209 protein-coding genes and 3 pseudogenes (1 of these 212 only partly in view) are annotated in these 224,499 nt (G+C 71.0%); 80 read left to right on the top strand and 132 right to left on the bottom strand.

What is annotated here, in order from left to right; genetic code table 11:
• The 11 genes from htpX to ACZ4D5_RS17250 all read right to left on the bottom strand — a co-directional run.
• A protein-coding gene (htpX, locus tag ACZ4D5_RS17300) for a zinc metalloprotease HtpX (protein WP_467773230.1) crosses the window boundary here: on the bottom strand, positions 1–682 show its 5' portion. It extends 182 nt beyond the left edge of the window; the window shows 682 of its 864 coding nt (coding positions 1–682); its start codon is at positions 680–682; its stop codon lies beyond the left edge, outside the window.
• Between the two features lie 160 nt (positions 683–842).
• On the bottom strand, positions 843–2,393 hold the full coding sequence (locus tag ACZ4D5_RS17295; protein WP_467773229.1) for an NADH-quinone oxidoreductase subunit N: 1,551 nt from the start codon (positions 2,391–2,393) through the stop codon (positions 843–845).
• Entirely contained in the window at positions 2,390–3,982 is a 1,593-nt protein-coding gene (locus tag ACZ4D5_RS17290) for an NADH-quinone oxidoreductase subunit M (protein WP_467773228.1), read from the bottom strand. The genes ACZ4D5_RS17295 and ACZ4D5_RS17290 overlap by 4 nt, the downstream gene beginning before the upstream one ends.
• 6 nt (positions 3,983–3,988) lie before the next feature.
• Positions 3,989–5,998, bottom strand: coding sequence for an NADH-quinone oxidoreductase subunit 5 family protein (locus ACZ4D5_RS17285; protein WP_467773227.1), 2,010 nt, complete (start codon positions 5,996–5,998; stop codon positions 3,989–3,991).
• Complete coding sequence (gene nuoK, locus ACZ4D5_RS17280) at positions 5,995–6,432, bottom strand: NADH-quinone oxidoreductase subunit NuoK (RefSeq protein WP_467773226.1); 438 nt, start codon at positions 6,430–6,432, stop codon at positions 5,995–5,997. The genes ACZ4D5_RS17285 and nuoK (ACZ4D5_RS17280) overlap by 4 nt, the downstream gene beginning before the upstream one ends.
• Positions 6,432–7,031, bottom strand: a complete 600-nt coding sequence (locus ACZ4D5_RS17275) for an NADH-quinone oxidoreductase subunit J family protein (protein ID WP_467773225.1) — start codon at positions 7,029–7,031, stop codon at positions 6,432–6,434. Before ACZ4D5_RS17275 ends, nuoK (ACZ4D5_RS17280) begins: the two co-directional genes overlap by 1 nt.
• Positions 7,028–7,642, bottom strand: a complete 615-nt coding sequence (locus ACZ4D5_RS17270) for a NuoI/complex I 23 kDa subunit family protein (protein WP_467773224.1) — start codon at positions 7,640–7,642, stop codon at positions 7,028–7,030. The genes ACZ4D5_RS17275 and ACZ4D5_RS17270 overlap by 4 nt, the downstream gene beginning before the upstream one ends.
• Positions 7,643–7,644: 2 nt before the next feature.
• The gene (locus ACZ4D5_RS17265) at positions 7,645–8,613 is read right to left on the bottom strand and encodes a complex I subunit 1/NuoH family protein (protein ID WP_467773223.1); all 969 of its coding nucleotides are present in this window, start codon (positions 8,611–8,613) and stop codon (positions 7,645–7,647) included.
• On the bottom strand, positions 8,610–10,028 hold the full coding sequence (locus tag ACZ4D5_RS17260; protein WP_467773222.1) for an NADH-quinone oxidoreductase subunit C: 1,419 nt from the start codon (positions 10,026–10,028) through the stop codon (positions 8,610–8,612). The genes ACZ4D5_RS17265 and ACZ4D5_RS17260 overlap by 4 nt, the downstream gene beginning before the upstream one ends.
• Positions 10,025–10,669 (bottom strand): NADH-quinone oxidoreductase subunit B, encoded by a 645-nt coding sequence (locus ACZ4D5_RS17255; protein WP_467773221.1) that lies wholly within the window; start codon positions 10,667–10,669, stop codon positions 10,025–10,027. The genes ACZ4D5_RS17260 and ACZ4D5_RS17255 overlap by 4 nt, the downstream gene beginning before the upstream one ends.
• Positions 10,660–11,049 carry an NADH-quinone oxidoreductase subunit A gene (locus ACZ4D5_RS17250; RefSeq protein WP_467773220.1) on the bottom strand — a complete coding sequence of 130 codons (390 nt, stop codon included), beginning with the start codon at positions 11,047–11,049 and terminating at the stop codon, positions 10,660–10,662. The genes ACZ4D5_RS17255 and ACZ4D5_RS17250 overlap by 10 nt, the downstream gene beginning before the upstream one ends.
• A gap of 273 nt (positions 11,050–11,322) precedes the next feature.
• Here ACZ4D5_RS17250 and ACZ4D5_RS17245 point away from each other — a divergent pair, with 273 nt between their 5' ends.
• The 5 genes from ACZ4D5_RS17245 (at position 11,323) to ACZ4D5_RS17225 (ending at position 18,279) form a co-directional block, all read left to right on the top strand.
• Positions 11,323–12,525, top strand: coding sequence for a sensor histidine kinase (locus ACZ4D5_RS17245; protein WP_467773219.1), 1,203 nt, complete (start codon positions 11,323–11,325; stop codon positions 12,523–12,525).
• 165 nt (positions 12,526–12,690) lie between these two features.
• A complete protein-coding gene (locus ACZ4D5_RS17240; RefSeq protein WP_467773218.1) occupies positions 12,691–14,049 on the top strand; it encodes a sensor histidine kinase in 1,359 nt (452 codons plus the stop codon).
• A 235-nt stretch (positions 14,050–14,284) separates the two neighbouring features.
• Positions 14,285–14,944 carry a LuxR C-terminal-related transcriptional regulator gene (locus ACZ4D5_RS17235; RefSeq protein WP_467773217.1) on the top strand — a complete coding sequence of 220 codons (660 nt, stop codon included), beginning with the start codon at positions 14,285–14,287 and terminating at the stop codon, positions 14,942–14,944.
• 319 nt (positions 14,945–15,263) lie between these two features.
• Entirely contained in the window at positions 15,264–17,195 is a 1,932-nt protein-coding gene (locus ACZ4D5_RS17230) for a 2-oxoacid:acceptor oxidoreductase subunit alpha (RefSeq protein ID WP_467773216.1), read from the top strand.
• Positions 17,188–18,279, top strand: a complete 1,092-nt coding sequence (locus tag ACZ4D5_RS17225; protein WP_467773215.1) for a 2-oxoacid:ferredoxin oxidoreductase subunit beta — start codon at positions 17,188–17,190, stop codon at positions 18,277–18,279. The genes ACZ4D5_RS17230 and ACZ4D5_RS17225 overlap by 8 nt, the downstream gene beginning before the upstream one ends.
• Before the next feature lie 57 nt (positions 18,280–18,336).
• Here ACZ4D5_RS17225 and ACZ4D5_RS17220 read toward each other — a convergent pair whose 3' ends face one another.
• Positions 18,337–18,717 carry a winged helix-turn-helix transcriptional regulator gene (locus tag ACZ4D5_RS17220; protein WP_467773214.1) on the bottom strand — a complete coding sequence of 127 codons (381 nt, stop codon included), beginning with the start codon at positions 18,715–18,717 and terminating at the stop codon, positions 18,337–18,339.
• A gap of 112 nt (positions 18,718–18,829) precedes the next feature.
• On the opposite strand from ACZ4D5_RS17220, the gene ACZ4D5_RS17215 reads away from it, so the two are divergent.
• Both ACZ4D5_RS17215 and rarD read left to right on the top strand, forming a co-directional pair.
• A complete protein-coding gene (locus tag ACZ4D5_RS17215) occupies positions 18,830–19,690 on the top strand; it encodes an SDR family oxidoreductase (protein ID WP_467773213.1) in 861 nt (286 codons plus the stop codon).
• Positions 19,691–19,951: 261 nt separating this feature from the next.
• Complete coding sequence (gene rarD / locus ACZ4D5_RS17210; protein WP_467773576.1) at positions 19,952–20,875, top strand: EamA family transporter RarD; 924 nt, start codon at positions 19,952–19,954, stop codon at positions 20,873–20,875.
• 415 nt (positions 20,876–21,290) lie between these two features.
• Here rarD and ACZ4D5_RS17205 read toward each other — a convergent pair whose 3' ends face one another.
• A complete protein-coding gene (locus ACZ4D5_RS17205) occupies positions 21,291–22,877 on the bottom strand; it encodes an MFS transporter (protein WP_467773212.1) in 1,587 nt (528 codons plus the stop codon).
• A 103-nt stretch (positions 22,878–22,980) separates the two neighbouring features.
• Between ACZ4D5_RS17205 and ACZ4D5_RS17200 the strand changes: the two genes are divergently transcribed.
• Entirely contained in the window at positions 22,981–23,469 is a 489-nt protein-coding gene (locus ACZ4D5_RS17200) for a winged helix-turn-helix transcriptional regulator (protein WP_467773211.1), read from the top strand.
• Here ACZ4D5_RS17200 and ACZ4D5_RS17195 read toward each other — a convergent pair.
• On the bottom strand, positions 23,385–24,473 hold the full coding sequence (locus tag ACZ4D5_RS17195) for a hypothetical protein (RefSeq protein ID WP_467773210.1): 1,089 nt from the start codon (positions 24,471–24,473) through the stop codon (positions 23,385–23,387). The two genes, ACZ4D5_RS17200 and ACZ4D5_RS17195, sit on opposite strands and share 85 nt — an antisense overlap.
• 210 nt (positions 24,474–24,683) lie before the next feature.
• On the opposite strand from ACZ4D5_RS17195, the gene ACZ4D5_RS17190 reads away from it, so the two are divergent.
• Complete coding sequence (locus ACZ4D5_RS17190) at positions 24,684–25,136, top strand: VOC family protein (protein WP_467773209.1); 453 nt, start codon at positions 24,684–24,686, stop codon at positions 25,134–25,136.
• Between the two features lie 80 nt (positions 25,137–25,216).
• Here the strand turns inward: ACZ4D5_RS17190 and ACZ4D5_RS17185 are convergent, their stop codons facing one another.
• Positions 25,217–26,101: an NAD(P)-dependent oxidoreductase gene (locus tag ACZ4D5_RS17185; RefSeq protein ID WP_467773208.1), complete on the bottom strand. Its 885-nt coding sequence runs from the start codon at positions 26,099–26,101 to the stop codon at positions 25,217–25,219.
• A gap of 141 nt (positions 26,102–26,242) precedes the next feature.
• Here ACZ4D5_RS17185 and ACZ4D5_RS17180 point away from each other — a divergent pair, with 141 nt between their 5' ends.
• The 3 genes from ACZ4D5_RS17180 to ACZ4D5_RS17170 all read left to right on the top strand — a co-directional run bounded on the left by ACZ4D5_RS17180 (position 26,243) and on the right by ACZ4D5_RS17170 (position 29,659).
• A complete protein-coding gene (locus ACZ4D5_RS17180; RefSeq protein ID WP_467773207.1) occupies positions 26,243–27,766 on the top strand; it encodes a hypothetical protein in 1,524 nt (507 codons plus the stop codon).
• 232 nt (positions 27,767–27,998) lie between these two features.
• A complete protein-coding gene (locus ACZ4D5_RS17175; RefSeq protein ID WP_467773206.1) occupies positions 27,999–28,958 on the top strand; it encodes a M28 family metallopeptidase in 960 nt (319 codons plus the stop codon).
• Between the two features lie 104 nt (positions 28,959–29,062).
• Entirely contained in the window at positions 29,063–29,659 is a 597-nt protein-coding gene (locus tag ACZ4D5_RS17170; protein ID WP_467773205.1) for a flavodoxin family protein, read from the top strand.
• Between the two features lie 42 nt (positions 29,660–29,701).
• Here the strand turns inward: ACZ4D5_RS17170 and ACZ4D5_RS17165 are convergent, their stop codons facing one another.
• From ACZ4D5_RS17165 to ACZ4D5_RS17150, 4 genes are all read right to left on the bottom strand, one after another.
• Complete coding sequence (locus ACZ4D5_RS17165; protein ID WP_467773204.1) at positions 29,702–30,577, bottom strand: ABC transporter permease; 876 nt, start codon at positions 30,575–30,577, stop codon at positions 29,702–29,704.
• 4 nt (positions 30,578–30,581) lie between these two features.
• Positions 30,582–31,556 carry an ABC transporter ATP-binding protein gene (locus ACZ4D5_RS17160; RefSeq protein WP_467773203.1) on the bottom strand — a complete coding sequence of 325 codons (975 nt, stop codon included), beginning with the start codon at positions 31,554–31,556 and terminating at the stop codon, positions 30,582–30,584.
• A gap of 85 nt (positions 31,557–31,641) precedes the next feature.
• Entirely contained in the window at positions 31,642–32,904 is a 1,263-nt protein-coding gene (locus tag ACZ4D5_RS17155) for a LolA family protein (protein ID WP_467773202.1), read from the bottom strand.
• Between the two features lie 282 nt (positions 32,905–33,186).
• Positions 33,187–34,197: a polyprenyl synthetase family protein gene (locus ACZ4D5_RS17150; protein WP_467773201.1), complete on the bottom strand. Its 1,011-nt coding sequence runs from the start codon at positions 34,195–34,197 to the stop codon at positions 33,187–33,189.
• Between the two features lie 258 nt (positions 34,198–34,455).
• Here ACZ4D5_RS17150 and ACZ4D5_RS17145 point away from each other — a divergent pair, with 258 nt between their 5' ends.
• Positions 34,456–35,970, top strand: a complete 1,515-nt coding sequence (locus ACZ4D5_RS17145) for a peptide MFS transporter (RefSeq protein WP_467773200.1) — start codon at positions 34,456–34,458, stop codon at positions 35,968–35,970.
• Positions 35,971–36,016: 46 nt separating this feature from the next.
• Complete coding sequence (locus ACZ4D5_RS17140) at positions 36,017–38,017, top strand: CocE/NonD family hydrolase (protein ID WP_467773199.1); 2,001 nt, start codon at positions 36,017–36,019, stop codon at positions 38,015–38,017.
• Here ACZ4D5_RS17140 and ACZ4D5_RS17135 read toward each other — a convergent pair whose 3' ends face one another.
• Positions 38,018–38,830 carry an HAD family hydrolase gene (locus ACZ4D5_RS17135; protein WP_467773198.1) on the bottom strand — a complete coding sequence of 271 codons (813 nt, stop codon included), beginning with the start codon at positions 38,828–38,830 and terminating at the stop codon, positions 38,018–38,020.
• A gap of 286 nt (positions 38,831–39,116) precedes the next feature.
• Here ACZ4D5_RS17135 and ACZ4D5_RS17130 point away from each other — a divergent pair, with 286 nt between their 5' ends.
• The 5 genes from ACZ4D5_RS17130 to ACZ4D5_RS17110 all read left to right on the top strand — a co-directional run bounded on the left by ACZ4D5_RS17130 (position 39,117) and on the right by ACZ4D5_RS17110 (position 46,817).
• Positions 39,117–43,646: an RHS repeat-associated core domain-containing protein gene (locus ACZ4D5_RS17130; protein ID WP_467773197.1), complete on the top strand. Its 4,530-nt coding sequence runs from the start codon at positions 39,117–39,119 to the stop codon at positions 43,644–43,646.
• Between the two features lie 2 nt (positions 43,647–43,648).
• A complete protein-coding gene (locus ACZ4D5_RS17125) occupies positions 43,649–44,095 on the top strand; it encodes a hypothetical protein (RefSeq protein ID WP_467773196.1) in 447 nt (148 codons plus the stop codon).
• A 111-nt stretch (positions 44,096–44,206) separates the two neighbouring features.
• Positions 44,207–45,517, top strand: coding sequence for a fumarylacetoacetase (gene fahA, locus ACZ4D5_RS17120; protein ID WP_467773195.1), 1,311 nt, complete (start codon positions 44,207–44,209; stop codon positions 45,515–45,517).
• 134 nt (positions 45,518–45,651) lie between these two features.
• Positions 45,652–46,440 (top strand): hypothetical protein, encoded by a 789-nt coding sequence (locus tag ACZ4D5_RS17115; protein WP_467773194.1) that lies wholly within the window; start codon positions 45,652–45,654, stop codon positions 46,438–46,440.
• Positions 46,437–46,817, top strand: a complete 381-nt coding sequence (locus ACZ4D5_RS17110) for a GntR family transcriptional regulator (RefSeq protein ID WP_467773575.1) — start codon at positions 46,437–46,439, stop codon at positions 46,815–46,817. Before ACZ4D5_RS17115 ends, ACZ4D5_RS17110 begins: the two co-directional genes overlap by 4 nt.
• Positions 46,818–46,986: 169 nt before the next feature.
• On the opposite strand, the gene recQ is transcribed toward ACZ4D5_RS17110, so the two are convergent.
• The 15 genes from recQ to ACZ4D5_RS17035 all read right to left on the bottom strand — a co-directional run bounded on the left by recQ (position 46,987) and on the right by ACZ4D5_RS17035 (position 65,268).
• Positions 46,987–48,981, bottom strand: a complete 1,995-nt coding sequence (gene recQ, locus ACZ4D5_RS17105) for a DNA helicase RecQ (protein WP_467773193.1) — start codon at positions 48,979–48,981, stop codon at positions 46,987–46,989.
• 216 nt (positions 48,982–49,197) lie between these two features.
• Positions 49,198–50,847 carry an NADH-quinone oxidoreductase subunit NuoN gene (gene nuoN, locus ACZ4D5_RS17100; RefSeq protein ID WP_467773192.1) on the bottom strand — a complete coding sequence of 550 codons (1,650 nt, stop codon included), beginning with the start codon at positions 50,845–50,847 and terminating at the stop codon, positions 49,198–49,200.
• Entirely contained in the window at positions 50,844–52,415 is a 1,572-nt protein-coding gene (locus ACZ4D5_RS17095) for an NADH-quinone oxidoreductase subunit M (protein WP_362342732.1), read from the bottom strand. Before ACZ4D5_RS17095 ends, nuoN begins: the two co-directional genes overlap by 4 nt.
• 5 nt (positions 52,416–52,420) lie before the next feature.
• Positions 52,421–54,373, bottom strand: coding sequence for an NADH-quinone oxidoreductase subunit L (nuoL, locus tag ACZ4D5_RS17090; RefSeq protein WP_467773191.1), 1,953 nt, complete (start codon positions 54,371–54,373; stop codon positions 52,421–52,423).
• 15 nt (positions 54,374–54,388) lie between these two features.
• Entirely contained in the window at positions 54,389–54,688 is a 300-nt protein-coding gene (gene nuoK, locus ACZ4D5_RS17085; RefSeq protein ID WP_003974374.1) for an NADH-quinone oxidoreductase subunit NuoK, read from the bottom strand.
• Positions 54,685–55,521 carry an NADH-quinone oxidoreductase subunit J gene (locus tag ACZ4D5_RS17080; RefSeq protein ID WP_467773190.1) on the bottom strand — a complete coding sequence of 279 codons (837 nt, stop codon included), beginning with the start codon at positions 55,519–55,521 and terminating at the stop codon, positions 54,685–54,687. Before ACZ4D5_RS17080 ends, nuoK (ACZ4D5_RS17085) begins: the two co-directional genes overlap by 4 nt.
• Positions 55,518–56,189, bottom strand: a complete 672-nt coding sequence (gene nuoI, locus ACZ4D5_RS17075; RefSeq protein ID WP_467773189.1) for an NADH-quinone oxidoreductase subunit NuoI — start codon at positions 56,187–56,189, stop codon at positions 55,518–55,520. The genes ACZ4D5_RS17080 and nuoI overlap by 4 nt, the downstream gene beginning before the upstream one ends.
• Complete coding sequence (gene nuoH, locus ACZ4D5_RS17070) at positions 56,182–57,516, bottom strand: NADH-quinone oxidoreductase subunit NuoH (RefSeq protein WP_467773574.1); 1,335 nt, start codon at positions 57,514–57,516, stop codon at positions 56,182–56,184. Before nuoH ends, nuoI begins: the two co-directional genes overlap by 8 nt.
• Positions 57,517–57,554: 38 nt before the next feature.
• Positions 57,555–60,065 carry an NADH-quinone oxidoreductase subunit G gene (locus ACZ4D5_RS17065; protein ID WP_467773188.1) on the bottom strand — a complete coding sequence of 837 codons (2,511 nt, stop codon included), beginning with the start codon at positions 60,063–60,065 and terminating at the stop codon, positions 57,555–57,557.
• Entirely contained in the window at positions 60,062–61,423 is a 1,362-nt protein-coding gene (nuoF, locus tag ACZ4D5_RS17060; RefSeq protein ID WP_467773187.1) for an NADH-quinone oxidoreductase subunit NuoF, read from the bottom strand. The genes ACZ4D5_RS17065 and nuoF overlap by 4 nt, the downstream gene beginning before the upstream one ends.
• Complete coding sequence (gene nuoE, locus ACZ4D5_RS17055) at positions 61,423–62,274, bottom strand: NADH-quinone oxidoreductase subunit NuoE (RefSeq protein ID WP_467773186.1); 852 nt, start codon at positions 62,272–62,274, stop codon at positions 61,423–61,425. Before nuoE ends, nuoF begins: the two co-directional genes overlap by 1 nt.
• Positions 62,271–63,605: an NADH-quinone oxidoreductase subunit D gene (locus ACZ4D5_RS17050; RefSeq protein WP_467773185.1), complete on the bottom strand. Its 1,335-nt coding sequence runs from the start codon at positions 63,603–63,605 to the stop codon at positions 62,271–62,273. The genes nuoE and ACZ4D5_RS17050 overlap by 4 nt, the downstream gene beginning before the upstream one ends.
• Positions 63,605–64,336, bottom strand: a complete 732-nt coding sequence (locus ACZ4D5_RS17045) for an NADH-quinone oxidoreductase subunit C (RefSeq protein WP_467773184.1) — start codon at positions 64,334–64,336, stop codon at positions 63,605–63,607. Before ACZ4D5_RS17045 ends, ACZ4D5_RS17050 begins: the two co-directional genes overlap by 1 nt.
• Positions 64,333–64,887, bottom strand: coding sequence for a NuoB/complex I 20 kDa subunit family protein (locus tag ACZ4D5_RS17040; RefSeq protein ID WP_467773183.1), 555 nt, complete (start codon positions 64,885–64,887; stop codon positions 64,333–64,335). Before ACZ4D5_RS17040 ends, ACZ4D5_RS17045 begins: the two co-directional genes overlap by 4 nt.
• A gap of 21 nt (positions 64,888–64,908) precedes the next feature.
• A complete protein-coding gene (locus ACZ4D5_RS17035) occupies positions 64,909–65,268 on the bottom strand; it encodes an NADH-quinone oxidoreductase subunit A (RefSeq protein ID WP_003992243.1) in 360 nt (119 codons plus the stop codon).
• An 816-nt stretch (positions 65,269–66,084) separates the two neighbouring features.
• Here ACZ4D5_RS17035 and ACZ4D5_RS17030 point away from each other — a divergent pair.
• Positions 66,085–66,906, top strand: coding sequence for a C40 family peptidase (locus ACZ4D5_RS17030; protein WP_467773182.1), 822 nt, complete (start codon positions 66,085–66,087; stop codon positions 66,904–66,906).
• Positions 66,907–66,991: 85 nt separating this feature from the next.
• On the opposite strand, the gene ACZ4D5_RS17025 is transcribed toward ACZ4D5_RS17030, so the two are convergent.
• The 4 genes from ACZ4D5_RS17025 to ACZ4D5_RS17010 all read right to left on the bottom strand — a co-directional run bounded on the left by ACZ4D5_RS17025 (position 66,992) and on the right by ACZ4D5_RS17010 (position 71,225).
• Entirely contained in the window at positions 66,992–68,149 is a 1,158-nt protein-coding gene (locus tag ACZ4D5_RS17025) for a TPR domain-containing protein (protein WP_467773181.1), read from the bottom strand.
• On the bottom strand, positions 68,146–69,468 hold the full coding sequence (locus ACZ4D5_RS17020; protein ID WP_467773180.1) for an ATP-binding protein: 1,323 nt from the start codon (positions 69,466–69,468) through the stop codon (positions 68,146–68,148). The genes ACZ4D5_RS17025 and ACZ4D5_RS17020 overlap by 4 nt, the downstream gene beginning before the upstream one ends.
• 44 nt (positions 69,469–69,512) lie before the next feature.
• Positions 69,513–69,839, bottom strand: a complete 327-nt coding sequence (locus ACZ4D5_RS17015) for a putative quinol monooxygenase (protein ID WP_055696891.1) — start codon at positions 69,837–69,839, stop codon at positions 69,513–69,515.
• A gap of 99 nt (positions 69,840–69,938) precedes the next feature.
• A complete protein-coding gene (locus ACZ4D5_RS17010; RefSeq protein ID WP_467773179.1) occupies positions 69,939–71,225 on the bottom strand; it encodes a geranylgeranyl reductase family protein in 1,287 nt (428 codons plus the stop codon).
• Positions 71,226–71,322: 97 nt separating this feature from the next.
• Between ACZ4D5_RS17010 and ACZ4D5_RS17005 the strand changes: the two genes are divergently transcribed.
• Both ACZ4D5_RS17005 and ACZ4D5_RS17000 read left to right on the top strand, forming a co-directional pair.
• A complete protein-coding gene (locus tag ACZ4D5_RS17005; RefSeq protein ID WP_467773178.1) occupies positions 71,323–71,874 on the top strand; it encodes a GNAT family N-acetyltransferase in 552 nt (183 codons plus the stop codon).
• A gap of 97 nt (positions 71,875–71,971) precedes the next feature.
• On the top strand, positions 71,972–72,277 hold the full coding sequence (locus ACZ4D5_RS17000; protein WP_467773177.1) for a PASTA domain-containing protein: 306 nt from the start codon (positions 71,972–71,974) through the stop codon (positions 72,275–72,277).
• 39 nt (positions 72,278–72,316) lie between these two features.
• Here the strand turns inward: ACZ4D5_RS17000 and ACZ4D5_RS16995 are convergent, their stop codons facing one another.
• The 6 genes from ACZ4D5_RS16995 to ACZ4D5_RS16970 all read right to left on the bottom strand — a co-directional run bounded on the left by ACZ4D5_RS16995 (position 72,317) and on the right by ACZ4D5_RS16970 (position 81,661).
• Positions 72,317–74,824, bottom strand: a complete 2,508-nt coding sequence (locus ACZ4D5_RS16995) for a zinc ribbon domain-containing protein (RefSeq protein ID WP_467773176.1) — start codon at positions 74,822–74,824, stop codon at positions 72,317–72,319.
• 188 nt (positions 74,825–75,012) lie between these two features.
• On the bottom strand, positions 75,013–75,708 hold the full coding sequence (locus ACZ4D5_RS16990) for a demethylmenaquinone methyltransferase (protein WP_467773175.1): 696 nt from the start codon (positions 75,706–75,708) through the stop codon (positions 75,013–75,015).
• 186 nt (positions 75,709–75,894) lie between these two features.
• On the bottom strand, positions 75,895–76,494 hold the full coding sequence (locus ACZ4D5_RS16985; protein ID WP_467773174.1) for a hypothetical protein: 600 nt from the start codon (positions 76,492–76,494) through the stop codon (positions 75,895–75,897).
• 7 nt (positions 76,495–76,501) lie between these two features.
• A complete protein-coding gene (mqnC, locus tag ACZ4D5_RS16980) occupies positions 76,502–77,701 on the bottom strand; it encodes a cyclic dehypoxanthinyl futalosine synthase (RefSeq protein WP_467773173.1) in 1,200 nt (399 codons plus the stop codon).
• Positions 77,702–77,771: 70 nt separating this feature from the next.
• Positions 77,772–78,491, bottom strand: a complete 720-nt coding sequence (locus ACZ4D5_RS16975) for a prepilin peptidase (protein WP_467773172.1) — start codon at positions 78,489–78,491, stop codon at positions 77,772–77,774.
• Between the two features lie 128 nt (positions 78,492–78,619).
• Positions 78,620–81,661 (bottom strand): BTAD domain-containing putative transcriptional regulator, encoded by a 3,042-nt coding sequence (locus ACZ4D5_RS16970; RefSeq protein WP_467773171.1) that lies wholly within the window; start codon positions 81,659–81,661, stop codon positions 78,620–78,622.
• 332 nt (positions 81,662–81,993) lie between these two features.
• Here ACZ4D5_RS16970 and ACZ4D5_RS16965 point away from each other — a divergent pair, with 332 nt between their 5' ends.
• Positions 81,994–82,347, top strand: a complete 354-nt coding sequence (locus ACZ4D5_RS16965; protein WP_467773170.1) for a hypothetical protein — start codon at positions 81,994–81,996, stop codon at positions 82,345–82,347.
• A 71-nt stretch (positions 82,348–82,418) separates the two neighbouring features.
• Here ACZ4D5_RS16965 and ACZ4D5_RS16960 read toward each other — a convergent pair whose 3' ends face one another.
• The 9 genes from ACZ4D5_RS16960 to ACZ4D5_RS16920 form a co-directional block, all read right to left on the bottom strand.
• Positions 82,419–82,907, bottom strand: coding sequence for a TadE/TadG family type IV pilus assembly protein (locus ACZ4D5_RS16960; RefSeq protein ID WP_467773169.1), 489 nt, complete (start codon positions 82,905–82,907; stop codon positions 82,419–82,421).
• A complete protein-coding gene (locus ACZ4D5_RS16955; RefSeq protein WP_467773168.1) occupies positions 82,904–83,362 on the bottom strand; it encodes a TadE/TadG family type IV pilus assembly protein in 459 nt (152 codons plus the stop codon). The genes ACZ4D5_RS16960 and ACZ4D5_RS16955 overlap by 4 nt, the downstream gene beginning before the upstream one ends.
• On the bottom strand, positions 83,362–83,739 hold the full coding sequence (locus ACZ4D5_RS16950) for a TadE family protein (protein WP_467773573.1): 378 nt from the start codon (positions 83,737–83,739) through the stop codon (positions 83,362–83,364). Before ACZ4D5_RS16950 ends, ACZ4D5_RS16955 begins: the two co-directional genes overlap by 1 nt.
• A 137-nt stretch (positions 83,740–83,876) precedes the next feature.
• Positions 83,877–84,122 carry a hypothetical protein gene (locus tag ACZ4D5_RS16945; protein ID WP_467773167.1) on the bottom strand — a complete coding sequence of 82 codons (246 nt, stop codon included), beginning with the start codon at positions 84,120–84,122 and terminating at the stop codon, positions 83,877–83,879.
• Positions 84,123–84,187: 65 nt separating this feature from the next.
• Positions 84,188–85,117: a type II secretion system F family protein gene (locus ACZ4D5_RS16940; protein ID WP_467773166.1), complete on the bottom strand. Its 930-nt coding sequence runs from the start codon at positions 85,115–85,117 to the stop codon at positions 84,188–84,190.
• Entirely contained in the window at positions 85,114–86,166 is a 1,053-nt protein-coding gene (locus ACZ4D5_RS16935; RefSeq protein WP_467773165.1) for a type II secretion system F family protein, read from the bottom strand. The genes ACZ4D5_RS16940 and ACZ4D5_RS16935 overlap by 4 nt, the downstream gene beginning before the upstream one ends.
• A 7-nt stretch (positions 86,167–86,173) precedes the next feature.
• Positions 86,174–87,484, bottom strand: coding sequence for a CpaF family protein (locus ACZ4D5_RS16930; protein ID WP_467773164.1), 1,311 nt, complete (start codon positions 87,482–87,484; stop codon positions 86,174–86,176).
• Positions 87,481–88,317, bottom strand: coding sequence for a hypothetical protein (locus ACZ4D5_RS16925; protein ID WP_467773163.1), 837 nt, complete (start codon positions 88,315–88,317; stop codon positions 87,481–87,483). Before ACZ4D5_RS16925 ends, ACZ4D5_RS16930 begins: the two co-directional genes overlap by 4 nt.
• Before the next feature lie 17 nt (positions 88,318–88,334).
• Positions 88,335–89,054, bottom strand: a complete 720-nt coding sequence (locus ACZ4D5_RS16920) for a hypothetical protein (protein WP_467773162.1) — start codon at positions 89,052–89,054, stop codon at positions 88,335–88,337.
• Between the two features lie 693 nt (positions 89,055–89,747).
• On the opposite strand from ACZ4D5_RS16920, the gene ACZ4D5_RS16915 reads away from it, so the two are divergent.
• Positions 89,748–90,614, top strand: coding sequence for a S1 family peptidase (locus tag ACZ4D5_RS16915; protein WP_467773161.1), 867 nt, complete (start codon positions 89,748–89,750; stop codon positions 90,612–90,614).
• A 69-nt stretch (positions 90,615–90,683) separates the two neighbouring features.
• Here the strand turns inward: ACZ4D5_RS16915 and ACZ4D5_RS16910 are convergent, their stop codons facing one another.
• The 3 genes from ACZ4D5_RS16910 to ACZ4D5_RS16900 all read right to left on the bottom strand — a co-directional run bounded on the left by ACZ4D5_RS16910 (position 90,684) and on the right by ACZ4D5_RS16900 (position 92,561).
• On the bottom strand, positions 90,684–91,151 hold the full coding sequence (locus tag ACZ4D5_RS16910; RefSeq protein ID WP_467773160.1) for a hypothetical protein: 468 nt from the start codon (positions 91,149–91,151) through the stop codon (positions 90,684–90,686).
• 117 nt (positions 91,152–91,268) lie between these two features.
• Complete coding sequence (locus ACZ4D5_RS16905; RefSeq protein WP_467773159.1) at positions 91,269–91,910, bottom strand: hypothetical protein; 642 nt, start codon at positions 91,908–91,910, stop codon at positions 91,269–91,271.
• A gap of 117 nt (positions 91,911–92,027) precedes the next feature.
• Entirely contained in the window at positions 92,028–92,561 is a 534-nt protein-coding gene (locus ACZ4D5_RS16900) for a DinB family protein (protein ID WP_467773158.1), read from the bottom strand.
• Between the two features lie 234 nt (positions 92,562–92,795).
• Here ACZ4D5_RS16900 and ACZ4D5_RS16895 point away from each other — a divergent pair, with 234 nt between their 5' ends.
• From ACZ4D5_RS16895 to ACZ4D5_RS16880, 4 genes are all read left to right on the top strand, one after another.
• Complete coding sequence (locus ACZ4D5_RS16895) at positions 92,796–93,473, top strand: hypothetical protein (RefSeq protein WP_467773157.1); 678 nt, start codon at positions 92,796–92,798, stop codon at positions 93,471–93,473.
• 111 nt (positions 93,474–93,584) lie between these two features.
• Positions 93,585–94,562 carry a hypothetical protein gene (locus ACZ4D5_RS16890; protein ID WP_467773156.1) on the top strand — a complete coding sequence of 326 codons (978 nt, stop codon included), beginning with the start codon at positions 93,585–93,587 and terminating at the stop codon, positions 94,560–94,562.
• 149 nt (positions 94,563–94,711) lie between these two features.
• Positions 94,712–96,874: a hypothetical protein gene (locus ACZ4D5_RS16885; RefSeq protein ID WP_467773155.1), complete on the top strand. Its 2,163-nt coding sequence runs from the start codon at positions 94,712–94,714 to the stop codon at positions 96,872–96,874.
• Positions 96,864–98,303, top strand: a complete 1,440-nt coding sequence (locus ACZ4D5_RS16880; protein WP_467773154.1) for a hypothetical protein — start codon at positions 96,864–96,866, stop codon at positions 98,301–98,303. Before ACZ4D5_RS16885 ends, ACZ4D5_RS16880 begins: the two co-directional genes overlap by 11 nt.
• Positions 98,304–98,461: 158 nt before the next feature.
• Here ACZ4D5_RS16880 and ACZ4D5_RS16875 read toward each other — a convergent pair whose 3' ends face one another.
• From ACZ4D5_RS16875 to ACZ4D5_RS16855, 5 genes are all read right to left on the bottom strand, one after another.
• Positions 98,462–98,938 carry a hypothetical protein gene (locus tag ACZ4D5_RS16875; protein ID WP_467773153.1) on the bottom strand — a complete coding sequence of 159 codons (477 nt, stop codon included), beginning with the start codon at positions 98,936–98,938 and terminating at the stop codon, positions 98,462–98,464.
• A gap of 81 nt (positions 98,939–99,019) precedes the next feature.
• Entirely contained in the window at positions 99,020–99,895 is an 876-nt protein-coding gene (locus ACZ4D5_RS16870; protein WP_467773152.1) for a hypothetical protein, read from the bottom strand.
• Entirely contained in the window at positions 99,892–100,623 is a 732-nt protein-coding gene (locus ACZ4D5_RS16865; RefSeq protein WP_467773151.1) for a hypothetical protein, read from the bottom strand. Before ACZ4D5_RS16865 ends, ACZ4D5_RS16870 begins: the two co-directional genes overlap by 4 nt.
• Positions 100,623–101,960: a WXG100 family type VII secretion target gene (locus ACZ4D5_RS16860; RefSeq protein WP_467773150.1), complete on the bottom strand. Its 1,338-nt coding sequence runs from the start codon at positions 101,958–101,960 to the stop codon at positions 100,623–100,625. The genes ACZ4D5_RS16865 and ACZ4D5_RS16860 overlap by 1 nt, the downstream gene beginning before the upstream one ends.
• 2 nt (positions 101,961–101,962) lie before the next feature.
• Positions 101,963–102,277, bottom strand: a complete 315-nt coding sequence (locus ACZ4D5_RS16855; protein ID WP_467773149.1) for a hypothetical protein — start codon at positions 102,275–102,277, stop codon at positions 101,963–101,965.
• Positions 102,278–102,843: 566 nt separating this feature from the next.
• Here ACZ4D5_RS16855 and ACZ4D5_RS16850 point away from each other — a divergent pair.
• From ACZ4D5_RS16850 to ACZ4D5_RS16820, 7 genes are all read left to right on the top strand, one after another.
• Positions 102,844–103,143, top strand: a complete 300-nt coding sequence (locus ACZ4D5_RS16850; RefSeq protein ID WP_467773148.1) for a WXG100 family type VII secretion target — start codon at positions 102,844–102,846, stop codon at positions 103,141–103,143.
• The gene (locus ACZ4D5_RS16845) at positions 103,140–104,498 is read left to right on the top strand and encodes a hypothetical protein (RefSeq protein ID WP_467773147.1); all 1,359 of its coding nucleotides are present in this window, start codon (positions 103,140–103,142) and stop codon (positions 104,496–104,498) included. The genes ACZ4D5_RS16850 and ACZ4D5_RS16845 overlap by 4 nt, the downstream gene beginning before the upstream one ends.
• A 108-nt stretch (positions 104,499–104,606) precedes the next feature.
• A complete protein-coding gene (locus ACZ4D5_RS16840) occupies positions 104,607–104,936 on the top strand; it encodes a hypothetical protein (protein ID WP_467773146.1) in 330 nt (109 codons plus the stop codon).
• A complete protein-coding gene (locus ACZ4D5_RS16835) occupies positions 104,923–105,585 on the top strand; it encodes a hypothetical protein (protein ID WP_467773145.1) in 663 nt (220 codons plus the stop codon). Before ACZ4D5_RS16840 ends, ACZ4D5_RS16835 begins: the two co-directional genes overlap by 14 nt.
• A complete protein-coding gene (locus tag ACZ4D5_RS16830) occupies positions 105,579–106,169 on the top strand; it encodes a hypothetical protein (protein WP_467773144.1) in 591 nt (196 codons plus the stop codon). Before ACZ4D5_RS16835 ends, ACZ4D5_RS16830 begins: the two co-directional genes overlap by 7 nt.
• Entirely contained in the window at positions 106,166–106,771 is a 606-nt protein-coding gene (locus tag ACZ4D5_RS16825; RefSeq protein WP_467773143.1) for a hypothetical protein, read from the top strand. Before ACZ4D5_RS16830 ends, ACZ4D5_RS16825 begins: the two co-directional genes overlap by 4 nt.
• A 140-nt stretch (positions 106,772–106,911) precedes the next feature.
• The gene (locus ACZ4D5_RS16820; RefSeq protein WP_467773142.1) at positions 106,912–107,145 is read left to right on the top strand and encodes a hypothetical protein; all 234 of its coding nucleotides are present in this window, start codon (positions 106,912–106,914) and stop codon (positions 107,143–107,145) included.
• A 9-nt stretch (positions 107,146–107,154) separates the two neighbouring features.
• On the opposite strand, the gene ACZ4D5_RS16815 is transcribed toward ACZ4D5_RS16820, so the two are convergent.
• On the bottom strand, positions 107,155–107,382 hold the full coding sequence (locus ACZ4D5_RS16815; protein WP_467773141.1) for a GntR family transcriptional regulator: 228 nt from the start codon (positions 107,380–107,382) through the stop codon (positions 107,155–107,157).
• Between the two features lie 164 nt (positions 107,383–107,546).
• Here ACZ4D5_RS16815 and ACZ4D5_RS16810 point away from each other — a divergent pair, with 164 nt between their 5' ends.
• The 3 genes from ACZ4D5_RS16810 to ACZ4D5_RS16800 all read left to right on the top strand — a co-directional run bounded on the left by ACZ4D5_RS16810 (position 107,547) and on the right by ACZ4D5_RS16800 (position 109,497).
• Positions 107,547–107,786: a hypothetical protein gene (locus tag ACZ4D5_RS16810; RefSeq protein WP_467773140.1), complete on the top strand. Its 240-nt coding sequence runs from the start codon at positions 107,547–107,549 to the stop codon at positions 107,784–107,786.
• Positions 107,783–108,130 (top strand): hypothetical protein, encoded by a 348-nt coding sequence (locus tag ACZ4D5_RS16805; RefSeq protein ID WP_467773139.1) that lies wholly within the window; start codon positions 107,783–107,785, stop codon positions 108,128–108,130. The genes ACZ4D5_RS16810 and ACZ4D5_RS16805 overlap by 4 nt, the downstream gene beginning before the upstream one ends.
• A gap of 788 nt (positions 108,131–108,918) precedes the next feature.
• Complete coding sequence (locus ACZ4D5_RS16800) at positions 108,919–109,497, top strand: hypothetical protein (RefSeq protein ID WP_467773138.1); 579 nt, start codon at positions 108,919–108,921, stop codon at positions 109,495–109,497.
• Positions 109,498–109,538: 41 nt separating this feature from the next.
• Here the strand turns inward: ACZ4D5_RS16800 and ACZ4D5_RS16795 are convergent, their stop codons facing one another.
• The 5 genes from ACZ4D5_RS16795 to ACZ4D5_RS16775 form a co-directional block, all read right to left on the bottom strand.
• Entirely contained in the window at positions 109,539–110,105 is a 567-nt protein-coding gene (locus ACZ4D5_RS16795) for a hypothetical protein (RefSeq protein ID WP_467773137.1), read from the bottom strand.
• An 8-nt stretch (positions 110,106–110,113) separates the two neighbouring features.
• Entirely contained in the window at positions 110,114–110,782 is a 669-nt protein-coding gene (locus tag ACZ4D5_RS16790; RefSeq protein WP_467773136.1) for a hypothetical protein, read from the bottom strand.
• A gap of 40 nt (positions 110,783–110,822) precedes the next feature.
• A complete protein-coding gene (locus ACZ4D5_RS16785; RefSeq protein WP_467773135.1) occupies positions 110,823–112,055 on the bottom strand; it encodes a putative T7SS-secreted protein in 1,233 nt (410 codons plus the stop codon).
• Positions 112,052–112,363, bottom strand: a complete 312-nt coding sequence (locus ACZ4D5_RS16780; RefSeq protein ID WP_467773134.1) for a hypothetical protein — start codon at positions 112,361–112,363, stop codon at positions 112,052–112,054. The genes ACZ4D5_RS16785 and ACZ4D5_RS16780 overlap by 4 nt, the downstream gene beginning before the upstream one ends.
• Positions 112,364–112,674: 311 nt before the next feature.
• A complete protein-coding gene (locus ACZ4D5_RS16775; protein ID WP_320590242.1) occupies positions 112,675–112,974 on the bottom strand; it encodes a WXG100 family type VII secretion target in 300 nt (99 codons plus the stop codon).
• Between the two features lie 280 nt (positions 112,975–113,254).
• Here ACZ4D5_RS16775 and ACZ4D5_RS16770 point away from each other — a divergent pair, with 280 nt between their 5' ends.
• Both ACZ4D5_RS16770 and ACZ4D5_RS16765 read left to right on the top strand, forming a co-directional pair.
• Positions 113,255–118,006: an FtsK/SpoIIIE domain-containing protein gene (locus tag ACZ4D5_RS16770; RefSeq protein WP_467773133.1), complete on the top strand. Its 4,752-nt coding sequence runs from the start codon at positions 113,255–113,257 to the stop codon at positions 118,004–118,006.
• Between the two features lie 45 nt (positions 118,007–118,051).
• Positions 118,052–118,735, top strand: a complete 684-nt coding sequence (locus tag ACZ4D5_RS16765) for a hypothetical protein (protein ID WP_467773132.1) — start codon at positions 118,052–118,054, stop codon at positions 118,733–118,735.
• Here ACZ4D5_RS16765 and ACZ4D5_RS16760 read toward each other — a convergent pair.
• Positions 118,671–120,341 (bottom strand): serine/threonine-protein kinase, encoded by a 1,671-nt coding sequence (locus tag ACZ4D5_RS16760; RefSeq protein ID WP_467773131.1) that lies wholly within the window; start codon positions 120,339–120,341, stop codon positions 118,671–118,673. The genes ACZ4D5_RS16765 and ACZ4D5_RS16760 overlap by 65 nt on opposite strands.
• Positions 120,342–120,519: 178 nt before the next feature.
• On the opposite strand from ACZ4D5_RS16760, the gene ACZ4D5_RS16755 reads away from it, so the two are divergent.
• Entirely contained in the window at positions 120,520–121,542 is a 1,023-nt protein-coding gene (locus ACZ4D5_RS16755; protein ID WP_467773130.1) for an alpha/beta hydrolase, read from the top strand.
• A gap of 5 nt (positions 121,543–121,547) precedes the next feature.
• Here the strand turns inward: ACZ4D5_RS16755 and ACZ4D5_RS16750 are convergent, their stop codons facing one another.
• Positions 121,548–122,342 carry a menaquinone biosynthetic enzyme MqnA/MqnD family protein gene (locus tag ACZ4D5_RS16750; RefSeq protein WP_467773572.1) on the bottom strand — a complete coding sequence of 265 codons (795 nt, stop codon included), beginning with the start codon at positions 122,340–122,342 and terminating at the stop codon, positions 121,548–121,550.
• A gap of 396 nt (positions 122,343–122,738) precedes the next feature.
• On the opposite strand from ACZ4D5_RS16750, the gene ACZ4D5_RS16745 reads away from it, so the two are divergent.
• A complete protein-coding gene (locus tag ACZ4D5_RS16745; protein ID WP_006138897.1) occupies positions 122,739–122,942 on the top strand; it encodes a cold-shock protein in 204 nt (67 codons plus the stop codon).
• 144 nt (positions 122,943–123,086) lie between these two features.
• On the opposite strand, the gene ACZ4D5_RS16740 is transcribed toward ACZ4D5_RS16745, so the two are convergent.
• From ACZ4D5_RS16740 to ACZ4D5_RS16715, 6 genes are read right to left on the bottom strand one after another with little or no spacing between them, the layout of a single operon-like run.
• Positions 123,087–123,896: an ABC transporter ATP-binding protein gene (locus ACZ4D5_RS16740; RefSeq protein WP_467773129.1), complete on the bottom strand. Its 810-nt coding sequence runs from the start codon at positions 123,894–123,896 to the stop codon at positions 123,087–123,089.
• Positions 123,893–124,897: an ABC transporter ATP-binding protein gene (locus ACZ4D5_RS16735; RefSeq protein WP_467773128.1), complete on the bottom strand. Its 1,005-nt coding sequence runs from the start codon at positions 124,895–124,897 to the stop codon at positions 123,893–123,895. The genes ACZ4D5_RS16740 and ACZ4D5_RS16735 overlap by 4 nt, the downstream gene beginning before the upstream one ends.
• A 3-nt stretch (positions 124,898–124,900) precedes the next feature.
• The gene (locus ACZ4D5_RS16730; RefSeq protein WP_467773127.1) at positions 124,901–125,746 is read right to left on the bottom strand and encodes an ABC transporter permease; all 846 of its coding nucleotides are present in this window, start codon (positions 125,744–125,746) and stop codon (positions 124,901–124,903) included.
• The gene (locus ACZ4D5_RS16725) at positions 125,743–126,708 is read right to left on the bottom strand and encodes an ABC transporter permease (RefSeq protein WP_467773126.1); all 966 of its coding nucleotides are present in this window, start codon (positions 126,706–126,708) and stop codon (positions 125,743–125,745) included. The genes ACZ4D5_RS16730 and ACZ4D5_RS16725 overlap by 4 nt, the downstream gene beginning before the upstream one ends.
• Positions 126,709–128,373 carry an ABC transporter substrate-binding protein gene (locus ACZ4D5_RS16720; RefSeq protein ID WP_467773125.1) on the bottom strand — a complete coding sequence of 555 codons (1,665 nt, stop codon included), beginning with the start codon at positions 128,371–128,373 and terminating at the stop codon, positions 126,709–126,711.
• Entirely contained in the window at positions 128,370–129,569 is a 1,200-nt protein-coding gene (locus tag ACZ4D5_RS16715) for a C45 family autoproteolytic acyltransferase/hydolase (protein ID WP_467773124.1), read from the bottom strand. Before ACZ4D5_RS16715 ends, ACZ4D5_RS16720 begins: the two co-directional genes overlap by 4 nt.
• Positions 129,570–129,692: 123 nt before the next feature.
• Here ACZ4D5_RS16715 and ACZ4D5_RS16710 point away from each other — a divergent pair, with 123 nt between their 5' ends.
• Positions 129,693–130,577 (top strand): MurR/RpiR family transcriptional regulator, encoded by an 885-nt coding sequence (locus tag ACZ4D5_RS16710; protein ID WP_467773123.1) that lies wholly within the window; start codon positions 129,693–129,695, stop codon positions 130,575–130,577.
• Positions 130,578–130,627: 50 nt separating this feature from the next.
• On the opposite strand, the gene ACZ4D5_RS16705 is transcribed toward ACZ4D5_RS16710, so the two are convergent.
• On the bottom strand, positions 130,628–131,170 hold the full coding sequence (locus ACZ4D5_RS16705; protein ID WP_467773571.1) for a helix-turn-helix domain-containing protein: 543 nt from the start codon (positions 131,168–131,170) through the stop codon (positions 130,628–130,630).
• A gap of 156 nt (positions 131,171–131,326) precedes the next feature.
• Between ACZ4D5_RS16705 and ACZ4D5_RS16700 the strand changes: the two genes are divergently transcribed.
• The gene (locus ACZ4D5_RS16700; RefSeq protein ID WP_467773122.1) at positions 131,327–132,088 is read left to right on the top strand and encodes an AzlC family ABC transporter permease; all 762 of its coding nucleotides are present in this window, start codon (positions 131,327–131,329) and stop codon (positions 132,086–132,088) included.
• A complete protein-coding gene (locus tag ACZ4D5_RS16695) occupies positions 132,085–132,399 on the top strand; it encodes an AzlD domain-containing protein (protein ID WP_467773121.1) in 315 nt (104 codons plus the stop codon). The genes ACZ4D5_RS16700 and ACZ4D5_RS16695 overlap by 4 nt, the downstream gene beginning before the upstream one ends.
• On the opposite strand, the gene ACZ4D5_RS16690 is transcribed toward ACZ4D5_RS16695, so the two are convergent.
• The gene (locus tag ACZ4D5_RS16690; RefSeq protein ID WP_467773120.1) at positions 132,365–134,230 is read right to left on the bottom strand and encodes an AMP-dependent synthetase/ligase; all 1,866 of its coding nucleotides are present in this window, start codon (positions 134,228–134,230) and stop codon (positions 132,365–132,367) included. The two genes, ACZ4D5_RS16695 and ACZ4D5_RS16690, sit on opposite strands and share 35 nt — an antisense overlap.
• Before the next feature lie 95 nt (positions 134,231–134,325).
• Here ACZ4D5_RS16690 and ACZ4D5_RS16685 point away from each other — a divergent pair, with 95 nt between their 5' ends.
• The gene (locus ACZ4D5_RS16685; protein ID WP_467773119.1) at positions 134,326–135,477 is read left to right on the top strand and encodes an AraC family transcriptional regulator; all 1,152 of its coding nucleotides are present in this window, start codon (positions 134,326–134,328) and stop codon (positions 135,475–135,477) included.
• Here the strand turns inward: ACZ4D5_RS16685 and ACZ4D5_RS16680 are convergent.
• On the bottom strand, positions 135,381–138,518 hold the full coding sequence (locus tag ACZ4D5_RS16680; protein ID WP_467773118.1) for a tetratricopeptide repeat protein: 3,138 nt from the start codon (positions 138,516–138,518) through the stop codon (positions 135,381–135,383). The two genes, ACZ4D5_RS16685 and ACZ4D5_RS16680, sit on opposite strands and share 97 nt — an antisense overlap.
• 53 nt (positions 138,519–138,571) lie before the next feature.
• On the bottom strand, positions 138,572–139,069 hold the full coding sequence (locus ACZ4D5_RS16675; RefSeq protein WP_467773117.1) for a hypothetical protein: 498 nt from the start codon (positions 139,067–139,069) through the stop codon (positions 138,572–138,574).
• 217 nt (positions 139,070–139,286) lie between these two features.
• Here ACZ4D5_RS16675 and ACZ4D5_RS16670 point away from each other — a divergent pair, with 217 nt between their 5' ends.
• Positions 139,287–140,456, top strand: coding sequence for a lipase family protein (locus ACZ4D5_RS16670; RefSeq protein WP_467773116.1), 1,170 nt, complete (start codon positions 139,287–139,289; stop codon positions 140,454–140,456).
• Positions 140,457–140,517: 61 nt separating this feature from the next.
• On the opposite strand, the gene ACZ4D5_RS16665 is transcribed toward ACZ4D5_RS16670, so the two are convergent.
• Positions 140,518–142,446, bottom strand: a complete 1,929-nt coding sequence (locus tag ACZ4D5_RS16665; protein ID WP_467773115.1) for an InlB B-repeat-containing protein — start codon at positions 142,444–142,446, stop codon at positions 140,518–140,520.
• Between the two features lie 245 nt (positions 142,447–142,691).
• Here ACZ4D5_RS16665 and ACZ4D5_RS16660 point away from each other — a divergent pair, with 245 nt between their 5' ends.
• The 5 genes and pseudogenes from ACZ4D5_RS16660 to ACZ4D5_RS16640 all read left to right on the top strand — a co-directional run bounded on the left by ACZ4D5_RS16660 (position 142,692) and on the right by ACZ4D5_RS16640 (position 145,080).
• A complete protein-coding gene (locus ACZ4D5_RS16660; protein WP_467773114.1) occupies positions 142,692–143,708 on the top strand; it encodes a molybdopterin-dependent oxidoreductase in 1,017 nt (338 codons plus the stop codon).
• Positions 143,668–144,213 carry a Scr1 family TA system antitoxin-like transcriptional regulator gene (locus tag ACZ4D5_RS16655; protein ID WP_467773113.1) on the top strand — a complete coding sequence of 182 codons (546 nt, stop codon included), beginning with the start codon at positions 143,668–143,670 and terminating at the stop codon, positions 144,211–144,213. The genes ACZ4D5_RS16660 and ACZ4D5_RS16655 overlap by 41 nt, the downstream gene beginning before the upstream one ends.
• Positions 144,170–144,271 (top strand): annotated as a pseudogene (locus tag ACZ4D5_RS16650) (transcriptional regulator); the annotation flags it as partial. The gene ACZ4D5_RS16655 and the pseudogene ACZ4D5_RS16650, both read left to right, overlap by 44 nt.
• A 30-nt stretch (positions 144,272–144,301) precedes the next feature.
• On the top strand, positions 144,302–144,538 hold the full coding sequence (locus ACZ4D5_RS16645; protein ID WP_467773570.1) for a DUF397 domain-containing protein: 237 nt from the start codon (positions 144,302–144,304) through the stop codon (positions 144,536–144,538).
• Between the two features lie 200 nt (positions 144,539–144,738).
• Positions 144,739–145,080 (top strand): hypothetical protein, encoded by a 342-nt coding sequence (locus ACZ4D5_RS16640; RefSeq protein ID WP_467773112.1) that lies wholly within the window; start codon positions 144,739–144,741, stop codon positions 145,078–145,080.
• Between the two features lie 11 nt (positions 145,081–145,091).
• Here ACZ4D5_RS16640 and ACZ4D5_RS16635 read toward each other — a convergent pair whose 3' ends face one another.
• The 3 genes from ACZ4D5_RS16635 to ACZ4D5_RS16625 all read right to left on the bottom strand — a co-directional run bounded on the left by ACZ4D5_RS16635 (position 145,092) and on the right by ACZ4D5_RS16625 (position 150,862).
• Positions 145,092–148,895: an NACHT domain-containing protein gene (locus tag ACZ4D5_RS16635; RefSeq protein ID WP_467773111.1), complete on the bottom strand. Its 3,804-nt coding sequence runs from the start codon at positions 148,893–148,895 to the stop codon at positions 145,092–145,094.
• A complete protein-coding gene (locus tag ACZ4D5_RS16630) occupies positions 148,892–149,314 on the bottom strand; it encodes a hypothetical protein (protein ID WP_467773110.1) in 423 nt (140 codons plus the stop codon). Before ACZ4D5_RS16630 ends, ACZ4D5_RS16635 begins: the two co-directional genes overlap by 4 nt.
• Before the next feature lie 135 nt (positions 149,315–149,449).
• Positions 149,450–150,862 carry an MFS transporter gene (locus ACZ4D5_RS16625; protein WP_467773109.1) on the bottom strand — a complete coding sequence of 471 codons (1,413 nt, stop codon included), beginning with the start codon at positions 150,860–150,862 and terminating at the stop codon, positions 149,450–149,452.
• 194 nt (positions 150,863–151,056) lie between these two features.
• Between ACZ4D5_RS16625 and ACZ4D5_RS16620 the strand changes: the two genes are divergently transcribed.
• The gene (locus tag ACZ4D5_RS16620; RefSeq protein ID WP_467773108.1) at positions 151,057–151,923 is read left to right on the top strand and encodes a helix-turn-helix transcriptional regulator; all 867 of its coding nucleotides are present in this window, start codon (positions 151,057–151,059) and stop codon (positions 151,921–151,923) included.
• A gap of 18 nt (positions 151,924–151,941) precedes the next feature.
• Here the strand turns inward: ACZ4D5_RS16620 and ACZ4D5_RS16615 are convergent, their stop codons facing one another.
• On the bottom strand, positions 151,942–153,474 hold the full coding sequence (locus ACZ4D5_RS16615; protein ID WP_467773107.1) for an alpha/beta hydrolase: 1,533 nt from the start codon (positions 153,472–153,474) through the stop codon (positions 151,942–151,944).
• A 130-nt stretch (positions 153,475–153,604) separates the two neighbouring features.
• Positions 153,605–154,882: an acetyl-CoA C-acetyltransferase gene (locus tag ACZ4D5_RS16610; RefSeq protein ID WP_467773106.1), complete on the bottom strand. Its 1,278-nt coding sequence runs from the start codon at positions 154,880–154,882 to the stop codon at positions 153,605–153,607.
• A gap of 72 nt (positions 154,883–154,954) precedes the next feature.
• Here ACZ4D5_RS16610 and ACZ4D5_RS16605 point away from each other — a divergent pair, with 72 nt between their 5' ends.
• Together ACZ4D5_RS16605 and ACZ4D5_RS16600 are read left to right on the top strand one after the other, a co-directional pair.
• The gene (locus ACZ4D5_RS16605; RefSeq protein ID WP_467773105.1) at positions 154,955–156,271 is read left to right on the top strand and encodes a 3-oxoacyl-ACP reductase; all 1,317 of its coding nucleotides are present in this window, start codon (positions 154,955–154,957) and stop codon (positions 156,269–156,271) included.
• Between the two features lie 48 nt (positions 156,272–156,319).
• Positions 156,320–157,135, top strand: a complete 816-nt coding sequence (locus tag ACZ4D5_RS16600; protein ID WP_467773104.1) for a MaoC/PaaZ C-terminal domain-containing protein — start codon at positions 156,320–156,322, stop codon at positions 157,133–157,135.
• A 24-nt stretch (positions 157,136–157,159) separates the two neighbouring features.
• Here the strand turns inward: ACZ4D5_RS16600 and ACZ4D5_RS16595 are convergent, their stop codons facing one another.
• The 8 genes from ACZ4D5_RS16595 to ACZ4D5_RS16560 form a co-directional block, all read right to left on the bottom strand.
• The gene (locus ACZ4D5_RS16595) at positions 157,160–157,780 is read right to left on the bottom strand and encodes a TetR/AcrR family transcriptional regulator (protein WP_467773569.1); all 621 of its coding nucleotides are present in this window, start codon (positions 157,778–157,780) and stop codon (positions 157,160–157,162) included.
• Between the two features lie 94 nt (positions 157,781–157,874).
• The gene (locus tag ACZ4D5_RS16590; RefSeq protein WP_467773103.1) at positions 157,875–158,567 is read right to left on the bottom strand and encodes a hypothetical protein; all 693 of its coding nucleotides are present in this window, start codon (positions 158,565–158,567) and stop codon (positions 157,875–157,877) included.
• Between the two features lie 30 nt (positions 158,568–158,597).
• A complete protein-coding gene (locus tag ACZ4D5_RS16585; RefSeq protein WP_467773102.1) occupies positions 158,598–159,374 on the bottom strand; it encodes a hypothetical protein in 777 nt (258 codons plus the stop codon).
• 189 nt (positions 159,375–159,563) lie between these two features.
• Positions 159,564–160,928, bottom strand: coding sequence for a dicarboxylate/amino acid:cation symporter (locus tag ACZ4D5_RS16580; RefSeq protein WP_467773101.1), 1,365 nt, complete (start codon positions 160,926–160,928; stop codon positions 159,564–159,566).
• Between the two features lie 409 nt (positions 160,929–161,337).
• Positions 161,338–161,637, bottom strand: coding sequence for a DUF4229 domain-containing protein (locus ACZ4D5_RS16575; protein ID WP_467773100.1), 300 nt, complete (start codon positions 161,635–161,637; stop codon positions 161,338–161,340).
• A 104-nt stretch (positions 161,638–161,741) separates the two neighbouring features.
• Positions 161,742–162,266, bottom strand: a complete 525-nt coding sequence (locus tag ACZ4D5_RS16570) for a GNAT family N-acetyltransferase (protein ID WP_467773099.1) — start codon at positions 162,264–162,266, stop codon at positions 161,742–161,744.
• Positions 162,267–162,278: 12 nt separating this feature from the next.
• On the bottom strand, positions 162,279–163,442 hold the full coding sequence (mqnE, locus tag ACZ4D5_RS16565) for an aminofutalosine synthase MqnE (RefSeq protein WP_467773098.1): 1,164 nt from the start codon (positions 163,440–163,442) through the stop codon (positions 162,279–162,281).
• Between the two features lie 54 nt (positions 163,443–163,496).
• Positions 163,497–163,952: an Lrp/AsnC family transcriptional regulator gene (locus ACZ4D5_RS16560; RefSeq protein ID WP_365367564.1), complete on the bottom strand. Its 456-nt coding sequence runs from the start codon at positions 163,950–163,952 to the stop codon at positions 163,497–163,499.
• Positions 163,953–164,085: 133 nt separating this feature from the next.
• Here ACZ4D5_RS16560 and ACZ4D5_RS16555 point away from each other — a divergent pair, with 133 nt between their 5' ends.
• Positions 164,086–164,217 carry a hypothetical protein gene (locus ACZ4D5_RS16555; protein ID WP_467773097.1) on the top strand — a complete coding sequence of 44 codons (132 nt, stop codon included), beginning with the start codon at positions 164,086–164,088 and terminating at the stop codon, positions 164,215–164,217.
• Here ACZ4D5_RS16555 and ACZ4D5_RS16550 read toward each other — a convergent pair.
• From ACZ4D5_RS16550 to ACZ4D5_RS16540, 3 genes are read right to left on the bottom strand one after another with little or no spacing between them, the layout of a single operon-like run.
• Entirely contained in the window at positions 164,214–164,915 is a 702-nt protein-coding gene (locus tag ACZ4D5_RS16550; RefSeq protein ID WP_467773096.1) for a UbiX family flavin prenyltransferase, read from the bottom strand. The genes ACZ4D5_RS16555 and ACZ4D5_RS16550 overlap by 4 nt on opposite strands.
• A gap of 24 nt (positions 164,916–164,939) precedes the next feature.
• Positions 164,940–165,842: a menaquinone biosynthesis prenyltransferase MqnP gene (gene mqnP, locus ACZ4D5_RS16545; RefSeq protein WP_467773095.1), complete on the bottom strand. Its 903-nt coding sequence runs from the start codon at positions 165,840–165,842 to the stop codon at positions 164,940–164,942.
• A complete protein-coding gene (locus tag ACZ4D5_RS16540) occupies positions 165,839–167,296 on the bottom strand; it encodes a menaquinone biosynthesis decarboxylase (protein ID WP_467773094.1) in 1,458 nt (485 codons plus the stop codon). Before ACZ4D5_RS16540 ends, mqnP begins: the two co-directional genes overlap by 4 nt.
• An 89-nt stretch (positions 167,297–167,385) precedes the next feature.
• On the opposite strand from ACZ4D5_RS16540, the gene ACZ4D5_RS16535 reads away from it, so the two are divergent.
• The gene (locus ACZ4D5_RS16535) at positions 167,386–167,715 is read left to right on the top strand and encodes a PLD nuclease N-terminal domain-containing protein (RefSeq protein ID WP_467773093.1); all 330 of its coding nucleotides are present in this window, start codon (positions 167,386–167,388) and stop codon (positions 167,713–167,715) included.
• A gap of 6 nt (positions 167,716–167,721) precedes the next feature.
• Positions 167,722–168,612, top strand: a pseudogene (locus ACZ4D5_RS16530) (LysR family transcriptional regulator); the annotation flags it as partial.
• Here ACZ4D5_RS16530 and ACZ4D5_RS16525 read toward each other — a convergent pair.
• The gene (locus tag ACZ4D5_RS16525) at positions 168,515–169,492 is read right to left on the bottom strand and encodes a DMT family transporter (RefSeq protein ID WP_467773092.1); all 978 of its coding nucleotides are present in this window, start codon (positions 169,490–169,492) and stop codon (positions 168,515–168,517) included. The pseudogene ACZ4D5_RS16530 and the gene ACZ4D5_RS16525 overlap by 98 nt on opposite strands.
• Positions 169,493–169,614: 122 nt before the next feature.
• Here ACZ4D5_RS16525 and ACZ4D5_RS16520 point away from each other — a divergent pair, with 122 nt between their 5' ends.
• Together ACZ4D5_RS16520 and ACZ4D5_RS16515 are read left to right on the top strand one after the other, a co-directional pair.
• Positions 169,615–170,589 carry an isopenicillin N synthase family dioxygenase gene (locus ACZ4D5_RS16520; protein ID WP_467773091.1) on the top strand — a complete coding sequence of 325 codons (975 nt, stop codon included), beginning with the start codon at positions 169,615–169,617 and terminating at the stop codon, positions 170,587–170,589.
• Positions 170,573–171,049 carry a nucleoside deaminase gene (locus tag ACZ4D5_RS16515; protein WP_467773090.1) on the top strand — a complete coding sequence of 159 codons (477 nt, stop codon included), beginning with the start codon at positions 170,573–170,575 and terminating at the stop codon, positions 171,047–171,049. Before ACZ4D5_RS16520 ends, ACZ4D5_RS16515 begins: the two co-directional genes overlap by 17 nt.
• 81 nt (positions 171,050–171,130) lie before the next feature.
• Here ACZ4D5_RS16515 and ACZ4D5_RS16510 read toward each other — a convergent pair whose 3' ends face one another.
• Positions 171,131–171,448, bottom strand: coding sequence for an ArsR/SmtB family transcription factor (locus ACZ4D5_RS16510; RefSeq protein WP_467773089.1), 318 nt, complete (start codon positions 171,446–171,448; stop codon positions 171,131–171,133).
• 136 nt (positions 171,449–171,584) lie between these two features.
• Here ACZ4D5_RS16510 and ACZ4D5_RS16505 point away from each other — a divergent pair, with 136 nt between their 5' ends.
• Positions 171,585–172,559 carry a quinone oxidoreductase family protein gene (locus ACZ4D5_RS16505; RefSeq protein WP_467773088.1) on the top strand — a complete coding sequence of 325 codons (975 nt, stop codon included), beginning with the start codon at positions 171,585–171,587 and terminating at the stop codon, positions 172,557–172,559.
• Here the strand turns inward: ACZ4D5_RS16505 and ACZ4D5_RS16500 are convergent.
• From ACZ4D5_RS16500 to hemL, 10 genes are all read right to left on the bottom strand, one after another.
• Positions 172,549–173,055, bottom strand: coding sequence for an SRPBCC domain-containing protein (locus ACZ4D5_RS16500; protein WP_467773087.1), 507 nt, complete (start codon positions 173,053–173,055; stop codon positions 172,549–172,551). The genes ACZ4D5_RS16505 and ACZ4D5_RS16500 overlap by 11 nt on opposite strands.
• 48 nt (positions 173,056–173,103) lie before the next feature.
• Positions 173,104–174,060: a CU044_5270 family protein gene (locus ACZ4D5_RS16495; RefSeq protein ID WP_467773086.1), complete on the bottom strand. Its 957-nt coding sequence runs from the start codon at positions 174,058–174,060 to the stop codon at positions 173,104–173,106.
• Positions 174,057–174,722 (bottom strand): RNA polymerase sigma factor, encoded by a 666-nt coding sequence (locus ACZ4D5_RS16490; RefSeq protein WP_467773085.1) that lies wholly within the window; start codon positions 174,720–174,722, stop codon positions 174,057–174,059. Before ACZ4D5_RS16490 ends, ACZ4D5_RS16495 begins: the two co-directional genes overlap by 4 nt.
• A gap of 102 nt (positions 174,723–174,824) precedes the next feature.
• Positions 174,825–175,916: a c-type cytochrome biogenesis protein CcsB gene (gene ccsB, locus ACZ4D5_RS16485; RefSeq protein WP_467773084.1), complete on the bottom strand. Its 1,092-nt coding sequence runs from the start codon at positions 175,914–175,916 to the stop codon at positions 174,825–174,827.
• The gene (gene resB, locus ACZ4D5_RS16480; protein ID WP_467773083.1) at positions 175,913–177,643 is read right to left on the bottom strand and encodes a cytochrome c biogenesis protein ResB; all 1,731 of its coding nucleotides are present in this window, start codon (positions 177,641–177,643) and stop codon (positions 175,913–175,915) included. Before resB ends, ccsB begins: the two co-directional genes overlap by 4 nt.
• 3 nt (positions 177,644–177,646) lie before the next feature.
• Complete coding sequence (locus ACZ4D5_RS16475) at positions 177,647–178,411, bottom strand: cytochrome c biogenesis CcdA family protein (protein WP_467773082.1); 765 nt, start codon at positions 178,409–178,411, stop codon at positions 177,647–177,649.
• Positions 178,411–179,061: a TlpA family protein disulfide reductase gene (locus tag ACZ4D5_RS16470; RefSeq protein ID WP_467773081.1), complete on the bottom strand. Its 651-nt coding sequence runs from the start codon at positions 179,059–179,061 to the stop codon at positions 178,411–178,413. Before ACZ4D5_RS16470 ends, ACZ4D5_RS16475 begins: the two co-directional genes overlap by 1 nt.
• A 66-nt stretch (positions 179,062–179,127) precedes the next feature.
• Complete coding sequence (locus ACZ4D5_RS16465) at positions 179,128–180,357, bottom strand: polysaccharide deacetylase family protein (protein WP_467773080.1); 1,230 nt, start codon at positions 180,355–180,357, stop codon at positions 179,128–179,130.
• 197 nt (positions 180,358–180,554) lie between these two features.
• Positions 180,555–181,247: a histidine phosphatase family protein gene (locus tag ACZ4D5_RS16460; RefSeq protein ID WP_467773079.1), complete on the bottom strand. Its 693-nt coding sequence runs from the start codon at positions 181,245–181,247 to the stop codon at positions 180,555–180,557.
• Positions 181,244–182,569 carry a glutamate-1-semialdehyde 2,1-aminomutase gene (gene hemL / locus ACZ4D5_RS16455; RefSeq protein ID WP_467773078.1) on the bottom strand — a complete coding sequence of 442 codons (1,326 nt, stop codon included), beginning with the start codon at positions 182,567–182,569 and terminating at the stop codon, positions 181,244–181,246. Before hemL ends, ACZ4D5_RS16460 begins: the two co-directional genes overlap by 4 nt.
• 335 nt (positions 182,570–182,904) lie before the next feature.
• Here hemL and ACZ4D5_RS16450 point away from each other — a divergent pair, with 335 nt between their 5' ends.
• From ACZ4D5_RS16450 to ACZ4D5_RS16440, 3 genes and pseudogenes are all read left to right on the top strand, one after another.
• Positions 182,905–183,342, top strand: a complete 438-nt coding sequence (locus ACZ4D5_RS16450) for a hypothetical protein (RefSeq protein ID WP_016640275.1) — start codon at positions 182,905–182,907, stop codon at positions 183,340–183,342.
• Positions 183,339–183,548, top strand: a pseudogene (locus ACZ4D5_RS16445) (hypothetical protein); the annotation flags it as partial. The gene ACZ4D5_RS16450 and the pseudogene ACZ4D5_RS16445, both read left to right, overlap by 4 nt.
• A 77-nt stretch (positions 183,549–183,625) precedes the next feature.
• Complete coding sequence (locus tag ACZ4D5_RS16440; protein WP_467773077.1) at positions 183,626–184,138, top strand: GNAT family N-acetyltransferase; 513 nt, start codon at positions 183,626–183,628, stop codon at positions 184,136–184,138.
• Between the two features lie 50 nt (positions 184,139–184,188).
• On the opposite strand, the gene ACZ4D5_RS16435 is transcribed toward ACZ4D5_RS16440, so the two are convergent.
• Complete coding sequence (locus ACZ4D5_RS16435; protein WP_467773076.1) at positions 184,189–184,668, bottom strand: hypothetical protein; 480 nt, start codon at positions 184,666–184,668, stop codon at positions 184,189–184,191.
• A 142-nt stretch (positions 184,669–184,810) separates the two neighbouring features.
• Between ACZ4D5_RS16435 and ACZ4D5_RS16430 the strand changes: the two genes are divergently transcribed.
• From ACZ4D5_RS16430 to ACZ4D5_RS16420, 3 genes are all read left to right on the top strand, one after another.
• Positions 184,811–185,146, top strand: a complete 336-nt coding sequence (locus ACZ4D5_RS16430) for a YnfA family protein (protein WP_467773568.1) — start codon at positions 184,811–184,813, stop codon at positions 185,144–185,146.
• Between the two features lie 74 nt (positions 185,147–185,220).
• The gene (locus ACZ4D5_RS16425; RefSeq protein WP_467773075.1) at positions 185,221–185,985 is read left to right on the top strand and encodes an SDR family NAD(P)-dependent oxidoreductase; all 765 of its coding nucleotides are present in this window, start codon (positions 185,221–185,223) and stop codon (positions 185,983–185,985) included.
• Between the two features lie 2 nt (positions 185,986–185,987).
• Positions 185,988–186,197: a hypothetical protein gene (locus ACZ4D5_RS16420; protein ID WP_362341847.1), complete on the top strand. Its 210-nt coding sequence runs from the start codon at positions 185,988–185,990 to the stop codon at positions 186,195–186,197.
• 241 nt (positions 186,198–186,438) lie between these two features.
• Here ACZ4D5_RS16420 and ACZ4D5_RS16415 read toward each other — a convergent pair whose 3' ends face one another.
• A complete protein-coding gene (locus ACZ4D5_RS16415; RefSeq protein WP_467773074.1) occupies positions 186,439–187,632 on the bottom strand; it encodes an RtcB family protein in 1,194 nt (397 codons plus the stop codon).
• A gap of 198 nt (positions 187,633–187,830) precedes the next feature.
• Here ACZ4D5_RS16415 and ACZ4D5_RS16410 point away from each other — a divergent pair, with 198 nt between their 5' ends.
• The 3 genes from ACZ4D5_RS16410 (at position 187,831) to ACZ4D5_RS16400 (ending at position 191,293) form a co-directional block, all read left to right on the top strand.
• Positions 187,831–188,781 (top strand): DUF3558 domain-containing protein, encoded by a 951-nt coding sequence (locus ACZ4D5_RS16410; RefSeq protein WP_467773073.1) that lies wholly within the window; start codon positions 187,831–187,833, stop codon positions 188,779–188,781.
• Positions 188,782–188,925: 144 nt separating this feature from the next.
• Entirely contained in the window at positions 188,926–189,801 is an 876-nt protein-coding gene (locus ACZ4D5_RS16405) for a DUF3558 domain-containing protein (protein WP_467773072.1), read from the top strand.
• A gap of 190 nt (positions 189,802–189,991) precedes the next feature.
• A complete protein-coding gene (locus tag ACZ4D5_RS16400; protein WP_467773071.1) occupies positions 189,992–191,293 on the top strand; it encodes a DUF2637 domain-containing protein in 1,302 nt (433 codons plus the stop codon).
• 54 nt (positions 191,294–191,347) lie between these two features.
• On the opposite strand, the gene ACZ4D5_RS16395 is transcribed toward ACZ4D5_RS16400, so the two are convergent.
• Positions 191,348–191,791: a MarR family winged helix-turn-helix transcriptional regulator gene (locus ACZ4D5_RS16395; RefSeq protein ID WP_467773070.1), complete on the bottom strand. Its 444-nt coding sequence runs from the start codon at positions 191,789–191,791 to the stop codon at positions 191,348–191,350.
• An 86-nt stretch (positions 191,792–191,877) separates the two neighbouring features.
• Here ACZ4D5_RS16395 and ACZ4D5_RS16390 point away from each other — a divergent pair, with 86 nt between their 5' ends.
• Positions 191,878–193,290 carry an MFS transporter gene (locus ACZ4D5_RS16390; RefSeq protein ID WP_467773069.1) on the top strand — a complete coding sequence of 471 codons (1,413 nt, stop codon included), beginning with the start codon at positions 191,878–191,880 and terminating at the stop codon, positions 193,288–193,290.
• A 180-nt stretch (positions 193,291–193,470) separates the two neighbouring features.
• The gene (locus ACZ4D5_RS16385; RefSeq protein ID WP_467773068.1) at positions 193,471–194,142 is read left to right on the top strand and encodes a hypothetical protein; all 672 of its coding nucleotides are present in this window, start codon (positions 193,471–193,473) and stop codon (positions 194,140–194,142) included.
• A gap of 95 nt (positions 194,143–194,237) precedes the next feature.
• Here the strand turns inward: ACZ4D5_RS16385 and ACZ4D5_RS16380 are convergent, their stop codons facing one another.
• Both ACZ4D5_RS16380 and lysS read right to left on the bottom strand, forming a co-directional pair.
• Positions 194,238–194,447, bottom strand: coding sequence for a hypothetical protein (locus ACZ4D5_RS16380; protein WP_467773067.1), 210 nt, complete (start codon positions 194,445–194,447; stop codon positions 194,238–194,240).
• A 97-nt stretch (positions 194,448–194,544) separates the two neighbouring features.
• Complete coding sequence (gene lysS / locus ACZ4D5_RS16375; protein WP_467773066.1) at positions 194,545–196,305, bottom strand: lysine--tRNA ligase; 1,761 nt, start codon at positions 196,303–196,305, stop codon at positions 194,545–194,547.
• A gap of 180 nt (positions 196,306–196,485) precedes the next feature.
• Here lysS and argS point away from each other — a divergent pair, with 180 nt between their 5' ends.
• Entirely contained in the window at positions 196,486–198,243 is a 1,758-nt protein-coding gene (gene argS / locus ACZ4D5_RS16370; protein ID WP_467773065.1) for an arginine--tRNA ligase, read from the top strand.
• A 62-nt stretch (positions 198,244–198,305) separates the two neighbouring features.
• Here the strand turns inward: argS and ACZ4D5_RS16365 are convergent, their stop codons facing one another.
• Complete coding sequence (locus ACZ4D5_RS16365; RefSeq protein WP_467773064.1) at positions 198,306–199,514, bottom strand: aminotransferase-like domain-containing protein; 1,209 nt, start codon at positions 199,512–199,514, stop codon at positions 198,306–198,308.
• Between the two features lie 154 nt (positions 199,515–199,668).
• Positions 199,669–201,003 carry a helix-turn-helix domain-containing protein gene (locus ACZ4D5_RS16360; protein WP_467773063.1) on the bottom strand — a complete coding sequence of 445 codons (1,335 nt, stop codon included), beginning with the start codon at positions 201,001–201,003 and terminating at the stop codon, positions 199,669–199,671.
• Positions 201,004–201,182: 179 nt separating this feature from the next.
• Here ACZ4D5_RS16360 and ACZ4D5_RS16355 point away from each other — a divergent pair, with 179 nt between their 5' ends.
• From ACZ4D5_RS16355 to ACZ4D5_RS16340, 4 genes are all read left to right on the top strand, one after another.
• Complete coding sequence (locus ACZ4D5_RS16355) at positions 201,183–201,881, top strand: DUF4232 domain-containing protein (protein WP_467773062.1); 699 nt, start codon at positions 201,183–201,185, stop codon at positions 201,879–201,881.
• 111 nt (positions 201,882–201,992) lie between these two features.
• Complete coding sequence (locus ACZ4D5_RS16350; protein WP_467773061.1) at positions 201,993–202,874, top strand: NAD(P)-dependent oxidoreductase; 882 nt, start codon at positions 201,993–201,995, stop codon at positions 202,872–202,874.
• Positions 202,875–202,938: 64 nt separating this feature from the next.
• Positions 202,939–203,547 carry a TetR/AcrR family transcriptional regulator gene (locus tag ACZ4D5_RS16345; protein ID WP_467773060.1) on the top strand — a complete coding sequence of 203 codons (609 nt, stop codon included), beginning with the start codon at positions 202,939–202,941 and terminating at the stop codon, positions 203,545–203,547.
• On the top strand, positions 203,544–204,629 hold the full coding sequence (locus ACZ4D5_RS16340; RefSeq protein ID WP_467773059.1) for a DMT family transporter: 1,086 nt from the start codon (positions 203,544–203,546) through the stop codon (positions 204,627–204,629). The genes ACZ4D5_RS16345 and ACZ4D5_RS16340 overlap by 4 nt, the downstream gene beginning before the upstream one ends.
• Here ACZ4D5_RS16340 and ACZ4D5_RS16335 read toward each other — a convergent pair.
• From ACZ4D5_RS16335 to ACZ4D5_RS16305, 7 genes are all read right to left on the bottom strand, one after another.
• Positions 204,583–205,560, bottom strand: coding sequence for a zinc-binding dehydrogenase (locus ACZ4D5_RS16335; RefSeq protein ID WP_467773058.1), 978 nt, complete (start codon positions 205,558–205,560; stop codon positions 204,583–204,585). The genes ACZ4D5_RS16340 and ACZ4D5_RS16335 overlap by 47 nt on opposite strands.
• A gap of 108 nt (positions 205,561–205,668) precedes the next feature.
• Positions 205,669–206,658, bottom strand: coding sequence for a porphobilinogen synthase (gene hemB / locus ACZ4D5_RS16330; protein ID WP_467773057.1), 990 nt, complete (start codon positions 206,656–206,658; stop codon positions 205,669–205,671).
• 121 nt (positions 206,659–206,779) lie between these two features.
• The gene (locus ACZ4D5_RS16325; RefSeq protein WP_467773056.1) at positions 206,780–208,438 is read right to left on the bottom strand and encodes a bifunctional uroporphyrinogen-III C-methyltransferase/uroporphyrinogen-III synthase; all 1,659 of its coding nucleotides are present in this window, start codon (positions 208,436–208,438) and stop codon (positions 206,780–206,782) included.
• Entirely contained in the window at positions 208,435–209,409 is a 975-nt protein-coding gene (gene hemC, locus ACZ4D5_RS16320; RefSeq protein WP_467773055.1) for a hydroxymethylbilane synthase, read from the bottom strand. The genes ACZ4D5_RS16325 and hemC overlap by 4 nt, the downstream gene beginning before the upstream one ends.
• Positions 209,406–211,085, bottom strand: a complete 1,680-nt coding sequence (locus ACZ4D5_RS16315) for a glutamyl-tRNA reductase (RefSeq protein WP_467773054.1) — start codon at positions 211,083–211,085, stop codon at positions 209,406–209,408. The genes hemC and ACZ4D5_RS16315 overlap by 4 nt, the downstream gene beginning before the upstream one ends.
• The gene (locus tag ACZ4D5_RS16310; protein ID WP_467773053.1) at positions 211,082–211,837 is read right to left on the bottom strand and encodes a redox-sensing transcriptional repressor Rex; all 756 of its coding nucleotides are present in this window, start codon (positions 211,835–211,837) and stop codon (positions 211,082–211,084) included. Before ACZ4D5_RS16310 ends, ACZ4D5_RS16315 begins: the two co-directional genes overlap by 4 nt.
• 305 nt (positions 211,838–212,142) lie before the next feature.
• Positions 212,143–212,421: a glutaredoxin family protein gene (locus tag ACZ4D5_RS16305; protein ID WP_467773052.1), complete on the bottom strand. Its 279-nt coding sequence runs from the start codon at positions 212,419–212,421 to the stop codon at positions 212,143–212,145.
• Between the two features lie 136 nt (positions 212,422–212,557).
• Between ACZ4D5_RS16305 and ACZ4D5_RS16300 the strand changes: the two genes are divergently transcribed.
• From ACZ4D5_RS16300 to ACZ4D5_RS16290, 3 genes are all read left to right on the top strand, one after another.
• Positions 212,558–213,511, top strand: a complete 954-nt coding sequence (locus ACZ4D5_RS16300; RefSeq protein ID WP_467773051.1) for an HAD family hydrolase — start codon at positions 212,558–212,560, stop codon at positions 213,509–213,511.
• Between the two features lie 301 nt (positions 213,512–213,812).
• Entirely contained in the window at positions 213,813–214,610 is a 798-nt protein-coding gene (locus ACZ4D5_RS16295; RefSeq protein WP_467773050.1) for an ECF subfamily RNA polymerase sigma factor, BldN family, read from the top strand.
• A 303-nt stretch (positions 214,611–214,913) separates the two neighbouring features.
• Positions 214,914–216,176, top strand: coding sequence for a DUF5667 domain-containing protein (locus ACZ4D5_RS16290; protein WP_467773049.1), 1,263 nt, complete (start codon positions 214,914–214,916; stop codon positions 216,174–216,176).
• A 108-nt stretch (positions 216,177–216,284) separates the two neighbouring features.
• Here the strand turns inward: ACZ4D5_RS16290 and ACZ4D5_RS16285 are convergent, their stop codons facing one another.
• The 9 genes from ACZ4D5_RS16285 to ACZ4D5_RS16245 form a co-directional block, all read right to left on the bottom strand.
• Positions 216,285–217,349, bottom strand: a complete 1,065-nt coding sequence (locus ACZ4D5_RS16285) for a lysophospholipid acyltransferase family protein (RefSeq protein WP_467773048.1) — start codon at positions 217,347–217,349, stop codon at positions 216,285–216,287.
• Positions 217,350–217,363: 14 nt separating this feature from the next.
• Positions 217,364–218,425: an NAD-dependent epimerase/dehydratase family protein gene (locus ACZ4D5_RS16280; protein WP_467773047.1), complete on the bottom strand. Its 1,062-nt coding sequence runs from the start codon at positions 218,423–218,425 to the stop codon at positions 217,364–217,366.
• Positions 218,426–218,704: 279 nt separating this feature from the next.
• Positions 218,705–218,803 carry a 30S ribosomal protein bS22 gene (locus tag ACZ4D5_RS16275; protein ID WP_003948845.1) on the bottom strand — a complete coding sequence of 33 codons (99 nt, stop codon included), beginning with the start codon at positions 218,801–218,803 and terminating at the stop codon, positions 218,705–218,707.
• Between the two features lie 146 nt (positions 218,804–218,949).
• Complete coding sequence (locus tag ACZ4D5_RS16270; RefSeq protein ID WP_266863634.1) at positions 218,950–219,159, bottom strand: helix-turn-helix domain-containing protein; 210 nt, start codon at positions 219,157–219,159, stop codon at positions 218,950–218,952.
• Between the two features lie 132 nt (positions 219,160–219,291).
• Positions 219,292–220,107 carry a phosphatase gene (locus tag ACZ4D5_RS16265; protein ID WP_467773046.1) on the bottom strand — a complete coding sequence of 272 codons (816 nt, stop codon included), beginning with the start codon at positions 220,105–220,107 and terminating at the stop codon, positions 219,292–219,294.
• 412 nt (positions 220,108–220,519) lie between these two features.
• Complete coding sequence (locus tag ACZ4D5_RS16260; RefSeq protein ID WP_467773045.1) at positions 220,520–221,695, bottom strand: acetoin utilization protein AcuC; 1,176 nt, start codon at positions 221,693–221,695, stop codon at positions 220,520–220,522.
• Positions 221,646–222,866: an MFS transporter gene (locus tag ACZ4D5_RS16255; RefSeq protein ID WP_467773044.1), complete on the bottom strand. Its 1,221-nt coding sequence runs from the start codon at positions 222,864–222,866 to the stop codon at positions 221,646–221,648. The genes ACZ4D5_RS16260 and ACZ4D5_RS16255 overlap by 50 nt, the downstream gene beginning before the upstream one ends.
• A 113-nt stretch (positions 222,867–222,979) precedes the next feature.
• A complete protein-coding gene (locus ACZ4D5_RS16250; RefSeq protein ID WP_467773567.1) occupies positions 222,980–223,387 on the bottom strand; it encodes a VC0807 family protein in 408 nt (135 codons plus the stop codon).
• 344 nt (positions 223,388–223,731) lie between these two features.
• A complete protein-coding gene (locus tag ACZ4D5_RS16245; protein WP_467773043.1) occupies positions 223,732–224,376 on the bottom strand; it encodes an HAD family hydrolase in 645 nt (214 codons plus the stop codon).
• Positions 224,377–224,499: the final 123 nt, after the last annotated feature.

Here is a 224,499-nt window from a genome sequence, read left to right as displayed (position 1 = left end):
TACGCAGGGCGCTCGCGAGGGCGAGCGGGTCACCGGTGAGCTGCGCACCGGACGCGTCGGCCTCGTACTCCCTGGAGCGGCTGATGGCGAGCTGGATGATGGAGGCCGCCAGCGGGCCGAGCAGCATGATCAGGAGCATCCCGAAGATGCCGGGGCCGTCGTTGTCGTTCGACCGGCCGACCGGGATCAGCCAGGCGAAGTTGACCAGGAACATGATCACGGAGGCGAGGGCACCCGCCACCGAGGAGATCAGGATGTCGCGGTTGTAGACGTGGCTGAGCTCGTGGCCGATGACGCCGCGCAGCTCGCGCTCGTCGAGGATCCGCAGGATGCCGTCCGTGCAGCACACGGCCGCGTTGCGCGGATTGCGGCCCGTGGCGAACGCGTTCGGTGCCTCGGTCGGTGAGATGTACAGACGGGGCATGGGCTGGCGGGCCTGGGTGGAGAGCTCGCGGACCATGCGGTAGAGCTCGGGGGCCTCGAATTCGCTCACAGGGCGGGCACGCATGGCGCGCAGGGCCAGCTTGTCGCTGTTCCAGTACGCGTACGCATTGGTGCCGATCGCCACGAAGAGCGCGACGACCAGGCCCGTACGCCCGAAGAAACTGCCGATCACGAGGATGAGCGCGGACAGTCCCCCGAGGAGTACGGCAGTCTTCAAACCGTTGTGCCGGCGGTGCACGGTACGCCCTCCTGGTGGTGCGTGGGGGAACCCTCTGCTGACTGGTGCTTCCACTGTTCAGTGGACCCTCCCGTACTGGTCAACGCCAGGCGGGGAGCACTAGTTCCCTTGTGCACGCAGGAGCGGTGTAGGCCGCGCGAGTGACGGCCCGCGGGCCGCGTCAGAACAGGCCGGTGGCCGAGAACCTCAGGACGAGCTGGGGCGCTCCGGAGAGGGCGATGCCGAGGACCGCCGTCAGCGCGATGGCCGCGGTGAGCGGGGCCGGGACGCGGTGCTTGACGGGCTCTCCCTCGGGGGCGCGGAACAGGAGCGCGGTCCACTGGAGGTAGTAGAACAGCGCGATCACCACGTTCACGGCCATCACCACGGCGAGCCAGCCCAGGCCCGCGTCGACCGCGGCCGAGAAGACCGTGACCTTCGCGAAGAGGCCGATGATGCCGGGCGGCAGACCGGCGAGGCAGAGCAGGAAGAAAGCCAGGACCAGGGCGGCCAGGGGGCTGCGCGCGTACAGGCCGCGGTAGTCGCTGACGCGGTTCAGGCGCTGTGCGCGGCCGACGAGGGCCGCCACGGCGAAGGCTCCGAGGTTCACGGCCGCGTACATCAGGGCGTACGCGACGGTGGAGCCGACGGCCTTCTCGGCACCTGCGGCGTCGTCGGCGTATCCGGCGGCGGCGATCGGCACCAGGAGGTAGCCCGCCTGCCCGACCGAGGACCAGGCCAGGAGGCGCACCGCGCTGTACGCGCGCGTGGCCTGCTGCCGCAGTGCGGCGACGTTGCCCGCGGTCATGGTGAGCGCGGCGAGGACGGCGAGTGCCGGGCCCCAGACGTCCGCGTACGAGGGGAAGGCGACGACGGTGACGAGGATGAGCCCGGTGAAGCCGACGGCCTTGCCGACGACGGAAAGGTAGGCGGCGACCGGAAGGGGCGCGCCCACGTAGGTGTCGGGCACCCAGAAGTGGAAGGGGACGGCCGCCACCTTGAAGGCGAAGCCGACCAGGGTCAGGGCGACGCCGGTCTGGGCGAGCGTGTGCAGCTGGCCGTCGATGTTCTGGGGGTCTTGGAGCTTGGTGGCGATCTCCGTGAGGTGCAGGGTGCCGGTCGCCGCGTACACGAAGCTGACGCCCATGAGGCTCACCGCGGTCGCGGTGACCGAGGACAGGAAGAACTTCAGGGACGCTTCGGAGGAGCGCTTGTCGCCGTGCCTGAGGCCGACGAGGGCGAAGGCCGGCAGGGAGGCGACCTCCAGGGCGACGATGAGCGTCGCGAGGTCGCGCGAGGCGGGCAGCAGGGCGGCGCCCGCCGCGGAGGAGAGCAGCAGGAACCAGAACTCCCCTTCGGGGAGTTCGCCCTTGGATCCCTTGGCGTCCTTGAGGGTGCTCATGGAGAGCAGGGCGGCGAGCAGGGCGCCGCCGAGGACGAGGAGTTGGATGACCAGGGTGAAGCGGTCGGCGGTATAGCTGCACGCCTGCGTGCCGCCGCCGGTCAGGCAGAACGTCGAGCGGTCCTCGTCCAGGAGGGGCAGCAGGGTGAGCGCGGCCGCGGCCAGGCCCGCCACGGAGATCCAGCCGAGCAGGGCCTTCTTGCCGTCGGCCACGAAGAGGTCGGCGACGAGCACGAGGAGGCCGACGACCGCCGCGACGGTCGGCGGTGCGATCGCGACCCAGTCGACGGACTGGACGAGGCTTGCGGCGCTTTCGGCGGCCACGGTCACGACTTGCCTCCAGTGAGGAGCTTCTGCACGGCCGGGTCGGTCAGGCCGAGGAGGGCCGCGGGCCAGAGTCCGGCGAGGACGGTGAGGGCGACGAGCGGAGTCCAGGCCGCGAACTCGTAGCCGTGGACGTCGGCGAGGGCCTTGGGCGCGGGCTCGTCGCTCGCGACCCGCGGCGTCGGGCCCATGCAGACACGGCGTACGACGATGAGCATGTACGCGGCGGTGAGCAGCGTGCCGAAGGCCGCGATCGCCATGAAGGTGAGGAAGGCGGGGCGGCTCAGGTCGTCGGCGGGCTTGAACGCGCCGAACAGCGCGAGCATTTCGCCCCAGAACCCGGCGAGGCCCGGCAGACCGAGCGAGGCGACGGCGCCGAAGGCGAGGAGGCCGCCGAGGCGGGGCGCCTTGCCGTAGAGCGCCGCGCCGGACTCCTGCGCGAGGGAGTCGAGGTCGGTCGTGCCGGTGCGGTCCTTGAGCGCGCCGACGAGGAAGAAGAGCAGACCCGTGATGAGGCCGTGGGCGATGTTGGCGAACAGCGCGCCGTTCACGCCGGTCGGGCTCATCGTCGCGATGCCGAGCAGCACGAAGCCCATGTGACCGACGGACGAGTACGCGATGAGGCGCTTGAGGTCGCCCTTCGCTCCCTGCTTGGCGAGCGCGAGGCAGGCCAGGGATCCGTAGATGATCCCGACGACCGCGAAGGCCGCGAGGTACGGCGCGAACTCCCGCATTCCGTCGGGTGCGATGGGGAGGATGATCCGGACGAACCCGTACGTACCCATCTTCAGCAGGACGCCGGCCAGCAGGACCGAGCCGACGGTGGGCGCGGCGGTGTGGGCGTCCGGCAGCCAGCTGTGCAGCGGCCACATCGGCGTCTTGACCGCGAGCCCGATCCCGATCGCCAGAACGGCGATGACCTGCACGGACGTGGTCAGACCCCGGCCGTTGTCAGTGGCGAGTGCCACCATGTCGAATGTGCCGGACCTGAGCCCGATGAGGAGGAGGCCGAGCAGCATCACGACGGAGCCGAGCAGCGTGTAGAGGATGAACTTCCAGGCCGCCTGCGTGCGTTGCTCACCGCCCCAGCGGGCGATGAGGAAGTACATCGGGATGAGCACCATCTCGAACGCCAGGAAGAACAGCAGCAGATCGAGGACGGCGAAGGTCGCGAGGGTGCCGGACTCGAGCACGAGGATCAGTGCCACGAATGCCTTGGGGGACGGGCCCGACGGCATTTTGAAGTACGAGTACAGCGCGCAGAGGAAGGTCAGCAGCGCGGTCAGGACCAGAAGGGGGAGCGAGATGCCGTCGATGCCGAGATGGATGCGCACGTCGAGTGCGGGGATCCAGCTGATATCGGTCGTGGCCTGCATCGTCGAGGGCTGGTCGTGGTCGAAGCCGAGCGCGAGGACGATCGCGGCGATGAGGATCGCGCCGGTCACGGTCACACCGTGGCGGAGCACGGCCTGGTCGGGTGACTTCCCCTTCAGTCCGGGCGGGGCCGGGAGGAGAGCCGCCACGGCGCCGATGAGCGGGCCGACGACGATCAACGCCAGAAGAAACTGCATCACGGACTCACTGATACCGATCACGGCTGCTCACGCTCCGGCGGTGGCGACGAGGACGGCGGCGACGGCCAGGACGACCGTGCCTGCGAGCAGCGCGCTCAGATAGGTCTGCACGTTGCCGGTCTGCGTGCGGCGGACCGCCGCGCCGAGCCAGCGGGGTGCCGCGCCCGCGCCGCGTACGTACGTCTCCACGACCTCGCGGTCGAGGAAGCGGACGAGGCGCGCGGAGGCCTGGACGGGCCGTACGAACAGGGCGGCGTAGACGGCGTCGAGGTGGAAGCCGACGGCGGCGTGGCGGTGCAGCGGGCCGAGCAGCAGGCGGCCGGGGTCGGCCGGGTCGGGTGCCGAGGCCAGGTCTCCGTACGCGGGGGCGTGGGTGGCGATGGCCTCCGCCTCGACGAGGCCGCCGTCGCCGTCCGGGGTCGCGGCGACCGCGCCCATCGGGACCCGGGCGGCGAGCGACGTGGTGTGCCGCCACGCGCCGTAGGTGACGAGGGCTCCGACGAGGGCGAAGCCCGTGCCCAGGACCGAGGTCGTGAGCGTCGGGGCGAGTGCGTGGCCGTCGAACCAGTCCGGCAGGACGCCGACGGCGAGACCGAAGGCGAGGGAGGGGACGGCGAGCACCCAGAGCACGGCGGTCATGGCGATCGGCTGCTTCCCGTGGTCGGGGGCCTCGGCTCCCCTGCCGTGGAAGGCGAGCAGCCACAGACGCGTCGCGTAGGCGGCGGTGAGGAGGGCGGTGAGCAGACCGGCGACCAGGACGATCCAGCCCGCCGCGGTGGGCGCGGACTCGGCGTGGCCCGTGACCGTGTGCTCGGCGGCGCCGAGCACCGCCTCCTTGGAGAAGAAGCCGCTGAACGGCGGGATCGCGGCGAGCGCGAGGAGCGCCACGGTCATCGTCCAGTAGGCGTCCGGGACGCGGTCGCGCAGCCCCTTCATGCGGGACATGGCGGCAAGGGAGTTGGTGCCGGCGGCGTGGATGATCACGCCCGCCGCGAGGAACAGGAGCGCCTTGAAGGCGCCGTGCGACAGGAGGTGGAAGACGGCGGCACCGCGGTCGCCGACGGCGAGGGCGCCGGTCATGTAGCCGAGCTGGCCGATCGTCGAGTACGCGAGGACGCGCTTGATGTCGTCCTGGGCGAGCGCGGCGAGGGCCGAGCCCGCCATGGTCACGGCGGCCATGACGGCGAGGACGACCAGGGCCGCCGCGGAGGCGGCGAAGACCGGGAGGAGCCGGGCCACGAAGTAGACACCGGCGGCGACCATCGTCGCGGCGTGGATCAGCGCGGAGACGGGCGTGGGGCCCGCCATCGCGTCGGGCAGCCAGGTGTGCAGCGGGAACTGCGCGGACTTGCCGGCCACGCCCGCGAGGAGCAGCAGCGCGATCAGGGTCGGGTGGTCGAGGCCGCCGTCCGCGACCGTCGCGAGGATCGTCGTGATGCGGAACGAGCCCGTGTCGACGGCGAGCGCGAACAGGCCGATCAGGAAGGGGACATCACCGAGCTTGGTGACCAGGAACGCCTTCAGAGAGGCCGCGCGTGCCTCGGGCGTCTCCCAGTAGTGGCCGACCAGGAAGTACGAGCAGATGCCCATGATCTCCCAGCCGACCAGGAGCACCATCAGGTCGCCGGAGTAGACGACGAGCAGCATCGCGGAGGTGAAGAGGGAGACGAGAGCGGCGTACGAGGGGTAGCGCGGGTCCTCGCGGAGGTAGCCCGTCGAGTAGATCTGCACGCACGAGGCGACGACGCCGACCAGGACGGCGACGAGGGCGGCGAAACCGTCGATGTGCAGGGCGAGCTCGATGGGGACCGAGCCCGTCGGGGTGAGTTCGGTGGCGGCGTCGAGCGGGGCCGTCCCGCCGCCGGTGCCGCCGCCCTGGCGGACGGCCACGAGCACGGCGAGGAGCAGGGCCGTGAGGGTGGGCAGCACCGCGAGGGGGCGTACGAGGCCGGGGACCGTGCGGCCGAGCAGCAGGCCCGCGACCGCGCCCAGGAACGGAAGGAGGGGGACGAGGACGGCGAGGGTGGTCGTGGTCACGCGGTGGCCTCAGCCTTCTGCGACGTCTGCGCCTGCTGCGTCTTCTGCGACTTCTGTGCCTGGGTGGGCTCTTCGGCGGTGGCGCCCTCGGCGTCGTCGTCGCCGTCGTCGGGGTCGTCGGGGCCCTCGGCGGTGTCGCGGAGGTCGTCGACGGCGGAGCTGCCGCGGTTGCGGTAGACCGCCAGGACGATCGCGAGGCCGATGCCGATCTCGGCCGCGGCGATGGCGATGGTGAAGAGGGTCAGGGCCTGTCCCGCGTGGAGGGAGTCGCGGAGCCAGACGTCGAAGGCGACCAGGTTGAGGTTGACGGCGTTGAGCATCAGCTCGACGGACATCAGGACCAGGATCGCGTTGCGGCGGGCGAGCACGCCGTACAGGCCGACGCAGAAGAGGAGGACGGCGAGGACGGCGGGATAGGCGAGGTGGAGGTGCATCAGCGGTTCTCCTCCTGGTCCTGGGCGTGGTCCTGGGCGGCCTTCTTGCGGGACAGGACGATCGCGCCGACGAGGGCGGCGAGCAGGAGGACCGAGAGCGCCTCGAAGGGGAGCACCCAGTGCCGGAAGAGGATCGATCCGGTCACGTCGGTGGAGCCCTGGGCGGCGCCGTCCAGGTCGATCACCGTGGTGCGGAAGGCGTCCACGACGACCCAGACCAGGGCGGCGGCAGCGGCGAGCGCCACGGCGAGCGCGACCGGGCGGTTGCCCGAGTCGGCGTCCGGGGAGCGGCCGATGGGCGCCCTGGTGAGCATCAGTCCGAAGAGGAGGAGGACGACGACGGAACCGACGTAGATGAGGACCTGCACCCAGGCGATGAACTCGGCGGTCAGCAGGAGGTACTCGACGGCGAGGCCGCCGAGCGCGACCACCAGCCACAGCGCGGCGTGCACCAGCTGCTTGGTCGTGACGGTGACGACCGCCGCGCCGAGGGTGACGAGGCCGACCAGGAGGAAGGCGATCTCGACGCCGGTCGGGGAGAGGAAGCCGTGGGTCCCGGCGGCCTTCGCGGCCGTCGTGGAGGCTGCTGCGAACGTCACGCGTCCCCCTGCGGTCCGGGCTCGGACGTCTCTTGGGCGCCGGCCTGCTCGGCCGCCGCCTGCTCGGCGGCGGCCAGTTTCTCGGCGGCCTTGCGGGCGGCGGCGAGTTCCTTCGGCTCCTCGGCGCCGGGGTCCAGGGCGGGCGGGGCGGGGACCGTCCACATCCACTCGCGGAGCTTGTCGCGCTCGTGGGTGAGTTCGTGGATGTCGGTCTCGGCGTACTCGAACTCCGGGGACCAGAACAGGGCGTCGAAGGGGCAGACCTCGATGCAGATGCCGCAGTACATGCAGAGGGAGAAGTCGATGGCGAAGCGGTCGAGGACGTTGCGGCTGCGCTCGCGCCCGCCGGGGGCGGCGGGCGGCACCGTCTCCTTGTGGGAGTCGATGTAGATGCACCAGTCCGGGCACTCGCGGGCGCACAGCATGCAGACCGTGCAGTTCTCCTCGAACAGGCCGATGACGCCGCGGGTGCGGGGCGGCAGTTCGGGCTGGTGCTCCGGGTACTGCTCGGTGACGGTCTTCCTCGTCATCGTGCGGAGGGTGACGGCGAGGCCCTTGGCCAGGCCGGATCCGGGGATGCGGGACCGGGTGGGCGGGAGAGAGGGGGCCATGGTTAGGAGATCGCCACCTTCACGATTCCGGTGAGCGCGATCTGCGCGAGGGCGAGCGGGACGAGGAGGGTCCAGGAGAACTTCTGGAGCTGGTCCTCGCGGAGACGGGGGTAGGACACGCGCAGCCAGATGACCACGAAGGCGAGGACGGCCGTCTTCAGCAGGGTCCAGACCCAGCCGAGGCCGTCGGCGCCCCAGGGGCCGTGCCAGCCGCCGAGGAACAGGACGGTGGTCAGGCCGCACAGGACGACGATTCCGGCGTACTCGGCGAGGAGGAAGAGGGCGAAGCGCAGGCCCGTGTACTCGGTGTAGGCGCCGAAGATGATCTCGGAGTCGGCGACCGGCATGTCGAAGGGCGGGCGCTGCAGTTCGGCGAGGCCCGCGACGAAGAAGACGAGCGCGCCGACGATCTGCCAGGGCAGCCACCACCACTCGAAGGCGTCGACGATGCCGGGCAGGGAGACCGTTCCCGCGGCCATCGCGACCGAGGCGGCGGCGAGCAGCATCGGGAGTTCGTAGGCGAGGAGCTGGGCGGCGGTGCGGAGGCCGCCGAGGAGGGAGAACTTGTTGGCGCTGGCCCAGCCGGCCATGAGCGAGCCGAGTACGCCGACGCCCATCACCGCGAGCACGAAGAAGATGCCCGCGTCGACGACCTCGCCGACCGCGCCCTCGCCGGGGCCGATCGGGATCGCCACGAGTACGAGGAGGTAGGGCAGGAGGGCGATCGCGGGGGCCAGTTGGAAGACGCGGCGGTCGGCCTCGGCCGGGACGACGTCTTCCTTCTGGGCGAACTTGACGCCGTCGGCGACGAGTTGGGCCCAGCCGTGGAAGCCGCCGGCGTACATGGGGCCGAGGCGGCCCTGCATGTGGGCCATCACCTTGTGTTCGGTCTGGCCGATGACGAGGGGCAGGACCAGGAACACCGCGAAGACGATGACGAGGCGCAAGGCGACGTCGAGGGCGTCGTTCACTCGGTGCCTCCGGGGCATTCGTCGGTCTGGGGCGTGGCGTCGGTCTGGGGCGCGGGCGTGGCCTCGGGGTCAGGCTCGGGGTTGGCCTCAGGGGCAGGCTTGGGCTCGGGATCAGGCTCGGGCTCGGCGTCGGGCTTGAGGTCGGGCTCCGGCTTTGCCGCCGCCTCGGGCTCGGGCTCCGTCACGGGCTCAGGCTCCGCCTCGGCCTCCGGCTTGGGGGTCGGGGGCTTGGCTGGGGTCGGTTGCTCGGTCGGGGCGGGCTTGTCCGGGGCGGGCTTGTCCGGGGTGTCGAAGGCCGGGCGGGCGTGGTGCCACGGGGCGTCGGAGGTACGCGGAGCCGAGGGCTGCGCGGGCTTCGGCTTCGCCTCGGAGGTGAGCTCCGGCTTCACCTCAGGCGTGAGCTCCGGCTTCGGCTCGGGGGTCGCCCCCGAGGCTGCTTCCGGCTTCGGCTCCGGGGCGCCCGCCTGGGAGGTTTCCGGCTTCGGTTCCGAGGGGGGCGTCGCCGCCCTCTGGGATGCCGAGCCCTGGCTCACGCTGCGCGAGCGCCTCGGGGGGCGGGCTGCCGGGGCCTCCGGCTGACCCGTGGTGGGCTGTGCCCCGGTGGTGGGCTGTGCCCCGGTGGTGGGCTGTGCCCCGGTGGTGGGCTGAGCCCCAGTGGTGGGCTGAGCCCCAGTGGTGGGCCGGGCCTCGGCGGTCGGCTGGGTTCCTGCCGTGGCCTGGCTTGCCGAGCCCTGGCTGACCGAGCGGGTTCTGCGGGGCGGGCGTTCGCCCCCCGCCGCGCGGCCCGCGGCGCCGGCGCCCGCGCCCGCCGCCCGCCCCGCCCCGCGCGCCGGACGTGCCGGAGCCGCCGGGAGTTGGCCCTTCAGGGGGCCCCACTCGTTCGGGTCGGGGACGCCGGGCGGGAGCATCTGGCGGCGCTTGGGGCCGCCGTGCTCCGACTCCCCCGGCTCCTTGGCGCCCGGCCAGGCCTTCGCGACGCGGGCGGCGAGCACGAAGTCCTTGCGCAGGGGGTGGCCTTCGAAGCTCTCGGGGAGGAGAAGCGGCGTCAGGCCGGGGTGACCGTCGAACGTCACGCCGAACATCTCGTGCGTCTCGCGCTCGTGCCAGGCCGCGCCCGCGTACACGTCGACCGCGGAGGCGAGCACCGGGGCGTCGTGCGGGACCGTCGTACGGAGGAGGAGGCGTCGTACCGGGGAGAGCGCGACGACGTGGGCGGCGACGCGGAAGCCCGTGCCCGGTTCGTCGACCGCGCTCAGCCAGTCGAAGTAGGTGCAGGAGAGCGTGGTGCGGGCGGTCTCCAGGGCCGTGGTCCAGGAGGCCGCGGGGACGTCGACCGTCAGGACGTCGTACGACTCCTCGGCCGTGGCCTCCTCGCCGAAGAGCTCCTCGACGGGGCTCGGCAGCCAGCCGGTCATGCCGTGGCCTCCCCCGGCGCGGGCGGCTTCACGAGGCCGCTCTGCAGCGCGGCCGCCGAGGGGCGGGCGCCGGATCCGTTGCCGTACCGCTCCCCCAGCGACTCCCGCGCGATCTTCTCCTGGAGCTTGAGGATGCCCTGGAGCAGCGCCTCGGGGCGGGGCGGGCAGCCGGGCACGTACACGTCGACGGGGATGATCTGGTCGACGCCCTTGGTGACGGAGTACGAGTCCCAGTAGGGGCCGCCGCAGTTGGAGCAGGCGCCGAAGGAGATGACGTACTTCGGCTCGGGCATCTGCTCGTACAGGCGCTTGACGGCCGGGGCCATCTTGTCGGTGACGGTGCCGGAGACGACCATCAGGTCGGCCTGGCGCGGGCCCGGTGCGAACGGGATCACGCCGAGGCGGATGAAGTCGTGGCGGGCCATCGACGCGGCGATGAACTCGATGGCGCAGCAGGCGAGGCCGAAGTTGAAGACCCAGAGCGAGTAGCGGCGGCCCCAGTTGAGGACCACCTTCATCGGCTCAGGGGCGAGGCGGGCGAGCGCGCCCAGCCTCTTCGGCTCGGGGAGCGGCACGGGCTCGTGCGGGACGGGCTCGTGCGGCACGGGCTCGGGCAGAACGGGCTCGGGGGTCACGTCCACGTCAGGACGCCCTTCTTGTATGCGTACAGCAGGCCCACGGCGAGGAAGCCGAGGAAGATGAACATCTCCACGAGCGTCGTCGCGCCGTAGCCGGGCTCGGCGAAGACCGTCGCCCAGGGGAAGAGGAAGATCGAGTCGACGGCAAAGATCACGTAGAGGAACGCGTAGACGTAGTAGCGGACCTGGGTGTGGGCCCAGCCCTCACCGACGGGGTCGACACCGCACTCGTACGTCAGGAGTTTCTCCGGGGTCGGCACCACCGGGCGCAGCAGCCGTCCCGCGCCGAAGGCGACGGCGACGAACAGCACGCCCACGACGGCGAGCAGCCCGACGACGGAGTACGACTGGTAGTAGCTCGCCGCGACGCTCGTCACGTGCACGTCAGCCCCTCACTCACGTCAGCCCCTCACTCACGTCGGCCTTCACTCCTGACCGTCCTCGTTGTCGACCTGTTCGACGATCTGTACGCACGGGAGTCTAGGGCCTGCTAAAGCCTCGGTAAGCAGAGCGTCACGCATCCGTCAGGGCACAAGGTCACGCTTCGGTCAGAGCGGAACGTCCCGTCAGGCCCCGCCGGGGGTGGGGTTATCCCCCCTCCGTCCTGGCGGCCGTCCTCATGGCGTCGCGGCGGCGGGGCGGGCACCCTTGCGCGTATGACCGCAAGCACCACGTCCCCGCACGACGACCGCCCGGCGCCCGCGTTCTTCGCGTACAACGGGAGCACCTGGAAGGAGGTCGCCCACCTCCTCGCGAACCTCCCGATCGGCATCGTCGGCTTCGTCTACGCGGTGTCCTCGCTGGCCCTGGGTGTCGGCCTGACCGTGACGGTCGTCGGTCTGCCGCTGCTCGCGGTGGCGCTGCAAGGCGCGCGCCTGCTGGGCCGGTTCGAGCGGGCGCGGGCCAGGAAGCTGCTCGGCGTGCGGGTGGACGAGCCGAGCCGGATGCCGGGGTTCGGCGGGCACGGCTTCCTCGGCTGGCTGTGGTCGAGCGTGAAGGACCCGGTGGGCTGGCGGACCATGCTGTACGCGTTCATCCGGCTGCCCTGGGCCGTGCTCACCTTCGGCGTGACCCTGGTGGGGCTCATCGTGCTCTGGCCGGTGCTGCCCTTCGTGGTGCGCGGCCTCGCCAACGTCGACCGGGCGATGGTGCGCGGACTGCTCTGCCCCTCCGACGAGTTGGAGCGGCGCATCGCCGAACTGGAGTCCGACCGGGGCGTGGTCGTGGACACCGCCGCCGCCGATCTGCGCCGCATCGAGCGCGATCTGCACGACGGCGCGCAGGCCCGCCTGGTCGCCCTCGCCATGGGGCTCGGCCTCGCCAAGGAGAAGCTCCTGGAGGACCCCGACGCCGCGGCGGCGATGGTCGACGAGGCGCACGGCGAGGTGAAGCTGGCCCTCCAGGAGCTGCGCGACCTGGCCCGCGGCATCCACCCCGCGGTCCTCACCGACCGTGGCCTGAACGCGGCGCTCTCCTCGCTGGCCGCCCGCTGCACCGTGCCGGTGAAGGTGACCGCCGACCTGCCGACGCGCCCCGCGGCCGCCATCGAGGGCATCGCGTACTTCACGGTCTCCGAGCTCCTGCAGAACATCAGCAAACACAGCGGCGCGCGGACGGCGAGCGTCGAGGTGTGGCGGGCGCGGGACCGGCTGCTCATCCAGGTGTGGGACGACGGGCGCGGCGGGGCCGGCCTCGACGGCGGCACCGGTATGGCCGGGCTCGCGGACCGGCTCGGTGCGGTCGACGGGCTCTTCGTGATCGACTCTCCGGTGGGCGGGCCCACGACGATCACGGCGGAGCTCCCGTGGCGCGAGCGCGCGGGCGACACCGCCGCGCCCCGCTCCTCGCCCCGGAGGTAGGGAAAACCCCCGGTCGAAGACGCCGACGCGCTCCATGGTCCGAGACCGCCCCCGAGGGGAGTCTTGAACCACGGCGACCAGACAGCTCGCGCAGGACGACCAGACAGCTCGCGCAGGACTTGAGAAGCAGAAGCAGGACTTGAGAAGCAGAAACGGACGGCAACGATGGCCACGGAGTACGGACAGGGGTACGCGCACATGGACCGGCCGGACTCCCGGGAAGGCGACGTCGAGCGGCGGCGGCACCGGCTGCCCGCGGGGCTGCGCGCACCAATCGAGGCCCGCGCCTGGAAGGAGTTCGGGTACACCCTGCTGAGCCTGCCGATCGGCATCGCGACCTTCGTCTTCGCGATCACGATGCTCTCGCTCGGCGCGGGTCTGCTGATCACCTTCATCGGCATCCCGGTGCTCGCGGCCGGTCTGGCCGGCTGCCGTGGCATCGGCGCCCTGGAGCGGACCCGGGCGCGGGCGCTGCTCGACCTGGACGTCGCGTCCCCCGAGCCGCTGCGCCCCAAGAACGGCGGCGCGCTCGCGCTGATCGGGGCCGTGCTCAAGAGCGGTGCGTCCTGGCGGCACACGCTCTACTCGCTGATCCTGATGCCGTGGTCGATCTTCTCCTCCGTCGTGGCCACGGTCTTCTGGTCGATGGGCTGGCTGCTCCTCACGTACCCGGTGTGGTTCTGGCTCTTCCCGATGTACGGGGGCCAAGGCGGCCTCCAGCTGTACGGCGACGACAACCACAGCGTCTATCTCGACAACCCCTTCGAGATCGGCGTCACTACGGCGATCGGCCTGCTGATCACGCTGGCCGCCCCGTGGATCCTGCGGGCCCTGACGACCGTGGACCGCGTGCTGGTGTTCGGGCTGCTCGGCCCCTCGCGGCTCGCGAGCCGCGTCGTCGAGCTGGAGTCGGACCGCGGCGTGGTCGTGGACACCGCCGCCGCCGACCTGCGCCGCATCGAGCGCGATCTGCACGACGGCGCGCAGGCCCGCCTGGTCGCCCTCGCCATGGACCTGGGTCTGGCCAAGGAGAAGCTGGCCGAGGACCCGCAGGCCGCGGCGCGCATGGTGGACGAGGCGCACGGCGAGGTGAAGGTCGCCCTCCAGGAGCTGCGCGACCTGGCCCGCGGCATCCACCCCGCGGTCCTCACCGACCGGGGTCTGGACGCGGCGCTCTCCGCGCTGGCCGCCCGCTGCACGGTGCCGGTCCAGGTGGAGGTGGACCTGACGAGCCGCCCCGCGGCCGCCATCGAGGGCATCGCGTACTTCACGGTCTCCGAGCTCCTGCAGAACATCAGCAAGCACAGCCGCGCGACGCAGGGCTCCGTCGACGTCTGGCGGGCCGATGACCGGCTGATGCTCCAGGTCACCGACAACGGCACCGGCGGCGCCGACGTCTCGGCGGGCTCCGGTCTCGCGGGGCTCGCCGAACGGCTCGACGCGGTCGACGGGATCCTGGTGGTCGACTCCCCCGCGGGCGGTCCGACCACGGTCACGGCCGAGCTGCCGTGGCGCCAGGCCTGACGCCCGGGCCCGCCTCCCGCCCCCGCGCGGCCCCCGGTTCGCACGCCGAACCGGGGGCCGCGCGTGTCGGGGCGACGACAGAGCGGCGCCGGAGGGGCCGGGCAGTCCGGCCACGAGCCGGTGGGCCGCCGCGGATCGCGCGATACTGAGGTGCCGAGTGTTCGTCCGACGCGAGAGGCGTCGGAGGGGCGCGGGCCAGACAAGCGCGCCGGGGGGCCAAAAAGTGGAGGAAAAAGTGCGGGTGGTCATCGCCGAGGATTCAGTGCTGCTTCGGGAGGGCCTGACCCGGCTGCTGACCGACCGCGGGCACGACGTGGTCGCCGGTGTGGGCGATGCGGAGGCTCTGATCAAGACCATCACCGAGCTCGCCGCGCAGGACGCCCTGCCGGACGTGGTCGTCGCCGACGTACGGATGCCTCCGACACACACCGACGAGGGGGTGCGGGCCGCGGTGTATCTGCGCCACCAGCATCCGGGGCTCGGGGTCCTGGTCCTTTCGCAGTACGTCGAGGAGCAGTACGCGACCGAGCTGCTCGCCGGGTCGAGCCGGGGCGTGGGCTATCTGCTCAAGGACCGGGTCGCGGAGGTGCGGGAGTTCGTCGACGCGGTGGTGCGGGTGGCCGAGGGCGGCACGGCGCTCGACCCGGAGGTCGTGGCGCAGCTGCTCGGCCGCAGCCGCAAGCAGGACGTGCTCGCCGGGCTTACACCGCGCGAGCGCGAGGTACTCGGCCTGATGGCCGAAGGACGGACGAACTCGGCGATCGCCCGGCAGCTCGTGGTGAGCGACGGCGCCGTCGAGAAGCACGTGAGCAACATCTTCCTGAAGCTCGGCCTGTCCCAGAGTGACGGGGATCACCGCCGGGTGCTCGCGGTCCTCACCTACCTCAACTCATGACGAACTGACACCCTGTCAGATATCGCCCGGGGCCGAAAACCACACACAGCCACAGCCGTATCAGCCACAGTTCAGCGCCACAGTCAGGTACAGACAGCCGAAGTGAAGTCCTAGAACCAAAGGATGAGCGGGGAGCGTCATCCACGAAGGGGCGGGGGGCGAGGCAAACCATGGCAGATCAGGGCATCAGGGCGTCTCAAAAAGGCGTCCGGAATACGAGCTACCCCGGGTGGGCACCCCTTGCGGACGTAGGGTGGGCCCTGGGAACGCCGGTCGTCCTGGCGTCTCCGCTCAGTCGCCTCGAGGGAGGTCCAGTTCAGTGACCAGCCAGGTCAGTAGCCAAGCCGAGCAGGCCGACGGAGCAGTCGTCGGAGAGCAACGCAAGCCTGCGGGTGACAAAGATGTGCGCCGCCTGGACCGGGTGATCATCCGTTTCGCGGGTGACTCCGGTGACGGTATGCAGCTCACGGGCGACCGGTTCACTTCGGAGACGGCGTCCTTCGGCAACGACCTGTCGACGCTGCCGAACTTCCCGGCCGAGATCCGGGCACCGGCCGGGACACTGCCGGGCGTGTCCTCCTTCCAGCTGCACTTCGCCGATCACGACATCCTCACTCCGGGTGACGCGCCGAACGTCCTGGTGGCGATGAACCCGGCGGCCCTGAAGGCGAACATCGCCGACGTGCCGCGCGGCGCGGAGATCATCGTCAACACCGACGAGTTCTCCAAGCGGGCGATGCAGAAGGTGGGTTACGACGTATCCCCCCTGGAGGACGGCTCCCTGGACGGCTACAGCGTGCACCCCGTGCCGCTGACCACGCTGACGGTGGAGGCCCTCAAGGAGTTCGACCTCTCCCGCAAGGACGCGGGCCGGTCCAAGAACATGTTCGCACTCGGCCTGCTGTCGTGGATGTACCACCGGCCGACCGAGGGAACCGAGAAGTTCCTGCGGACCAAGTTCGCCAAGAAGCCGGAGATCGCCGAGGCCAACATCGCGGCGTTCCACGCGGGTTGGAACTTCGGCGAGACCACCGAGGACTTCGCCGTCTCGTACGAGGTCGCCCCGGCCGCACAGGCGTTCCCGACCGGCACCTACCGCAACATCTCCGGGAACCTCGCGCTGTCCTACGGCCTCATCGCGGCGGGACGGCAGGCGGATCTGCCGCTCTACCTGGGCAGTTACCCGATCACCCCGGCCTCCGACATCCTGCACGAGCTGTCGAAGCACAAGAACTTCGGCGTCCGCACGTTCCAGGCCGAGGACGAGATCGCGGGCATCGGCGCGGCCCTGGGCGCGGCCTTCGGCGGATCCCTCGCGGTGACGACGACCTCCGGCCCCGGCGTGGCGCTCAAGTCGGAGACCATCGGCCTCGCGGTCAGCCTCGAACTGCCGCTGCTGATCGTCGACATCCAGCGCGGCGGCCCCTCGACCGGACTGCCGACCAAGACCGAGCAGGCGGACCTCCTCCAGGCGATGTACGGCCGCAACGGCGAGGCGCCGGTGCCGATCGTGGCGCCGAAGACGCCGGCGGACTGCTTCGACGCGGCCCTTGAGGCGGCCCGTATCGCGGTCACGTACCGCACGCCGGTCTTCCTCCTGAGCGACGGCTATCTGGCCAACGGCTCCGAGCCGTGGCGGATCCCCGAGGTGGACGAACTGCCCGACCTGCGCGTGCAGTTCGCGTCCGGGCCCAACCACACCGACGCCGACGGCACCGAGGTGTTCTGGCCCTACAAGCGCGACCCGCAGACGCTCGCCCGCCCGTGGGCCATCCCCGGCACGCCGGGCCTGGAGCACCGCATCGGCGGCATCGAGAAGCAGGACGGCACGGGCAACATCTCCTACGACCCGGCCAACCACGACTTCATGGTCCGCACCCGCCAGGCCAAGGTCGACGGCATCGAGGTGCCGGACCTGGAGGTCGACGACGCCGGCGGCGACGCCAGGACCCTCGTCCTCGGCTGGGGTTCGACGTACGGGCCGATCACCGCGGCCGTGCGCAGGCTGCGCGCGGCGGGCGTGCCCATCGCCCAGGCCCATCTGCGCCACCTCAACCCCTTCCCGCGGAATCTGGGTGAGGTCCTCAAGCGTTACGACAAGGTGGTGATCCCCGAGATGAACCTCGGTCAGCTCGCCACACTGATCCGCGCGACGTATCTGGTGGACGCGGTCTCGTACAACCAGGTCAACGGAATGCCGTTCAAGGCCGAGCAGCTCGCCACGGCTCTCAAGGAGGCCATCGATGGCTGACACGAAGACGGCCGAGTCGGAGGGGACCGGGAGCACGATCGAAGCGCTTTCCCTGGTGCCCAAGGCCGAGGCCAAGCAGTCCATGAAGGACTTCAAGTCCGACCAGGAGGTGCGCTGGTGCCCCGGCTGCGGTGACTACGCCGTGCTTGCCGCGGTGCAGGGCTTCATGCCCGAGCTGGGCCTGGCGAAGGAGAACATCGTCTTCGTCTCCGGGATCGGCTGCTCCTCGCGCTTCCCGTACTACATGAACACGTACGGGATGCACTCCATCCACGGCCGCGCCCCGGCCATCGCCACCGGACTCGCCTCCTCCAGGCGGGACTTGAGCGTGTGGGTGGTGACCGGCGACGGCGACGCGCTCTCCATCGGCGGCAACCACCTGATCCACGCCCTGCGCCGCAACGTGAACCTGAAGATCCTGCTGTTCAACAACCGGATCTACGGCCTCACCAAGGGCCAGTACAGCCCCACGTCGGAAGTCGGCAAGATCACCAAGTCGACGCCGATGGGCTCCCTGGACGCGCCCTTCAACCCGGTCTCGCTCGCGATCGGCGCCGAGGCGTCCTTCGTGGCACGGACGGTCGACTCCGATCGCAAGCACCTGACGCAGGTGCTCCGCGAGGCCGCCGAGCACCCCGGCACCGCGCTGGTGGAGATCTACCAGAACTGCAACATCTTCAACGACGGCGCCTTCGAGGTCCTCAAGGACAAGCAGCAGGCCGAGGAGGCGGTGATCCGCCTGGAGCACGGGCAGCCGATCCGCTTCGGCACCGAGCAGTCGAAGGGCGTCGTGCGCGACGCGGTGACCGGCGACCTCAAGGTCGTCGCGGTCACGCCGGAGAACGAGTCCGACATCCTGGTCCACGACGCGCACTCCGCGTCGCCGACCACGGCCTTCGCGCTCTCGCGCCTCGCCGACCCGGACACCCTGCACCACACCCCGATCGGCGTCTTCCGCAACGTCGACCGTCCGGTCTACGACACGCTCATGGCCGACCAGCTCGACACCGCCATCGAACAGAACGGCAAGGGCGACCTGGCCGCGTTGCTCGCCGGTGGGGACACGTGGACGGTGATCGGCTAGCCCGACCCGCTCCGCGTCACTGCGCGGTCGTTTCGCACGAAGCCCGGTCCTGATCCCTCAGGACCGGGCTTCGTCGTATGCCCGACGCGCCTTCTGTACGTCGTCCATCCGCCGTTCCGTCCAGGTGGCGAGGGTCCTGACCTGCGCGGCGGCCTCGCGGCCGAGCTCCGTGAGGGAGTAGTCGACGCGGGGCGGGATGACCGGCTTGGCGTCGCGGTGCACGAGGCCGTCGCGCTCCAGGGTCTGCAGGGTCTGGGTCAGCGACTTCTCGCTGACCCTGCTGGTCTCGTTGATGGCGCGGCGCAGCTCGCTGAAGCGGTACGAGCGCTCTTCGAGCGCGATCAGGACGAGGACGCCCCAGCGGCTGGTGACGTGCTCCAGGACCAGGCGGTAGGGGCACATCGCCTCGGCGCCCGGCTTCGGGTTGCTTACGACCATGCAAGTACCTTACTTCAAAGTGGGTACTTACGAATAGTTAGCGCCAGGGCTAGGGTGAGTGGCAGACCGCACCGAAGCGGATTGAAGCGTTACTCACCAGGAGATTTCAGACATGAGCATCGTCGTCACCGGAGCCACCGGGCACCTCGGCCGTCTCGTCGTCGAAGGGCTGCTCGCCGCCGGGGTCCCCGCCGGAGAGATCGCGGCCGTCGTCCGGAACAAGGAGAAGGCCGCCGGCCTCGCCGAGCACGGGGTCGAGCTGCGGGTCGCCGACTACAGCGCCCCCGAGACCCTGCGCGGCGCCTTCGCCGCGGGCGACCGCGTGCTGCTGATCTCCGGCAGCGAGGTCGGGCAGCGGGTGCCGCAGCACCGCGCGGTCGTCGACGCGGCGCGCGAGGCGGGCGTCGCGCTGCTCGCGTACACGGGCATCCTCGGCGGCCCCGACGCCGACTTCGACCTGGCGGCCGAGCACAAGGTGACCGAGCGGTTGATCCTCGACTCGGGGCTGCCGTACACGTTCCTGCGCAACGGCTGGTACCACGAGAACTACACCGAGCACCTCGCCCCCGTCCTGGAGCACGGCGCCGTCGTCGGCTCGGCGGGCGAGGGCCGGATCGCCTCCGCCTCGCGCGCCGACTACGCCGCGGCCGCCGTCGCCGTGCTGACCGGCGAGGGCCACGAGGGCAGGGCCTACGAACTGAGCGGCGACGTCGCGTGGAGCCTCGCCGAGTACGCCGCCGAGGTCGCGGCGCAGAGCGGCAAGGACATCTCGTACGCGAACGTCCCCGCCGCACAGCACCTCGCCGTGCTGACCGGGGCGGGGGTTCCCGAGGCCATGGCCGCGGTTCTCGTCGATGTGGACGCGGCGGTGGCGCGGGGGCGCCTTGCCGGGACGAGCGGGGATCTGGCGCGGCTGATCGGCCGGCCGACCACGCCGATGGCCGACGCCGTGTCCGTGGCGCTGCGGGGGTGACCGTGTCGTGAGCGTCTCCGTGTCATGAGCCCCTCCGTGTCATGAGTGCCGCCGTGTCATGAGTGCCGCCGTGTCATGAGTGCCGCCGTGTCATGAGTGTCTCTCTCTTACGGGCATGACATCCGGGGGTGCTCGGCGCTACCTTCTGGAGTGCAGCGTGGGGCTGCCGTGCACGAAGGAGATGCCGTGGACAGCGGAGCAGCCGGGCAGTCGAGGGGCGAGCAGCGCATAGGGCTGCTGAACGGCTTCGCGGCCTACGGGATGTGGGGCCTCGTCCCCCTCTTCTGGCCGCTCCTCAAACCGGCCGGAGCCGCCGAGATCCTCGCCCACCGGATGGCCTGGTCGCTCGTCGTGGTCGGCATCGCGCTGCTCTTCGTACGGCGCTGGGACTGGGCGCGTGAACTGCTGCGCCAGCCGCGCAGGTTGGGCCTGGTGGTGGTCGCCGCGGGGGTCATCACCGTCAACTGGGGCGTCTACATCTGGTCCGTGAACTCCGGCCACGTCGTGGAAGCCTCGCTCGGCTACTTCATCAACCCCCTCGTCACCATCGCCATGGGTGTCCTGCTGCTCGGCGAGCGGCTGCGGCCCGTGCAGTGGACGGCGGTCGGCGTCGGCCTCGCCGCGGTGCTCGTGCTCGCCTTCGGGTACGGCAGGCCGCCGTGGATCTCGCTCGTCCTCGCCTTCTCCTTCGCGACGTACGGCCTGGTCAAGAAGAAGGTCAACCTCGGCGGTCTGGAGTCGCTCGCCGCCGAGACCGCCGTGCAGTTCCTGCCCGCCGTCGGCTATCTGGTGTGGCTCGGCACGCAGGGCGACCTCGTGTTCGGCACGGAGGGCGCCGGGCACGCGGCGCTGCTCGCCGCCACCGGCGTGGTGACCGCCGCGCCCCTGGTCTGCTTCGGGGCCGCGGCGATCCGGGTGCCGCTGTCCACCCTGGGGCTGCTGCAGTACCTCGCGCCCGTCTTCCAGTTCCTGCTCGGGATCCTGTACTTCCACGAGGCGATGCCTGCCGAGCGCTGGGCGGGCTTCGGCCTCGTGTGGCTGGCGCTGTCGCTGCTCACGTGGGACGCGCTGCGCACGGCGCGGCGGAACGCGGTGCGGGTGGCTGCCGCGAAGGAGGCCGCCGCCACGGCTTCGGCCGAGGCCGCCGCCCGCGGGGAGCGGGAGGAGCGGGAGCCGGCCGTCTGACGCTCCGGAGCGGGGACAGGACCAGGCGCCCGTCGTGGGCGCCGCGTTGTGGCCCTCGGCGAGCCGGGCGAGGATGTCGGCGAGCGGGCGGGCCGCCCCTTCGGGCACGCCGTCCGCGGTCGGTTCGGCCACGTACTGGCCCGGCGTGACGGCCTCGCAGCGCGTCGGCCGCCCGCACGCCTGGAGATCTCGGCGACCGCCTCGCCGAAGGTGAGGGCACGGGGGCCCGTGAGCTCGTACGTACGGTGGGTGTGCCCCGCCTCGGCGAGCAGCACGGTCACCACCTCCGCGATGTCAGCCACGTCGATGAAGGGCTCCAGGACGTCGCCGATGGGCAGGACGAGGCGCCCGGCGGGCAGGAGGAGGCGCCCGGCGGGCAGCGGCGCGCGGAGGAGGCCCTCGTCGACGTTCTGCGTCACCTTCTCGGCCGTGAACGGCCGAGCTCGGACAGCCCGGCTTGTTCCCCCCTCGTCGCGCTCCCGGCCGTCCCCTGCGGCAGGACGGTCACGGGTCGCGTCTCCTTGCCCCGGCCCCTGTCCGGCCGGGTGGGGACGGGCATGGTGACGAATGCCCGCGCCGGGCGTGCGCGCCGGTACACGCCGACCCCGGCGACGACCGCGCCCAGGCCCGCCATCACCACCGGCACGAGCAGCGCCCAGCGGAACGCCGACAGATCCGCCGCGGCGTCCGAGCCGCCCCCGTCCCCGTGCGAACCGGCCGCCATCAGGCCGTGCACGGCCGTCACCGCGGAGATGCCGATCGCGGCGCCGAACTGGGTGGCGGTCTGCAGCAGTCCGCTCGCCAGACCCTGCTCCCACTCGGCCACGCCGTCCGTCGCCGCGATCATCTGCGGGCCGAGCGTGAGCGCGAACCCGGTGCCCGCGAGGAGCAGGGTCGGGAACATCGCCAGGTACGGCCAGTCCATGCCGACCGGCAGGAAGAGCGCGTACCCCGTGACGGCCATCAGGAAGCCGCCGAGGATCACGCGCGCGTTGCCGAACCGCCGGACCAGGCGCGGGGTGAGCGTCGGCGAGAGGAACACGTCGCAGCCGAGCACGATCATCGCCACGGCGGTCTGCCAGGACGACCAGCCGCGCAGCTCCTGGAGGTAGAGCGTCAGGACGAACTGGAAGCCCATGAAGGCCCCGAGGTAGAGCAGCGCCCCGAGCCCGGCCCGCACCACGGACCCCGTACGGAAGATCCCGAGCCGCACCAGGGGTTCCGCCGCGCGCCGCTCGATGCCCACGAAGGCGAGCAGGAGCAGCAGCCCCGCGACCGCCGCGCCGACCGTGAACGGCCAGTCAGCGAAGCCGTGTTCGAGCCGTACGATCGCGAAGGCGAGCAGCAGCATGGCCCCGGCCGCGGCGGTCGCGCCCGGCAGGTCGAATCCCCTGACGGCGCGCCGCGTACGGACCGCACCGTCGACGGCCCCGCCCTTGCCGTCCGGCCCCTTCGGGATGAGCCGGAGCGCCCCCGCGAGGATCACCGCGGCGAAGAGCACCGGCGTGAAGAACACCCACTGCCAGCCGAGTTCGGTGAGCAGCCCGCCGACGGCGAGGCCGAGCGAGAAGCCACCCGCGGACGTCCCCGCGAAGATCAGCAACGCCCTGTTCCGCTCGGGCCCCTCCGCGTAGGAGGTGGTGATGATCGACATCGCCGCGGGCGTCATGAACGCGGCGGCGACCCCGGTCACGAACCGCGCCACGACCAGCATCCAGCCCTCGGTCGCGAAGCCGCCGAGCCCGGAGAAGACCATGAAGATCCCCAGCCAGAACAGGAACATCCGCCGCCTGCCGAGCAGGTCCGCCGCCCGTCCGCCGAGCAGCGTGAAGCCCGCGTACCCGAGGACGTAGGCGCTGATGACCCAGGCCGCCGTGCCGGTCGACAGGCCGAGGTCGGACCTGATCGCGGGGATCGCTATCGCGAGCATGGCGATGTCGATGCCCTCCAGGAAGATCGTGCCGCAGAGGACGAGCAGCAGCGTCCAGGCACGTGCACCCATGACAGAACTCCTTTGCGGGCACGGGAAGTTGAACGGACGGTTACGTGAATGAGGGTCGGTTCCCTCTTGTAACCACTGGAATCCTGCGGCAGCATCGGGAGCCATGGAAGAAGGCACTTCAAAGTCACCGAGTCACTACGAAGGCACCGTGGACTACGGCGAGGCCGATCCCTTCCAGTGGGACACCCGCGAGGACTGCCAGGTGCGCCAGATCCTCGACCGCGTGGCCGACAAGTGGTCGCTCCTCGTCATCGCGCTGCTGGAGCGCCGCCGTCTGCGCTTCACGGAGCTGCGGCGCGAGATCGACGGGATCAGCCAGCGCATGCTGACGGTCACGCTGCGGCAGCTGGAGCGGGACGGCCTGGTCAAGCGCACCGTGCACCCCGTCGTGCCGCCCCGGGTCGAGTACGAGCTCACGCCGCTCGGCGGGACCCTGCACCACACCATCCAGGCCCTGGTGTCCTGGACCGAGGAGCACCAGAACGAGATCGCCGCGGCCCGCGCCGACTACGACGCGCGCGCCGCCGAGGAGGAAGCCGCCGCGGGCGCGGGCCCCGCGGGAGCGAGCACCGCGGGCGCCGGGGCGCGCTGAGCCGCCAGGAACACGGAGACCACCCAGAGCAACCCCAGGTCGATGCCCAACTCGACCACCGCCGCGAACTGGTCCATCGTGAACTTGAATATCTGGCCGACCAGGATGTCCGCGAGGAGCGCCGCCCGGAAGAGCCGGAAGGCCGCCGTGTGGTCGCTCCGCAGGCGTATCAGCCCGGCGATGCCGAGGGTCGCCGAGACCACCTCGGTGAGCGCGACCGCGAGGTTGGCGACCGGCTGCGGCTCCTGCGCCAGCTGTCCGCCGAAGAAGTCGAGGGACATCCAGACGGCGAACAGCAGCGCCTCGGTCAGCAGGCAGAACACGGCCAGGCCGAGCACGACCCTGGTGCGCGCCAGCCACCGCAGCGCGCGCCCCACGCAGGACCCCCAGGTCCGCCACCAGACGGGCTCGGCGGGCGGGCGCTCCGGGACGGCGGCGAGCAGCCGCGCCAGCGCCACGTCCACCTCGCGGTCCGAGCCCTCGACGAGCCGTGTCGCCGCGCGGCGCTGTTCGGCCGTGAGGCCCGTGGTGACCCCGGCCAGGGCGAGGTCGGCGGCGTTCGCCGTGCGCTGCGTGGCGTCCAGCGCCTTCGCGTCCGCCGTGCGGCGGCGTATGCGGTGGGTGAGGAGGAGCAGCAGGGCAAAGCTCACGTAGATGATCCCGGCGGCCGGTTGGTAGAAGTACCCCGGCTCGTCCGTGATCTGCTTGCCGACCTCGTCGATGAAGAGCCCGAAGCCGATGCCGCCGACGAAGGCGCCGACGAGCCGGGCCGCGCGGCCGAGGAAGCCGAACGTGAGCAGGATCGCCGCCATCATCAGGAGACCGCCCCACAGCATGTGGGCGATGTGCAGCGTGGTTCCGCCGCCTCCGCCACCGCCGAGCTTGGGATAGCCGGCCTGGGCGAGGAAGGCACGGGTGACGAGGACCGTGGCGATCCCGGTCAGCGCGAAGACGTTGACGTGCACGGCGGCGTCCGTGGCACGCACGAGCGAGCGGCGTCGCATGGGCCCCCTCCCATCCCCTCCGGCACGGCTGCCTCGATCCGACCGTTCCAGAGTGACGGGAGCGACACCGCCACGTGATCAGGGAACACCCCGACGCGACCCTCAACCTCCCCCTAGGTGACGGAAGTTCGCGCGCGCCCGGCAAGGACATGCGCGGATCGTTGCGACAGCCCGTGCGCTCAGACCCGGTAACCGCTATAACTGGTTACCATGACAACCCTGCACTGGAAGCTCGTCGTCGACGCCGCCGACCCGCACGCCCAAGCCGCCTTCTGGGCCGAGACGTTGGGGTACGAGGTCGAGGACAACGACTCGCTGATCGAACGACTCCTCGGTCTCGGCGCCGTGCCCGAGGCCGCGACCGTCGAGTTCCGCGGCCGCCGCGCCTGGCGCGACCTCATCGCCGTGCGCCACCCCGACGACCCGCACGACGAGGAGAGCGGCACCGGCCTCGGGCGGCGGATCCTCTTCCAGCGCGTGCCCGAGGCCAAGACCGGCAAGAACCGCCTGCACATCGACGTGCACTCCGAACCGGGGCGCCGCGACGCCGAGTTGGCCCGCCTCGAAGCGCTGGGCGCCGCGGTGGAACGGCACGTCAAGGAGCCCGGCGGCGAGTGGGTGGTCATGACGGACCCGGAGGGGAACGAGTTCTGCCTCCACTAGCCCTTGTGCCGGCTCCAGCGCCCGCGTCAGCCCATGCGTCTGCGCCAGCCCGGGCGCCCGCGTCAACCCGGGCGCCCGCGTCAGCCCTTGCGCAACATCTCGACCAGCGCCGAGACGCTGTGGTCACGGTGGCCCTCGTCGACCGCCCGCCGCACCAGGTCGTACATCGGGGCGGTCCAGGAGGCGTCGACGCCGCCCGCCTCGGCCATCTCCCGGTCGTGGTCGGCCGCTTCGTGGAAGAGGCCGACGGTGGAGGCAGGCCGGGTGTAGTCACCGGAGTCGATCTCCGCCGCCAGGGTCGGCAGGATCGAGGCGATCATCTCCAGCCACTTGACCTCGTAGCGCACCAGGGAGCTCGCCTCCAGGCCGCGCGCCTGGACGAGCGCCGCGCCCTGGAAGAAGCCGATCAGTGCGGGGAGCAGCGTGCCGCCCACCGCCGTCTCGTAGAGCGCGGCGAGGTCCGGCTCCGTGCCCAGGTGGACGGTGTCGCCGCCGAGCACGCGCAGCGTCTCCTCGTGCTCGTCGAACGCCGCGCGGTCACCCGCGTAGTACAGGAGCGTGTCCGGCCTGCCCACGGCACCCGGCACGTTCTTCACCGCGCCACCGAGGAACCGCGCGCCCTGCGCGGCCGCCCAGTCGGCCGCCCTCAGGGCGCCGGACGTCGTACCGGAGTTGAGCGTGACCAGGGTGCGCCCGGCCAGCGCCGCGGCGGCCGGCTCCAGGGCGGCGAGCGTCGCGTCGAACGTCGTCAGGCAGGTGATGACCAGAGGGCTCGCGGCGACCGCGTCCTCGATCGTCTCCGCGTGCGCGGCGCCCTTGGCGACCAGCGGCGCCGCCTTCCGCGGGCTGCGGTTCCACACCGTCGTCGGGTGACCGGCGGCCAGGAACGCCTCGGCGAGGGCCGCACCCATCAGACCGAGCCCGATGAGCGTCACGCGCGCGTGTCCACCATTTCCGTTCGTCATGTCCCGTTACCGACTTCCCAGTTGATCGCTTCGTCCGGCCTCCTCATGCTGGGACCGGCGCCGCACATCACTCAAGTACGCACTATTAAGTGCGTACTTACCTTTTGGTCAGTCCAGAACGTCACGTCAGTCGAGAACGTCATGTCGGCCGAGAACGTCATGTCGGCCGAGAACATCGGCAAGGGAGGCCGTCCGGTCATGTCACCGCAGTCGCGCCCCCGCCGCTCCCCCGACCCGCACCGCCTCCTCCTCGCCGTCTGCGGTGCCTTCGCCCTCCTGTCGCTCGTCCTCGTCCCGCTCACGCTGCCCCTCGGCTGGGACGAGCTCGTCTACGCCAGCCGCTTCTCCCCCTACGCCCCGGCCACGCCGTTCAGCGCGCCCCGCACCCGCGGCGTGCCGTTCCTGATCGCGCCGGTGGCCTCGTGGAGCGACTCCGTCGTGCTGCTCAGGGTGTGGCTCACGCTGCTCGCGACCGCCGCCCTGTACCTGGGGTTCCGCCCCTGGCTGCGCGTCCTGCACCGGCGCTCGGCCACCGCCGTCGCCGCCGCGCTGTACGGCACCCTGTGGTTCGCGCTGTTCTACGCGAGCGCCGCGATGCCCAACCACTACACCGCCATGGGCGCCGTGGGCGCGGTCGGTCTGTTCGTGCGGACGCGGCAGCCATCCGGGACGCACGCCCACGCGCGCGTGCTCGCGTACCCGGGGATCGCGGCAGGCCTGGCCCTCGCCACCCTGATGCGCCCCAACGACGGCGCCGCCGTCGCCGTGCCCCTCCTGCTCGCCGCCCTGCTGGTGCCCGCCTGGCGGGGGCGGGGCCGCTTCCTTGCCGTACTCGGTGGGCTCGCGGCGGGTGCGCTGCCGTGGGTCGTCGAGGCGTACGTCCGCTTCGACGGCGTACGCGAACGGGTGGCGCGGGCCAGCGAGGTGCAGGGTGACCTGCGCCCCCTGCTCTCCTTCGTGCACCACCTCACGGTCATGGACGGCCCGTTGCTCTGCCGCCCGTGCGGCGGTGACGGCCTGCGTCCCGTGGCCGCGGAGTGGTGGGTCCTGCTGCCGCTCCTGGTGGGGCTGGGGCTGTGGAGCGCACGTGCCGGGGCCATGACCCGCCAGGGGGCCCACGGCCCCGCGCCCGACGTCCTGCGCGGCTGCCTCCTGGCCCTCGCCGCGGCCCTGGCCGTAGCCCTCCCCTACCTCCTCCTCGTCCCGTACGCGGCCCCCCGCTTCCTGCTGCCCGCCCACGCCCTCCTCGCCCCGGCCGCGGCCCTCGGCCTGCTCGCCGCGGCCGACCGCGCCCGCGCCGTCCGGTGGCCGCGGGCCGCCTTCGCCGCGCTGGCCCTGGTCCTCGCCGGCCACCTCGCCGTCCAACTGCTCCTCGTGCACGGCAACGCCAGGATCCAGGCGGGCGCCCGCGGCGACTGGGCGCGGATCGCCGACGCCCTCCGCGACAGTCCCGACACCCCCGAGCCGTGCGTCCTGAGCGGCAACACCTCCGTGATCCCCCTCGCGTACGCCTCCGGATGCGCGCCCGGCGGCCGGGGCGACGAACACCGCACCACCGTCCTGGTGTTGCGCGAGGCGGCGCCCCCGCGCTGGGCCCGCGACTGGACGCGCCACCCCGTGCCGGACACGTACGCCCCCGGCTGGGTCATCCACGTACGCCCCTGAGGGGACCGCCGAGAGGACCCCTGAGAGGACCCCTGAGAGGGCCCCGAGAAGACCCCTGAGACCGGCCCCGATCCGGCCCCCGGGATCCGCAGGTCACCGATATCCGGAACTGCCCGCCCGTTACGTGCTCTTGACGGCGCAACAACCTCACCAGCACCATCAGGCAACTCGGAAACCCGTACGCCCCCACGCGTACAGGTTTCGTGGAATCACGGAATCCGGAGCCCCCCACATGAAACTCTCCGTTCCCGGACGTACCGCCGCGGCCGTCGCCGTGGCCGTCGCCGGACTCCTCACCACCAGCGCGATATCCACCGCCGCGCCCGCGCCGAAGGCCGACGCGCCCAAGGCGGCCGCCGCGCCCGACATCTCCGTCGCCAACGTCAAGGCGCACCTCGCCGACCTGCAGTCCGTCGCGGACGCCAACGGCGGCAACCGCGCCCACGGAAGCGCCGGCTACAAGGCCTCCGTCGACCTCCTGAAGAAGAAGCTCGACGACGCCGGATTCACCACCTCCGTCCAGGAGTTCACGGCCGGCGGCAAGACCGACTACAACCTGATCGCCGACTGGCCCGGCGGCGACGAGAGCAAGACCGTCATGGCGGGCGCCCACCTCGACAGCGTCTCCGACGGGCCCGGCATCAACGACAACGGCTCGGGGTCCGCCGCCGTCCTGGAGACCGCGCTCACCGTGGCCCGCGAGCAGTACAAGCCCGCCAAGCACCTGCGGTTCGCCTGGTGGGGCGCCGAGGAGATCGGCCTGCTCGGCTCCTCGCACTACGTCGACAGCCTGCCCGGCGGCGACAGCTCGAAGATCAGCGCGTATCTGAACTTCGACATGATCAGCTCCCCCAACGCCGGCTACTTCGTCTACGACGACGACCCCGCGATCGAGAAGACCTTCAAGGACTACTACGCGGGTCTGGACATCGCCACGGAGCCGGACGACGAGGGCGACGGCCGCTCCGACCACGCGCCGTTCCAGCAGGCGGGCGTCCCGGTCGGCGGCCTGTTCACCGGCGCGGAGACCACCAAGTCGGCGGCGCAGGCGCAGAAGTGGGGCGGCACGGCGGGCGAGCCGTTCGACAAGTGCTACCACTCGTCCTGCGACGGGTCCTCGAACATCGACGAGAAGGCGCTCGACCGCAACAGCGACGCGGTGGCGTACGCGGTGTGGGGGCTGTCCTCGTAACCGCTGAGCGGCCTCCCTGAGGACCACCCCTGGACGCGATTGGATGCGCGTGCATATAGTGCACACGCATCCAATCGCCGTACGCAAGTACCCAGGGGGATCCCATGACCCGCAAGTTCCTCTTCGTCCTCGGCAGTGCCCGTCCCGAGGGCAACACCGAGCTCCTGGCCCGCAAGGCCGCCGAGCAGCTCCCCCCGGACGTCGAGCAGCGCTGGCTGAACCTGGCGGAACTGCCGCTGCCCGACTTCGAGGACCAGCGGCACGACGACTCCCGCCCGCGGGCCCGCACGCGCCCCACCGAGGGCAACGAGGCGCTGCTCCTGGACGCCACCCTGGAGGCGACGGACATCGTCATCGCGTCGCCGCTGTACTGGTACTCGGTCTCGGCCACCGTGAAGCGCTACCTCGACTACTGGGACGCCTGGCTGGAGACCCCCGAGATCGACTTCAAGGAGACCCTGAAGGGCCGCACCCTGTGGGGCGTCACCGCGCTCGCGCACCGCGAGGAGGAGGTGGCGGACCCGCTGATCGGCACGCTGCGCAACTCCGCGGCCTACTTCCCGATGCGCTTCGGCGGCGTCCTGCTCGGCAACGGCACCCGGCCGGGCCACGTCCTTGAGGACGCCGACGCCCTGGCCCGCGCCAAGACGTTCTTCGCCGGGGAGCCGGAGCTGGCCCGCTTCCCCTACGACAAGGCGTAGGCCCCCGCATCACGCGCCCGCGTCACCGGCAGGGGCGCGACGTCACGCCATGATGTCCTTCGCCCCGAACCGCGCCCACGCCGCGGAGCCGAAGACAGCCGCGTACAAGCCCTGCATCTGCAGGTTCTTGAGGATGTCGGCCCAGTAGACCGGCTCGCGCATCAGGTCGGCGAAGGACAGCCAGTAGTGCGAGAAGAAGTACGGGTGCAGGGCGTCCAACTGCGGGATCTGGTCGAGGATCTGGACCGTGATCAGCAGCCCGACGGTGGTCGCCATCGCCGCGATGCCGCTGCTGGTGAGCGTCGACACGAACAGGCCGAGCGCCGCGACGCCGACCAGTGACGCGGCGACCACCAGCGCGATGAGCAGGGCCCGCAGCAGCCCGTCGCCGAAGCTCATCCGGGTGCCCGAGATCGTGGTGACCTCGCCGAGCGGGAAGAGCAGCGCGCCCGTCGCGAGCGCGGACGTGGCGACGACCAAGGTCGCGACCAGGCAGAACGTCAGCGTGGTCGCGTACTTGGCGAGGAGCAGGCGGGTCCGCCCCGCGGGCGCGACGAGCAGATAGCGCAGCGTGCCCGCGCTCGCCTCGCCGGCCACGGCGTCGCCCGCGACCACGCCGATCGCCATCGGCAGGAAGAACGGCAGCGTCGCGGCGAGCGCGGTGAAGACCAGGAACAGGCCGTTGTTGGTGATCTGCGCGATGAAGGCGGGCCCGCCCTCGCCGCTCCCGCCGATGGTGGAGCCGTCACTGGTCTCGATCCTGACGGCGACACCGACCAGGACGGGCACGGCGGCGAGCACCCCCAGCAGCGCGAGCGTCCGCCAGCGGCGGAAGGTGATCGCGAGCTCGCTGCGGAAGAGCCCGAGGGTCCAGATCCGCCGCCGCTGCCGGGGACCGGACGCCTCGGATACGTTCATGACCTCAGCCCGCGACATCGAAGCCCTCTCCCGTCAGCGCCACGAACGCGTCCTCCAGCGAGGCCCGTTCGAGGCCGAAGCCGCGGACGCGGACGCCCGCCTCGACCAACGCGGCGTTCAGATCCGCCAGTTCCACGTCCTGCCCGAACGCGTCCTGGCCCGGCGGTTCGCCGGTCACGCGGTCCTCCGTCACGACGAGGTCCGCCACGCCCCGCTCCTTCAGGACGCGGGCCGCGTCGCCCGGATCCGGTGTCGTCACGACGAGCCTGCCGCGCGCGCCCGCCGCCAGCTCGGCGACCGGGGCCTGGGTGATCAGACGCCCCTGGGTCATCACGGCCGCGTGCGTACAGACCTGCTCGATCTCGTCGAGGAGGTGCGAGGAGAGGAAGACGGTCGTGCCCTCCGCCGCCAGCTCCCGCACCAGCGTGCGGATCTCGCGCATGCCCTGCGGGTCGAGGCCGTTCGTCGGCTCGTCCAGGACGAGGAGCCCGCGCGGCTGGAGCAGCGCGGCGGCGAGCCCGAGCCGCTGCTTCATGCCGAGGGAGTACGCCTTGGCCTTCTTGCCCGCGGCGGACGTCAGGCCCACCCGGTCCAGGGCCGCCTCCGCGCGCCTGCGCCGGGTGCGGGGATCGGCGGTCGGGTCGGCGGAGTCGTACCGCAGCAGGTTGTCGCGGCCCGACAGGAAGCCGTAGAGGGCGGGGCCCTCGATCAGGGCGCCCACGTGCGGGAGCACGGCCCGCGCGCCGCGCGGCATGGCCTGGCCGAGGACCTTGGCGCGGCCGGACGTCGGTTCGATGAGGCCCATCAGCATGCGGATGGTGGTCGTCTTGCCGGAGCCGTTCGGTCCGAGGAACCCGAAGACGCTGCCTTCGGGGACGGAGAGGTCGAGCCCGTCGACGGCGAGGTGTTTTCCGTAGCGCTTGGTGAGCCCGCGCGTCTCGATGACGTGCTCCACCGCGCTGCCGCTGGTACCCGGCACGTTGCCCTCCCGTCGCCCGACGAGACGGATGGAAGGTGCCCTTCCGGCACCTTCCATCCGCCGTTCCCCTCTGTCGTACGCACCGTTAGTGCGCCGCGTTCGCCGCCTTCACGAGTGCGTCCTTCGTGACCGCGCCCACGTAGACCTTGCCGTCCTCGGTGACGAGGGCGTTGATCAGGCGGGTCGAGAAGACCGTGCCGGAGCCGAACTTGCCGCTGACCTGGTCGCCCAGCGAGTCCAGCAGCTTCTGCGCGTCCGGCGGCACGTCGCCCGAGCCGGCGCTCGGCAGGCCCTGGCCGCCCGGCAGCTTCAGCTCGGCGATGGAGCTCCAGCCCTCACCGACGACCTTGAGGTCGTTGAGGTCCTCTTCCTTGAACTGCTTGCCGCCCTTGTCCTTGAAGCCACGCTCGTCAGCGGCGTGCTCGTCGGCCTCGGTGACCTTCGCGCCCTTGGGCGGCGTGAAGTCGAAGGTGGACGCGGACGGCTTGCCGAAGTCGACCTTCGTGAAGCCCGCGTCGATCACCGCGGCGCCGCCGGAGGCCGGGGTCAGGGTGAACTTGAGCGGCGTACCGGTCTTGGCGTCGACCGCGACCGTGATCTGGCCGACCGTCGAACCGGACTGCTTGGGCTTGACGACCAGGCGGTACGCGTCGCGGCCCGCGACCTGCGCGGTGCCGTCGACCTTCACGGACGTCGTGTCGTCGACGGCCTTGAGGGCCTGCTCGGCGAAGTCCTTGGGGGTGGCGGGGAGCTCCTTCGCCACGTCCTTGGGCACGTCCTTGCCGGTCTTGCCCGCGCCCTTGCCGGAGGCGTCCGCGGCGCCCTGCGCGTGGTAGGCCTCGTTCGACCTGCTGTCGTACGCCCACAGGTCGTCGCCGTTGTGGATCAGGCTGTACTCGGCGGCGTCCTCCAGGACGGACACCTTCTGCCTGTCGGGGCCGTCGGCCGCGACGCGCAGCGTGTGCGTGCCGGACGCCAGCTCCATCAGCTTGCTCTTGGGGTCGGCGGCCGAGCCCTCGCCGTCGCCGTCCTCGCCGTGGTCCGAACCGCCGCCACCGGCGAAGCCGCCCGCCATGCCGCCCATCGACGGCAGGCCCAGATCGGTGCTGATCTTGACGTTGCCGGAGAGCTGCTGTGTGTCGGACGCGGCGATCTTCTCGATGAGCTCCTGCGCCGTGATCTTCGGCAGATCCGGGTCGCCCGACGTGGCGAGCGCCGGGACGAGCCCGATGGTCGCCGCCGCCACCCCCGCCACCGCGACCGGGACCACGTAGCGCGCCGCCTTGCGGCGGCCGACGCGCAGGTCCCCGGCCTCACTGGTGTCCTGTTCCGGTTCGTACGGTGCCATTGTGTGCCCTACCTCCGTGGTCGGCGGCGGCCTTTTCCCTGTACGTGCCTTCGTCCACCCCGCGCCGCCATTCTCACCCGAATTGGTCAGGAGTGGTTGTCCTTGTTGGACTCCATCCGACCAAATCGGCCAGGAAGAAGCGTCAGACCCCGGGTGCAACTCCACGTACTCCCGCGGGATGACACAAAACGGCGGCGCCTCCCCCGACCCGTAGGGGATGGCACCGCCGATCGACAGGGGTACGCGCGGTGACGCAGCTCACGCGGCCGTGGCCGGCGGACCTCAGCCCGCGCGGTGCACCACCAGGTCGCAGAGCTCCACCAGCGCGGCCTTCGCGTCGCACTCCGGCAGCGGCGCCAGCGCGGCCCGCGCGTCCTCCGCGTAACGGACGGTGTCCCTGCGGGCGTGCTCCAGAGCGGGGTGCACGCGGAGCCGGGCGAGCGCCTCGGCGTGCCGGGCGTCGTCGGTGAGGTCGGAGGCGAGCAGCTCGCTCAGGGCGATGTCCTCGGCGAGGCCGAGCCGCGCCACGCGCTCGCGCAGGCGGAGCACCGGCAGCGTGGGGATGCCCTCACGCAGGTCCGTGCCCGGCGTCTTGCCGGACTCGTGCGAGTCGGAGGCGATGTCCAGCACGTCGTCGGCGAGCTGGAAGGCGACGCCGAGCCGCTCGCCGTACTGCGTCAGGACGTCCACGACGGTCTCGTCGGCGCCCGACATCATCGCGCCGAACCGGCAGGCCACGGCGACCAGCGAACCGGTCTTGCCGCCGAGCACGTCGAGGTAGTGGTCGACCGGATCGCGTCCCTCGGACGGCCCCGCGGTCTCCAGGATCTGGCCGGTGACCAGGCGTTCGAAGGCCTCCGCCTGGATGCGGACGGCCTCGGGGCCGAGGTCGGCCAGGATGTACGAGGCGCGGGCGAAGAGGAAGTCGCCGGTCAGGACGGCGACGGAGTTGCCCCAGCGCTGGTTGGCGCTGGGGACGCCGCGGCGCACGTCCGCCTCGTCCATCACATCGTCGTGGTACAGCGTCGCGAGGTGTGTGAGCTCGACGACCACGGCGGAGGGCACGACGCCCGGCGCGTAGGGGTCGCCGAACTGGGAGGCGAGCATCACGAGCAGGGGGCGGAAACGCTTCCCCCCGGCACGGACGAGGTGCTGGGCCGCCTCGGTGATGAAGGGGACCTCGCTCTTGGTGGCCTCGAGCAGGCCCTCCTCGACAGCCGCCAACCCTGCCTGGACATCGGCTTCGAGAGCCTGGTCCCGCACGCTCAGCCCAAAAGGCCCGACGACGGTCACGAGAGGTTCTCCTGTCTGCTGACGATCACATGGCGAACTCGGTCGATCATTGGATCTCGGTCGATGACACGGTTTGTCGATGTGTCGCTGCCATCACTCAAGTCAGCGTATCCGGTCGACTTTCGATCACAGCGAGCACCTGCCCGCACATGTGCGGCCGGGCAGAGTGCAATCTCCCCCGGTATGTTCTTGATCAGCCCATAAGACTGACAGGACCTCCCTGCACCAGAAGAACCGTAAAGACCGGGAGCAGCCGCTTTGTCCCGTACTACGGCCGAGTACGAGCCGCCCGCAGAGCCGCCGACGGATCCGCCGCCGGGCGACGACCACGCCTTCTTCGGGCAGCCACGCGGCCTGCTCACCCTCTCCGGCCTGGAAGTCTGGGAACGCTTCTCGTTTCTGGGCATGCAGGCCATCCTGGTCCTCTACTTCGCCGACTCCGTCGCGAACGACGGCATGGGGATGGCCCCCGGGACGGCCGCGTCGGTCTCCGCGGCGTACGGAACGCTGGTCTACCTGGTCTCCGTGGCGGGCGGCTGGCTCGCCGACCGCATCCTCGGGTCGTACCGCGCGGTGCTGTGGGGCGGCATCCTCATCGCCTGCGGCCACTACTCGATGGCGGTGCCGACCCCGACGATGACGTGGGTGGGCCTCGGCCTGATCAGCGCGGGCACCGGGCTGCTCAAGCCGAACGTCGCCTCGATGGTCGGCAAGCTCTACCGCACCGAGGACGAGCGCCGCGACGCCGGCTTCGCGCTCTACTACATGGCGATCAACGTGGGCGCCTTCGCGGGCCCCCTGATCACCGGCTGGCTCGGCGACCACAAGGGCTGGCACTGGGGCTTCTCGGCGGCCGCGATCGGCATGACCTTCGGTCTCGTCCAGTACGTGGCGGGACGGCGGCACCTCGCCGGGCGCAAGGCGTCCGCCGAGTTCGCCCTGCCCCTGGACGCGATGCGGCGGGCGATCCTGATGATCGTCGCCGGGACCGTCCTGGTCGCCGCGGTCGCGGGGCTGCTCGCCGCCGTCGGCTGGCTGACCATGGACCGCTTCGTGGACCTGCTCACCCTCATCTCGGTGATCGCGCCGGTCGTCTACTTCGCCGTGATGTTCCGCAGCCCGCGCGTGACGTCCGAGGAGCGCCTCCGCTTGCGCCCCTACGTGGTCCTCTTCCTCGCCTCGGTCGTCTTCAACTTCATCCTGTTCCAGGCGTACTCGACGATGATGCTGCTCGCGTCGACCAACGCCAGGACCGAGATCCTGGGATTCCACTTCCCCGCCGGCTGGTACGCGTCCGCGCTCGGCGCCTTCGAGGTCGCGCTCGCCCCGGTGGTCGCAGCCGTCTGGGCACGGATGGGCCCGCGCCAGCCGCACGCCTCCAACAAGATCGCGTTCGGTGTGATCCTCGGCGGGCTGTCGTTCCTGCTGATGGTCCTGCCCACCTCGGGGCACAGCGGCGACACGTACAGGATGGCCGCCTGGTGGATCGTCGGCTCGTACCTGCTGCTCGGGCTCGGTGACATCCTCCTGGAGACCTCGGGCATGTCGGCGACGACCAAGCTCGCCCCGAAGGCCTTCGCCAGCCAGACCATGGCGCTGTGGTTCCTGTCCCTCGCGCTCGCCAACGGCATCCAGGCACAGGTGGTGAAGCTCTACGGAGAGGTCTCCCACCCGGCGTACTTCGGCGTGAACGGCGGCATCGCCGTGGTCGCGGGCATCGCCGTGATCGCGCTCGCGCCGTGGCTGCGCCGCACCATGCACCCCGTCCACTGAGGGCACCCCGCCCACCGAGGACATCCCGTCCACTGAGGTTCCTCCCATGTCGCACCCGAAGATCCAGACCGATTTCCCGTACGAGACCACCCACGAGGACATCCGCGTACCCCTCGCCGACGGGACGAAGCTGTACGCGCGCGTGTGGAGGCCGGTCACCGACGAACCCGTCCCCGTGCTCCTCGAGTACCTCCCCTATCGCCTGAGTGACTGGACGGCGCCCCGCGACTGGCAGCGCCACCCCTGGTACGCGGGCCACGGCTACGCCTCCGTGCGCGTCGACGTCCGCGGGCACGGCAACAGCGAGGGGCTACCCACCGACGAGTACTCGGCGCAGGAGCTGTCCGACGGCGTCGAGGTGGTGAACTGGCTGGCCGCGCAGCCCTGGTCGAACGGCAGGGTCGGCATGTTCGGCATCTCCTGGGGCGGCTTCAACTCCCTCCAGATCGCGGCGCTCGCGCCCGAGCCCCTCAAGGCGATCGTCACGGTCTGCTCCGCGGACGACCGCTATGACAACGACGTGCACTACATGGGTGGTTCCGTCCTGGCGGTGGACATGCACGCGTGGGCGGCGACGATGCTGGCCTTCGTGTCGCGCCCGCCGGACCCTCGGTTCGTGGGCGACGCGTGGCGCGAGATGTGGCTGACGCGCCTCGAAGCCGTGGACCCGTTCATCCACACCTGGCTGGACCACCAGACCCGCGACGACTACTGGCGGCACGGCAGCGTCTGCGAGGACTACTCCGCGATCGGCGCCGCCGTCCTCGCGGTGGGCGGCTGGCACGACCCGTACCGCGACACGGTCCTGCGCCTGGTCGAACACCTCCCCGACGACCGGGTACGAGGGCTGATCGGCCCCTGGTCGCACCAGTACCCGGACCGCGGCCTGCCGCCGGGTCCCGCGATCGGCTTCCTCCAGGAGACGCTGCGCTGGTGGGACCACCACCTCAAGGGCGTCGACACCGGAGTGATGGCCGAGCCGAAACTCCGCTCCTGGATCAGCGATTCGCATCCGCCCGCGACGGTGTACGAGGAGATGAGGGGCGGCTGGGTCGGCGACCCCGCCTGGCCGTCACCGAACGTCACCCCCACCACCTACGCCCTCCAGGGCAGCCCTCTCATCGTCGACTCCCCCATGCACACAGGGCTGGACGCCGGCCGCTTCTTCCCCTTCGGCAACGACGCCGACCTGCCGCCCGACCAGCGGGACGAGGACGCGAAGTCGGCGTGCTTCGAGTTCGAGGTCCCTTCGGAGGTACGCGTTCTGGGGCGCCCCGCGGTGACGCTGCGGCTGCGCATGGACGTGCCCTACGGGCAGGCCGTCGCCCGCCTCTGCGACATCGCGCCCGACGGCTCGTCCACCCTCGTCACCCGGGGCGTGCTCAACCTCTCGGCCCGGCACGGCAGGGACCGCGCGGACGCCTGGCCGCTCGGCGCCACCGAGGACGTGACCTTCGAACTCAACGGCGTCGGCCACACCTTCCCGCCGGGCCACCGCATCCGCCTCGCGGTCTCCTCCGCGTACTGGCCGTGGATCTGGCCGCAGGCCGACTCGGCGGGCTTCACCCTGGAGCCGGTGGGCAGCTCGCTGGAACTGCCGGTGCGCGAGGGCGGCTTGGACCCGTCGATCACCTTCGAGGCCCCCGAGCAGTCGGAGCCGCTCGGCGTGGTCTTCCCGGCGACCCTCGACGAACAGCGCCCCGAGCGTCTCGTCGTACGCGATGTCGCCAAGGGCGAGTGGCGCCTGGAGGTCGACCCGCGCTACGGCGGCACGCGCGTGTACCCCGACGGTCTGGAGTTCACCGAGGACGCCCTGGAGACGTACACGATCAACGAGGGCGACCCGCTGAGCGCCCGCACCCGCTCGGACTGGACCATCCGCCTGCACCGGCCCGACCTCTCCTGGGACGTGACGGTCGAGACGCGCTCGGAGATCACGTGCGACGCGGCGGACTTCATCACCTCGAACGAGGTGGTGTGCAAGGACGGGGGCGAGGTCGTCTTCCACCGGACGTGGGAGAAGCGGATCCGGCGGACGGCAGGCTGACTAGGCCTTCTCCAGAAGGCGCTCCAGGACGACGGCGATGCCGTCTTGTTCGTTCGACAAAGTCAACTCATCGGCTACCGCCTTGAGTTCGTCGTGGGCATTGGCCATGGCCACGCCGTGCGCCGCCCACATGAACATGGGGATGTCGTTGGGCATGTCCCCGAAGGCGACCGTGTCGGCCGCCGTCAGCCCGAGGCGCTCGGCGGCCAGCGCGAGCCCGGTCGCCTTGGTCACCCCGCACGGCTGGAGCTCCACGGTGCCGGGCCCCGACATCGTCACGGTGGCGAGCGAGCCCACCGCGTCGCGCGCCACCGCCGCCAACTCGTCGTCCGCCAGCGTCGGATGGCGCAGCAGGACCTTGCTGATGGGCTCCTCCCACAGCACTCCACGGCCGGGCACGCGCACCGCGGGCAGCGTGGGGTGCGGCATCTCGTACCCCGGTTCGATGAGCGTGAGGCCGTCCACGCCGTCCTGGTCCACGGCCGCGTAGACCTGCCCGACCTCCGCCTCGATCTTGCCGAGCGCGGCCTCGGCGAGCTCGCGGTCGAGGGTCACCGACCACTCCATGCGGTCCGCCCCGGCGTCGTACAGCTGCGCTCCCTGCCCACAGACGGCCAGGCCGTCGTAGCCGAGGTCGTCGAAGAGGGGCCGCACGCGCGGCGCGGGCCGGCCGGTCACCACGAGGTGCCTCGCACCCCCCTCACCGGCGGCGGCCAGCGCCCGCCGGGACCGGTCCGAGACCGTGTCGTCGCCGCGCAGCAGCGTCCCGTCCAGGTCAGTGGCGATGAGTGCATATGCGAGGGGAGCGGCCATGATCCAGAGAATACGGATCCTGGGCCCCACCGGAAGCTGCTTGGCAAGGTGCATGTGGGGCTGGTGGCGGCCGGGCCGACTGTGGTTCACCAGAAAGTGGACCCTGTCATTCCGCAACACCGCGTTCCGCGACACCGCATTCCGCGACACCGGACCCGGGCGACACACGTCTCACCACGTACTCGTTTGGTAACCGCGGGAGGCGCTTTCCCTCTTGTCACCGCACAGCCAGTAGTTTTGGGCACGAGCACGTCGCCGAGAGTGCGCACGAGACGGGGGAAGACACATGGGGGGCCATCGGCCGTCGGACTGGCATGTCTTGGATCTGGAGAAGGATCCGACGCCGGGGGATCCGCAGCGGGTCCGCAAGCTCGCCGCGAATCTCCACGACTTCGCCGATGACGTGGGCAGGGTGCTGCGGGACATCAAGGGGATGGCGGGCGAGGACGCGATCCTGCAGTGGGCCGGGCAGACCGCGGAGGCCTTCACCGAGAAGTTCGAGGACGCGCCCGGCAAGCTGAAGAAGCTCAAGAAGAGCTACGAGATGGCGGGCGACGCGCTGTCCGGGTACTGGCCCGAGCTGGAGCGTGCCCAGACCCTGGCCGACAAGGCGCTGGTCAAGGGCCGCGAGGCCCAAGCCGATCTGTCCTCCGCCAAGTCCCGTCTCTCCTCGGCCGATTCGTGGGTGGAGCGGGCCGGCAAGGAGGCCGACAAGTACAAGGACGACGGGGGCAAGTCCGGCAAGGACGTGCCCAAGCCGGACGAGGACAAGGTCCGCGCCGCCACCCGTAACGCAGCCTCCGCCGAGAAGGCCCAGAAGTCCGCCCAGGGTGATGTCGACTCCGCTCAGAGCGCGCTGGACGCGGCGAAGAAGATGGCCGCGGACGCCCGCAAGATGCGCGAGGAAGCCGCCGGGACCGCGAAGCGGAAGATCGACGAGGCCTCGGACGCGGGGATCCAGAACCGCAAGTGGTGGGAGGAGATCGGCGACTGGGTCTCCGACAACTGGGACACCATCGTCGCCGTGTGCAAGGTCGTCGTCGCCGTCGTCGGGGTAATCGCGATGATCGTGGGCGGGCCGATCCTCGCCGCCATCGTGATCGTCGCCGGAGCCATCGTCCTGGCGGACACCCTGAGCAAATACGCCAAGGGCCAAGCCACCCTCATGGACGTGGCGTTCTCCGCCATGGACTGCGTCCCCGGCATGAAGGGCATCACCACCGCCGCCAAACTCGCCAAGGGCGCGAAGGGCCTGAAGGCCGGAGTGAAGGGCCTCGGCAAGAACGCCGACGACGCCCTCAAGAGCGGCGCCAAGGGAGCCGACAACCGCGCCGCCGACGCCGTGACGTCCCGGGGCTCCGACCCGATCGACATGGCCACCGGCTTCATGTTCCTGCCGCAGACCGACATCACGCTGCCGGGCACCCTGCCGCTGGCCTTCCACCGCCGCGTGTCCTCCGGCTACCGCACCGGCTGGTGGTTCGGGCCCACCTGGGCCTCCACCATCGACCAGCACCTGGAGGTCCACTCCGGAGGAGTCGTCCACGTCACCGAGGACGGCCTGCTGCTCGCCTACCCCCACCCCGTCGAGCCCGGCACGCCCGTCCTCCCGGAGGCCGGCGCGCGCCAGCCCCTCACCCGGCTCGACGACGGCGGATACCGGATCGACGATCCGTACACCGGCCACACCCGCTTCTTCGCCGCGCCCGTCGACGGCGTCGCACTGATCCAGCGGATCACCGACCGCAACCACAACCGCATCGACTTCGACCACGACGAGGACGGCACCCCGCTCGCCATCCGGCACTCGGGCGGCTACCACCTCAAGTTGACCGTCGACGAGGGCCACATCACCTCGCTCGTCCTCGTGGGCGGCTCGGCGGACGGCTCGGACCTCACCGTCAGGACGTACGAGTACACCGACGGCAACCTCACCACGGTCGTCAACAGCACCGGCCACCCGCTGGTGTTCACGTACGACGAGCGGCTGCGGGTCACCTCGTGGACCGACAGCAACGGCAGCCGCTACGACTACGCGTACGACGCGCTCGACCGCTGTGTCGCCGAGGGCGGTGAAGCCGGGCACATCGCCATCACCCTCGACTACGACGGCCGCTGCGCCGACTGGCCGGGCGCCCGCGTCACCACCCTGACGACCGCCGAGGGCGCCGTCACCCGCTTCGTCGTCAACGACAACAGCCAGGTCGTCGCCGAGATCGACCCGCTCGGCGGCACCGTCCGCACCACCTGGGACGAGCACCACCGCCCCCTGTCCCGGACCGACGAGCTGGGGCGCACGACGCGGTACGAGCGCAACGGCCTCGGCCACCCCACTCTGGTGACCAGGCCCGACGGGAGCACCGTCCAGTACGCCTACGACGACGCCCTCGCCCTGCCGACGGCGGCGCGCCTCCCCGACGGGACCAGCTGGCACCGTGCGTACGACGCGCGCGGCAACTGCACGGCCGTCACGGACACGGACGGCGCGACCTACCGCTACGGCTACTCCGCGCAGGGGCACATCACCTCGATCACCGACCCGCTGGACCACACCACCACGGTCGAGTGCGACCCCGCGGGCCTGCCGCTGAGCTCGCGCGACCCGCTGGGCGGCACCACCCGGTGGGCCCGCACCGCGACCGGTCTGCCCCACCGGTTCACCGATCCGCTGGGCCGCACCACCCGCTTCACCTGGTCGACGGAGGGCCTGCTGACCAGCCGCGCCACCGCGGACGGGGCCGCTGAGACCTGGGAGTACGACGGGGAGGGCAACTGCGTCAGTCACACCGACGCGACGGGCGCCGTCTCACGGTTCGAGTACACCCACTTCGACATGTTGTCCGCCCGCACCGACCCCGACGGCGCGCGCTACACCTTCCGGCACGACCCCTCGCTGCGGCTCACCTCGGTCACGAATCCGCAGGGGCTCACCTGGCAGTACACCTACGACGACGCCGGGCGCCCGGTGTCCGAGACGGACTTCGACGGCCGCTGCGTCCACTACACCCACGACGCGGCGGGCCAACTCGTCGCACGCACCGACGCCCTCGGCGGGCGCGTGGAGTACGCGCACGACAGCCTGGGACGGGTCGTCCGGTCCGACGCCGAGGGCGCGGTCACGGAGTACGCCTACGACCCGGCGGGCCGCCTCGTCCGCGCGACCACCGCGGACAGCACGCTCACGCTGCGCAGGGACGCGGCGGGCCGCCTCGTCTCCCAGAGCACCGACGGACGCGAACTCACCCACGCGTACGACGCGTTGGGCCGCGTCGTCAGCCGCACCACGCCGAGCGGTGCGACGACGACCTGGTCCTACGACGCCGCGGGCAACCGGAACGGGGCGAGCGCCTCGGGCCACGCGCTCCGCTTCGAGTACGACGCGGCGGGCCAGGAGGTCGCCCGGCACATCGGGGCCGAGCTCACCCTCACCCACTCCTTCGACGAACAGGGCCGCCTCACCGCGCAGTCCGTGACGGCGGGCGGCACGCGCCGCGTCCAGCACCGCGCCTACCGGTACGGCGGTGACGGCAGCCTCCTCGGCGTCGACGACCAGCTCTCCGGGAGCCGCAGCTTCGGCCTCGACGCGGCGAAGCGGGTCACGGCCGTGCACGCCGACGGTTGGAGCGAGCGGTACGCCTACGACCAGGCGGGCAATCAGACCGAGGCCGCCTGGCCGAGCACCCACCCCGGCCAGGACGCGGTCGGCACGCGCGCCTACGAAGGGACCCGCCTCACGCGCGCGGGCCGTGTCCGGTACGAGTACGACGCGTTGGGCCGCGTCGTCCTGCGGCAGCGGACCCGGCTCTCCCGCAAGCCGGAGACCTGGCGCTACGAGTGGGACGTGCAGGACAAGCTGCGCTCCGTGGTCACTCCGGACGGCACCCGGTGGACGTACCGGTACGACCCGCTGGGGCGGCGCTCGGCCAAGCGGCGGCTCGCCGACGACGGCCGTACCGTCGTCGAACAGGTCGACTTCACCTGGGAGGGAACGACGCTCTGCGAGCAGACGACCCGCGCGCGGGACCTGCCCCACGAGGTGACGCTGACCTGGGACCACGATGGTCTGCGGCCGCTGACGCAGCTGGAGCGCATCACCGCGCCCGCGGTCGGCAAGGCCTCCTCCGACGGCCTCGGAGCCGCGGGAGCCGTCGGGCTCCTCGACGCACCCCCGGCCCCCCAGCAGGAGATCGACTCCCGCTTCTTCGCGATCGTCACCGACCTCATCGGCACGCCCACCGAACTCGTCGACGAGCAAGGCGACATCGCCTGGCGGACCCGCAGCACCCTGTGGGGCACCACCGCCTGGGAATCGGGCAGCACGGCGTACACACCGCTGCGCTTTCCCGGCCAGTACTTCGACCCCGAGACGGGCCTCCACCACAACTACTTCCGCCACTACGAACCGGAGACCGGCCGCTACGCCACCCCGGACCCCCTCGGCCTCGCCCCCGCGCCCAACCCGGTCTCCTACGTGGCCAATCCCCACACCTGGAGCGACCCGCTCGGCCTCTCGCCCTACCCGTACGGCCAGGGCTTCCCGGACCGGAAGCTGCCCCGCGACAAGCACGGCAACCCCGCGCCCGACCCCGCCGCCGAGGGCTATCCCCACACACAACTCGGCATCAAGCCGGGTCGGCGCGACCGGTACGCGCAGGCCCGTGAGTTCGACGCGGACGGCCAGCCGGTGCGCGACATCGACTTCACGGACCACGGGCGGCCGCAGAACCACGACAATCCCCACCAGCACCGATATCTTCCGAACCCCACAGGCGGAACCCGGCAGAGGGGCCCCGCCGAACCGCTCGAATGGCCGTGACCATGCCCGACACCTCAGACGCCGGAGACGACATGAAAGCCGCGGACGACAGGAACACCGCGGACACCCTGCGGATCCCGATGCACGGCCCCGAGGGGCACTTGGTCACCCTCTCCGACGTGCTGGCCCACGTACCCGAGGAGCGCGGGGCGGCCTGGACCTGGCGCGTCCTCGAGTTCACCGGCGTCGGGGAGATGCCGGGCGGCCTCTCCGTCGAGGAGTTCGAGGAGGCCGCCCTGGAGTCCCCCACCGGGCTCCCCTTCGACTGGCCCGCCCTGCGGGACTTCGCGGGGCGGGTCGAGCAGGTGCAGGACCTGATCCTCATCGCCGTCGAAGAGGGCACGGAGCCCGACCCGGCGGCCCTGGAGGCCATGGACCTCTCCGGCAGCCCCTTCGTGATCGAGGCGGTCGACAGCACGGAATGGCAGGTGACCGACCGGACGCGGTAGGCGGCGCCGGTCAGCCTCGTGACGACGTTGCGAACTCTTTAAGCACTGCCGTAACCGGGGGCTCCACACGTAACGTGTGGCACACCCCTATGGAAAGCGAGGCAGGTACGCATGTCCGAGCAGACCCCGCTCGACCCGGCCGCCGGCGACTCCGCCGCCCTCCCCGGAGGGGGCGCCACCGGCCTCCCCGAGGGTGACCCCTTCGGCCTGCCCGAGGGCGACCCCTTCGGACCCCACAACCTCCCATACGGCGTGTTCTCCCTGTCCGGTGAGGACGACGGCCGGCGCAGGGTCGGGGTGCGGCTCGGCTCGTACGTCCTGGACGCGGGCGCCGCGGCCGCCGCGCTCGGCTCCCCCTACGTCTCGCTCCTCGCGCGGCCCACGCTGAACCCGCTGCTCGCCGCGGGCCGCACCGCGTGGTCCGACGTGCGGCGCGCCCTGACGGCGTGGGTCACGGTCCCGTCCCACCGCGACACCGTGCGCCCCCTGTTGCACCCGCTCTCCGACGTGACCCTGCACCTGCCGTTCGAGGTCGCGGATTACGTCGACTTCTACGCCTCGGAGAACCACGCGACGAACCTGGGCAAGATGTTCCGCCCGGACTCACCGACGCCGCTGACGCCCAACTGGAAGCACCTGCCCATCGGTTACCACGGGCGCTCCGGCACCGTCGTGGTCTCCGGCACCGACGTCGTGCGGCCGACGGGCCAGCGCAAGGCGCCCGCCGACCCGGCCCCGGTCTTCGGCCCTTCGGTCCGGCTCGACATCGAGGCGGAGGTCGGCTTCGTGGTCGGCGCGCCCTCCACGCCCGGAACTCCCGTTCCCCTGGCGGACTTCCGGGAGCACGTCTTCGGACTCACCCTCCTCAACGACTGGTCCGCGCGCGACATCCAGGCCTGGGAGTACGTCCCGCTGGGCCCGTTCCTCGGCAAGTCCTTCGCCACGTCGGTGTCCGCGTGGATCACGCCGCTCGAGGCACTGGACGCGGCGCGGACCGCTCCCCCGGAGCGCACGCACCAGCTCCTGCCCTACCTGGACGACTCGACGGAGGCGGCGGACGAGCCGGGCGGCTACGACCTGCGCATCACGGTCACGCTCAACGGCCAGGTCATCTCCGAGCCGCCGTTCGCCGGCGTCTACTGGACGGCCGCGCAGCAGCTGGCGCACATGACGGTCAACGGCGCCTCGCTGCGCACCGGCGACCTGTACGGCTCGGGCACGGTCAGCGGCCCCGAGGCCGGCCAGTACGGCTCCCTGATCGAGATCACCTGGAACGGCCGCGACCCCCTCGAACTCCCGGACGGCAAGCGGACGTTCCTGGAGGACGGCGACGAGGTCACGCTCTCGGCGTGGGCACCGGGCCCGGGCGGGACGAAGGTGGGGCTGGGCGAGGTGACGGGCCGGATCGTGGCGGCGCGCTGAGCCGGGCCGTTTGTGTCAACTGCTTGACACAACGCTCCGACTGAGGTGAACTTGTACTCAGCGCTTGATACAATCAGGCGCTGAGTACAGGTCCGGGCCCGACCACCCGGCACCGCTCCATCGGGGGTCCACACATGCACGGCAGCAGCACCGGCACCACTCATCCACCCGCCACGTCCGGCCTGCCCCTCCCGCCGGAGGCAACCGCCCGCGCCCGCGTCGATCTGTACGCCCGCTGGGCCGGCCTCGCCGCGGGGGCCGCCGCCGCGTGGGCGGTGGCATCCCGGGACGACGGCCTGGGGGTCGGAATCCTCTACGCCATCCCGGCGTTCGGGCTCTGCGCCGTCGCCGGGGTCCTGCTCGGCGACGCGCTCACGCCACCGCCGCGCGGCCCGGTCCGCAGCGCCGGCCTCGCACCCCGCAGAGCCCGGGACCACGTGCCGCCCCGGATGACCCGACTGCTCGCCGCGCAGGCGCTCGCACTCGTCACCCTGCTCGCCGTCGCGGCGGCCACCGCTTCGGCGGACGACCAGGGCCGCGCCGGGCGCTCCCTCTCCGCCACCTGCCAGGGCATGACGTCGACAGTGGGCCCCTGGCCCGGGCTCTTCTACGGCATCCCGGTCCTCGCCTCGCTCGCCGTCGGCACGGCCGCCTGCGCGTGGTCCCTGCGCAGGATCGCCCGCCGCCCCGCGGAGGAACAGCCGCGCCTCGACCGGGCGTTGGCGATCACCGCGGCCTGGGGGCTGCTGGTCTCCACGCCGCTGCTCGGCGCCACCACCTTCGCCTCCGGCGCCCTGCTGAGTCTCGACTGCGCGGGCACGTCCGGCTCCGCCTGGATACTGATCCCCGTGGGCCTCTCCGCCCTGGCCACCATGACGTGGTGCCTCACCGCGATCGTCTCGCCCCGGGCCGACCGCCGATGACGGGCCCGGCCGTCCGGGTCGACACCACGAGCCCCGTCCCGCCCTACGAACAGATCCGGGCCCGGCTCGCCGCCCTGATCACCTCGGGCCGCCTCCCCGAGGGCGAACGCCTCCCGCCCGTCCGCCAACTCGCCGCCGACCTGGGCCTCGCGGCAGGCACGGTCGCCCGCGCCTACCGCGAACTGGAAGCGGCGTCCCTGATCCGCACCCGCCGCGGCGCGGGCACGAGGGTGGCCCCGCTTCCGGCGGCTCCCGCGGGCCCCGACCCGGCTCAACTGGCCTCACTGACCGAGCAGTTCATCACCGCGGCCCGCGCGCTCGGGGCGGACGACGCGGAGGTGGCGGCAGCGGTGAGGAAGGCACTGGACGGCATGTGAAGCGGCGGAACGCCCCCGGCAGTCAAGTCTTTGACGCTCGGGCACATGAACGTGAAGTCAGGCCGAAGGCCCGGCACCTCGGCTCCGCAGGAGCCGCGCACCCCGGCCCGAGGCAGACCAGCCCGGGGGCCGACCCCGGCATCCGGCCGGGCCGGGGAACCACGCACCCCTAAGAGGTCCAGTCCGGCTCCTCGTCCCCCCAGTCCGGCTCCATCTCATCGCTCAGCGGCAGCTCCGCCCCGCCGGGCGCGGAATCCACACCGGACTCACCACCCCCGGCCGCGGCCGCGGGCGCCCCGCCCAGGAACTCCGCGACGACGCCGACCACCCCCTCGCCGTACGTCGCCCGCTTCTTCTCGCCGACTCCGCTGATGCCCGCCAGGTCCCCGACGGACGTGGGACGCAGCGTGGCGAACTCCCGCAGCGTGGCGTCGTGGAAGATCACGTACGCGGGGACGCCCTGCTCCTTGGCCTGGGCGGCACGCCAGGCGCGCAGGGCCTCGAAGAGCGGCACCGCCTCCTGGGGCAACTCGGCGGCCGCCGCCGCGGACTTCGCCTTGCGCTCGCCCTTGGTGGCCCGCGCCGCGGCGGTCCGCTTGGGCTCCTTGCGCAACCGCACCTCGCGCTCGCGGCCCAGGACGGAACCGCTGGTCTCGGTGAGCACCAGCGTGCCGTACTCCCCTTCCACCGCGATCAGGCCCTGTGCCAGCAACTGCCGCACCACACCCCGCCATTCGGCCTCCGCCAGCTCCTCGCCGATGCCGAAGACGGAGAGCTGGTCGTGGTCGAACTGGATGACCTTGGCGGTCTTCTTGCCCAGGAGGATGTCGATGATCTGGCCCGCGCCGAACTTCTGGCCGCGCTCGCGCTGCAGCCGCACGACCGTGGAGAGCACCTTCTGCGCCGCGACCGTGCCGTCCCAGGTCTCGGGCGGGGTGAGGCAGGTGTCGCAGTTCCCGCAGGACTGCGCGGCCGCCTCCTGACCGAAGTAGGTGAGCAGTTGGGCCCGGCGGCACTGGGCGGTCTCGCACAGCGCCAGCATCGAGTCCAGATGGGAGGCGGCCCGGCGGCGGAACGCCTCGTCGCCCTCGCCGCCCTGGATCAACTTTCGCTGCTGGACGACGTCCTGGAGGCCGTACGCCATCCAGGCCGTGGAGGGCAGGCCGTCACGGCCCGCGCGGCCCGTCTCCTGGTAGTACCCCTCGACCGACTTCGGCAGGTCGAGGTGGGCGACGAAGCGGACGTCCGGCTTGTCGATGCCCATGCCGAAGGCGATGGTGGCGCAGACGACGAGGCCCTCCTCCCGCAGGAAGCGGGACTGGTGGGCCGCGCGGGTGCCGCCGTCCAGGCCCGCGTGGTACGGGACGGCCTCGATGCCGTTCCTGCAGAGGAACTCGGCGGTCTTCTCCACCGAGTTGCGCGAGAGGCAGTAGACGATGCCGGCGTCGCCCGCGTGCTCCTCCTTCAGGAAGGACAGGAGCTGCTTCTTCGGCTCGGCCTTGGGCACGATGCGGTACTGGATGTTGGGCCGGTCGAAGCTCGCCACGAAGTGCTTGGCGTCCGGCATGCCGAGCCGCTGCGTGATCTCCTGGTGCGTGGCGTGCGTGGCCGTGGCCGTGAGCGCGATGCGGGGCACGTCCGGCCAGCGCTGCCCGAGCACCGAGAGCGCCAGGTAGTCGGGGCGGAAGTCGTGGCCCCACTGCGCGACGCAGTGCGCCTCGTCGATGGCGAAGACCGAGATCTTGCCCCGTGACAGGAGATCAAGGGTCGCGTCGAGGCGCAGCCGCTCCGGGGCGAGATACAGCACGTCGAGCTCGCCGGCGAGGAACTCCGCCTCCATCACGCGGCGCTCGTCGAAGTCCTGCGTGGAGTTGATGAACCCGGCCCGCACGCCGAGCGCCCGCAGCGCGTCCACCTGGTCCTGCATGAGCGCGATGAGCGGGGAGACCACGACGCCCGTGCCCGGTCTGACCAGGGCCGGGATCTGGTAGCAGAGGGACTTGCCGCCGCCGGTCGGCATGAGGACCACGGCGTCCCCGCCGCCCACCACATGCTCGATGATCGCTTCCTGCTCGCCGCGGAAGGCGTCGTACCCGAAGACGCGATGGAGCGTACGCAGCGCGTCGCTCTCCGTCACCTCACCCATGCCACCGATCCCATTCATCGCCCTGCCCCCGTACGTCGCGCTTCGACCACTGCCTCCACGATAGGGCCCCGCTCGGACACCCCGAGAAGTTATCCACAGGCTGGGGGCCGCGTCCGGACATCCCGCGCACCGTCCCCGCACCTGTCTCCGAACACGCTTCCGCCCGGCGCCCCGTCTCACGAGGGGTGCCGGGCGGCAGACGCGTACGAGAAGAGACGTACGAAGGAGATCCGGCTACCGGACGAAGACTCCCGCCTGGTTCGCCAGATCCAGGAAGTACTGCGGGGCCACACCGAGCACCAGCGTCACCGCGACGCCCACCCCGATCGCCGTCATCGTCAGCGGGGAGGGCACGGCGACCGTGGGGCCGTCCGCCTTCGGCTCACTGAAGAACATCAGGACGATCACGCGGATGTAGAAGAACGCGGCGATCGCCGACGACAGGACACCGACCACGACCAAGGCGCCCGCCCCGCCCTCCGCCGCCGCCTTGAACACCGCGAACTTGCCCGTGAACCCGGACGTCAGCGGAATGCCCGCGAAGGCGAGGAGGAAGACCGCGAAGACCGCGGCGACCAGCGGGGACCTGCGTCCGAGCCCCGCCCACTTGGACAGGTGCGTGGCCTCGCCGCCCGCGTCCCGCACCAGCGTGACGACGGCGAAGGCGCCGATGGTCACGAAGGAGTAGGCGGCCAGGTAGAAGAGGACCGAGGAGACGCCGTCCGGGGTGGTCGCGATGACACCGGCGAGGATGAATCCGGCGTGCGCGATCGACGAGTACGCCAGGAGCCGCTTGATGTCGGTCTGGGTGATCGCGACGATCGCGCCGCCCAGCATCGTGATGATCGCGATGCCCCACATGACCGGACGCCAGTCCCAGCGCAGGCCCGGCAGGACCACGTAGAGGAGACGGAGGAGCGCGCCGAACGCGGCCACCTTCGTCGCCGCCGCCATGAAACCGGTGACCGGCGTCGGGGCGCCCTGGTACACGTCCGGGGTCCACATGTGGAACGGCACCGCGCCCACCTTGAAGAGCAGCCCCATCACCACCATCGCGACGCCGATCAGGAGCAGCGCGTCATTGCCCATGGTGTCGGCGAGCGCCGGGTCCACGGTCTTCACGTTGCCCTCGACGACGTTCGCGATGGTCGCGTACGACACCGAACCCGCGTACCCGTACAGGAGCGCGATGCCGAAGAGCGTGAACGCCGAGGCGAACGCGCCGAGCAGGAAGTACTTGACGGCGGCTTCCTGCGACATCAGGCGCTTGCGGCGGGCGAGCGCGCAGAGCAGGTACAGCGGCAGGGAGAAGACTTCCAGCGCGATGAAGAGCGTCAGGAGGTCGTTGGCCGCGGGGAAGACGAGCATGCCGCCGATGGCGAAGAGCGCCAGCGGGAACACCTCGGTGGTGGCGAACCCGGCCTTGGTGGCGGCCTGTTCGCCCTCGCTGCCCGGCACCGATCCGGCCTGCGGCACGAACGAGTCCACGCGGTTGCCGTGCGCCACCGGATCGAGGCGCCGCTCGGCGAAGGTGAAGATCGAGACGAGCCCCGCCAGCAGGATCGTGCCCTGCAGGAAGAGCGCGGGTCCGTCGACCGCGATGGCGCCCATCGCGGCGATCTGGGCCTTCGTGGTGCCGAAGCCGCGGGCGGCGAGCCCGACGACGGCGGCGAAGGCGGCGCAGAGCGCCACCACGGAGACGAACAGCTGGACGTAGTAACGGGACTTGCGCGGGACGAAGGCTTCGATGAGCACTCCGATGACGGCCGCGCCGATGACGATCAACGTCGGCGACAGCTGCCCATACTCGATCTTGGGCGCGTCGATCTTGTCGATCGGATCGGCCGCCATTGTCCACAGGCTGTGGACGGCTGATGCGCTCACTTGGCCGCCTCCACCTCGGGCTCGGGGTCCTTCTTCTGTACGTCGGACATGGTGTGCTTGACCGCCGGGTTCACCAGGTCGGTGAGCGGCTTCGGGTAGACCCCGAGGCCGATCAGGAGCGCGATCAGCGGGGCGACGACGACCAGTTCACGCACCCGCAGGTCGGGCATGGCCGAGACCTCCGCCTTCACGGGGCCCGTCATCGTCCGCTGATAGAGGACGAGGGTGTACAGCGCGGCGAGCACGATGCCGAGGGTCGCGATGATCCCGACCACCGGGTAGCGCGCGAACGCGCCGACCAGGACCAGGAATTCACTCACGAAGGGCGCGAGCCCCGGCAGCGAGAGCGTCGCGAGACCACCGATCAGGAAGGTGCCCGCGAGGACCGGGGCGACCTTCTGCACGCCTCCGTAGTCCGCGATGAGGCGCGAGCCGCGGCGCGAGATCAGGAAGCCGGCGACCAGCATCAGCGCGGCGGTGGAGATGCCGTGGTTGACCATGTAGAGCGTCGCGCCGGACTGGCCCTGCGAGGTCATCGCGAAGATGCCGAGGATGATGAAGCCGAAGTGCGAGATCGACGCGTACGCCACCAGGCGCTTGATGTCGCGCTGGCCGACGGCGAGGAGCGCGCCGTAGATGATGCTGATCAGGGCGAGGACGAGGACGACGGGCGTCGCCCACTCGCTCGCCTCGGGGAAGAGCCCGAGGCAGAACCGCAGCATCGCGAACGTGCCGACCTTGTCGACGACGGCCGTGATCAGTACGGCGACGGGGGCCGTGGACTCCCCCATCGCGTTCGGCAGCCAGGTGTGCAGCGGCCACAGCGGCGCCTTCACCGCGAAGGCGAAGAAGAAGCCGAGGAACAGCAGCCGCTCGGTGTTGGTCGCCATGTCGAGCGAGCCGTCCGCGCGCGCGGCGGAGATCTCCTGGAGCGAGAAGTTCCCCGCGACCACGTAGAGCCCGATGACCGCGGCCAGCATGATGAGGCCGCCGACGAGGTTGTAGAGGAGGAACTTCACGGCCGCGTACGAGCGTTGGGCCGAGGCGTTCTCGTCGCTGCCCGCGTGGGCGCGGTCTCCGAAGCCGCCGATGAGGAAGTACATCGGGATGAGCATGGCTTCGAAGAAGATGTAGAAGAGGAAGACGTCGGTGGCCTCGAAGGAGATGATCACCATCGCCTCGACGGCCAGGATCAGGGCGAAGAAACCCTGAGTGGGCCGCCACCGCGACGACTTGGTTTCGAGGGGATCGGCGTCGTGCCACCCGGCCAGGATGATGAAGGGGATCAGCAGGGCGGTGAGCGCGATGAGCGCGACGGCGATGCCGTCGACCCCGAGCTCGTACCGCACCCCGAAGTCCTTGATCCAGGCGTGCGACTCGGTCAGTTGATAGCGGTCCCCGTCCGGGTCGAACCGCACGAGCACGGTCACGGCCAGGGCCAGCGTGGCGAGCGAGACGAGCAGCGCGAGCCACTTGGCGGCGGTCCGCCGGGCGGCCGGAACGGCTGCCGTGGCGATCGCGCCGACCGCGGGCAGGGCCGCCGTCGCTGTCAGCAGAGGAAAGGACATCGGTATCAGACCGCCCTCATCAGCAGGGTCGCGGCGATGAGTACCGCAGCGCCGCCGAACATCGAGACCGCATACGAGCGGGCGTAGCCGTTCTGCAGTTTGCGCAGCCGGCCGGAGAGGCCGCCGACCGAGGCCGCCGTGCCGTTGACGACTCCGTCGACCAGGGTGTGGTCGACGTAGACCAGGGACCGCGTCAGGTGCTCGCCGCCGCGCACCAGGACGACGTGGTTGAAGTCGTCCTGCAGCAGGTCGCGGCGGGCGGCGCGGGTGAGCACCGAGCCGCGCGGGGCGGTGACCGGGACGGGCCGGCGCCCGTACTGGACGTAGGCCAGGGCGACGCCGATGACGAGGACCACCATGGTGGCGCCCGTGACGGTGGCGGCGCTCAGCGGCGAGTCGCCGTGGTCGTGCCGGGTGACCGGCTCCAGCCAGTGCATGAAGCGGTCGCCGATGCTGAAGAAGCCACCCGCGAAGACCGACCCGAAGGCGAGCAGGATCATCGGGATCGTCATGGACTTCGGGGACTCGTGCGGGTGCGGCTCGGAGTGCTCGCCGCGCGTCTCCGCGGCCGGTTCCACATCCGGTGCGTCCGGGGACGGCGTCCGCTCGTGGCGCCAGCGCTCCTCTCCGAAGAAGGTCATGATCATCACGCGCGTCATGTAGTACGCGGTGATGGCCGCGCCCAGCAGCGCCACCGAGCCGAGGATCCAGCCCTCCGTGCCGCCCTTGGCGAAGGCGGCCTCGATGATCTTGTCCTTGGAGAAGAAGCCGGAGAGCCCCGGGAAGCCGATGATCGCGAGGTAGCCGAGCCCGAAGGTGACGAAGGTGACCGGCATGTACTTCCTGAGGCCGCCGTACTTCCTCATGTCGACCTCGTCGTTCATGCCGTGCATGACCGATCCGGCGCCGAGGAAGAGGCCGGCCTTGAAGAAGCCGTGCGTCACCAGGTGCATGATCGCGAAGACATAGCCGACGGGGCCGAGGCCCGCGGCCAGGATCATGTAGCCGATCTGGGACATCGTCGAGCCCGCGAGGGCCTTCTTGATGTCGTCCTTCGCGCAACCGACGATCGCACCGAACAGGAGCGTGACCGCTCCGACGACGGTGACGACGAGCTGGGCGTCCGGCGCGGCGTTGAAGATCTCGCCGGAGCGGACGATGAGGTAGACACCGGCGGTCACCATCGTGGCGGCGTGGATGAGGGCCGAGACCGGGGTCGGGCCCTCCATCGCGTCACCGAGCCAGGACTGCAGCGGCACCTGGGCCGACTTGCCGCACGCGGCGAGCAGCAGCATCAGGCCGATGGCGGTGAGCTTGCCCTCCGACGTCTCACCCGTGGACTCCAGGACGGGCCCGAAGGCGAACGTCCCGAAGGTGGTGAACATCAGCATGATGGCGATCGACAGGCCCATGTCGCCGACCCGGTTGACCAGGAAGGCCTTCTTCGCGGCGGTGGCCGCGCTGGGCTTGTGCTGCCAGAAGCCGATCAGGAGGTACGAGGCGAGGCCGACGCCCTCCCATCCGACGTACAGGAGGAGGTAGTTGTCGGCGAGGACCAGCAGGAGCATCGCCGCGAGGAACAGGTTCAGGTAGCCGAAGAAACGGCGGCGCCGCTCGTCGTGCTCCATGTACCCGATGGAGTAGATGTGGATCAGGGTGCCCACACCGGAGATCAGCAGGACGAACGTCATCGACAGCTGGTCGAGCTGGAAGGCGACGTCCGCCTGGAAGCCCTCGACGGGGATCCAGCTGAACAGGTGCTGCGACAGGGTGCGTTCCTCCGCGCCCTTGCCGAGCATGTCCGAGAAGAGCACCACGGCGACGACGAAGGATGCGGCCGCGAGCAGCGTGCCGATCCAGTGGCCCGCGCGGTCCAACGCCCGCCCGCCGCACAGCAGTACGGCCGCTCCGAGCAGAGGCGCCGCGACGAGCAGCGCAATCAAGTTCTCTGTATTCACGGTTCCTGCGACCCCTTACAGCTTCATCAGGCTGGCGTCGTCGACCGAGGCCGAGTGGCGGGAACGGAACAGCGACACGATGATCGCGAGCCCGACCACGACCTCCGCGGCGGCGACGACCATCGTGAAGAAGGCGATGATCTGGCCGTCGAGGTTGCCGTGCATCCGGGAGAAGGCCACGAACGCGAGGTTGCAGGCGTTGAGCATGAGCTCGATGCACATGAACACCACGATCGCGTTCCGCCTGATGAGCACGCCGGTCGCGCCGATCGTGAACAACAGGGCGGCGAGATAGAGGTAGTTGACGGGGTTCACTTCGACGCCTCCTCGGTCCGGCCGATGTCGGTCCGCTTGAGGTCGGGCCGCTCCAGGCGGTCGGCGGAGCGCTGCTCCAGCGCCCGCAGGTCGTCCAGGGCCTCGTCCGACACGTCGCGGATCTGGCCGCGCTCGCGCAGCGTCCTGTTGACCGTGAGCTCGGAGGGGGTGCCGTCGGGGAGCAGGCCCGCGATGTCCACGGCGTTGTGCCGGGCGTAGACACCCGGGGCCGGCAGGGGCGGCAGGTGCTTGCCCTCGCGCACGCGCGCCTCGGCCATCTCGCGCTGGGTCCTGGCGCGCTCCGTGCGCTCGCGGTGGGTCATGACCATCGCGCCGACCGTGGCCGTGATGAGCAGGGCGCCGGTGATCTCGAAGGCGAAGACGTACTTGGTGAAGATGAGGGACGCGAGGCCCTCCACGTTGCCACCGGCGTTCGCCTTGCCGAGGCCGTTGAACTCCTTCACCGAGGCGTTCCCGATGCCCGCGAAGAGCAGCACCGCGAAGCCGAGCCCGCACAGGGCGGCCAGCCAGCGCTGCCCCTTGATGGTCTCCTTCAGGGAGTCGGCGGCGGTGACGCCGACCAGCATGACCACGAAGAGGAAGAGCATCATGATCGCGCCGGTGTAGACGACGATCTGGACGATGCCCAGGAAGTACGCGCCGTTGGCGAGGTAGAAGACCGCCAGGATGATCATGGTCCCGGCCAGGCAGAGCGCGCTGTGCACGGCCTTCTTCATGAGGATCGTGCACAGGGCGCCGATCACGGCGACCGTGCCGAGCACCCAGAACTGGAAGGCCTCGCCGGTGGAGGTGGTGTAGGCGGCGAGCGTCATCGGCCGATCACCTTCTCCGACGCCGGCTCGCCGTCACCGAAGGTCGCCGCCGCCTCCTGGGGCGTCTCCCCCTTGGAGAGGGCGACCTGGGGAACCGTCCCCGGCGCCGCCTCGGTCACCAGGCCCCGGTAGTAGTCCTGCTCGTCCATGCCCGGGAAGATCGAGTGCGGGCTGTCGACCATGCCCTCCTCAAGACCGGCGAGCAGCTGCTCCTTGGTGTAGATGAGGTTCTCGCGGCTGCTGTCGGCCAGCTCGAACTCGTTCGTCATCGTCAACGCGCGCGTGGGGCACGCCTCGATGCACAGGCCGCACAGGATGCAGCGGGCGTAGTTGATCTGGTAGACGCGGCCGTACCGCTCGCCGGGCGAGTACCTTTCCTCGTCCGTGTTGTCCGCGCCCTCCACATAGATGGCGTCCGCGGGACAGGCCCAGGCGCAGAGCTCGCAGCCGACGCACTTCTCCAGGCCGTCCGGATGGCGGTTCAGCTGGTGCCTGCCGTGGAAGCGGGGAGCGGTGGTCTTCTGCTGCTCCGGATACTGCTCGGTCAGCCGCTTCTTGAACATGGCCTTGAAGGTCACGCCGAAGCCCGCGACGGGGTTCTGGAACCCCTGCTTCGATTGGTTCGATTCGTGCTGCGACTGTGGTGACTCCTGGTTCGACTCAGCCATCGGACGCCTCCTTTCCGTCACTTCCGGTTCCGTCACTCTGAGTATCCGCCCCACCACTGACAACCAACTCCCGCTCCTGGCGCGAGCGTCGGCGCGGTACGGGCGGCAGGCTCTGCCCCGGCAGCGGCGGCACGGGGAATCCACCGGCCATCGGGTCGAAGGCGACCGGCTTCTCCTCGGCCGCGGCCTCCTTCTCGCGCTTGTCGCGGAAGATGTCGACGACCACGGAGAGCAACAGCAGTGCGATGACCCCGCCGCCCACATAGAGCGCGATCGAGGTGAAGTCGTAGTTCTCGTTCCGCATCGCCCTGACCGTGGCGACGAGCATCAGCCAGACGACCGAGACGGGGATCAGGACCTTCCAGCCGAGCTTCATCAGCTGGTCGTAGCGCACGCGTGGCAGCGTGCCGCGCAGCCAGATGAAGAAGAACAGCAGCAGCTGGACCTTGATCACGAACCAGAGCATCGGCCACCAGCCGTGGTTCGCGCCCTCCCAGAAGGTGCTGATCGGATACGGGGCCCGCCAGCCCCCCAGGAAGAGCGTGACCGAGACCGCCGAGACGGTGACCATGTTGACGTACTCGGCGAGCATGAACAGCGCGAACTTGATGGAGGAGTACTCGGTGTTGAAGCCACCGACGAGGTCACCCTCGGACTCCGGCATGTCGAACGGCGCGCGGTTGGTCTCGCCGACCATCGTCACGATGTAGATCAGGAACGAGACGGGAAGCAGCAGCACGTACCAGCGGTCGGCCTGCGCCTCCACGATCGCCGAGGTCGACATCGACCCGGAGTAGAGGAAGACGGAGGCGAACGCGGCGCCCATCGCGATCTCGTACGAGATCATCTGCGCGCAGGAGCGCAGGCCGCCGAGGAGCGGATACGTGGATCCGGAACTCCAGCCGGCGAGCACGATGCCGTAGATGCCGACGGAGGCGACCGCGAGGATGTAGAGCATCGCGATCGGCAGGTCGGTGAGCTGCATCGTGGTGCGCTGACCGAAGATCGAGACTTCGTTGCCCGCGGGCCCGAAGGGGATCACCGCGATCGCCATGAAGGCCGGGATCGCCGCGACGATCGGGGCAAGGATGTAGACCACCTTGTCCGCGCGCTTGACGATCACGTCTTCCTTGAGCATCAGCTTGATGCCGTCCGCGAGGGACTGCAGCAGACCCCAGGGGCCGTGCCGGTTGGGGCCGATGCGCAGCTGCATCCAGGCGACGACCTTGCGCTCCCACACGATGGAGAAGAGGACCGTCACCATCAGGAACGCGAAGCAGAAGACCGCCTTGAGGGCGATCAGCCACCAGGGATCGCGGCCGAACATGGACAGGTCTTCCGCCGCAAGCGGCACCACAGTGTGCGTCACGACGTCACCTCCGGGGCCTCAGTGGGCTCCGGCAGGACCGCCGGGCCGATGCGGACGAGGTCGCCGGGGCGCGCGCCGGTGTCCGAAGTGACGCCTCCCCCGGTCGAGTTCAGCGGCACCCAGACCACGCGGTCGGGCATCTCCGTGATCTGGAGGGGCAGTTCGGTCGACCCCGCGGGACCGGAGACGGCGAGGACATCGCCGTCCTTCACGCCCGCCTCGGCCGCCGTCGCCGCCGACACGCGCGCGTGGGCCGCGTGCCGCGTGCCGGCCAGCGCCTCGTCGCCGTCCTGGAGGCGGCCCTGGTCGAGCAGCAGCCGGTGTCCGGCGAGCACGGCCTCTCCCGCGGCGGGCCGCGGCGGCTGGGTTCCCGTCTCCAGGGGCTCGGTGGCATGCGGCCCGTCCCAGGCGCCGAGCCGCTCCAGCTCGCGGCGCAGGGTGACCAGGTCGGGCAGGCCGAGGTGGATGTCACCGGCGTCGGCCAGCATGTGCAGCACGCGCGCGTCGGTGGGCGCCAGCCTGCGGGTCATCTGGTCGGGCTTGAGCGCGGCGTCGAACATCCGCACCCTGCCCTCCCAGTTGAGGAACGTGCCGGGCTTCTCGGCGACCGCGGCCACGGGCAGGACCACATCCGCCCGCTCCGTCACCTCGCTGGGCCGCAGCTCCAGCGAGACCAGGAAGCCGACCTCGTCGAGCGCCTCACGCGCGCGTGCCGGGTCCGGCAGGTCGGCGACCTCGACGCCCGCCACCAGAAGGGCGCCGAGCTCGCCGGTCGCGGCGGCCTCGACGATCTGGCCGGTGTCGCGGCCGTAGCGGTGCGGGAGTTCGGCGACGCCCCAGGCGGCCGCGACCTCGTCCCGCGCGCGCGGGTCGGTGGCCGGACGCCCGCCGGGCAGCAGCGACGGCAGCGCGCCCACCTCGATGGCGGCACGCTCCCCGGCCCTGCGCGGGATCCACACCAGGCGGGCCCCGGTCGCGGACGCGGCACGCACGGCCGCGGTGAGCCCACCGGGCACCGCCGCGAGCCGCTCGCCGACCACGATGACCGAGCCTTCGCCGCGCAGCGCCTCGGCGGCCTTCGCCCCGTCGTCCGCGAGGCCGACGCCCGCGGCGAGCGCGTCGAGCCACTCCGTCTCGGTGCCGGGAGCCGCGGCCAGCAGCGTGCCGCCCGCCTTCTCCAGGCCGCGGGTGACGTGCGTGGCGAGGGAGAAGGTGCGCTGGCCGTGCTTGCGCCAGGCCTTGCGCAGCCGCAGGAAGACGCCGGGCGCCTCCTCCTCGGACTCGAACCCGGCGAGCAGGACGGCGGGGGCCTTCTCCAGGAGGGCGTACGTGACGCCGCTCCCGTCCAGGTCCCGGCCGCGCCCCGCGACCCGGGCCGCGAGGAAGTCGGCCTCCTCGCTGCTGTGCACGCGCGCGCGGAAGTCGATGTCGTTCGTGTCGAGGGCCACGCGCGCGTACTTGCTGTAGGCGTAGGCGTCCTCCACGGTGAGGCGGCCGCCGGTCAGCACCCCGGCCCTGCCGCGCGCGGCGGCGAGACCGCGGGCCGCGACGTCCAGGGCCTCGGGCCAACTGGCGGGCTCCAGAACCCCGTCCGCGTTGCGCACCAAGGGAGTGGTGAGCCGGTCCGGCTTCTGCGCGTAACGGAAGCCGAAGCGTCCCTTGTCGCAGATCCACTCCTCGTTGACCTCGGGGTCGTCCTGCGCGAGGCGCCGCATGACCTTGCCGCGCCGGTGGTCCGTGCGGGTCGCGCAGCCGCCGGAGCAGTGCTCGCACACCGACGGCGAGGAGACCAGGTCGAAGGGGCGCGAGCGGAAGCGATACGCCGCCGAGGTGAGCGCGCCGACCGGGCAGATCTGGATGGTGTTCCCGGAGAAGTACGACTCGAAGGGGTCGCCCTCGCCGGTGCCGACCTGCTGGAGGGCGCCGCGCTCGATGAGTTCGATCATCGGGTCGCCGGCGATCTGGTTGCTGAACCGGGTGCAGCGCGCGCAGAGCACGCACCGCTCGCGGTCGAGCAGGACCTGCGTGGAGATCGGCACCGGCTTCTCGTACGTCCGCTTCTTGCCCTCGAAGCGGGAGTCCGGGTCGCCGACCTGCATCGCCTGGTTCTGCAGCGGGCACTCGCCGCCCTTGTCGCAGACCGGGCAGTCCAGCGGGTGGTTGATGAGAAGCAGCTCCATCACGCCGCGCTGCGACTTCTCCGCGACGGGCGAGGTCAGCTGCGACTTCACGACCATGCCGTCGGTGCACGTGATGGTGCAGGACGCCATCGGCTTGCGCTGGCCCTCCACCTCGACGATGCACTGGCGGCAGGCGCCCGCGGGGTCGAGCAGCGGGTGGTCGCAGAAGCGCGGGATCTCGATGCCGAGCAGTTCGGCGGCCCGGATCACCAACGTCCCCTTGGGGACGCTGATCTCGATGCCGTCGATCGTCAGCGACACCAGGTCCTCCGGCGGTACGGCCGGCTCACCGCCCCCGGAGGGAGCGCTATTAGTGGTCACTGTCATGCGTTCACCTCCGTGGTGCGGGAGGGCCGGTCGGCCCAGAGAGTCGACTTGGCCGGGTCGAAGGGGCAGCCCCTGCCGGTGATGTGCTGCTCGTACTCCTCGCGGAAGTACTTCAGCGAGGAGAAGATCGGCGAGGCGGCGCCGTCGCCGAGGGCGCAGAAGGACTTGCCGTTGATGTTGTCGGCGATGTCGTTCAGCTTGTCGAGGTCGGCCATGACGCCCTTGCCGGCCTCGATGTCGCGGAGCAACTGCACCAGCCAGTACGTCCCTTCGCGGCAGGGTGTGCACTTGCCGCAGGACTCGTGGGCGTAGAACTCGGTCCAGCGGGTCACGGCCCGCACGACGCACGTCGTCTCGTCGAAGCACTGCAGCGCCTTCGTGCCGAGCATCGAACCCGCGGCGCCCACGCCCTCGTAGTCCAGGGGGACGTCGAGGTGCTCGTCGGTGAACATCGGGGTCGAAGAGCCGCCGGGCGTCCAGAACTTGAGCCGGTGCCCGGCCCGCATGCCGCCGCTCATGTCGAGCAGCTGGCGCAGCGTGATGCCGAGCGGGGCCTCGTACTGGCCGGGGTTGGTGACGTGCCCGCTGAGCGAGTAGAGCGTGAAGCCGGGCGACTTCTCGCTCCCCATCGACCTGAACCAGTCCTTTCCGCGATGGAGGATCGCGGGAACGGATGCGATGGACTCGACGTTGTTCACCACAGTGGGGCACGCGTAGAGGCCCGCGACGGCAGGGAAAGGGGGACGCAGTCGCGGTTGGCCGCGGCGGCCTTCGAGCGAGTCGAGCAGCGCGGTCTCCTCACCACAGATGTACGCGCCCGCGCCCGCGTGCACGGTGAGTTCGAGATCGAGTCCGCTGCCCAGGACGTTCTTGCCGAGGTAGCCCGCCGCATAGGCCTCGCGGACGGCCTCGTGCAACCGCCGCAGCACGGGGACGACTTCACCGCGCAGATAGATGAAGGCATGCGAAGAGCGGATCGCGTAGCACGCGATGACGATGCCCTCAATGAGGGAATGCGGGTTCGCGAAGAGGAGCGGGATGTCCTTGCAGGTCCCCGGCTCCGATTCGTCGGCGTTGACAACTAGATAGTGCGGCTTGCCGTCTCCCTGCGGAATGAACTGCCACTTCATTCCGGTGGGGAAGCCCGCGCCGCCGCGGCCCCGCAGGCCCGCGTCCTTCACGTACGCGATGAGGTCGTCCGGCGCCATGGCGAGCGCCTTGCGCAGGCCCTCGTACCCCTCGTGGCGCCGGTAGGTCTCCAGGGACCAGGGCTTGTCCTCGTCCCAGAAGGCCGAAAGGACCGGCGCGAGCAGCTTCTCGGGGCTGGTCTCGTTGTTGATCTCGGCTGCCAAGGTCATCACTCCCCCTCCTCGGCGGTCGGTCCGGCCGGGTGCGCCGGGTCGGATGCCGAGGTCTGCTGCGGTGCGTCGTGCGAGCTGAGGTGCTCGGCGGGCGCCTCGTCCTGGGGGCCTCCCTCGCGCGGGTGGACCACGCGCGGCTGCGCCACCTCGCCCTTGGCCAGGCGGAGTCCGATCAGCGAGGCGGGGCCCGCGCCGCCGCTCGCGTCGACGGCGCCGGGCCGCTCGTCGGGGAATCCCGCCAGGATCCGGGCGGTCTCCTTGTACGTGCAGATCGGCGCCCCGCGCGTGGGCTCGACCTGCACGCCCGCGCGCAGGTCGTCGACGAGGCGCTTGGCGGACTCGGGGGTCTGGTTGTCGAAGAACTCCCAGTTGACCATCACCACGGGGGCGAAGTCGCAGGCGGCGTTGCACTCGATGTGTTCGAGCGTGATCTTGCCGTCCTCGGTGGTCTCGTCGTTGCCGACGCCGAGGTGCTGCTTGAGCTCGTCGAAGATCGCGTCGCCGCCCATGACCGCGCACAGGGTGTTGGTGCAGACGCCGACCTGGTAGTCGCCCGACGGCTTGCGCCGGTACATGGTGTAGAAGGTCGCGACGGCCGTGACCTCGGCCGTGGTCAGACCGAGCATGTCGGCGCAGAACCGCATGCCGGTGCGGGTGACATGGCCCTCCTCGGACTGCACCAGGTGCAGCAGCGGGAGGAGCGCGGACCGCGACCCCGGGTAGCGGGCGATGATCTCCTTGGCGTCCGCCTCCAACCGGGCCCGCACGTCCGACGGGTAGTCGGGGGCGGGGAGTTGGGGCATGCCCAGGCTGACGCCCGTGCCCTGCTCTGAAGGAGTGGTGGTCACCGGTCGACGCCTCCCATCACGGGGTCGATGGACGCGACGGCGACGATGACGTCGGCGACCTGGCCGCCCTCGCACATCGCCGCCATGGCCTGCAGGTTGGTGAAGGACGGGTCGCGGAAGTGGACCCGGTAGGGGCGGGTGCCCCCGTCGGAGACGACGTGCACGCCGAGTTCGCCCTTGGGGGACTCGACCGCGGCGTACGCCTGTCCGGGCGGGACCCGGAAGCCCTCGGTCACCAGCTTGAAGTGGTGGATGAGGGCCTCCATGGATGTGCCCATGATCTTCTTGATGTGGTCGAGCGAGTTGCCCAACCCGTCCGGGCCGAGCGCCAGTTGCGCGGGCCAGGCGATCTTCTTGTCGGCGACCATGACCGGGCCGGGGGCGAGCCGGTCCAGGCACTGCTCGACGATGCGCAGCGACTGGCGCATCTCTTCGAGGCGGATCAGGAAGCGGCCGTACGAGTCGCAGGTGTCCGCGGTCGGGATGTCGAAGTCGTAGTTCTCGTAGCCGCAGTAGGGCTGGGTCTTGCGCAGGTCGTGCGGGAGACCGGCCGAGCGCAGCACGGGGCCCGTGGCGCCGAGCGCCATGCAGCCGGCCAGGTCGAGATAGCCGACGTCCTGCATACGGGCCTTGAAGATGGGGTTCCCGGTGGCGAGCTTGTCGTACTCCGGGAGGTTCTTCTTCATCTGCTTCACGAACTCGCGGAGCTGGTCCACGGCGCCCGGCGGCAGGTCCTGGGCGAGTCCGCCGGGTCGGATGTACGCGTGGTTCATCCGCAGGCCGGTGATGAGTTCGTAGATGTCGAGAATGAGTTCACGATCACGGAAGCCGTAGATCATGATCGTCGTGGCGCCGAGCTCCATGCCGCCGGTGGCGATGCACACCAGGTGCGAGGAGAGGCGGTTGAGCTCCATGAGGAGCACGCGGATGATCGAGGCGCGGTCGGGGATCTGGTCCTCGATGCCGAGGAGCTTCTCGACGCCGAGGCAGTACGCCGTCTCGTTGAAGAACGGCGTCAGGTAGTCCATGCGCGTGACGAACGTCGTGCCCTGCGTCCACGTGCGGTACTCGAGGTTCTTCTCGATGCCCGTGTGCAGATAGCCGATGCCGCAGCGGGCCTCGGAGACGGTCTCGCCCTCGATCTCCAGGATCAGCCGGAGCACGCCGTGCGTGGAGGGGTGCTGCGGACCCATGTTGACGATGATGCGCTCGTCGTCGGCCTTGGCCGCGGACTGGACGACCTCGTCCCAGTCGCCGCCGGTGACTGTATATACAGTCCCCTCGGTCGTCTCCCGTGCGGAAGCGTGGGAAGTTCCCTGAGTTGCTGACATCAGCTGTACGACCTCCGCTGGTCCGGAGCCGGGATCTGGGCGCCCTTGTACTCGACGGGGATGCCGCCGAGGGGGTAGTCCTTGCGCTGCGGGAAGCCCTGCCAGTCGTCCGGCATCATGATCCGCGTGAGCGCCGGGTGGCCGTCGAAGATCAGGCCGAAGAAGTCGTACGTCTCGCGCTCGTGCCAGTCGTTGGTCGGATAGACCGCGACCAGCGAGGGGACGTGCGGATCGGCGTCAGGGGCGCTGACTTCGAGCCGGATCAGGCGGTTGTGGGTGATCGAGCGCAGGTGGTAGACGGCGTGGAGCTCGCGGCCCTTGTCGCCCGGGAAGTGCACTCCGCTCACGCCCGTGCAGAGCTCGAAGCGCAGGGCCGGGTCGTCGCGCAGGGTCCGGGCGACGCGGACGAGGTGCTCGCGCGCGATGTGGAAGGTGAGCTCGTCGCGGTCGACGACCGTCTTCTCGATCGCGTTCTCCGGGACGAGGCCCTGCTCCTCCAGGGCCCCCTCCAGTTCGTCGGCGACTTCGTCGAACCAACCGCCGTAGGGGCGCGAGGACGCGCCGGGCAGCGTGACGGTCCGCACGAGTCCGCCGTAGCCGGAGGTGTCGCCGCCGTTGTTGGCGCCGAACATGCCCGTGCGTACGCCGATGACCTCGCCGGACTCGCCGCGCGGGGCGGGTACGCCGTTGCCGTTCAGGTGCTCGTCGTGCGAGTCGTGCGTGTCGCTCACCGCAGCAGCCCCTTCATCTCAATGGTGGGGAGCGCCTTGAGGGCCGCCTCCTCCGCCTCGCGGGCCGCTTCTTCCGCGTTCACGCCGAGCTTTCCGCCCTGGACCTTCTGGTGGAGCTTGAGAATCGCGTCCATCAGCATCTCGGGGCGGGGCGGACACCCGGGCAAATAGATGTCAACCGGGACGACATGGTCCACACCCTGCACAATCGCGTAATTGTTGAACATCCCGCCCGACGATGCACAAACCCCCATGGAAATGACCCACTTGGGGTTGGGCATCTGGTCATAGACCTGCCGCAGCACCGGCGCCATCTTCTGGCTCACCCGGCCGGCCACGATCATCAGGTCCGCCTGGCGCGGTGAGCCGCGGAAGACCTCCATGCCGAAACGCGCCAGGTCGTACCGCCCGGCCCCGGTCGTCATCATCTCGATGGCGCAGCACGCGAGGCCGAACGTGGCGGGGAACATGGATGACTTGCGCACCCAGCCCGCGGCTTGTTCGACGGTCGTCAGCAGAAAACCGCTCGGCAGTTTCTCTTCGATTCCCATGCTCTATGGCCCCTCAGACCTTTAGTCCCATTCCAGGCCGCCGCGCCGCCATACGTACGCGTACGCGACGAAGACGGTGAGCACGAAGAGCAGCATCTCCACGAGCCCGAAGATCCCCAGCGCGTCGAAGGTGACGGCCCAGGGATAGAGGAAGACGATCTCGATGTCGAAGACGATGAAGAGCATCGCCGTCAGGTAGTACTTGATGGGGAATCGCCCACCACCGGCCGGAGTCGGCGTCGGCTCGATGCCGCATTCGTAGGCCTCGAGCTTTGCGCGGTTGTACCGCTTTGGACCGATAAGCGTGGCCATGACCACGGAGAAGATCGCAAAGCCTGCCCCGAGGGCTCCCAGCACGAGGATGGGCGCATAGGCGTTCACGCTCCTCGCTCCTCTCAGTCGGCACTGACTGTTGGCGGTTGCGTCGGACCCGGCCCTGAATCCCATCCGTGGATCCACCGAAGATCGCTTACATGTGAAGCAGGTCACAAGCCCAACTGCCCCGCATCTTATGCCCGGCGGTCTGTGATCTGCGACACGGGGTACGACAACGGCTTTGTGATCTCCACCACCTGACGAAGGATCATGAAGTCGGATGAGCGGTGATCTTCGTACGCGAAGCGCCTGAGTGATCACTAGAGGTGACATCTCAGCTCGTCACCGCTGGTCGAAGCGGTGTCGCCCTATCAAGAGGTGGCACCTGCAGGCAAATTGGTGCTGGACGCGATCACTTGATAGAGGACCCGCGTTCACACTTTGGCGGCAGAGGTGTGGACGAATGTGGACGCGTGCGCCGATTCACGAGCGCGACCGCCTTCGCGCGAAGGCGGCCCGGAGTCCACCAGGAGGGTGGTTCACCGTCCGCTCAATGGGCACCCGAAAACTCCGGGAGATCTCAGGGAGGTCTCAGCGAGATCTCAGGGAGACCCCCGAGGGCCCTCGATGTGACCTGTGCCACAAGGCCCGTCGCGCCGAATAAACCGGGCTTGGCCAACCGCCTCAACCGGTGGTAGACCGAGGGCAATTCGGACGTATCGCAGAAAACCCATGATCACAGGCGTGATCACCGCTGTCCGCATTGCCCGTTACGGCGTCAATAAAGAGCGACACGCCCGGGATTCGGCCGCGAGAACCGCAACTGTGGCGCAGCACACGTTTCTTGAAGGGAACCGTGAGTCCCTGATAGCGGTTGTTCTCATGTCCCACACCGCTCACATACCCAGCCACCGGAAGCCCCGTCGCAGCGCCACCAAGGTCGCCCTGCGCGCCGGAGTTGCCGGTGGCGTCCTCAGCACCCTGGCAGTGGCCGCGGCGGCCGGTACGGCGAACGCGGCCGAGCCGGTGACCGAGACCATCGAGATGCCCACGCTGTCCACCGATCTGTCCGCGCAGATCGCGCAGTCGGCGGACGCCACCCAGCAGGCCGCCGACACCTACGAGTCGCGTGCCGAGCAGGACGCGGCCGCCACCAAGGCCGCCAAGCAGGCCGCCGAGGACCAGGCGCAGGCGGAGAAGAAGGCCGAGGCGAAGCGCAAGGCCGAGGCCGCCGCCAAGAAGAAGGCGGAGGAGGAGCGCGCCTCGCGTTCCGCCGAGCGCACGAACCTCACCACGCAGTCCGGTGGCGGCTCCTCCGCGAGCTCCTCCGACTCGGTCGCCCCGGCCAGCGGCAGCGTCGGCTCGGTCATCGGCTTCCTCAAGGCCCAGCTGGGCGACGCGTATGTGATGGGTGCCTCGGGCCCCAACGCCTGGGACTGCTCCAGCCTGGTGCAGGCCGCGTTCAAGCAGGCGGGCGTGGACCTTCCGCGCGTCTCGCAGGACCAGTCGACGATGGGCACCGAGGTCGGCACCTCGAACCTGCAGGTCGGCGACATCCTCTACTGGGGTGGCAAGGGCTCCGCGTACCACGTGGGCGTCTACATCGGTAACGGCCAGTACCTGGACGCCGCCAACCCCAGCAAGGGCGTTGTCATCCAGGACCTGTCGGGTTACCCGGCCTCGGGCGCCGTGCGCGTCCTCTGAGGGCCCCACACAGGCACACGACGAAGGGCCGGAACCCCCAGCGGGGTTCCGGCCCTTCGCGCGCTCTCAGCGCCGTCTGGCGCCCTCAGCGCCGCCGCGCGCCCTCCCGGAACGCCTTGCGTACGGCGGGGCGGTCGACCCACATCGTCAGGAGCGTCGTCCCCAGGGCGGCCCAGAAGAGCGTGGTGGGCAGCCCGCGTTCGGTCCACGGCACCAGGGTGAGCAGCAGCGTGCACACCATCACGGCGGCGGACTGCCCGGCGGCGAGCCGGGCCCATCCGTCGCGGCGCAGCAGGGAACGCACGTTCAGGCGGACGCCCTTGCGCCGCCGGTGGAACCGCAGCGCCGCGCCCAGCAGCCAGATCACGGTGAGCGGCACCAGGTCCCACAGCCGCTGGCCGAGGGCGAGCGGCAGTTCGCGCGGGGTCTCGCCGTCCGTCGTGAAGAGGTCGAGGCCCGCGGCGATGAGGGCGAGGCAGAACAGGGCGAGCCAGCGGGTGCCGCGCAGCATCCGGTAGGTGGCGGCGTCGAGTTGGGCCCGCATGTCCGCCGAGTCCGGGGCGACGGCGAGCGCGTCGGCGTACAGGTCGGCGGCGTCGGCGGCCCGGACGCCCGGGGCCTCTGCGGCCCGGCGCGTCTGTCCGCTCAGCGCCTCCGCGTGGGTCGGGTCGAGCCGCAGGATGGCGCGCTCCATCGCGTCGGCCGTCTCCGCGTCCCCGGAGAGGTCCGCGATGAACAGGGCCTTCTCGTACGGGCCGATCTCCTCGGGAGCGAGCCGGATCGCCTCCTGGACCAGCTCCCTCGGCTCCCCCGCCACCGCGTCCGAGTTGATGTCCTCGGTCTCGATGCGGCCGGTCCCGATCTCCTGGCCCCGGCGGACGATGTTCCGCCGGAAGAGGAGGTCGGCGAGCATCGAGTAACTGCCCCAGAAGCCCGGGCTGAGCCGGATCGCCGTGCGCAGCGCCGCTTCCGCTTCGTCGAAGCCCCGGCCGCTCAGGCGCAGCGCCTGCGCGTGCACGAGCAGCACGTTGACGTTCTCGGGCGTGAGCCGCAGGGCCCGCTCGGTCGCCTCGAGTGCCTGTTGCGGACGGTCGGCCCGCAGGTGGCAGCGGGCGAGCTGCTCCCATGCCGCGACGTCGTCGGGCTCCTCGGCGAGCCGCCGCCCGAGGAGCTCCACCGCCTCGTCGTTCCGTCCGAGGGACACCAGTCCCTCGGCCCGCTCGACCGCCTGATCCAGACTCATAGCTTCCGCTTCTTCTTCAGGTACGCCACGAGGTCGTCGTAGGCGCCGCCCTCGTTCGCGTACATCGCCACGTTGCGGGCCGACGCGAACCACGGGTCGGCGGAGGGCACGGTCTGCCTGACCGCGCCGAGGAGGTCCTTCATCCCGATCATGCGGATGGTGCCGGTGCGCGCGGAGTCGAGCAGCGCGCTCTCGGCGGCCACCTCGCAGACATGCGCGAGGTCGGCACCGGAGAGGCCTTCGGTGGCCTTGGCCAGCTTGCCCAAGTCGATGTTCTCGATGGGGCGTTCGCTCAGGTGGTAGCGGAGGACGGCCTCGCGGGCCGGGGCGTCGGGCGGCAGCACGAGCAGGGTGCGGTCGAAGCGGCCGGGGCGGCGCAGGGCGATGTCGACGTCCCAGGGAACGTTCGTGGCGGCGAGCACGAAGACGCCCTCGTTGGCCGCGGCGTCGACGCCGTCGAGCTCGGTGAGCAGCTGGTTGACGGTGTTGCGCATGCCGCTGCTCTGGGTGCGGCTGCGCTTGCCGCCCAGGGCGTCCAGTTCGTCCAGGAACACGACGCAGGGGGCCTGGCGGCGGGCGGTCTCGAAGACCTCGTGCATGTTGCGTTCGGAGTTGCCGATCCACATGTCGAGCACGTCGTTGACCGACACCGACAGGAAGCCGGCGCCGAGTTCACCGGCGATAGCACGGGCGATGAAGGTCTTGCCGCAGCCCGGAGGCCCGTACAGGAGAAGGCCGCCGCGCAGGCTCTTGCCGTACAGCCTGCGCAGTTCGGGGTTGCGCAGGGGGGCGAGGAACGCGGCCTCCAGGCGGTCCTTGACGTCCTGCATGCCGCCGACGTCGGCGAGCCGCACGGCACCGGGCGCCGCGGTGTCCTGGACGTCCCACGCCTGCGCGTCGCCGGGGTCCCCGCTGCCGTCCTCGGCGAGCGGCGCCTCCACGAACCGGGGCGGGACGGCGTCGCCGACCTGGTCCTCGGCGGCCCGCCAGTCGAAGCCCTGCGGAGCGGCGGGAGCCTGGGCCTGCGGAGCGGCGGGAGCCTGGGCCTGCGGCCTCGGCTCGGCGGGCGCCTGGGCCTGCGGCCTCGGCTCGGCGGGCGCCCGCGGTGCCGGGGGCAGTCCCATGGCCCGGCCCATCAGCTCCCGGGCCTGGGCGTCGCCCGGCGCGTGCTGGAGGGCGACCGCCACCTCGGCCACGGCGTCGTCGGCGTGCCCCGCGTCCAGGAGCAGCTGGGCGAGGTGCAGGCGGAGCGGTACGTCCTGGGGCGCAGCCGAGACAGCGGTGCGCAAGCTGGCTATGAGGGGGGAGTCGGCCGACATGGCGCCCACTGTACGAAGCGGGCGCCACTGTCGAGCAGGCGGGATCAGGCTTCCACGGCCAGCTCGCCCATCGGTCCCCAACCCGTGTTCGGGATGTCGGCGTTGATGATCTCGGGGGTGGCGGCGATGAGCCCGGCCATCGTCTCCAGGCCCGCCTTGAAGTGGTCGGACTGGACGTGCACCGCGCCCGCCTCGGCGTCCCGGAAGCCCTCCAGGAGGACGTACTGGTTCGGGTCGTCGACGCTGCGCGACCAGTCGAAGAAGAGGTTGCCCTCCTCGGCCCGGGTGGCGGCGGTGAACGCGGCGGTGTGCTCCAGCCAGGACTCGGCGTGCTCGGGGCGGACGGTGAACTTCACTGCGATGAAAATCATCCGTCCACCCTGCCTCTGACCAGGCACTCGGACCAAATCGGGCGATTGGTCCCCGGCGCGACCTGCGTCACGCCGTCACGCCGTCACGCCGTCATGTCGTCATGCGCGCGGAGCCACCTTGCTCAGGCCGTTGATGATGCGGTCCATCGCGTCGCCGCCCGTCGGGTCCGTCAGGTTCGCCAGCATCTTCAGCGTGAACTTCATCAGGACGGGGTGGGTCAGACCGCGCTGCGTGGCGATCTTCATGACCTTCGGGTTGCCGATGAGCTTCACGAAGGCGCGGCCCAGCGTGTAGTAGCCGCCGTAGGTCTCCTTGAGCGTCTGCGGATAGTTCTGCAGCGCCAGTTCACGCTGGGCGGGGGTGGCACGCGCGTGTGCCTGCACGATGACGTCCGCCGCGATCTGGCCGGACTCCATGGCGTATGCGATGCCCTCGCCGTTGAAGGGGTTGACCAGGCCGCCCGCGTCGCCGACCAGGAGCAGGCCCTTGGTGTAGTGCGGCTGGCGGTTGAAGGCCATCGGCAGGGCGGCGCCCCGGATCGGCATCGTCATGTTCTCCGGGGTGTAGCCCCAGTCCTCCGGCATCGAGGCGCACCACGCCTTGAGGACCTCGCGCCAGTCGAGCTCGCGGAAGGCCTTGGAGGAGTTGAGGATGCCGAGGCCGACGTTGGACGTGCCGTCGCCCATGCCGAAGATCCAGCCGTAGCCGGGCAGGAGCCGGTCCTCGCCGGGCCCGCGGCGGTCCCACAGTTCCAGCCACGACTCCAGGTAGTCGTCGTCGTGGCGGGGCGAGGTGAAGTAGGTGCGGACCGCGACGCCCATCGGGCGGTCCTCGCGGCGGTGCAGGCCCATGGCGAGCGAGATCCGCGAGGAGTTGCCGTCGGCCGCGACGACGAGCGGGGCGTGGAAGGTGACCGGGGTCTTCTCCTCGCCGAGCTTGGCGTGCACGCCGGTGATGCGGCCGGTGCGGTCGTCGATGATCGGGGCGCCGACGTTGCAGCGCTCGTACAGGCGCGCGCCCGCCTTCTGTGCCTGCCGGGCCAGCTGCTCGTCGAAGTCGTCACGCTTGCGCACGAGGCCGTAGTCGGGATAGGAGGCGAGATCCGGCCAGTCCAGCTGGAGCCGCACGCCGCCGCCGATGATGCGCAGGCCCTTGTTCCGGAGCCAGCCCGCCTCTTCGGAGATGTCGATGCCCATGGACACGAGCTGCTTCGTGGCGCGGGGGGTCAGGCCGTCGCCGCAGACCTTCTCCCGTGGGAACGCGGTCTTCTCAAGGAGGAGTACGTCGAGCCCGGCCTTCGCCAGGTAGTACGCCGTCGTCGAACCGGCGGGCCCGGCTCCGACGACAATTACGTCCGCGGTGTGTTCGGAGAGGGGCTCGGTCACGGCGGGTTCTCCCCAAGGCTCGAAATCTGTGTGCCGACCGGCACGGGATATGGGCAGTCTATGAGGCGGTACTGATCAGCCAGCCGAAGGGCCACACGTGACCGAGCAGACCGAGACCCTGCCCGCGCTGCACCTCCCCCAGGTGCGGCTGCGCGTCCCCACCCATGAGGACGCCTTCGTCTGGCACCGGCTCTTCGACGACCCCGAGGTCATGGAGTTCTTCGGCGGCCGGTCCGCCGAGCTGTCCATGTACGAGGAGCTGACCGCCCGGCAGCGCAGACACGACGCCGAACTGGGTTACTGCCTGTGGACGTTGCTCGACCCGGAGGGGGAGCCGATCGGCTTCGCGGGCGGCCAGCCCTGGCCCCGCCCCTGGGGGCCGGTCGGCGAGATCGAGATCGGCTGGCGGCTCGCCCGCTCGGCCTGGGGCAAGGGGTACGCGTCCGCCGCGGCCCACGCCACCGTCGAACGGATGCGCGCGGTGGGCGTGCCGAGCGTGGTGGCGATGGTCGACGACGGCAACAAGCGCTCCATCGCGGTGACCCGGCGGCTCGGCATGGAGCGCGCCGAGTCGTTCACCACTCCCCCGCGGATCCCGGGCGTCGAGGCGTCACGGCGCACGGCGCACTGCTTCCGGCTCACCCTGTAGCGGGGCTACCCTGCCCGTACGGCAGGGGGTGACATCTGTGCGCAAACCACCCGAGTCCCCTGAGGAATCAGGGGCATCAGGGACGCCCGATGTCCGCGTGCCGAGGCTGGTCGGCCTGATGGCGCTCGACGCCCGCGAGGCCGCCGCCCGGCACGGAGTGCGGCTCGTGGCGCCCGACCGTCCCGGCTTCCACGACGTCGTCCTCGACTACGTCGTACGCCAGTACCCCCCGCCCGGCGTCGAGGTGCCGCACGGCGCGGCCGTCACCGTCTGGTGCGACCTCGGCCCCGGCGAGGCCGAGGGCGGCGCGGGCGTGCGCGAGCCGCGCCGCCCGGGGACGCCGGGCGGCGGACTGCGCAGGGAGCTGGACGAGCCGGGGCCCGAGGTGCCGACGGCCTGGTGAGCCCGGGCGCCGGTCGCGGCCCCGCCCGGCCGTGTCACGTCAGTGCGTGAGCCGCCAGGTGTCCAGCGCGGTCGCGTGCGTCTTCGCGCCCTCGCCCGCGGGCCAGAAGTCCTCGCGCCAGGAGAGCTGGATCGCGTACTCCGTGCCGTTCTCCGCGACGTAACTCTGGTTGATGGCGTGGATCTCGCGGCCCGCCTCGTCGGTGTACGTGTACTCCCAGATCGCGCCGTCCTGCCCCTGGAAGGTGTTCCTCTCCATCCGCACGCGCTCGTAGTCCGACTTGTCCGGCGCGGACTTGGTGTGCTTCTCGATGTTCGTGAAGTTCTCGTACGAGGTGTAGGGCGCGTCCGTGACGACGCCGACGAGGAACTCCTCGCGCCCGGTCGACCCCGCGTACGTGATCTGCCCCGGGCGCTCCGGGTTCACGGACTGCCGGGTCCACCCCTCGGGCGCCGCGAAGGAGAAGCCTTCGGGGTCCGTCACCAGCGCGGAGCCGGCGGGGACCTCGGGCTCACCGGCGACTCCGGCGCTGCCGCTCGGCTCGGGGCTCGCCTGCGGGCTCCGCGAGACCACCGGGCTCGGGGCCTGGCTCGGCCCCTCGGACCGGCTGACCGAGGGGTTGCCGTCCTTGTTCTTGCCCTCGGCCTCGTCGTCGCCGCTGTCCTGCCAGAGCAGGATGCCGGCCGCCGCGCCACCGCCGACCAGGAAGGCACCGGCGATGGTGGCCACCCAGATCGCCGCGCGGCTGCGGGGCTTGGCGGCGGGGGGCTGGTGGCCGAGGTGGACGGGGTGGGGGTCGTACGGCGGGCTGGGCAGGGCGGCCGCCTGGGTGGGCAGCCCGGCTTGGTGGGTGGCGGCGGGGGTGCCTGCGGGAGGCGTACCGGCGGGGGTGCCCGCCGGGGGTGTGCCCGGCGCCGGAGCCTGCGGCGGCCCCGGCATCGGCGGCACCGCCTGGACCGGGCCCTGAGCCCCGCCCCGCTGCCCCGCCATCTGCAGCAGATACGGCGCGAGCAGCGTCGCGGGGAAGATCCACAGCATCCCGAAGAGCAGCATCTCCGCGACGCCGGGCCCGGCCTCCACGCCGCCCGATCCCGCGGGCCCGCCGGAGCCGCCGAAGCCCGAACTCCCGTCGAAGGCCTGGCCGGATACCTCGACGCCGATCCCGCTGAAGGCGGCGAGCAGCAGGACGAGCCCGAAGAAGACACCCGCGGCCAGGAGTTGCTCGCCGCGGCCCGCGCAGCGCCGTGCCGCGAGCACACCGAGCGTCAGCGCGCAGACCAGGCCGAGCGCCAACGCCCCCACGATCGCCCAGTCGTTGGTGACGTCGCCCAGTTCGGAGAGGCCGAAGGCCCCGCTCTCCTGACCGCTGCCGTACATCGAGCTGCTGCCGCGCACCGACGCCTCCGCGCCCGCGCCCCAGCCGATGCCGAGCGCCGTGACCGCGAGGTTCGGCAGGACGAGCAGCGCGACCAGGAGCGGCGAGACGTCCGCGTCGTCGAGGTCGGTGAGTTCGGCGAGGTCGTCGATCTGGGCCAGGCTGACGAAGGCGACGACCGAGCAGAGCACGAGGACGACGGCGAGGGCGCGCAGCGCGGTGCCGGTGGCCCGTACGAAGGCCTGCGCGGCGGGCCGCTCCGCCAGCCGGTGAACCAGGTCGTGGCGGTGCAACACCCCGTAGGAGACGGCGAGTCCGAGCACCAGCGCGCCCAGCGCGGCGAGCGCGGGGGACGACGACAGCTCGACGCCCTCGATCTCGGGCTGCGCGAAGAGCGCGAGCGCCAGGACGCCCGCGGTCACCGACAGCGTGACCCGCACGGCCGCCTCCAGCCCCGCGGTGCCGCCGGTCTGTCCGGCGCCGCGCGCCACGAGGCGGTTGCGCAGGACGCGTACGCCGACGAAGAGCGCCAGGACCCACAGCACGGTCACGGTGAGCGGGACGAAGTGCAGGGCCGCGGTGCCTTCGAGGGCGGAGCCCGAGGCGTCGGAGCCCATGGCGTCGGAGCCCATGGCGTCCGAACCCATCCCCAGGCCACCGTCGCCGTCCGAGCCGCCGAAGGACGGCCGCTGCTCACGGCCCGTCAGCTCGAAGCCGCCGCCGACCGATTGGAGCAGCAGCGCGAGCGCGATGCGCAGCCTGTCGGTGAAGTCGACGACGACCTCGTCGTCCTGGCCGTACGCCGGGATCGCCAGGGCCATGGCCCCGACGAGCAGCAGCGCCACGGGCCAGAGCGCGGCCTGCAGCGAACCGGCCCAGTCCCCGCGGAACGTACGCCCGAGGAAGGCGCCGACAGGCGAGGGGGCGGCGGGGCCGCCGGGGGCCGGGGTGTAGGCGGGAGGGGGCGGCGAGGCGGGTGTCGCGGGGACCTCGGCGGCGGCCGGAGCCTCCGCGGGAGCAGCCGGAGCCTCCGCCGGGGCGGGCGGGGCCTGCGCCGGGGCGGGCGGGGCCTGCGGTGGCGACGGTTCCGGGAGGCGTTCCTTGCCGCACTTCATGCAGAAGCGGGCCTCATCAGGAGCGGGAGCCCCGCAGTGTGGGCAGTACGACGCCATCGAAACGCTCCGTCAGTCCAGGAGTTCACCAGCAACAGGGCCAACCCGTAAGCGCCGCATAAAGAAACGGCCGGGTCGTATCAACGGACACATCTTGCCCGGTGGCCGGTTCCCTTCGGCACGGGATCCCTGTTCTCGACTGAAGCGTTACGAGGCTCTCAACTGGGGCGTGGCGCGGCGCCGTTCGCTCAGCCCTGCTTGAACCCCCGGTGCAGCGCCACGACACCGCCCGTCAGGTTCCGCCAGGCCACCTTCGACCAGCCCGCGTCCTGCAGCAGCGCGGCGAGCGAGGGCTGGTCCGGCCAGGAGCGGATCGACTCGGCGAGGTACACGTACGCGTCCGGGTTGGAGGACACCGCGCGCGCGACCGGCGGCAGCGCCCGCATCAGGTACTCCTCGTAGACCGTGCGGAACGGCGCCCACGTCGCGTGCGAGAACTCGCAGATCACGACCCGGCCGCCGGGCTTCGTCACGCGGTACAGCTCGCGCAGCGCGGCGCCCGTGTCCTGGATGTTGCGCAGCCCGAAGGAGATGGTGACGGCGTCGAAGGTGTCGTCCTTGAACGGCAGCTTCGTCCCGTCGCCCGCGGTGAACGGCATCCAGGGGTGGCGCTGCTTGCCGACCCGCAGCATGCCGAGCGAGAAGTCGCACGGCACGACGTACGCGCCCGCCTGTGCGAAGGGCTGCGAGGAGGTGGCGGTGCCGGCGGCGAGGTCGAGGACCTTCTGCGCGGGGCGGGCGTCGACCGCTTTGGCTACCTCTTTGCGCCAGAGGCGGGACTGGCCGAGCGAGAGTACGTCGTTGGTCAGGTCGTAGCGTTCTGCCACGTCGTCGAACATGGTGGCGACTTCGTGGGGCTGCTTGTCCAAAGAGGCTCGGGTCACCCGGCCTATTGTGTCAGGCCGGGCTTCTGCCTTGGCGGCGCCCTCTTTCGCCTGCGGCGGGCTCTTCGCGGGAGCGTCTGGCGGGTTCCGTCCTTGGCGGGTGCGGGTTCTGCTGTGGTTGCTCGCGCAGTTCCCCGCGCCCCTTACGGGGCACACCCCGGCGTCCCCCATACGTCAGCCCCCCCCTCAGCGGGACCTGTACACCAACCTGCCGCCGATCACCGTTGCCACGCACGTCTCCGGTCCGCGCCCCACCAGTTCGGCCCGGTCGGCCACGTCGAAGACCGCGAAGCGGGCCGGGCCGCCCGCGGCCAGAGGCGGGAGCAGAACCATCGGGCTCGGCGACAAGGACGGCGGGCCCGGCAGCCGCGGCGGGCGGGCGCCCACCGCGAGGCCGGCCCTGCGGATCGCGTCCAGGACGGGGCGGGCCCGCAGCTCGCCCGCGATCGCCACCGTGCCGTGGGCCAGGAGCCGCTGCACGCCCCGCCGGGCGCTGGCGCCGAGGCGGGAGGGGTCGGCGCGGAAGATCGCACGGGCCCGCTCGCCGCCGATGGGCTCGGTGCCGAGGGCGTCGGCCTCGCGCGGGTCCGGGTGGTACGTGGCTTCGAGGAGCTCGGTCCCGTACGGGTTGAGCAGACCCGGCGTGAGGACGCCGGGCCAGCGCCGGACGCGGGCCGAAGGGTGGGCGGCGGCCAGTTCCTCGTACGGGCCGACGGCGGCGAGGCTCGCGCCGTCGACCAGGGCAGCCGTCTCCGGGGAGTGCTCGGCGACGTGAAGTGTCAGCAACAGGGCCTCAGTTGGTGGCGAGGAGCTTCAGCTCCGGGTGCGCCGTGCCGCCCTCGATCGCCGTGGACGAGATGTGCGAGGCGACGCGGTCGTCGACCGGGTCGTTCGCCGGGTCGTCGTGCACGACGAGGTGCTCGTACGTGGTGGCGCGCTGGGCCGGGACGCGGTCCGCGGTGCGGATCATGTCGATCATCTCGCGGAGGTTCGAGCGGTGCTTGGCACCGGCCGAGGAGACCACGTTCTCCTCCAGCATCACCGAGCCGAGGTCGTCCGCGCCGTAGTGCAGGGTGAGCTGGCCGGCCTCCTTGCCGGTGGTCAGCCAGGAGCCCTGGATGTGCGCGACGTTGTCGAGGAAGATCCGCGCGATGGCGATCATGCGGATGTACTCGAAGATCGTCGCCTGGGTGCGGCCCTTGAGGTGGTTGTTCTCGGGCTGGTACGTGTACGGGATGAAGGCCCGGAAGCCTCCGGTCCTGTCCTGCACGTCGCGGATCATCCGCAGGTGCTCGATGCGCTCGGCGTTGGTCTCGCCGGTGCCCATCAGCATGGTGGACGTCGACTCGACGCCGAGGTTGTGGGAGATCTCCATGATCTCAAGCCAGCGCTCGCCGCTCTCCTTGAGCGGGGCGATGGCCTTGCGCGGCCGCTCGGGAAGCAGTTCCGCACCCGCGCCCGCGAAGGAGTCGAGCCCGGCGGCGTGGATGCGCTGGATCGCCTCCTCTACGGAGACCTTGGAGATCCGCGCCATGTGCTCGACCTCGCTCGCCCCCAGGCTGTGGATGACGAGCTGCGGGAAGTCCTTCTTGATCGCGGCGAAGTGCTTCTCGTAGTACTCGACGCCGTAGTCCGGGTGGTGCCCGCCCTGGAACATGATCTGCGTGCCGCCCAGCTCGACGGTCTCCGCGCAGCGGCGCAGGATGTCGTCGAGGTCGCGGCTCCAGCCCTTCTTGGTGTCCTTCGGGGCGGCGTAGAAGGCGCAGAACTTGCACGCCGTCACGCAGACGTTCGTGTAGTTGATGTTCCGCTCGATGATGTACGTCGCGATGTGCTCCGTACCGGCGTAACGACGGCGGCGCACGGCGTCCGCGGCGGCGCCGAGCGCGTGCAGCGGGGCGTCGCGGTAGAGGGCGAGCGCCTCCTCGGGGGTGATCCGCCCACCTGCGGCGGCACGGTCGAGGACGGACTGGAGGTCGGCCTTCTCGGTCACCGGAGGTCCCTTTCGTAAGGGTTGCGGACGTACCGGGCCAGCCTACGCCAGCCGTTTCGGCCGTCTGACGTCAGGCGGTGTACGCCCCCAGCAGCAGCCCCACGAACGCCCCGCCGATCAGGAAGGGGCCGAACGGGATCGCCGTCTTGCGGCCGGCGCGGCGGGCGACGACGAGTGCGGTTCCGTACAGCGAGGCGAGCAGGAAGCCGGCGAAGGTGCCGAGGACCACGGCGCCCCAGCCGTACCAGCCGAGGACGGCGCCGAGGGAGAGGGCGAGCTTCACGTCGCCGAAGCCCATGCCGTTGGGGTTGATGAGGAAGAGGACGAAGTACGCCCCGGCGAGGGCGAGGGCTCCGTACAGCGCACCCAGCCAGGAGCCGACGTGCTCCGGCACCAGCGCGGCGCCCCCGAGCAGCGCGAGCGAGGCCGCGGCGAGCGGCAGCGTGAGGACGTCCGGCAGCCGGTGCACGGTGAAGTCGACGACGGCGAGCAGCACCCCGAAGGGCGCGAGCAGCAGCCAGACGCCGAGCTCGGGCCGCGCGCCCGTGGTGAGCGCGAGCGCGGCACAGACCAGGGCGGTGAGCGGGGCGACGACAAAGGTGCGGGGCCCGTACCAGTCACCCTTCGGACTCCGGGCGAGCCCGACCCAGGACGCGATCGGCTGCCCGGCCGGGGTCTCACCGCGCCACGCCTCCTGCGGCGGAACCGAGAGACGGTAGGCGGCACGCGGCACGAAGAGCCCGACGAGGGCGCCCCACAGGGCACCGCCGAGGACGAGGACCAGCTCCAAGAGACTCCGTCTCCCTCGTTGTGGGCAGGCGTTCCGCACGGCGAGTGGGGTCTCCCCTGCTCGAGCGAAGCCGAGAGCTTGGGGAAGGGTGGGCACGACCCCCGGTGCCGAGCACCGCGACCGGGGCGTCAGCTGACGGCAGTCAGACCACTGCGCCAGGTCGGCAGCAACTCGTCCAGCAACGCCTCGGTGCGGGGCGGCAGCCCCCGCGCCCCGCTCCGGGTGACCAGATCGGCCGCGACCTGCTGAAGCCTCGCCGGGTCCTCCGTCGCGTGCGTGGCCCGGAGCAGCTCGTTCCACAGCCGCTCATCGCCCGGCGCCGAGCCCAGCGCAGCGTTCAGCGCCTCGATCGCCTTCTCCGCCCGCCCCTTCTCCAGGTGGAACTCGGAGAGCGCGAGCCCGATGTCCGCGACGAGGAGCGGCAGCTGCGCGTCGATGATCTCGTGCGTGAGCCACCCGTACCGCCCCTGGGGCCGGTCCGCGAGCAGCGGCCCCCGCACCAGCACCAGCGCGTCGGTGAGCATCCGCCCCCGCACCGCGCGGTTGCCTGCGCCGCGCCCCTGCGTGGCCTCGTGGTAGAGCGAGCGCAGCACGTCCAGGTCCGAGACGACGGACTTGGCGAGCGTGAGCCGCCCGGTCTGATCGGCCCGCAGCCGCGGCGACCCGTCGGGTTCGGTGCCGAGCCACTCGCGCAGCCGCTCGACGAGCGCGTCGCGCACGTCGTCGGTGACGCCGCGCGGCCACAGCGCGGAGGCGAGCACGCGCGGGTGCACGCCTTCGCGGTGCAGCAGCAGAAGCGCGAGGGCCTCGTGCATCAGCGCGCTGCGGTCGCCGTCCGGCGTGTCGAGGCCGATGATCTCGTACGTACCGACGAGGCGGGCGTAGACCGCGGGGCGCCCCTGCTCGGTGACGTCGACGAGGAACGGCGGCGCGGCGGCCGCGGAGCCGTCGCCGGGGCCGGTCGGGCCGCCGGAGCCCTCCGGGTCGGCCTCCGTGAACAGCTGGACGACGGCGCGCTGCTGGGCCTCGGGCAGCGTCTGGGCCGCCAGTTCGAGGCCGAGCAGCGGGGCGAGCAGCTTGCCGTCCCGGGTGATCTCCATCTGCCAGGCGGCGCCGGGCAGGTCGCCGGACTCGGCGCCGACCAGGTACCCGATCCCCAACCGGCTCGCCTCGGCGGCCAGTTCGGCGAGCTTGACGGCGTCCTCGCCGCTCGGCTCGGCGGCGAGCAGCACGAGGTGCGGGGCCCAGCGGGTGTGCTGGGCGGGGCCGGTGCGGCCGGTGAGCACGGAGTCGTGCCCGGCGGCGCCGAGCGCCCCGCGCCGCTGCCGCGTCTCGGCCTCCATGGTCTCGATGAGCGCCTCGACGTCCTCCAGGTGGCGCAGGCGGTTGGGCGCGAGCGGGGTGAGGTCCTGGCCGAAGCCGACGAGGGTGATGGTCATGCGGTCCGACCAGCCGTTGGTGGCCAGCTCGGCGGCGACCGAGGCGAAGACGGCGGCGCGGTCGGCCTCGCTGCCGCTCAGCGAGACGATGCCGGGCACGGACTCCAGGTTGAGGAGCAGCCGCGAGTCGTCCAGGGTGCCCAGGCTGACGAGGCCGGGGTAGGGCGCGGCGGTGTCCACGTCCCCGTACCGCTCGGCGTCGGCGCGCGAGAGCATCCAGAACGTCTGGTCCTGGCCGAGCTGCCAGGGCGCGGGCGGGCGGCCCGCGGGCTGGGCGAGCTGCAGGTGCAGGTCGCCGTTGCTCAGCCAGGCCGCGTACACGGTCGGCAGGGCGCGGTTCTCCTCGGCGAGCGAGGCGGCGAGGCCGCGCAGCGACAGGTCGAGGAGGCGTACGCCGTCGGGGTCGGCGCCCACGAGCAGCGCGTCCTGCGCGTCGGCCGCGGCACCGGTCGGGGTCTGCGGCTGCATGCCGCGGCGCCCGCCGACGGCCCCCATGGCGGACTGCCACAGGGCGTGCCGGCGGCGGCGGCCGAGGGCGCCGAGGAGTCCCGCGGCGAGCAGGGGCGCGCCGAGGAGGGCCTCGGGGAGCCCGAAGTCGAAGCCTTCGGACTGGCTGCCGGTGGTGGCGGAGGGTGCCTCGGCGGCGGGCCGGTCCGGGGTGGCCGGGGCCTCGGGCATCGCGGGCTTCTCGGGCGCGGCGGGGCGCTGCTCGGGAAGGACGATGTGCGCGGTGTCGCGGTCGACGGAGGAGCCGCCGCCCTGCTCCTGACCGCCGCCGCCCTGCTCCTGGCCGCCGCTGCCCTGATCGCCGGTCCTGGAGTAGTCGGAGATCTGCTCCTTGACGTCCTCGGAGACCTTGGGCGCCTCGTCGGGCATCTCGACGAGCTCGCCGCCGTGCGCGTCCGCGGGCATCTCCATGATCCACCCGGGCCGGATGAGGCTGGCCTCGGAGAGCCGGGACCCGTCGGGCTGCTCGCGGTCCTTGTTGAGCTGGTAGATCTCCTTGTACCGGCGGCCGTCGCCGAGGTGCCGCTCGGCGATCTCCCAGAGGGAGTCGTGGTGGCGTCCTTCCGGGGGCTGGATCCGGTAGTACTTCGTGTCGCCGTCCTTGGCGCCGCTGCCGCCGTCGGCGTGCGCCGCGGCCTGGTCTGCCTGGGCGGCGAGCGCGTCGGCCGCGGTGGCGGCGGCCTGCTGCTCCTGCCCGAAGAGACCGGGGGTCTGCTGGGCGGAGGCGGCGGACGCGGGCTTCTGGTTCCCCTCCAGGGACTGCCCGAACTGCGAGAGCCCCGGCGCGAAGCTGGCGGCGGTGGCGCCCACGAGCAGCAGGGCGGCGACGAGCTGGCGGGCCAGCATCTGGCTGCCACCGGCGCCCGGCACCCGGCTCGGGATGCCGACCCCGGAGAGCGCGGCCTTTATCTCGACGAGTACGCAGGCGGTGAACTGCGCCCAGGCGAACCAGACGACGACGGTCAGCACGTTGATGAACGTGCCGACGGTGATCTCCTGCTGCAGCCAGCTCAGCGAGGGCGATCCGCTGGGCAGCGGCCACCCCACGAAGTACGCGAGGGCTCCGGGCACGCCGACGAGGAGCACGGCCAACGCGACGAAGGCGAGGAAGGCCTTGACGAAGTCCCCGAGGGAACGCCTGCGCCGCGGCAGGGGCTGCGGCGTCCGGTTCCGGGGGGACTGCGGGTTCGGCGGACTCGTCGAGCGTGAGGTGGTGCGCGCCATGGCGGGTGTCCTGGGTTCCTGTGGGGAGGAGTGGAAGGGGTGGAGGGGAAGCGAATCGGCTACTGCGGCGACAACTGAATCGAGTACTGAGGTGATGGTACGGAAGGTGCCGGAGGGCAGACAGGGGCGGAGGCCGGGACCCCGACCCGATTGGTAACTGCTCGCCCCAAAGGCCCGATTCACGCACGGGCTCCTCGCGTCACAGTTCGGTACGGAAGCGTCCCGGCCCCCTCCGATGCCCCACTGCCACACTGGAACCTGGCCGCACACTGGAACCCGTCCGCACACGGGAACAGGCCCGGCGAACAGCCGACGACAGGGGGAGAGGACTCATGGGCAAGGGAAAGAGCGACCTCGCGGTACCGCTCACCGACCTGGAGGACTACGGCAGCCGGCTGCGCTCCATCAAGGACCGCATGAACCGCACCAAGAAGATCTTCGAGTCCTACCGCGACGACATCGGCGACGGCGGTGTGTACGACTCCCTGGAGGACTTCGAGTCCAACTGGGAGGACGGCCGCGAGGACATCGGCCAGCAGCTGGACCAGCTGGCGGACCTGTCCGACGCGGTCGTACGCGAGTTCAAGAAGCTGGACGACGATCTGGCGAAGAAGGTGAACGACGCGGTGAAGGTGAACGAGGGGAAGGGCGGGAAGGGCGGGAAGGGAAAGGACGGCGGCACGTAGTCAGCCGCGGACCCCGACGGCGTACGCCTCCTCGACCTGTCGCCGCGCGGCCTCGCCGCCTCGCCACCGCCTCAGCCGACCTCGTTCTCCGCGGCCGCGCGGCCCTTCACGGTGACGTCTCCGCCGTAGAACATGCCGGTGAACACGGGGCTGTAGGTCATCTGGACCTCGACCTCGACCTGCTGCGCGTTCGCCGTCACGCAGTGCGTGTTGGCGACGTCCGAGGCGATGAGGCCGGCCTCCTCGACGAAGGCCCTGACCCGCGCGCCGCAGTTCTCGTAGTTGATGGGAGCGCCCTTGGCCCCCTCGTAGATGCCCTCGGTGTCGAGGTCCTGCGCGGCGTAGCGCGCGGCCTGCTCCGCGATGTCCGCGGCGCGCTCCCGCTTGGAGATGGAGAGCCCGCCGTCGATCACGAACGCGGAGAGCGTGAGGAAGACGATCGCGAAGATGATGACGGCACCGGCACCCGAGCCCCGGTCGTCGAGGCGCTCGCGGCGCGACGCGATCCAGTCGCGTACGACGGTTCCACGGGGGACGGCCTCGTGCGGAAGGTGCTTCACGCCGACCTCCGGTACGGGTCCAACGGAGAGCTGAAGGTGGCGTCCAGCGTCGTCGTGATGTTCAGGCCGAGCATGGCCAGGCCCCGGACCTCGCAGCTCACTTCGACCGTGAAGAAGGGGTCGACGTCGGGGTCGAAGCCCTCGCTCTTCTGGACCACGCTGACCGGGCCCGAGCAGACGTCCGCGAGGTCGGCCCTGGCCGCCTTCCGCGCCTCTGCCATCGCCGTGCCGTACTCCTTCTGGATCGACCCGGCGCGCGCCGCGTCCCTGGCCGCCCCGTCGATGGCCCCCCGGCCGTCGACGAGCTGCCCGAAGGCGACGAGGACCAGGATGAAGAGGATCATCACGGGGGCGAGGATCACGACCTCGACCGTCGAGAGGCCACGGTCGTCGCCCGCGCCGCGGCCCGGCACCCGTCTGCGGGCCTCCGCCCATGCCTGGCGTACGTTCCGCATCAGCCGTCCTCTTCCACGAACCGCTCCACCGGCCCCGCCGACTCCGCGTGCACCGTCAGATCGAGCCCCGGGAAGACCGTGGGCACCCGCGCCGTGATCTCCACGCCGACGGTGGTCTGCTCCGGCTGGATCGTCTTCACGTTCGGGCCGAGCACCAGCTTCGGGCCGAGCTGGCGGATGTACGCGTCGGCCACGTCCTGTGCCTCGCCCCGCCAGCCGCCGGGATTCTCGTCGGCCGTGGCGCGAGCCTTGCGCGCGCCCGCCTGCGCCGCCGCCTGGGCGACGTGGTCCGCGAAGAAGTACAGCGCGAACTGCACCGTCGCGAAGATCATGAAGAACAGCACCGGGGTGAGCAGCACGAACTCGATCGCGGTCATGCCGGATTCGCCGCGGGTGGAGGCGGCCTCCACCCTGCGGCGTACGAATCCACGCGTTCTCCGCACCCGAACCCCGTCGCCCTTCACGATGCCGTCAGCAGCCAGTTGTCAGTCGTCAGCAGCCAGTCGTGCCGAGGTCAGCAGGTGCTGCCGGCGTCCGCGCCCTTGATGCAGTCCTCGACCTTCTCCGCGCCGCCCTTCAGCGCGCCGTTGATGATCGCGGCGACCACGCCCACGATCGCCACGACGACCGCCGAGATGATGACCCACTCGACCGCGGACGCGCCGCGGTCCAGCTCACCGGAGCGGGCGCGCTGCACGCGGCCCTTCAGGAAGGTCACGAGGAAGTCGACAGCCGGGTGACTGAAGTTCCGTCCGTTCATGATGAGTTGTCCTCTCAGAGTTGGTGGGGGGAAGAAGCGCCGGCCCCCGTTGTCGCCGACGCCACCTAGACCTGGAACACGCGCATCGCCGCCGGGAAGATGAGGAAGACCAGGAAGCCCGCGCACAGCAGCAGCTGCGCGACCAGCATCGACTGGGACTTCTCGCCCGCGCTGCCCTCGATCTCGGCCAGCTCGCGGTGTCGCATCGTCTCCGCGCGGGAGGCGAGGGACTCGCGCACCTTCGCGCCGTCGTCCGCCACCAGCGCCAGGGACGCCGACAGGTCCTTCAGCTCTTCGACGCCCAGTTCCTCACCGAGCGAGCCGAGGGCCTGCCACTGGCTGACGCCGGTGATGCGGGCGTCGGCCAGAGCGCTTCGGATACGTTGCGTCGCCCATCCGTCGGAGACCTCCGCCGCCGCCATGAGCGCCTCGGGGAGGCCACGGCCGCCCGCGAGGCTCATCGACACCAGGTCCAGATAGGCGCCGATGACGCGGCGCAGATCGCGCCGCTTGTCCGCCGCGTCCCTGCGCACTTCCAGGTCCGGCAGGAAGAAGAAGAGCGCGCCGAACATCAGCGCGAGCCACACCGGGATGATCGGGCTCCTGCCGAAGCCGAGCGTCCAGATGACGGCGAAGAGGAACGGGCCGAAGAACACGCCGGCCGCGGCCAGCAGCACCTTCGTCGCCAGGAACTTCTCCCAGCTGCGGTCGAGGACCGCGAGGTCCGCCCGCAACGACCGCTGTTCCCAGCCCTGTTGGAGGTAGAAGTCCGCGACGCGCCGGCCGACGCGCGAGCGCATCGTGCCGAACCGGCCGGGCTGCTCCGTGTCCGACGTCGCCCGGTGCGACTCGTACGCCGCGCCGCGCGCCCGCATCGCGTCGATGCGGGCGACCGTCGCGACCGCGCTGCGCCTGGACGGCATCAGGGCGCGTACGAGGGCGAAGACGCCGAGGCCGAGGACCGCGCCGATCACTATCGGCATCGTCAGGCTCATCGACGTACCCCCTCGGAGGAGTTGGTGTAGCCGGGCAGCCCCTGCTGGGTCGCGCCCGGGCGGCCGAACTGCGGGGCCTGGCCCGGCTGTTCGGGGCCCCCGGGGGCGCCGCCCGCGCCGCGCGGGCGGACGAACTGCACGCCCGGCTCGTCCTTGACCAGGAAGCGGTCGGGCGTCTCCACCGTCGACAGCTTCCGCAGCCACCAGAAGCCGAGCGCGAACAGGGCGCAGACCATGGCGAGCACGACCTGGCCGACCGCCGTGCCGTACGGCGCGACGAACTCGCGGTTGAAGATGGACAGGCCGAGGACGAACGCGATCGAGACCGCGACGACGATCTGGACCGAGCGGCGGGTCGAGGCGCGCTGCGCCATGACGCGCTGGCGCATGTCGACCTCCTCGCGCGCCGACTTGGCGAGCGCGCCGAGGACTTGGCGCAGGCCGGGGCCGCGCAGCTTGGCGTTGAGGATGAGCGCCGCGACGATGATGTCCGCCGAGGCGTCGTCGATCTCGTCGGCGAGGACCTGCAGGGCCTCGGGGAGCGGGGTGCGCGCCCGCAGGCGGTCCACCAGCGCGTCCAGGTGGGGGCGGAGCACCGGCGCCGCCGCGCGGGCCGACGCGGGGATCGCCTGCTCCAGGCCGACCGCGCCCGCGATGGTGTCGCGGAGGGATTCCGTCCAGGCGGCGAGGGCTTCCACGCGGCGCATCTGCGCGCGCTCCTCCGCGGCGCCGCCGAAGAGCTTGTCCCAGAAGAAGACGAGGATGCCGGACGCGATGCCCGCCACCGCCCAGCGGGTGAGGAGCAGGACGACCAGGCCCACGCCGATCGCGGCCGAGCCGCGCCGGCCGACGAAGCGGATCAGTTCGCTCGCGCGCTCGCTCGCCTTGTGCTTCTCGTGCTCGGGCTTGGCCGGCAGGCCGCGGATCGCGACGGCGAGCAGCGCGAGGCCGCCGCCCGCGGCGATGCCGCAGCCGAGCGCGTACAGGACGGGCAGCGAGAACAGCCCTCCCATGGAGCCGAGACCGCCCGCGGCGGCCGTTGCGTTCATGTCGTGCTCACCCCCATTGCCCGGCGGGGCGGTAGCCGAACGCGGCCAGGTCGTCCATGCAGGCGATCGGCGCGTGCGCGACGACGCGGCCGTCGGGCGCCTCGGCGAACACCTCGCTGGAGAGCACCCGCCCGTCGACGCCGTTGACCTCGCGGACCGAGGTCACCATGCGCTGGAGCTTGCCGCCGGACTGGTAGTTGTTGCGCCGCTGGATGAAGACGACGAAGTTGACCGCTCCCGCGACGAGCATCTGGCTCGCCTCGATGGGGAGCCGCTCGGAGGCCTGCAGCGCGTACGTCGAGATGCGGTTGAACACCTCGCTGGAGCTGTTGGCGTGGATCGTGGAGAGCGAGCCGTCGTTGCCCTGCGACATGGCGTTGAGCATGGTGACGATCTCGTCGCCGAGTACCTCACCGACGATGACGCGGGAGGGGTTCATGCGGAGGGAGCGGCGGACCAGCTCGGCCATCGAGATCTCGCCCTGGCCCTCGGAGTTGGGCAGGCGCTCCTCGAAGGCGACGACGTTCGGGTGGAGGTCGGCGAAGGTGTCGAGGCCGAGCTCCAGGGCGCGCTCGACGGTCACCAGGCGCTCGTGCGGCGGGATCTCGTTGGCGAGGGCGCGCAGCAGCGTCGTCTTTCCGGCGTTCGTCGCGCCGGCGATCATGATGTTCTTGCGGGCCCGGACCGCGCAGGCCAGGAAGTGTCCGATCTCCGGCGTCAGCGTGCCGTTGCCCACCAGGTCCGACATGAAGACCTTGCCCATGCGGGCACGTCGGATGGAGAGCGCGGGGCGCCGCGTGACGTCCATGACCGCCGACAGACGCGAGCCGTCGGGCAGGCGCAGGTCGAGCTGCGGGTTGGCGGAGTCGAAGGGACGGGACGACAGACCCGAGTAGGCGCCGAGCACCTGGATGAGCTCGACGAGCTCCTCGTCGGTCTCGGCGACCGGTTCGGCCTTGGTCTCGCGGCCGTCGGCGTATCCGACGAAGACCTGGTCGCAGCCGTTGATGTCGATGTTCTCGACCTCGGGGTCGTCGAGCAGCGGCTGCAGCCGTCCGACGCCGAAGAGCGCGGCGTGCACGGCGGCCGCGTACTGCTCCTCGGTCTCCGCGTCGAGCGGGGTGCGCCCGGCGTTGATCTCCGCGCGCGCGTACTCCTCGAGGATCTGCGCGATGACGGCGCGGGCGTAGTGCCGCTCGTCCTCGCCCGACATCGGGGTGACGCCGGAGACCTGGTCGAGGCGGCGCTGCTCGGCGATGCGGTCACCGGCGTCCTGCCGGAACCGCTTGACGAGCTGGTGATCGACGGACGTGCTCATCGGCCCGCCCCTGGCTGCTGCGCGACGGGGTTGGTCCAGGCGGCGCCGTACTGCTGGTACAGGTCGACGGTCACCTTGCGGGCCGAGCGGATGAGCAGCGACTTGTCGAGCCGTCCGCGCCTGCGGCCCGCCAACTGGTCGGCACCCGCCGGGTCGTCGGCGAGGGTGCCCACGACGCGGGCGCCGGTCTGCGCGGCCGCCAGCATCTCGTTGACCTGGTGGACGAGCTTGGCGGACGTCGACGGGTCGGCGATCAGGATGACGCCGATGAGCGGCTGGGCGAGCGTGGCCGCGCCCCGGCCGCCGCCGTGCAGTTTGGCCGCGAGGGCGGCGGCGCGGTCGCGGACGCGCGCCAGGGCCTCGGGCTCGGTGCGCGAGACGAGCAGGACGAGCGCGGCCTGCGGGAAGAGCTCGACGGCCGGGGTGTCGCCGCTGACGCGGCCGCAGTCGGCGATGACGTCGGCGGGCGCGTGCGGCGAGTCGGCGAGCTGCGAGAACGCGCGGCCGAGGGTGGGCCAGAGCCCGGCGAGGCCCGCGGCCTGCTCGGCCACGCCGAGCCCGACGAGGACTTCGAGGCCCCCGCTCAACGGCTGGACGTGGTCCCAGAGTTGGTCGGGCACGAGGCCGCGGCGGGCGGTGGCCGCGATCGACAGCATGCCCGTGTTGGGGTTGAGCGGTCCGCCGTGTGCCGCGGCACTGCGGTAGACCAGGTCGCCGCCCGCGGGGTCGGTCTCCGCGACCAGCACGCGGCGCGGCCAGACGGCGGCGAGCGCGACGGCGGCGGTGGTGACGCCGGGGGACCCCTTGTCGGCGGCGAGAGCGATGAGCGCCATGTCTCTTGTACTCGCCTCTAGTTGCCGGTGTCGGAGATGCGGGCGACGACGACCTTGCCCTCGGACGCGGCACTGGCGAGGGCCGCGACCTCCTCCTGGGGGACGACGAGCGTGATGCTCAGGTTGCCGGTGCTCACGGTGGCGTCGCTCTTGGAGGCGATGGTGTTCACCTTGGCGGAGGCGACCAGGGGCGTGCCGGAGGTGCCGCCGCTGCCGCTGGACCCCTTGCCGGTGGAGGTGCTGGAGACGACGGGGAAGGCGGAGACGGTGTCACCGACCTTCAGGTCGGCCGGGTACTGGCCCTCCTTGAGGGAGAGGCCTACGGAGGCCTTGCCCGCGGGCAGTCCGCTCTTGGCGCCGAACATCTCGCCGACGGCGACGACGCCGCCGGGGATGGTGCTCTTGGCCTTGAGCTTGGCGAGGGCGCCGCGCTGCTCGTACGGGATGTAGTTGATGGAGTCGTCCTCGGCGACCATGACGCCGGTGATGTTCTCTCCGTCGACCACGGATTCGCCGGCCTGAATGGGCTTGGTCACCTTCACGACCTCGACGCGGTCGCCCGCGCGCAGCACGAGCACGGTGGCGCCGAGGGCGCCGACGAGGATGAGGAGGACGGCCAGCGCGGCGAGTGCCGGTTTGCGCTCGCGAGGCGGCGCGGGAAGGCGCTCACCGACTCCCGGCTGAGCCGGTGCGGCAGAACGGTTGTTGCCCGCCCCCGTACGCTCCTGGATCTTCACGCAACTGCTCCCCGCACACCCAAGAAGATTCGGTCAATTCCATCATTTACGACACCGGCGACTCTCTCGCCCGCCTCGGGCGGGCTATTCAGCCCCAGGCACAGTGTCAAGTCATCGCACCGTATCAGCAGCACATAAGCCCCTCAAGGCGCGTTAAAGATCGCGAAGCTCACACTCCCCATCGTTATCCACGCGCAATCCGGGCTCTTCGGTTGCACCGCCGTTCCTGGGCCTCGGGGGATGGGCGGAGTGTGCGGGCGCGAAGAGGAATGGTTTGCTCAACGGGTGGCGCGGACAGGGGTGATGGGGGTTCGCGCGGGGTGCGCGCGAGGGTCGTTCCCTGAACGTCGGCCTTCAGGGGGACGCCGGAAGAGGCGGCCCCGGTTCCCGCCCTCACCGAATGCCCGCCACCCCTCCCCATGACCCACGCAACTCCGGTCGCCGGCAACCCCGGGCGCGACGGAATGAACCCACCTCGCGCATTCGCCCTCTCTCATTTCAGCGCGAGGGGAACCGTGCGAGTTCGTTGAACGGCCAATCAAGTGCCGTTCAGGACAACTCAGTTGCCCCTTCTGGTACGGACCTTTCGCGCGCAGTGCACGTAAACAGCACAGGTACGCGGTAGATGTACGAAACCGTAATTCCTGTACGAACACCGCAATTCCTGCCGTACGAGAGAGAACACAACCCCCCATGAGAACCTCCGCACGCAAGACCTCCGTAGCCGCGGGCCTCGCCGCGGCCGGTGCCGCCCTGGCGATGGTCGCCGCCTCCGCGCCCGCCGCGCACGCGATCATCGGCGGCACCGAAGTCCCCAACGACGCCTACCCGTTCATGACCGCGCTCCTGGCGAAGGGCCCGGGCAGCGCGCTCGACCGCCAGTTCTGCGGCGGCAGCCTGGTCACGCCGGACACCATCGCCACGGCGGCGCACTGCCTGGTCGACGACGCGGGCAAGCCGGTCAAGCCGAAGTCGCTGCAGGTGGCGGTGGGCCGCACGGTCCTGTCCGCCAAGCAGGGCCAGATACGGAACATCGCCAAGGGCGGCGTGTTCGTGCACCCGCGCTACCTCAAGGGCCAGGAGGCGTACGACGTCGCCTTCCTGCAACTGGAGAAGCCGGTCCGCGGCATCTCTCCCGTCGCGCTGCCCACACAGGGCACGGACGCGCTGATCCGCCCGGGCCAGAAGGCGACGGTCGCGGGCTGGGGCAACACGGACACGGAGCTGCCCCACACCCCGGACCGGCTGCGCCAGGTGAAGGTGCCGATCCTCTCCCACGCGGAGTGCGGGACGAGTTACAAGGAGTACGACGCGAAGGTCAACTTCTGCGCGGGCGTCGAGGCGAAGGACTCCTGCCAGGGCGACAGCGGCGGCCCCATCTTCCGCAAGGTCCCCGGCCGCCAGGCCCCGATCCTGGTCGGCGTCGTCTCCTACGGCGACGGCTGCGGCGCGCAGGGCGCTCCCGGCGTCTACACGTCCCTCAGCTCGGACAAGCTGTGGAAGACGATGGGGGAGTCGGCTTCGGCGAAGAAGGTGAAGAGGGCGCTGAACCGGCGCTGATGTGAGCGGGCCCGGGACGCCGCGCGCCTGCGGCGGCGTCCCGGGCCGCAGGTCTCGAGTGGACGCGCGTCAGACGACGTCGGAAGCCACGGCGACATGAGCGGGTGCGCGTCGGCCCACCACGTCGACGAGCGACTCCAGCGGAAGCGACCGCCACCAGGCGGAGAAGTCGTCTCCCTGATCGCCGCGGAACCACCATTCCTCGCAGTCACCGAGAGCTTCGAGTTCTCCCGTCACCTGACACCGCACTTCGCACGAGACCTGGGTGTAGCACTCGTGCTCCCCAGAGGAATCCAGGGCCTCGAACTGACGCGTCAAATTCACGACGAAAAGCGGTTCTCCGGTCAAGGAATCGACCCCGTACTCGAACAGACACCCGTCGACGTCCGGGCCGTCGGGCACCGCGAAATCGATACGGGCGAACTCGGCGAAAGAGCGCAGAGCGGCGACGAGCGGCCCGTGCTGCCCGGCGGACTCCGCCGCCAGGCGGCTCTGGAGCCGGGCGGCGGCCTCTTCGACAGGGAGCGGATTGGGCACAGCTTTTCCTTTTCCGTGAGGGGACTTCAAGCCGGCCAGGGACCCGCCGGCATTCCTGCCCGCACGCGCTTCAAGGCATCACGCTCCCACCGGGGTCGCGCGCCCCGACGTCAGGTCCTACTCCGCAAAGCGGAACGTGGACGTCACCGCGTCGAAGATGTCGAAGAACGAGTCCGCGAGGTCCAGGATCTGGCTGCTGCCCGAGACCAGGGCGACCTTGCCCTCCTGGCCGGGGACCGGGATGAAGGTCTGCATCAGGACGACGCGGATCGTGCGGTCGTCGCCCTGTACGGAGACGTCCTCGATGCCGTACGTCCGGGCCGCGAGGCCGACGCCAGGGATGTCGACCGTGGTGACCTTCCGCCACGCGTCGCCCTCCCGCTTGGCCTCGCGGACGCCGAGCTGGGCGACGATGCGCTCGGGGTCGGTGGGGAGGATGTCGCCGTTCGGGGTGCGGGCGCCGACCAGGGAGACGGTGACCGAGCCCGTGACCGGCGTGTCGCCGCCGAAGCTCTCCGCCATGCAGCCGCAGTACAGTGCGCCGGACTGCCAGGCGTCCTTCGAGGCCTTGCGCAGGAACGCCTCGAAGGTGTCCCGGTGCGGGGCCAGCTCCGGGCGGGCGCGGACGCGGTCGTTGATCATCTGCCGGATGGCGGCGTCGCGCGACTCGGGGCGCACGTCGAACTCCCACCACGTCTCCGGCACGTTGATGCTGAATCCGCCGCGCGCGATGGTCTGCGGTGCTGTGTAGCGGGCCATGGCTGGCACCCTCTCCGTCCCCCGGTCCGACTGTGTCTGCGTCCGCCAGCCTACGGGGGCAGCTCCCCGGCCCTCCCCGGCCGCTCCCTCCCCGGTGGCTCCCCGACCGTTCCCCGGCTACTCGCCGGTCGCTCCGTCGATCCGCTCCCTGAGCAGGTCGGCGTGGCCGTTGTGGCGGGCGTACTCCTCGATCATGTGCGTGAGGACGTAGCGGAGCGAGTACGTGTCGTCGCGGAAGCCGACGGTGGCGTCGAGGGAGTCGAGGCCGTCCACGACCGCGCGGGAGCGGGCGCATTCGGCGTGCCAGATCTCGAAGGCCTCGTCGGGGTCGGCGTCCGCCACGTCGAAGTCGGCGTGCTCGCCGGGCACCCGGCTCTGCCAACCGCCCTTGTCCGCCTCGCCGTTGAGTACGTTGCGGAACCAGCTGCGCTCGACTTCGGCGAGGTGGCGGACCAGGCCGAGCAGCGACATGTCCGAGGGCGGCACGGCCCGCTCCTTGAGCTGCTCGGCGGTCAGCCCCGCGCACTTCATCGCGAGGGTTTCGCGCTGGTACTGGAGGAAGGCGGTGAGCGAGACGCGTTCATCTGCGCCGGCGTGCGGGGGTTCGGTCCTGGGGCGGGGGGCGACCACGCGGGCAGGTATCTCGGGCATCGGGCCATCATGCCGAGGGGACGGCAGGCCGTGCTCGGAATTTATGCGGGCGGTGAAACCGACGCCATTCGTCCCCACCATGCACGAACTGGGCCATTTTTATCCGGGACATCGGAAATCTACGTACGGCGGGCAAGGCATTCCCCACTCGGAAAAGTTGGCCCTGGCGAAGCCATCGACCCCTTCAGTACCTTCGGATGGCTTGTCGAACTGTCGCCCCCATGGGAGTCACACGTGAACCGCAGCCACATCCGGCCCATCGCCGTCTCGCTCACGGCCGCCGCAGCCCTCTTGCTGACGGCATGCGGAGGCGGGGACGGCGACGGCGACTCCGGGAAGGACAAGATCGCCGGGGCCGACGGGGGCACGGAAAAGAGCGCGTCGCCGAGTGAAAAGGCCGACAAGGAAGCCGACATCATCCGGCCGGAGATGAAGTTCCCCTCGGACGTGGAACTCGCCTTCGACAAGGGAAATGCGTCCGCCGAGCAGGCCGCGGCGCTGGGCGACGCCCAGAACTTCGTACGCGCCGTCATCTACGGAATCGTCAAGCAGGACTCCGACGACGCCACGTACAAGTTCTACTCGGAGATCCAGAGTCCCGCGTGGAAGTACGCGAAGCAGCAGATCAAGGCCAATATCGACGCCGGCGTGACGGTCACCGGTGAGAGCCGCTACACCCGCACGCAAGTGAAGCCCGTCGAGGGCACCAAGGACGTCGTCGTCACGTTCTGCAGCAACGACTCGAAGTTCTACAGCAAGGACATCAAGAGCGGGAAGACGCTCCGCACCAAGGAAAGCCTCAGGGACTACTCCCACTGGCAGATCGGCATGACTCCGGCACACAAGACGAAGGGTCTGTGGCACGCCAAGGCGATCCAGGTGCAGGAATCAGCCTCCCAATGCAGGGGATAGCAGGGGACTACGGGGATAACGGGGATGACTTGGATGACGGGGATATCGGCAACAGTCGGGAAAACCACGCGTAAGGCACTCGCCGTATCGGCAGTCTGCGCCTCTCTGATCGTGCTGACGAGCACTCCGGCCATGGCGGGCCTCGGCCCCGGCCGCGGGACCGCGGAAGCGACCGAAGGCCCCGAGCGCACCTACGGGGCAAAGGTCACCATCAAGTACACGTCCTCCGGAGAAGGGGGAAACGGTTCGGGCCCCGTGACGTCCGTCGACCCCAACTGGACTCCGCCCGCCTGCTGGTACGCCCCCGAATGGAAGGCCACCGAGTTCCGGGACTGGCGGCAGCGCCTGAACTACATCGCGGTGCACGACCCGGGCGCCGGTGACGCCCGTACGGAGATCTCGGACGAGAACGAGAACTACGCCCGCGGCGATTACGACAATTTCAACATCGACAAAGAGAAGGAAGGCATGTGGTGGGGTGCGCAGCAGAACCCCGATGCCCCGCTCGATGAGCAGATGAAGTGCGATCGGGATCCGTTCTGGGTCAAGAACGGCGAGATACCGGAGGACGTTCCCGAGGTCATCAAGCCGGAGACCCTCGCGGGACTCGCGTACAACCAGATCCAGGTGCCCGGCACCAAGGTCTCCCTCGCCCCCGAAGGCGCCTCCAAGGTGAACCTCCCCACCTGGGCCTGGCTCGACAAGGGCGAGTTCAAGCCCGTGTCCGTCACCGCCTCCCTCGACGCCCCAGGGCTCCACATCGAGGCCACCACCACCGCGACACCCGTCTCGCTCACCCTCAAGCCGGGCACCGACGACGCCAAGTTGCTTCCCGCGTCCGGCACTTGCGCGATCAACGGCGACGATTCGATCGGCGAGCCGTACGCGAAGGGCAAGGCGGACCAGACCCCGCCGTGCGGAGTCGTCTACCAGCGTTCGTCGGGCGACGGCACGTACGACCTCCAGGCCACCGCGACTTGGGAGATCACCTGGAAGGGCACCGGCGGAGCCGAGGGCACGCTGCCCAACGGCGAGTACGGCAACGACCAGGCCGTCAAGGTCGAGGAGATCCAGTCGATCAACCGGTGAGGCGCCCGGTTCCCCCCCTCCTCCCATGGCGACAGATCCGTCGCGGAAGTAAAGTGCGCCGAATGGATGAGGGGGGCTTCGGGGCCATGGGGGCACGGAACACAGGGGCTGACGTCGTTCGCAGGTGGCGGCGGCGTGGGATTCGCAGTTTGCCCCTCTTTGCCGTCTACGTCTGTCTGTTCCTCGTCGCGGCCGCGCTCACGGCCGCCACCGCCGCACCGGCACACGCCGCGGACGGCACCGGCGGCAGCTCGGCCACCCAGGCCGCCACCCTCGCCACCCACCTCCGCAAGAACCCCGTCTACGTCACCGACCAGCTCCCCCGCGCCGTCCCCCGGTCCACCGCCCCCGACTTCGCCGAGGTGGCCGAGGGGATCAAGGAGCGGACGGGTGTGCGGACGTACGTACTCGTGCTGCCCGGCTCCGGCACCAGCATGGCGAACAAGGCCCTGCTCGGTGCCGTGCACGACCGGCTCGGGCGGGACGGGCTGTACGTGCTCGTCGACGAGCACTCCGTCGCGCAGGCCGTCGCCTTCGGGGTGCGCGCGCCCGCCGACGCCGCCTGGACGACCCAGCTGTATGAACTTCCGTACGACGCAGGGCCGTTGCTCAGCTTCGAGCGGTTCGCCGACGTCGTCTCGCTGAGCGGGGAGAAGGCCTCGCAGCGGGCCGAGGCCGCCCGTGAGAAGTACGGGTCGGACGGTGCGAACGGCAGCCGCGGCGAAGAACCCGAGCAGCTGCACATCAGTCCCACCGACCGCCGCAATCAGTCCTTCCTCACCGGCATCGCGCTCACGGGCCTCCCGCTGCTCGTCCTGCTGATCTCCCCCTACGTACGCCGATGGTGGCGGCGGAGGAAGAGGGGAACGGCGGCCGTCGAAGCCGTCTCCCTGGACAAGGACGGCGGGGCCCCGCCCCGGCCCCGACCTCGTCCCCGCCGACCGCACTGGATCGAAGCCGCCCTCGCCACCGCCCTCGCCACCGCCGTCGCGCTCACCGCCACCGTCCTCTTCGACCAGACCACCTCCAGCGCCGCGCCCCCGCCCACCGCCGCCGACATGGCGTCCCGCGTCGACCGCGTCACGGACGGGCTGCGCCGCGCCCCCCTCTACAGCGACCCCGAGAGCCCCCGCCCCCTCACCGCCCGGCAGCTCTCCGGCCTCCGCTCCCGCATGAAGGACGCCGACTACGGTCCCGTGTATCTCGCCCTCGTGCCCCAGGTGACCGAGGACGAGTCCGGCGGCGACCCCGAAGCCTTCGCCGACGCACTCCACAACAAGCTCGGCAAGGCCGGCGTGTACGTCGTCGCCGATCCGCTCTCGGGCGACATCGACGTCGTCACGTACGGCGTACGCATCGACGCGAACCGCGTCGCCTTCGACCTGCCGGACGGCATCAGCTACGACGACTCGGACGACCGATCCGACGACCACCGGCTCGGCGAACGCCTCGGGAAACTCCTGACGTTCCTCGACGACGCGCCCCGCACGGACGCCCCCGAGACGTCGTCGCTCGGCTACGAGGCGCCCGACCCCGTCGAGGACACCGCCCTGCCCCGCCTCTTCAGCACGGACTTCTGGCCCGGTCTCCTGGTGGGCGCGATCGGCGCCGTGATCGTCTTCGCGCTGGTCGCCGCCGTCCTCGGGATTCTGGGGCGTGCGGTGCCGGGGCTGCGTACCGCCGCTCCCGGAATCCGCGTCATCCGCTCTCCCGCAGGGCCCGAGGACGGCACCCTCGTCGGCTTCGACGCCCCCACCGATCCATCGCCCGCCTACCTCCGCCGCACCGCACGCGACGAACTCGACGCCCTGGCGAGGGAGTTCGACCCGGACGCCGCGCTGCCCTCCGGCCTGCGCACCCGCGTATGGGACTGCCTCGACACCGCCACGCTGCTCGCCGACCGCGACGCGGGCGGGCCCGACGGCCGCGTGGACGACGACGTACCGGCCGCCGACCTCGCCGCCGCCGTCACGCTCGCCCGCATGGGCCGCGCCGCCCTCGCGAGCCGCGACACCACCAAGCCCTGCTGCGCGCTCAACCCGCTGCACGGCCCCGCCACCGGCTGGCGCGACGCCCAGTACGCGCCGGAGGACGGCAGGCGCCGCACCATCCCCGTCTGCGACGCCTGCCGCGCCTTCGTCACCGAGCAGCCGGGCCTCGCCCACACGCGCCGCCTCACGCTGCCGTCGCCCGCGGGCGGGCGCGGCGCCGACCGCGTCCTGTACGAGGACGCCGCGGGCCCACTGCCCGCCGCCCGCAAGGGAGTTCCCCAACTCATCCGCCAGGTACGGGAGTACGCCGGTGTCCAGTGACCACCCGAACCCTCGGAAGCCGCAGAGCCGTCGCCGCCCGGCAATCTCCCCCGCCGCCGCTGCCGCCCTGATCGCCACCGCCGTCCTGGCCCTGCTGACGCCCGCGTCCATCACACCCGCGCACGCCGCTCCGCCCACCCCCGGCGAGAAGATCGCGGACGCGCTGACCGAATCCCCCGTGTACGTCGATCCTTCGTACGCGGCATCCGCCGTGACTCCCGCCCGGCAGAAGGAACTTGTCCGGCAGATCGACGCGACCGGCCTGCCCATCAAGGTCGTCCTCGTACCGCTGGCCAAGGGCGACGCGTACAACGGGGACGCGGACACGCTGGCGGCGGTCGTACGCGACCGCCTCAAGGACCGCGGCCCTGAGGCGGGCGGCGGCCCCGGGGCTGGCGGCGGCCCCGAGGCGAGCGGCGGCCCCGAGGCGAGCGGCGACCTCATCCTCCTGACCACCGACGGCGAGTTCCACGACTCGATCCGCGGCCACGAGTGGCCCGGCGAGACGCACCAGGCCGAGGACGCCGCGAACGCCGTCGACCTCATGGACGAACTGGACGACGCGAGCCTCGCGGACAAGACCGCCAAGGCGATCACCGTGATCGAGCGGGGCAACGGCACGGCGGAGTACGAGAAGCAGTCGAAGAAGCTGGACGAGGACCTGGCCCGGGACGGCGACGCGGCGAACGGCAAGCGCGGGGACTCCGGCGGCAGTCGGGACGACGGCCTCCGCTGGCCCCTCATCGCGGCGATCGCGGTGGCGGCGACGCTCGCTGTCGCACTCCTCGCAACCTTCCTCGTACGTTCCGGTTCCACACGCCGCCGCACGGCCAAGGCCGGCGCCCCCTTCGCCTTCCCCCAGGCCGTCTTCGCCGCTGCACGCGCCGCCGACGAGGCCGAGCTGCGGCGCCGCGCGGAGGCGGAGGTCCTCGCGCTCGGCGAGGCGGCGCGGGCGACGGACACCGCGGCGACGCCGGGCCTCCAGCGGGCCCTCGACGCGTACGCCGCCGCGGGCACGGTGCTCGACGGGGCGCGCGGCATGCCGGACCTGGCCGGGGTCCTGGCCCTGGTGACGGAGGGCCGCGACGCCCTGGACGGCACCCCCGACCCGCTCCCCCTCTGCTTCTTCAACCCCCTGCACGGCCGCGCGGCCCGCACCGTCCGCTGGCGCCCCTTGGGCCGCCGCGACCACCTCCGGGTCTCCCCCTGCGAGACGTGCGCCGACGCGGTCCGCACCCACCGCGCCCCCGAGGTCCTCACGGACACGGCTCCTCCGGACGACCGCCCGATCCCCTACTTCGAGGCGGACGCGGAGTCGAGCGTGTGGGCGGCTACGGGGTACGGGTCCCTGCTGGGCGACCGGGCAGAGGACGGGCTCGCGAGGCGGGTGGGGCGGGGGGACTTCTCGCGGGGGGCGGGCGTGACGTGATCGGTTCCTGAGCCACGCGGCAGGCTCCGCTCGAAGCCTTCGCCGAACCGTATGGGTTCCTTACTGGTCACGTAAGTTCCGCCCGAATCGCCCCAAGGGAGCCGGGAGACGGAGGACTCCCAGCACCTGCTGGACCGCCTCCGAGGACATCGCGCACGTCACCCTCGCCGCGGAGGCCCGGACGGGGCGGCCCAGAGGGTGAGCGGTGCCGCGAGCGGAATCAGCACGTAGACGATCGAACCGGTGGCGAAGCCGACCAGACCATTCAGGAGGGTGCCGGCGAACACCACCATCGGAACTCCGAAGTCGCGCTGCGGGGAGCGTGCGTACTTCAGGATCAGTCCGACCACCGCGGCCGTGGCGCCGGCACCCGCAGGCCCCAACACGTTCCGCAGGACGAACATCGCGACGTCGTCCGACGCCGCGCCCGCGATCATGGCCGCGCAGTACAGGAGCGGGGGTACGAGGGAGATCACGCGCACCACGCCGACATCCCTGCCGTAGGCCTTCTCCGCCTCCTCCGCCGCCCTCGCCTTCTCCTCGCGGCTCCGGTCGAGCGCGGCGAAGTAGCGCGAGCCGGGCTCGCGCCGACGCGCTCGGCCCTCCGGGCGACCCTCCTGATCTCTCCGGCTCACCAGGGGGACCGACTTCGGCGGGCACGGTGTCGCTGAACCCGAGCAACGCCTGGCTTCCGCCGCGGAAAAGCACGCCTGGCATCAGTCATGCGGAACCTCCTCCAGCACCGTTTCCCCGAACCGCCATGCCTCCCGGTTGCCCGTCGCCTCCGCCCGCAGCCCCATCTCCCAGGCGATACGAGCGGCTCGCCCGTGCGACACGTCGGGATACTCCTCCGGCGGCACCTTGATGTACCCGCGCCGATCGGCGGGATACGTACGCAGCGCCTGCCTCAGCCTCTCCTCCTGCTCGCCCGGCGCCGAGCGACCACCGTTGACGGTCTCGCGTACGGCGACGGAGCCCCGCCAGGTCATCCAGGCGACGGAGCCGAGAGCGGCCAGGGCGAACGCGCCCGCGCCGAGCAGTTCCCCGGCGGCGTCGGCCTCCCCCGGGGTGCGGGGCGCGAGCTCGCCCTCGGGGTCCGCGATGACGGTGACCTCCTGACCGATGTCGTAGCGGCCGGACTCCGGCTTCATCTCGGGCCCCGGTACGCGCGTTCCGTCCCGCCGCTCCAACGTGTAGTGGTAGTCGCGGGCCTTGCGCCCCTGCGGTTCGTCGCGCCGCTCCTTGACGACCGTCGCGGTGACCTCCTCGCCCCGCCGCCGCAGCGTGATGTCGTCCCGCGCCATGCCTGCGACCCCGACGGACATCACGGAGACCGCCACGATGAACAGAGCCGCGTAGACACTGGACTCCCTGGCCCCCAACTTGTGGATGAGGACGGCGAGAAGCACCCCGTGCACGATCCAGAGGGGAATCTGCACGAACAGCCCGAAGCTGTCCGCCAACAGGTACATCCCCACGATCCCGAGCAGCGCGTAGCCGCCGACGCCGAACGCGGACAGGAGCCGGGATCCTCGGCGTGAACGCCCGTCGGCTGAAGGGGTGTTGTCGTCGGTACGGCCACCGCCGCTCATGCGTGCTCCTCCGTCGAGACCGACCTCATGATGTCGCTGAGGACATCGAGGTACGCGCTCCAGTGCGTGGGCTCCCTGTCCTCGGTCATGAACAGGAACAGTGCCGAGCCGGGTCCGGTACTCAACGGCACACAGAACTGGACCTGCCTGAGGACCGTGGGGACGGTGTGATCGAGGCCGAACAGAACGCCCGGCAGCTCCAGTTCCTGATCGCGTATACAGAGGGCGGACGGGCCGTATGGCAGCATGATCACGGCGACCTCGGCGTCCGGGTGCAGCTCGCGCCACTGGACTGCCGTGCGCCTGGCCGCCCCCTGCCGATCCTGCTCTCGCGGTCCGACGTCCGGCCTCTCGACGAGCACGGACAGCGTTCCCTGCGACAGCTCTCCGTCCGGCATGCGCAACAGACAGGCAGACACGTGCTCGGCACCGGCGGCGACGGCGGTCCGCAGCGCGTACTCGCCGGAGACAACGAGGCTGAACTTCTGCAGCGGTGTGGCACCGGAGAAGACCGGGTCGATGGCCTCGGCCATGCGGAGCATGCGCTGCTCAGGGTCCTCGTCCAGGTCGAACTCCGTGAAGCCGGGGGGAAGTTCGAACCAGAGGTCGGGAACGTCGCCGGGCAGATCACCGGCGACCGATCCTGTCGGGCCGAGGCGATGGCTCGACCCCCCGGTACCCGTGTCGGCCTTCGCCTCCGGGGCCACCTTCACCTTCTCGCCCGCCATCAGTCCGTCAACTCCCAAGCGCCCAGGCCGATCGCGCTGCCGATGGCCACGGCCCCGCCGAACTTGCCGCCACCGGTCCCGGTGGCGATGTTGGCCACGCCGGTGCCCCAGGTCGCGGCGTCGTACTTGCCGGCGCTCGTCTCGTACGCGTTGATCGCGGTCGGCGCCGTCCAAGCAAGCTGCGTGGCGGCCTGGACGCCTTCCGTGGCGGTCAGGGCTGCGCCACGCGAGACTCCCAGCCTGCTCGCAGCGGCCATGACGGGCCTGTCGATCACCTTGGCGACCGGGTCCGCGGCCTTCATCGCGTTCTTCGCGGTCGACGCGGCGGTCTTGATGCCGACCTTGGTGCCCGCGGCGGCGCCCTGGACCCCGCGCCCTGCCTTGACCCCGGCCATGATCCCCTGCTTCGCGGCGCCGACACCGGGCACCATGCCGAGCGCGTCGCCGCCGAGCGTCAGCCAGTTGCCGATCCGCTCGCCGGTGGGCGGCCAAAGGCCGTCAACGCCGTACGCCGAGGCGTGCACGACGAACGCCACCGCGCTCAGCCCGATCGCCAGCGGCGCGAGCACCGGACAGAAGATCGCAATGACGCCGATGACCGAGGCCGCGACGGTGATCCAGTCCGCATGGCTCTTGATCCACTCGCCGATGTCGGCGAGGACGTCACCGAGCTGCCCCGGCAGGTCGGCCAGCGCCTTCCCGAGGCTTTCGAGCGCGTTCCCGAGCTTCTCCCACATGCCGGGCTCGTTCGGGGCGATGTCCATGGCGTGCTTCAGGCGCTCGGCGATCTCCTCGCCGTACTCCTGGTAGTTCTTCCTCAGCCGACGCCCCTTGCGGCGGAGCTCCTCGAGTTCGAGGTCCTGCGTGTTGACGGCGCGGTTGGCGGCCTGAAGCTCGCCCTCGTGATCCTTGCTGTCCGCGGAGTCCTGGGACTCCTTGCGGTCCTTCTTGCCCGCGGCCTTGAGCTTGTCCGCCTTCTCATACGCGTCCTTGAGCGCCTTGCCGGCGGCGGCCGCCTCGCCCTCCAGCTTCACGGCGGCCTTCTGCTTGCGCTCCATGTACTCGGCCCAGTCGGTCAGCGCGGAGGCGGCATCACGGAAGGAGTCGCGGGCCTCGTCCATCTTGGGACGGAACTCGTCGTCGAACTTCTCCCGGAAGCCCTCCGCGGCCTTGCCCTTCCAGTCGCCGACGCCGGTGCCGTGCAGGACCTGGCAGATCTCGGAGAGCGCCTTCGCCGTCTTGCCGACCTTCTTGGCCACGTCGTCGGCCACCGCGTGGTCGCCGGGACAGGGCACGAACCCCAGAGCGGGGAAGTCCTCAAGTGCCGCTTCAGCCATGGCTACTTACTGCTCCCCTTGCCCTTGCTCCCGCCCTTCTCCCCGACCTTGGCGAGCTCGTCGTCCAGCTTCTCGAAGCTCTCCTTGATCTTGAGCAGGGCTTCGGAGGCCTTCCCTGAGAACTTCGTCAGCCGCTTTATCCCGTACGACCACTCGTCCCCGAAGTCGTCCATGCGTCGGGCGAGTTCGGGCACCCCCATGGCATCGCCGCTGACCTTCTCCATGTCCCGGCCGGGCTGCTTCATCAGGTGCGCGATGTGGTCGAGGTTGCGCCTGACCCGGCTCAACACCGCGTAGTCGACCGCCAGATCACTCATACCGATACCCCGCCCACCCGCACTACTACACTCCTGTAGAGGAAAGCTACCATCGCCCACCGCGCCCTCTTGGGCCCCATCGCGGGCGGGCCGGACGGGCACACGAGAGCCGAGACACCGCACCGCACCACGCAACCACCCGTCGCCGAAGTCGCGTGAGACGTTCGCCAATGCCAGGGCAATTCACATAACCGCGGAGAAGCCCCACAAAGGCCGGGGGATCTTCTCCTCAAATTTCCGTTGCATGATGAAGCTAACAGCCGCCCAAAGAGACTCCGAGCTCTCCGAAGGGGAATTGACGGAACACATACGCAGTCGGCAACGCCGAGGCCACCCCCGTAGCTCCCTCAACCCCACCTCTGCAGTCGCACTGGCAGACGGGTGCCGAACGCCCGATACCCGTAAGCAACAAGCCAGAAGGGGCCTTTCCGCGTTCCCTCTTCGCATCACGACACGGTGACGGTCACCGAAAAGTCATGACTTGTCCAGAGACCTCCTCTGGCGGCACCAGCAGCCCCTGGATAACGTCGGCCCGTTAAGGAGACGCCATACGGGGAGAGTCCGCAGTGCCAGACCCAGACTTGACGGTCGACTTCGAGTTCCTCGCGGATTCGGAGCGCAAACTCGGCCAGCTCAAGAAGACGTTCGAGGACATCGAGAAGCGTCGCGACGAGATGGACAAGCACTGGGGCTCCGGCGAGATCGCCGAAGCCATGGGCCAGTTCGTCGACAACTGGGACGACTACCGCACCAAGCTCATCGAGGGCCTCGATTCGGTCGGCAAGCTCGTGTCCGGCACGAAGAAGGCCTTCGAGGATCTCGAGAAGCAGCTGGGCAAGCGCGACGAGAAGAAGCCGAAGAAGTGACGACAGCGACATCCAAGCGCCGCCCGGCCGACTGGCACCCGCTCCGCGACTCCGATCCGGTCCCCGGAGACCCCGAAGAGATCCGCGACGAGGTCAAGCACATGGTCTCGGTCGCCGAAAAACTCCGGGCCCAGGCCAAGAACCTCAAGACCCTGAGCGAGGAGGACGAGCTCAAGGGGAAGTACGTCAAGCGACTGCGCGAGGACTCCTCCACGCTGGAGAAGCACATGCGGGAGGTGGCCGGCCGCTACGAGCGCGTCCACGGACACCTCACCACCTGGGCCAACGAGCTGGAGGACTTCCAGTCCGATGCGGACGACGTCCTGCGCCGGGCCAAGCAGAAGCAGGACGAACTCGAGACGGAGAAGGCCAAGAAGGGCGAGTCCGGCGACAAGGACACCCCGAAGCCCTCGGTCAGCGGGACGGACCACGATCCACTGCAGGAGTACCGCAATCAGCTGGCCGCCATCACCAGCGATCGCGACAGCCGCGCCAACCACCACGCGGGCAAGATCAAGGACGAGATCGACGACGTCATCGAGGACTCGTGGTGGGACAACGTCAAGGGGTGGTTCCACGACAACGCGGACTGGATCAAGACGGTCCTCGACGGACTCGGGTGGATCGCCACCATCGCCGGCATCGTCGCCATCTGGATCCCCGGTCTGAACTTCCTGGTCCTCGGGATCGCCGTACTGACCATCCTGACGAGATCCATGCTGGTCGCCTCCGGAGACGCGTCCTGGACCGACCTGGCCTTCGACGTCGGCGGCCTGCTCCTCATGGGCATCGGCCGCGGCGGCATCAAGATGCTCCAGGGCGCGAACAAGGTCACCAGCGCCGCGGCTCAGACTAGCCGGACCGCCGGACTCAAGGCGGGTCTCCGGTCGCACAAGGGAATGCTGAACGACCTGGGCAAGGCCATGGCCGGCGCACAGGACGACGTGTCCCGGAAGTTCTTCTCGGACCTGCGCCATTTCACCCTGAAGAAGATCTCCAGGGATGCCGGGCTGGTGGCCAAGGGCCCGACCGAGGTGTCCGCGGCCTCCAAGTGGATGCACCTCGGTGACGACGAGGCGGCCGGACTGTTCGGTCAGCTCCGCTCGAACAAGGGGGCCTTCCCCGACGCCGTCGCGGGAGGAGCCTCCAAGCTCGGCCACGCGGGATACGTGGCGTCCGTGGGTGCCGCGTACGGTGGCATGGGCGTCGACGTCATGGACAAGTCGCTGAGCAAGAGCGACTCCATCGGCTGGCTGGACCAGCAGGGTCTGGTGCCCGGGGACAAGCCGTACAACGAGGACTACAACACCTGGAAGGAAAGCGGCTGGATGCCCGCCCCTGACACTCACTGGTGAAAACTCAGGTACGCCACCGGGTCACCGGTCGACGCGGCAGAGAAAGCAGGAGAAATGGCCGAGTCCCTCAGAGAGCAATTGGGCACGGGGCCCAATTTCAGAGTACGCGTGACCATCATCGGCGCGCTGGTGTCCGTTGTCCCGCTGATCGGCATCGCACTTCTGCTCCCGGACGGCGGCCGTGACGTCTTGTTCTGGATCTACTGGGCGCTGCTGACGGGATGCCTCCTCAACCTGGTGTGGATCCTGGTCAAGAACCCCGTGCCCAGCAGGCGCCCCCCACTCTTGACCCGTGACCTCGCCATGGGCTGGGCGCTCCTGCTGCCCAGTCTCTTCAGCTCCTTCTGGCCGGGAATCGTCGGAGCCCCCCTGTTCACCGTGCTGGTCGGCGCGACCTCGGTCGCAGAGAAGATGCGGAATCGCAGTGCAACACCCTGAGAACCCGGTGCCCCGGCCGGAGAACTCCATCGAATCCGCCCGCGTACCCAACGGGTTCAATCTCGTTCCGCCGCCCGGCTGGGACACCATCCCGCTCCAGTTCGGAACCAGGGAGGCGATCCAGCGGATCGTCCGGAAGTCCGTGGCTCAACTCCCTGTGGGATTCCCGAAGGACGACATTCCCAAGGCCCGCCTGAAGCTCACCAAAGAGCTGAAGGAGACGGTGCGGCAGGCCCGGAAGTCCGACGGCCTGACGCTCTACCTGCCTGTCGAGCCCATGCACGGAATGATCATCCCGGCATCGTTCGTCGCCTCTGAGCCGCTGGCGGCCCCGCGGACGGGCATCGAGCCGGAGGCCGTACTCAGGGACTTGTCGCGCGATGCGGAGAGCGCGTCGGTACGCGAGCTCGACGGAACGGCCGCCGTACGTACTCTGCAGAAGCTGCCCGCCGACCCCGGCAAGGGAGTCGAGGTGCCGTCCTGGCAGGTGCAGTACACCGTGCCGATCCCTGACAGCGATCCCGCGCAGTGGCTGACGTTCTCCTTCAGCACACTGATCGCGCCCGACATGGACACCGAGTTCACCGAGACACTGGTCGAACTCTTCGACGCCGTGATGACCACCTTCCGCTGGAGCTACGCATGTTGATCGTCGAGACCGACTCCGACCCGGCCGTGTGGTTCCACATGCCGCTCACCGGCAGCAAGGCGGAGTTCGCCCAGTGGCTGGACATGCAGCTCGACGCGGCCGGCCTGGTCCACCGGCGCAAGCTCGCCTGGCGCGAGAAGCGGCAGATGAAGAAGTTCCTGGAGGGCTCGGCCGCGATGCTGCGCGACCGGATCGGGGCGGAGCAGGCGTTCGTCTTCGGCCCGATGCCGCCGCAGGCCGCGCCGTTGGTCCTCTTCACCAAGCAGTTCGCCTGCGACGAAGCGCACAGCCCCGAGCACCTCACCATGCTGGCCGTCCCCGACCCTTCGGCCGCTCCGGGCCAGCGAGTGGAGACGTCGTCCTTCACCTCTCCCCACTTCGGCGAGGGGATGCGCTGCCTGCGCAGTTGGACCGGCCCCGACGGAGGCCTGATGCTCTCGGTCACGTACGCGTGGAACGACCCGGCCAACGACATCGACCTTGTCCTCAAGGGTCACTACGACGATCCGGCCCTCCTCGAAGCCTCCTTCGACGCCATCGACGACTTCGCCCGCACGATCCGGCTGTCCCCGGCGTCCGCATGACCGTCGCCTTCTCCCTCGACACGGACAGCGACGCCACCGTCTGGCTCGGCATGCCCGTCCTCGGCGAAGGTCTCCTGGCCACGCGACGGCGCAAGAAGTGGGCGCGCCGCACCTCGGAACTGCTCTGGGCTCTCGTCGACGACGAGCCGGTGGACGCGAGGCAAGTAAAGGTACTGGCCCATGAGTTGGAGGCCACCGCCGAGGCGATCCCGCGGACCATTCCGGTCCACCAGCTCTTCCTCTACGTTCCTGATCCCCGCCAGGACTTCCTCGTCTTCCTCGTGCACGCGGGCCCGAGCGAGGGCGACGTCGACGCGACGCTGGACGAACTGGTCCAGAAGAACGAGCCGGGTGCCGCCAGGCCTCCTGAGGTCATCGACTTCGACACCGAGCGCCTGGGCCGCGGCAAGCGCTCGATCCGCCACTTCTACGCGGCCAAGGCCGGGGCCATGTGCTGCTCGGTGAACTACGCCTGGCGCATCGAGCCCCTCGGCATCGACGTGATCGTGCGGACGGTCGGCGAGGAGGTCGAGCGGATCACGTCCGGCGTCGGGGAGTTCGACGTGTTCGCCCGAAGCCTTTTCGTGAATCGCGACACCTGAGACGAGGGCCTGAACCCACCAGGCCCGACCATCTGGTCGACCGCACCGTCGACCGCGTCGCCCGCCCCTTCGGCGGCGGCCAGATCGCCGCGGCCTGGCTGTGCTTCGCCATCGGGTTCGGCTCCCTCTTCCTCGCAGCGGTGGCAGCCCGGCTGAGCAGCCCCGCCGAGGAGATCCTGGTGTGGCTGCAGCGCGGCGTCGTGTCCGCGGCGATCCTCGTCCTGCTGCTCCTGTTCACCAAGAACCCACGACATTCGGAACGCCCTCGCGAGCTCACGCTCCCCCTGGGCATCTCCGTCGCCCTCTTCCTCGCGGCGCTGGCGACGGCGTTCTGGCCGGGCGTTAGGGAGCGCGGGGAGCGCCGCGCACGCTGACCGCCGAGATCACTTGTCGGCGACGAACGAGCCCATCCCGCGCGTGGTGACGATGAGGCCTTCCTCGCGGAGGGCGGCGGTGGCTTTGCGGACGGTGACGCGAGAGACGCCGAACTCCTGCTCAAGCCGCACTTCGGAGATCAGCTCGTGCACGGCGTACTGACCGCTGGCGATCCGCCTGCGGATCTCCTCGGCGATCTGCTCCCACTTGGGTCTGGTCGGGTTGAATTCGAACACAGCCGAACTGTACGTACCTGAAGTAAGCCAGGCATAGAAGCTCCTGTCATAGCCTAGGTATAGACAGGTCATAACAAGCAGCTCTACGGTTGGGCCGCAAGAGACCCCGGCGACGGATGAAGGCCGCCCCGGGGCATGACCGAACGCTTCAAAGGAGCGCCGACATGGTCGACTCTATCGCCCACCTCCTGAGGTGGGCCCTCGCTCTCTGCACCCCACACCCCCGCGGCCGCCACCGAGTCACCACCGCCCCGCCCCGCCAACTCCCCGCTGCGCCGCCCCACTTCACCGAGATCCGCGAACAGCACCGTCAACGCGCCCGCCGCCGCGCCCTGTACCTGGCCACCCTCGGCATCGACGTGGGCCCGGACCGCATCCACGGCGTACGGGTGGCCGCCCGGTGACGCCGCGCATGCCGGTGCGGATGTGCGCCCGCTGCCGCCGGACCACCGACGCCCCGGTCCTGATCCACGAAGTCCACGCGGCCACGGGCCCCGGCTTCAACGTCTACGCGTGCCAGGCCTGCGCCACGCTCTACCCGCCGCCCACCGACGCGCTGGACCTCCTCGACACCATGCCCCGCCCCCGCCCCTCCCGGATGACGATCCGCGTCTACCGGGTCACCGCCGAAGGCACGGCGATCGAGGACCGGGGCGAGACCAACACCTGGACGGGCAGCAGCATCGACCCACCGGCGGGCACCGCGGCATGCCCGACGTGCGCCTGCCCGAGGTGCCGCCCCGTATAGCGCCGGTAGCACTGGCGAACCCACGCCGAACCCGGCAACCCCGGCAGCCCCAAGGGCGCCGGGGCCTCCCCCTGCCGCGCCCTTCGCGTCACGACACGATGACAGTCCGCCGGAATGCGATGCCTTGCCCGGCTATCGACCCTGGCGGATCAACAACCCCGCAGTTAACGTCGGCCTGTTGGACACACCCTCGCCCCACCGGGAGCCGACCGTGAACCGCCGCACCCTGCCCGTCACTGTCGCGTCAGCCGCGACTGCCGCCCCACTAAGGGCGGCTGGACGGCGGACGGCACCCTGCGCCACTACCGGGCCACCACGCGTTCCACCCCGAACGGCAACTCGGTCGAGGTCGCGTTCTGTGCGGACGCGAGCACGTTCCACGGCAAAGAGATCAAGACCGGGAAGGCCCTGAAGGCCGAGAAGAGCATCAAGGACTTCGACCACTACAAGCTCGTGATGGTCAAGCACCCCACAGGCAAGGGACTTTGACAGGCATCCAAGGTGTTCGTCGAGACGGAGGCGGCGAAGTGCCGGTGAACAGATCACGGCGGACGGCCTTCACCGCCGGCGGCAGCGGCAACGTCGCGACCGCAGACGTCAAGCCGAGGAAGTGCGGTCGATCAACCGCTGACCACGGCCCACCGCCGGTGGGTTCGCTCTGGTGAAACCGGCGGTCATCCCGATAGCGTCGGTGGCCGGTTGCAGCCGCGCCGGACGCAACCACGGCGCCCCCGCCGGCGGCCTGCGGGAAGCGCCGACTCCACCGCTAGAAAGGAAGCATGGCTCGCATGTCGAACGAAGAAGATCGTGATCCCGGTCCGTGGGAGTACAGAGCGCATGCGGGAATCATCAGAAAGATGATCCCCGGTGACGTCATCGCCGCGGTGCCGGCTGCCCGGGAGGCCGCCGAAGCCGAGGGCCGAAGGCTGCAGTTCGACTTCTTCGACGACGAAGCGGTCTTGAAGATGCTTCGCCTTCGCCATATCGATGACGAACAACTGCGAAATTCCGGATTGAAGGCCGGAATTCCCGCTGCATTGATCCCCTTCGGCATCTTGCTCTATTGGGGCGCCTACGTCCGGTACTGGGAATCCTCCAGGAGTCAGTCTCTCTTTTATGCAGGGGCCGGACTCGCCGTCATTCTCATCCTTACATTCTTTGTCATGACGGCGATCCGGCAGTGGAGCAACCGCCCCCGCCAGAAGGTCCGGGCCAGGGCGGCCGCGTACCGGAAGATCGCGCACATCGCTGCAGAGAACGGCGGCGATGTGCCAGCCTTCTACCCGCACTACGGGCCGTACCCCTTCGCCGCGAACTTCCATGCCGATGCCGCCGACCTCGACCTGCCGGAGAAGAACAGGTTCTGAGTTGCTGCATGGCCGCTCCGGTCAGGAATGGTCAGGCACTGTTACAGAACCCAGCGCAGCGAACCAGCCATGGCATCGCACAGCTGCTCCATGGGGCCGGACATCCCTGTGAGGGGCGCCGAGAAGGAGAGCACCAAGTAGCCCGCCCCACCCGGCATATGGATATGGATGTCCAGACTCGTGGCGCCCTGTACACGCACGGCCGTGCCCGCAGCGAGATCCACCACTGACACCTGTCGCCCGGCGTCGCCTTCGGGCTCTCGCGCCTCGAGCCACGTCGCGTACTTCCTCGGGTCGGCGGGTGTCTCGCCCAGCGGCATCAAGGACACCAGCAGTGAGGCGGGCATGCCGCCGTTCCGCGAGGTCGTCAGGAGGAAGAACTCCATGGCGCCCCGCGCCCGGCCCGCCTCAGCGGTGTTACGCAGGGTTGCCCATACGTTCCGTGCGAGGTCAGGGGAGACGTTACGCCCCTGCGACTGGCGGTCCACGAAGGTCTTGAGCTGTCCGCGCCAGCGGTCTTGCGTAAGGTCGACGCGAAACCACTCACGGGGCACCAGCAGGCGGTAGTCCTTAGGTGCCGCGGCGCGCAGCGCGGACGCCGCCTCCATTGATCCGTTCACCCCGGCATCACCAGGGGCAATCCCCGCTCGTCGAAGAACCTGACACTCTTCACGACACCAGCGAACATGGCGGAGAAGGTGTCCCACCCTTCAGCCGTCGGTGTTCCCATCTCCAACAGCAGCACAGTCTGGTTGCTCAGCGGAATCTGGACCTGGATGAACGACGTCCAGATGGGCTCGTCCTCTCCCGACTCCGTGAGGCTTCCGTCCACGCTGGCCTGCCGGGTGCCGATACAGGTCACCGCCGGGCCGCAGGGCAGCTTCACCTCGTCCACCTGCCCGATCTCCAGGTGCCGCAGCGTAGACGCGATGAAACCCGCCGGTTTGGCGCCGGCTCGTTCATCCAGATCCACGAGGCTGATGTTCACCGTGGCTGTGCACCGTGCGCCGTCGACCTCCGTCGTGACGAAACCGCCGTACTGAACTCCTGCCTCGACGAACTCGTCGTAATGCGCCGCGCACATCGCGGCCCATTCACGCTGCACTTCCTCACTGCCACCTGGCAGCGCCTTCCTGGCCAACTCCATTAGTTTGTCGACTAGTTCATCCAGATCATCCGCCTCGAAAGGGAGCTCCAGAAACCCTTCGGGCATGATCCAGCGAACTTCTACGCCGTCGGCTCCCGTGAGGCCGCGTCGGCTCTCTTCACTGATGTCAGTGGTCACCTGTGGAACCTACTCTCGGTCGCAACGCCGCCGGGCGCTGCTAAGCCGCCAAGGCCGCGTTGAACGGCTTCGGCGAGGCATTGGGGGCGGGCGAAGGCTGGGGAGAGGGCGCGGGCGTGGGCATGGGGCGGGTCGGCTTCGGCTCCTGATATCCCGTAGTCCCGCCGTTCTCTCCGCTGCTCATCCGGTTCAATGCACTGGCGAGGCCTGCCCCCTTTATAACCGCCGTTATCTTCTTGCCGTCGATGAGATTGTCTGCCTCTCTTCTGAGGATCCTGTTGACCCCCTTGACGGCAAGGCCGTTCAGGAAGTTCTCCCCGACTCCGCGGAACGCGGTGCGACCGCTGAAGGTGCCAAGGCCTCTGAGCCTCGACAAGCCCTTGAGACCTTTGAGAGCCGTGAACCCCTTCAAAGCGCCAAACCCAGGCAGTACTCCCAGCGCATCGGTGCCCAGCTTCATCCAGTTGAGTTTCCCGCCTCGCGCCGTCATGTCATACGCATGACCCGCGAGTGCGGCGGCGCTGGTCGCTACGGCAAGGGCCGCGAAGGCCGGCACCAAGAACTGAAGCGGCGGGACGAAGGCGCAGATCACTGCGAGCACAGACAAGACGGCGGAGATGTTCGACAGCGCGTCCGCCCAATCCGCCAGGAGGTTCATGAAACCGCCCGGATCCCGGACGTCGTCGTGGTGCACGACGTTCTTGATGTGACGGGCGGCCTTGTCGCCCGCATCGTCATAGATGTCCCTGGCGTCCTTCACCGCTTTTCTCGCGCCGCCGATGAGGAGAAGAGCTTCGCGACGCTTTTTGACCCAACGCTCGTAGTCCTCCTTGTCCGCCGCGGGGATGTTGCGGGTGGGGTACTTCTCCTCGTACTTCTTCACCTCGCGATCCGCGACGTCGTGGTCATGCTCCGCGTCGCGATAGTCGCTGAGCGCCTTGTCCGCCTTCCGCTGCGCCCGACGCATCTCACTGGCGAACTCGTCCGATTCCCCTTCGCGGACTTTTTCCCCGATGGCCTTGGCGGCCTCGTCGTAACGCTCGTACGACTTCTTGAGCTTGTCCGCGGTGCCGCCCGCCATCTCATGGAAGCCTCTGCCGGCTTCGCTGTCCCAGCCCTCCACCGACGAGAGCGCCTTGATGACCCGGGACTGCTCGTCGATCATGTCGGCCATCTTGCGCAACTTGCGGCCGAGTTCGGCCACTTCCTCCGGGTCGCCCGGCGTCGGATCGTCGTGCCACAGCGGCGGCCAGTCGGAATCCGTCCTGCTCACTTCTTGCCCTTGCCCTTCGCCTTGGCGTCCCGGATGGCCTTCGCCAGCTCATGGTCGATCTCGTCGTACGTCTTCGCTGCGGTAGAAGTGAACTCGGCCAGCTTCTCGAGTTCCTTCATGAGTTTCTTCCTGGTCTTCTTCCAGGTGTCGCCGAATTCGGAAAAGGCGTCCTTCAGGCCGCCGTGCCCCACGGCATCCCCGTACTCGTCGGCGGGGTTGCCGTTGCGCTCGAACTCGTCGTGGATCTTGCCCAAGTCACGTGAACACTTCTTGATGGCGGCGAGATCTGCCTTGGTGTGGTCCCCCATGAAGCCCGCTCCCCTTCCCACTGATTCCGGCCGAGAACCTGTACGGGCCACGCCCACTGGACATGCCCGGAACAGCTCTCTTTGCCCTGTTCATGCCAATCATTCGGCGGGGAAGACATCATGCCGCACATGGGATCAGTCGAGTCCGGGGCGGCAACGTGCAGGCAACGCCCCTTGTTCCCCCGCGTAGTTGACACATCCGCCCCCGCACCCCTCCGCCGGAGACCGGCGAGGCGCACCGAGCGGCGGGCAGGGGCGCGCCCGGTCCACGCGCCGTGACACCGGGCGCGCCCCGCAGCCCCTGAGCCCGGCTACTTCCGCGCAGCCTTACCCAGCTCGTCGTCGATCTGCTCGTACTTGTCGGCGGCGTTGGTCAGGTAGTCGCCCATGCCGTCCAGGCCCTCGAGGGTCTTCTTCGCGCCCTCGACGAACTCGTCGAAGTTCTCGTCGAACGCCTTCGAGGCGCTCTTGGTGACGAAGCCCGTCTCGACGAGGTTCTTGATGTACTTCTTCAGGCCGTCGAGCTTCTCGTTGAGCTTGTCCTTCTCCTTGACCACGTGCTTGGCCGCGTCTCGCATGTCCTGATATGTGACATCAAGGTCCTTGGCCATGAGGCTCACTCCTAATCAAATTGATCAACTCGCCGCAGGGCCAACCCCCGTGGCAACCCTTGAGCAGAAGATGCGATCTTCCGCTCTTGCGCCAGCAGCTTACGGGTGGGGCGGATGGGATCACAGTCCGGTTCAGTCACAGCTCTGCCATGAGCAAGTGCGAAGTGGCACCGGCCGCGGCGCGTGCGGTTCCGCCATGAGCCTGCGCACAGGCCGTTGCCTGCGGGAAGGGGGGAGCGGATATCGTCAGGCCCATTGTTCAGCTCCGGGGAGGACGATCGTGCGCCTGACTCTGACCGTCGTCGACCCGTTCGGCGGGGGCACCGCCGACGTGGTTCTCGACGCCGATCCCGAGTCCACCGTGCAGGACATCGCGGTGGAACTGGCCCGGCAGGTCGGGCACAGCGGCGCGCAGGTCATCCCGATCGGCCAGGGCCACCAGCATCACCAGGCCCCCGCGGGGAACGCGCCCATGGTCTATGTCGACGGGTACGCCGTCGCCCCCTCCGCCACCGTCGTCACCTCGCCCCTGCGCGAGGGCGCCGTCGTCAGCCTCAACGACCCCGCGGGCTGCCTGCCCGGCGAGCCCTCCGGCCTGGTCGAGCTGCGCGTCGTCGGCGGGACCGCCGCGGGCACCGTGCACCGGCTCGGCATCGGGCGGTACGACATCGGCAGCGGGCCCGCCTCGTACATCCGCGTCGACGATCCGGAGATACCCGCCCGCGCCCTGACGTTGTCAGTTGCAACCGACGGCACCTGCCAAGCCACCCTGCACGGGGACGAAAAGGACAAGGAGGGCGTGACCCTCGACGGCACCCCCTTCGGCGAGGAGAAGGACGAGGACGAACCGCCCGCGGCCGTCCCGCCCGAGGGAGAGTCCAAGAAGGACAGGAAGGCCCGGGAGAAGAGGGAGAAGCAGGAGCGCAAGGAGTGGAAGGAGCGCAAGGAGGCCCGGGCCAAGGCGCGGGCCGCCGGGCCGCGCGACACCGTCGACTGGCCCCTCGGCGCCCAGATCGCCGTCGGCAACACCCTCCTCGAACTCGTCCGGTACACCCCGCCGAACGCCGCGCTCAAGTGGTCCGAGGACGGCGCCGGCCTCGACTACAACCGGCCCCCTCGACTGCGGCCGCCCGAGCGGCAGACCACCTTCCGGCTGCCCAGCCCGCCCCGGGAGTTCGAGGCGCGTCCGCTGCCGTGGCTGATGGCGCTGTTCCCGCTGGTCGGTGCCGTCGTCGCGGCGATGATCTTCAATCGCTGGTACTACCTGATCATGGCGGGCCTGAGCCCCATCATGCTCTTCGGCAACTACTTCATGGACAAGAAGCACGGGCGCAAGTCCCATGCGAAGCAGGTCAAGGAGTACAAGGAGACCAAGGCCCGGATCGAGAGGGACGCGCAGGACGCCCTCGTCGCCGAGCGGCTCGACCGGCGCAACGCCGTTCCTGATCCCGCCGCCGTGCTCGCGCTCGGCACCGGGCCCCGTACCCGTCTCTGGGAGCGGCGCAGGACCGACGGCGACCATCTGCTGCTGCGGTTCGGCACCGGGCAGCTGCCCTCCGAGGTCGTGCTCGACGACCCCGAGAAGGACGACCACCGGCGCCAGGTGACCTGGAAGATCGAGGACGCGCCCGTCGCGCTGCCGCTGAAGGGGCTCGGCGTCATCGGCATCGCGGGGCCCGGCGACTCCGCCACCGCGCTCGGCCGCTGGGCCGTGGCGCAGACCGCGACGCTGCACAGCCCGATGGACGTCCAGTTCTACGTCCTGACCGAGAACACCTCCCGGGAGAGCTGGGACTGGGTGCGGTGGCTGCCGCACGCCAGGCCCTCGGGCGGCCAGGACGTCAACGTACTCATCGGCACGGACGCCGAGACCGTCGGCGCCCGCATCGGTGAGCTGACGCAGATCCTCGACGCGCGCGTGAAGGCCGTGGAGGAGAACAAGGGCCAGGGCGCGAACTTCAGCGACCCGGACATCGTCGTGGTGTGGGACGGGTCGCGGCGGCTGCGGTCCCTGCCGGGTGTGGTGCGGATCCTGCGCGAGGGCCCCTCCGTGGGCATGTACGCGCTCTGCCTCGACTCCGAAGAGCGCTTCCTGCCCGGCGAGTGCCAGGCCTTCGTGGTCGCCGAGCCGAAGCCGGACCCGAACGCCTACGGCCCGGCCCATCAGCGCCCCCCGCACGCGCCCGCGCCGCCCCAGCAGGCGCCCGGCGGCTTCCCCTCCTTCCAGGCCTGGCACACCACCGCGCCCGACCCGCAACAGACCAACACGCCCAGGGAGTTGAGGCTCCGCGTCGAGATGACCGGCGCCGAGCGCCTCACCGACGTGCGCCCCGACTTCGTGACGCCCGCCTGGTGCCTGCGCCTTGCGCGCTCCGTCTCGCCGCTGCGCGACATCAGCGGGGAGACGGAGGACTCGGCGCTGCCGGGCGCCAGCCGGCTCCTCGACGTGCTCCAGCTGGAGCCGCCGACCGCCGGGGCGATCACTGCCCGCTGGCAGGCGGGCGGGCAGTCGACGATGGCCGTCATCGGTGAGTCGTACGACGGCCCGTTCGGCATCGACATGCGCAAGGACGGCCCGCACGGCCTGATCGCGGGTACGACCGGTTCCGGCAAGTCGGAGCTGCTGCAGACGATCGTGGCCGCCCTTGCGGTGGCCAACACCCCCGAGAACATGACCTTCGTCCTCGTCGACTACAAGGGTGGCTCCGCCTTCAAGGACTGTGTGAAGCTGCCGCACACCGTCGGCATGGTCACCGACCTCGACGCGCACCTCGTGGAGCGCGCCCTCGAATCGCTCGGCGCCGAGCTGAAGCGGCGCGAGCACATCCTCGCCGACGCCGACGCCAAGGACATCGAGGACTACCAGGACCTGGTGCGCCGCGATCCCTCGCACGCGCCGGTGCCCCGACTCCTCATCGTCATCGACGAGTTCGCCTCCATGGTGCGCGACCTGCCCGACTTCGTGACGGGTCTGGTCAACATCGCCCAGCGTGGCCGTTCGCTCGGCATCCACCTGCTGCTCGCCACGCAGCGGCCGAGCGGTGTCGTGTCTCCCGAGATCCGCGCCAACACCAACCTCCGCATCGCGCTCCGCGTCACCGACGGCGGCGAGTCCAGCGACGTCATCGACTCCCCCGAGGCCGGGCACATCTCCAAGAACACCCCGGGACGGGCGTACGTACGTCTCGGTCACGCCTCGCTGGTGCCCTTCCAGTCGGGCCGGGTCGGTGGCCGCCGTCCCGGCGCCGCCGACCCGGCCGTGCTCGCGCCCTGGGTCGACGCCCTCGACTGGTCGGCGCTCGGCCGTGCCTCGCTGGTGAAGCCGAAGGCAGAGGCCCGCGAGGAGGAGGAGATCACCGACCTGAAGGTCCTGGTCGACGAGATCATCGAGGCCAACAGGACCCTCGGCATCCCCGCCCAGCACAGCCCGTGGCTGCCCGCGCTCGGCGAGACCCTGCTGCTCGACGAGATCCCGGTCCCCGCGCCGCGCACGGCCCCCGGCTCGCTCGCGCCCGCCGCGTACGGCATCGAGGACCTGCCCGCCGACCAGGCGCGCCGCCCGGTCGTCGTGGACTTCGCGCACTTCGGCCACCTCATGATCGGCGGTGCCCCGCGCTCCGGCCGCTCGCAGGTGCTGCGTACGATCGCGGGCTCCCTGGCCCGCACGCACTCCAGCGCCGACGTGCACCTGTACGGCATCGACTGCGGCAACGGCGCGCTCAACGCCCTGACCCGGCTGCCGCACTGCGGCGCCGTCGTCGGCCGCAACCAGACCGAGCGCGTGGTGCGCCTCATCAACCGCCTCAAGGGCGAACTCTCGCGCCGCCAGGACCTGTTGGCCGACAAGGGGTACGCGGACATCGGCGAGCAGCGGGCGGACGTCGCCGAGGACGAGCGCCTGCCGCACATCGTCGTGCTGCTCGACCGCTGGGAGGGCTGGCTGCCCACGCTCGGCGAGATCGACCACGGCTCGCTCACCGACGAGATCACCACGATCATGCGCGAGGGCGCGAGCGTCGGCCTGCACATGGTGATGACGGGTGACCGGCAGATCCTGGTGGGCCGCATCTCCTCCCTCACCGAGGACAAGTACGGCCTGCGCCTCGCGGACCGCTCCGACTTCTCCACGCTCGGCATCCCGGCCCGCAAGGTGCCCGAGGAGATCGCGCCGGGCCGCGCGTTCAAGAACGAGAGCGGCACCGAGACGCAGTTCGCGCTGCTCTCCGAGGACGCCACGGGTCAGGGGCAGGCCGCCGCGCTCTCCGCGATCGGCGAGCAGGCCGCGGCCCGCGACGCCGAAGTGCCGCGCCACCGCCGCCCGTTCCGCGTCGACACGCTGCCCAGCCGCATCTCCTTCGACGAGGCCTGGGAGCTGCGCGACCCGGACGCCTCGCGCTCCAAGCTGTGGGCGCTCGTGGGCATCGGCGGCGACGAGGTCATGGGCTGGGGTCCCGACCTCGCCCAGGGCGTGCCGGCGTTCGTCATCGCGGGCCCGGCCAAGTCGGGCCGCTCGACGGTCCTGATGAACATGGCGCGTTCGTTCCGCGCCCAGGGCGTACGTCTGGTGGTCGCCGCGCCGCGCCAGTCGCCGCTGCGTCAACTGGAAGGCACCGAAGGCGTGTTGAAGGTGTTCACCGGCGACGACATCGACGAGGACGAGTTCGAGGAGCTTCTCGACGAAGCGGACGCGTCGATCGAGGACCCGGTCGTCGTCCTCATCGACGACGCGGAGATGCTGGAGGACGCCGACGCGGCGAGCCACTTCAAGCGGATCATCCAGCGCGGCACCGAGAAGGGCCTCGCGCTGGTCCTCGCCGGTGACGAGGAGGACGTCTGCAGCGGCTTCTCGGGCTGGCAGGTCGACGCGAAGAAGGGCCGCCGCGGCATCCTGCTCTCCCCGCAGGAGAGCTCCAGCGGGGACCTCGTCGGCCTGCGGATCTCGCGCAGCCTGGTCGGCGGCCCGATCGCCCCGGGCAAGGGCATGCTGCACCTCGGCAACGGCGAACTGGCGACGGTGACGACTCCGCTGTAGGGCAGACGACTCCGCTGCAGGGCAAGCGGATTGAGGGGGCGGGTCGTGGGCGGCTCGGCGAAGAGGACCCGGCGGCGCGCCGCCGGGCCCGCGCTGCGGTACGAGCATGTGCCGGGGGCGAGGACCTCGGGCCGGTCGGAGAAGCGGTCAGGGAAATGGTCGGAGAAGCGGTCGGAGAAGCGGGAGCGGGGCAACTGGCTCTTCGGGTCGCTGATGTTTCTCACGGTGACCGTCGTGATCGTGCTGTTCGGCCTCGCCGACATGGCCTGGGGCGAGACCCTGTGGGGCGATGTCGCCCCGGGCTGGCCCGGTGGCGGCTACGGCTTCGCGATCACCATCGGGCTGCTCGCACCGCCCGCCGTCGCCGGCATCATCGCCCCGCTGACGCAGGCCAACTGGAAGAAGGAGACGGCCCGTTCGCTCGGCTGGGCGCTCGCCGTGCTCCCCGGCGTGGCGCTGTCGTGCCTGCTCCTGCTGCTCTGCTTCGGCGCGACCCGGCCCAAGCGCCGCCGCCGCGGCCCGGAGTGCTACGACCACGGGGCGCCCTGCTGGGTCCACGAGCAGTACCCCTATCTGTGGGCACCCGGGATCGCCGCCGCCCTCCTGAGCCTGGCGCTCGGCGGCTGGCTCGTCCACCTCTACTTCAAGCGCCGCAAGGCCCGGCTCACTCCACCCGCGACAAGCGAGCCTTCGGATCCCCCGCATCCGGATCGTCCGACGTGTACGTGAGGTTCTTGCCGTCCGGGCGCAGATAGACCGTGTGGCTCGTCTGGGCGCACTGGCTGCCGTTGCCCTTCGCCCCCTTGCCCGTCGCCACCAGCTCCTTCTCCGTGACCGACTTGAGGGTGAGGACGTCCGTGCAGGTGTTGCCGATCGGGTCGTTCTGCAGGACCGTGCCGACCCGTTCCCCCGGCTTCGCCTGGCGCAGGGTGACCGTGAACGTGCCGAGCGGGATCGTGCCGCCGCTCGCGTCGGCCTTGCCGCTCCACTTGCCGAGGTAGGCCTCGGGGACCTTGCCCGAGGCGGACCCGGTGGAGCCGTCCGAGGGGTCGCTGGGCGTGACAGTCGCCGTCGCCGCCGGGGGACGCTCGCCCGAGTCATGACCCCCCGCCGACTTCTCGTCGTCCGGCAGCATCCCGAAGACGAACACCGAGCCGACCGTGACGGCGGCCATCGCTCCGGCCACGGCGAGCGCGACCGTGCAACTCACCTTGCGGCCGCGCCCGTTCGGCCCTTCGGGCACGGAGGTCGCGGCGACCGAGACCGAGAGCTTCCCGGGGGACGCCTCCTTGGGCGACGCAGCGGCGGGCGGTACCGCGTCGGCGTACGGGGGAGTAGGCGCGTACGAAGGGTCGGGCGGCCCGAAGGACCCCTCCACGGAAGGGGAGTTGAACGCCACGGGCCCGGAGGGCGCGTCCTGCGGGGCGGCCGCTCCCGCGCCGGTGTCCAGGTCCAGGATCCGCACCGCGCTCCGGCTCACCCGCTCCACGACGGGCCCCGGCAGCCAGCCCGCGGCCACCAGCGCCGCCGCGCCCCGCGGCGCGAGGCGGGCGGCGATCTCCTCGGGGCGGGGCCGTGCCGCCGCGTCCTTGGCGAGGCAGGCGGCCGCGAGGTCGCGCAACTCGCCGCCCAGCGCGCCCAGTTCGGGCTCCTCGTGGACGACCTTGTAGAGCAGGGCCGCCGTGGAGTCGCCGGGGAAGGGCGACTCCCCCGTCGCGGCGTAGACCAGGACGGCGCCCAGCGAGAAGACGTCCGCCGCGCCCGTGACGCCCTTGCCGAGGATCTGCTCGGGCGCCATGTAGCCCGGCGAGCCGATGGAGACGCCGGTGGAGGTGAGCGAGGCCGTGCCGTCCGTGGCCCGCGCGATACCGAAGTCGATCAGACGCGGGCCGTCGAGCGTGAGCAGCACGTTCGAGGGCTTCACGTCGCGGTGGACGAGCCCGAGGCCGTGCACGTGCGCCAGCGCCTCGGCGAGGCCCGCGCCCAGGACGCGTACGGAGTGCTCGGGCAGGGGCGCGCCCTCCCGCACCGCCTCGGTGAGCGAGGGCCCGGCCGCGTACCCCGTGGCGACCCACGGCACCGAGGCCTCCGGGTCCGCGTCCAGGACGGGCGCCGTCCAGTCGCCGCCGACCCGGCGCGCCGCGTCGACCTCGCGGCGGAAGCGGGCGCGGAACTCCTCGTCGAGCGCGAAGTGCGGGTGGACGACCTTGACCGCGACGGTGCGCCCGCCCGCGCTGCGCCCCAGATAGACCCGGCCCATGCCGCCCGAACCCAGCCGGCCGAGCAGCCGGTAGGGGCCGATCACGGTGGGTTCGTCGACTTCGAGCGGATGCATGTCCTTGGCCTCCCCCGGACGGGCCTCCCCCAGACGCGCGCCGCCGGACATCCCGTGCGCCGCGCCACTGCGCCTCAGCGTAGTGCGGGAGCCATCGGGGGAACGCCCCCGCCCGCATTCCCCTCTACATGTGAGTAATGACCGTATTGCTCGTCTACGTCCCCGCTCCGAGGTCCCCATGAACCGCCGCCGCCCGTCCACCACCGCCCTCGCCGCGACCGCGGCGGCCCTGGCCTCGGCCCTGCTCCTGTCGGCCTGCTCGTCCGACAAGGGCAAGCCGATGAGCTTCGACAACCCCAAGGCGTCGGACAGCACCACCGGCCAGACGCAGGGCGCGGCGGCCGCCAAGACACTGCTCCCCACCGGCCCCAAGGCGGAGTTCACCACCGAGAACACCCTCGACGACGGCACCAAGATCGGCGTGACGACGCTGAAGGGAAAGAAGTCCGGATTCACCGGCAAGGTGTGGGTCTGGGCGCCCAAGCAGTACTTCGACCCGAAGTACGCGAACAGCGGCTTCCCCGTGCTGATAGCCCTGCCCGGCGGCAACGGCTACCCCAACAATTACTGGATGGGGACCGACCTCAAGCTGCAGAGCAGCATCACCAAGTGGTCCCAGGAAGGCAAGAGCCTGCCGTTCATCGTCGTGATGCCCGTTCTCAATCCGGACGCCAAGAACTATTACGACGGCAGTGATATTCCGGGCCAGCCGAAAATGGGGACGTGGATGACCGATGACGTCCCCGATTTCGTCAAGGCGAATTTCCGTACCTTCAAGTCCCGTGACGGCTGGGCCTTCATGGGCTCCTCGTCCGGCGGTTTCGTCGGCCTGAAGTCGGTCCTCAAGCACCCGGAGAAGTTCCGCGCGGTGATCGCCAGCGGCCCCGACACCGTCCCGGACTCGCCGCTCTGGGCGGGGCACGAGAAGGAGCGCCAGGCCAACAACCCGGAGAAGCTGGCCCGCCACCTCATCAACCGCAAGGGTCCCGAGGTCGACCTCGCCTTCCAGATCGGCACGGAGGAGTCCGGCCAGGCGAACCTGCGCCGCTTCATCCAGACGTACGGAAAGGGCCCCGTGAAGACGAAGCTCAACGTCATCCAGGGCGGCGGCCACAACGCGCGGAGCTACGTCCCCGCCATGGCCGACGGCCCCATCCAGTGGATCAGCAAGCACATGCAGGCGCCGATCCCGAGCAGCTGAGCCACCTACGAGTCGAGGAGCTCCACCCGCACGTCCGCCGGGAAGCCCGTCGTCGGGCCGACCCGGCGGGCGAACTCGGTCACGCCGGCCAGCTGCTCCCCGCCGAAGCGGAAGTCGAGCGTCGTGAAGTACCGCTCGAGGACCCCGGCGTCGAAGGACTCCCAGCGCGCGGCCTGCTCGGCGACCTTCGAGACCTCCGCGAGGGAGAGGTCACGGGAGGACAGGAAGGCCTTGTGCACCTCGCGCACGACCGCCGGCTCCCGGGCCGCGTAGTCGCGCCGGGCCGCCCAGACGGCGAAGACGAACGGCAGGCCCGTCCACTCCTTCCACATCTGCCCCAGGTCGTGGACCTGCAGGCCGAGCCGCGGCGCGTCGATCAGGTTCGCCCGCAGCGCCGCGTCGCCGATGAGGACGGCGGCGTCCGCCTCCCGCATCATCAGGCCCAGGTCGGGCGGGCACGCGTAGTAGTCGGGCCGCACGCCGTACCGCTCGGCGAGCAGCAGTTGCGCGAGCCGCACCGAGGTCCGCGAGGTCGAGCCGAGCGCGACCCTGGCGCCGTCCAGCTCGTCGAGCGGCACCTGCGAGACGATCACGCAGGACATGACGGGGCCGTCGCAGCCGACCGCGAGGTCGGGGAAGGCGACGAGGTCGTCCGCGTTCTTCAGGAACTCGACGAGCGTGACGGGCGCGATGTCGAGTTCGCCCCGGACCAGCTGCTCGCTGAGCTTCTCGGGGGTGTCCTTCGTCAGCTCGAAGTCGAGGAGCGTCCCGGTCCGCGCGAGGCCCCAGTACAGGGGCATGCAGTTCAGGAACTGGATGTGTCCGACCCGGGGCCGGGCAGTGCGGCGGGAGTCGGGCAGCTGTTCGGCGCCCACCCCCTCGGAGGCGTCAAGGGGAGAATTGTCCACATCGGCGAGGCTAGCCCCCATGCGGTACGGTCCTTGCGCTGGGGCCCCGGTGCGCCCCGTCAACCCCGTCGGAAGCCCCGTCAAACCTCCGGGTGACGTGATCTTGCCCCCTATTGCTTTCGGCTGCCTGCGTGCTAAGCTCGCCGCAAGTTGCAGTTTGGTTTCCCTTGCAGTACAGAGCCTGCGGAGCATGTGACCCCGCGGGCTCTCGTCGTTTTCAGACTTATGCAGTTGTTTAAACAATCGCTGGTTCTGGAGCAGGGCAACCCTTTGGCCCAAGGAGGGCTTATGGCTACCGGAACCGTGAAGTGGTTCAACGCTGAAAAGGGCTTTGGCTTCATTGCCCAGGAAGGCGGCGGCCCGGACGTCTTCGTCCACTACTCCGCGATCAACGCGAACGGCTTCCGCTCCCTCGAGGAGAACCAGGCCGTTTCCTTCGACGTGACGCAGGGCCCGAAGGGTCCGCAGGCGGAGAACGTCACCCCGATGTAATCGGACGCCTCACGTGAGTGGGGCGTGTTGATTCCTCCGGTGACTTGATCCGGACATGGATAGCAGTACCCAAGGAGCCCTGCTCCTCCGCTTGCGCGGGGGAAGCGGGGCTCCTGCCTTTTCGGTGCTCTGCGGGTTCGGGGGCTACAGGGCCGCCCTCGCCCGGACCGCGTCCGCCGGGTCCCAGCCCTTGCCGGGGACCGACGCGAGCAGCAGCTTCGTGTAGGGGTCCTCGGGGGCGGTCAGGACGCCGTCCGTCGGGCCCTGCTCCACGACCCTGCCGCGGCGCATCACCAGGACCTCGTCGGTGACGTGCTGGACCACGGCGAGGTCGTGGCTGACGAAGACCAGGGCGACGCCCGTGTCCCCGCGGATCTCGTCGAGCAGCTTGAGGATCTGGGCCTGGATGGACACGTCCAGCGCGGCGACCGCCTCGTCCAGGACGAGGACCCGCGGGTCCACGGCGAGTGAGCGCGCGATGGCGAGGCGTTGGCGCTGGCCGCCGGACAGCTCCCGCGGGCGGGCGCCCGCCTCTCTCGTGCCGAGGCCCACCTGGTCCAGGAGGTCCGTGGCCCTGGTTTCGTCCTTGCCGTGCAGGCGCAGGGCCGTGCGGATGCAGTCCCTCGCGGTGAGCCGCGGGTCCAGGGAGACGTAGGGGTCCTGGAAGACCATCTGGATCTCGCGGGCGCGGGCCAGGCGGGCGGCTCTCCCTCTGGGGCTACGGGCTTCGCGGGGGCGGCCCGCGACGCTGACGGTGCCCTTGTCGGGGGCGATCAGGCCTACGAGCATGCGGGCCACGGTTGTCTTGCCGGAGCCCGACTCTCCTACGATGCCGAGGGCTCCGCCGGGTTTCAGGGTGAACGTCACGTTTTCTGCGGCCTTGTGGCGGCCCCCTCCGGGGAGGGGGTACGTCTTGGTGAGGTTGTTCGCCGACAGCAGGTGTTCGTCTGTCATCCGTGGCTCGCCTTGTCGTTGTCGGTGCTCGGCACCGGGGGTTGTGCCCACCCGTGCCGCCCTGCGGCACGATTGCCCACAACGGGAACGGCACAGTTCACCGTTCCGCCGTCCTCCAGTGGTCGAGTCGGCGGCCGCCGTGTCCCGCATGAATCCTCCGCCTCCCCGCACCTCGACACGAACGGGCAGCCCCGGAACGTGTCCGAGAGCGATGGGGGGCGGCCCGGGATCGGGGTCAGGGATGAGGACTCGCCCAGCGTCGGGGAGCAGGCCAGCAGGCCGCGCGTGTACGGGTGGGCCGGGGTCGTGAACAAGGCCTCTGCCGAGCGGTGTTCGACCACTCGTCCCGCGTACATCACGTACACGCGGTCGCAGTACGCCGCCGCCAGGTGCAGGTCGTGGGTGATCAGGAGCAGGCCCAGGTCGCGGGTGGCGCGCAGGGTGCGCAGGAGGGCGAGGATCTCCGCCTGGGTCGTCACGTCCAGGGCGCTGGTCGCCTCGTCGGCCAGGAGCAGGCGGGGCTCGGCGGCCAGGGCGCCCGCGATGACGACGCGTTGGAGCATGCCGCCGGAGAGTTCGTGGGGGCGTTGGCGCAGACGGCGTTCGGGGGACGAAAGGCCTACCGCTGCCAGGAGTTCCGCCGCGCGGGTGCGGGTCGCGCCGCGTTCCCTGAGGAAGTCACCGATGCGGCGCACCGGGTTGAGGGCGGCCCGCGGGTCCTGGTGGACCATGGCGACGGGGCCCGCCCGGTGGGCGCGGAGCCGTTCGCCGGTGAGGGCCAGGACGTCCGTGTCCGAGGAGAAGCGGACCTCGCCCGTCGTCGTCGCGCCCGGCGGGAACAGGCCGATGGCCGCCTTCGCCGTCGTCGACTTGCCCGAGCCCGACTCGCCCACCAGTCCGACGACTTCGCCCTGTGCCACCCGGAGGGAGACCGAGTCGAGGACCGGGCGCGCGGCACCGGGGACGCGGACGGTGAGGTCGTTGATGTCGAGGAGCGTCATGGCTCACTGACTCCCTAGCCGGTCGGCGGCCCAGACCCCGACCACGTTGAAGGACACGACGACGAGCGCGATGGCGGTGCCCGGCACCATGGCCGGCAGGAGCGCGCCCTGGACGATGGCGGCCTGGCCCTCCTGCACCATCAGGCCCCAGTCCGAGGAAGGGGGTTGGGCGCCGAAGCCCAGGTACGAGAGGGTCGCCAGGGACATCAGGGCCTCGCCGAAGAGGACCACCAGGTAGCCGAGGACGGCCCGCGCCAGGTTGGGGACGACGTGCGCGGCGCAGATGCGGGCGCCGCCCATGCCGAGGACCCGGTAGGCGTCGACGTACGGCTTGCGGGCCTCCGAAAGAGCCAGGGAGCGCGTGTACTTGGCGATCGTCGGGGTGAAGGCGAGGCCGAGCGCGAGGACGGAGGTCGTCGTGCCCGCGCCGAAGACCGCGATGATCAGGACCGTGAAGAGGAGGCCGGGGAAGGCGTACATCACGTCCGTGAGGCGGGAGACCAGGGCGTCGACCCAGCCGCCGCGCCAGGCGGCGAGGACGCCGAGGGTGACGCCGAGTACCGCCGCCACCGCGAGCAGCAGCACCGGCGCGATCAGGCTGGTGCGGGCTCCGTACAGGGCGCGGGAGAGGAGGTCCTGGCCGGAGGAGTCGGTGCCGAGGAGGTGGTCGCCGCCCGTGCCGACCAGCGAGGCCGACAGGTCGATGGCGTCGGGGGCGTAGGGCGCGAGCAGCGGTGCGCACACGGCGGCGACGACCACCAGGGCGAGGAAGCCTCCGGCGATCATGACGCCGACGGGGCGTCGACTGCGTGTGGTCAGTGGTGCCGGGGGGACGGCGGCGGTCGTCATGACGTGGCTCCCTTCACTCTCGGGTCGAGCAGCGGATGCACCAGGTCGACCAGGGTGGTCACGACGATGTAGCCGGTGACCATCAGGAGGAGGACGGCCTGGGCGACCGGGAAGTCGTGGGTGTTGATGGCGCCGACGAGGAGCGAGCCGATGCCGCTGATGCCGAAGGCCGTCTCGACGACGACCGTGCCCGCGAGCATCCCGGCCATGACGAGGCCGCACATGGTGACGATCGGGCCGAGCGCGTTGCGCAGGACGTGACGGCGGATGATGTCGCGCTCCGGGACACCGGACGCGCGGGCCGCCTCCACGTGCTCGGAGGCCGCGGCGTCGGCCATGGCCTGGCGCGTGACCCGGCTGATGACCGCGAGCGCGCCGAGCGCCAACGACAGGGCGGGCAGGGTGAGATGGTGCAGCGTGCCGGTGAACCCCTCGCCGCTGCCGGTGACCGGGAACCAGCCCAGCTGGACGCCGAAGAGCGAGACGAGCGCGATGGCGGCGACGAAGGACGGGACGGACGCGGCGAGCGTCGTGCCGCCCACGACGAGCGAGTCGACCCAGGTGGAGCGCTTCACGGCGGCGAGGATGCCCGCGCCGACGCCGAGGACGACGAACAACACGGTGGCGTACGCGACGAGTTGGAGGGTGCTCGGGAAGCGGGCGGCCACCAGGTCGGACACCTGGTCGCCGTACTTGAAGGAGCGGCCGAGGTCGAGGTGGACGCAGTCCCACAGCCAGCGGCCGTACTGGACGACGAGCGGCTCGTCCAGGTGGTACTGGGCGCGGACGGTGGCCAGGCGCTCGGGGGTCAGCTTGTCGCGGCCGCCCGCGAGGAACACCGCCGGGTCGCCGGGCGCCGCGTACACGGCGGCGAAGATGACGAACGACGCGGCGAAGAGGGTGGCGAGCAGGCCGAGCAGGCGGCGCAGCACCCGGGGGACGAGTGGTGTCATGGCGCTCATCTAGCCCTTCTTCCGGCCCAGTTCGGCGGCCCAGGGGTAGTAGAGGTAGGACTGCGAGGCGGGCGGGCCCGTCAGGCGGTCGTCGAGGACGAGCGCGGAGGGCACCTGCGCGAGCGGGATCCACACGGCGGCGTCCACGAAGCGGCGCTGCACGTCGACGGCGAGGCCGGCGCGCTTCGCGTCGTCGAGGGTGCCCAGAGCGCGGTGGACCAGCTTGTCGTACGTGGCGTCCTTGAAGCCGACCCAGTTGTTGGAGGAGTCGGAGAGGCCGTTGTCGTAGAAGCCCATGGGGTCGGCCTTGGAGATGTACCAGTCGCCGACCAGGACGTCGATGTCGGCGCGGGCCTGCGGATCGCTGTAGAACTCCTCGAACTGGGCGGTCGGCACGGTCTTGATCTGTCCCGTGAGGCCGATCCGCTGGAGGGCGGCGCGCACGGCGTTGGCGACGACGGTGCGGCCCTGGCTGCTGTCGGCGCCGATGACGATCGGGTCGGTCGGCGCGCCGGCGGACTTCACCAGCTTCTTGGCCTCGGCGAGGTCGTCGGCGGTGGGCGAGGCGGGCGCAGCGTCCGCCAACTCCTGCTGGGCCGCGGTGAATCGGGGCCTCTCGTACCCCCACGCGCCGGACCCGACGGGCGCGGCCCAGGGCTGGACGAGGCCGCCGTAGCCGGACCGGGCGATGCCTTCGCGGTCGATGGCCAGGGAGAGGGCGCGGCGGATCTGCGGGTCCTTCAGGCCGCCGCGCGCGGTCGGGATGAGGACGAGCGAGGCCGTGGAGGGTCCGTAGTGCTGGTCGAGGCCCTCGGCGCCGCGCAGGGCGGACGCGGTGTTCGGCGACTCGGCGTACGTCCCGTCGGCGGCGCCCGTCCTGAGGGCGTTGACCAGGGCGCTGTCGGAGGCCCAGCGGAAGGTCACCCGGCGGGTCAGCGGCTTCTTGCCCCAGTACCCGTCGTACGCCGTGATGGTGAGGGAGTCGCCGGACTTCCAGCCGGACAGCGCGTACGGACCCGAGCAGGCGTCACCCTGTCCCGGGGTGCCGAACTCCTTTCCCGCGGCGGTGACCTGCTCCTTGTTCCAGACGATGCCCGCGTCACCGGCGAGCGCCTTGGTGAAGAGGGCGTCGGGGGCCTTGAAGCGGATGGTGATCTCGCGGGCGCCCGTCTTCTTCATGGAGCGGACGTTGCCGAACTCGTCGGCCTGTTCCATGTCGGGGTCGGCGTGCCGCTTCAGGCTCCACAGGACGTCGTCGGCGGTGAGCTTCGAGCCGTCGTGGAAGGTGACGCCGTCGCGGACGGTCAGGACGAGGGTCCTGTCGTCGGGTGTGCGGGCCTTGGCGGCGAGGAGCGGCTCGACGCTCATGTCGGGCTGGAGCTGGTAGAGCCGCTCGCAGACGTTGGTCAGGACGACGCGTCCCGCGCTGGAGCCCTGGGTGTCGAGGTCGAGCGAGTCGGGCTCGTCCTCCAGGAGCCAATTGACCTTGTCCTGACTCCCCTTGGCGGCGGGCGTCGTGGCGGTGAGCTTCAGCTCGGCGGCGTCGGCGGGGTCGCCGCCGAGCGCGGAGGTGTCGGCGCCGCTGCACGCGGCGGTGGCGAGCAGGGCGGTGGCGGCGAGGCCCGCCGCGGCGGCGCGGCCTCCCCTGAGCGCGCTGCTTCTCGGTGCGCTCATGAGGCGTCTCCGTACGGGCCGTCGTAGAGGTTCCAGGGCATGTGCTGGTAGTCGCGGTCGCACGGGGTGCCCGCGGTGACGTGGTAGTCGCCGCTGGTCAGGTCCGCGCAGGAGGAGACGAGCGTGGTCCAGCGCCGGACCGCGGGGCGGCGCGGGTCGGGGTGGGTGCACAGCGACTCGGGCAGGCCGAGGTGGTCGGACATGGCCTGCTTGATCAGCTTCAGGGACTCGTCGGGCCCGGTGGAGGAGCGCAGCGCCCGCAGCCCCTGTTCGGCGCGCGGGACGCGGACGAGGGAGTCGGGGGACAGGGGGCGGTAGCCGTCGGCGAGGGCGGCGGGGATGCCCGCCTGGTAGTGGTTGCCGTGCACCAGGAGGCCGTCGGTGGGGTACATCCAGCCGTGCCCGGCGGGCGTCGTCTCCAGGTCGATGGCGAAGCCCTCGCGGCAGGTCAGCAGGGCGTTGCTGGCGATGTGGGCGCGGGTGCGGCACAGCACGTCGAGGGCGTCGGTGACGGTGGCCTGGTCCAGGACGCTGCGGCGCACGACGGTCTGCGGCAGGCCGACGGCATCGCTGAAGCGGCCGCCGAGGCCGTTGGCGTTGAGGGCGATGCCCGCGGAGTTGGCGCCCTGGCGGCCTATCTGGCCCGCCTCGACCTGCATGATCAGGGTGGGCTTCGGGGGCTGCACGACGCGGAGCATGACGACGGTGTCGGCGACACCCGCGCGCCAGTCCCAGTTCTGGCCGGCGTACACGTGGCCGTCGCCGCTGGCTTCCGAGAAGGCGGCGAAGGAGGTGCAGCCCTCGGCGGGTTCCTCCTCGGCCGCCCTCCCGGAATCCGCCGCCCTCCCGGAATCCGCCGCCATCTCGGAATCCGCCGCCATCTCGGCGAACGACTTGTCGTAGATGACCTCGCCGCGGGCGTTCAGCGCGAGCACGTCGAGCAGGGTGACGCCGGCGCCCTCGGCGATGCCCCGCATCTCCTCGACGAGGTGGGGGGCGTAGTCGCGTACGGGCTCCAGCCAGCGGGCGGCCCGCGCGGTGACGCGGTCCCAGGTCAGCCCGGCGGACTGGCCGAACGCCTCCTCGTAGTAGCCGAGCGCGGCGTGGAGCTGGGGGCGGACGGCCTCGCCGTACCGGCGGCCGCGGTCGGTCGGTGTACCGGAGATCTCGATCACGGGGAGCGTGCGGGGTGCCATGGTTCTCCTAGCGACGGGGAGGTCCGGCAACCGACGTGCTGTAACGTCGATTACGAGATCCTCTCCCCTTGGAATGCGTTGCCCAGGAGAGTAACCGCCGTCACACGAGAGTCAATAGCTGTAATGGAAATTTCAGAGGGCGTGGAGCGGCTGCGCGCCGCCGTACGCGACCAGTGGGAGACCCTGTCCGCCTCGGAGCGCGCGGTCGCCCGGTACCTGGCGAGCGCGCCGCCCGAGTCGCTGCTCTTCGCCAGCGCGCAGGAGCTCGGCACGGCGACCGGCACCAGCAACGCCACGGTCGTGCGCGCCCTGCAGCGCCTCGGCTACGCCGGACTGCCCGCGCTCAAGCGGGAGTTGGCCTCGGACTTCACCTCCGCGGTGGCGCCGGAGGTCCGCCTCAAGCGGCGCATCGCGCATGTCGGCCGGGACCTCGGCGACATCTGGGGCGAGGTCTTCGACGAGGCGCAGGAGCGCATCGAGCACGCCCGCAGGCTCACCCCGGACGACGCGCTGCGCACGGCGGTCGAGGCGCTCGCGGAGGCCGCCGAGATCCACTGCTACGGCGTGGCCGCCTCCGAACTGGCCGCCCGGCACCTGGCGTTGGCGCTCGGCCGCATCGGGCGCCGCTCCCGGTACACGGGCGCGACGGGCTTCGCGCTCGCCGACGCGCTGCTCGGCATCCGTCAGGGCGACGCGGTGGTGATCTTCCAGCCGGGGCGGGCGCTGACCGAGCTGACGGTGCTGATCGAGCGGGCGCGGGCGGTCGGCGCGCGGGTCGTTCTCGTCACGGACGAGCTGGCGGAGCTGTACGGGGGGCGGGTGGACGCGGTTCTCACGGCGCCGCACACGCCCACGGGGATCACCACGGAGGCGTTGACGGCACTGGTGGTCGCCGATGCGGTCCTGCTGGCGCTGACCACGCTCGACGAGGCCCGGGCGGTGGACACCTCACATCAACTGACGGCGCTGAGGGAGCAGTTGCTGGAGGCCAAGCCCCGGAAGGGGTGAGCGGGCCCGTCGCCGGGCGCGGGTCCGGGGTGGCCGTCGCCGTCGCGGGCCTACACGTGCTGCATGATCACCACGAACGTCGTACCCGGCTCCAAGGCCTCGTACGCGTGCGGGACGTCGGCGCGGTACGACATGTAGTCGCCGGGGCCCAGCTCCACCGTCTCGTCGCGCGGGCCCGCGAGCAGTCGGCCCGTGCTCATGACCAGGTGCTCCACCGTGCCGGGCAGGTGCGCGTCCGACTCGCGCGCGGGCCCCGGCTCCATGGCCCCCCGATAGAGGTCGCGCCGCACTCCGCCCGGGCTCGCGGACAGCAGCGTGCCCACGTACGAGGAGTTCTCGGCGCGCATGGCCGCGCCCTCGCCCGCGCGCACCACCGTCACCGCGAGATCCGGTGACTCCACGAGCACGCTGAACGGCACGCCGAGCGCGACGGCCAGCGCCCAGAGCGTCTCCATGCCGGGGTTGCCGGTGGCCGCCTCCAGCTGGGAGAGCGTGGACTTCGCGATGCCGGCGCGCTTGGCCAGCTCGGAGAGGGAGAGCCCGGCCTTCGTACGCTCGCGGCGCAGGGCCGCGGCGACCCACTCACGGGGCATGCGGGACCCGCCGCTGTTGGTCGTCACGTCTTTCACTCCTGGTTCTCCGCGCCTGCCGACACCCGTGCCGACGGGTGTGCCGCGACCTTCCGTTCGCCACAGGGGACCGTATGTTCGGCTTGACGAACGCCCCCCACTCCGCCCATCCTACGACACATGCGTTCGCCTCATCGAACAAAGAGTCCGCCAGAGCGAACGGGCGGGGGTTTCGTCCGTCTCGCCGACCTGCCGCCCGGCGTCCTGCGCGACATCGCGCTCGTCTGGCTCGCCGACGCCGTCGTCGGCGTCTCCTTCGGCGCCATCGCCGTCGCGGGCGGGCTCCCCCTCTGGGTGCCGGTCGTCATGTCACTGCTCGTGTACGCGGGCTCCGCCCAGTTCAGCGCGGTCGGGATCCTGGCCGGGGGCGGCGGGCCCGTGGCCGCCGCGGCGACCGGCCTGCTGCTCAACTCCCGTACCGCCGCGTTCAGTCTGGCCCTCGCCGACGACCTCGGCCGGTCCTGGGCGGCGCGGCTGATCGGCGCGCACCTCGTCACGGACGAGACCGCCGCGTTCGTGCTCGCACAGGAGGGGCGGGCGCGGCGCAGGGCCGCCTTCTGGATATCCGGCGTCGGGCTGTTCGCCGCCTGGAACCTCAGCGTGCTCGTGGGCGCCGTCGCCGGGTCCGCGCTCGGCGACACCGACCGGTTCGGTCTCGACGCCGCGTTCCCCGCGGTGCTGCTCGCGCTGGTGCTGCCCGCGCTGCGCGGTGACGGCGGGGCGCGGCGGGCCTCGGCGGCCGGCGCCGTCGTCGCGGTCGCCGCCTCGCCTCTCCTGCCCCCGGGGGTGCCGGTCCTGCTCGCCCTGCTGGGGCTGCTCGCGGCGCGCCGCGGGCCCCGTCGGCCCCGCCCCCGTACCGCCGCTTCGAGGAGCACCCCGTGAACGCCACGCTCGCCTGCGTCCTGGCCCTCGCCACGGGGACGTACGCCTTCCGCCTGGCCGGTCCCGTGCTGCACGGACGGTTCGAACTCCCGTCCCGTGTCCAGGAGTTGCTGGCGGTCGGCGCCACGGTCCTGCTCGTCGCGCTGCTCACCACCGGCGCGCTCACCGACGGGCGGGAGTTCGCGGGGTGGGCCAGGCCCGCCGGGGTGCTCGTCGGCGGGGCGCTCGCCTGGCGCGGGGCGCCGTTCGCCGTGGTCGTGGTGGGCGCCGCGGCGGCTACCGCGCTGCTGAGGCTTGCGGGGGTCGCGTAGCGTAGAGGGACTCCACGACCTGTGCGTACCGTTCCGTCACCGCCTGCCTGCGGACCTTCAGGCTCGGCGTGAGAAGGCCGCCCTCCACCGTGAAGTCCTCGTCCAGGACGGCGAATTCGCGGATGCGGGCCGGGCGCGAGACGGTGGCGTTGGCGGCGTCCACGGCTTCCTTGACGAGGGCGCGAACGCGCGGGTCGCGGGAGAGCGGCTCGGTGAGTGCGATCTTCTCCCTCGCCGCCCACCCCGCGACCTCCTCCGCGTCCAGCGTGACCAGGGCGACGGGGTAGGGGCGCCGGTCCCCCACCATCACCGCGCGCGAGACGAACCGTGAGTTCTGGACGGCGAGTTCGCTCAGGGACGGGGTGAGGTTCTTGCCGCCCGAGGTGATGATGAGGTCCTTCTTGCGGCCGGTGACGGAGAGGAAGCCGTCGTCGTCCAGCACCCCCAGGTCCCCGGTGTGCAGCCACCCTTCGGCGTCGACGGCGTCGCGGGTGGCCTGCGGATCGTTGTGATAGCCGGGGAAGACCATGGGGCCGCGGGCCAGGATCTCGCCGTCGTCGGCGATGCGCAGCTCGACGCCGTCGACGGGGCGGCCGACGGTCCCGTACCGCACGGAACCGGGGTGGTTGAGGGTGAGGACGCCGGCCGACTCCGTCATCCCGTACCCCTCGTAGACGGCGATGCCGCAGGCCCGCAGGAAGTCGACGGTGTCCGGCGCGATGGGCGCGCCGCCGGTCAGCGCCCACCTCACCCGCCCGCCGAGCGCCTGCCGGACCAGGCCGTAGAGTGCCTTGTCGGCGGCTTCGTACGCGTCCTGGAGCTCGGCGGGCAGCACGCCGTCGGCGGCGAGGACCCCGATGCGCACGGCCTCCTCGAACCGCTCGCGGCCGCCCTCCTGCGCCTCGGCGAGGGACAGCACCACGGACCGCACCTTCTCGAAGAGGCGTGGCACGGACGGCAGATGGGTGGGCCGCGCCTCGGCCAGCTCGGAGACGACGTCCTCGATGCGGCCCCCGAAGAAGGTGAGCGTGCCGCCCTCCAGGAGGCTGGTGAACTCGACGAGCTGGGCGAGGAGATGGGCGAGCGGCAGATAGAGGTACGTGGAGTCCCCGGGCCCGCCGTCGATGAGCGGCACGGTGGCGGCCTGCACGGCGAGCAGATTGCCGTGCGTGAGCAGGCACCCCTTGGGGAGCCCCGTGGTGCCGGAGGTGTAGATGATGGTGGCGAGATCCTGGGGCCCGCGCGCGTGGGCGCGGGCCAACAGGTCGGCGAGCGGGGCGAGTCGGCGGGTGTCACCCGCCGCCAGAACGGCGTGCGCCCCTGCGGGCGGCGCGCCCGCGGTCGTCGCCGCGCCGCCCCCGGGTCCCGCGCCCTCCCCCTCCCCCGTCATCAGGACCACGTGCCGCACCCCCGGCAGGCTCCCCCTCAGCCTCTCCACCTTCTCCGCCTGGGCGGGGTTCTCGCAGATCACCACCGACGTGCCCGAGTCCGAGAGCACCCACGCGAGCTCCTCGTCGCCCGCCGTCGGGTAGACCGGGACCACCACCGCGCCCGTGGCCAGCGTGCCGAAGTGGGTGCGGGTCCATTCGGGGCGGGTCTCGGCCAGGATCGCCACGCGGTCGTCGGGGCGGACGCCGAGCGCCAGCAGGGCCCTGCCCACCCGGCGCGCCTCGTCCCTGAGGCCGGTGTACGACAGCTCCGTCCACGCCCCGTCGCGCCAAAAGCGCAGGGCGGGCAGGTCGCCGTGGCGCTCCGCCGTCCACTCCGCCAACAGGGCGAGGGAGGAGGGGAGTTCAGGGGGCGCGGATGCCTTCTTGTTCGTCTGCTCCATTCCTACGACGCTAAGGAGCGCCGCACGGCCACGGGATGACGGGAAGCGTCACCACCGCTGGCCTGCGCGCTCAGCCCGGCGCTACCGTCGTGTTCATGGCCAGGCGGACGATCACCGTGCACCATGTGCGGGCCGTGCTGCGCGGCGCCGAGCGGCGCGGGGTGGACACCGTTCCGCTGCTGCGGGGCGCGGAGATCCCGCCGCTGCTCCTCGGCGACGACCGGGCCCGCGTCACGGCCCCGCAGTTCGCCCGGCTCTTCCGGGAGCTGTACCGCGCCACGCAGGACGAGTTCCTCGGCCTCGGCTCCGCCGTCAGCCGACCCGGCACGTTCGCGATGATGTGCCAGGCCTCGCTCGGCTGCCGCGACCTCGGCGCCGCCGTGCAGCGCGGCGTCACCTTCTACGGCCTCTTTCCCGGCGGCCCCGACCTCGTCCTGGAACGCCACGGCGACGAGGCCGTCTTCGGCGTACGCAACGACCTCGAACAGGACTACTTCCTCGCCGAGTGCCTCGTCATCATCTGGCACCGCCTGTGCAGCTGGCTGATCGGCCGCCGCATCCCGCTGCGCTGGGCCGAGTTCGGGCACCCGCCGCCCCCGCACAAGGACGAGTACGAGCTGCTCTTCGGCTGCCCGGTGCGCTTCGGCACCGAACGCACCGGCGCCGGATTCACCGCGCACTGGCTGGACGCCCCGCTGGTCAGGGACGAGGAGGCGCTGGAGGAGATGCTGCGCGGGGCGCCCTTCGAACTGCTCACCCGGCGCGAGTACGGCACGACGGTCGCCGAGCAGGTCCGCCGCGCCCTCGCCAGGGCCCTGCGCTCCTCGCCGCGGCTGCCCTCGCTCGGCGAGATCGCGGCACGGCTCGCGGTGAGCCCGGCGACGCTGCGCCGCCGCCTGGCCCAGGAGTCCACCTCCTACCAGCAGTTGAAGGACGCGGTGCGCCGGGACGCGGCCATCGCGGGCCTCGTGGAGGGCCACGAGCCCATCGCGGAGCTCGCGGCCCGGCTCGGCTTCTCCGAGGACACCGCCTTCCACCGCGCGTTCCGGCGGTGGACGGGCACGACGCCGGGGGCGTACCGGACGGAGACGGAGCGCCCCCGCGCCCCCTCCTCCCACCGCGCCCCCTCCTCCCACCGCTCCTCGTCCTCCTACCGCTCCTCGTCGTCGGCCGCGGAGGCGTCCCCCGCGGAGGCGTCGGACGGCGGCGCGTCCGCCGGGGCGTCGGAGACCGCCCCCGGCCGCTGAGGCCCCGCTCCGTCGAGCCCGGCCCCGCCGAGCACCGCGCCGTTGAGCACCGCACCGCCGCCGTCGACCGCCGTCTCCCCCTCCGCCTTGCCGAGCCGCCTGCTGGTGCGGCCGAGCGCGATCAGCACGGTGATCAGGGAGGTGGACTTGCCCTCGATGCGCCGCGTGTACCGCACGGCCTCCTCGTACGCGGCGTGCGCCTGCGGCAGCATCTCCTGCGCCTCGTACGCGTCCCCCATGTCCTTGAGCACGGTGGCGTACCAGCCGGGGTCGGACTCGCCGTCGATGAGCGCGAGCACGGCCTGGAACGCGGTCATCGCCTCGGCGTAGGCGCCCTCCAGGTCCTGATTGCCCAACTCCACATGGATGAGCGCCATGTTGTGCAGGACCGCGGCCCGCCGGTCGGAGTCCGTGATCTTCGGGACCTCGCGGGCGAGGTCCTCCAGGACCTCCCGCGCCTCGGCCTTCTCCCGCATCGTGACCAGGGTGTTGGCGAGCGCGGTCATCGTGGTGGCGAGGTCGCTCGGGTTGTCGGCCCGCTTCTTGTGCGAGACGGCCTGCCGGAAGTGTTCGACGGCCTCCTTGAGGTCGCGGGCGTCGCGGTAGGTGTCGGCGATGTCGTGCAGGATGACGCCGTAGACGCCCGGCTGGTCCTGGGGGTCGGTCAGGTCGCGGGCCTCGTAGAAGCACGCGAGCGCCTGCTCGAACCGTGCGGGGCGCCGCGGGCTCGTCTCTTCCGGCATGGTGGGGCTCCGTTCGGGGTCGGGTGGTGGGGTCGTGTCGTCTTCCAGGAGTTGGCGGCCGCGGCAGACCAGCAGGCGGGCCAGCACGCGTGCGACGAACCGGGTCTCGGAGTGGGCGGGGCCGAAGACGCGCCGCAGGTCGTCGAGGAGCAGCCGGGAGGCGACCACGGAGCCCGCCACGTCGCCCTCGTCCTCCCACATGTCGGCAAGGCCGTAGCGCACCGCGAAGGTGTCCACGTGGTCGGCTCCGAGCACCCGGTTCATCGTGGCGAGGAGCGATTCGAGGGCGACGAGCGCCTCGCGGTTCCTGCCCGACGCCCGGAGCCAGTGGGCGAATTCACCGAGCGTGGTGAACGTCTCGGGGTGGTCGGGGCCCAGGACGCGCTTCTGGTCGGCGACCAGGTGCTCGAAGGCCGCGATGGCCCCCGCCATGTCACCCGCGTCGCCCCGGCACGTGGCGAGGTTGTGACGGGCCGTGAACGTCTCGGGATGGTCCCGGCCCATCACGCGCGCCCGGTCGTCGATCAACTGTTCCAGGGCCGCGATGGCGCCTGCCGTGTCGCCCGCGGAGCTCCACCACCGGGCGAGGAAGCCCCGGACGCTCAGGGTCTCGGGCAGGTCGTCCCCTCCCTCACGCAACTGCAGGTCGCACAGGAGCCGCTCCAGTTCCTCCAGGGCCCCCCGTACGTCCCCGTTGACCCCGCGCGCGTGGGCCACTTCGTGGCGGGCCCGCAGCGTCACGGGGTCGTCGGGCCCGCAGACCCGCTCGCAGTCGTCGAGCACCGCCCGGAGCATGTCGAGCCCCACGGACGGATAGCCCGAGACCCCCCACAGGTCGCCCAGGTGGATCCGGGCCTCCAGCGTGTCGTGGCTGTCGGCCCCCAGACGCCGCTCGGCCTGCTCCGCCAGGGCCTGGAAGTAGCTCTTGGCGTCCTCGTACCGGCTGGCCGCCATCAGGCTCTGCCCGAACGAGAAGAGCACGGGGTGGGCCCGCTCCCTCCACAGCGCGTCCTCGGCGACGCGCCGCAGGGCGTCCGTGTTCGCGCGCAGGGCCTCGCGCAGCGCGGTGTCACGCTCCACCTCGGGCCAGGCCCGCACCAGCGCGTCGGCGGCCGCCTCCGCGGCACCCGCCCTGCGCTCGGGCGAGAAGGACTCGCGGATGCTGCGCTGCACCAACTGGTGGACACGGACGGCCTGATGGGGCACGTCCGGCACGTACTCGATCAGGTGCATGCCGTGCAGGGCGCGCAGCGCGTCGACGGCGTCGTCCTCGTCCACGGCGACGTCCCCGTTCACGGACGCGTCACCGGCCGGCTCCCGCCCGCACGGTGCCCGCCGGTGCGCGGCGAGGTAGCCGCAGGCCGCCTCCCCGGTGAGAACGGCGGCCGGAATGCCACTGGGGTCCAGCAGGGCGATGAGGTCGAACATGGGGGTGGCGAGCCCCTGCGGCCACATCAGGTCGGCCCGGTCGACGGACAGGGACCAGGTCACGGCCACGGTCACGCTCTGCCCGTCCAGCAGGCGCCCGGGCGCGGGCACCAGCCGGGCGAGGACCCGCTGCTTGCGTCCCGCGAGGCGCTCCCGGTACTCGGCGCAGCTCAGCCCGGTCTGCAGGAGGTACGCGGCAGCCTGCGAGAGCGCCAGCGGCAGGTCGCCCAGGTCCTCCGCGAGCAGGGCGAGGCAGTCGGCGGGGGCCGCCACGCGGCCGCGGCCGGCGGCCCCGCGGTGCGGCCCGGAGAGCACCTGCCTGAGGTACGCGACCGACTCCTCCCTCGCGAACCGGCCGACGTCGATGCAGACGTGCCCTGCCGGCATGGCGTCGCGGCACCGCGTGGTGATCAGGGTTCGGCCCCGGCCGCCGACAGGGGGCAGCAGATCGATGCGCGCCGTCTCCGGGTCCGCGAGGAGGTCGGCGGGATCGGCGAGGTCGTCGAGCACCACCATCCAGCCGGGCGCGCGCTCGCCGTCGCCGCCCGACGGCCTGGGCTCCAGCCAGGCCAGGAACTGTGCGGCGGCGCGCTCCGAATCGGCGTGGACGACACCGAGGATCTCCTCGGCGGCCTGCGCGTACGCGGCGATGACGGCCTTGCGCTTGACGGCGGTGACCCAGACGAGCAGATCGATCTCACCGCTGTGCAGCAGGTCCCTGGCATACCTGGCGGCCAGTTGGGTCTTGCCCACGCCTCCGGTGCCGGAGAGGATCTGGCCGAGCACGGCGGTGCCGCCGTCGGCCGGCGCACGCGCGAGCCGCCTGCCCACTCCGCGCTCCTGGAAGCAGTGCGCCTTCTGGGGCAGCACCCCGACGATGTGCGGGTCGCGCCGCGCGAGCGGCCTGGTTCCCGCCCAGCCGGTCAGCCGTCGGTCGGGTGGTTCCGCGGAAAAGGGCGTTCGATGGTCAGGTGGGCATCACCACCGACGATGAAGCGGTCGCCGTATTCCGTGAGATCCCCCACCACGGCCGTCGCACCGGTCCCGTGGGCGTTCGCCTGCCGGGCGGGCGGCGCGCCTCGGGCGATCATCTCCCGCAACTCCGTGACCAGACACTCCAGTTCGGCGCCCAGCTCCAGGCGCACCCCCTCCTCCAGGTTCTCCAGCGCGATCTCGAACCGGTTGCGCCAGGAGTCGCTCTCGACGTCCCGCAACCGACGCCCCAACTCCCCTTCCACCCCGGCGAGATGGGCTTGCGTGCGGTCGAGCCGCGCCAGCTCCGCCCGTTCGCGCCCCTCGTCCCCGCGGCCGAACCAACGGGCCACCGCCCGCCGCACACCCGCCCACGCGTCCGTGCCCGCGGCCTGCACCACGGCGGCGGAACCCGCGGCCGCCAGCGCTGTCATGGCGTCGTCGAGCATCGCCACACCCCCAGTCGTCCAGAGCCCGCGGCTCCCCCTCTGTGAACGTAGCGCCGGGTCGGCCCGCTGGATACCTGTGGGCCGGTGCCGACACAGCCGGTGGGCCGGTCGGCGGAGTCAACGAAGGTGAGCGTCCCGGTCAGCCCCCCGCCTACTGGCCGGTCACTACGGTCGAAGTCGGAACACCCCAGCCCCTGAGGACAGTTGGGAGAGCCGCATGCACACTCGCACCAGCCTCGGAGCGTGGGCCGTGGCCGCCGCGCTCGGCCTGTCGGCCGTCACCCCGCTCGCCGCGGCGCACGCCGGGGAGCCGGGCGGCGGCGCCGCCGCGTCGCCCGGCGACGTCGTGAGCTCCGAGCCGAGCAGCTTCCACCCGCTGCCGGGCCAGCCGACGAACACCAAGGCCTGGAAGATCCACTACCGCTCGACCACCGCCAAGGGCGAGCCGAACACCGTCTCCGGCACGGTCATCGTGCCCCAGGACGGCAGGAAGGGCCCGCGCCCTCTGATCACGTACGCCGTCGGCACGGTCGGCGTCGGCGACCACTGCGCGCCCAGTGCCGGCTTCCCCAGAGGCACCACCCTGGAGGCCAACCTCATCCAGCAACTGACCCTGCGCGGCTGGGCGGTGGCCGTCACCGACTACGAAGGCCTCGGCACCCCGGGCGACCACACCTACACGGTCGGCCGCGCCGAGGGCCACGCCATGCTGGACGCGGCCCGCGCCGCGATCCGCCTCCCCGAGGCGGGCCTCGGCAAGGACACCCCGGTCGGCATCATGGGGTACTCGCAGGGCGGCCAGGCCTCCTCCTGGGCCGCCGAGCTCCACCAGTCGTACGCACCCGACCTCGACGTCAAGGGCACGGCGACCGGCGGCGTCCCCGGCGACCTGCAGAAGGTCGCGAAGTCCAACGACGGCTCCTACGGCTCGGGCCTGATCTTCATGGCCGCGATCGGCCAGAACGCGGCCTTCCCCGAGCTGAAGCTCGACTCCTATCTCAACCCGGCGGGCCGGACGCTGCTCGGCGCGATGAAGAACACCTGCGTCGCGGACGGCGTGGCGCTCGGGGCCTTCAAGTCGATCGACTCGATGACGACGAAGAACCCCCTGGAGCAGCCGGACTGGCAGCGGCGCCTGCGCGAGTCGCAGGTCGGCACGGTCAAGCCGGACGCGCCGGTGTACCTGTACCACGCGCTCGCCGACGAGCTCATCCCGTACGGCGTGGGCAAGCAGGTCCGCGCGGACTGGTGCGCGCGCGGCGCGAACGTGGAGTGGCACACGGTGCCGGTCGGCGAGCACGTCAGCGGCGTGATCACACAGTCGCCGCTCGCGGCGCAGTGGCTGGCGGACCGGTTCGCGGGGAAGGCGGCGCAGAGCAACTGCTAGTGGGTGTACGGGGGTTGGGGTGCCGTCGAGTCGACGGCACCCCAACCCCCGCGCGTGACCCCTACTTCGCGTACCAGGCCGTGACCTTCCTGGTCCTGGCGTTCCAGGTCAGCGTGCCGCCCTGGAACCACTGCCGCACGTCACCGGCGGCGTTGACCCTCTTCTCGCCCGACCTCGGGTAGCCGAGCCTGCCGCGCTCCCAGCCGCCCTTCTGCCAGGCGGCGCGGAAGGCGCCCCACACGGGGTGCATGCCGGTCCCCGGCGAGTAGTACAGCGAACCGCCCTGGAAGTGCTGGAAACCGCCGCCCTTCGGCAGCGCACGCGCGGCCCCCGCCGGACACTTCAACCGCCCCTTGGCACCACCCAGTTGGTCCCACTTCTTACGGAACCCGCCGGTCGGCATCTTGGCGCACGGCGTCTTCGGCGGCGTGAAGCGGGCGACGAGGCGGTGCCCGGCGTTCATGGCGAGCGACATGTCCCGCGACGTGTTGGAGTGCGGCTTGCCGTCCAGGGTCCATCCGGCGAAGGTGTGACCGGCCGCCGGATAGGCGCGCACGACCACGCGGGTCCCCTTCTTGTAGGGCCCCCAGACGAACGCCCGCGTGGTGCCGCCCTTCGCGGGCGACGAGGACAGGGTGAGGGGGTAGCGGTCCCTGGGCTTGGCCGGGGTGCGGTAGTCGCCCACCAGATGGGTGGTCTCCTTCAGCACACGCGTCTGGTCGTTGTTCTTGTCGCCGAGCGGCTGTCCCGCGTACTTGTTGGTGCGGTTGGCGTACTGGTTGACCTGGGTGCACCACTTCTTGCCCGCGGCGCAGTTCCATTCGTAGGCCATGACCGTCGAATACTTCTGGTCGGGCGTGATCCAGCCGGTGTTGTACGGGTACGTCGTGCTGGGCTTCCCACGGCCGTACTTGTCGTGGGCGAGCGTCCAACGGTCGTGGTCGAGGCCGAGGTTGTGCCCGATCTCGTGGCTGACGCCGTCCGTGAAGACGGCCTCCATGCCCTCGACGGCGAAGCCCTGGTCCTCTGTGCCGGGGCCCGGGGCGTCGGGCCGGTGGGCGACGCCGCTGCCGCCGTTGTCGGCGAGGACCATCACGACGTCCGCGGCGTACTGCTTGCGCAGCGCCGCCGCCTTGGCGCCGATGGTGCGGTCCTTCGGCTCGGAGACCAGGTCGAGCATGGTGTTCGCGTCCTTCTCGGCACCGGCGTTGTTGAAGCCGGTGACCTCCTCGACGTGGACGACGTCGATGCTCGCCCGCACCCCGCTGTCCGACAGGGCGCGGTTCATCCGCGTCTCGATGGTGGACGCGGTCGCCCGCAGGCTCCTGAACTTCCGGTCGCCCCGGGCCTTCGCGGCCTCCTTCGGCGTGAAGAGGAGCAGGACGTCGACGACGGCGGGCTTGGAACGGTCGGGCCTGACGCGGTCGGGCCGGGCGCGGCCGCTGGGAGGCTCGCTCCCCTGCTCCTCGGACTCGACCGTGTCGTCGTCGCCGTCCCTCGGCAGCTTCGAGAGGTCCCACTCCTCGAAGACGGCGGTGCTCGGCCGCCCCTCGGCGGGATGCACGGCGTACGCGCCGCGGGGCCCGAGGTCGGCGAAGCCCTCCAGGACGATGGGCTTGCCGCTCTCGTCCCCGGCACAGGCGTGGGACACCTGGACGCGCACCTGGTGGTCCGGGCGGCCGACCTCGTGCCCCTCCCAGGAGATCGTGCCCTCGCCGTCGTCCATGGAGTGGTCCTCGACGACACGGGCGGTCACGTCGTACGGGAAGAAGGTCAGCTCCGACTCCTGGGGCGGCCCCGCATCGGGCCGGTCGCAGAGGTACGAGAAGTGCTCGCGCCGCAGGTCGACGGTGGCGGAGCGGACGACCCAGGGGTCGGGCTGCGGCTCAGGACCGCGGGGGCGCGCGGCCGCGGTGGGGGCGGCGAGGCCGGCGGTGACGAGCAGGGCGGTGGCGGCGGAACAGAGGATCCGCGGTACGGGGCGGGGCATCCGGAGGGGCCTCCTCGGGGGCCGATTCGGTCAGGTGTCCCCCTCCACATGGGGCGGCGGGAGGGAGGAAGGGAACCGCGGCGCGCGGGGGCCGGGGGCGGATTCACCTGCCTGCGCCCGCCCGCGCCTGTCTCCTGTCCCCCCTCCCCCGCCTGCCGCCGAAAGGGAGTGGTCGGCTCCGCCCGCTCCTCCCTAGGATCTCGGGGTTCCGCAGAACTCGGAGAACCGGCGCAGGGGGAGCAACGATGACCTCACCGTCCATACCGACCGCACAGTCCGCGCCGCCGCTGACGCCACCCCCGAACGACCCCTCCCTCGCGGATCCGGCACCCGGCCCCGACTTCGTCACGCCGGTGGACCACCTCTTCGTACGCACGCACATGGGCGTCCCCGGGATCGACCCCGCCACCTGGACGCTGACGGTGGAGGGCCTGGTGGAGCGCCCCCTGCGCCTGGACCTGCCCGCGCTCCTGGCCCTCCCGGCCGAGCAGCTGACGGCCGTCCACGAGTGCTTCGGCAGCCCCTTCCGCCCCGACACCCCGACCCGCGCGGTGGCGAACGTGGAGTGGACGGGCTTCCCCCTGGCCGCCCTCCTGGACCGCGCGGCCCCGCTGCCCTCGGCCCGGCACGTCGTCTTCGAGGGCGCGGACACGGGCTCCTTCCAGGGGGAGGACGGCCTCGCGTACGTGAAGGACCTGCCGCTGGAGAGGGCCCACCGCTCCGTGTTCCTGGCCCACGGCATGAACGGCGAGCCGTTGCGCGCCCGGCACGGGCATCCGCTGCGGGCGGTCGTGCCGCGCATGTTCGGCACGAACTCGGTGAAATGGCTGACGCGGATCGTCCTGACGGACGAGCGCCCGGAGCACATGTTCACGACGACGTTCTACACGCGGGTGGTGCCGGGCGCCGAAGGGCCGCAACCGGTACGGGAGGTGGACGTCAACAGCAAGATCCTGTCGCCGTCCCCGGACGCGGAACTGACGGGCGGTCCAACGGTGTTCAGGGGCCGCGCCTGGAGCACGACGGAGGTCGTGCGGCTCGACCTCTCCGTCGACGGCGGCCCCTGGGAGCCGGCCACCCTCGACGCCCTCGGCGCCGACCCGACCTGGCAGGGCTTCTCCCTGCGGCGCTCGCTCCCGCCGAGCCCGCACACGGTGCGCTCCCGCGCGACGGACGCGGCGGGGCGGGTGCAGCCGCCGCCGGGATCGCGGAACTCGGTCCATGAGGTGCGGTTCTCGGTGCGCCGGCCGTCGTCCCGCTGACCGCCGAGGGAGCCCTGGCTCAGCCCCTGGGTTCGTACCGCAGCTCGGCCCAGACGGTCCTGCCCACGGTGCGATCGGTGACGCCCCAGGTGTCCGCGAGCGCGTCGACGAGGCGCAGGCCTCGGGCGTCGGCGACTTCGATACGGAGCGTGTCCGATCCTCGGCGGGCGAGACGGGCGCCTCTGGGGGTGGGGCTGAGGAGTTGCGGGGCCGGGTGCCGGATCCGCGAGGGAGGGGTCGTTCGGGGGTGGCGTCAGCGGCGGCGCGGACTGTGCGGTCGGTATGGACGGCGGCGCTGAAGAAGGCGCGGACCAGGCATCCGGAGTGGTACCGGGTCTACGCCAACCTGGAGGCGCAGGCCGTCGAGCTGTACGACTTCAGCACCATGGCCATCCTTGGCCTCCTCCAAATCGAGGAGTACGCGCGGGCAGTCTTCACTCAACGAACTGCGCATCGGGCAGATGCGGACTGTTCAGTTTCAAGTGATGCCCACCGAGCGCGATGAACACCCTTGCCTAGACAGTTCGTTCACGCTGCTGACTCCCAAGGGGCGGGAACAGGTTACGTACCTGGAAACCCATGGGTACCCCCGGTTGATCTCAGACCGACTCGAAGTCGCCTACCCCTGGCGCAAGTCCACCCACAGCGGCGGCGAGGGCGGCACATGCATAGAGCTATCGTCCCGCCCCCACGCCATCCGCATCCGCGACTCCAAGAACCCCGACGGCCCCACCTTCTCCGTCACGCCCACCTCCTGGACGCACTTCCTCACGTACGCCCACAACACCCCGTACGCGCCAGATTCACCGGCACGGCAAGGGAGTTGCTGACCGAGGCGAGACGGTCGCGCGGTCCCTCCGGGCTCGTTCGCACCACCACTTCGGCACCGCAGCCTCCCCCGTACCCCCGCCACCTCGCAGCGAGAGCGAATCAGTCGGCGTTATCGGCCCTGCGGGCCCCGAGGCCCGCAGAACTAGCGTGGCCGAGGGCCCCGGGGAGCCGCCCCGAGGCCGGAGCGAGGGGGTACGACATGGCGAACGCGGACTTCCATCCCAGGACGTGGATCCGGCGGAACCAGGCCTGGACTTCCGGTGACGGCGACACCCTTCTGCGCCTTCAGGAGGACGGCAACTTCGTCGTCTACCGCAACGGCAAGGCGGCCTGGCAGGCCGAGGGCGTCTATCCGGACGGCGACACCGCCGCCTTCGAGACGGACGGCGTGCTCGCCGTCTACAACGCCACCGGCAAGCGGATCTGGCACTCCGACACGGCAGGCAACTTCGGCGCGACGCTCTCCGTGCAGGACGACGGCAACATCGTGATCTACGACTCCACCGGCAAGCCGATCTGGGCGACCAACACCTCGGGCTGAGCCACAGATCCTCACGTGAGCCGACCCTGAAGCGGCACCATCGCCTCCGCCACGGCGAGGGCGCGGACGGCCTCTTCGCGGACCTCCGGGTCGGCGTCGGCCCCGGTCCGCTCGTGGAGCAGGGGCAGCGTCGCCGGGTGCGTGGGCCAGCCGAAGGCCAGCACACGGAGCCCGGCGATGCGGACGTCGGCCGAGGGGTCGGCCACGGCCCGGTCGCGTGCCGCTTCGGCGGTGGTGTCGTCCGGGTCGACCACCGCCAGCCAACGCAGCGCCGAGCGGCGGATCTTGGGCTCGGCGTCGGTGAGGGCGCGGTCGCGCAGGAGGTCGCGTGTGCCGGGGTCCGCACCGCGCCGGGCACCGAGCAGGGTGAGGGCGAGACGGCGTACGCCCTCGTCGGGATCCGCGGTCGCGAGACCGGCGATGGTCTCCCATCCGCCGACCGCCGACTCGGGGAGGCAGCCGAACGCCTCCAGAGCCGCGCGCCGGACCGGGGCGGCCGGGTCCTCGACGGCGCGGGTGCGGAGGAACTCCCCCGCATCGTCCCGACCGGCCAGCAGCCACGCGGCTTCCGCCCGGACCACCTGGTCCGGGTCCTCGACGGCGCGCTCCCTGATCAGCCGCCACGTGGCGGGGTCCGCGACCCGGAACCGGGCCAGCTGGTCCAAGGCCTCCTCGCGGGTGGCACAGTCGGGCGCCTCCACCGCCAGCTCCCTGGCCAACTCCCAGGTGCTCTCATCGGTGTGGCAGAGCTGCGTGAACTGACGCAGGGCGGCGGCACGGGTGCTGCCACGGGGCTCGTCGAGCACTCGTTCGCGCAGCAGTTCCCGCGCGGCGGCCTCGTCCCCGGCGTGGTCCCCCACGACGTGCAGCGCGAAACTGCGCAGCCCCCCGTCCTGGTCGTGCAGCACGCAATGGCGCAGCACTTCCCACGCAGGATCACCCTCGTCGAAGCCCAGGCTCCACACCCGCAGAACACTCAGACGTACGTACACGGAAGGGTCGTGACGCAGACGGTCGTACGCCAGCTCACGGGCCCGGGGATCACCGCGCCAGCCGACCAGCATGAAGTCGAGCACCCCTCCCCGGACGAGCTCGGCGGGATCGGAGACGGCACGGTCGTACAGCAACTCGACGGTGGCGGGCTCCTCGCCCCAGCCGTGGTGCAGCACGAGCAGCGCCGTGCGCCGGACGTGGGACGCGGAGTCGTGGACGGCCGCGTCGGCGATCAGCGCGCGCGTGGCAGGATCCGGCTGCCACTGCAGATACAGCGCCTCCAGGGCTGCGGACCGCACGCCCGGCTCCGATGCGGACGCGGCCTCGGCCCTGACCAGCCGCAGTGTCTCCTCGTCATCGACCCGCAACCGGGCCAGCAGACGCAACGCCTCCGCGCGAACCAGCCGATGCGGATCGGCCGTCGCACGGTCCCGGATCAGGGCGACCGTCTCGGCCTCGTCGTACGACAGGTCGGCCGCGAGCGCCGACAGCGTGGCCTCGCGCACCCACTCGCTCGGGTCGGCGACCGCCCGCTCCCTCACAAGATCGCGCGTGGCGGCCTCGTCCCAGCGGTGCTTGATCAGGAGCTGCAGAGCGGACTTCCGGCTCTCCGAGGCTCGGTCGGCGACGGCCCGCCCGCGGATCATCTCCCAGGTGGCGGCCTCGCCGCCCCACCGCCTCGCCAACTGCTCCATGGCCTCGACCTGCACCTCCGGAGTGTGGCCGTGCACTGCCATGACCCGGTGCGGCGCGTCTCCCGCGTACAGCGCGCAGGCGATGCGTACGGACAGCTCCGCTGCGCGCGCGTACTGCCCCCGCAGATGGAACCACCGCAGGAGACGCGGCCGCCCGCTCCAGTGGGGCGCGAAGGAACCGAACGCGGCGATGGCATCGGCCAGTTCGGGCAGGCGGTGGCTGTCGGGCTCCACCGCCTCCAGCTCCGCGATCACCGCGTCGACGACCGCCCGGCTCTGCGCCGCGAGCGGCCCGATCCGCCGCACCTCGGCCAGCGCCCGCACAGCAAGCACGAGGCACCGCATGTCGTCCCAGTCGCTCCGGTGCCGGTGCAGTTCAAGGAGCCGGTCGATCGCCGCCGCGGCCTCCGGCTCCCCGATCTGCCCGACCAGGAGCAGCAGCACCTCGTGCCATGCCGGGTCGTCGGCGTGCCGCGCGAAGATCTCCTCGACGAACTCCCTCTGCCCCCACTCGCGGTAGCGCGTGTACCGCCGGTCGATGTCCTCCGCCGCCAAGTACTCCAGGAACGCCCGGTGCACGAACCCGTACACCCCGCCCCCGTAGTGGCTCAGGATGAAGTTCCGCTCCCTGAACTGCCGGACCATGGTCCGCGCCGCCGACACCGCCTGCGGTACGGGCAGTTCGTACTGCTGGCACAGGTACTCCCTGAACGCGACGAGGAGTTCGTCCGTGTGGATGTGGTTGCCCGCGATGCCGCCCCTGCCGTCCTGCATGCGGCGCGCGACGAGGCGGAGCAGCTCGTGCCGGTCCTCGTCGCCGAGGTACGACAGGGCCTCGGCGTCGGCCGGCACCCGCAGGTGCTTGGCGTGCTCGTCCCAGTGGGCGACGAGGACGGCGACCGCGTGCCGGTAGACGCCCTGCCGGTCGCGGGGCAGCTCCCTGCGGCGGCCGATGATGGCCAGGATCGTCAACAGGAGGGGGTTGCCCGCGAGTTCGCGTACGGGGCGCGAGTGGTCGACCGCCTCCCTGAGCCGTCGGCACAGCCGCTCGGCGCGCTCGACGTCGTGCGGGCACGCGGTCGCGTACCACTGGCGGGCGAAGCGGCCGATCTGCGCGACGCTCAGGTCCTGGATCATGTGGTGCGCGAAGTCGGCGCGCTCCAGGACGCCGCGCCGGTAGCCGATGACGCGCGAGGTCACGATCACCCGCACCCCGGCCGTCCGGTGGCGGCTCGCGAAGTCGGCGATGCGGTGGCTGACCTGCTCGCGCGCGGCGGGGTCGAAGAGCTCGTCGAGCCCGTCGAAGACGGCCACCACCCGCCCCTCGGCGAGGAGTTGGCCGAGCACCGCGCGGGGCGGCGCGAGCCCCTTGGTCGTGTGCAGGTGGTCGAAGAAGTCCTCGAAGGTACGGTCGCGCCAGGGCTCCGCGGCGTACTCCCGCAGCGCCACCACCAGTGGGACGCGGCCCTCCAGCAGGCCGAGAGGCCCCGGCGGCACGCCTCCCGTGAGCGCCAGCGCCACGTGGTGCGCCAGCGTCGACTTGCCCGCGCCGGGGTCGCCGAGCAGGACCGTCCGGTCCGCGTCGGGGGCGGCGAGGACGTCGAGGACCTCCCTCACGGGGCGTTCCAGGTAGGCCCGCCGGGCGCGCTCCAGCGTCTGCGGGTCGAGCTCAAGGCCAGGCGGCAGCAGATCCGCGGGCCATTCCCCCGACTCCATGAGGCGGTTGACGATGTCGCGCGGCAGCTCGACCGGCGGCGGGTCGGCCCGCACGAGCGGCGGCACGAACACCGCGCTCAGCTCGACCGGCGGGTGATCGCCCTCCTCCGTGGGGATCAGGACCTCCAGGTCGAGGCGGCCGTAGCACTCGCGGACACGGGTGGCGTACTGCGCCAGCGCGGCGTCGACCTCTTCGGGGGAGGCCTGGGGCGGTCCGGCGGGTGGCGGCTCGACCTGCTGCACGATGAATTGCCGCTCGACGTGCGTGTGCGTGACGCTGCTGTACGGGCCGATGGCGTTGCCGGTGACGGCACCTCCGGCGCCGATCGCCCCGTCACCGCGTACGTCGACTCGCTGCCGTCGGGCCTGACGAGCGTCCCCCGCGCCGTCACCATCTGCCGCCGAACTCATCGTGTCTCGGCCTCGCTTCCGTCGCCGAACGCGTTCCCGCGTACGCTGCCGTCGGACGCCACGGCTCCGTCGCCGCGGGCGGAGACGGTGCCACCGGGTGAGCGTCGGCCCGACGGCGGCTGCGGGCCGCCGACCGCCCTGCTCCTCTCCCCGAACGCGTTCCCCGACACGTCCCCGCGCGCCGCCACCGCGCCCCGCCCCCGGGCCCGTACGACATGAACCTCATGGCCACCACCTGGCTGCGCCAACGCATAGGCGGAGAAGCCCAGTCCGACCAGACCCGCGACCGCCCCCACGACGCTCGCCGCCCGGTCGGCGGTGTCCAGGTCCACCAGGACCGCCACCAGCGTCAGCCCGACCGCGACCAACGCGCCCACCACGGCGACGGTCCACATCACGGCCCGCCGGGTCCCGGACATGACCGCCACCCCGATTCCGCACGTACGCCTACAGCCGACGCTCCGAACGTAGCGCGACCGGCGCCCTCATCAATACGGCTCGGCGAATCAGTGCTGGCGGCGGAAGAAGGCGGCCGTGCACCCGCATCCCCGTGTTCAGTCCCTCCGCAGCAACCACGCCGCCAGCGCGGTCGTCGCGCACAGCGTGAGCCCCACGACCACGAGCCCCGTGTGCATCCCCGATACGGAGAAGCCGGAACCGGAGCCGGAGCCCTCTCCGCCACCCGCGAGCAGCGCCCCGAAGAGGGCCACGGACATCGCGCCGCCCGTCTGGCGAAGGGAGTTGAGGAGGCCGGACGCGGTGCCCGCGCGCTCGCCGGGCACGGCGTCCATGAGCTGCGCGGTGAGCGCGGGAACGGCGAACGCGCCGCCCAGGCCGGTCGGTACGAGCAGGAGAAGGACGAGCCACAGCGGCGTTTCGGCGGTCAGCGGGACGAGCGCGAACATGGCGAGGGCGAGGACCGCCTGCCCGATGACGATGACCTCGCGCCGCCCGAACCGCTCGGCGGCGCGCGGCGAGACGAGGTTGCTGCCGGTGACGAGCACGGCGAGCGGCACGAACATGAGGCCCGCCTCGACGCCCGACATGCCGCGCAGCTGCTGGTAGTAGAGGCCGAGGAGGAAGGTCACGCCGTAGAACCCGGCGTTCACCGCGAAGCCGACCGCGAGGGCGACGCCGACCTGCCGCTGCCGCAGCAGGGAGAGCGGGACCATGGGCGCGCGGTGCCGCTTCTCGGCGGCGTGGAAGGCGAATCCGGCGGCGAGGGCCACGGCGAAGGCGACGAGGACGGGCGCGCTCAGCCACCCCAGGTGTCCGCCCTCGATGACGGCGAAGGCGAGGCCCGCGAGGGTCAGTACGGCCGTCGCCTGGCCCGCGAGGTCCAGCGGCGCGGGGCGGCGGGGCGAGCGGTCGGCGCGGGCGAGGAGGGCGAGGATCACCGCGCCCACGGGGAGGTTGAGGAGGAAGACGGAGCGCCACCCTGCGGCCTCCGTGAGGATGCCGCCGAGCACGGGCCCGACCGCGACGGCCGCCGAACCGCCCACCGTCCACAGCGCGATGGCGCGGGCGCGGCGGCGCGGGTCGTCGTAGGCCTGGCGGATCAGCGCGAGCGAGGCGGGCATCACGACGGCCGCGCCCGCGCCCTGCGCGACACGGGCGGCGATCAGCGCGCCGATGCCGGGCGCCAGGGCGCAGGCCAGGGAGGCGGCGGTGAAGAGCCCCACGCCCCAGGCGTACGCCCGTCGCGCCCCCGCCCGGTCGGCGAGCGCGCCGGCGGACAGCATCAGCGCGGCGAACATCAACGTGTACGCGTCCACGACCCACTGCAGCCCCGCCATGCCGCCGTGCAGGGTGGCGCTGATGTCGGGCAGGGCGATGTTCACGGCGGTGACGTCGATGGTGATGACGGTGAAGCCGAGGAGGGCGGCGAGGAGGGCGAGGGTGGCGGAGGCCCGGGAGGGAGGCGCGGCGGGGGAACGCTCACGGCTCGGGGCGAGGACGGCGGACAAGGGGGCTCCTACGGTGGGCGGGGTCGCGGGGTGACGTGCGGGTGGCCGGGAAAGCGCCGCGGGGCGGCAGGCCCGGGCGGCACAAGATCAACGCCCCCTCACGATCCGCCGAAGCCCCCCGCGCTGGGAGACCGCCCTGTTCCTGGCCCTGACACGGCCCCCCACATCCGCCGCCCACCAGGGACAATGCCCTTATGACGGAACGCACGACGCGCACGGCTCCCAGAGCGGCAGCCCCCGGCACGGAACTCGGCCGCTACCTCCGCGCGCGCCGGGCCCGCGTCACCCCCGCCGACGCGGGCCTGCCCGCGGGCGCCGGGTTCCGCCGCACACCGGGCCTGCGCCGCGAGGAGCTCGCGACCCTCGCCGGGGTGAGCGTCGACTACTACACGCGCCTGGAGCGCGGCCGCGAGACCAACCCGTCGCCCGGTGTCCTCGACGCCCTGGCCCGCGCCCTGCGCCTGACGGGCGACGCCCACGACCGCCTGTACGAACTCGCCGAGCTGGCGTCGGGCCGCCTCACCGAGCCGCACCCCACCGCCGACCACACGGTGCGCGACTCCGCCCTGCGGATGCTGGACGCGCTGGCGCCGCTGCCCGCGTACGTGGTGAGCAGGCACAGCTACATGCTGGCCGCCAACGCCCCCGGCAAGGCGCTGCTCCCGGGCCTGTGGGACTGGCCGGCCGAGAAGCGCAACGTCCTGCGCTACCTCTTCCTGCACCCCGTGGGCCGCGCCCTGTACCGGCCCTGGGAGGAGACGGTCGCCAAGTCGGTCTCGCACCTGCGCGCGATATCCGGCACGGACACGGACTCGCCCCAGCTGACGAACCTGGTCGGCGAACTCCTGCTCAAGTCACCGGATTTCGCCCGCATCTGGGAGCAGTACGACGTGTGCGAGCGCGGCGGCGGCATCAAGTCCTTCGACCATCCGAAGGTGGGCGCGATGACCCTCACGTACGAGGTGATGAAGCTGGCCAGGACGGGCGGCCAGCGCATGGTGGTCTACCAGGCCCCGGAGGGCACCCCGGACGAGAAGGCGATGCTGAACCTGACGGACTGACCGCCCCCGCCGCCGCGCTCACTCGGCGGCGCAGGAACTCCCGCTCCTGGGCGTCTCCCCGTACAGCAGGAACCCGTCGACCTTGTCCTGCACGCACGTGGACCCGAGGTACCCGGTGTGCCCGTCGCCCTTGTTGTCCAGGACGACGGCCTGCGACCCGAGCCGCCGCGCGGTCTCCTCGGTCCACCGGTAGGGCGTGGCCGGGTCGCCGCGCGTGCCGACGAGCAGCAGCTTCGGCGTCTTCACGTCGCGTACCTCGTCACGGATGTAGCTGGTGCCCGCGGGCCGTCCGAAGCAGAGCAGCACCGGCATCAGCATCGACCTGCCGAACACGGGCGAGGCCTCCTCGAACTCCTCCTGGAGCCTGCCGACTTCCTTCTCGATGCGGGCGGCGTCGGGGCGGTCGGGGTCGTCGGCGCAGTTGACGGCCATGAGGGCGGCGGCCATGTTGTCGGCGGGCACGTCGTCGCCGGCGTCCCGCACTCCGTTCGCGAGCCCGCCGCTCATCCGGATCAGCGCGCGGGGGTCGCCGTCGGCGAGCAGCGCCCCGAGGGCCTGGGAGAGCGCGGGCCAGGCCTGGCGGCTGTAGAGGGCCTGGCTGAGTACGCCGACGACGTCCTGCCCGGTGAACTCCTGGCCGTCCATGGCCTGGAGGGGCATCTCGTCCATGTCCTTGATGAGCTTGACCATGCCCTGCCGCGCGGCGCGCGAGTCCGTGCCGAAGACGCACCCGGCGTTCCCGGTGCACCAGGCGAGGAAGTTGTCGAGGGCGGTCTGGCGTCCCTCGGCGGTCGCGAGGGACTGCTCGGCGACGGGTTCGGTCAGGGTGTCCACGCCGTCGAGCACCATCCGCCCGACCTTCCTGGGGAACTGGGCGGCGTAGACGGCACCGAGCCGCGTCCCGTAGGAGAAGCCCAGGTAATTGAGCTTCTTGTCGCCGAGTGCCTGGCGCATGACGTCCATGTCCCGCGAGACGTTGACGGTCCCCACGTGGGGAAGGACGGGCCCGGACCTGGCCGTGCACTCCTTGGCGACCTTGCGCAACTGCTCCAGGACGGCGGCCGCGTCGTCCGCTCCCCCTCCCCCGTCCGTGGGGTCGGCGTCCTCCTCGGCGTCGCCGCAGCTGACCGGGTCGCTCAGGCCGACGCCGCGCGGGTCGAAGGAGACGACGTCGTACCCCTTGCTGAGGAAGCCGAACTCCTTCTGCGCTCCGGCGAGCGCGGAGACGCCGGGTCCGCCGGGGCCGCCGAAGTTCAGCAGCAGGGAGCCGCGCGGCTTGCCGCTCGCGCTGGACTTCATCCGGATCATCGCGACGTCGACGGTTCCCGCCGCGGGCTTGGCGTAGTCGAGGGGGACGGTCACGTGTCCGCAGCGGACGTCCTCGGCGCGACCGGTGGCCTCCGCCGCGGCCTCGGTGTCGCCCTTGCAGGCGGACCACTTGATCTTCTGCGTGTAGAACCGCGACAGATCGGGCCGACGGCTTCCTTCGCCGTCGGCGGCGGCCGAGGCAAGACCCGGCACGCCCGCTCCCACGACGACCAGCACGGTCACGCCGGCGACTGCACAGGCTCCGCGCACGGCAACCTCCCAGGGTGTGCCCCTCGCTCACCCTAAGCGCGGGGCAGACCCGGCGCCCGTTCACGCGAGGTCACTCTCCGCGCGCGCCCGTCACTCTCCGCGCTCACTCCCTCTCCAGGATCGCGGTGACGCCCTGCCCGCCCGCCGCGCAGATGGAGATCAGCCCGCGTCCCGGCCGCCCCCGCTCGGCGAGGAGCCCGGCGAGGGTGGCGACGATCCTCGCCCCGGTGGCGGCGAAGGGGTGACCGGTGGCGAGCGAGGACCCGGCGACGTTGAGCCGCTCGCGGTCCACCGCCCCGAGCCCTCGCTTCTCCCAGGCGGCGAGCGTGGCGAGCACCTGCGAGGCGAAGGCCTCGTGCACCTCCACGAAGTCGAAGTCCCCGAGCCCGAGCCCGGCCCGCTCCAGCATGCGGGGCACGGCGTACGCGGGCGCCATGAGCAGCCCGTCCTCACCTCCGGCGACGTCGCCGTGGACGAAGTCGACCGCGGCGCTCTCGCAGGCGACCAGATGCGCGAGCGGCTCCAGACCGCGCTCGGCGGCCCACGCGTCGCTGCCGAGCAGGGCGACGGCGGCGCCGTCGGTGAGGGGGGTGGAGTTGCCCGCGGTCATGGTGGCTCCTCCGGCGGCGAGCCCGAACACGGGCTTGAGGCGGGCCAGTTGCTCTGCGCTCGACCCGGGCCGGAGGTTCTGGTCCCGCTCGAGTCCCCGGAACGGCACGACGAGATCGTCCAGGAACCCGCGTTCGTACGCGGCCGCGAGCCGCTGATGGCTGAGCGCGGCGAGCTCGTCCTGGGCCGCGCGCGTGATGCCCCACTCGCGCGCGGTCACGGCGGCGTGCTCGCCCATGGAGAGCCCGGTCCGCGGCTCGGCGTTGCGGGGGATGTCGGGCACGAGGTGTCCCGGCCGCACGCGCGCGAGGGCGCGCAGCCGCCCGCCGACGGACTTGGCGCGCCGCGCGGCGAGCAGGGTCCTGCGCAGCTCGTCGTTGACGCCGAGGGGGGCGTCGCTCGCGGTGTCGGAGCCGCCCGCGACGCCGGAGTCGATCTGCCCGAGCATGACCTTGTTGGCGACGGCGACGACGGCCTGGAGGCCGGTGCCGCAGGCCTGTTGGAGATCGTAGGCAGGCGTACGGGAATCGACGCGCGACCCGAGGACGACCTCGCGGGCGAGGTTGAAGTCGCGGCTGTGCTTGAGCACGGCCCCGGCGACGAACTCCCCTACGACACCCCTCCCTTCGAGCCCGTACCGCTCGACGAGCCCGTCGACGGCGGCCGTCAGCATGTCCTGGTTCGACGCGGTCGCGTACGGCCCGTCGGAGCGCGCGAAGGGGATGCGACTGCCGCCGATGACGGCGACCCGGCGCAAAGAGGGAAGACTCATGCCTCGACCATCTCCTGACCCTTGAGTAACCTTACTCAGAAGTAAATTTACGACCGAGCCGGGAGTTGGACAATGGCCGACCGCTACCTGACCCTCACCGCGACAGCGCCCGGCCGCTTCCTGACCCGCCGCCTGGGCCTGCCGCAGCCGGCACCCCTGCGCCGCTGGTCGCGCGAACACCCTGAGCTGGGCGGCGAGTTGCTGCTCCTGACGGCGGGCGACTCACCTTTCACACAGGACCTGCTGACCCTCCTCACCGCGACAGGCAACAAGCCGACGACGGCAACTCCGCCGTCTCCCACGGCAGTTGTCCTGGACGCGACGGCAGTGGCGACGACCGAGTCCCTCGCCGAGGTGCACGCGAAGCTGCACCCGGTGGTGCGGAAGGTGGCGGACAACGGCCGCGTGGTGATCCTCGGCGCACCGTTGAGCCCGACGGACCACCACCAGTCGGCGGCGCAGCAAGCACTGGAAGGCTTCGTGCGCTCCCTCGCGAAGGAGCTGGGACGGGGCCGCACCGCGTGCCTGGTCCGCGTCCCTGGCCCGATCGGCACGGCCGAGTCGACCCTCCGCTTCCTCCTCTCCCCCAAGTCGGCCTACGTGACGGGGCAGGTGATCGAGACGGGCCCCGCGGAGTCGGTGGCGGCCCCCACCGACTGGAGCCGCCCCCTGGCCGGACGCACGGCCCTGGTGACGGGCGCGGCGCGGGGCATAGGCGAGGCGGTCTCGGAAGTCCTGACCCGGGACGGCGCCCAGGTGACGCTCCTCGACGTCCCCTCCGCCCGGCAGGACCTGACCCGCGTGGCGGACCGCGTCGGCGGCACGGCGCTGCCGCTGGACATCACGGCGCCGGACGCCGGGGAGCGCATCGCTGCGGCGCTGCCCGAGCACGGCCTGGACATCCTCGTCCACAACGCGGGCATCACGCGTGACCGCAGGCTGGCCAACATGGATGCGGCGCGCTGGAGTTCGGTCCTCGACGTCAATCTGGCGGCGGTCCTGACCACCACGGACACGCTGCTCAAGACCGGCACGATCCGCCCCGGCGGCCGCATCGTCGCCACGGCCTCGATCGCCGGGATCGCGGGCAACGCGGGCCAGACGAACTACGCGGCCGGCAAGGCGGGCATCATCGGCATGGTCCGCTCCCTCGCCCCGCGCGCCCTGGCGGAGCACGGCGTGACGGTGAACGCGGTGGCCCCCGGCTTCATCGAGACGAAGATGACGGCGGCGGTCCCCCTCCTCATCCGCGAGGCGGGCCGCCGCATGAACTCCCTCGCCCAGGGCGGCCTTCCGGTGGACGTGGCGGAGACGACGTCCTGGCTCGCCCAGGGCGGCATGAACGCCCAGACGATCCGCGTCTGCGGCCAGAGCCTGCTGGGGGCGTAGCGGCAGGGTCCCGCACTCACCCGCCCCCGGCCCCCGCGAAAGGTCACGATGCCCAGCACCGCCCTCCTCCGTGCCGCCCTGCTCTCCCCCTTCAAGCGCCCCCGCCCGGACGCGCGGCCGCCCCGCGGCCACCTCGTCTCCGCCCCCGCCCCCGATCCCCGCCACCTCGCCGCCTACGAGCGCGTCTGCGGGTTCGCCACCGGGCGCGACAGCGTGCCGCTCACGTATCCGCACGTCCTCGCCTTCCCCCTGGCCATGCGCCTGATGACCGCCAGGGACTTCCCGCTGCCCCTCCTCGGGCTCGTGCACACGTCCATCGACATCACCCAGCACCGCGCCCTCCAGCCCGGCGAGGAGCTTCGACTTGACGTTCACACAGAGACGTTGGGCCCGCACCGCCGCGGCACCGAGGCCACCCTCGTGACCGAGGCGCGGGCGAAGGACGGCACGCCGCTCTGGGAGTCGAGCAGCACGTACCTGGCCCGGCACGCGACGCACGGGACCGCAACGGCCGGGCCCCGGCCCGAGCGGCCCCCGGCCCCCCTCCCGGCCGGACCCACCTGGCACCTGGCCCCCGACCTCGGCCGCCGCTACGCCTCCGTCAGCGGCGACCGCAACCCCATCCACCTGCACCCCCTGACCGCCCGCCTCTTCGGCTTCCCCCGCGCCATCGCCCACGGCATGTGGACCGTGGCCCGCTGCCTGGCCCAGCACGGCGCCGACGGCCCCGTCCACGTCCACGCGGAGTTCAAGGCGCCGGTCCCGCTGCCGGCCGCGGTGACGTACGGATCCCAGGGCACGGCCTTCGAACTCCGCGGCCCCGAAGGCCAGTTGCACGTAAGGGGCGAGGTCACACCCCGCTGAGGGAAGGCGCCCCGCGGAAAGACGTCACGACGGAGCCCAGCGCCGCCCCTCCATCAGATCGCCGAGGCCCGCCCACGCGAAGTTCATGAGCGTCGCCGCGGCCTCCTTCGCCGACACGGACGCATCCGTGTTGGCCCAGCCCGCGAGGGACTCCGCCGCGCCCACCAACGCCTGGGCGAGCCCCGCGACTTCGCGGTCCGGCAGCGAGGGATCGCCGTGCGCCGACCGCGCCGCCTCCGCGATCAGCGACGTCACGAACGCGACGATCTCCTCCCGCATCGCGGCGACCTCGGCCGCGAACGGCTCCCCCTGCGTCCGCGCCTGGCTGTGCAGCACGGCCCACCCGTCGGGCCGCTCGGCGGTGTGCGTGAAGAACGCCCGCAGCCCGTCCCAGAGTTGGCGATCGGCACCCTCCCCCGAGGGCTCGCTCACCCCGCTCCGCACCGCGTCCACCAGCGCCGCGGCCTCCCGGCGTATGCACGCGCTGAAGAGCTCCTCCTTGGAGTTCAGGTACAGATACACCAGCGGCTTCGACACCCCGGCGAGCTCCGCGATCTCGTCCATGGACGCGGCCCGATACCCCCGCTGCCCGAAGATCCGCACCGCCGCGTCCAGCATCTGCTGCTCACGCACGGCCCGCGGCATCCTCGTCTGCCGCCGCTTCTCGCCCACCCGGCCCCCGCTTTCCCACGCTGTCCGTTCACAGGTCAGCGTACGGTCAACGGAGGCCGAAGAACGATTACCGGATGCGGAGCCCCACGGGCACGATCCACACGTCCACCCGGGCCCCCAGCTTCTCGGCGACGCCACCCCGCAGCGGCCCGTACACCTCCTCGTTGAGGCGGAGCACCTGCGAGGACCCGAGCACTTCGTCCGCGGCACGGAAGCCGGAGTGCAGCAGCCGCCCCACCGCCGTGTCCGGGTCCAGGACCCGCAGCCGGAACCGGGCGATCCTGCAGGCGACCACATCCGCCTCGTGCTCATCCACGACGGCCACCTGAAAATTGCCGAAGCCCTCGAAATGGCCCTCGCGCTCCAGGAGTTGAACGGCACGCTCCGCCTCACTCATCTCCCCGAGCACCTTCAGCGCGGCGCCTGCCAATTCCATGGCACCCCTGTCGGAGACACGACGAAGCTTCTCCAGAATCACGCCCGCAATTCCGAACGGGAACTCATGCGCCCGGTACGGCGAGAACCCCTCGTGATCCTCCACTCCCCACCCGACGCGCTCAAGCGTCTCCCCGTTGGCGCGATACCAGTCCCCTGATTCCCGGAACCGGTCGCACTTCTTGTTGGCCACGAGCTGCGCGAGGAGAACGGAATGGAGGACATCCTTCCTGTGCCTCTCGGAAACCTCCGCCGAAAACGCGATGAGGCTGCCGCCGACAACAGCGGCGACGGCCTCACCGCCCCGCGGGACCGGAACCGTCATGACGCAAGCTCCGTCATGGCCCCGGCTCCGTCATATCTCCAACTCGTCGATGAACTTGTCGGCCTTGTCGCCGAGCTTCTTGATGATCGACTCACGGACCTGCTCGTACACGTCCTCGTTGAGCGTCATCGTCTGCCGCGACTGGTACATCGTCGTGCTGGAGCGCGGGAAGCTGAAGAACAGCACGCGCGTGACGCGTTCGTTGGTCTTGAAGTGGAACGCGCCGATCTTCATCACGACGGTGTCGCGCGCGGAGACGCCGCACGCCGAGATCTGGAAGTTTCCCAGCTTCTCGCTGTGCGAGCTGCTCTCGAAGAGCACCACGCGCCGGTCCCTGTCCGGCAGGGCCTTCAGCGCCGCGATGGCGGCCTTCGCCACCGTCAGCTCGCCGCCCGTGGCGATGGCCTGGAGCAGCGCGATGACGGCCCGGTCCACGGTGAAGCGCGACCCGGCCACCGAGAGCTTGGCGAACGAGAAGGACGGCACGACCCAGCCGACCTGTTCGAGCACCGACCGGTAGAACCCGTACCACTTGTCGGTGTCCTTCTCCCGGTCGTACTTCTTGTTCGCCGCGAGCTGCGCGAGCAGCGTGGAGTTGAGGACGTCGGACTTCTGCTGGCCGTTCAGGCCGTCGGTAAAGGCGACGACCGATCCCGCGACGACCGCGGCCGACTCCTCTTCTTCCTGGAGTGCCACGCCTGCCGGGAAATAGGTCATCTCCGGAAGGGCGAGTTCGAGGCCGTCGATGAACTGCAGCGAATCGGCGACCTTCTGTTTCTGCTGGACCTCAATGTCGGAAGACGTCACAACGCCCCCTCCGTTCCCCCATCGGCTGGCGCCGAGTACCAGCACAAGCTGCCGTTCGGCGCCACTGGTGAGGGTCATATTAAACCTGCCGATGCGGCCGTCAAGGGCGTGGAAAAAGGACCACGAAAAAGCCCCGCTCCGGATCAATTCCGGGGCGGGGCTGATGCGTTGGAAAGGAAGCCGTAGGCCTTACGCGGTCGCAGGCACCGCACGCGACGACGGGGACTCGTCGAAGTCGTCGAGCGGCGAGGACGAGGCGCTCTCGTAGGCCTCGCGGTCGAGGATCTTCTCGCGGGCGGCGACGACCACCGGGACCAGCGCCTGTCCGGCGACGTTCGTGGCGGTGCGCATCATGTCCAGGACCGGGTCGATGGCGAGGAGCAGGCCCACGCCCTCCATCGGCAGGCCGAGCGTCGACAGGGTCAGCGTCAGCATGACGGTGGCACCGGTGAGACCGGCGGTGGCGGCGGAGCCGACGACCGACACGAACGCGATGAGCAGGTACTCCTTGATGCCCAGGTTCACGTCGAAGATCTGCGCGACGAAGATCGCGGCGATCGACGGGTAGATCGCGGCGCAGCCGTCCATCTTGGTGGTCGCACCGAAGGGCACGGCGAAGGACGTGTACTCCTTCGGGACACCGAGGCGCTCGGTGACCTTCTGGGTGATCGGCATGGTGCCGACCGAGGAGCGCGAGACGAAGGCCAGCTGGATCGCGGGCCAGGCGCCCTTGAAGAACTGGAGCGGGTTGACCTTGGCGACGAACGCGAGCAGCAGCGGGTAGACGCCGAACATCACCAGGGCGCAGCCGATGTAGATGTCGGCGGTGAAGGTCGCGTACTTGCTGATCAGGTTCCAGCCGTAGTCCGCGATGGCGAAGCCGATGAGGCCGACGGTGCCGATCGGGGAGAGCTTGATGACCCACCACAGGGCCTTCTGGAGGAGGGCGAGAACGGACTCGCTCAGCTCCAGGATCGGCTGGGCCTTGTCGCCGATCTTCAGGACGGCGATGCCGGCGACGGCGGCCATGAAGACGATCTGCAGGACGTTGAGCTCGGTGAACGGCGTGATGACGTCCGTCGGGATGATCCCGGTCAGGAAGTCGATCCAGGAGCCCGCGTGGTCGGGGGCCTTGCCGTCCTTGGGGGTCAGGCCGGTGCCGGAGCCGGGGTTGGTGATCAGGCCGATGGCGAGGCCGATGGCCACCGCGATCAGCGAGGTGATCATGAACCACAGCAGGGTGCGGGTGGCCAGCCGCGCGGCGTTGTTGACCTTCCGCAGGTTGGTGATCGACACCAGGATCGCGAAGAAGACGAGCGGGGCGACCGCCAGCTTCAGGAGCCCGATGAAGGTGTCACCGACCTTGGAGAGGGTGGTGACCAGCCAGGAGATGTCCTGGCTGCGGGCGAGCCAGCCGAGCAGGACACCGAGGACGAGGCCGCCGAGGATCTGCGCCCAGAACGGGATCTTGAGGAACTTGGGTATCCGGAAGCCGGACTCGGGCTTCTCGGTCTGGCCGGCCTTGTCGGCGGGCGTCGCGGAATTCGCGGACACGGACACACTCCGGTGAGGACAGAAAGGGGGAGGGAGACGTACGGGAGCGGCGACCGCGAACCACTAGGGGTGCGAAGCTCCAGTGGAGCCGGTGCTTGCATCGGTGGCGCCGCTGCAGCGGGGGTCACGGTCAGACGTGACAGGCCGCGGACATGCAGCGGCAGAGGTCGACATGCAGGCGCGCCACGAGCGGGACGCTCATGGCGTTGCGGTGCGCTGCTGCTGTCTTCATGTCGAACACGTTAACACTTGCACTTTGAGAACATCAAAGGTCTTGTTTGAGGTAAGCGGAGGGGTTGCCCCCGCTTGATCGGCGTCCCGGCGGCCCCAACTCCCCCACGACGCACGGAACCCCGGTCCCGGAGCGAGACGCTCCGGGACCGGGGTTCCGAGAAGTGTGTGACGAAGCTTACGAGCCCTGGGCCTGCGCGCGGGCGGCGTCGTCGGCGCTGTCCTCCTGGGTGCGATTCGCCTCCAGGTTGGCCTTGGCGCGGTCGACCTTCGCGACGACCTGCTCGGACGCGCGGTCGCGCTCCTTGCGCAGGGCCACGAAGCTGATGGGCGCGGAGATGACCAGCGAGAGCAGCAGCACCCAGAGCAGGTTGGACTCGCCGAGGCCGCGCGGCAGGATCTCGGTGTAGACAAGGCCCCAGACGACCAAGAAGCAACCCACGAAGATCCCGAGGCGCATCAGCGTGTAGCGGAGCATGTCAATCCACTCTTCCGTTCCGAAATGGGCCCGAGCTGGACGAGCCTCTCCAGTGAAGCATGGGAATCCCCGAGCGCGGCAAGGGGGTACGTCCCGGAGCAGGTCTACGGCAGCGGCAGCAGCATCATGACGTCGTCCCTGTCCTCGCCCGGCCCGACGCGGATGGCGCCGGGCACGCGCCCGACCTCCTTGTATCCGCAGGAGGCGTAGAAGCGGTCGACGCCGGTGCCGCCCCGGCAGGTGAGCCGTATCGCCTCGATGCCGTCGATCCCGCGGGCCGCGTCCTCGGCGGCCGCCATCAGCTCGCGGCCGTAGCCCCTGCCCTGGTGGCGGGGGTGGACCATGACCGTGTAGAGCCACAGCCAGTGCTTCATCAGCCGGTGCGTGTTGTGCGTGAGGAAGGCGGTCGCGGCGACGGCGCCCTCCTCGTCGCGGCCGACGAGGAGGCGGGCGCGCCCCTCGGCCATCGCGACCAGGTGACGTACGAACTCGGGGCGTATCTCGTCGGCCGTGACCGGCGGCACGAACCCGACGGCGCCGCCCGCCGCGGTGACCTCGACCCACAGGTCGAGGACCCCGTCGCGCAGGGCGGCGTCGACCGGCGGATCGAGCTGGAAGGCGAGCGGCATGGGAGGGAGACCTCAGACGCGCATGGCCTGCGGCGTCTCGCGCAGCATCGGGTCGGGGCCCTCGTACTCGCGGATCGCCTCGTAGCGGGTGTTGCGCTCGACCGGGCGGAAGCCGGCCTCGCGGATCAGGTCGAGGAGGTCCTCGCGGGTCAGCTTGTTCGGCGTACCGAAGTTGTCCGCGTCGTGCGTGATCTTGTACTCGACGACCGAGCCGTCCATGTCGTCCGCGCCGTGCTGGAGCGCGAGCTGCGTGGTGTGCAGGCCGTGCATGACCCAGAAGACCTTGACGTGCGGGACGTTGTCGAAGAGGAGGCGCGAGACGGCGAAGGTCTTCAGGGCCTCCGCGCCGGACGCCATGGTGGTGCGCGCCTGGAGCTTGTTGCGGACCTTGCCGTCCTGCATGTCGACGAAGTCGTGCTGGTAGCGCAGCGGGATGAAGACCTGGAAGCCGCCGGTCTCGTCCTGCAGCTCACGCAGCCGGAGCACGTGGTCGACGCGGTGGCGGCGCTCCTCGATGTGGCCGTACAGCATCGTGCACGGGGTCTTCAGACCCTTCTCGTGCGCGAGGCGGTGGATGCGCGACCAGTCCTCCCAGTGGGTGCGGTGGTCGACGATGTGCTGCCGGACCTCCCAGTCGAAGATCTCCGCGCCGCCGCCGGTCAGCGACTCCAGGCCGGCCTCGATGAGCTCGTCGAGGATCTCGGAGGCGGACAGGCCGGAGATCGTCTCGAAGTGGTGGATCTCCGTGGCCGTGAAGGCCTTCAACGACACGTTCGGGAGCGCCTTCTTGAGCTCGCTCAGCGAACGCGGGTAGTAGCGCCACGGCAGGTTCGGGTGCAGGCCGTTGACGATGTGCAGCTCGGTGAGGTTCTCGTTCTCCATCGCCTTGGCGAGGCGGACGGCCTCCTCGATGCGCATCGTGTACGCGTCCTTCTCGCCCGGCTTGCGCTGGAACGAGCAGTACGCGCAGGACGCGGTGCACACGTTCGTCATGTTGAGGTGGCGGTTGACGTTGAAGTGCACGACGTCGCCGTTCTTGCGCGTGCGCACCTCGTGGGCGAGGCCGCCGAGCCAGGCCAGGTCGTCCGACTCGTAGAGCGCGATGCCGTCCTCGCGGGACAGCCGCTCGCCGTCCCGGACCTTCTGCTCCAGCTCACGCTTGAGCCCCGCGTCCATACCCCGGCCGCCTCTCCACATGTCTACGTACATCGAGCCTCGCCCACGGTACGCCTACGCCTCTTCCGGAAGCTCCCCGACCCGGTTCTCCCACTTGGTGGAGAGCACGATCGTGGTCCGGGTGCGGGAGACCCCGCGGGTGCCGCTGAGCCTGCGGATCGTCTTCTCCAGGCCGTCCACGTCGCTGGCCCTGACCTTGAGCATGTACGAGTCGTCGCCCGCGATGAACCAGCAGTCCTCGATCTCGTGCAGGTCCTTCAGGCGCCGCGCCACGTCCTCGTGGTCGGCGGCGTCGGAGAGCGAGATACCGATGAGGGCGATGACGCCGAGGCCGAGCGAGGCGGAGTCGACGGTCGCGCGGTAACCCGTGATGACACCGGCCGCCTCGAGACGGTTGATCCGGTCCGTGACGCTGGGCCCGGAGAGGCCCACGAGCCGCCCGAGTTCGGCGTACGAGGCCCGGCCGTTCTCCCGCAGTGCCTGGATGAGCTGCCTGTCCACGGCGTCCATAGGTGCGATGCCTTTCATTATTCAGCGATACCGCGAGTCTATGTGTAGAATCTAAGGCGCAACAGGGTTCGCACCCTGTGAATCTTTCTCAATCTCAGCCGATCAACGACGATCCTTCAGGAGTGAGTCACCCGTGTACTCGATCGAGATGGCCTACGCCCGCATGCGCGAGCTCCAGGACATGGCCAACCGCTCGCGTGCCCACCAGCCCACCCCCGCGCCCAAGGCGTCGGCCCGCAAGAAGCGCGCCGACAAGAAGCGCTAGTCCCCACGGGAGCCAGAGCCACCTCCGGATCCGGAGCCGAGCTCTCCCTCCCAACGGCGGTACAAGCTGTGCGGCACGCCTGCCGCGTCCAGCACCCGCCCGGCGACGAAGTCCACCAGATCCTGGATGTGCGTCGCCCCCGCGTAGAACGCCGGAGAGGCGGGCAGCACGTGCGCGCCCGCCTCGTCCAGGCCCACCAGGTGCTTCAGCGTCTGCCCGTTCAGCGGCGTCTCGCGTACGCAGACCACGAGCCGTCGGCCTTCCTTCAGCGTCACGCTCGCCGACCGCTGCAGCAGATCCTTCGAGAGCCCGAGCGCCACGCCCGCCACGCACGCCGTGGACGCGGGCACGATCAGCATCCCGCGCGTCGCGTACGACCCCGATGACGGCCCCGCCGCCATGTCGCCCGCGGCCCAGTACCGCACGTCGGCCAGGGACTCCCCGCCCACGTCGAACGTGTCCGGCTTGCCGTCCGCGCCGCGCGCCAGCCACTGCCGCAGATCCTCGCGCCAGTGCGCGTCACGGAACGAGATGCCCGTCTCGTCGAGCAGCGTCAGCCGCGAGGCGCGGGAGACGACGAGGTCGACGCTTTCGCCCGCGGCGAGCAGAGCGCGCAGCACGGCGGCGGCGTACGGGGTACCCGAGGCCCCCGACACCCCCACGATCCAAGGCTTACGCTGCGTATCTCCTGGATTCACGCTGTGAGCCTATCCGGCGGCCGTTCAGACGGTGAGCCCGCGTACGAGCAGATCGAGCAGCGCGCACACGAACAGGGCGATCCCGATGAAACCGTTCACCTGGAAGAAGGCGCGGTTCAGACGGGACAGGTCGTGCGGCTTGACGATCGAGTGCTCGTACACGAACGCGCCCGCGACGACCGCGAGCCCCAGCCAGAAGAACGCCCCCGCGTCGGTGAGCGCCGCGTACCAGACGAACAGCGCCGTGGTCACCAGGTGGCAGGCGCGCGCGCCCCGGATCGCGGCCGGGATGCCGAACCGCGCGGGCACCGACATCACGCCGACCTCGCGGTCGGTCTCCACGTCCTGGCAGGCGTAGATCAGGTCGAAGCCGCCGATCCAGATGCCGACCGCGAGGCCGAGGACGACCGCGTGCCAGGACCACTCGCCCGTGATCGCGATCCAGGCGCCGACCGGGCCCATCGCCTGGGCGATGCCGAGGATCGCCTGCGGGAAGTTGGTGAACCGCTTGCCGTACGGATAGACGACCATCGGGATCACCGCGATCGGCGCGAGCGCCAGGCACAGCGGGTTGAGCAGGGCCGCCGAGCCCAGGAAGATCACCAGCGCGATGAGCGCGCCCGTCCACGCGGACTTCACCGACACCGCGCCCGTGACCAGCTCGCGGTGGGCGGTCCTCGGGTTACGGGCGTCGATCTCGCGGTCGATGATCCGGTTCGCGGCCATGGCGAACGTCCGCAGGCCGACCATGCAGATCGTCACCAGGAGCAGCCGCCCCCAGTGGATGTTCTTGTCGAGCTGGAACATGGCGGTCAGGGACGCGATGTAGGCGAAGGGCAGCGCGAAGACGGAGTGCTCGATCATGACGAGCCGCAGGAACGCCTTGGTGCGCCCCGGCTGCGGGATCGCGGCGGAGGCTGAGCTCACAGCCCGTACTCCTTCCAGCGGCGGTCGACCGTCGCCGCCGTCTCCGGGTCGGACTCGACCATGTTCGGCCAGCCCCCGTCCCGTACGTACCCCTCTTCGGGGAGCTTCTTCGTCGCGTCGATGCCCGCCTTGCCGCCCCAGAACTGCTGGTACGAGGCGTGGTCGAGGTGGTCGACCGGGCCCTCGACGACGGTGAGGTCGCGGGCGTAGTCGGTGTTGCCGAGCGCGCGCCAGGACACCTCGTGCAGGTTGTGCACGTCGCAGTCCTTGTCCACCACGATGATCAGCTTCGTCAGCGACATCATGTGCGCGCCCCAGATGGCGTGCATGACCTTCTGCGCGTGCTTCGGGTACTTCTTGTCGATCGAGACGATCGCGCAGTTGTGGAAGCCGCCCGACTCCGGCAGGTGGTAGTCCACGATGTCCGGGACGATCACCTTGAGGAGGGGGAGGAAGAACCGCTCCGTCGCCCGGCCCAGCGGACCGTCCTCCGTCGGCGGGCGGCCCACCACGATCGACTGGAGCAGCGGGCGCCGCCGCATCGTCACGCAGTCGATCTTCAGCGCGGGGAACGGCTCCTGCGGCGTGTAGAAGCCGGTGTGGTCGCCGAAGGGCCCCTCCGGCAGCATCTCGCCGGGCTCCAGCCAGCCCTCGATGACGACCTCGGCGTGCGCGGGGACCTGCAGCGGCACGGTCTTGCAGTCGACCATCTCGACGCGCTTGCCCTGGATGAACCCGGCGAGCATGTACTCGTCCATGTCACCGGGCAGCGGCGCCGACGACGCGTACGTGACGGCCGGCGGGCAGCCGAAGGCGATCGCGACCGGGAGCTTCTCGCCCCTGCGGGCGGCGACCTGGTAGTGGTTGCGGCTGTCCTTGTGGATCTGCCAGTGCATGCCGATGGTGCGCTTGTCGTGGCGCTGGAGGCGGTACAGGCCGAGGTTGCGCACCCCGGTGTCCGGGTCCTTGGTGTGGGTCAGGCCCAGGTTGAAGAAGGAGCCGCCGTCCTCGGGCCAGGTGAAGAGCGCGGGCAGCCGCTCCAGGTCCACGTCGTCGCCGGTGAGGACGACCTCCTGGACGGGGGCGTTCTCGCCCTTCACCTTCTTCGGCGGTACGTGCGTCATCGCGCCGAGCTTGCCGAACGCCTCACGGATGCCGACGAAGCCGTGCGGCAGCTCCGGCTTGAGCAGGCCGCCGATCTTCTCGCTGATCTCGCCGTAGGACTTCAGGCCGAGCGCCTTGAGCAGGCGGCGGTCCGTCCCGTACACGTTCATCGCCAGGGGCATCGACGAACCCTTGACGTTCTCGAAGAGGAGCGCGGGACCGCCGGACTTCTGCACCCGGTCGACGATCTCGCCGACCTCCAGGTACGGGTCGACCTCGGCCTTGATGCGCTTGAGATCGCCCTCGCGCTCCAGTGCACGGAGCAGGGAGCGAAGATCGTCGTAAGCCATGCGTTCCAGTATCCGGCACCGGCTACCCTGGCCCCGTCACCGGGGGCTCGCACGCCACCCGCCGTCGCCTCTTGGGGGATCGCGCCACCATGCTCAGGTATCTGCCGTTCCTGCTGGTCCTGGCAGTGTGGATCTATGCCTTCATCGACGTCCTGAACACCCCGGAGAAGGAGGTCAAGCACCTCCCCAAGGTGGTGTGGGTCATCATCGTGCTGCTCTTCGGCGAGGTGCTGCTCGGTCCCATCGCCTGGTTCGTCACCGGCAAGGTGCGCCATGCTCCCGGCGCGGGCGGCGGCGGCATCGGGCGCGGTCGCGGCCGGACCCAGTGGGTGGCGCCCGACGACAACCCCGAGTTCCTCAAGTCCCTCAGGGACGAGGACCCCGACGAGAAGAAGAAGCGGGACCGGGGCGAGGACTGAGACCCCGTGGAACTGCGGCTGCTCGTGACCTTCGAGAAGGTCGCCACCGTCCTCAGCTTCACCCGGGCCGCCACCGAGCTGAAGTACGCCCAGTCCAGCGTCACCAGCCAGATCCGCGCCCTCGAATCGTCCCTCGGCGCCGAGCTCTTCGACCGGCTCGGCAGCCGGATCCGCCTGACCGAGGCCGGTGAGCGGCTGCTGCCCTACGCCCGGCAGATCATCGACCTCGCCGACGAGGCACGGGCCGCGGTCGTCGGCGCCGACGAGCCGTCCGGCGCGATCGCGGTCGGCACGATGGAGTCGCTGACCTCCTACCGGCTTCCGCCGCTGCTCGAACTCTTCCACCACCGCTACCCGAAGGTGCGGCTCTCACTGCGCCCCACCCTGGGCGACGAGACCCGGCGGGCACTGCGCCAGGGGACGTACGACGTGGGGTTCCTGATGGAGCCGGAGACCGGGCACCAGGGCCTGGAGAGCGAGGTCCTCGCCGAGGAGCCGCTGGTCCTGGTCTGCGCGCCGGACCATCCGCTGACCGCGCGCGGGGGCGCCCCGCTCACCACCGGCGATCTGGCCTCCGTGCAGCTCGTCGGCACCGAACCCGGCTGTCCCTACCGGGACCTCTTCGAGGACGAGCTGCGGACGCGGACCGGGGAGCCGCCGCCGTTCATGGAGTTCGGCACGATCGAGGCGACGAAGCAGGGCGTGGCCGGCGGGCTCGGGGTGGCGCTCCTTCCCGCCGTGGCGGTGGCCAGGGAGCTGGCGGACGGCACGCTGGTGCGGCTGCCGTGGGCGCCGCCGTTCACGCTGTGGACGCAGCTCGCGTGGCGGTCGGGGAAGCGTCTTCCGTCCCATGTGCGGCTGTTCGTGGAGCAGGCCGTGCGGCTCGTGCGGGAGCAGGGTTCGCCGGCCGGGCCAGCGTGACCCTGAGGCTCGCGAGCACGATCAGCGGGACGCCGAGCGCCTGGACGAGCCCGATGTGGTGGCCGTAGACCGCCCAGTCGGCGACCATCGCGACCGCGGGGTAGGTGAAGGCGAGCACCGCGATCTTGGCGGTGGGCAGCTTCGCGTACGCCGCGTACATCAGGACGTACATCAGGCCGGTGTGGATCACGCCGAGGCCGACCAGCCAGGCCCATCCGGTGCCGGTGCCGCTCATCGCGCCGAAGTCGGCGAAGGGCAGCAACAGCGGGATGCCGACGACGACTTGGACGAGGGCGATCAGGTGCGGGCGCACCCCGGTGACGCGCTTGGTGACGAGCGTGGACAGGGCGTAGAGGAGCGCGGCGAGCAGCGCGAGGCCGATGCCCGCGAGTGAGCCCGCGTCGCCCGGCCGCACCCCGGAGACCAGCACGAGCCCCGCGAACGCGGCCGCCAGCCAGCCCAGTTGGAAGCGGGACAGGCGCTCGCGCAGGACGAGGGCGCTGAGCAGCACCAGGAAGAACGGCTGCGTGTGGTAGACGACGGTGGCCAGGGAGATCGAGGTGGCCTCGTACGCCGAGAAGAGGAACACCCAGTTGAAGACGATGAACACCCCGCCGAGCGCGGCGAGCGAGAGCTTCCCGAGGGTGAGGCCGTGGTCGCGGAAGTAGCCGCGGGCGGCGGCGTACGCGCCGAGGGCGAGGGCGCCGAACAGGACGCGGAAGAAGACGACGTTGAAGGCCGACGCGCCGGACTCGACGACGAAGATGCCGAGGGTTCCGGAGAGCGCCATGGCGGCGGTGAGCTGGGCCGTGCCCGAGCGTTCCGAGGTGCGTTCCGAAGAGGTGTTCGCTGTCATGCCGACGAAGCTACGAGCGGCCGTACGCCCTGGTCCACGCGCCGGTGGGGCGTCCTTCCGATGGGCCGATCGGCGCTGCCGATGAGGCCTGACAGGGGCCTCGCGCGGGCACGATGTCAGGCATGAGCAGCGCACCCCGCACCCCGACGGACGCACCCCGCATCCCGACGGTCGACCTCGGCCCGTGGCTGTCCGGCGACCCCGAGGCCCGCGCGCGCACGGCGCGCACCGTCGACGAAGCCCTGCGCACGGCAGGGTTCCTCCTGGTGACCGGGCACGGCGTCGACCCGGCCCTGCGCGCGGCGATCCGGGCGTCGGCCCGCGGCTTCTTCCACCTGCCCGCCGAGACGAAGCAGCCGTACGCGGTGAAGGTCGGCGGGCGCGGCTGGCTGGGCCCCGGCGCCGAGGCCAACAGCTACGCGGAGGGCACGGCCGCTCCCCCGGACCTCAAGGAGTCGCTGTCCTTCGCGGCCGACGAACCGACCGGGAACACGGCCGTGGACGCCGAGTGGTTCGCGCCCAACACCTGGCCGGACGAGACGCCCGAGCTGCGGGCCCTCGTCCAGACGTACCTGCGGGAGATGCGGTCGCTCTCGGACCGCCTCCTCGAACTGCTCGGCGCCGCGCTCGGCGAGGGCGAGGACTTCTTCACCCGGCACACCGGGCACCCCACGTGGGGCTTCAACATCAACTGGTATCCGGGGCGGGAGACCGTGGGCGAGCCGGAGCCGGGCCAGTTCCGCATCGGCCCGCACACCGACTTCGGCACGGTCACGGTCCTGGACCGGCAGGCGGGCCGGGGCGGACTCCAGGTCTTCACGGACGAGGGCGGCTGGGAGGACGCACCCTTCGACCCGGCGGCGTTCACCGTCAACATCGGTGATCTGATGGCGCGTTGGACGGACGGGCGCTGGCAGTCGGGCCGCCACCGGGTGCTTCCGCCGCCCGCCGAGGAACCCGCCGAGGAGCTGATGTCGCTCGTCTACTTCTACGAGTGCGATCCGGGCACGGACGTCAGGGGCATCGACTCGCACGCGTATCTGCGGGGCCAGTTGGACGCGATCACGGTGGAGTCCGGCGATGCCACCGACGGCTGAGGTGCCGCCGGCGGCCGGGGAGCGGGACCGCGCGTGGCTCGCGACCGCCGTGCGGGAGGCCCGCCAGGGCCTCGCCGAGGGCGGTATCCCGATCGGCGCCGCGCTCTACGCCGCCGACGGCACGCTGCTGGGCCGCGGGCACAACAGGCGCGTGCAGGACGGCGATCCGTCGGCGCACGCGGAGACGTCGGCGTTCCGCGCGGCGGGCCGGCAGCGCTCGTACCGCGGCACGACGATGGTCACGACGCTCTCGCCGTGCTGGTACTGCAGCGGCCTGGTGCGGCAGTTCGGGATCTCACGGGTGGTCGTGGGCGAGGCCCGGACCTTCCGCGGCGGGCACGACTGGCTGGCGGAGCACGGCGTGGAGGTCGTGCTGCTCGACGACGCGGAGTGCGTGGCGATGATGCGCCGGTTCACGGCGGAGCGGCCGGAGGTGTGGGGCGAGGACATCGGCGAGTAGCCCTGCTCCTGCGGGAGTTCGGCCCTGTCCTGCGGGAGTCCAGTCCTCTTCTGCGGGAGTCCAGTCCTCTCCCACGGGAGTTCAGTCCTCGCGCAGCACCAGCGCGAGGAGCCCGGGGAAGCGGGCCTCGAACTCCGCGCGGCGCAGGCGGTTGACGCGCCGGGCGCCCTCGTCGCGCTGCTCGACGAGCCCGGCCGCGCGCAGCGTCGCGAAGTGGTGGCTCAGGGCGGCCTTGCCGACGGCGACGTCGAAGCTGCCGCAGGCCCGGGTCCACTCGCCGGAGCCCGCCAACTCCCTTACCAGGTGAAGCCGTACGGGGTCGGCGAGCGCGGCGAGCGCGGTCTGCACGGAGACGTCGTCGGGGTGCGTGTGCACGGGTGCCGCGCGGTGACTCACCATGCCCGCCGCCTCTCTTCCGCCGCGCCGAGCGCCGCGCCCGGCGCCCCGGCGGCCGCCTTGCCGAGTGTTCGATGAAAACCATACACTCCCGGGTGTTCGCTTTTGATTGAACACCCGGCGGAGAGGTGGCGCAGCCATGCGCGCAGTCCAGTTCGAGAAGTACGGCGGCCCCGAGGTCCTGGAGGTCGTCGACACCGACGCCCCCGAGCCCGGCCCCGGTCAGGTGACCGTCGACGTCACCTACACCGGCGTGAACTTCGCCGACCTCAAGGCCCGCTCCGAGGGCTACCGCGTGCCCGCGCTGCCCTTCGTGCCGGGCCTGGAGGTCTCCGGCCGCATCCGCGCGGTCGGCGCGGACGTCACCGGCCTGCGCCCCGGCCAGGAGGTCGCCGCGCTCACGGCGGGCGGCGCCTACGCGGACGTCGCCCTCGCCGACGCGGCCACCGTCTTCGCGCTCCCCGCCGGCGTCGACCTGCGCACCGCCGCCACCCTGCCCACCGTCGTGCCCACCGCGCACGCCCTGCTCCACGAGGTGGGCCGCGTGGCCGCCGGGCAGAGCGTGCTGGTGCAGGGCGCGGCGGGCGGCGTCGGCACGGTCGCCGGTCAGCTGGCGAAGGCGGCGGGCGCCACGGTGTACGGCGTCGTCTCCGGGCCCGCCAAGGCGGAGTACGCCCTGAAGTACGGCTACGACGAGGTGTTCACCGGCGACACCTTCGCCGACGACGTGCGCCGGGCGACCGGTGGCCGCGGCGTCGACCTCGCGCTCGACCCGGTCGGCGGCGACACGTTCCTGCGCTCGCTGGAGTCCCTCGCGGTCTTCGGCCGCCTGGTCTCGTTCGGCAACGCGAGCGCGGCCGAGCCGTGGCGGGTGGGCCAGCCGGAGCTGTTCCCCGGGGCCCGCACGGTCTCGGCCTTCTCCGTCCTGACGCTGGCGCAGTCCGACCCGGGGGCGCTGCGCGCGGTCGCCGAGCGCGCCTTCCGCCTGGTCGCCGACGGCACGGTCACCCTGCCGGTGACCGCCGAGTTCCCGCTGGAGGAGGCGGCCGACGCGCACCGTCTGATGGGCGGACGCGCGACGACGGGCAAGCTGCTCCTGCGGGTCAGCGCCTAGCCGCGTACTCCTCCCGCAGCTCCCGCCACCGGTCCAGGCTCCATGTCGACCAGTCCTTGGGGCGGCCCTCCAGGGCGTCCACCAGGAACTCGAAGTGGTTGTGCCACCCGGCGAGGCAGTCGAGCCGCAGCGCGTCGTCGCCCTCGAACTCGTTGGTGAAGCGGACGGTGGTGGCCGCCCCGCCCGCGTCGGGCTCCAGGTGGAACCGGCAGCGGCCGTGCAGGTCGATCGTGTACTCGGCGACACGCTCGGGGTCCCACGCGGTGACGCGGCCCGAGTGGACCGCGTCGTCCTCGTTGTTGAGCCAGCGCAGCGTGACGGCGCCGCCGAGCCTCGGTTCGAGGACATCGGCGGCGGCGAGCCAGCCCTCCAGGCCGCCGGGCGTGGCCACGGCGGCCCAGACCTTTTCCACAGGCTGGGGAAGGCGGAGCTCGTAGTGCAGATGCTGGGTGGGGCCCTCGGTCCGGCTGGTGCCCTGTCCGATCGTCGCGGTCATGGCACCAGCCTCGCCCGGTACACCCCGTTCCGCACCCCTTGGGGGTGCTTACGGACGCTGCCCCGCCTTGTCGACGACGGTGCGCTCCAGGACGGCGCTGAGGCCGAGGACGTCCCCCTCCTCCGCGCCGGACGGCAGGTCCTCGACCGCGACCTCCCGCTCCCCCAGGAACCGCTTGGTCTCCTTGTCGAAGATCAGCTCCGCACGGATCCCCTGGTCCTCACGGGCGATGGCGACGCCGTGCCGCCCCTCGACGTCGACCACGTCGTCGACCAGCTCGACGCCGGGGATCTTCGCCGCGGCGAGCCAGAGGGCCGCGGCCTGCTCGGGCGGCATCAGCGACTCGCGCGAGAGGTCGCCGACCAGCGAGAAGGTGGCCTGGTCCTCGCCGGACCCGCCGTCGCTCTCCTTGTGGAGCCAGTCCAGCATGTTGACCGGGTCGGTCGGCAGCTTCTGCAGGTTGCGGTAGTAGGGGTCCGTCGGCATGAGCGGCAGCTCGGGCTCCAGGACGTCGCTCTTGGCGCCCTTGGCGGGCTCGTGGCGCATGTCGCCGTGCTTGCCGTCCACGGAGTACCACATCTCACGCGCGTGGACGGGGTCGAGCTTTCCGGGTCCGCCGTCGGAGTCGTCCGACATGTAGCCGACCTTGCTCTTGATGTACACGTACTGGTCGTCGCGGACGGTCTTCGGCATGGGCTGCTTCTCCGCCGCGGCCGCGATCTGCTCCAGCATCCGCACGGTCTCCTTCGACGGAGGCCCCGCCTGCGCCGCCTGGTCGCCGAAGGGCGAGGCGACGAGGACCGCCGCCGCGACGGACGCGGCCACCGCTCCCGCGACGAGCGCGGGCCGGAACCAGATCTTGGCGTTCCGCCCCTGCGCGGGGGCGGTCTTCTTCTCGTGGGGCTTGTCGTTCGCCTTCTCGTTCTGCCGGATCTCGGTCAACAGGTGCTCCCTGAGCAGGTGATGACGGCCCGGCGGAAGGTCGCGCTCGGGAAGTTCGTTCATCGGTTTCCCTCCCTGATGCATCGGTTTCCCTCCCTGATGGGCCCGACCGCGGAAGTGCGGTCGCCTCTTACCTGTCCGCGGCGCTCGGGGGGTTCCAAGGCTTTCGCGAGTTTTGTACGGGCCCGGGAGAGCCGGGAGCGCACGGTGCCGACGGGGATGTCCAGGGCGGCCGCGGCGGAGGCGTAGTCGAGCCCCGACCAGACGCACAGGGCGAGCACCTCCCGCTCGGGGCGGCGCAGCGTCTCCAGGGCCGTGCGGACGACGGCGAGCTGGTCCTTGTCGTCGATGCGCCCGGCGACCTCGTCGGCGAAGTCGGCCACCACCTCGTCCCGCGGCAGCCGGGCGACGGCGGCCGCGTGCCGCCGTGCCGCGCGGCGCGTGTTGCGGGTGACGTTGGTCGCGACGCCGAGCAGCCAGGGCCGCAGCGAGCCGCCCTCCTCGTCGAGCTTGCCGCGCAGCCGCCAGGCGTCCAGGAAGGTGAGGGACACGATGTCCTCGGCCTGCGCCCAGTTCCCGGTGAGGCGGTAGGCGTGGTTGTAGACGGAGCGGGCGTACGCGTCGAAGAGCTCGCCGAGGGCGTCGGCGTCGCCGTCCCTGATGCGTACGCGCAGGGCCCGGTGGCGTTCCGGCAGTTCCTGAAGTTCCCCCTGATTCGTCTCCACGCCCTCTACCTGTCCGTACGCGAAAGGCCGGTTCCCGTGACCTGGGTCACAGGAACCGGCCTCACGCGGCAACGGCGGTACGGGAGTTGGGCTCCCGGCGGCTCAGACGCCGGCGTACGAGTGCTTGCCGGTGACGAAGATGTTCACGCCGTAGTAGTTGAACAGCCAGCAGGCGAAGGCGACGAGCGCCAGGTAGGCGGCCTTGCGGCCCTTCCAGCCGGCGGTCGCGCGCGCGTGCAGGTAGCCGGCGTAGGCGACCCAGGTGATGAAGGACCAGACCTCCTTGGGGTCCCAGCCCCAGTAGCGGCCCCAGGCGTCGCCCGCCCAGATCGCGCCCGCGATGATCGTGAACGTCCACAGCGGGAAGATCGCGGCGTTCAGGCGGTAGGAGAACTTGTCGAGCGAGGCCGCCGACGGCAGCCGCTCCATGACGGACGAGGCGAACTTGCCGGGCTGGCCGCCGCTCTGCAGCTTGGTCTCGTAGCTGTCCCGGAAGAGGTAGAGCATCGTCGAGACAAAGCCGACGTAGAAGACCGCGCCGCAGAAGATCGCCGTCGAGACGTGGATCCACAGCCAGTACGAGTGCAGGGCGGGCACCAGCTGGTCGCTGGAGGTGTACAGGACGGTGACGGCGAGACCGAGGTCGAGCAGCACCGTGGTGACCAGCGGCAGGCCGAGCCAGGCGATGTTCTTCTTCAGCGCGAACAGCACCAGGTACACGCCGACGGCGACCGTGGAGAAGGTGATGCTGAACTCGTACATGTTGCCCCACGGCGCCCGCTGCACCGACAGCGCGCGGGTGAGCACACCGCCGAACTCCAGCAGGAACGCGAGCACGGTGAGGGACACCGCGATGCGGCCGTAGAGGTCGCCCTTCTCGTCGCCCGCGGCGGCGCCGGGCCCGTCCGGCACGTCACGCGAACCGGCGACGGACCGCGTGACGACCTTCGGCCGCTCCAGGGTGGCGGTGCCGCCCTTGGCCTGGACGGCGACCTCGGGCGCCTTCGCCGCGGCCTTGCTCGGGGTGAGCGCGGCGGCGGTGCGGGCGACCTTGCTGCGGCTGCCGAAGAGCCACTCCGCCATGTGCGCGAAGAAGGCCAGGAGGTAGACGGCCATCGCGGAGTAGATCAGCACGTTGCTGATGTGCGCGAGGCCCTCGTTCGGTTCGGCGGCCAGGGTGGTGGCGAGATTCACTTCTCAGCCCCTTCGGCAGGAACGACATCGGGGTCGGGGTCGGGCGCGCTCGGCGCCTTCTCGTGCAGGTGGGCGGCGAGGTCGGCGAGTTCCTCGGGGAGCTTCGCGGACTCGCTGCGGCCGAGGCCCGCCATCTCCACGACGGTGACGCCGTCGGCGCCCCTGACCGCCCGCACCCACACGCGGCGGCGCTGGATGAACAGGGAGCCGGCGAGGCCGACGATCGCGGCGACCGCGCCGACCAGCGCCCACACGGAGCCGGGCTCCTGGGAGATCTGGAAGGTCGCCCACTCCTTGAGCTCCTTCTCGTACGTGACCGACCCGGCGCCGTTCGGCAGCTTCATGGTCTCGCCCGGCCGCATCCGCTGCTTGAGCAGCTCGCCGTTCTCGTCCTTGAACTTCTGCATCTTGCGGGTGTCGAGCTGGTACACGTTCTGCGGGACGCCCGCATTGACGCCCAGGCTGCCGTGGTAGGCGGAGAGCGCGAGCACCGGGTACTCGGGGGCGGGGAACTGCGAGAACATCTGCCCCTTGCCGGCGCCCGCGAAGGTCGGCACGAAGAAGGCGTTGAAGCCGAGCTGGTCCGGCTTGCCGTTCTTGTCGCGGTAGCCGTCCATGACCTTGATGGCGCCGGTCGCGGTGCCGTTCTGGTCGATGGGCAGCAGCGGGACGGACGCCGAGTAGACGACCTTGCCCTTGCCGTCGCGGACGGTGACCTTGGGGGCGTAGCCGTGGCCGATGAGGTAGACCTTCGAGCCGTCGATCTCCAGCGGCTTGTTGACCTCGATGGTCTTCTTCTTCTCGGGCCCGTCGGCGCCCTCGCTGTAGCTGACCTTGGCCCGGTAGGTGCGGGGGGTGCCGCGGTTGGGGCCCGACTTCTCGTACGTCCCCTCGAAGTCGTCGAGCTTGAAGCTGAACGGCGCCAGCTCCTCGGTGTCGAAGAGGCTGCCGGACTTGAAGTCGTCGTACTGGCTGAGGGTGTTGGAGAAGCCGTCGCCCTCCATGATCAGCTTGCCGCCCTCGGACTTGAACAGCTGCCCGGCGGCGAACGCGATCAGCATCACGATCAGCGAGATGTGGAAGATCAGGTTGCCGGCCTCGCGCAGATAGCCCTTCTCGGCGGCGACCGACGCACCGGCGCCGGAGCCCGACGCGGGGACGGTGTGCGAGCGGAAGCGGCGCTCCTTGAGCATCGCGAGCGCGGCCTCGTGCACCTGCTCGGGCTCGGCCTCGGTGCGCCACGTCGTGTACGCGGGCAGGCGCGTCAGCTTCCTGGGCGCGCCCGGCGGCCTGCCGCGCAGCTGGCCGACGAACTGCCAGGTGCGGGGCACGATGCAGCCGATGAGGGAGACGAACAGCAGGATGTAGATCGCGGAGAACCACACCGAGCTGTAGACGTCGAAGAGCTGCAGCTTGTCGTAGATCGGCCCGAGCGTCGTGTGCCGGTCCATGAAGTCCTGGACCTTGAGCTCGTCGACGTTGTTCTGCGGGATCAGCGAGCCGGGGATCGCGCCGAGCGAGAGCAGCAGGAGCAGGATCAGCGCGACCCGCATCGAGGTGAGCTGCCGCCAGAACCAGCGGGCCCAGCCGATGACGCCGAGCGAGGGGAGGTTCGGCGTCTCCTCCTTGGGTGCGGTCGACAGCTGTGCGCCGGCCGCGCCGAGTTCGCTCTGGTCACTCTGCTCGTTCCGCTCGTTCTGCTCTTCAGGGGCTTCGGTCTTGCTCATGGATCAGATCCCCACCGTGTAGCTGTTGGTCCAGACCTGCATCTCCTGGATGATGCTGTCCCACGCACCGGTGACGAGGAGCAGGCCGGTCGCGATCATCATGATGCCGCCGATCCGCATCACCCACGCATAGTGCCGCTTGATCCACCCGAAGGCCCCGAGCGCCTTGCGGAAGGCGACGGCCGCGAGGATGAACGGAACGCCGAGCCCGAGGGAGTAGGCGATACCGAGGATCGCGCCGCGCTGCGGGTTGCCCCCGTCGGTGGCGAGCAGGAGGACCGAGGAGAGCGTCGGGCCGATGCACGGCGTCCAGCCGACGGCGAAGAGGGCGCCGACTATCGGGGCACCGGCCAGACCCACCGAGGGCCGCTTGTGGAAGCGGAACTCGCGCTGGGTGAGCCAGGGCATGAGCCCCATGAAGAAGAGTCCGAGCACGATCATCACCACGCCGAGCACGGTGTTGATGGTGCTCTGGTGTTCCTTGAGCGTGCGCCCGAGCGCCCCGAAGAACACGGTGGCGGAGACGAAGACCACGGTGAAGCCGGCCACGAAGAGAGCGGCACCGGCGACCATCCGGCCGCGTCGCGCCTCGCCGAGGTCCTGGCCGCTGACCCCGGTGACGTACGACAGATAGCCGGGCACCAGCGGCAGCACGCACGGGGAGAAGAAGGAGACGAGCCCGCCGAGCAGGGCGACCGGGATCGCGAGGAGCAGGGCCCCGCTCAGGACGGTCTGGTTCGGGCCCGTGATGGCCGCGAGCGTCGACATCACTTCTCCGCGAGCACGGGGTCGATCATCTTCCGCAGCTTCTCTTCGTTCAGCGGCTGCTGCGAGCGGGCCGCGATCTTGCCGTCACGGTCGACGACGAGCGTGGAGGGGATGAAGTTCGGGTTCATCGTGCCCTTGGGGAAGCGCAGCATCAGCTTGCCCGTCGGGTCGTACACGCTCGGGTAGGTGACCTTGTGTTCCTTCTCGAACGCGATGGCCGGGCCGCGCTCGGGGTCCCGCGTGTTGATCCCGACGAACTCGACGCCCTTGGCCTTCGTGTCGGCGGCGACCTTCACGAAGTTCGGCGCCTCGGCCCGGCACGGCGCGCACCAGGAGCCCCAGACGTTGATCACGAGGACCTTGCCCTTGTAGGCCTTGCCGAGGTGGAGCTGCTTGCCGTCGAGCGTCTCGCCGTCGAGTTCGGGGAGCGGCTTGCGGTCCGCCTTCCTGGCGGTGGCGATGCCGTCCGAACCGGCCACGAAGTTGGTGTTGCCGCCGCCGCCCGAGGTGCCGCCCGAGCCGCACGCGGAGAGGATCAGGGCCCCGACCGCGGCTCCCGCTGAGAGCAGGGCCACACGGCCGCGGCGGCCGCCGGTCCGGCGGCTACGGCTGCGGTTCGCGGTCTTGGGGGCGCGGCAGGCGGCACTCATGTGAAAAGTTTCGCATGCCCGTTTCGGGGATCTTCCGCACCCCCCGCGGTTGCGGAAGATCCCATTTCAGGCGGCCTTTCCGAGGCCCTTCCAGCCACCCGCGGGCTGCTGCCCGACCTCCAGGCCCTGGAGCGCGGCGAGGACCTTCGGGTCCTGCACGTCGAGCCAGTCGACGAACTGCCGGAAGGAGACCAGACGTACGTCCTTCTTGCCCGCGATGTGCTTCAGGGCCTCCTCGACGGCATCCATGTAGATGCCGCCGTTCCACTCCTCGAAGTGGTTGCCGATGAAGAACGGCGCGCGGTTGGACTCGTAGGCCCGCTTGAAGCCGGAGATGTAGGCCTCGGTGGCCTGCTTGCGCCAGCCCGGGTAGTTGGCCGGCGGCGCCTTCGTGGAGTTCTTCGACTGGTTGGCGAGGATGTTGTAGTCCATCGACAGGACCTCGAAGGAGTGCCCCGGGAAGGGCACCGCCTGCAGCGGCAGGTCCCAGACGCCCATCTTCTTCTCGGGCCAGCGCTGACGGCCGCCGGGCGAGGACGCGTCGTAGCGCCAGCCGAGCTTCTTCGCCGTCGGCAGCAGATTGTTCTGGCCGAGCAGACAGGGGGTGCGGCCGCCGACGAGTTCCTTGTCGTAGTCGAAGGGCAGCGACGGCAGATCGGTCCAGCCGGTGTTCGTACGCCACTTCTTCACAAAGGACTTGGCCTGGTCGATCTCGTCCTGCCATTGCGCGGGCGTCCAGTTGGCGACGGAACCCGTGCCCGCGCAGAAGTGCCCGTTGAAGTGCGTGCCGATTTCATGGCCGTCGAGCCATGCCTCTCGGACGTACTTCAGCGTCTCCTTGATGTGACCGTCGGTGAGATAGCCGATGTCGGAGGCGCCGACCGCGTTGTTCGGCGGACGGTACAGACGCTTCTTGGATTCCGGGAGCAGATAAAGCCCGGAGAGGAAGAACGTCATGTGCGCCTCGTGCTCCTTGGCGAGCTTCAGAAAGCGCGGGAACAGTCCGTTGCCCACTTCGCCCGCGCCGTCCCACGAGAAGACGACGAACTGCGGAGGCGTCTGGCCGGGCTCGAGCGGCACCGGCTTGTCCGGCTGATGGGGCTGCTTACCGGTGAAGGCGGTCGACCCGTCACCGATCGGCTTGGCCGGGCGCTCGGCACCGGGCTGCCCGTCCTTGGACTTCTCCGCGGGTCCCGACGCATCGCCGTCACCCCCGGTGCCGCATGCCGCGAGCCCGAAGGCGGCGGCCGCACCGGCTCCGAGACCGAGCATTCCCCTGCGGCTGATGTCGCGCATTCCATCCCCATTCGTCGCGCCCCTGGGTCCGTACCGCTGCATCTGCCATGCAAGACGGACAACCAGTGAGAGGGCGCGACGAACACGGGGGTTCCGACAAGTCGCACATATTTATGAGCTTTTACCCGCAAGGGACATACAGTCGCGACGCGATTACCCCACGTCGCGATTACTCACGTCGACAATGCGCGGGATTATCAGGCGCCGAACGCCTTGTCCTTGCCCTTCACCGGCTTGGCACCCGCGAGAAGATGCGCGGGCACGAGATCGCGGGCCGGTTCCGTATATCCGACCGAGACGATCTTGTCGCCGCGATAGGTGAACGTCGTCAGCGAGGCGAGCGTGCACTGCCGCTTGCGCGGGTCGTGCCAGAGCCGCCGCTTCTCCACGAAGCTGCGCACGATCCAGATCGGCAACTGGTGGCTGACACACACCGCTTCGTGCCCCCGGGCCGCGTCCTTCGCCGCGTCCAGGGCGCCCATCATCCGCACGACCTGCTCGATGTACGGCTCGCCCCAGGACGGCTTGAAGGGGTTGACGAGGTGCTTCCAGTTCTCCGGGTTCTTCAGCGCGCCGTCGCCCACGCCGAAGGTCTTGCCCTCGAAGACGTTGCCCGCCTCGATGAGGCGGCCGTCGGTGGCGAGGTCCAGGCCGTGCGCCTTGGCGATCGGCGTGGCCGTCTCCTGGGCGCGGTCCAGGGGGGATGCGACGACGTGCGTGACGTCGCGCCCGGAGAGGTGCTCGGCGACGCGGTCGGCCATCTGCCGGCCGAGCTCGGAGAGGTGGTAGTCGGGCAGCCGCCCGTACAGGATCCCCTCCGGGTTGTGCACCTCGCCGTGGCGCATCAGATGGACGACGGTCAGCTCGTCGCCCGCCGGGGTGCCGGTCATGCGGTGGCCTCCGTGGCTTCCGCGGCCGCGCGCGCGGCACCCGGCAGGGCGGCGGCGATCCGCTCGACGGCCCGCTCGTCGTGAGCGGTGGACACGAACCAGGACTCGAAGGCCGAGGGCGGCAGATAGACGCCCTGCGACAGCATCGAGTGGAAGAAGGCGGTGAAGCGGAAGGACTCCTGCGCCTTCGCGTCCTCGTAGTTGCGCACCTCGCGCTCGGTGAAGAAGACGGAGAACATGTTGGACGCGTTCTGCAGGCGGTGGGCGACGCCCTCCTTGGTGAGCGCCTCCGTCACCAGCGAGCGGAGCTGCGCGGAGACGGCGTCCACCTTCTCGTACGCCGCGTCGTCCAGGAGACGCAGCTGCGCGAGGCCCGCGGCCGTCGCGACCGGGTTACCGGAGAGCGTGCCCGCCTGGTAGACGGGACCGGCCGGGGCGAGGTGCGCCATGACGTCGGCGCGGCCGCCGAAGGCCGCGGCCGGGAAGCCGCCGCCCATGACCTTGCCGAAGGTCATCAGGTCGGGCGTGACGCCGTCGACGCCGAACCAGCCCGCCTTCGACGTGCGGAAGCCCGTCATGACCTCGTCGGAGATGTAGAGGGCGCCGTTCTTGGCGCAGGCGGCCTTGAGGCCCTCGTTGAAGCCGGGGCCGGGCGGGACCACGCCCATGTTGCCCGGCGACGCCTCGGTGATCACGCAGGCGATCTCACCGGGGTACCTGTGGAAGGCCTCGTGCACCGCTTCGAGGTCGTTGTACGGAACGACGATCGTGTCGCCCGCCTGGGCGCCGGTGACGCCCGGGGTGTCGGGCAGGCCGAAGGTGGCGAGGCCCGAACCGGCGGCGGCGAGGAGGGCGTCGACGTGCCCGTGGTAGCACCCGGCGAACTTGATCACCTTGGCGCGGCCGGTGAAACCGCGCGCGAGGCGGATGGCCGACATGGTCGCCTCGGTGCCGCTGGAGACGAGCCGCACCTGCTCGACGGGGGTGACGCGGGCCACGATCTCCTCGGCGAGCGCGACCTCGCCCTCGCCGGGCGTGCCGAAGGAGGTGCCGCGCGCGACGGCCTCCTGCACGGCGGCCGTCACCTCGGGGTGGGAGTGTCCGAGGATCATCGGACCCCACGAGCACACGAGGTCGACGTACTCACGGCCGTCGGCGTCAGTCAGGTACGGACCGGTACCGGACACCATGAAACGGGGCGTACCACCCACAGCGCGGAACGCGCGCACGGGAGAGTTCACACCGCCGGGCGTCACGGCCGCCGCACGGTCGAAAAGAGTCTGCGAAACTGGGGCGCTATACGGGAAGCTCACACGAGCCATGGTGTCAGAGGGTCCGGACATCCTGCGGACAGGTGTTTCACTCCACGTTTTAGCGGGTGACCGTGGGGGAGGTCACTGACACGATGATCGGGTTGCGTGGCGGGGGCCGCGAGGCCTAGAAAAGACAGGGCTCTGCCGCCCTGGAAAAGCAGTCGGGTGGAGATATGCATCGCGGTGGCGGACTGGGCGAGGGGACCGACGGCCTGGGCCCCCGGCGTGCCCGGCGGGGCAAGCACCGACGCGAGGCGGAAGCGGATCCGGCACAGACGCCCGAGCAGCCGCGCGGCGGATCCGGTGAGACCCGGCGGGACCGGGCGAGCAGCAGGAGTGGCGGGGTGGGGGTGACGTACAAGTACTTCGGCGCCCCGGACGGCGCGACCGCCGCCCGTGTGCCGATCTCGATGCGGCCCGAGGAGCTCGGTGGTGACGAGCTCGGCATGGGCGGCATGTTCACGAAGATCAAGCCGGAGACGATGGCCGCGATGGTCCTCACCGGCATCGAGGGCATACCCCTGCACAAGGTCCCCCCGCTGGAGCTGGTCGTCCTCCACCCCGACTACGCCGTGGTGAAGCTCCCCATGACCGTCGTCGACCCGCTGCGCGGCATCGGCGAGGAGTCGGTCGGCGCCGCGGCCTTCATATGGTCGACCGTCCCGGACCGCGGCGGCCCCCGCGACGCCTTCAACGTCTACCAACTCCTGCACGAGTGGCAGGACTTCTCACATCGACTGCATGACGCGGGGCATCAGGCGTACTGCCTGGTCTGGCCCTGAGCCCTCATCAGGCCCGCCCCCCCTCTGCTCCGTTCCGCGCTCCTGGTCAACGCCCCGCCGTCTACGCCGAACCCTGCAGGGAGTACGGCCTGACTCCGCAGCAGGGACAGCTGCTCCGCGTCCTGATGATCCAGCCGTACGGCATGCGGGGGTCGGGCGCGATGCTCGGCCTCGCCAAGTCCGGCCTCACCGGCCTGGTGCGCCGCGAACACGCAGATGTGGCGGCCCCCCCTCGGCGTTGAGCGCCTCGGTCACTGTCAGACCCTCCCCCTACCGTGAGGGCATGGAGTCTTCGCGCACGCAGCCGATCATCCGTCTCGAACCCTGGCCGGAGGACGGGCTGGACCTCCTCCTCCGTCTCAACACCCCGGAGATGACGGAGCACTTGGGCGGCCCCGAGACCCCCGAGAAGGTCGTCGACCGCCACCGCCGCTATCTGGCCCTCGACGGCAAGGGCCAGATGTTCCGCGTCACGCTGGACGGCCGGACCGCGGGCTCGATCGGGTACTGGGAGACGACCTGGCAGGGCGAGCCGGTCTGGGAGACCGGCTGGGGCGTCCTGCCCGAGTTCCAGGGCATGGGCGTCGCGGCGGGCGCCGCGCGACTGGTGATCGAGGAGGCGAGGGCGGCCGGCCGCCACGCCCACCTGCACGCCTTCCCCGCGACGGACCACGGGGCGTCGAACGCGGTGTGCCGCAAGGCGGGCTTCACCCTGCGGGGCGAGGCGACGATCGAGTACCCCAAGGGCAACTGGCACCCCTGCAACGACTGGCGCTTCACCCTGACCTCAGGCTGAATCCGGGGGGGCCGACGCCCGGCGGAGGGTGCCCCCGGTCAGACGCAAGGTCAGAAGTAATAGGTGTCCCCGGTGTCGAGAGCCAGCACCGCATGCTCGTTGTTCCGGGGGTTGTGGTCGACGGCCCCGCCGTTCCACGCGGTCCCGATGCGCACGCCCACCTCGCCGCCCCCGCCCGGCACACCGCCCTGAAGCCGCACCACGAGGTCGACCGGCTCCCCCGTACTCCCGGCGTCCAGCGCCCCGGTGCGGCACAGCACGGTCCGCGGCTCCGCCCGCAGACACCCTTCGGGCAGCGCCTGCCCGTCCACGAGCGGCACGGACCAGCGCAGCCGCACCGTGACGCCGTCGAGGTCGAAGGGCCCGTGGTTCCGCGGCACGAAGCGGACCCGGACCGTCCCGTCACGCAGGGACACATCGCCGTGGAAGGCGACATCGGCCTCGGGCGCGAGGGGTTCGGCCGCGGCGACGCCTCCGCCGAGCACCCCGCCCAACGCGACGGCACACACCGCGACGTACCCACGAGCCATACGAAGAACCCGCACACCAACCTCCACCCGCACGCCCACGAAACGAACCAGCCGGCCCGTCGACCGCCGGACCGTCGCCCCGATATATGCCACGCAGCCCGACGCACACCCCGCGAGAACTCCACATGCCACCCTGATGACCATGCTGATCGCCCGCTCCGCCGCCCTCTTCGTCCTCGCCGCGCTCTTCGAGATCGGCGGCGCCTGGCTCGTCTGGCAAGGCGTGCGCGAGCACAAGGGCTGGGCCTGGATCGGCGCCGGCGTCATCGCGCTCGGCATCTACGGCTTCGTGGCCACGCTCCAGCCGGACGCCGAGTTCGGCCGCATCCTCGCGGCGTACGGCGGGGTCTTCGTGGCCGGTTCGATCGCCTGGGGCATGGTCGCGGACGGCTACCGGCCGGACCGGTGGGACGTCGTCGGCGCACTGATCTGCCTCGCCGGAATGGCCGTGATCATGTACGCCCCGCGAGGCCGCTGAATCGCACGCATATCCTGACCGGTGAACCGATCCCACCGGTACCGCGCCGGACCCGCCAGCCCGAGGAGCGCCCCATGACCGCCGCCGCCACCCGCATCGCGATCATCACGGGCGCGAGCAGCGGCATCGGTGCCGCCACCGCCCGCGGCCTCGCCGCCGCCGGCTACCGCGTCGTGCTCACCGCACGCCGCAAGGACCGCATCGAGGCCCTCGCCGCCGAGCTGAACGACGCCGGGCACGACGCGGTCGCGTACACGCTGGACGTCACCGACCGCGCCGCGGTGGACACCTTCGCGACGGCCTTCAAGAAGATCGCGGTCCTGGTGAACAACGCGGGCGGCGCGCTCGGCGCGGACCCCGTCGCCACCGGCGACCCCGGCCACTGGCGCCAGATGTACGAGACGAACGTCATCGGCACCCTGAACGTCACCCAGGCCCTGCTCCCCGCGCTCACCGCGAGCGGCGACGGCACGGTGGTCGTCCTCTCCTCGACCGCCGGACACGGCACGTACGAGGGCGGCGGTGGCTACGTGGCCGCCAAGCACGCCGAGCACGTCCTCGCCGAGACCCTCCGCCTGGAGATCGTCGGCACCCCGGTCCGCGTGATCGAGGTCGCCCCCGGCATGGTCAAGACGGACGAGTTCGCGCTGACCCGCTTCGGCGGCGACGCCGACAAGGCCGCGAAGGTCTACGCGGGCGTCGCCGAACCGCTCACCGCCGACGACGTGGCGGACACGATCACCTGGGCGGTCACGCGCCCGCCGCACGTCAACATCGACCTCCTGGTGGTCCGCCCGCGCGCCCAGGCGTCCAACACCAAGGTCCACAGGGAGTCGTGACGATGGGCCTCCCCGGCGACGACCCCGGCACCCCCGCGTACTCGGCCGACTCCCCCGACCCGCTCGAACGCCTCACCCACGAGCACGAGGCCCGCCGCCTCAAGGAGGAGAAGAAGAACGAACGCATGGTGTGGTGGTACCTCGCGTACTTCCTCTTCGGCATCCACCTGGTGGCGTTCGTGATGATCTACGCGGTCAAACACGCGAAGTAGGCGAGCGGACCCGCTCGACGAACTTCGCCGAGACGCACACGTCGGCCACCTGGAGTCCGTGCGCCCTCGAAGCCAGGACCAAGCTCAACGAACTCGGCCTGCCTCACGGTCGCAAGTCCGAGACGACCGCTCCACCCCGCACGGAGTTCTCGCGTCGCGATCACCTGCGCGCAGTCGTCGACGCCGACGGTTCGGTCGGCTACACGAGCCAGGGCTTCCCCAGCGGTATCCCGGCTGCGTTTCAGCCCTTCACGCAGATGACCTGCTTCAGCTTCGCCACGACCTCTACGAGGTCGCGCTGGTGCTCCATCACCTGCTCGATCGGCTTGTACGCCCCCGGGATCTCGTCCACGACGCCCGAGTCCTTGCGGCACTCGACGCCCCGCGTCTGCTCCTCCAGGTCCTTCGTCGAGAAGCGCCGCTTCGCCGCGCCACGGCTCATGCGCCGACCGGCGCCGTGCGAGGCCGAGTTGAAGGACTTCTCGTTGCCGAGGCCCTTCACGATGTACGAGCCCGTCCCCATCGAGCCCGGGATGATCCCGTAGTCACCCGACCCCGCGCGGATCGCACCCTTACGTGTCACCAGCAGGTCCATGCCCTCGTACCGCTCTTCCGCCACGTAATTGTGGTGAGCGCTGATCTCCGGCTCGAAGGTCGGCTTCGCCTTCTTGAACTCCTTGCGGACGACGTCCTTCAGGAGCCCCATCATGATCGAGCGGTTGTACTTCGCGTACTCCTGCGCCCAGTAGAGGTCGTTGCGGTACGCCGCCATCTGCGGGGTGTCCGAGACGAACACCGCCAGGTCGCGGTCGACCAGCCCCTGGTTGTGCGGAAGCCCCTGGGCCACACCGATGTGATGGTCGGCGAGTTCCTTGCCGATGTTGCGGGATCCGGAGTGCAGCATGAGCCACACCGAATCGGATGTATCAACGCAAATCTCTACGAAGTGATTCCCTCCGCCGAGGGTTCCCATCTGCTTCACGGCCCGCTCCTCCCGGAACTTGACCGCCTCCGCAACCCCCTCGAACCGCCCCCAGAAGTCGTCCCACCCAGCCGTGGCCATCCCGTGGAAGTGCCCGGGATCGACGGGGTCGTCGTGCATCCCCCGCCCCACCGGAATCGCCTGCTCGATCTTCGACCGCAGCCGCGACAGATCACCCGGAAGGTCATTCGCGGTCAGCGACGTCTTGACGGCGCTCATGCCGCAGCCGATGTCGACGCCGACCGCCGCCGGGCAGACCGCGCCCTGCATGGCGATCACCGAGCCGACCGTCGCACCCTTGCCGTAGTGGACGTCCGGCATGACCGCGAGGCCCTTGATCCACGGCAGCGTCGCGACGTTCCGCAGCTGCTGCATCGCCGCGTCCTCGACCGACGTCGGGTCCGTCCACATCCGGATCGGTACCTGCGCGCCGGGAACCTCTACGTACGACATATCGTCCTCATTCCCCCGAAAACAAACACAAGTCAGGAAGCGCAAATACCGGAGCCAAGGTCAACGAAAGGGGTGACGGACCGGCATCCACGGCAGCGCGTGCGATAGACATTGTGTCCACCGGCCGCCCACCGGCGGCAACCGAATATCCAGGCAGAACCAGCGAACCACGCGAACCACGCGAGAGGAGCCATCACGGTGCAGCGGAAGGCCAAGGCCTGTGTACCCGGTGTCGCCGCGCTCCTCGCGGCGCTGCTCGTCGGCTGCAGCGGCGGCTCGGGCCTCGGCGACGAGAGCGACGACTCCAAGCCGGGCGAGGGCGGCAGTTCGACCGCCCCGGCCCAGCCCGGCAAGTACCGCACGCTTCCCGAGCCGTGCGGCGAGCTCGACCGCGACACCCTCGACGCGATGCTGCCCGGCATCGCGGAGACGGAGGACACCGAGCAGCGCGACAAGGCGTACGAGGGCACGCCCACGGTGACGTACGACACCGACCGGCGCGTGGGCTGCCGTTGGAAGGTCCAGTCGTCCGACGCCTCCCACCACCTCTTCGTCGACTTCGAGCGCGTCGTCTCGTACGACGGCACGGTCAGCGACGACGACCGCGCCGCCGAGGTCTACGCGACGAAGCTGCGGGACGCGGACCTTCCCGAGCCGGCCGCGTCCAGCACGGGCGAAGACGAGACGGACGAGCCCAAGGAGTCGGCGGAGTCCGGCAAGGGCGAGGACTCCGAGGCGGGCGACAAGGCCCAGGGCGGCAAGAGCGCCAGGACCGCCGCGAGCGACGACGACAAGGGCAGCGCCAAGGGAAGCAGGAACGGCGACGAGGAGAAGGGGAGGGGAGGGGCGAAGAAGGGGGGCGAGCGGGCCGCCGACGCCACCACCCGGCCCGCGACCCCGCCCCCCGGCCTCGAGCCCCGCACCCTCGACGACCTCGGCGACGAGGCGTTCCTCGACGACGCCCTCGCCACCGCCGCGTCGGCCACCCGTCACCGCACCGTGACTGTGGTGTTCCGCACGTCGAACGTCATCGTGACCATCGAGTACGACGAGCAGCCCGGCCGTCGCACGGACGTCCCGGACAGCAAGGAAATGCAGGACAAGGCCCTTGAACTGGCCGACACACTGGCCGGCGACTTCGACGAGTAGACGGCGGGCGGAGCGGACGCGGACGGGGGCCCGGCTCCCCCGAAGCGGAGTCGCCCGCCGTCTCATACGCGTACCGTGGCCCCTCGGACCCGACGACGTCACGAGACGAACTGGACGTCACGAGACGAACTGAGTGAAGGAACCATGCACCGACCTGCACAGCGACAGCGACAGCTCCGCAGCCGCCTTCTCGTCTGCGCGGCCGCCGTACCGGTGATCCTCGTCGCCTCCGGCTGCTCCTCCGACTCCGACTCCGGCTCCGACGGCGCCAAGAAGGACGCGGGCACGAAGGCCTCCGCCTCGGCCAAGGCCGGCGGCGAGAAGACCCCGGAGGTCGAGAAGGCCGCGTACGCCAAGCTTCCCGAGCCCTGCGACGTCCTGTCGAAGAAGACGCTCGACGACCTGGTCCCGAAGGCGAAGGACAAGTCGGGCAAGGCGGGCACGTCCAGCGATCTGGCCGTGCGCGGCAGCTGCTCCTGGGACAGCCTGGAGAACAACGGCGTGGACGGCTCCCAGTTCCGCTGGCTGCGCGTCTCGCTGATGCGCTTCGACTCGGACTCCTCGCTCGGCAGCGGCGCGAAGCGCGCGCAGGACAACTTCGCCAAGCAGGTCGCGGACGCCAAGGCGACCAAGGACGCGAAGAGCGTCAAGGAGGAGCCGGTCCAGGGCGTCGGCGAGCAGGCGACCCTCGTGCGGTACGACCTGAAGAAGGACAAGGACACCTTCAAGCAGCAGACGATCGTGACGCGCGTCGAGAACGCGGTCATCACGGTCGACTTCAACGGCGCGGGCCTCGCGGGCGACAAGACCCCCGACGCCGGCAAGCTGGCGAAGGACGCCGAGAAGGCGGCGAAGGAGGCCGTGGCCTCGGTCGTCTCCGCCAACAAGGACGGCGGCAAGGCTCCGGCGTCGGACGAGAAGCCGAAGGCTGACGACAAGAAGTCCGACGACGCCAAGTCGGATGACGCCAAGTCCGACGACAGCAAGTCGAAGGACAAGGCGAGCGCCCACAAGTCCTGACACTGCGCACGCGCGCACGCAGCTCAAAGCGGCTCAAAGCGGCTCAACTCACGCCACGAGCAGGCAAGTCGACGGAGCCCGGCCCCCGAGGGGCCGGGCTCCTGGCGTACCGCCACGCAGTCCACCGCACGCATGTGCCAGGCTGTCGCTCGCAACAGACGGATCAGGGAGGGGACCGCGGGTGGCCGCGATGCAACTGACACGTACGCACCGGATGCTCATCGGCGTGGTCGTCGCCGGTGCGGTGGTCATCGCTGGCATCGGCTTCGCCGGGTCGTACGCAGCCGTACGCGAACTGGCCGTCGAGAAGGGCTTCGGCGACTTCTCCTACTTCTTCCCCATCGGCATCGACGCGGGCATCTGCGTCCTGCTCGCCCTCGACCTGCTGCTGACCTGGCTCCGCATCCCCTTCCCGCTGCTGCGCCAGACGGCGTGGCTGCTCACGGCGGCCACGATCGCCTTCAACTCGGTCTCGGCGTGGCCGGATCCCGTGGGCGTCGGCATGCACGCCGTCATCCCGGTCCTGTTCGTGGTCGCGGTCGAGGCCGCGCGGCACGCGGTGGGCCGGATCGCGGACATCACCGCCGACAAGCACATGGAGGGCGTACGCCTCACGCGCTGGCTGCTCTCCCCCGTCCCCACCTTCAAGTTGTGGCGTCGGATGAAGCTGTGGGAGCTGCGCAGCTACGAACAGGTCATCAAGCTGGAGCAGGACCGCCTCGTCTACCAGGCCCGCCTGCAGGCCCGCTTCGGCCGCTCCTGGCGCCGCAAGGCCCCGGTCGAGTCCCTGATGCCGCTCCGCCTCGCGCGGATCGGGGTGCCGCTCTCCGAGACGGCGCCCGCGGGCCTCGCGGCGGCCGGTATCGAACCGGTCCTCCTCCCGCCGGCCCCCGCGGTCACGGCACCGGAGGTGCCGGAGCGCCCCCAGCAGCCCGAGCTGGCCGCCGCCCCCGAGCCCGAGCCGGCCCAGGCCACCCAGGCCCAGGCCCAGGCCCAGGAGGACCCGACGCCTCCGCCGTCCCCGGAGGAGACCCTCCCGGTGGGCCAGCACGAGAGCCCCTGGTTCGCGGCCCACAACGCCTCGAACGCGCCCGTGGTCTCGTACGACGAGTGGTACGCCGAGCAGGAACGCCTCCAGCAGGAGACGCGCCAAGTCCCCGCCCAGGCACAGCAGTCGGCCGAACCCGCCCCGGAGCACACCGAGTCCCAGGAGTTCCCGGTGCCCAACGGCGCAGGCGGCACCCGCCCGCTCGGCGACGGCATCCCGCAGCCGGAGCCCCAGCCCGCGAACGCCCCCACGCCCACCGACGAGGAGCTGTACGAGGTCTTCCGGTACTCGATAGGGGGCGAGGGCATGCCCACCCCGGGCGCGTTCGCGGCGAACGTCGAGGCCACCTACGGCCTGCGCCTCCAGTCCCGCGAGCTGAACACCTACATGGACCGCTTCACGGCCCGCCTCAACGACGAGCTGATGGAAGACCACATCGCTTAGCAGGACGTCTGAACGCCGAAGGGCGGTCCTGCCTCAGGCCGGGGCCTTCGACCATCAGTCCCGGGGCGTGTCGACGAGCAGGCGAATACCGTCGATCAGCGCCTGCGCCTGCCCATCGGGCCAGTCCGCGATCCGGCCCGCAAGGTGCCGGGTCAGCGCGTCGCGGAGCTCGGCGACCGCGGCATGGCCCTTGGGCGTCAATGCGAGCAGGGTGGCCCGGCCGTCGCAGGGGTCGGGACTGCGTTCGAGCAGACCCGCGCTTTCGAGCCGGTCGGCATAGCGGCTTGCGCCGGATCGGTCGATGCCGACCTCCTCGGCAAGCCGCGCCGCCGATTGCGGTCCGAGCCGAGCCAGTCCACTGAGCACCGGGTAGGTCTGACGATCGACACCCGGCGGCGCCGAGTCGAGGACCGCGTCATGGAGCGCGCTCCGGTTGCGCCGCAGCAACAGCTGTCCCAGCGCTTGCTCGAGGTCCCGCGCCAAACCCGTATTCGCCATCCCACAAGGATACGTGCAGAACGCACGGAATGGGCGTAGGTTGTTGCGTGCAATTCGCACGCACTTCCCCAGGGGGTCTCATGGTCATGGGTCACGTGACGGCCGGGAGGCGCCGCAGCGCCCTGATCGGGCCGGTGCTGGTGCTGGCCACGCTGGTCTCCAGCATCATCAGCTCGTTCGGTGCTCCGCTGATCCCCACGGTCGCCCATGAGTTCCACGAGTCGCTGAGCACGGCGCAGTGGTCACTGACCGTGGCGCTGCTGGTCGGCGCGGCAAGCTCCCCGGTCCTCGGCCGGCTCGGCGACGGCCCTCGGCGGCGAGTGACGTTGCTCGGCGGCTTGGCCGTGGTCACGGCGGGCGGTGTCGTGGCCGCACTGGCAGGCGACTTGGGGACGCTGCTCGTCGGTCGTGGACTACAAGGCGTCGGGCTCGGGCTGGCGCCGTTGGCGATGGCCACCGCTCGGGACGAACTGCCTCAAGCCAAGGTCGCGCCGATGATCGCGCTGCTGTCGGTATCGGCGGGGGCCGGCCTCGGTGCCGGTTACCCGATCAGCGGGCTGATCGCCGAGGCCTGGGGACTGGCGGGTGCGTACTGGTCCGGGGCGATCGTGTCCGGCCTCGCATTGATCTGTGTCGCCGCGGTCGTACCGTCGAGCGCGCGGCGCGGCGCCCCTGACCGGCTCGACCGGGTCGGCGCAGTGCTGCTCACACTGGCGCTGGTCACCGCACTGGTGGCGGTGACGGAGGGGACACAGTGGGGTTGGGGCTCGCCGGCGATCATCAGCCTGTCGGCCGCCGGGGCAGTGCTCTTCGCGGTGTGGGCCGTGCAACAGCTGCGTGCCGAGAACCCGCTGGTTCAGCTGCGTCTGCTGCGCCGTCCATCCGTGCTTTCCGCCGACGCCTGCGCCATGGTGCTCGGCGTCGCGATGTACATGGTGCTTTCGGGGGTGACGGAATTCGTGCAATCCCCACGCTCGGGCGGATTCGGGTTCTCCGCATCGGCCCTCGTGGCCGGTCTCGTCCTCACCCCCCTGTCCTTCTCCATGCTGATCAGCTCCCGCACCCTGCCCGCCTTGGTGACACGCGTGGGAATCCGGGCGGTGCTGACGCTGGGCTGCCTCGTAGCCGCGCTGGGCTGCGGATTCTTCGCCGCCTTCCATGGCGCCCTGTGGCAGGCCTACGTCATGACGGGCGTCCTGGGGGTGGGACTGGGCACCACCTTCGCCGCGATACCCGGTTTGATCGTGCAGGCGGTCCCCGCCCGGGAGACAGGCAGCGCCATGGGCTTCTACCAGGTGGTCCGCTTCACCGGCTTTTCCCTGGGCAGCGCGCTCGCCGCCACCATCCTGGCCGCTCACGCCAGCGGCAACAGCCACCCTACGGTGGGCGGTTACACCACGGTGCTGTGGCTCTCCGCCGGGTTCTGTGTCATCGCCGCCGCCCTTGCCTGGTTCCGGCCCGCCCGAGAGGCCGTACGCGCGACGGACGCACACCCGTGAAGTGATCTACGGGGCTCCGTTACACGACCTACAACTGGCTGCAATGGCAGGTGATTTACCTTTATTTCGCACTCGCCGGACAGCACGGAGCACAAAGGGCTGTACCGCGCGGATCCACCAGACCACTGGGTCCGTGCCGCGCGGGGGCACACCACCATCGTGAAGGGGAACACCGCCGTCATGCGCACCATCACTCACCGCCGCAGCGCCCTCCGCACCGCCACCATCTCGGTCATCGCCGGTACGGCGCTGCTGGCTCCGGCCGCGGCGGCCCTGGCCAGCGCGCCCGCCCCCGAGCGCGCCGCCGCCGTGCAGCCCGCCGCCGCGAAGGCCGCGAGCGTCACGAAGATCGACATCGGCGCCGGTGTCACCATCACCGTCAAGGGCGGCCAGCCGTCGTACAACGGCAAGGTCATCAAGCCGGGCCAGACGATCGACAACGGCATATACGTGCACCTGAGCGCCGACGGCAAGCGCCTGTACAGCAAGACGCAGGGCGGCGGCACCCCGTACGCGATCTGGGACGTCAGGACCGGCAAGCTGCTCGGCACCCAGAAGAACAGCCCCACCGCGAAGGTGAAGGCCGCGCTGACCGCCAAGCCGTCCGCGACCTCCGTGAAGGCCTGGCAGGAGCTGCGCGTCAGCGGCAAGGCGACGGGCATCAAGGCCGGCAGCAAGGTGAGCCTGCAGCAGAAGCAGCGCGGCACGTGGAAGACGCTGCCCGCGAGCACGACCGTCAACAAGTCCGGCGCGTACTCCCTGCGCGTCAAGCTCGGCCTGAAGGGCAAGAACGAGCTGCGCGTGCAGAGCGGCGCCACGCTGTCGCCGGTCTTCAACGTCACCGTGCGCTGAGCGCTCCGCTCCGGGGCGCGGCCCAAGCGAGGCAGACGGGCGCGGGATCGCCGGAAGGTGATCCCGCGCCCGTCTGTCGTGGCCCGGCGCGCGCGTCAGCCCCGTACCTTCTGCCGCTGCTTCGCCGTCTCTCCGTAGAGCGCGAGCGCGGCGCCGATGACGAACAGCACGGCGTAGAGCGGCGTGGGGATGTCCCACCACTTGTGCAGGAGCCCCCAGGGGTTGTCGCCCCAGACGCGGCCGGCGAAGCCGAGCGCTCCCTGGATCCCGACGACCCATCCGACGATGGCGATGATTTCCTTCATGCCTCCACGATCGCCGGGGACAGGCGCCGAAGCGTCCTGCCCCCGGCGGAGATCGCGGGTAGTCCGAAGGATGCAGCCGGCCGCGGCCGGCTCTGCCCTACGCCCCCAGCAGCTTCCTGACCCGGTCCGCGCCCACGGCGAGCAGCAGCGTGGGCAGGCGCGGCCCGGTCTCCCGGGTGACCAGGAGGCGGTAGAGCAGCGCGAAGAACGAGCGCTGCGCGACCTTGATCTCCGGCGGCAGCTCCTTGGCCGTCGCGTCGGCCGAGAATCCGGCCCGGACCTTCGGGACGCCGTAGACGAGGTGGGTCAGGCCGTCCAGGGACCAGTGCGAGTCCAGGCCCTCCAGGAGGAGGCGGAGCGACTCGCGGCCCTCGTCGTCCAGGGAGGACAGGAGCTCGGTGTTGGGCTCGGCGCGGACGATCGTGCGCGCGTCGGCCGGGACCTGGGTGGTGATCCAGTTCTCGGCGCGGTCCAGGCGGGGCCTGACCTCGTCGAGGGAGGCGAGCGGCGCCGACGGGTCGAGGTCGCCCAGGATGCGGAGCGTCTGGTCCTCGGCACCGGCGGTGATGTCGGCGACGGAGGCCAGCGTGCGGTACGGCAGCGGCCGCGGGGTGCGCGGCAGCTCGCCGGCGGCGGTGCGCACCGCGCGGGTGTGCGCGGCGGCGTCGGCGGGCAGCACCGAGCCGTCGGCGACCTTGGCCTCCAGCTTGTCCCACTCGTCGTAGAGCCGCTGGATCTCCTGGTCGAAGGCGATCTTGAAGGACTGGTTGGGCTTGCGGCGCGCGTACAGCCAGCGGAGCAGCGGCGCCTCCATGATCTTCAGGGCGTCGGCCGGGGTCGGCACGCCGCCCTTGGAGGACGACATCTTCGCCATGCCGGAGATGCCCACGAAGGCGTACATGGGGCCGATGGGCTGCACGCCGTCGAAGATCTGGCGGACGATCTGGCCGCCGACGACGAAGGAGGAGCCGGGCGAGGAGTGGTCGACGCCGGACGGCTCGAAGATCACGCCCTCGTACGCCCAGCGCATGGGCCAGTCGACCTTCCAGACCAGCTTGCCGCGGTTGAACTCGCTGAGCCTGACGGTCTCGCCGAAGCCGCACGCCGTGCAGGTGTAGACGAGCTCGGTGGTCTCGTCGTCGTACGAGACGACGGTGGTCAGGTCCTTCTCGCACTGCCCGCAGTAGGGCTTGTACGGGAAGTAGCCGCCGGTGCCGCCGCTGCCGTCGTCCTCGCCCGCGGCGCCCGATCCCTCGGCGGCCTCCAGCTCGGCCTCGTCGACGGGCTTCTGCTGCTTGCCCTTGGCGGGGCCCTTCGAGGGGTCCTTCTTGGTGCGGTACTGGTCGAGGATGGCGTCGATGTCGCCGCGGTGCTTCATCGCGTGCAGGATCTGCTCGCGGTAGGCGCCCGAGGTGTACTGCTCGGTCTGGCTGATCCCGTCGTACTCCACGCCGAGCTCGTCCAGGGACGCGGTCATCGCGGCCTTGAAGTGCTCGGCCCAGTTCGGGTACGCGGAGCCCGCCGGGGCCGGGACGGAGGTCAGCGGCTTGCCGATGTGCTCGGCCCAGGACTCGTCGATGCCGGGGACGCCCGCGGGGACCTTGCGGTAGCGGTCGTAGTCGTCCCAGGAGATCAGGTGCCTGACCTCGTACCCGCGGCGGCGGATCTCGTCGGCGACCAGGTGCGGGGTCATGACCTCGCGGAGGTTGCCGAGGTGGATCGGTCCGGAGGGCGAGAGGCCGGAGGCGACGACGACCGGTTTGCCCGGGGCACGACGCTCCGACTCGGCGATGACCTCGTCCGCGTAGCGGGAGACCCAGTCGGTGGTATCAGTGCTCTGAGCTGCCACGATCGGCACGTCCTCTGGTTTCCTCGGGTTCTCGGAATCTGGCGTCAGCCATTGTCCCAGACGGAAGGACCCGCTCCGGGGTTGCTTGTGCCCGGGTGAGGGTCGCTTTTATCCGGGCGAACCGGTGTCCCTCCTCATGGGACACTCGACACACACGTTCCTGCACGCCATTTACCAGAACGGAAGCTCATGGCCCCGGTCACGTCCCTCACCGCCTCCGTCCATCAGCGCCTCGCGGACGCCCTCTCGGCTGCCCTGCCGGAGGCCGGTTCCGCGGACCCGCTGCTGCGACGTAGCGACAGGGCCGACTTCCAGGCCAACGGCATCCTGGCGCTGGCGAAGAAGGCGAAGGCGAACCCCCGGGAGCTCGCGACGCAGGTCGTCGAGCGGATCGAGAACGGCGACCTGCTCGCGGACGTCGAGGTCTCCGGCCCCGGCTTCCTGAACGTGACGGTCACGGACAAGGCGATCACCGAGACGCTCGCGGCCCGCGCCGCCGACGGCGACCGGCTCGGCGTCCCGCTGAACCCGGACGCGGGCACCACCGTCATCGACTACGCCCAACCGAACGTGGCGAAGGAGATGCACGTCGGCCACCTGCGGTCCGCCGTGATCGGTGACGCCCTGCGCCACCTGCTGGACTTCACCGGCGAGAAGACGATCGGCCGCCACCACATCGGCGACTGGGGCACCCAGTTCGGCATGCTCATCCAGTACCTGATCGAGAACCCGGGTGAGCTGGCGCCTGCCGACGAGGTCGACGGCGAGCAGGCCATGTCGAACCTGAACCGGATCTACAAGGCCTCGCGCGCCGTCTTCGACGCGGACGAGGACTTCAAGGAGCGGGCCCGCAAGCGGGTCGTGGCCCTCCAGTCCGGCGACAAGGAGACCCTGGACCTCTGGCAGCGGTTCGTGGACGAGTCGAAGGTCTACTTCTACTCGGTCTTCGAGAAGCTCGACATGGAGATCCGGGACGACGAGATCGTCGGCGAGTCCGCGTACAACGACATGATGGCCGAGACGGCCCGGCTCCTGGAGGAGTCCGGTGTCGCGGTCCGCTCCGAGGGCGCCCTCGTCGTCTTCTTCGACGACATCAAGGGCAAGGACGACCAGCCGGTCCCGCTGATCGTGCAGAAGGCGGACGGCGGGTTCGGGTACGCCGCGTCCGACCTCTCCGCGATCCGCGACCGCGTCTTCGGCCTGCACGCGACGACCCTGCTGTACGTGGTGGACGTGCGCCAGTCGCTGCACTTCAAGATGGTCTTCGAGACGGCCCGCCGCATGGGCTGGCTGAACGACCAGGTCAAGGCCCACAACATGGGCTACGGCACGGTGCTCGGCGCGGACGGCAAGCCGTTCAAGACCCGTGCGGGCGAAACCGTCCGCCTGGAGGACCTGCTCGACGAGGCGGCCCAGCGCGCCGCCGAGGTGGTGCGCGAGAAGGCGCGGGACCTCACCGAGGAGGAGATCCAGGAGCGGGGCGCCCAGGTCGGCATCGGCGCGGTGAAGTACGCGGACCTCTCCACGTCCGCGAACCGCGACTACAAGTTCGACCTGGACCAGATGGTCTCGCTGAACGGCGACACGTCGGTCTACCTCCAGTACGCGTACGCCCGTATCCAGTCGATCCTGCGCAAGGCGGGCGAGACCGGTCCCGTTCCGCACCCGGAGCTCGAACTCGCCCCGGCGGAGCGCGCGTTGGGTCTCCACCTGGACGCGTTCGGCGCCACGGTCGCGGAGGCCGCCGCGGAGTACGCCCCCCACAAGCTGGCCGCGTACCTCTACCAGCTGGCCTCGCTGTACACGTCGTTCTACGACAAGTGCCCGGTCCTGAAGGCGGACACCCCGGACCAGGTCGAGAACCGCCTGTTCCTGTGCGACATCACGGCGCGGACGCTGCACCAGGGCATGGCGCTGCTGGGCATCCGGACGCCCGAGCGGCTCTGACGGTCGTACGACGACGAGGCCCCGCCCCTTCTCGGGTGCGGGGCCTCACGCGTACGCGGATCTCAACCCACCAGTGCGGCCCCAAGCCTCCGCAGCCCCTCGGCGATCTCGTCCGGAGACTGCGTCACGAAGCACATCCGCAGCGTCGCCCGGTCCGGTTCGCCCGCGAAGAACGGCGCGCCCGGCACGTACGCCACGTCGTGCGTGATGACGGTGCGCAGGAGCTCCGTCGTGTCGTGGCCTTCGGGGAGCCGCGCCCAGACGAACATGCCGCCCTCGGGCCGGATCCAACTCGCCCCGTCCGGGAGGGAGTCCGCGAGCCCCGCGAGCATCGCGTCGCGCCGCTCGCGGTAGACGCCCGCGACCCGGGCGACGTGCGCGTCCAGGTCGTTGTCCGCCAAGTACCGTGCCGCCGCGAGCTGGTTGACGGTCGGCGTGTGCAGATCGGCGGCCTGCTTGGCGACGGCGCAGGCGCGCAGCAGCCCGGCGGGGGCGCGCAGCCAGCCGAGGCGCAGGCCGGGCGCCATGACCTTGGAGAAGCTGCCGAGCAGGACGGTCCGGTCCTCGGCCCCGGGGTACGTGGCGATCCACGGCACGCGCTCGCCCTCGAAGCGCAGTTCGCCGTACGGGTCGTCCTCGACGATCCACAGTCCGCGCCGCTCGGCGACCTCGGCGACGGCGGCGCGGCGGTCGGCGGGCAGGGTGCGGCCCGTCGGGTTCTGGAAGGTGGGGACGGTGTAGAGCAGCTTGGGGGCGTGCAGGGCGACGAGTTCGTCGAGGGCGGCCGGGTCGATGCCGGACGCGTCGCAGGGCACGGGCACCACGCGCGCGCCCGCGAAGCCGAAGGCCTGAAGTGCCGCCAGGTAACAGGGGTTCTCGACGAGGACCGTGTCACCGGGCTCGATCAGCGCGGTCGCGAGGAGCGAGAGCGCCTGCTGCGAGCCGGTGGTGACGAGCACGTCGTCGGCGTCGGTCGCGAGGCCCCGCACGCCGGTGCGCCGGGCTATGGCGGCGCGCAGCGCGGGCTCGCCCTCGGTGGTCGAGTACTGCAGGGCGCGCTCGGGCGTCTCGGTGAGCACGGCCTGGAAGGCGGCCGCCACGCCCTCGCCGTCGAAGAGGCCGGGGGCGGGCAGGCCGCCCGCGAAGTTGATGACCTCGGGGCGCGCGGTGACCGCGAGGATGTCCCGTACCGGGGAGCCCCCGACCGCTGCGGCGCGCGCGGCGAGCGGCGGCGTGGGGGCTGCGGTGCGGGAGGGCTCTGTGACGGTCACGGCGACGGCTCCTTCGGCTCGGACGGCTGTTCCCGCACCCTAAGCACCGGGGTGGGGCCGACACACGCCGTTTCGGGATGCGGACGCGGGCGTACCGGCTTCGGAACGCCCGCCCGAGACCCGGGGGTCCGGGCCCCCGCCCGCGTCCGTGGGCTCAGCCGTCCTGCAGCTGCCTCTCCCACTTGGTGGCGCCGGGCGGCCAGCCGTAGGTGGGGCGCCCCTTCTTGCCGCTGGTGCGGAACGGCTTGCCCTGGTCGTCCACGCGGAGCACGTTGTGCCGCTTGCCGCTTGACCACTCCAGCTCCAGGTACCACCGCACGTCGTGCAGTTCGGTGCCGGCCATGATGTAGAAGACCTCGGGGTCGTTCTCGCTGACCTTGTACGGGAAGTCCCGCTGGCCCGCCCTGGGCGTGGCCCGCGGCGCCGCGTCGTCGAGGTCGACGGAGAAGGACTTGGTGTTCACCGTGCCGCCGCAGCCCGTCGCCATCTGGAAGTTGTTCCAGGCCAGCGGCGCGCTGGTGCTCTGCACGCGGACGTCCATGTCCTGCAGGACGACGGTCTCCTTGCCCATGCCCTGCACGGTGACCTCGATCCACTGGACGCCGGCCGGGACGGCACCGAGGTCGCCGACCCAGCTGGCCGCGTCCTGCGGCGCGGGCTGCTGCGGGACCTGGTCGGCCTTGCGGTTCACCAGGAAGTCCTGGAGGCAGGGGTCGTCGTACGCGTACGGCCTGGTGCGCGCCGTCAGCGGCACCTCGAGCCCCTCGCCCGATTCGCCCGTGGCCGCGGGGCCCTTGCCGGTGCCGTGGGAGGCGCCGGGGGACGGGCTGCCCTTCCCGGAAGGCGACGCGGAGGGGTTGTCCTTCTTCTTCCCGTCGGCCTTGTCCTCGTCGCCGTCCTTGCCCTTGCCGTCGCCCTTGTCCTTGTTCTTGCCGGAGGAGGCGTCGGGCAAGTCACCGGTCTTCGGCGACGAGGCCGCGCCCGTGTCCCGCTTGTGTCCGTCTCCGCCGCCGTTCATGGCGAGGGCCACGGAGCCGAGCCCGACGACCGCGGCGACGGCGGCCGCGAGGACCAGCGTCCGCTTCCTGCGTGACGGGGGCTGCTTCGAGAGGACCACCAACTGGTCGGGGTCAGGCGGCGTCTGGGGCTGATCCTGATCCTGCGTCTGATCCTGTGCCTGTGGCTGATCCTGCGGCTGCGACTCCGACTCCGACTCCGGCTCTGGCGCAGGCGTCGGCTCCGGTTCCGCCTTCCTGCCCCGCGCCGCGTCCGCCAGGATCCACCGCCGGTGGACCTCGACGAGCTCATCGGGCGTCGCCTTGCACAGCCTGGCCAGCCGCTCCACCGGCGCGAACTCGGTCGGTACCGCGTCGCCGTTGCAGTACCGGTGCAACGTCGACGTACTCATGTGAAGCCTCTTGGCCAGCACCCCATAGCTGAGCCCGGACCGCTCCTTGAGCTCCCGCAGCAGCTCCGCGAGCGACGACATCTCGGTCCTCCCCATTCCAGTCACGCGTTCCAGGGAGCAGTCATTCCCCCAGGTCAGAGTCGGTGCGAACGTTCCACCGTCCCCAACTCCCCGTCCCTTGTGGCGGCCGGGACGATCCACCACACAGGCTGTGGCCATCCAAGCACGCCGTTTCCGGCACGAGCCACGAAGGATCAGCCATGTCCTACAGCCGCCTCCGCACCGCCCTCGCCATCCGTACCGGCGCCGCCGCCGCGGTCGCGCTCGGCGCCCTGTCCCTGACTGCCTGTTCAGACGGCCTCGGCACCCGCGACGAGGGCGCGGCGACGCTGGTGGCCTCGTCGGCCGACCAGCAGAGCACGGCCGGGCAGTCCGCGGCCAAGCGGCTCACCGGGGACGGCAGGGCAGCCAAGTCGGCCCGATCGGCCAAGGCCGCCGGGACCGCGGAGGCAACGTCGGCCAGGGCCGCCGCCCGGGTCACGTGCAGCTCCTCCAACACCAGGGTGAAGGTCACCAAGGTCTCCCGCCCGGTCAACCACCTCCTGGTCACCGCCACGAACACGGGCACCAAGCCCTGCTTCGCGTACAACGCCCCCTTCCTCCGCTTCGACGACGCCCAGGCCCCGGTCGCCGTCAACCACGACTCCACCCCGCAGTCGGTCGTCACCCTGGAGCCCGGCCAGTCCGCGTACGCGGGCATCACCACCTCGGCGGCCGACGGCAGCGGCCAGGACGGCTACACCGCCGAACGCCTCGGTGTCCTCTTCTCCAACCGCGCGATGAACGGCAGCGTCGGCACGGAGGTGGCGCCCGCGCTCCCGGCGGGCGGCGTGTACGTGGACAGCTCGGCGTCGACCACCTACTGGCAGCAGTCGCGGGACGACGCCCTGAGCTGGTGACCTCACCTACCTTTCGGTAAGTACCGCACAAAAAAGTCGGTACTTGTCGGACACACGGCGCCCCACGAGGATCGAACGCGTCCCCAACGGAACGCCCTCGAAGGAGCCCCCGTGGCCGCCGACACCACCGCACCCGTTTCCGTCCTCGGCCTCGGCCTGATGGGCACCGCTCTCGCCGCCGCCCTGCTCAAGGCCGGGCACCCGACCACCGTCTGGAACCGCACACGCTCCAAGACCGGCCCGCTCGTCGCCCAGGGCGCCTCCCCCGCCGACACGGCGGGGGAGGCCGTCACCGCGGCCGAGCTGGTCATCGTCTGCCTCACGACCAACGACGACGTCCGCGGCCTCCTCGAACCCGAGGCCGGGGCCCTCGCGGGGCGCACCGTCGTGAACCTCACCAACGGAACGCCCGCCCAGGCAAGGGAGTTGGCGGCCTGGGCCGCGGCGCACGGCATCACGTACATCGACGGCGGCATCATGGCCGTCCCGCAGATGATCGCCACCCCCGGCGCGTACATCCTCTACAGCGGCACCGACGAGGCCGCCTTCGAGGCCCACCGCCCGACGCTGGCCGCGCTCGCCGACACCAAGTGGGTCGGCAAGGACCCGGGCCTCGCCGCCCTGTACGACCTGTCGCTGCTCACCGGCATGTACGGCATGGTGATGGGCGTCGCCCAGGCGTACGCCCTGATCGGCAGCGAGGGCATTCCGGCCCGCGAGTTCGCGCCGCTGCTGACCGACTGGATCGTCGCCATGACACACGGCCTCGTGCCGGGCGGCGCCGAGGCGCTGGACTCGGGGCAGCACCTCACGGACGTCTCGAACCTCGCCATGAACAAGGCGGCGTTCCCCAACTTCACCAGCGCGTTCACCGAGCAGGGCCTGCGCTCCGACCTCTTCGACCCGCTCCAGGACCTCCTGGACCGCGCGGTCGAGGAGGGGCACGGCGCCGACGGCCTCTCGCGCCTGGCGCTGCTGCTCAAGAAGGACTGAGGCCCGGCACGCCCTCCCCACCCATTTTGGGTAGACTGGTCTACCTAATTAAGGAGGGGTGCGCATGCCGGACACCGAAGGCGGGCCCGCGAAGCCACGCCGCAGAGGCGCCGCGCGAGGGCGGATCCTCGACGCCGCGGCCCGGCGGTTCTACGCGGACGGCGTCGCGGCCACGGGGATCGACACGATCACCGCCGAGGCGGGCGTCGCGAAGATGAGCCTGTACAACAACTTCGCCTCCAAGGACGACCTCGTCCGCGCCTACCTCCAGGCACGCCACGAGGAGTGGCTCGGCCTCTACCGGCGGCGCCTGGCCGACGCGCGGAGCCCGCGGGACGGGGTCCTCGCCGTCTTCGAGGCGTACGCGGATCACGCCGACCAGGCCTACGACCACGGGTTCCGCGGCTGCGGACTCCTCAACGCCGCCGCCGAACTGCCCAACGGACACGAGGGACGGGCGGTGGTCCGCCGCCACAAGGAGGAGGTCGAGGGGCTGCTCGTCGCCCACCTGCGGGAACTGCTCCCCGAGCGGGAGGCGAAGGCCGCGGCCGAGCACCTCGCCTTCCTCCTCGAAGGGGCCATCGTGCGGGCCGGCCTCGAAGGCGACGGCGCGCGCATGCGGCACGCCCGCGACCTGGCGGCCCGCCTGGTCGACGGCCTGGTCGACCGGTGACCGGGCAGACGGCCCCCACCGGACAGACGGCCTCCACCGGACAGACGGCCGGCACCGGGCAGCACGCCCCCCGGCAGCATGGATACGGCATCGGCGTCACCGCCGTCCTCGTCGCCTCCGTCCTGTGGGGCACCACCGGAACCGCGGCGACCTTCGCCCCGGGCGTGGGCCCCCTGGCCATCGGCGCCGCGGCCATGGGCATCGGCGGACTGCTGCAGGCTCTCCTGGCCGGCCGCCGCATCGCGCGGGAGCGGCCCCGGCTGCGGGCCGACTGGCCGACCGTGCTGGTCGGCGGCGTGGGCGTGGCGCTGTACCCCCTGGCGTTCTACACGTCCATGCACCTCGCGGGAGTCGCGGTCGGCACCGTCGTCTCCCTCGGCTCGGCCCCGCCGGCGTCGGCCCTGATCGAACGGATCGTGGACCGGCGACGGCTCTCCCGGCGGTGGGCCGCGGGCGCCGCGCTCGGCCTCACGGGCACGGTGCTGCTGTGCGCGGCCGAGGCCGCACAGGGCGGATCCGGAAACGGTGCGGCGTCTTCCGGATCCGCCTGGCGGACCGTCGCGGGCGTCGGGCTCGGCCTGGTCGCGGGCCTCACGTACGCCGTGTACGCCTGGGCGGCGCACCGCCTGATCACCCGGGGCGTCGCCTCGCGCGCGGCCATGGGCTCGGTGTTCGGCCTGGGCGGGCTGATGCTCGTACCCGTACTGCTCGGCACGGGCGCCCCGCTGCTCGCCTCCTGGACGAACGCGGGCGTCGGGCTCTACATGGCGCTGGTGCCGATGTTCGCCGGGTACGTGCTCTTCGGCTTCGGCCTGGCCCGCATCCCCGTGAGCACGGCGACCACCCTGTCGCTCCTGGAGCCCGCCGTGGCCGCCGTCTTCGCGGTCGCGGTGGTCGGCGAACACCTGCCCGCCCTCGGCTGGTCGGGCATCGCGCTGGTCATCGCGTCCCTGGGCGTCCTGACCGCACCCCCGCGACGCAGGAAGCCCCTCACCGCCCAACCGCCGCTGGACCAGCGGCACTCCACGCCCGCGGCTACGGAACCAGCACCACCTTCCCCGTCGTCTCCCGCCGCTCCATAGCGGCGTGCGCCTCGGCCGCCCGCGCCAGCGGGAAGGTCTGCACGTCCGGCACCAACTCCCCCTTGGCCGCGGCCTCCAGGGCCCGCAGCTCGTGGGCGGGGCCGTCCTCGCGGTGGCCGATCAGCTCCAACAGGGCGTTGACGTACGCGATGTTCCGCTCGGCAAGGGTCCTCTCGTCCGGCTCGAAGGCCTCCTGCGAGGACCAGCCGATGACGACGTACCGCCCGCCGTCCCCGATCAACTCGAAGGCGGCGGCGGCCTTTTCGCCCCCGACCCCGTCCAGGACGGCGGTCACGGGCCGCCCGCCGAGCGCCTCGCGGACCTCGTCCTGCCAGCCGGGGCGGTTGTAGTCGACGGCGACGTCGGCGCCGAGCGCACGCACGGCCCCGGCCTTCGCGGGCCCGCCCGCGGCGCCGACGACGGTGGCGCCCAGGGCGTGCGCGTACTGCACGACGAGCCGCCCGACGCCCCCGGCGGCCGAGGTCACCAACACCACGTCGTCCGGGCGCAGTCGAGCGCTCCCGAGCAGCCCCATGGTCGTCGCGCCGGTCACCACCATCGCGACCGCGGCCTCGAAGCCCAGGCCGTCCGGCACCTCGTGCAGGCCCTCGACCTCGGCGACCGCCAGCTCCGCGTACCCGCCCGGCGTGCCGTGCGCGGTCACGACCGCCCTGCCGAGCCAGGCGGGGTCGACGCCCGGCCCGACGGCGTCCACCGTGCCCGCCACCTCGCCGCCGAAGACGGCGGGCAGCTCGGGCGGCGGCGGGGCCATGTCGCTCGCGTCGCCGCGGCGCATGACGGTCTCGACGAAGTGAACTCCCGCCGCCCGTACGGCGATCCGCACCTGCCCGGGCCCCGCGACGGGGTCGGGCAGGGTCTCGTAACGCAGGTTCTCGGCGGGTCCGAACTCGTGCAGAACCACGGCGTGCATGACGTCCTCCTCGGACTCCTGGAAACGACTCGTCGTCGCTGCACACCACTCTCTTTCCTCAACCGAAGTTGAGGTCAAGCACGGCCCGGCCCAGGAACCGGAGCGGGGTCAGAGCCCGCGCGCGACCTCGGTCGCCCAGTACGTGAGGATCATGTTCGCGCCCGCGCGCTTGATGCCCGTCAGGGACTCCATGATCGCCTTGTCCCGGTCGATCCAGCCCCGCTCGGCGGCGGCCTCGATCATCGCGTACTCACCGCTGATCTGGTACGCGGCCACCGGCACGTCCACCGCGTCGGCGACGCGGGCCAGGACGTCGAGGTAGGGACCCGCGGGCTTGACCATCACCATGTCGGCGCCCTCCTCCAGGTCCAGGGCCAACTCCCGCAGGGACTCACGGGTGTTGGCGGGGTCCTGCTGGTAGGTCTTGCGGTCGCCCTTCAGGGACGACGCCACGGCCTCGCGGAAGGGGCCGAAGAAGGCCGAGGAGTACTTGACCGTGTAGGCGAGGATCGACACGTCCTCGTGCCCGACCTGGTCCAACGCGTCGCGGATGACGCCGATCTGACCGTCCATCATGCCGCTGGGGCCCACCACGTGGGCGCCCGCGTCGGCCTGGACCTGGGCCATCTCCGCGTACCGCTCCAGGGTCGCGTCGTTGTCGACCCGGCCCTCGGCGTCGAGCACACCGCAGTGGCCGTGGTCGGTGGTCTCGTCGAGGCACAGGTCCGACATCACGATGAGGTCGTCGCCGACCTCGGCGCGCACGTCACGGAGGGCGACCTGCAGGATTCCGTCCGGGTCGGTGCCCGGCGTACCCACGGCGTCCTTCTTGGACTCCTCCGGCACACCGAAGAGCATGATCCCGGAGACCCCGGCCTCCAGCGCCTCGACGGCCGCCTTCTTCAGGGTGTCGCGCGTGTGCTGGACGACCCCGGGCATCGACCCGATCTCCACCGGAGCGCTGATCCCCTCGCGCACGAACGCGGGCAGGATCAGATCGGCCGGATGCAGCCGCGTCTCGGCGACCATGCGCCGCATGGCGGGAGTGGTCCGCAGCCTGCGCGGCCGCGCTCCGGGGAAGGACCCGTACTTCGTCACTGAAACCTCACCTCATACCGCTACGGCTGTGCCCGCTGTGGGCAATCGTGCCGCTGGGCGGCACGGGTGGGCGCAGCCCCCGGTGCAGAGCACCGACGAGGGAGGCGCCCACCCATAGAACCTACGGCGCGGTGCGTCGCCGACGCGAACCGGGTCGACGCTCGCTGGGCCGGGTGACGGGGTCCCCCGCCTCCAGCGCGGCAGCGCGGCGCCGCGTACCGAACTCGGCCAGCGCCTCGGCCAACTTGTGGACCGACGGCTCCGGAGCCATCACGTCCACCCGGAGCCCGTGCTCCTCCGCGGTCTTCGCGGTGGCAGGCCCGATACAGGCGATGACGGTCACGTTGTGCGGCTTGCCGGCGATGCCGACGAGGTTCCGCACGGTCGAGGACGAGGTGAAGAGAACGGCGTCGAAGCCGCCCCCCTTGATCGCCTCCCGCGTCTCGGCCGGCGGCGGCGAGGCGCGCACGGTCCGGTAGGCCGTGACGTCGTCGACCTCCCAGCCGAGGTCGATGAGCCCGGCGACCAGCGTCTCCGTGGCGATGTCGGCCCGCGGCAGGAAGACACGGTCGATCGGGTCGAAGACCGGGTCGTACGGCGGCCAGTCCTCCAGGAGACCCGCGGCCGACTGCTCACCGCTGGGCACCAGGTCCGGCTTCACGCCGAAGGCGATCAGCGCGGCGGCGGTCTGCTCACCGACGGCCGCGACCTTGATCCCGGCGAAGGCACGCGCGTCGAGCCCGTACTCCTCGAACTTCTCCCGCACGGCCTTGACGGCGTTCACGCTGGTGAAGGCGATCCACTCGTAGCGACCCGTCACGAGCCCCTTGACCGCGCGCTCCATCTGCTGGGGCGTGCGCGGCGGCTCGACCGCGATGGTCGGGACCTCGTGCGGCACGGCGCCGTAGGACCGCAGCTGGTCGGAGAGCGAGGCCGCCTGCTCCTTCGTACGCGGCACGAGCACGCGCCACCCGAAGAGCGGCTTCGACTCGAACCACGACAGCTGGTCGCGCTGGGCGGCGGCGGAGCGCTCGCCGACCACGGCTATGACGGGCCGGCCGCCCTCCGGCGAGGGCAGCACCTTCGCCTGCTTGAGGACCTGCGCGATGGTGCCGAGCGTCGCGGTCCAGGTGCGCTGGCGCGTCGTCGTACCGCCGACGGTCACGGTCATCGGGGTGTCCGGCTTGCGGCCCGCGGACACCAGCTCACCGGCGGCCGCCGCGACGGAGTCGAGCGCCGTCGAGACCACCACGGTCCCGTCGGACGCGCCGACCTCGCTCCAGCAACGGTCCGACGCGGTACGGGCGTCGACGAAGCGGACGTCGGTGCCCTGGGCGTCCCGCAGCGGCACACCGGCGTACGCGGGCACGCCGACGGCGGCCGCGATGCCGGGCACGACCTCGAAGGGGATGCCCTCGGCGGCGCAGGCGAGCATCTCCTCGGCCGCGTCGGTGTCCAGGCCCGGGTCGCCGCTCACCGCGCGCACGACCCGCCTGCCGCCCCGCGCGGCCTCCATGACAAGATTGGCCGCGGCCCGCGACGCAGGCGCCTCAACGGTTGCTGACGCATCGTCAGCTGCCGCCGGCTGCGGTGTGTCCACACCTCCCCTGGCATGCACGCGGACGACGTCGAGCACATCCGGCTCGGCGATCAGCACATCCGCTCGGGCCAGCGCCTCGACGGCGCGCAGGGTCAGCAGTCCCGGATCTCCGGGTCCGGCACCGAGGAAGGTGACGTGCCCGTGTGCGGGAAGGCCGGGAAGGTTCGAGGTGGGGCTCAAAGTGCTCGCTCCCCCATCAGACCGGCCGCGCCCTTGGCGAGCATCTCGGCCGCGAGTTCGCGGCCCAGCGCCATGGCTTGGGTCTCCGTCTCGGGCACGGGACCGGTGGTGGACAGCTGCACCAGCGCCGAGCCGTCGGTCGTACCGACGACGCCGCGCAGGCGCATTTCCTTGACAATCTGCCCGTCGGCCAGCAAGTCGGCCAACGCGCCGACAGGCGCGCTGCAACCGGCTTCCAGGGCGGCGAGCAGGGACCGCTCGGCGGTCACGGCGGCCCGGGTGTACGGGTCGTCGAGCTCGGCGAGCGCGGCGGCGAGTGACGCGTTGTGCGCGGCACACTCGATCGCCAGTGCCCCCTGGCCGGGGGCGGGCAGAACGGTGTCGACCGACAGGAAGTCGGTCACCGCGTCGATCCTGCCGACGCGGTTGAGTCCGGCGGCGGCGAGCACGACGGCGTCGAGCTCCCCCTTGTGCACGTATCCGATGCGGGTGTCTACGTTCCCGCGGATCGGCACGGTCTCGATGGTCATGCCGTGGCTGCGCGCGTAGGCGTTCAGCTGCGCCATGCGGCGCGGCGAACCGGTGCCCACCCGGGCTCCCCCGTCAGGGGACTGCGCAGCCAGCTCGGGGAAGGTCAGCCCGTCGCGGGCCACCAGCACGTCCCGCGGGTCCTCGCGCACCGGCACGGCGGCGAGCGTGAGCTCGTCGGGCTGCGCGGTGGGCAGGTCCTTGAGGGAGTGCACGGCGAAGTCGACCTCGCCGCGGGCCAGCGCCTCGCGCAGGGCGGCGACGAAGACGCCGGTGCCACCGATCTGCGCGAGGTGCTCGCGCGAGGTGTCCCCGTACGTCGTGATCTCCACGAGCTCGACGGGGCGTCCCGTCAACTGCTGTACGGCTTCGGCCACTTGGCCGGACTGGGCCATGGCCAGCTTGCTGCGCCTGGTCCCGAGCCTCAGGGCCTTCTCGGTCATGCCCGGCCTCGATTCGGGTCGTCGTTCTCGTTGTTCGGGTGGTCGGCCCTGCTGACCGCCGCGACCGTCTGCGGGTCGAGGTCGAAGAGCGTGCGCAGCGCGTCCGCGTACCCGGCGCCGCCGGGCTCGCTGGCGAGCTGCTTGACCCGCACCGTCGGCGCGTGCAGCAGCTTGTCCACCACGCGGCGCACGGTCTGCGTGATCTCCGCGCGTTGCTTGTCCTCCAGGCCCGGCAGGCGTCCTTCGAGCCGCGCCATCTCGCCGGCCACCACGTCGGCGGCCATGGTGCGCAGGGCGACCACGGTCGGCGTGATGTGCGCGGCGCGCTGCGCGGCGCCGAAGGCGGCGACCTCGTCGGAGACGATGCCGCGGACCTTCTCCACGTCGTCGGCCATCGGGGCGTCCGCGGACGCCTCGGCGAGCGACTCGATGTCGACGAGCCGCACCCCTTCGATGCGGTGCACCGCGGCGTCGATGTCGCGGGGCATGGCGAGGTCGAGCAGCGCGAGCACGGCGGTGCGGGCGGGGGCGGCCGACGGCGAGGGGCGGCGCAGCTCGGGCACCCGGCCCGTGACGCTCGCGGCCGTCGCCAGCGCGGCGATGGCCCCGGCCTCGGCCTGCGGGCCGCTCTCGCGCCGCTCGGCGGGCGCGTTGTCCACCCAGGCCGCGTGCTGCTCCAGGGTCGCGGCGTCCATCCCCGCGACGGCGTCCTCACCGGCGACGGAGAAGCCGCCCGGCGCGGAGAGGTCGAAGGGGCAGTCCTCGTCGCCCGCGACGGCAGGCCGTGCGGCGGCCTGCTCGGCCACGCCCGCGACCCAGCTGCCCGCGGTGGGCGTGCGCCCCGCGACGGCCGCCGCGACGGCGCGCGCGGTCAGGACGAGCCCGGTCGCGCCGGTGCAGGAGATGGCCACATCTGCACGTGTCAGTTCGTCCGCCACGTCGTCCATGGGGACGGCGCGCGCGGTCACTCCGGTGCCGCCCGGCCCGCCCAGGATCTCGGCGAGCCGCTCGGCGCGCTCCAACGTGCGGTTGGCGACGACGACTTCCTCGACCCCGGCCCGCGCGAGCGTGGCCGCGGCGAGCGAGGACATGGAGCCCGCGCCGATCACCAGGGCGCGCTTGCCCTTGGCCCAGGCGTCCACCGGCTCGCGCGCGGCGAGCTGTTCGAGGCCGAAGGTGACGAGCGACTGCCCGGCCCGGTCGATGCCGGTCTCGGAGTGCGCGCGCTTGCCGACCCGAAGGGCCTGCTGGAAGAGGTCGTTGAGGAGCTTGCCCGCGGTGTGCAGGTCCTGCGAGCGCGCCAGGGCGTCCTTGATCTGCCCGAGGATCTGGCCCTCGCCGACGACCATCGAGTCGAGCCCGCACGCCACCGAGAAGAGGTGGTGGACGGCGCGGTCCTCGTAGTGGACGTACAGATAAGGGGTGAGCTCCTCGAGGCCGACGCCGCTGTGCTGCGCGAGCAGTGTGGAAAGTTCGGCGACGCCCGCGTGGAACTTGTCCACGTCGGCGTACAGCTCGATGCGGTTGCAGGTGGCGAGCACGGCCGCCTCGGTGGCGGGCTCGGCGGCGAGGGTGTCCTGCAGGAGCTTGGCCTGCGTGTCCGCGGACAGCGCGGCCCGCTCCAGGACGCTCACCGGAGCGCTGCGGTGACTCAGCCCGACGACCAGGAGACTCATGCCGGCATCACGGCGGGGACGTCCCCGTCGGGTCCCTTCCGCTGCTGCTTGCCCGGCGCGGGCGGCACGGTGCCCTCGGGGGCTGCGTCCTCACCGGCCTTGCGCTGCTCGTGGAAGGCGAGGATCTGCAGCTCGATGGAGAGGTCGACCTTGCGCACGTCGACGCCGTCCGGCACGGACAGGACGGTCGGCGCGAAGTTCAGGATGGAGGTCACACCGGCGGCGACGAGCCGCTCGCAGACCTGCTGGGCGGCGCCGGCCGGGGTCGCGATGACACCGATCGACACTCCGTTGTCCTCGATGATCTTCTCGAGGTCGTCGGTGTGCTGCACGGGCATCCCCGCGACGGGCTTTCCGGCCATTGCCGGATCGGCGTCGATCAGCGCCGCGACACGGAAACCACGCGAGGCGAACCCGCCGTAATTGGCAAGCGCGGCCCCGAGGTTACCGATACCGACGATCACAACCGGCCAGTCCTGGGTCAGACCGAGTTCGCGGGAGATCTGGTACACGAGATACTCGACGTCGTACCCGACGCCACGCGTCCCGTACGAACCGAGGTACGAGAAGTCCTTGCGCAGCTTCGCGGAGTTGACCCCTGCGGCGGCCGCGAGCTCCTCGGAGGAGACCGTGGGCACCGAGCGCTCCGACAGTGCGGTGAGGGCTCGGAGGTACAGCGGAAGCCTGGCGACGGTGGCCTCGGGAATCCCTCGGCTGCGGGTCGCCGGTCGGTGAGTTCGGCCAGTTGCCACGGTGCTCCTGCGGGTAGAGCGGGGCTGCAGGCGGTCACTCGTCCCCAGACCGCCCCGTCGAATGCAGGCTATGTCTTTGTGAACGCGTGCACAAAGATGGTGTCCGATTTGCCCGGCCAACGTGACCGGGGTCACGCGCCCCCGGCGCGCAGTCGTGGAACCGGCGCACGGGGAGCGTCGTTGCTCACCTGAAGGGGGCAAAACCGTACACACTCCTCACGATCATCGCCCCCGAGACCAAAACCGCCCCAAAGCGTAAACGACTTCGCGCCCACTTTGGACTGGCCGGTCAGTACGGATCCGGCCTACCCCGCCAGCTCGCGCCGGAGTCGATCTTTGTCCACGCGCCAGAAGGTGTGCTGCTCGCCGTCCACGAGGACAACCGGAATCTGCTCCCAGTAGGCGCGATGCAGTTCCTCGTCCTGAGTGATGTCCTTCTTCTCCCATGCGGCCCCCGTCTCGCCGCAGACCTTCTCGATCACCGCCTGTGCGTCATCACACAGATGACAGCCGGGCTTCCCGATCAAGGTGACCGTGCGGTCCTCGGGCCTCTTCTTCTGCGTACGCCGGAAAATGGGGCTCATACCCCCATTCTCGCCCCGCCGACGCGCCCGGCGAACGCCCGCGCGGAGCGCCGTTTAACGGCTCGGTAGCGGAGAGTTCACAGGGTCGAACCCTGCCGACTCCGGAACTACCGAACGAACTAGCTATGCTCACGGCATGGCCGCTCTCGGATGGCTCACCCCCCGTAGGCGCTCCGCCACGGCGCGGAGCGTGTTGGCAGGCGAGGCCTCGGCTGAGGCAGCGCGCAAGTCCTCCCAGGAGTTGGAGGAACTCGACGCGCTCGCGGCGCGGGCCGCGCCCGACGAGGAGCCGAAGGAACCGGAGTTCCCGGTCGTCGGCGACGACAAGGCAGCCGCCTTCTTCGACCTCGACAACACCGTGATGCAGGGCGCCGCGATCTTCCACTTCGGCCGCGGCCTGTACAAGCGGAAGTTCTTCGAGCGCCAGGAGCTCGTCCGATTCGCCTGGCAGCAGGCGTGGTTCAGGCTCGCCGGCGTCGAGGACCCCGAGCACATGCAGGACGCCCGCGACAGCGCCCTGTCCATCGTCAAGGGCCACCGCGTCGCCGAGCTGATGACCATCGGCGAGGAGATCTACGACGAGTACATGGCCGAGCGCATCTGGCCCGGCACCCGCGCCCTCGCCCAGGCCCACCTCGACGCGGGCCAGAAGGTCTGGCTGGTCACCGCCGCCCCGGTGGAGATCGCCACGGTCATCGCCCGCCGCCTCGGCCTGACCGGCGCCCTCGGCACCGTCGCCGAGTCCGTCGCCGGCGTCTACACCGGCAAGCTCGTCGGCGAACCCCTGCACGGCCCCGCCAAGGCCGAGGCCGTCCGCGCCCTGGCCGCCGCCGAGGGCCTGGACCTCGGCCGCTGCGCCGCGTACAGCGACTCGCACAACGACATCCCGATGCTCTCGCTCGTCGGGCATCCGTACGCGATCAACCCCGACGCCAAGCTGCGCAAGCACGCCCGCGAACGGGACTGGCGCCTGCGGGACTACCGCACCGGCCGCAAGGCCGCGAAGGTCGGCATCCCGGCCGCCGCGGGCGTCGGCGCCCTGGCGGGCGGCGCGGCCGCGGCCATCGCCCTGCACCGCCGCCGCCACTGAACATTCTCTCGGTCCTACCCCGCCCCGCCTCCCGCCAGTCACGTTGGTTGAACTCGGCCACAACACGCCCCGCGCGGAGACGGAATGCGAACTAATCCGATCAACAACCGCTCACTCTCCGGTACTTGATCAGGCTCAAATCGGTTACAGAAGCGACGTAATCGATGATTTGAGCAACTGGGTGTAGCGCTGCCTGTACGAAGCGTTATTCTCCTCAGACGCATAAGGGACCCCGCACGTCGCTACGACGGGTGAACGGTCCCGCACTGCACGTGATGGAAGCTCTGCCTCTGGGAGTCCCGTGTACCCACACGTCGGGGTTGACGCCTCGGGCCTGGCTACGCTGCGCGCAACGGTCATCGACCGCTTGCGCGGCTTCGTCCCCACCGCGTACGCCGTCCCCGCCGTCCCCGCCTTCGCCGTCCCCGCACCCGCCGGGCCGTGCTATGCCCTGGCGGACGGCGGTGCGGCGGTGAGCAGACGGGCCCGCTCCGGCGCCGCTGCCGCCGCATCATCGGCCCCCGCCCCCCGCCGCCCCGCCGCGGACAGCGACAGCGCCCGCATGATGGACCTCGTCGAGCGCGCCCAGGCCGGCGAGTCCGACGCCTTCGGCCGCCTCTACGACCAGTACAGCGACACCGTCTACCGCTACATCTACTACCGCGTGGGGGGCAAGGCGACCGCCGAGGACCTCACGAGCGAGACCTTTCTGCGCGCCCTGCGCCGCATCGGCACCTTCACCTGGCAGGGCCGCGACTTCGGCGCCTGGCTGGTCACGATCGCCCGCAACCTGGTCGCCGACCACTTCAAGTCGAGCCGCTTCCGCCTCGAAGTGACCACCGGCGAAATGCTCGACGCCAACGAAGTCGAGCGCAGCCCCGAGGACTCCGTCCTGGAGTCCCTGTCGAACGCCGCCCTCCTCGAAGCCGTCCGCCGTCTCAACCCCCAGCAGCAGGAGTGCGTGACCCTGCGCTTCCTCCAGGGCCTCTCCGTCGCCGAGACCGCCCGGGTCATGGGCAAGAACGAGGGTGCGATCAAGACCCTCCAGTACCGCGCGGTCCGCACGCTGGCGCGCCTCCTGCCGGACGACGCGCGCTAGCGCTCCACGGCGGCTCGCGCCGACGCTCCGTGGCGCCCAACTCACCGACCGTGGCGGCCAGATGGCCGCCACGGCCCTTCCTCGTTTCTTCGCGGTCCGATCATCTTTCGTCCGTAACCCAAGTGCCGCGACGCTCGTTGTGCGGGATGCAGGCTCCCTGTGGTCGCTACCTGATGCTCCCCGGGCTCTTAATGAGCCGGGGGAGACCCCACTCGCTCACCCGATCGTGTGGAAATGGTCAGGACATGCAACCCTCAGGACCCCCTGGGGAGTCGACCGTCATGACGAGAGGAGGTGCCGCCAGTGATCGCGAACGTATCGGCCCACCGGCGGGCGAACGCCTTCGCCCAGGCCCTGGAGGAGCATTCCGACCAGGACCCGGCGGCCGAGCAGTCCGAGGACTCCGCGTCCACACCCGCATCCGCGGCCGCATCCGTGGAGTCCCCCGAAACCACCGCGGCCCGTGCCGAACCGACCGAACAGAGCCGCATGCTGGCCCTGACGGAAGGTCTGGACGCGCTGCCCAAGCCCGCCCTCGACCCAGAGGTGAAGGTCGTCCAACGCGCCCAGCTGGTGGCCGCGATGGAAGCCATGCTCCTGGAGGGCGGCACCCCCTCGGTGCCCGAACAGCGCTCCCGCAAGGGCGCCCACCGAGCGGCCTCCTTGCGGAAGTTGCGGCCGCGGTCCCGCCTGTCCAAGGGCATCGCGGCGGGTGGCCTCACGGTCGGTGTGGCCGCGGGCGCGTTCAGCGGAGTCGCCGCCGCCAGCTCGGACGCCCTGCCGGGCGATTCGTTGTACGGCCTCAAGCGCGGCATGGAAGACCTCAAGCTGGGCATGGCCGACGACGACGCCGACCGCGGCAGGATCTACCTCGACCAGGCGTCGACGCGGCTGAACGAGGCCCGCAGGCTCATGGAGCGAGGCCGCTCGGGCGACCTCGACCACGAGTCCGTCGGCGAGGTCAGGCGAGCCCTCTCCGGCATGCGGCACGACGCCACCGAAGGCCACCGCCTGCTCCACGAGGCCTACCAGCGCGACGGCTCCCTCGGTCCCATCCAGGCGCTGTCCTCCTTCTCCCAGTCGCACCGCGACAGTTGGAGCGACCTCCAGGGTCGCCTCCCGGTCCAGCTGGGCGACGTGAGCGAGCAGGTGGCCTCCGTCTTCGACGCCATAGACCAAGAGGTCGACCCGCTGCGCTCGCTGCTGCCCCGCGTCCCCGAGAAGGGCGGCAGCACCACCGGCCGGACCTCCCAGAGCCCCCGCGGCTCCGAAGGCACCGACCGGCACTCCTCCCGCCCCTCGGGCGGCGGAGCGACGCACGGCGGCGGCACCGGCAGCGACAGCAAGCCCAAGCCGTCCACCTCGGACAGCCAGGGCGAAGGCCTCCTCGGCGGGACCACGGGCGGCCTCCTCGACCCACCGGACGAGAAGACGACCCCGCCCCCCTCGGACGGCAAGAGCAAGCCCGGCAAGGGCGACACCACGGCCAAGCCGGAGGTCACCCTGCCCCCGCTCCTGCCCGGTCTGCTCCCGGAGCTGGGCATCGACGGCGAGGACGCGAAGTAGCCGTCGGCAGTACGCGGTCGGGGGCGCCCTCCGAGCATGGAGGGCGCCCCCGACCGCGTGATGAGGCACGCCCGGCGGAGCGGCCCGAAAGCACGCCCCGCCCAGCCCTCAGAAGAACACAGACCGCCGCTGCACCAGCAACTTGTACAGCGAGTGCTGGATCTGCTCCCGCACCTGATCCGTCAGGTTGAACATCAGCATCGGGTCGTCCGCCGCCTCCGGCGGATAACCGTCCGTCGGAATCGGCTCCCCGAACTGAATCGTCCACTTCGTCGGCAACGGCACCGCGCCCAACGGCCCCAGCCACGGGAACGTGGGCGTGATCGGGAAGTACGGGAACCCGAGGACCCTGGCCAGAGTCTTCGCGTTGCCGATCATGGGGTAGATCTCCTCCGCCCCCACGATCGAGCACGGCACGATCGGCGAACCCGTCCGCAGCGCCGTCGACACGAAGCCGCCGCGACCGAACCGCTGCAGCTTGTAGCGCTCGCTGAACGGCTTGCCGATGCCCTTGAAGCCCTCCGGCATCACCCCGACCAGCTCGCCCCGCTCGAGCAGCCGCTCCGCGTCCTCCGCACAGGCCAGGGTGTGCCCGGCCTTGCGGGCCAGTTCGTTGACCACCGGCAGCATGAAGACGAGGTCGGCGGCGAGAAGCCGCAGATGCCGGCCCTGCGGATGGTTGTCGTGCACCGCGACCTGCATCATCAGGCCGTCCAACGGCAGCGTCCCGGAGTGGTTGGCGACGATCAGCGCCCCGCCGTCGGCGGGGATGTTCTCGATGCCCTTCACCTCCACCCGGAAGTACTTCTCGTAGAAGGGGCGGAGCAGCGACATCAGGACCTGGTCGGTGAGCTCCTCGTCGTAACCGAAGTCGTCGACCTCGTACTCACCGGTGAGCCGTCGGCGCAGGAAGGCGAGGCCGCCCGCGATGCGCCGGTCCCAGCCGCCGGCGCCCCGCGGCTCGGCGGCCGCCCGCTCCGGCTCGGCGCGCTCCACGCGCGGCTCCCCGCCCTGCCGCTCCTCCTCCTTCTGCCCGTCCTGCTGTCCGGGCAGCGCCTTGACCCCGGCCACGGGGTCGCCCTTGCGCCGGGGCGCCGACCTGCGGCGCGACATGCGCTGCGCGCCCCCGCGCGACCGGTCGTCGTCGAACGGAATGACCTTGGCGTCCGCCATCGTTGACGCTCTCCTCAGTTGGCGCTCTGGTTGCCACCCGCGAGGGGCAGCGCGGCGATCCGGTCGACTGCCCCCGCGAGGGCACCTGGCGGCAGCAGTCCCGGACCCCGGCTGCGTACGAAGTCCGCGAACGTCTGCGCCGTCGTGTACTTCGGCCTGAACCCCAGTGTCTCGCGCATCTGCCGGGTGGCCACGACCCTGCCGTGCGTGAGCAGCCTGATCTGCTCCGGCGAGAAGTCCGTGGCGCCGAGCGTGCGCAGGGCGGAGCCGAACCAGGTGACGGCCGGCAGGAGCACCGGCACGGTGGGGCGGCCGAGCCGCCGCGAACACTGCGAGAGCAGCAGCTGGCCGTCGCCGGCGATGTTGAACGTACCGCTGTTGAGCGTCCCCCGCTCGGGGTCGTGCGAGGCCAGGCGCAGCACCTCGACCGCGTCGTCCTCGTGCACGAACTGCAGGCGCGGGTCGTAGCCGAACACGGTCGGCAGGACCGGCAGCGAGAAGTACTCGGCGAGCGGGGAGTCCGCGGCGGGCCCCAGGATGTTCGCGAAGCGCAGCACGCACACCGCGACGTCCGGGCGGCGCCGCGCGAAGCCGCGCACATAGCCCTCGACCTCGACGGTGTCCTTGGCGAAGCCACCGCTGGGCAGCGACTTGGGCGGCGTGGTCTCGGTGAAGACCGCGGGGTCCTTGGGCGCGGAGCCGTACACGCTGGTGCTCGACTTCACCACGAGCCGCTTCACCGTCGGCGACTTCTGGCAGGCGCCGAGCAGCTGCATGGTGCCGATGACGTTGGTCTCCTTGACCGAGCCCCTGCCGCCCCTGCCGCCGCGGCCGCCGAGCGCGGTGGCCGCGACGTCCATGTGCACGACCGTGTCCACGGCGTACTCGGCGAGGACCTTGGCGATCGCGGGCTGCCGGATGTCGGCCTGGACGAAGTCGGCGCCCCCCAGATGGTGCTCGGGCGGGACCGCGTCGACGGCGACCACCCGGTCGACGTCGGGGTCGCGCTGGACGCGCCGGACGAACCGTCCGCCCAGCTGTCGGGCCACTCCGGTCACGAGCACGACCTTGCCCAAGATCAGCGCCTGCCTTTCCCCAACCCTCGCCACTCACGGACGACTGTGTCCCGGCCCACGCTAGCGGGTGGATGTTGCGCTGTGATGACCGTGCGATGCGGGAAGTGACGACGGACACAGGAGTACGTACGGACCAAGCCGCCGGTCGTCAAATACCGCACCGCCCCACGGGTACCGGGCGGCACGTCCCCCCAAGTACCGCGCAGGACGGCCCCAAACATGCCGAAGCCCTCCCACCGGCGGTGGGAGGGCTTCGGAACGCGCTGTTGCAGCGGCCGCTTACTTCTTGTTGCGACGCTGAACGCGAGTGCGCTTCAGCAGCTTGCGGTGCTTCTTCTTGGCCATCCGCTTACGCCGCTTCTTGATAACAGAGCCCACGACTACCCTCGCTCACTTCTCTTCACTCGGTGCGGGGCAGCAGACTGGGCCCACACGACCTACGTCGGCCTAGCCTACCCGCCCCCGCGTGAGGGACGTAATCGAGGGGGCGCGACCCCTGCCCGACGGACCCTGGGGCCCGTCGCTCAACCTGCTTCGACCCCCACATAGGACTCGCGGAGGTACTCGTGAACCGCCTGCTCCGGGACCCGGAAGGACCTCCCGACCCGGATGGCGGGCAGATGACCGCTGTGCACCAGCCGGTACACGGTCATCTTGGACACTCGCATCACCGCGGCGACTTCCGCCACGGTCAGGAATGCGACCTCGTTCAGCGGCCTTTGGTCTGCAGCCATGACACCCCACCTGAACCTTCCGCACATGACGGGCACCGGCTTCCCCTTCCGGTGACTCTTCGTCGCTGCGCGCTCACTCCCCAGACTAGGGGCGGATGATGCGAGTGGGGAAGAGGAGCAGCCGTCGGCCGCCTACTGTGACAGACACGCTCGATTGAGTACATAGCGAGTAAGCGGTCGGTAGTAATCAGACCGCACAGCGTCATCAAGCGGAACGACGACGGACACCTGCCCCTCGGCCTCTCCGACGAACAGGGCGGGATCGTCCGTATCCGCCAGACCGATCGCCTCAAACCCCAGCTGACCTGCTCCGCAGACCCATCCGTGGTCGCCGACGACCAACTCGGGAAGCGGTCCACCGGCCTCCGCGGCGGCATTCAGGGCGGCCCGAACCGGGAGCGGTGAGTGGGTGTGTGCGCCGGTCTCACTCCCGGTGAGACGCACGCCGGGTTCGCGCACCAGCGCGACTCCTTGTACGTAGTCAAGGTTGTACGTGCGTAGGCCGAACCGGGTCGTTATGTCGACACTGTTGCCCTGCGCGGGGGTGAGGACGGTGCATCCGGCCGCCGACAAAGCGTCCGCCAACGCGGCGTAGAACCCGAGAAGTCGGTGCGGATGACCCGTCCCGAAGAGCACCGGGAGGCGCCTTCGCGCGGCCTCGCCGAGCCTCTCCGCGAAGGCGTCGAGCGCTGCCAACGTCCGCTCCGGATCGATGACATCGGCCCCAGAAGTATGCCGTGGGTCGGCGGACACACCGCACTTGTCGGCCATCAGCCGCAGCAGATCGCCGGGCCCCCAGCTCCACTCGGGATCGAGCCCGAGAAGTATCCGCGGGTCACGGGCCGCGAAGAGGCGGTAACTCCGCAGACTCTCCTCCCGCGAGGTGGCCACGGGCCCGGCCAACCGAGCCGCCAACAGATGCGCACGCAGGGCGCCGGTGCTCAACACGGTCCGATGCTGGCGCATCCCTCCCCCACGGACCCCCAAAACCCCGGAAAGCACCCACAGTTGGCGTAACGCGACCACAATGCCGACCAGCCCGCCCCTACCCGGCCGAACAGGCAACTCTCCACCCCGACCGCACCCCAGCCGATCCGGCAACTCCCCACCCCGACCGCACCACTGCCCCCTCCCACAACTCCCACAACTCCCCCGGCTCCTCCGCCACTCCCCACCCCTCCCGCAACTCCCCCCCCGGCCCCACTCTCCAGCCCTTCGCTCTCCAGCCCTTCACTCTCCAGCCCCTCCGGCGTTTGAGGAGCGGGGTCTGGGGCGGAGCCCCAGGGTGCCGAGCCGGCTTCGGGGCCTGGGGGCAGAGCCCCCAGTTTCGGGAAGGGGCGGGCTTGGGGAAGGAACCCCCCTACGCCAACAACCCCCGCAACGGAAACGCGGCCCGCCGAGCCGCAAGCACCGCCTGATCAAGCCGATCAGCGGGGTCATACCCCGCCCCCCAGTCCTTCCACTCCACAGGCCACCGCCCATCCGTCATCCGCCCCGGCGCCAACTGCCGCGTCCGAGCGAAGACTTCCTGCCGCCACGCCTCAGGAATCCCCGCGGAGGGATCGACCGGCCGCCCCGCAGCGATCCCCACGAGATGCGTCCACGACCGCGGCACCACGTCCACCACGGCGTACCCCCCACCCCCCAGAGCGACCCACCGCCCCTCGGCGTACTCATGCGCCAGCTCATGGCAGGCAACCTGCACGGCCCGCTGCGCATCGAGCGAAACGGCAAGGTGCGCAAGGGGATCCTCGAAGTGCGTGTCGGCCCCGTGCTGCGTCACGAGCACCTGCGGCCGGAACTCGGCCAACAGCTCCGGCACCACGGCATGAAAGGCCCGCACCCACCCCGCGTCCCCGGTCCCGGCAGGCAGCGCGACATTCACCGCGGACCCCTCGGCCGCACCGTCCGCCCCCGTCTCCTCGGGCCACCCGGTCTGCGGAAACAGCGTCCGCGGATGCTCGTGCAGCGAGATCGTCAGAACCCGCGGATCCTCCCAGAAGGAGGCCTGCACCCCGTCCCCGTGGTGCACGTCGACATCCACGTACGCGACCCGCTCGGCACCCAGCTCGAGCAGCCGCGCGATCGCCAACGAGGCGTCGTTGTAGATACAGAACCCCGAGGCCCCGCCGGGCATCGCATGGTGCAGCCCGCCGGCGAAGTTCACGGCATGCAGCGCGTCCCCGCGCCACACGGCCTCGGCCGCGCCCACGGACTGCCCGGCGATCAGCGCCGACACCTCGTGCATCCCCGCGAAGGCCGGGTCGTCCTCCGTGCCGAGCCCGTACTCCCCGCGCGCGGACGCCGGATCCACGGAAGCGGCCTTGACCGCCCGCACATAGTCCTCGCGGTGCACGAGCCGCAGCGTCGAATCACCGGCACGCTTGGCCGCGACCACATCCAGCTCCTGGTCGAGCCCGAAGGCGCCGACAAGACTTCGGGTCAGCCCGAGTCTGACCGGATCCATGGGGTGACCCGGGCCGAAGTCATAGCCCGTTACTGCCTCGTCCCACATCAGCTGTGCGCGGCCGCTCATGCCCGTCACCGTATCGGTCCGCTTCCGGGGCGAAGGAGCGGGCATACAACAAGGTCACGAGCACCAACACCATGGGAACGAGCATGGCCCCGCGGTAGTTCCACGCGTCCCCGAGCCCGCCCACCAACGGCGAACCGATCAGAAACCCCACGTAGTTGAAGACATTCAGTCGCGCGACGGCTGCATCCGAAGCATCGGGGAACAGTCTCCCCGCCGCCGCGAACGTCTGCGGAACGATCACGCACAACCCCAGCCCGAGCACCGTGAACCCGGCGATCCCGACCCACGCCCCGGGCGCCGCGGCCACCACCGCGAACCCCAGCGCGGCCACCACCGTCCCTGCCCGCACCACCGCCACGGCCCCGAACCGCCGCACGCCCAGGTCCCCGAGCCCCCGCCCCATCAGCGTCATGACCATGTAGACGTTGTACGGAACGGTCGAGACCTCCTCCGAACTCCCGAGCACGTCCTGCAGATACTTGGCGCTCCAGTTGGAGACGGTCGAGTCCCCGATGTACGCGAAGCTCATCACCAGGCAGAGCGGAAGCAGCAACGCGAAGACGACACCCCCGCCCTTCCCCGCGGCATCGGCGCCGGCACCTTCCCTCTCCGCCGCCGCATCGACGTACCACCGACTCCCGACCAGCGCGGCGGGCAACAGCACCGCCACGGCCGGCAGATAGGACACGAACAGCGAGAGATCCCAGTGCGCCCCGGCCCAGGCCAGCGACGCCCCCACGATGCCGCCCAGGCTGTACGCCGCGTGGAAGCCGAGCATGATGCTGCGCCCGTACGCCCGTTGAAGGCTGACCCCGAGCATGTTCATCGACGCGTCGAGCGCACCCACCGCAAGCCCGAACGCCCCCAGCGCGACGGCCACTTGCCACAGCGCGTCCCCCGCGCCCACTCCCAGCAGCGACAGCAGGACGACGGGCTGCGACCACCGCAGCACCGCACTCGGCGGCACCTTCTTCACCAGCTGCTCGGTGCCCACGCTCCCGGCCCCGGCCAGGACCGGCACCGCCGCGAGGAAGACGGGAAGCAGCCCGTCGGATATCCCGTAACGGTCCTGGATCGCCGGAATCCGCGTCACGAGCAGGGCGAAAGTCACTCCCTGCACCAGAAAGGCGAACGCCAGCGAGGCCCTGCCGCGCCGCAGCACTTCGGTCATGGCTGCAGAGCGTAGGGCCCCGGGCTACCCGTGGGTAGATGGATCACTCAACTATTTCCGGCGCAGGTCGAACGGCATCGCACTCGTCGACACCACACGCGACGGCACCAAGATCAGCGCCCTTCGGCACTCTCCCCGACCATCCGCTCCATCGGCCCGACCGCCAGGGCCCCGCTGACCACGACGGTCAGCGTGATCGTCACCGCCGCGATCACACCGCCCAGCCACACCATGGTGTCGACGGACAGGGTATAGGCCCCCACGACCCGCAGCACCGCCTCCCCCAGGAGCGCGCCACCCCACACCACGGAGAACGTCCGCTCCATACGGGCGAACCGCCCCCGCTCCGCCATCAACCGCTCCCAGGCCACGGCCCGCGCCGCGTTGCCCTTGGTCACCCAGGGCTTGAGCGCGGCGGTCATCAACGGCCGCCCTGCCACCACCGACACCAGAACGGCGATGCCCACGGTCGCGGTGATCCCGCTGTCCTTGGCGAGCATGAGCCGCGGATCACCGGCCAGTAGTACGAGGCAGTGGGCACCAGGGCGTCCAGCACGAGCGGCTTCAGGGACTCGATACGGGCCTTGCGTACGTCGCCCGGATCACCGCAGCCGGGAGCGACGACGGCGAAACCTTCTCCCCGGTCCTCTCCACGCGCTTCTCCACGAACCTCCGCACGAACCCGGGTGGGGGCCTCTGCGGCGAGCTGACTCATGATCGGTTCCTCCGTCGTGGCTGCGAGCGTCGCGTTCCTTCGTGACACCCTCAGCTTCGCCGTGGCCCCCTGTCCGCCGACAGAAACGATCGTCCGGTCCTGCGGATGACAATTGTCAGCCCCACCGCACTGCCCCTGTCACGGCTCATGTCACACGAGCAGGCCGGGCAACTCCCGCATGTCACCGAAGAGTTCAGTGGCACCCGCGAGCCGCTCGGCAGGTGTCATGGCGGTGAACCCGAGCACATCCATCCCCGCGGCGACCGCGGCCTGCACACCCAGCGGACTGTCCTCCACGACGACGCACTTCTCCGGCGCCACTCCCATGCGCTCGGCGGCGTAGAGAAAGAGATCGGGCGCCGGCTTCCCGCGCCCCACGTCCTGCGCGCTGAAGATCCGGTCCTCCCCGAACCACTTGTCGAGCCCGGCCTTACGGTGCCCGACCCGAATCCGCTCATGGCTGCCAGAGGATGCCAGGCAGTAGGCGACCCCGTCCCCGGCCAGCTTCTCCAGCACTTCCACGGCCCCGTCCACGGGCTCAAGCTCACGCTCGAATGCCGCAAAGACCCGCCCATGAAAGACGTCGTCGAAGTCCGCGGGAAGCCGCTGCCCGGTCCGCTCAAGAACGAGATCGTGTACGCGGTGGACGGCGGCGCCCATGTAGTCGCGCAGGGAGTCCTCGTACGAGGTGGGGTGCCCGAGCTCGGTCAGATAGCCGGCGAGGATCGTGTTGGAGAGCGGCTCACTGTCCACGAGGACGCCGTCATTGTCGAAGATGACCAGGTCGTATCGCATATATCGACCCTAAGCCTTGGTCGAACGACCCATAACGCAAGAAAGCCCCGGACCGTTCCCGGTCCGGGGCTTTCTTCAAAAGGAGTTCGGCGGCGTCCTACTCTCCCACAGGGTCCCCCCTGC

The sequence above is a fragment of the Streptomyces sp. NPDC025651 genome (assembly GCF_055558735.1).
Note: the sequence above shows the minus strand (reverse complement) of the source record. Positions and strands in the feature narration are given on the sequence as shown.

Coding starts and splice junctions, on each gene's coding strand:
- nuoK (WP_467773226.1), bottom strand. CDS start 6,432: ATGCACCTCCACCTCGCCTATCCCGCCGTCCTCGCCGTCCTCCTCTTC.
- ACZ4D5_RS17270 (WP_467773224.1), bottom strand. CDS start 7,642: ATGGCCCCCTCTCTCCCGCCCACCCGGTCCCGCATCCCCGGATCCGGC.
- ACZ4D5_RS17260 (WP_467773222.1), bottom strand. CDS start 10,028: ATGACCGGCTGGCTGCCGAGCCCCGTCGAGGAGCTCTTCGGCGAGGAG.
- ACZ4D5_RS17245 (WP_467773219.1), top strand. CDS start 11,323: ATGACCGCAAGCACCACGTCCCCGCACGACGACCGCCCGGCGCCCGCG.
- ACZ4D5_RS17240 (WP_467773218.1), top strand. CDS start 12,691: ATGGCCACGGAGTACGGACAGGGGTACGCGCACATGGACCGGCCGGAC.
- ACZ4D5_RS17225 (WP_467773215.1), top strand. CDS start 17,188: ATGGCTGACACGAAGACGGCCGAGTCGGAGGGGACCGGGAGCACGATC.
- ACZ4D5_RS17220 (WP_467773214.1), bottom strand. CDS start 18,717: ATGGTCGTAAGCAACCCGAAGCCGGGCGCCGAGGCGATGTGCCCCTAC.
- ACZ4D5_RS17215 (WP_467773213.1), top strand. CDS start 18,830: ATGAGCATCGTCGTCACCGGAGCCACCGGGCACCTCGGCCGTCTCGTC.
- rarD (WP_467773576.1), top strand. CDS start 19,952: ATGTGGGGCCTCGTCCCCCTCTTCTGGCCGCTCCTCAAACCGGCCGGA.
- ACZ4D5_RS17205 (WP_467773212.1), bottom strand. CDS start 22,877: ATGGGTGCACGTGCCTGGACGCTGCTGCTCGTCCTCTGCGGCACGATC.
- ACZ4D5_RS17200 (WP_467773211.1), top strand. CDS start 22,981: ATGGAAGAAGGCACTTCAAAGTCACCGAGTCACTACGAAGGCACCGTG.
- ACZ4D5_RS17195 (WP_467773210.1), bottom strand. CDS start 24,473: ATGCGACGCCGCTCGCTCGTGCGTGCCACGGACGCCGCCGTGCACGTC.
- ACZ4D5_RS17190 (WP_467773209.1), top strand. CDS start 24,684: ATGACAACCCTGCACTGGAAGCTCGTCGTCGACGCCGCCGACCCGCAC.
- ACZ4D5_RS17185 (WP_467773208.1), bottom strand. CDS start 26,101: ATGACGAACGGAAATGGTGGACACGCGCGCGTGACGCTCATCGGGCTC.
- ACZ4D5_RS17180 (WP_467773207.1), top strand. CDS start 26,243: ATGTCGGCCGAGAACGTCATGTCGGCCGAGAACATCGGCAAGGGAGGC.
- ACZ4D5_RS17175 (WP_467773206.1), top strand. CDS start 27,999: ATGAAACTCTCCGTTCCCGGACGTACCGCCGCGGCCGTCGCCGTGGCC.
- ACZ4D5_RS17170 (WP_467773205.1), top strand. CDS start 29,063: ATGACCCGCAAGTTCCTCTTCGTCCTCGGCAGTGCCCGTCCCGAGGGC.
- ACZ4D5_RS17165 (WP_467773204.1), bottom strand. CDS start 30,577: ATGAACGTATCCGAGGCGTCCGGTCCCCGGCAGCGGCGGCGGATCTGG.
- ACZ4D5_RS17155 (WP_467773202.1), bottom strand. CDS start 32,904: ATGGCACCGTACGAACCGGAACAGGACACCAGTGAGGCCGGGGACCTG.
- ACZ4D5_RS17140 (WP_467773199.1), top strand. CDS start 36,017: ATGTCGCACCCGAAGATCCAGACCGATTTCCCGTACGAGACCACCCAC.
- ACZ4D5_RS17135 (WP_467773198.1), bottom strand. CDS start 38,830: ATGGCCGCTCCCCTCGCATATGCACTCATCGCCACTGACCTGGACGGG.
- ACZ4D5_RS17130 (WP_467773197.1), top strand. CDS start 39,117: ATGGGGGGCCATCGGCCGTCGGACTGGCATGTCTTGGATCTGGAGAAG.
- ACZ4D5_RS17125 (WP_467773196.1), top strand. CDS start 43,649: ATGCCCGACACCTCAGACGCCGGAGACGACATGAAAGCCGCGGACGAC.
- fahA (WP_467773195.1), top strand. CDS start 44,207: ATGTCCGAGCAGACCCCGCTCGACCCGGCCGCCGGCGACTCCGCCGCC.
- ACZ4D5_RS17115 (WP_467773194.1), top strand. CDS start 45,652: ATGCACGGCAGCAGCACCGGCACCACTCATCCACCCGCCACGTCCGGC.
- ACZ4D5_RS17110 (WP_467773575.1), top strand. CDS start 46,437: ATGACGGGCCCGGCCGTCCGGGTCGACACCACGAGCCCCGTCCCGCCC.
- recQ (WP_467773193.1), bottom strand. CDS start 48,981: ATGAATGGGATCGGTGGCATGGGTGAGGTGACGGAGAGCGACGCGCTG.
- ACZ4D5_RS17095 (WP_362342732.1), bottom strand. CDS start 52,415: ATGTCCTTTCCTCTGCTGACAGCGACGGCGGCCCTGCCCGCGGTCGGC.
- ACZ4D5_RS17080 (WP_467773190.1), bottom strand. CDS start 55,521: ATGACGCTCGCCGCCTACACCACCTCCACCGGCGAGGCCTTCCAGTTC.
- nuoI (WP_467773189.1), bottom strand. CDS start 56,189: ATGGCTGAGTCGAACCAGGAGTCACCACAGTCGCAGCACGAATCGAAC.
- nuoH (WP_467773574.1), bottom strand. CDS start 57,516: ATGTTCGGCCGCGATCCCTGGTGGCTGATCGCCCTCAAGGCGGTCTTC.
- ACZ4D5_RS17065 (WP_467773188.1), bottom strand. CDS start 60,065: ATGACAGTGACCACTAATAGCGCTCCCTCCGGGGGCGGTGAGCCGGCC.
- nuoF (WP_467773187.1), bottom strand. CDS start 61,423: ATGACCTTGGCAGCCGAGATCAACAACGAGACCAGCCCCGAGAAGCTG.
- ACZ4D5_RS17050 (WP_467773185.1), bottom strand. CDS start 63,605: ATGTCAGCAACTCAGGGAACTTCCCACGCTTCCGCACGGGAGACGACC.
- ACZ4D5_RS17040 (WP_467773183.1), bottom strand. CDS start 64,887: ATGGGAATCGAAGAGAAACTGCCGAGCGGTTTTCTGCTGACGACCGTC.
- ACZ4D5_RS17030 (WP_467773182.1), top strand. CDS start 66,085: ATGTCCCACACCGCTCACATACCCAGCCACCGGAAGCCCCGTCGCAGC.
- ACZ4D5_RS17025 (WP_467773181.1), bottom strand. CDS start 68,149: ATGAGTCTGGATCAGGCGGTCGAGCGGGCCGAGGGACTGGTGTCCCTC.
- ACZ4D5_RS17020 (WP_467773180.1), bottom strand. CDS start 69,468: ATGTCGGCCGACTCCCCCCTCATAGCCAGCTTGCGCACCGCTGTCTCG.
- ACZ4D5_RS17015 (WP_055696891.1), bottom strand. CDS start 69,839: ATGATTTTCATCGCAGTGAAGTTCACCGTCCGCCCCGAGCACGCCGAG.
- ACZ4D5_RS16995 (WP_467773176.1), bottom strand. CDS start 74,824: ATGGCGTCGTACTGCCCACACTGCGGGGCTCCCGCTCCTGATGAGGCC.
- ACZ4D5_RS16970 (WP_467773171.1), bottom strand. CDS start 81,661: ATGGCGCGCACCACCTCACGCTCGACGAGTCCGCCGAACCCGCAGTCC.
- ACZ4D5_RS16965 (WP_467773170.1), top strand. CDS start 81,994: ATGGGCAAGGGAAAGAGCGACCTCGCGGTACCGCTCACCGACCTGGAG.
- ACZ4D5_RS16955 (WP_467773168.1), bottom strand. CDS start 83,362: ATGCGGAACGTACGCCAGGCATGGGCGGAGGCCCGCAGACGGGTGCCG.
- ACZ4D5_RS16950 (WP_467773573.1), bottom strand. CDS start 83,739: ATGACCGCGATCGAGTTCGTGCTGCTCACCCCGGTGCTGTTCTTCATG.
- ACZ4D5_RS16945 (WP_467773167.1), bottom strand. CDS start 84,122: ATGAACGGACGGAACTTCAGTCACCCGGCTGTCGACTTCCTCGTGACC.
- ACZ4D5_RS16940 (WP_467773166.1), bottom strand. CDS start 85,117: ATGAGCCTGACGATGCCGATAGTGATCGGCGCGGTCCTCGGCCTCGGC.
- ACZ4D5_RS16935 (WP_467773165.1), bottom strand. CDS start 86,166: ATGAACGCAACGGCCGCCGCGGGCGGTCTCGGCTCCATGGGAGGGCTG.
- ACZ4D5_RS16930 (WP_467773164.1), bottom strand. CDS start 87,484: ATGAGCACGTCCGTCGATCACCAGCTCGTCAAGCGGTTCCGGCAGGAC.
- ACZ4D5_RS16925 (WP_467773163.1), bottom strand. CDS start 88,317: ATGGCGCTCATCGCTCTCGCCGCCGACAAGGGGTCCCCCGGCGTCACC.
- ACZ4D5_RS16915 (WP_467773161.1), top strand. CDS start 89,748: ATGAGAACCTCCGCACGCAAGACCTCCGTAGCCGCGGGCCTCGCCGCG.
- ACZ4D5_RS16905 (WP_467773159.1), bottom strand. CDS start 91,910: ATGGCCCGCTACACAGCACCGCAGACCATCGCGCGCGGCGGATTCAGC.
- ACZ4D5_RS16900 (WP_467773158.1), bottom strand. CDS start 92,561: ATGCCCGAGATACCTGCCCGCGTGGTCGCCCCCCGCCCCAGGACCGAA.
- ACZ4D5_RS16870 (WP_467773152.1), bottom strand. CDS start 99,895: ATGAGCGGCGGTGGCCGTACCGACGACAACACCCCTTCAGCCGACGGG.
- ACZ4D5_RS16865 (WP_467773151.1), bottom strand. CDS start 100,623: ATGGCGGGCGAGAAGGTGAAGGTGGCCCCGGAGGCGAAGGCCGACACG.
- ACZ4D5_RS16860 (WP_467773150.1), bottom strand. CDS start 101,960: ATGGCTGAAGCGGCACTTGAGGACTTCCCCGCTCTGGGGTTCGTGCCC.
- ACZ4D5_RS16855 (WP_467773149.1), bottom strand. CDS start 102,277: ATGAGTGATCTGGCGGTCGACTACGCGGTGTTGAGCCGGGTCAGGCGC.
- ACZ4D5_RS16830 (WP_467773144.1), top strand. CDS start 105,579: ATGTTGATCGTCGAGACCGACTCCGACCCGGCCGTGTGGTTCCACATG.
- ACZ4D5_RS16825 (WP_467773143.1), top strand. CDS start 106,166: ATGACCGTCGCCTTCTCCCTCGACACGGACAGCGACGCCACCGTCTGG.
- ACZ4D5_RS16810 (WP_467773140.1), top strand. CDS start 107,547: ATGGTCGACTCTATCGCCCACCTCCTGAGGTGGGCCCTCGCTCTCTGC.
- ACZ4D5_RS16800 (WP_467773138.1), top strand. CDS start 108,919: ATGTCGAACGAAGAAGATCGTGATCCCGGTCCGTGGGAGTACAGAGCG.
- ACZ4D5_RS16795 (WP_467773137.1), bottom strand. CDS start 110,105: ATGGAGGCGGCGTCCGCGCTGCGCGCCGCGGCACCTAAGGACTACCGC.
- ACZ4D5_RS16780 (WP_467773134.1), bottom strand. CDS start 112,363: ATGGGGGACCACACCAAGGCAGATCTCGCCGCCATCAAGAAGTGTTCA.
- ACZ4D5_RS16775 (WP_320590242.1), bottom strand. CDS start 112,974: ATGGCCAAGGACCTTGATGTCACATATCAGGACATGCGAGACGCGGCC.
- ACZ4D5_RS16760 (WP_467773131.1), bottom strand. CDS start 120,341: ATGCATCCGCTCGAAGTCGACGAACCCACCGTGATCGGCCCCTACCGG.
- ACZ4D5_RS16755 (WP_467773130.1), top strand. CDS start 120,520: ATGAACCGCCGCCGCCCGTCCACCACCGCCCTCGCCGCGACCGCGGCG.
- ACZ4D5_RS16750 (WP_467773572.1), bottom strand. CDS start 122,342: ATGCCCCTGTACTGGGGCCTCGCGCGGACCGGGACGCTCCTCGACTTC.
- ACZ4D5_RS16745 (WP_006138897.1), top strand. CDS start 122,739: ATGGCTACCGGAACCGTGAAGTGGTTCAACGCTGAAAAGGGCTTTGGC.
- ACZ4D5_RS16740 (WP_467773129.1), bottom strand. CDS start 123,896: ATGACAGACGAACACCTGCTGTCGGCGAACAACCTCACCAAGACGTAC.
- ACZ4D5_RS16735 (WP_467773128.1), bottom strand. CDS start 124,897: ATGACGCTCCTCGACATCAACGACCTCACCGTCCGCGTCCCCGGTGCC.
- ACZ4D5_RS16730 (WP_467773127.1), bottom strand. CDS start 125,746: ATGACGACCGCCGCCGTCCCCCCGGCACCACTGACCACACGCAGTCGA.
- ACZ4D5_RS16725 (WP_467773126.1), bottom strand. CDS start 126,708: ATGAGCGCCATGACACCACTCGTCCCCCGGGTGCTGCGCCGCCTGCTC.
- ACZ4D5_RS16720 (WP_467773125.1), bottom strand. CDS start 128,373: ATGAGCGCACCGAGAAGCAGCGCGCTCAGGGGAGGCCGCGCCGCCGCG.
- ACZ4D5_RS16715 (WP_467773124.1), bottom strand. CDS start 129,569: ATGGCACCCCGCACGCTCCCCGTGATCGAGATCTCCGGTACACCGACC.
- ACZ4D5_RS16710 (WP_467773123.1), top strand. CDS start 129,693: ATGGAAATTTCAGAGGGCGTGGAGCGGCTGCGCGCCGCCGTACGCGAC.
- ACZ4D5_RS16705 (WP_467773571.1), bottom strand. CDS start 131,170: ATGCCCCGTGAGTGGGTCGCCGCGGCCCTGCGCCGCGAGCGTACGAAG.
- ACZ4D5_RS16700 (WP_467773122.1), top strand. CDS start 131,327: ATGCGTTCGCCTCATCGAACAAAGAGTCCGCCAGAGCGAACGGGCGGG.
- ACZ4D5_RS16690 (WP_467773120.1), bottom strand. CDS start 134,230: ATGGAGCAGACGAACAAGAAGGCATCCGCGCCCCCTGAACTCCCCTCC.
- ACZ4D5_RS16685 (WP_467773119.1), top strand. CDS start 134,326: ATGGCCAGGCGGACGATCACCGTGCACCATGTGCGGGCCGTGCTGCGC.
- ACZ4D5_RS16675 (WP_467773117.1), bottom strand. CDS start 139,069: ATGCTCGACGACGCCATGACAGCGCTGGCGGCCGCGGGTTCCGCCGCC.
- ACZ4D5_RS16670 (WP_467773116.1), top strand. CDS start 139,287: ATGCACACTCGCACCAGCCTCGGAGCGTGGGCCGTGGCCGCCGCGCTC.
- ACZ4D5_RS16665 (WP_467773115.1), bottom strand. CDS start 142,446: ATGCCCCGCCCCGTACCGCGGATCCTCTGTTCCGCCGCCACCGCCCTG.
- ACZ4D5_RS16660 (WP_467773114.1), top strand. CDS start 142,692: ATGACCTCACCGTCCATACCGACCGCACAGTCCGCGCCGCCGCTGACG.
- ACZ4D5_RS16655 (WP_467773113.1), top strand. CDS start 143,668: ATGAGGTGCGGTTCTCGGTGCGCCGGCCGTCGTCCCGCTGACCGCCGA.
- ACZ4D5_RS16640 (WP_467773112.1), top strand. CDS start 144,739: ATGGCGAACGCGGACTTCCATCCCAGGACGTGGATCCGGCGGAACCAG.
- ACZ4D5_RS16635 (WP_467773111.1), bottom strand. CDS start 148,895: ATGAGTTCGGCGGCAGATGGTGACGGCGCGGGGGACGCTCGTCAGGCC.
- ACZ4D5_RS16630 (WP_467773110.1), bottom strand. CDS start 149,314: ATGTCCGGGACCCGGCGGGCCGTGATGTGGACCGTCGCCGTGGTGGGC.
- ACZ4D5_RS16620 (WP_467773108.1), top strand. CDS start 151,057: ATGACGGAACGCACGACGCGCACGGCTCCCAGAGCGGCAGCCCCCGGC.
- ACZ4D5_RS16610 (WP_467773106.1), bottom strand. CDS start 154,882: ATGAGTCTTCCCTCTTTGCGCCGGGTCGCCGTCATCGGCGGCAGTCGC.
- ACZ4D5_RS16605 (WP_467773105.1), top strand. CDS start 154,955: ATGGCCGACCGCTACCTGACCCTCACCGCGACAGCGCCCGGCCGCTTC.
- ACZ4D5_RS16600 (WP_467773104.1), top strand. CDS start 156,320: ATGCCCAGCACCGCCCTCCTCCGTGCCGCCCTGCTCTCCCCCTTCAAG.
- ACZ4D5_RS16595 (WP_467773569.1), bottom strand. CDS start 157,780: ATGCCGCGGGCCGTGCGTGAGCAGCAGATGCTGGACGCGGCGGTGCGG.
- ACZ4D5_RS16590 (WP_467773103.1), bottom strand. CDS start 158,567: ATGACGGTTCCGGTCCCGCGGGGCGGTGAGGCCGTCGCCGCTGTTGTC.
- ACZ4D5_RS16575 (WP_467773100.1), bottom strand. CDS start 161,637: ATGCTCCGCTACACGCTGATGCGCCTCGGGATCTTCGTGGGTTGCTTC.
- ACZ4D5_RS16570 (WP_467773099.1), bottom strand. CDS start 162,266: ATGCCGCTCGCCTTCCAGCTCGATCCGCCGGTCGACGCCGCCCTGCGC.
- mqnE (WP_467773098.1), bottom strand. CDS start 163,442: ATGGACGCGGGGCTCAAGCGTGAGCTGGAGCAGAAGGTCCGGGACGGC.
- ACZ4D5_RS16560 (WP_365367564.1), bottom strand. CDS start 163,952: ATGGACGCCGTGGACAGGCAGCTCATCCAGGCACTGCGGGAGAACGGC.
- ACZ4D5_RS16540 (WP_467773094.1), bottom strand. CDS start 167,296: ATGGCTTACGACGATCTTCGCTCCCTGCTCCGTGCACTGGAGCGCGAG.
- ACZ4D5_RS16535 (WP_467773093.1), top strand. CDS start 167,386: ATGCTCAGGTATCTGCCGTTCCTGCTGGTCCTGGCAGTGTGGATCTAT.
- ACZ4D5_RS16525 (WP_467773092.1), bottom strand. CDS start 169,492: ATGACAGCGAACACCTCTTCGGAACGCACCTCGGAACGCTCGGGCACG.
- ACZ4D5_RS16520 (WP_467773091.1), top strand. CDS start 169,615: ATGAGCAGCGCACCCCGCACCCCGACGGACGCACCCCGCATCCCGACG.
- ACZ4D5_RS16515 (WP_467773090.1), top strand. CDS start 170,573: ATGCCACCGACGGCTGAGGTGCCGCCGGCGGCCGGGGAGCGGGACCGC.
- ACZ4D5_RS16510 (WP_467773089.1), bottom strand. CDS start 171,448: ATGGTGAGTCACCGCGCGGCACCCGTGCACACGCACCCCGACGACGTC.
- ACZ4D5_RS16505 (WP_467773088.1), top strand. CDS start 171,585: ATGCGCGCAGTCCAGTTCGAGAAGTACGGCGGCCCCGAGGTCCTGGAG.
- ACZ4D5_RS16500 (WP_467773087.1), bottom strand. CDS start 173,055: ATGACCGCGACGATCGGACAGGGCACCAGCCGGACCGAGGGCCCCACC.
- ACZ4D5_RS16495 (WP_467773086.1), bottom strand. CDS start 174,060: ATGAACGAACTTCCCGAGCGCGACCTTCCGCCGGGCCGTCATCACCTG.
- resB (WP_467773083.1), bottom strand. CDS start 177,643: ATGAGCAAGACCGAAGCCCCTGAAGAGCAGAACGAGCGGAACGAGCAG.
- ACZ4D5_RS16475 (WP_467773082.1), bottom strand. CDS start 178,411: ATGTCGACGCTCGCGGCCATCACGGGCCCGAACCAGACCGTCCTGAGC.
- ACZ4D5_RS16470 (WP_467773081.1), bottom strand. CDS start 179,061: ATGAGTGCCGCCTGCCGCGCCCCCAAGACCGCGAACCGCAGCCGTAGC.
- ACZ4D5_RS16465 (WP_467773080.1), bottom strand. CDS start 180,357: ATGCGCGACATCAGCCGCAGGGGAATGCTCGGTCTCGGAGCCGGTGCG.
- ACZ4D5_RS16460 (WP_467773079.1), bottom strand. CDS start 181,247: ATGACCGGCACCCCGGCGGGCGACGAGCTGACCGTCGTCCATCTGATG.
- hemL (WP_467773078.1), bottom strand. CDS start 182,569: ATGGCTCGTGTGAGCTTCCCGTATAGCGCCCCAGTTTCGCAGACTCTT.
- ACZ4D5_RS16440 (WP_467773077.1), top strand. CDS start 183,626: ATGGAGTCTTCGCGCACGCAGCCGATCATCCGTCTCGAACCCTGGCCG.
- ACZ4D5_RS16435 (WP_467773076.1), bottom strand. CDS start 184,668: ATGGCTCGTGGGTACGTCGCGGTGTGTGCCGTCGCGTTGGGCGGGGTG.
- ACZ4D5_RS16430 (WP_467773568.1), top strand. CDS start 184,811: ATGCTGATCGCCCGCTCCGCCGCCCTCTTCGTCCTCGCCGCGCTCTTC.
- ACZ4D5_RS16425 (WP_467773075.1), top strand. CDS start 185,221: ATGACCGCCGCCGCCACCCGCATCGCGATCATCACGGGCGCGAGCAGC.
- ACZ4D5_RS16420 (WP_362341847.1), top strand. CDS start 185,988: ATGGGCCTCCCCGGCGACGACCCCGGCACCCCCGCGTACTCGGCCGAC.
- ACZ4D5_RS16415 (WP_467773074.1), bottom strand. CDS start 187,632: ATGTCGTACGTAGAGGTTCCCGGCGCGCAGGTACCGATCCGGATGTGG.
- ACZ4D5_RS16405 (WP_467773072.1), top strand. CDS start 188,926: ATGCACCGACCTGCACAGCGACAGCGACAGCTCCGCAGCCGCCTTCTC.
- ACZ4D5_RS16400 (WP_467773071.1), top strand. CDS start 189,992: ATGCAACTGACACGTACGCACCGGATGCTCATCGGCGTGGTCGTCGCC.
- ACZ4D5_RS16395 (WP_467773070.1), bottom strand. CDS start 191,791: ATGGCGAATACGGGTTTGGCGCGGGACCTCGAGCAAGCGCTGGGACAG.
- ACZ4D5_RS16390 (WP_467773069.1), top strand. CDS start 191,878: ATGGGTCACGTGACGGCCGGGAGGCGCCGCAGCGCCCTGATCGGGCCG.
- ACZ4D5_RS16385 (WP_467773068.1), top strand. CDS start 193,471: ATGCGCACCATCACTCACCGCCGCAGCGCCCTCCGCACCGCCACCATC.
- ACZ4D5_RS16380 (WP_467773067.1), bottom strand. CDS start 194,447: ATGAAGGAAATCATCGCCATCGTCGGATGGGTCGTCGGGATCCAGGGA.
- argS (WP_467773065.1), top strand. CDS start 196,486: ATGGCCCCGGTCACGTCCCTCACCGCCTCCGTCCATCAGCGCCTCGCG.
- ACZ4D5_RS16360 (WP_467773063.1), bottom strand. CDS start 201,003: ATGTCGTCGCTCGCGGAGCTGCTGCGGGAGCTCAAGGAGCGGTCCGGG.
- ACZ4D5_RS16355 (WP_467773062.1), top strand. CDS start 201,183: ATGTCCTACAGCCGCCTCCGCACCGCCCTCGCCATCCGTACCGGCGCC.
- ACZ4D5_RS16345 (WP_467773060.1), top strand. CDS start 202,939: ATGCCGGACACCGAAGGCGGGCCCGCGAAGCCACGCCGCAGAGGCGCC.
- ACZ4D5_RS16335 (WP_467773058.1), bottom strand. CDS start 205,560: ATGCACGCCGTGGTTCTGCACGAGTTCGGACCCGCCGAGAACCTGCGT.
- hemC (WP_467773055.1), bottom strand. CDS start 209,409: ATGACCGAGAAGGCCCTGAGGCTCGGGACCAGGCGCAGCAAGCTGGCC.
- ACZ4D5_RS16315 (WP_467773054.1), bottom strand. CDS start 211,085: ATGAGTCTCCTGGTCGTCGGGCTGAGTCACCGCAGCGCTCCGGTGAGC.
- ACZ4D5_RS16305 (WP_467773052.1), bottom strand. CDS start 212,421: ATGAGCCCCATTTTCCGGCGTACGCAGAAGAAGAGGCCCGAGGACCGC.
- ACZ4D5_RS16300 (WP_467773051.1), top strand. CDS start 212,558: ATGGCCGCTCTCGGATGGCTCACCCCCCGTAGGCGCTCCGCCACGGCG.
- ACZ4D5_RS16285 (WP_467773048.1), bottom strand. CDS start 217,349: ATGGCGGACGCCAAGGTCATTCCGTTCGACGACGACCGGTCGCGCGGG.
- ACZ4D5_RS16270 (WP_266863634.1), bottom strand. CDS start 219,159: ATGGCTGCAGACCAAAGGCCGCTGAACGAGGTCGCATTCCTGACCGTG.
- ACZ4D5_RS16260 (WP_467773045.1), bottom strand. CDS start 221,695: ATGAGCGGCCGCGCACAGCTGATGTGGGACGAGGCAGTAACGGGCTAT.
- ACZ4D5_RS16255 (WP_467773044.1), bottom strand. CDS start 222,866: ATGACCGAAGTGCTGCGGCGCGGCAGGGCCTCGCTGGCGTTCGCCTTT.
- ACZ4D5_RS16245 (WP_467773043.1), bottom strand. CDS start 224,376: ATGCGATACGACCTGGTCATCTTCGACAATGACGGCGTCCTCGTGGAC.